Consider the following 230,686-nt stretch of genomic DNA (forward strand, 5'->3'; position numbering starts at 1 on the left):
AGCCACGCCTGGCGCCGCTGTTCCGTGCCATGGACGTGCTGGGGGAGCCGAACAAGGCCTTCCCAATCATCCACATCACAGGCACCAACGGCAAGACCTCCACTGCCCGCATGATCGAAGCCGGTCTGCGCGCCCACGGACTCAGCACGGGCCGCTACACCAGCCCGCACCTGTCAAAGGTCACTGAGCGCATCAGTATTGACGGTGAGCCTGTGCCGGACGCGACGTTCGTCCGCATCTGGGACGAAATCCGCCCGTACCTGGAAATCGTTGACAACGAGCTCGTCGCGGAGAACCAGCCACGGCTGACGTACTTCGAATGCCTGACCATCCTTGGCTTTGCGGTCTTCGCTGACCAGCCGGTGGACGTAGCAGTCATTGAAGTCGGCTTGGGAGGCATCACCGACGCCACCAACGTCGGAGACGGCCAGGTCTCGGTCATCACGCCGATCTCGCTGGACCATACGGACCTGCTGGGCGACACCACCGAGGACATTGCTTACGAGAAGGCCGGAATCATCAAGGCCGGCGGCTTCCTGGTGAGTGCGGCCCAGCCGGTGGATGCGGCCCAGGTCCTGCTGGAAAAGGCCCGCGAAGTGGACGTGCCCTTCCGCTTCGAAGGCGTTGAGTTCGGCGTTGAATCCCGCAGCGTGGCCGTGGGTGGCCAGGTCCTGACCATCCAGGGACTCGCCGGTCGCTACGAGGATCTTCTGCTGCCGTTGCACGGCGCCCACCAGGCCGAGAACGCCGCTGTTGCCGTGGCTGCCCTTGAGGCATTTTTCGGCGGGGGAGAGAAGGAGCTCGACGCCGAGGTGCTGAAGGAAGCATTCGGCACGGTGACGTCGCCCGGCCGCCTTGAGGTGGTGCGGACCGCTCCCACTGTGGTGGTGGACGCGGCCCACAATCCGGATGGAATCCGGGTCTCTGCCGAGGCCATCCAGGAGGCCTTCAGCTTCAGCAAGTTGGTGGTGGTAGTGGGCATCCTGCGGGAGAAGGATGCCGAGGAGATCCTGAAAACCCTCAAGGAGTCCCTGGGCGGACTCGCCGAGGAATTCTGCTTCACCCAGTCCAACTCGGCACGTGCCGTTCCCGCGGCGGAACTGGCCGAACTCGCCGTCGACCTCGGTTTTGGTGAGGACAACGTACATATCGCGGAGAAGCTCGACGACGCCCTCGAATGGGCTGTGGAGCGTGCTGAATCCAACGACGACCTCGCCGGTGGCGTCCTGGTGACCGGATCGATCACCGTAGTTGCAGAGGCCCGAATCCTGCTCGGAAAGGCAGGTGCCTGAGCGTGGCCAAGATGACGAAGGCCCAGCGCGAATGGCGGCCGGGCATGCCGAAGAAACGTCGGTCCACCAAGGTGATGTTCGCGTCCACGGTGCTTCTGCTGGAGGCCTTCGTGGCGTTCTTCGGGACCCTGGCTGTCTTCGGGCTGAAGCGGGGTGAAGTGGACCCCGGGATTATCCTGGGCGTGGGCATCGCCTTGAGCATTGTGCTGGTTCTGGCCTGCGCAGTGTTGTCCAAACCCTGGGGCATCGCAGTCGGCTGGGCCTTGCAACTGGTCCTGATCCTGACGGGCTTTGCCGAGCCCATGATGTTCATTGTCGGCATCCTCTTCGCCATCTGCTGGTGGTATGGGATCAGGGCAGGGATGCGCATCGACCGCGAAGTGGCGCAACGGGACCGTGAGCAGGCGGAATGGGACGCGGCCCACGGTGACGAAGCAGGCACCCAAACCCCGTAAACTGGCATGAAAACCACCGACCAACCACATTGGAGCAACTGTGAGCATTGAACGGACCCTCGTCCTGGTCAAGCCCGACGGCGTCGCCCGCAACCTGGGCGGAACCATCCTCGCCCGGATCGAAGCCAAGGGCTACACCCTGGCGGAGCTGAAGAAGGTCAACGCGACCCGCGAGCTGCTGGAACAGCACTACGAGGAACACGTTGGCAAGCCGTTCTATGAGCCCTTGGTCGAGTTCATGCTGAGCGGACCGGTCATCGCTGCGGTCTTCGAGGGCCACCGTGTGATCGAAGGCTTCCGGTCGCTGGCAGGAACTACGGATCCCACCACTGCGGCACCGGGCACCATCCGTGGCGACTTCGGCCGCGACTGGGGCCTGGCGGTCCAGCAGAACCTGGTCCACGGTTCGGATTCCGTTGATTCCGCTGAGCGCGAGATCAAGATCTGGTTCGAGGGCTAAGAACGCCCCACCGAGATGACGGAAAAGGCCAATGTTCGAGTCGAACATTGGCCTTTTCCGTCATCTGGCGGGAGTTTGCGCGTGCTTCCCTAGTAGCCGGACGTCCCGGCGAACACGTGAAGGAATGCGAAGAAAATCGTGGCGGCAACGGCGACGTAGAGCAGTGCCACAATGATCCAGCCGGAATCACCCAGCAGTTTGGCCAGTGCCGGCGGTGCTTTGATGACCCCGGTGGAGATGTTCCGGATCGTCACCCAGACGAACAAAGGAATCATGACGGCCCAGACCACCATGCAGAACGGGCACAGGACGTTGATGACGTAGAGGGCCTGGGACCACAGCCAGACAACGAAGGCGAAGCCCAGGGTGACTCCGGTTTGCAGCCCCAACCAGTACCAGCGTGAAAATTTTGCACCGGCCAGGAGCCCCATGGCTGTAGTGATGATCACGGCGAACGCGACAATCCCGATGAACATGTTGGGGAAGCCAAACACCGAGCTCTGGGGAGTTTCCATGACCTTGCCGCAGGAAATCCAGGGATTTACATCGCAGACGGTGACATGGTTGGGGTCCTTCAGAACTTCGAGCTTCTCAAGGACCAACGCCCCTGAGGCCAACCAGCCAATAACTCCGGTGATCAGCAGGAGCCAGGCAAAGGGCTTGTCCCGCACGGTCTTGGGCAGTGCAGCGCGCACGGTGGACTGTTCTTCCACTGGCGTGGAGGCATTCTTGGCCAGGTTTCCCCTGGCGGTGCTCGGCATCGCGGATCTGATCCTTTTCGATATGTGGCCCGGCGGGGCGGGAAGGGCTCTTGGGAGGATTGTAGCGCCGTAGGCTGGGGGAGGCCCCCAGCCTGTAGCGGGAGTGCGGCGACACAGGCGGTTACCCCGCGAAGGTGCAGGGGTGTGAGAGAATGAACATGGCCGGTTTTCGACCCACATTCGGAATCCGGTCCGGTGACTTGTTCCCAAGACCGCCAGTATGAGCTGGGCATGCCCCGGATCCCGTGATCCTCGGTAGGCCCGCCATGACAATGGACGGCACCTGGTTGTGGCAGCAGAACAACGGGTTTCAGGACAGGGCCACCGGCTTTCCAGGGCTGCCGCACCCCAATGATGGTGCGAACCGGAAGGCAAACTACCGACTTCTGTCAACGCCTGCGGGTTTTGACAATATTTGCCCCACCGGGCGCCGGATGTGGCGGCGTCGCTGGGGCAGGAGTGTTGCCACATATGGATAAAGACCAGGTTGTAGCCGTTAATGACGAGGCAGCTTCCGCGGAAACAGCGGAAGTGCCGAAGAAGACCACCCGGACCCGCCGCAAGGCCGCGCCCAAGGAAACTCCCGCGGTTGAGTCGCCCACCCCTGAAGTGCCTGCAGCTGTCGAGGGGACCGATACCCCGGAAGCGGCCGCCCCGCCGGTGCGCAGGACCCGGTCGCGCAAGAAGGTAGAACCTGCCGAGCCGCTCCCCGGCCTGGGCGAGGAAGCCGCTGGTGCCCCCGAGGCCGCCGCAGTCGAGAGCCAGCCCGAAGCTGCCGCCGAGCCCGCCCCCGAAAAGCCGGTCCGCCGTCGTCGTACGGCAAAGCCGAAGGCTGAAGCAGCAGAGGCGCCGGCCGCTGAAGAAACCACGACGCCGGAGCCCGGCTCCCAGCCCGTCGAACCTGCTGCTGAGCCAGTCGCCGCAACACCGGCTGCTGCTGATGCGCCGGTTCCTGCGGACGAGGAGGCTCCCGCTGAGGAGACGCCGGCCGCGTCCACGTCCCTTTTCCTTGAGCCGGTGTCCATCACGTCCATGATTTTCCAGGCTCCGGACCTCACCACCGTCCCGCGCGTTGCGGCCGTGGAAGAGAAGGCCGGGGAAGTCGAAGAAGAGGCCGAGTCCAGCGCAGACAACGAGCTCGATGACGCCGGCAGCCGCCGTCGTCGCCGGAGCCGTGGCCGCCGCGGCAGGCGTGGAACCGAACGCGAAGAGAACGAAACCGAGGGCCCCAGCGAGTCCGAGGACGACGAAGCCCCGGCAGCGGAAGCTCTTGAAGAAGGCGTGACGTCGCGTCGTCGCCGTCGCCGCCGCCGCGGCGACCAGGATCTTGAACTGACCGGTGGCACGGATGACGACCCGCCCAACACGGTGACCCGTGTCCGCGCCCCCAGGCCCATCACCGAAACGGCTCCGTCCAACCGTGTCGCCAGCGTCAAGGGCTCCACGCGGCTTGAGGCCAAGAAGCAGCGCCGCAGGGAGTCCCGCGAAACCGGCCGCCGCCGCCAGGTCATCACCGAAGCCGAGTTCCTTGCGCGCCGCGAGTCGGTAGACCGCCAAATGATCGTCCGCCAGCGCGATGACAGAATCCAGATAGGCGTCCTTGAGGACGGCGTCCTGGCCGAGCACTTCGTGTCCAAGACACAACAGGACTCGCTGATCGGCAATGTGTACCTCGGCAAGGTCCAGAACGTACTGCCTTCCATGGAAGCCGCGTTCGTGGACATCGGCCGTGGCCGTAACGCCGTGCTGTACGCCGGCGAAGTCAATTGGGATGCTGTCAACCTTGAAGGCCAGCCGCGCCGGATCGAGAACGCCCTGAAGTCAGGCGATTCTGTCCTGGTGCAGGTCACGAAGGACCCCGTGGGTCACAAGGGTGCCCGGCTGACCAGCCAAATTTCGCTGCCGGGCCGCTACCTGGTGTACGTACCGGGCGGCTCAATGACCGGTATCTCCCGCAAGTTGCCGGACGTCGAACGCAACCGCCTCAAGCGCATCCTTAAGGACCGCTTGCCGGAAAACGCCGGCGTCATTGTCCGCACCGCAGCTGAAGGTGCCTCGGAAGAAGAGCTGACGCACGACATCAACCGCCTGCGCGCTCAGTGGGAGGGCATTGAGGGGCAAGCCTCCTCAACCAAGGTCCTTGCACCGGAATTGCTGTACGGCGAACCCGACCTGACCATCAAGGTAGTGCGCGACGTCTTCAACGAAGACTTCTCCAAGCTGATCGTCTCCGGCGACGACGCATGGGACACCATCGAGGCCTACGTGACCTACGTTGCCCCTGACCTGGTGGGCCGCCTCGAGAAGTGGACCAAGGACCAGGACATCTTCGCTGCCTGGCGCATCGACGAGCAGATCCACAAGGCCCTGGAACGCAAGGTCTTCCTGCCCTCGGGTGGTTCGTTGGTCATTGACCGCACCGAAGCCATGACCGTGGTGGACGTCAACACCGGAAAGTTCACCGGCAGCGGCGGCAACCTCGAAGAGACTGTCACCAAGAACAACCTCGAAGCTGCCGAGGAAGTAGTCCGCCAGCTGCGCCTGCGCGATATCGGCGGCATCATTGTCATCGACTTCATCGACATGGTCCTGGAATCCAACCGCGATCTTGTGCTGCGCCGCATGGTTGAGTGCCTTGGCCGCGACCGTACCAAGCACCAGGTCGCTGAAGTCACGTCGTTGGGCCTGGTGCAGATGACGCGTAAGCGCATGGGCACCGGCCTCCTCGAGGTCTTCGGCGAGCAGTGCGAGCACTGCGCCGGCCGTGGCGTCGTGACACACGATGAGCCGGTGGAACACCGCCGTGCGAACGTTGTGGCCGCTGAGCACCACCGCCCGCACACGGAATCGACGCAGCAGCAGCCGGCGGCCCGTACGGAACGGAAGCGCCGCCGAGGCAAGGGTGGGGGACAGGCTGTTTCCGAAGCCCCCGCTCCGGTTCAGTCTGCGCCGGCCGCGCACGCGGCCTCGCCAACGCACCCGGAACCGCAGGACCCTGCGCGCCAGGCAAAGGCCGAGGCAACCCGCGCTGCGTTGGCTACCATCGCGGCTGCAGCACACGCTGCCCACCTGCACGACGACGAGCTTCACCGTGCAGAGGAACTGGCGCGGTCAACTCATCAGACGGCTGCCGACGAACCCGTAGCTCATGGCAACGACGAAGAATCAACGGCCCACGAGGCAGCAGTCCGGGAAGCACGCTCCACCCCGGTCCTGCGTTTCGGTGGCGAAGAAGTCGCTTTGCCGTTCGTTGAACACCAGGACGAACCACAGGCGGCCAAACCGGCAATGAGCCTGGATCTGCTGGCGGAGGCATTCTCCCACCTGGGAGCGGCGCCGGAGGCGGAAGCGGAACCAGCTGCCGTCCGCGAAGCTGTTGCTGCCCCGAAGGTGGCTGCCCCGGCTCGGGCCGCTGAGCAGGATCGGGAAGCCGCTTCGACGTCCGGGAGTCGCCGAGGTCGCCGTAACCGCAGCGCAAGCAGGGCCCAAGGTGCGGCCAACGAAACCAGCGTTGAACACCATGAAGTGACTGCGTCGGCGCCACAAGGTTCGTCCCACGAGGCTAAGGCCCCTGTGGAACCAGCCAAAAAGGCACCCGCAGACGAGCCCATCATCCTGGGAGTCGGCGTGCCGGCTTCCGAGCTCTGATCCGCTCACGGCTTATCGGACCCCGTAGCAACTGCCCCGGCAGTCGCTACGGGGTCTTTTGCGCGTCCAGGACGTCCATGGCCAGACCTGGGGACGTCAATGGGTCATATCCGGGCCCCTACGCAGCGCTGTTCCCGGGCCGGGCTGCTTCCCGGTTAGGCTGGGGGACAGACACGGGGTGCCTGGCGTTGGGCCGGGCTGAGATCCAGACCCGTTGAACCTGTCCGGTTAGCACCGGCGAAGGGATGTCCACATGACTGCAGCATATTCTCCTGTCTACCCGGTTGCTTCGGGCAGGCCAACACCGCGGGTGCTGAGTATCGCCGGCTCCGACCCTTCCGGTGGGGCAGGGATCCAGGCGGACTTGAAGAGCATCGCGGCCCACGGTGGTTACGGCATGGCTGCAATCACCGCCCTCACAGCCCAGAACACCGTGGGCGTCAGCGCCGTGCACGTGCCCCCCGTCGAATTTCTGCGCCAACAACTGGACGCCATCAGCAACGACATTGAGATTGACGCCGTCAAAATCGGCATGCTCGGCGACGCAGAGGTCATCGACGAAGTCCGCAGCTGGCTCGAAAAGGTGCGTCCCGCCGTCGTGGTCCTGGACCCGGTGATGGTGGCAACCAGCGGAGACAGGCTCCTGCGCGAGTCCGCTGAGAAGGCGTTGCGTTCGCTTTTGCCCCTGGCAGACCTCCTGACCCCGAACCTTCCCGAGCTGGCGGTGCTCCTGGGTGAAACGGAGGCGACGGACTGGGCTTCGGCGCTGGACCAGGGTAAGCGGTTGGCCGCTGAGTACGGGAACACGGTCCTTGTGAAGGGCGGCCACTTGGCGGGAACGGCGTGTCCTGATGCTTTGGTGAATACGAGCGGGTTGCTGCGGCAGGACGTGGTCGAGGTCGACGGGCCCCGCATCGATACCCGGAACAGCCACGGCACAGGGTGTTCGTTGTCGTCCGCCCTGGCCACGGTGCAGGTTAGCACGGGGGACTGGGAAGCTTCACTGCGGGAGGTGAAGCCTTGGTTGCTTGAGGCTTTGAGGCAGTCCGGGGCGTTGGAAGTAGGACGAGGAAGCGGGCCGATCCACCACTTCCACCACCAGCGGAGTCTGAGGCCCGGCGAGTTCGCAGCGACTTTGTGGGAACTCGCACGCGCGGAGCTCGAGGCGATCCATCGGCTTGGCTTCATCGATGGCCTTCAGAAGGGCAGCCTGCCGGAATCCGCGTTCGGCTATTACCTGGCCCAGGACGCGATCTACCTCAACGGCTACTCCCGGGTCCTGGCCCGGGCCAGCGCCCTGGCTCCTACTGAAGACGAGCAGTTGTTCTGGGCCAAGGGCTCCCGGCAGTGCCTGGAGGTCGAGTCGGAATTGCACAGGAACTGGCTCAGCAGCCGCGACGTGTCCGGGACAACGGGTCCCGTGACCAAGTCCTATGTGGACCATTTGCTGGCCTGTTCGGCATCGGGAAGCTACGCGGTGCTCCTGGCGGCGATTCTTCCCTGCTACTGGTTGTACGCGGAAGTGGGCCAGAAACTCCACCACGCCTACGTGGAAGCAGGTTCCCCTGTGGACCACGCATACGCGGAGTGGTTGAAGACGTACGCGGACGAAGACTTCGCCGAGGCAACCAGGACTGCGATCAAGCTCACGGACGCGGCGGCCCTTGCGGCCTCGCCGGCGGATCGCGAGGCCATGATGGAAGCCTTCACCCAGTCCTGCCGCTACGAAACTGCCTTCTTCGACGCGCCACGGGTTTTCTCATGACCTCTCCGGTCGGGCGTCCGGGCGGGTAATTTGCGAGGCTCGCCGCGCGTCGCAGGGCAAATCGCGTTAATCGTGCCCAAACCCTGTAGGCTGTATGGGCACGGTGCCGGGAGAGTCCGTTACAACTGGTGACGCGAGTCACGTGGTAGCCTCCGGACCCGGCCTCATTTGCAGCTGAAGGTCAAACTAGCGTAATCTTGATCTTCGGTGCTTACGCCAACACTTGGGTTATGCCCCTTGGAATTGTTCATGGGATGACTCGCGGACTTCGTTCAGAAGTCCACGGCGTTGAGGCACAGCGCGAACCAAGCCTGATTCCGGTTCAGGTTCCGCACGCAAATTTAGTTATAAACGTCGAGAGAAGTGAGTACCCAAGTGGTGTACGCGATTGTCCGCGCAGGCGGCCGCCAAGAAAAAGTTTCCGTTGGAGACTACGTAACGCTTAACCGCGTCCCCGGTGGAGCCGGTAGCACGCTTGAGCTGCCCGCCTTGCTCCTGGTTGACGGCGACAAGGTCACCTCCGCAGCTGCGGAACTGGCCAACGTCAAGGTTACGGCTGAGATCCTCGAAGACCTCCGTGGTCCGAAGATCGTCATCCAGAAGTTCAAGAACAAGACCGGCTACCGGAAGCGTCAGGGTCACCGTCAGGAACTGACCAAGATCAAGATCACCAGCATCGCGTAACTTTCGTTACACGCTGTTCAGGTTTTTCAGTTTCCCCAGAAATTTAGAGGCAGGCATTTCACATGGCACACAAAAAAGGCGCGAGTTCCACTCGCAACGGTCGTGACTCCAACGCTCAGTACCTGGGCGTAAAGCGCTTCGGTGGTCAGGTAGTTTCCGCAGGCGAGATCATCGTTCGCCAGCGTGGAACCCACTTCCACCCCGGTGCAGGCGTCGGCCGCGGTGGCGACGACACCCTGTTCGCTCTCCAGGCCGGTGCGGTTGAGTTTGGTACTCGCCGCGGCCGTCGCGTAGTGAACATCGTTGCTGCTGCAGCTGCAGAGTAACAACAAGTTCTGAACCGGTGGAGCGGGCCAAACGGCCCGCTCCACCGTTCTTTTAACCGCATTACAATCGACTGGGGCGCTTGGGCGCACTGGTTTTGCAACAACGCTGTACAACAGCAACTGAGGAGATCCACGTGGCGAGCTTTGTAGACCGGGTAGTCCTGCACGTATCCGGCGGAACCGGCGGCCACGGCTGTGTCTCTGTTAAGCGGGAGAAGTTCAAGCCGCTCGGCGGGCCCGACGGCGGCAACGGCGGCAATGGTGGCGACGTCATCCTTCGGGTGTCGGCCCAGACCACCACCCTGCTCGACTACCACCACGCACCCCACCGCCACGCCACCAACGGTGGTCCGGGCATGGGTGACTGGCGCGGTGGCAAGAACGGCGAAACCCTGATCCTTCCGGTACCCGATGGCACTGTGGTCAAGACCAAGGACGGCGAAGTCCTGGCTGACCTCGTGGGCGAAGGTACTGAGTACATCGCTGCCGCCGGCGGCCAGGGCGGCCTCGGCAACGCGTCGCTTTCCTCGCAGAAGCGCCGGGCTCCCGGCTTTGCCCTCCTGGGCATCGAAGGCGAATCCAGCGATATTGTCCTGGAACTGAAGTCCATTGCCGACATCGCCCTGGTTGGCTTCCCGTCGGCCGGCAAGTCCAGCCTCATCGCAGCCATGTCCGCTGCCCGGCCCAAGATTGCCGATTACCCCTTCACCACCCTCATCCCCAACCTTGGCGTGGTCCAGGCCGGCGATGTCCGTTTCACCATTGCCGATGTTCCGGGCCTCATCGAGGGAGCAAGCGACGGCAAGGGACTCGGACACAACTTCCTGCGCCACGTAGAGCGTTGCGCCGCCTTGGTGCACGTCCTTGACTGCGGAACCCTGGAATCCGATCGGGATCCTTTGTCCGACCTGGCGATTATCGAGGCCGAACTCGACAAGTACGCAGTGGACATGAGCTACGCCGGTGTGGACGGTGAGGTGGTGCCGCTGAACGAACGCCCCAAGCTGGTTGTCCTCAACAAGGTGGATCTTCCGGACGGCAAGGACATGGCCGAGTTCGTTCGCCCGGACCTCGAAGCCCGCGGATACCGCGTGTTCGAAGTCTCGGCCACGAGCCACGAAGGCTTGCGCCAACTGGGCTTCGCCATGGCAGAGATCGTCAAGGCCGCGCGTGATGCGGTAGCGACTGCTCCCCCCAAGGTGGCACCTCCGGTCCTTCGTCCGCGCGCGGTCAACGAGTCCGGCTTCAAGATCCGCCGCGAAGAAAAGAACCTCGAGCCGCTGTTCCGTGTCCTGGGCGAGAAGCCCGTTCGCTGGGTCAAGCAGACCGACTTCACCAACGAGGAAGCCATTGGATACCTTGCCGACCGGCTGGCGAAGCTCGGCGTCGAAACCGAACTGTTCAAGGTCGGTGCCAAGCCGGGCGACACCGTGGTCATCGGTGAAGACGACGGCGTTGTCTTCGACTGGGAGCCGACCATGATGGCCGGCGCCGAGCTCCTGGCAACTCCGCGCGGCACGGACATCCGCGTTGCCGACATCGGGGACCGGCCCACGCGTTCGCAGAAGCGCGAAGAACAGGTTGAACGCCGCGAAGCCAAGGCTGCTGCGCGTGCCGAGCTTGAAGCTGAGCGCAAGGCGGGCATCTGGACCGAGTCCGTCAGCGGCCGGCGCGCCCAGGCCGTGAAGGAAAGCAACCTGGACGCCGGTGATGACGACTAGGACCGTCGACGCACCGAACTCCGCCGAGGGCCTCGAACGCAACGCACTGGCCACCGCCAAGCGGATTGTCGTCAAAGTGGGTTCCTCGTCGCTGACGAGCATCAAGGGCGGTATTTCCGAGAAGTCCCTCGCGGGGCTTGTCGACGCCCTGGCCCACCAGCGCAATGCGGGCACCGAAATCATCTTGGTCTCCTCTGGTGCCATCGCCGCTGGCCTGGCTCCGTTGGGCCTTGCCAAGCGCCCGAAGGACCTGGCCACGCAGCAGGCAGCAGCCAGCGTCGGGCAAGGACTCCTGATGGCCCGCTACACGCAGGCTTTCAGCGCGCATGGGATCACTGTCAGCCAGGTCCTGTTGACGGCCGATGACCTCATGCGCCGCACGCAGCACACCAATGCGTTCCGTGCTTTGGATCGGCTGCTGAACCTCGGCGTGGTACCGGTCGTGAACGAAAACGACACTGTTGCTACCCACGAAATCCGTTTCGGCGACAACGACCGGCTGGCTGCGTTGGTGGCCCACCTGGTCCGCGCCGACGCTCTCGTGCTGCTGTCCGACGTCGACGCCCTCTACGACGGTCCGCCGTCCCAGGGTGCGCAGCGGATTCCGCTGGTCCGCGGTCCCCAGGACCTTGAAGACGTCACCATTGGCAAGGCGGGCAAAGCCGGTGTGGGAACGGGCGGAATGATGACCAAAGTGGAGGCTGCCTCCATCGCCGCCGGTTCCGGTATTCATGCACTGGTCACTTCTACGGCCAACGCCGCGGCTGCCCTGGCCGGCGAGGACGTGGGGACGTGGTTTGCCGTGAACGGAAACCGCAAGCCGGTACGCCTGTTGTGGCTGGCCCACCTGGCGACCGTACAGGGCCGCTTGATGCTCGACGACGGCGCCGTGAAAGCCGTGCGCGACCGGCACAGGTCGCTCCTGCCCGCGGGGATATCGGATATCAGCGGCGACTTCGAAGCTGGTGACCCCGTCGAGATGGTGGGCCATGATGGAACCGTGGTGGCGCGCGGCCTGGTGAACTACTCCTCGGAGGAACTGCCGCGGATGCTGGGACGGACCACGCAGGAACTCGGCCAAGCCATGGGCCGTGGTTATGACCGCGAAGTTGTTCATGTTGACGATCTGGTGCTCCTGGGGGCGCCGCGCTCATCTAAACTTGGAGCATGACTGAAGCGCTGACTCCCGACGCCCCTGTGATCTCCGACGTTTCCGGTGCTGCCGGCCAGACGCCGGAGAACCCTGTGGCAGGCGGCGCTCCACTGTCGCCCGAGGATGTCCAGGCTGCGGTACACGCAATCGCCGACCGGTCCCGGAAGGCTGCCCGCCGCATGGGCCAGGCGAACCGTGCCTGGAAGGACCGCGGCCTGCGTGCGATCGGCGCAGCCCTGCTGGAAAACCGTAAGCATGTGCTGGAAGCCAATGCCAAAGATGTGGCGGTGGGCCGTGCCAACGGTACCTCCGCGGCGCTCTTGGACAGGCTCACGCTGACGCCCGCCCGCATCGACGGCTTGGTCTCCGCCCTGGAAAACCTTGCGGGGCTGCCCGATCCTGTGGGCAACGTGGTCCGTGGCCAAACGCTTCCCAACGGGCTGCGGTTGCGTCAGGTCAATGTGCCCATGGGTGTTGTGGCCGCCATTTACGAAGCCCGTCCCAACGTCACCGTGGATATCGCGGGACTCGCCCTCAAGAGCGGCAACGCCGTGATTCTTCGCGGTGGGTCCGCCGCCGCGCACACCAATGGTGCGCTGGTGCAGATCCTGCGCGAAGCGCTGGACTCCGTGGGCCTCCCGGCGGATGCGGTGCAAAGCGTCGACCAATACGGCCGCGAAGGCGCCAACGTCCTGATGCGCGCCCGCGGACGGGTGGATGTCCTCATTCCCCGCGGCGGACGCGAGCTCATCCAGACTGTGGTGACCAACTCCTCCGTGCCCGTCATTGAGACCGGGGAGGGGAACGTCCACATCTTCATCGACGAGTCCGCCGGCGAAGAGATGGCCGTGGACATCCTCCTGAACGCAAAGACGCAGCGGCCCAGTGTCTGCAACACCGTTGAGACGCTCCTGGTCCACTCCGGTTCCACCGTTCTTCCTGCCGTGGCCAAAGCACTCCGCGAGGCAGGTGTGACCCTCCACGTGGATGATCGGATTGCGGCTGCCCTGGGTGCCGGTGTGGAGACCGTCCCGGCCGACGACGAGGATTGGGCCACTGAATACATGGACCTGGATCTCGCCGTTGCCATGGTGGACAACCTGGACGACGCCGTAAACCACATCCGCAAGTGGAGCACCGGGCACACCGAAGCCATCCTCACCAACAACCTGGCAAATGCGGAGAAATTCATCGCAGACATCGATTCGGCCGCTGTGATCGTCAACGCCTCCACGCGTTTCACCGACGGCGGTGAGCTGGGGCTCGGCGCGGAGGTTGGGATTTCCACGCAGAAGCTCCACGCGCGCGGACCCATGGGCCTCACGGAACTCACCACCACCAAGTGGATCGTCCAGGGCGAAGGCCAAATCCGCAGCTAGCAACGCGGTAACATAGAACAGAAGTCCGGAACGGCGGGGAGTCCCGCCGTCGAAATCCTTTGAGAACCAACTAGGGGAGAAGATGCTGTTTCAGCAGATCGCCACGTCCATTGCCGCCGCGACAGAAGGCGGCCACGAGGAACTCGCCCCGCTGTGGGCCGAGCCGTGGGTCTTCGGCGTCTCCATGTTTGCCCTGCTGCTGGTTCTCATGTTCGTAACGCTGTCCTACACCAACCTGGGCAACCGTCACGAGGCAGTGGAAGAGCACTCCGATCCGCACCGCCAGCACCCCAACAAGCACACCCACGGCCAGGGCCACTAACATTATCGCCGCAATACCTCGCGGGGAGTCGGAGCGCAGGCTTCGGCTGGGCGTGATGGGTGGAACGTTTGATCCCATCCATCACGGCCACCTTGTGGCTGCAAGTGAAGTCGCAGCCAAGTTCGACCTTGATGAAGTGGTCTTCGTGCCCACCGGGCAGCCGTGGCAAAAGTCGCACAAGCAGGTCAGCGAGCCCGAGCACCGCTACCTCATGACAGTGATCGCCACAGCTTCCAACCCCCGCTTTACCGTAAGCCGTGTGGACGTGGACCGACCAGGCCCGACGTTCACTATCGACACCCTCCGCGACTTGAGGGAACTCCGTCCTGATGCGGACCTCTTCTTCATTACGGGTGCCGACGCTTTGGCGCAGATCCTGTCCTGGAAAGACGTCGACGAATTGTGGTCCTTGGCCCACTTTGTCGGCGTGACCCGCCCTGGACACGAACTGAACGATTTGGGCCGGACGGAGGATGTCAGCCTTCTCGAAGTGCCCGCCATGGCGATCTCCTCCACGGATTGCAGGACACGCGTCGGCGCGGGCAACCCTGTGTGGTACCTCGTGCCGGACGGAGTGGTCCAGTACATCGCAAAATATGGGCTGTACGCACCCCGGCCCTCGACAGGGGAACTGTCGCCCGCATTATCCGGATCAGACGACCAAGCACGTACTGAATGAGTTTTTAAATGAGCAGCCAGGAACAGCGACCCATCCGCAGCAGGCGCGAGCTTCGCCGTGCCCGGGAAGAGCACCCGGAAACAACGCCGGGCGCTACGTCAAGCGACCCCGCAGAGGCGGCTGCCGCCGAAGAAGCCGACCGCCCGAATGCGCGTAACAGGCGCGCGGCAAACGCGCCCGTGGACGCTGTGGGACCCACAGCACAGGAGCGTTCATCCCAGATCCGCGCCCGTGATCGGGCAGCCCTGCGGACCATCAAGGACCTGGCTGACAAGGAGGAACAGCTCTCCGGTGGCGGCCCGCCAACGCGTCGCCAGCTGAGGTTGCAGCAGCTCCAGGCTGAAGTTGCCACGTCCATGAACCCCATCGTTCCGGCACCGGACGCGGGCAAGCCCGCAGCGGCGGCCGATGGCAAGCCCGTCACGGCTCCTGCCGATCCGGCAGCCTCCCCGACGACCGACGGAGCGGGCAAGAGCGGCCCAACAGAATCCGATATGTCGGTGGAGCAGGCCCTGGCAGTCCGCGAGATGATCGCGGCGCAGGTCCAAAACCAGACCGCGAAACTGGAACACATTGCCGAGCAGGACCCCCTGGCAGTTGATCCAGAGGTGTTGGCCCAGCAGATTGCCTTGGCGGAGCGCGCGGCCGTGTTGAATAAGCGTGCCGCTGCGAAGCAGAAACTGGCCGAACAGGCGACGCCGGACCAAGCCAAGGCCGAGCCACGTAAGCCAAATCCCGGGAATTCGGGTCCTTCCACAGCTAATAACCTTGCCATGGTCACGCCCCTGGAGTTCGTCAAGGTACCAGGTGTCGAACGGCCAGTCATGAAGCGGCCCAGCACAACCTTTGTTCCCCTGATTACGTCCGCCGGTCCCAAGCTTGAAGCTGAACCGGCAACCGGAAAGAAGCCGGGCTCACGCGGCCGTGCCGGCGTCCTGGCCCGCGCGGAAGCTGTAGCGCGGTCGGCCCGCAAGAAGTCGGCCCCTCCGGTGGACACTGGCGAAGAAAAGCAAAGGCCGCCGATCTCGGCGAGCAGTGCCTACGGTCTTGATCCACTTGATGCCAACACGGCCGGCCTGGCCAGGGCCCAGCGCAACAGGCTGCTGCAGTTCGGTGTCCTCGCACTGGGCATCGTTGCGCTCATCGTCGGCATCATCATGATTACCAGCGGCTAGTTCCGCTCAACAACGGCTTACGCCATTCACAGGCCACAGGCCACAACAAGGAGTCCCCGTGTCTGCACATGAACAATCCATCACCCTCGCCCGTCACGCCGCGCGTGCCGCGGCCGGCAAACTTGCCGAGGATATCGTCGCCCTCGACGTCAGCGAGCGTCTGGCACTCACAGACGTTTTCCTGATCGCCTCGGCTCCGACGGAACGCCAGGTCAACGCCATTGTTGACGGTATTGAAGAAGAACTCTTGAAGCAGGACCTCCGCCCGGTGCGCCGCGAAGGACGCTCCGAGGGCCGTTGGGTCCTGCTGGACTACGCCGACATCGTCATTCACGTCCAGCACGCAGAGGACAGGGTCTTCTACGCTTTGGATCGCCTGTGGAAGGACTGCCCTGTGGTGGACCTTGAGCTGGGTGACGACGCTTCCGCCAAGGCTGTCACCGCGGAGGATTCCGAGCACTAAGGACTGCGCGGCACCGAATATGCCCGATTTGGAATTTTCGGAATCGCTGTTCTAAGATATTTGAGTTGCTTCGGCGCGGATGGCTGAAATGCCAGGTGTTGGGCAGCGAAGATATGGGGCTGTGGCGCAGCTGGTAGCGCACCTGCATGGCATGCAGGGGGTCAGGGGTTCGAGTCCCCTCAGCTCCACCAATCGAGGCCCTGCCTACTTCCTGGAAGACATGGAGAAGGCAGGGCCTCTTTTCTTTTCACCGCAGCTTTACGTAAGTGGCGGCTCGGCACGGGCCTGGCAATCAGGTACTGGCGCCCATACTCAATGCCGGCAGTATGAACTCCCACATTTGGTCTATCCGGAGCATGACGTCTTTCCGGGCTGTCAGAACATCTGAGACCATCTGGACGCCGGTGAAGGATGCGATCAGGTACCGGGAGAAAGCCGCGGGATCCAGGTCCGGCCGCACCTGGCCCTCATCCACGGCCTGTTGAAGCAACTGTTCGGCGGTGCTGATCCAGTCTTCGTAGGGCCCGGACACATCTGCTTGGAACGCGGTTGCTTCGAACGTGAGCCTGATACCGCCTTGGACGATGGGTTCGTCAAGAAGCTGCTGGCCGAACATCCGGCAAAGGCTGATGAGTTTGTCGATGGGGGGCTTGCTGGACCCGATTATTTCTGCGCCGGACGCCAGCACCAGGGCGTGTTGCTCTTCAATGACGGCCAGGGCGAGTTCCCGCTTGGACGTGAAGTGGAAGTAGAGGGCTCCCTTTGTTACGCCGGCACGTTTGGTGATGTCGGTCAGGCTGGCGTTCCCGTAGCCAATCTCCGCGAATACGCTGGCCGCACCTTCAATGACGGCCAGCCTGGTGTCCTTCGCACGTTGTTGCATGGGGATGCAGAGCCTCTCGGTGGGGGACGGATTCGCTGGCGGATCGGGCAGCTTTGCGTCCCGACAACGCTATCACCGCATTGTTGGTGAACCCGATTACGGCAAAACCGACTGATCGGTTTGGTTTACTACCGCTTGGCTCCTAGACTTCAGGTGAGCCGCAGGGGTGTTCCCGCGCGGCTCACCGGCAGCCGGCTTGGGGGGAGGTGCGATGGATTTCCAGCGCACCTCGGCTGCCGCGTACGCCCGGAGGAGGCCCGGCTGCAGGGAGTTTTGACGGGTGACGCACCTCACCTTGAGATGATTTCGCTTCTCAGTGAATTGTGGTTACTATTGACGAGTTGCTTCGACGGGAAGAGAAAAACTTCCTGGAAAAGCAAGCATTTCCGGGGCTGTGGCGCAGCTGGTAGCGCACCTGCATGGCATGCAGGGGGTCAGGGGTTCGAGTCCCCTCAGCTCCACTTCGGAAAAGGACCCCGCTCATGAGAGCGGGGTCCTTTTTGTTTCCCGCAGGTCTTGGCTACTCCGAAAGTGCCTTTCCAAATTCGGCGCCGCTGACGAACTCGACTCCTTGGAACGGCTGGTCACCGACCACCCATGCATTGTGGCCGGGAGGAATGGTGTATGAATCGCCGGGGGAGATGCTTATACGTCCGCCGTCGGTGGTTTCCACGTCGAGTTTGCCGGACACGCAAAATCCTACGTGGCTCAACTGGCAGGAGTCGGTGCCGACCACTGGCTTGATGCAGTCGGCCCACGTCCATCCGGGCTCAAAGGTCAGGCGGCCGATTGTGTAGTCTCCTACGGTGACAAGATCCAGCGTGGTCTTCTCAGGGTGGCGTGATTCATCTGGGGAATTGTGGGACTTTACTTCCAGGTTCGTGACAGCATTGACACTCATGGCTTCTCGCAGGGGAGGGGAGCAACTGTTGCTGGTCCGGGCGCCCTGGCTCCTACGGCCGCCGGGACCGATGCCCGTCAGTGTTTGGGCCGGTTCGTGGGCCACGGGGCGGACGGGTGTTTGTGTTGTGCCTCCAGAGTGCTCCCGGTCGTGGAATAAGTCGAGACATTGAAGCAAGGAAAGCAGGAAACGCGTTGTGACGGCATGGGAACTCGAAGCGCTGTTCGGTAGGTTGAGCCGGCTTCCGGACGTCGAAGCGGACAACCTGCAGGCTTACGACGCCACAGATCGGCTGCTGCTGGAGACTGCGGAAGGTTACCTCGGGCCCGATAGCCAGGTTGTAGTCATTGGTGACCGTTACGGGGCCCTGACCCTGGGCGCCTTGTCTGGTCCCGGCGTCGGGCATGTCCGCGTCAACCAGGACCTGTTTACCGGAAGGGCCGCATTGCAGCGCAATGCCGCCGCGGCAGGCTTGGACGGACGGTACACGCCACACGAACTTGGCCGGGAATTGCTGCAGGACGCGGACCTGGTGCTGTTGCAGCTGCCTAAGTCGTTGGCCGAGTTGGAAGAAATTGCCGACGCCGTTGCCCGGTTCGCGGGACCGGATGCGGTCCTGCTCGCCGGTGGACGCGTCAAACACATGTCCGTGGGGATGAACGCAGTCCTGGAGAAGTACTTCTCCGCAGTCCAGCCCCAGTTGGCCAGGCAAAAATCGCGGATCCTCGTAGCTAAGGGACCCAGGCCAGTCCCCGACGAGCCGCCATTCCCCGTGGTCGAAGCCAACCCCGAATTGGGAATCACCGTCTGCGCTCACGGAGCCGTCTTTTCCGGAGCCCGCCTGGACATTGGAACCCGCTACCTCCTTGGTTTCCTCGATCGGATTCCGGCGGCCCGGCAGGTGGTGGACCTCGGTTGCGGAACCGGAATCCTTGCCACCATGTACGCCCGCCATCAACCAGGTGCCCGGGTCATCGCCACCGACCAGTCCGCGGCGGCCGTCGCATCTGCCACCGCGACCGCGGCCGCGAACGGCCTGGCAGAGCGCATCAGCGTGATCCACGACGACGCCATGTCCAGCCTCGAGGCCGGGAGCGTGGACCTGATCCTGCTGAATCCGCCCTTCCATTTGGGGGCAAGCGTCCATGCCGGTGCCGGCCTGAAGTTGTTTGAAGCCGCAGCACGGGTGCTGGCGCCCGGCGGGGAACTATGGACCGTGTACAACAGCCACCTCCAGTACCGTCCGGCCTTGGAGCGATATGTCGGGCCGACTGTGGAGGAAGGCCGTAACCCGAAGTTCACGGTGACTCGCAGCCGGAAAGCCTGAGGGCATCCCGGGCTCATCGTTACCAAGCCATGACCCCCGCGCCTGCGTGTGCTCATATCCGTGGTGGCGTGGGTATCGTACGATTCAGACAGACTTAATTGACGACGTTTTTCCAATGACGAGGGGCATCAGTGACTGAGATCCGGCAGCCGACACCTAGGCGCGGAACGAATCTACCCAGGATGGGTGACTTCAACCTCACCGTCATCCTGGAAGCGATCCGGCGATCCCCGGGAGGGCTCAGTCGCGTTGAACTGGCGCAAATCGTTGGGCTTTCACCGCAGACCATCTCCAACATCTCCCGTCGCCTCCTTGACCAACAGCTCATCATGGAGGCCGGCAAGGAAGGATCGGGGCCGGGTAAGCCCCGGACCATCCTGCGCCTGAACCCCGCGGGGATGTACGCGGTGGGCGTTCATCTCGACCCGGCCGTCATCACCTTCGTGGTCCTGGACCTGTTGGGTGATGTCGTCCGGCATTCACGCATGGCCACCCCGGGCGGTGACCCGGCGGACGTGATCACCAGCATCGCAGGGCAAATCGATATCCTCATCCAGGAATCAGGCGTGGACGCGTCCAAGATCGCCGGACTGGGCGTTGCGGTCCCTGGTCCCATCGACCTCGACGAGGGCTCTGTAGTGGAGCCGCCGCTGTTGACCCGCTGGGACCGGGTACCAATCCGCGAAGCGTTGGCCGAAGCCACCGGCCTGGAAACCCTCGTGGACAAGGATGTCACCAGCGCAGCGGTTGCGGAGACCTGGGCAGGTGGCGCCAGTGGCGCAGGCAGCTTTGTCTTCATGTACATGGGAACCGGTATCGGTTGCGGCATTGTCCTCAATGACGAAGTCGTGCGTGGCACGTCCGGTAACGCAGGCGAAATCGGCCACATTGTGGTGGATCCCGACGGTCCCCTGTGTGATTGCGGGCAGCGCGGGTGCGTCAAGTCCACCAGCATCCCCCAGGTCCTTGTTGCCGAAGCCGAAGAGGCCGGCGTCCTGGACGGAAAGCGCCAGGGAGCAGACGGCCCGGAAGTCCAGGAGCGGTTCGCCGAGTTGTGCGACAAAGCCGATGCCGGTGACGCCAAGGCCATTGCGATCCTGGACAAGTCAGCCACACTCGTCGCCCGGGCAGTCTCCGTAGTAGCCAACACGCTGGACGTGGAGCGCGTGGTGTTTGGCGGGCCCTTCTGGGGCCGGATGTCGCCGTACTTCCTGGAACGGGTGCCCGCCTTGCTGGAACAGAACAATGCGGCCCGTGCGATCCACGGGCTCGAAGTCGTGGGCACAGGGGTTGGCGAGGACGTCGGCGCGATCGGTGCCGCATGCCTGGTCCTGGAACACATGCTCGCCCCGCGCGCGCAAAGGCTCCTGCTGGAGGGCTAAGGCCAGGCAGGGACAACTGAATAGCCGTAAGGCTGGGCCACCTCGCATAGGTGTCACGATGAAGTGCTGGCTTGCAGCCACCTTTCGACCGATTGGAGCCTCATGGGCAGCCGAATAAAGACCTTCCGGGTAAGAACTGCCATATACCGATCTGCCGCCATGTTCTCTGTCGCTGCCATCCTTGCGGCGACGACGTCGTGCTCACCCTCCCCTGATGCAGCGGAGAACAAGACCCTGAAGATCGTGTACCAAAAGACGGATTCCTTCACGGCGCTGGACGCGGTCATGCAGGATGCCAAGAAGGAATTCGAAGCCGCCCATTCCGGGGTGACTGTTGATCTCCAGCCCATTCAGGCCAATGACGACGATTACGGGACCAAGCTGGCCCTGACGCAGCGTTCCACCGACACGGCTCCCGACGTCTTCTACGAAGACACCTTCAAGGTCCGTTCGGACGTCGACGCCGGTTACCTCCTCAAGCTGGACAGCTACCTCGAAAAATGGAGCGACTGGCCCGCGTTCGACGAAGCAGCCAAGGAAGCCGGACGAGCCGACGACGGCGCTGTCTACGCTGTACCGCTCGGCACCGACACACGTGCCATCTGGTACAACAAAGCCGTCTTGCGGAAGGCCGGGATACCCGTGCCATGGCAACCCAAAACCTGGGAGGAGATCCTGGCCGCAGCCCGCGCCATCAAAGCCGCGGACCCTGAGGCCATCCCGTTCAACCTCTACGCCGGAAAGGCAACCGGCGAGGGCACAGTCATGCAGGGGTTCTACGAACTGCTGTACGGCACGGACAGCACCCTGTACGACGAGCACGAGAAAAAATGGGTGGTCGGTTCACAGGGATTCACTGACTCGTTGGCCTTCCTGAAAACGCTGTATGACGAGAAGCTGGCTGTCAGCCCGGCCGAGGCCCTGGACGCGAATGTGTGGAAAAAGGTCTTCGGTGAATGGTTCCCGAAAGGCAAGCTGGGCGCCACAGTGGAAGGCTCCTACGCGCCGTCGTTCTGGCAGAAAGGCGGAGCGTACGAATGGCCCGGCTACGAACAGGACATGGGCGTTGCGATGTTTCCCACTCAAAAGGGGCAGGAACCCGGCGGGGTGAGCATGTCGGGCGGGTGGACCCTGGCCTTGGGTGCGAAAAGCAAGAATCCCGACCTGTCCTTCTCATTCCTCACTACGGTCCTGAATAAGAAGAACGCTTTGTCCTACGACATCAACAATTCCCAGATCGCTGTCCGGACAGATGTTGCGGCCGACCCAGGGTACCTGGCTGCCAACCCGTTCGTGAAGGATGTCTCGGACCTGGTGAAAGTGACACACTACCGGCCTGCGACCACTGACTACCCGAGGATCTCCACCGCCGTGCAGGAAGCCACGGAAGCCGTGATCACCGGCAAGAAGAGTCCCGAGGACGCCTCAGCCGACTACGACGCCGCCCTACGGAAGCTGGTAGGGGAGGACAAGGTTTTGGAGAAATGACGGTCCGCCGCTTCCTGCGGCTCCTGCCAGTGGCCCCGTCGATTGTGCTGTTGACGGTGTTCCTCCTGGCCCCGGTGGTGTGGTCGTTCTACGCGTCCTTCACCAACGCTGCCTTGTCCGGGAAAGGAGCCAGGGACCCCCAATGGGTGGGCATGGACAACTATGTCCGGATGGCTGGCGATGACTCCTTTCCCTTGGCTGCCTGGCTGACGGTGGTTTTCGTCATGGCATCTGCCGTGCTTGGCCAGAGCGGTCTGGGCCTGCTGATAGCACTGCTGATGACCCGTTCAAGCAAGGCCGTGTCGTCCTGGGTGGGAACGGCAGTGGTTGCGGCGTGGGTGCTGCCGGAGATCGTTGCCGCCTTCGCCGCATACGCCTACTTCAACCGGGACGGGACGCTGAACCAGATCCTTGGCGGCATGGGCATCCCGGGCGCGGACTGGCTGTATTCCTTCCCCATGGTGGCGATCATCCTTGCAAATACCTGGCGCGGCACAGCCTTCTCCATGCTGGTGTACCGGGCAGCGCTGGCTGACGTTCCCCGGGATGTCTCCGAGGCAGCCCTGATGGACGGGGCTCGGGGTTGGCAGCGCCTGGCGTTCATCACGCTTCCGCTGATCCGGAGCAGCATAGCGACCAACCTCATGCTCATCACTCTGCAGACCCTCGCCGTCTTCACCCTGATCTGGGTGATGACCGCAGGGGGACCAGCGAACGCCAGTACCACCTTGCCCGTGCTGGCCTACCAGGAGGCTTTCAAGTTCGGTGACATCGGCTACGGAACGGCGGTGGCGTCCGTGCTGATCGTGTTGGGCATGGTTTTTGGCGCGGTGTATGTGCAGCTCCTGCGGGACAGGCGCGCATGAGCCGGACGGAGGTGCCATCGCGGACACAGCATACGACGCCGGGAACCGGCTCACGCCGTCGGGCAAAGCTGGGTGCGAATGCCGCTTTGGTCCTCGTTGGGGTGTGTTTCGTGGTGCCATTGCTGTGGCTGGTGCTTGCCGCCGTCGATCCCCAAGCCAGCTACCAGGCCAAGATGCCCGAAGCGCCGTCGTTGGATAATTTCCGTGCCGTGCTGACCCCGGAGCTGCTGTTCAGGCCCCTGGCCAACAGTTTCCTGCTCTCGGCCGGCACGGCAATAGTGAACCTGTTGGCTGCCGTGCTGGCAGCGTACCCGTTGTCCAGGTACCAGTCGCGCTTCAACAAGCCTTTCCTGTACACGGTCCTGTTCGGTACCTCCCTGCCCGTGACTGCCATCATGGTTCCGGTCTACGGTCTGTTCGTCCAGCTGCAACTGCTGGATTCCATGGCTGCAACCATCTTCTTCATGGCCACCACCACCTTGCCCATGGCGATCTGGATGACCAAGAACTTCATGGACTCCGTGCCCTTGGAACTCGAGGAGGCTGCCTGGATCGACGGTGCATCGAATCTGGTGGCGCTTCGCACCATCGTGCTGCCGCTGATGGGGCAGGGCCTGGGCGTGGTGTTGATCTTCGTGTTCATCCAGGCATGGGGAAACTTCTTCGTCCCCTTCATCCTGCTGCTGTCCACGGGGAAGCAACCTGCCTCGGTGTCGATCTTCAGTTTCTTTGGCCAGCACGGCGCCATAGCCTACGGGCAGTTGGCGGCTTTCTCGATCCTGTATTCAGTTCCGGTGTTGGTCCTTTATGCTCTGGTGTCCCGGGGCATGGGGAACTCGTTTGCCCTGTCCGGCGCCATGAAGGGTTAGCGCGGACGGGATCAGTCGATGTCCTCGACGATTTCGCCGTAAGGTATCGACTCGTCCAAGTGGGCTTGATGGCCTGTGGGACCAGTGTTGTAGGTGATCCTGACGCCGTGGCGTTGATCCGCCGCTGACTGCAGCAGGACAGGGCGGACGGCGTCCACAACGTGCTGGGTTTGGCTCGCTAGGTAGTTCTGGTAGGCGGCTGGTAGCTGATGCATGGCAAAAGGATAGACCCGCGGCGTCCGCATGGGGAGGGCTACCCATTGCGGCTTTTTTGGACCCCGACTTGGATAGAGTGGCCAAACAACGCCAGCAAGGAGAGCACGAGTGCAACAGACCACAGCCACGGCCGGTATTGACGCCCCGGACATGGCCCGTGCCCAGCAGCTCGTGGGTAGCATTGTCCGCAGTTTCGAAAATAAGGTGGTGGGCCAAACCCGGCTGCGCGAGACCTTGGTCCTTGGTCTTTTGACTGGCGGTCACGTGCTTCTCGAGAGCGTTCCGGGCCTGGCGAAAACGACGGCGGCCCAAGCCATTGCCGAATCGGTCAGCGCAGAGTTCCGCCGGATCCAGTGCACACCGGACCTTCTTCCCAGCGACATCGCCGGTACGCAGATCTTCGACGCTGCGAAGGGGACGTTCGTTACCCAGCTCGGCCCGGTCCACGCCAACATCGTTTTGCTTGACGAAATCAACAGGTCCAGCGCTAAGACCCAGAGTGCCATGTTGGAAGCCATGCAGGAACGGCAGACATCCATTGGCGGGGAGTCCTATCCGCTGCCCAAGCCGTTCCTGGTACTGGCAACGCAGAACCCCATTGAGCAGGAAGGGACCTACCGCCTCCCCGAGGCCCAGATGGACAGGTTCATGCTCAAGGATGTGTTGGACTATCCAAGCCCGGCCGAGGAAGCAGAGGTGATCCGGCGGATCGATGCCGGAGTGTTCAACCCGGATTTGAAGCCGCCTGCCGCAGCATCGTTGGATGCAGTGCTCCAGGTTCAGGAGCTGGTGCGCAGGGTTTACATCGATCCGGCCATTGTCAGGTACATCGTGGGGTTGGCCTACGTCACCCGCAACGCAAGCCAGTACCTCGAACCCCAACTTGCCGGCCTGGTTGAGTTCGGTGCCAGTCCACGGGCAAGCATTGCCTTCAGCCAAGCGGCAAGGGCCCTTGCCCTGCTCAACGGCCGCGACCACGTCATCCCGGAAGACGTCAAGAACCTTGCACACCGCATCCTGCGCCACCGCATCATTCTCGGATTCGATGCCGTCGTTGAGGGGATCTCCGTGGAAACCGTCATCGATGCCGTCCTGGCTTCGGTGCAGACGCCGTAACGGACAAGCCATTGCCGAGCCTTCTCCGCCGCGTGAAATCCAGGATGTTCATCTTCGCCCATCGCCGCACCCTCACGTTGCTGGACGGCGAGTACGGTTCCGTCTTCAAGGGCCGAAGCCTGGACTTTGATGAACTGCGAGCCTATGTCCCGGGAGATGAAGTCAGGGACATCGATTGGAAGGCCACCGCCAGGCACGGATCACCGCTGGTCAAGCGCTACGTGGCTGTGCGGCGCCATTCGGTGCTGCTCCTGGTGGACACGGGACGGAACATGGCCGCGGAGGCTTCCTCGGGTGAAGGTAAAAAGGACATCGCCGTTCACGCCGCGGGGGTCATGGGGTATCTGGCATGTCGCCATGGTGACGATGTGGGCCTGCTGCACGGCAACGAAGCCGCCTCCCTCTACGTCCCCCCGCGCACAGGAGAGGAACACCTGGAACGCCTCCTACGGGACATCGATTCACAGATAACCCTGGAGAGTCCCCATGGGAAAATCGCCAAGCAACTCGATTATGTGCTGCGATACCTGAAGGGACGGCTGCTGATTGTGGTGGTCGCCGACGAGTTCCTGCCTGATGACCATACAGAGGCGATGCTGCGCCGACTCCGGGCCCGGCACGAAGTCCTCTGGCTCACCATCCAGGACGCGGAGTTGGCACCAACTCCGGGCAGCGTCGCAAAGGACAGCACGGACGTCCGGACCGCCGAAGCAATCCCGTCACCCCTGGCCATGGACAGCAAGGTGCAGGCCGCGTACGCCACCGCCACCGTGGAACGGACGCGGCGGCGGCGCGATACTTTCCGACGCCTCGGTATCGCCGAAGAACACACCGGTGGAAGTGAGGACGTCCTGACCGCAATCTTCACGCTCCTCGAAAAACACCGCTCCCGGGCCGCAACCACTGCAAAGCGCGGCAAAGGTGGCACCAGTGCAGGATGACTCCGGCTTCTACGAGCCACTGCACTACCAGCAGCTCTGGCTGTGGCTGGGGTTGATGCTGGTACTCCTCGTCGCAGCCTGGTACGCCTGGTTGTTCTGGCCTGCCCGCCCGGAAAAGGCCGCCCGCTTGGATGCCTTAGCCCGCCCGACGCTGGACACATTGCGCAACACCTGCCTGGCCGCCATCCAGGCCACGGCATCGGACGCCGACGCCGGTCGCCTGCCCGAACGTGAGGCCCACCAAAGGCTGAGCTTCCTGGTCCGCGAGTTCGCCGGACGCGCCACGGGGCTGCCCATCACCTCCATGACGCTCGAAGAACTGCGCGGCCACGGGTTGGCAGACCTCGCAACCGGGATCGCACGGATCTACCCCAACGAATTCGCCCCCATGCCCGTCCAAACCGTCAGCCAATCCGCAGTCGCAGCCCGCCAGGTGGTGCTCGAATGGAACTGAGCTACTGGTGGATCCTTCCCCTCACAGCAATCACGGTGGTTTTCGCCGCATGGCTGCACCGTCGCCGTAAACCCAGACCCACCCGTACCGTAGCCTACGGCGAGAGGCTCACCGGGCTCCCCGAGTACCAGCAGGCCCTGCGCCGGCACCGTCTGCGCTTGGCGCTCGCAGTCCTGTTGGGAGCAGTATTCCTGGCCGCCACCGCTACAGCCGCCGCCCGACCCACCCAACGGACCACCGAGCAGCCGGAAATCCGCAACAGGGACATTGTGCTCTGCCTGGACGTTTCCGGGTCCATGACCGGCACGGACGCAGCCATCGCCGGCGTCTTTCAGGAGCTGGCCAAGGAATTCGACGGCGAACGGATAGGCATGGTCATCTTCGACAGCAGCAGCGTTCACGTGTTCCCGTTGACCGACGACTACGAATACGCGGCAGAACAGCTCAAGCTCGCCAAGGAAGCACTCGACGACGGGGCCGGATCGTTCTTCGACGGCACCTGGAACGGCGAAGGCTCCTCCCTGATCGGAGACGGACTGGCTTCCTGCGTCCAAAGCTTCCCAGACACGCACCCCAGCGGGGAACAAGGGACAGCGAAGCGTTCGCGGTCAGTGGTGCTGGCAACGGACAACTTCCTCTCCGGGGAGCCGATCTTCACCCTGGACGAGGCCGTGGCGCTGGCGGCGACCAAGAATGTCAAGGTGCACGCCCTTAACCCCGGGGACGTGGACTACGGTGGCCGAACCGACCAGCCCGGGGCTCAACTGCGGGCCGCTGCCGAGCGGACTGGAGGCTCCTACTACAAACTGGACAGCCCCGAAGCGGTCCCAGGCATAGTCCGCGATGTGCAGGCAACGGAAGCCACCAGCTACCGCGCCGCCCCGCAGGCAATCGTCACGGACACACCTGCGTGGCCACTGGGGATTGCCCTGCTGGCCGGTGCAGGAATGCTGGTCCTCGGATGGCGGCTTGAACCATGACCTTCGAACCGATTCTGCCGTGGCCGGTCCTTGTGGTGGCCGGCTTCGGCATCCTCGTCCTGACTGCCTGGACCCTGATCCCGCGGCAGGGGACCCGGCCCCACGGCAAGGTGCGGCCTGCCGCCCTGCGCAGTGCCGCCGTCGTGCTTCTTCTCATCGCCGCAATGCGGCCGGGGCTTATGGGCGGGCAGTCCGTCAGCGCTTCGTCCGAGATCGATGTCTTCTTCGTGGTGGATACCAGCACCAGCATGGCTGCAGAGGATCATCACGGCACCGAAACGCGTTTGGCCGGGGTCAAACAGGACGTGACGGCCGTCGCGCGGGAACTTGCGGGAGCCAAATTTTCACTGATCACCTTTGACAGCAAAGCCACAGTCCGCATGCCGCTCACACAGGACGCCACGGCACTGCAGACCGCCATGGCCACGCTTCAACCGCAGAGGGCACGCTACGCGTCGGGCAGCAGCGTCACCATTGCGGCCAACCTCTTGAAGGACAGGCTCGACGCCGCCCAAAAGCAACATCCGGGTCGCCCTGCGCTGGTCTTTTACGCCGGCGACGGAGAAAACACCAGTGCAGAGACGCCGACGCCCATGGATGCCACCAACGTTGCCGGGGGAGCAGTCCTGGGCTACGGTACCGGCGAAGGTGGCCGGATGAGGGAATCGGCTGACGGCGGCGCCGGGTATGTCAAAGACAAGGGTTCCAACGAGGCGAAGGATGCTGTGTCGCGTATTGACGAAGCACAGCTCGGGCGCATCGCGGACCAGCTCCACGTCCCTTACGCCCACCGGACGGGCGCAGAGCCGACCTCCGACATTCTCCGTGGCGTCCAGCTGGGAAAGCTGACCACCACCGCAGGCGACGGTCCCGGCCGGGTGGAGCTTTACTGGCTGTTTGCCCTGGCGGCGTTCCTCCTGGCAATGCACGAACCCCTGCGACATTCCTTTGAGCTCGCCAACCTGCGCCGGCCCCTGCGGAAGGAGCCGGACCTGTGAGCCTCCGAACGGCACAACGCCGGCGTCTCCGGCTGGTGATCTGGTCAGCTCTTCCAGTCCTCCTGGTCCTCGCGGTCGCTGCGAAACTCCTCAGCGTCGGCCTGCTGGGCAGTGCTGCGGGGGAGTTGTTCCGGAACGGACAGCACGACGAACTGGCGCGGGCAGCATCGTGGCTTGGCGTAGCCAACATGGTGGAGCCGTATAAGGCGCCCTTCGCCTCCGGTGATGCCCACGTGCTGGCGGGGGAGTTCGCGGCAGCCCGAACCGATTTCGAGGCCGCGTTACATGCGGGGACCGGTGACGATGAATGTAAGGTCCGCGTCAATCTGGTCCTGAGTATCGAGAAGCTGGGCGACGCGGCGGCGGACAGGGGCACGGCAGCCCGGTTGTTCAAGGAAGCGTTGGATGCCGCGAACGCTGCTCCGGAGAAGTGCCGCGAAGCGGGGTCGGCCAATGCCGACGGGGAAGGATCAACATTGGACTCGGCTGCGTCACGGCTCGCGGGCAAGATCCAGGGCACGGACGGGAAGGCCGGCGATGCACCGACCGCCCCGGACAAAGCAACCGAGCCGCAGGCCGGGAAACTAAAGGATCTGAGGGACAGCGCGCAGCAGGCGCAAAAGGAGCGTTCCGAAGGCCAGCAGCGCGACGAATACCTGCGGGGTCCCGATAATGGGTCTGGAGTTGACAGGCCATGGTGATCGACCGCCGTCGGCGTTTAATGGCGCGCTACTCCCACAGGATTTCGTCGTCCACCACGCCGTCCTCATCGGCGGCGACCACCAGGAGTTCGTCGGTGAAGTGCGAGCCGAGGGTGAAATCCAGCACGAAGTATCGCTCGGGTTGCCCCGGGTAGATGGCCACGTGCCCCAGTTTGAGGGCATTCAGGAAGACATCGTTGGTGAGCTGGCCCTTGTCCCGGACACCGAAAACGGACTCCAGCTGCTCTTCTTTGAGTTGTGAGCTGTGGAAATGCAGGAACTGTTGGGGGTTGGTACCGTCCTGGTCGAGTTCATCGGCGATCATCTCCCGGACCTGGTCCACCAGCTCGGGCAGGAAGCGCAGGCGGTAGTCCACTTTGCGCATAGCGGCTTCGTCGAAGTGGTCGTGGGCAGTGACGTTGAGGTCAAGTTCCAGCGGATTGCCGCCGAGTTCATGCTTGGCAACGAAGCAATGTTCACTGCCGTGGTTGAGCTCGACTTCCCCAAAATGTTTGCTCGCTAGCTTGCCCATGTGATCAATCTAACCCCAACCACCGGCGGGTTCCAGCAATTGCGAATATTTCACTTGCGCCGCTGTGAGCCCTTGACGGGCGCGGTTTTCAGGGGGTGCAGGCCGCTTCTTCCGGAGGAGTCCCTGAGCGTGTCGGCCAGCAGTTGGGTGAACAATTGCACCTGCGCGGTGCGCTTTTCGTTGATGAGCAGGGCGAACACATTGCGGGCCAGCCTGATGTCCGGGACGTCCAGGACCACGACGCCGGACGGCCGGTTCCGCAGGGCCAGTTCCGGGACCAGCGAAGCACCAAGGCCGGCTGCGGTCATCTCGAGGCTGGCATGGAAGTCGTCACTGTAGGCCACCACACGAGGGTGCAGGTTGCAGCTGGCGAACAGGCGCTCAATGACCAAGGCATCGCTGGTGCCAGGGTGGTGGACAATCCACGGCATGTCGGAAAGGTGGGCCGCCTCGATTTCGGCATCTTCGCGGATCTTCCACGACGCGGGCAGGACAACGCGGAAGTCGTCGTCGCCGATCCACTGCCGTTCAAGCGAGTGGGGCCACGCCAGCCCGGACTGCCCCACCTGGTAGACCAGCGCCACATCCAGTTCGCCGCCGCTGCGCAGCCCTTGGATGGTTTGTGCCGGTTCTGCCACTGAGACCTTTAACTCAATGCCCAAACCGTTCCAGCGGTCGTTCCGCAGGATGTCCGGCAGGACATAGGTGGCGAGGCTGGGAAAGATGCCCAACCTGAGTTCCTGCGCGGGGGAGTCGTTGGTCCTGGACGCGGCGGCCATCAGGGCCTCAACATCCGTGAGGACCTTGGAAGCGTGCCGTGTCATGGTCAGCGCCGCCTCGGTGGGGACCACACTGCGCGCCGACCGCTGGAAGAGTTCGACGCCGGTATCACGTTCCAGCGCGGCCATCTGTTGGGAGACTGCAGAGGCGGTGTAGCCAAGCTGTGCAGCGGCGGCGGCGAACGAGCCAAGGCGGGTCACCTCCATGAGCGTGCGGAGGTGGAGGAGGTTGACCATCAGCCGATTTTAGCTGTTCGCCACGCCACATTTTCAAAGTGTCACGACACGCCGTATCCACGCGACACGCTGAAGATTAAATGTGGCTAAGTAGTCCACAGGGTGTGGATGACATCTCTCATTTTGGCGGAATCCCGGACATTTTGAACCCCCTGCCCTGTGGACGAGCGGTGGATTGAATGACATACTTGTAATACATCATCTTGGGGTTCCAGTTCGGCGGTTGCACTACATGTAGTATCGATTTACGGATTGAGCGGGAAACCAGCACAAGACAAAATCAGAGCGTGTTGGCTGTCACGGCAGCCCGCGGGCCGGTATCGGATTCAGTAATCAGTTCCGGTTGAGCCCGCCAGATACGAAGAGAATCAGACTTCAACTTAGGGGACAGGGATCATGACCGTAACGGTTTACACGAAGCCGGCCTGTGTTCAGTGCAACGCAACCTACCGGGCACTCGATAAGAAGGGCATTGCCTACCAGAGTGTCGACATCTCCCAGGATGCCGAGGCCCTTGAGCGCCTCAAGGCACTGGGTTACATGCAGGCTCCCGTCGTCGTGACCGAGCAGGACCACTGGTCTGGATTCCGCCCGGACAAGATCGAGGAGCTGGCCCAGGCCGTTTCCTCCGTGGCCTGACTTTCGCCACCACACACCAAGAATTCCTATGTAGTTGAGGTGACTCCCATGGCACCGCTGGCAGCGGCCACCGTACGCAAGGCGACGGAAGCTGTGACCACGAGGAGTCACCTCATCTACTTTTCCTCCACCTCTGAGAACACCAAAAGATTCGTCCAGAAACTGGGCAGGGATGCTGCACGCATCCCGCTGTACGCCCAGGACGCCCCGCTCCAGGCCCTTGAGCCTTTCGTTCTTGTGCTGCCCACTTACGGGGGCACCAACGGCGAAGGTTCGGTGCCGAAACAGGTCATCAGGTTTCTGAACGATCCCGGGAACAGGAAGCTGATCCGGGGTGTTATCGGAGCGGGGAACACAAACTTCGCGGACAACTATTGCGCAGCGGGAGACATCATCTCCGTCAAGTGCAAAGTGCCGCATCTTTACAAATTTGAACTCATGGGGACGCCAGAAGACGTCCAACGGGTCAACGAAGGGCTGGAAAAGTTTTGGACACAACTGTCGCAGAAACAGAAGTAACCGGGGGCGCTGTGGACACGGCCAAGAAGCCGCTGCCTGAGGCTTACAAGGGCCTCGGCTATCACGAACTCAACGCCATGCTGAACCTGTATGGCCCCAACGGTGAGATCCAGTTTGAAGCCGACCGTGAAGCTGCGCATCAGTACTTCCTGCAGCATGTGAACAACAACACCGTCTTCTTCCACGACCTGGAAGAGAAGCTCGACTACCTGGTGAAGAACCAGTATTACGAGCGCGAGACGCTTGACCAGTACACGATGAACTTCATCCGCGACCTCTTCAACCGCGCGTACAAGAAGAAGTTCCGTTTCGAGACCTTCCTGGGCGCCTTCAAGTTCTACACGTCCTACACGCTCAAGACTTTTGACGGCAAGCGTTTCCTTGAGCGCTACGAAGACCGCGTCTGCATGGTCGCCCTGCACCTTGCCCGCGGCAACGAAGACCTCGCCAACCGCCTCGTCGACGAAATCATCGACGGCCGTTTCCAGCCTGCCACCCCCACGTTCCTCAACGCCGGCAAGGCCCAGCGTGGCGAGCTCGTCTCCTGCTTCCTGCTCCGGATCGAAGACAACATGGAGTCGATCGCCCGCGCCATCAACTCCGCACTTCAGCTCTCCAAGCGTGGCGGCGGTGTAGCGCTCTCGCTCACCAACATCCGCGAGCACGGTGCCCCGATCAAGCAGATCGAGAACCAGTCCTCCGGCGTCATCCCCGTCATGAAGCTCCTCGAAGACAGCTTCTCCTACGCCAACCAGCTCGGTGCCCGCCAGGGTGCAGGTGCCGTCTACCTGCACGCACACCACCCGGACATCCACCGCTTCCTGGACACCAAGCGCGAGAACGCCGACGAGAAGATCCGTATCAAGACCCTTTCCCTGGGTGTTGTGGTCCCGGACATCACGTTCGAGCTCGCCAAGAAGAACGAGGACATGTACCTCTTCTCGCCGTACGACGTCGAGAAGGTCTATGGCGTTCCGTTCTCCGATATCTCGGTGACCGAGAAGTACTACGAGATGGTCGATGATTCCCGGATCAAGAAGACCAAGATCAGCGCCCGCGAGTTCTTCCAGACCCTCGCGGAGATCCAGTTCGAGTCCGGCTACCCGTACATCATGTTCGAGGACACCGTAAACCGGGCCAACCCGATCGACGGCAAGATCACCATGAGCAACCTCTGCTCGGAGATCCTGCAGGTTTCCTCCCCGTCCATCTACGCCGAGGACCTCAGCTACGAGACCGTGGGCAAGGACATCTCCTGCAACCTCGGTTCCATGAACATCGCCAAGACCATGGATTCGCCGGACTTCGGTCTCTCCATCGAGACGTCCATCCGCGCCCTGAGCGCTGTGTCGGATATGTCCTACATCAACTCGGTGCCGTCCATCGCGCAGGGCAACGCCCAGAGCCACGCGATTGGCCTTGGCCAGATGAACCTGCACGGCTACCTTGCCCGTGAGCGCGTCCACTACGGATCCGAAGAGGGCCTGGACTTCACCAACATCTACTTCTACACGGTGCTGTTCCACGCTCTGCGCGCTTCCAACCGCCTGGCCATCGAGACCGGCCAGAAGTTCGGCGGCTTCGAGAAGTCCACATACGCCAGCGGCGAGTTCTTCGACAAGTACACCGAGCAGGAGTGGACTCCGGAGACCGAGCGCGTTCGCGAGCTCTTCGCCGGTCACCACATCCCCACCCAGGATGACTGGCGCGAGCTGAAGGCTTCTGTCATGGAGCACGGTATCTACAACCAGAACCTCCAGGCCGTCCCGCCGACCGGTTCCATCAGCTACATCAACAACTCCACCTCGTCGATCCACCCGGTGGCCGCCAAGATCGAAATCCGCAAGGAAGGCAAGATCGGCCGCGTCTACTACCCGGCTCCGTACCTGACCAACGACAACCTGGAGTACTACCAGGATGCCTACGAAATCGGCTACGAGAAGATCATCGACACCTACGCCGCTGCCACGCAGCACGTGGACCAGGGCCTGTCCCTGACGCTGTTCTTCAAGGACACCGCCACCACGCGTGACATCAACAAGGCGCAGATCTACGCATGGCGCAAGGGCATCAAGACCCTCTACTACATCCGTCTCCGCCAGCTCGCGCTGGAGGGCACGGAGGTTGAAAACTGCGTCAGCTGCATGCTCTAAGGGGATAGATCCAGTTGGAAGATTCGACGGCGGAGATTGGCTCCGTTTATGGCGTCCGCCTCCGGAACGAACGTGAGTACCGCTATGTCGGCATCACGACGAAGCCAATTTCCCGTCGATTCTCCCAGCACCTAAAGGTAGCGCGAAGTGGCCGCAAGACGCCCTTCTACGATTGGCTGCGAAAGCAAAACCGGGAATCCCTTTTGATTGAGCAACTGGATGTTTCTTGGGATCTTGAGGAACTTGGCCAAGCGGAGAGGGACTGGATCAGACATCTGAGGCTTGACGGCGACCGGCTCCTCAACCTATCCGAAGGAGGCCTCGGTCCCACTGGCGTTCAATGGACCGAAGAGCAGCGGGAGGCAGCACGCTTGCGTTCCACAGGCAGAAAAGGCTTGAGTCGGCCGGGGGAGAATAACCCGTTCTACGGCGGCAAGCATAGCTTGGAGCAGCGGACCAAATGGTCACTGGAGCGCAAGGGTTCAATAGTCGGGGAGGCCAACCCAAACTTCAGAAAGTTTGGTCCGGACCATCCGAGCTTTGGCCGCTCGATGACCGAGGAAGCACGCAAAGCGCTCTCTGAGGCCAGATCAGGAATCGGCAATCCCAACTTCGGTAAGAAGGCCAGTGCCGAAACTCGTGCGAAGATGTCTGCTGTCAGGAAAGGCAAGCCAATGCCATCCAGCCGACGTAACGCGCACACCAGACATCACACGAACAAGGGTGTTGTGAACCCAACCTGCCAGCATTGCATCGACGATGCAGCGCAAGCGAAGCTCATGCGAGAAAGTGAAACGACAAATGACTGAGAAAGTGAAGCTGCTGACACACGTCGAGGCCATCAACTGGAACAAGATCCAGGACGATAAGGACGTGGAAGTCTGGAACCGACTGGTCAACAACTTCTGGCTGCCGGAGAAGGTGCCGCTGTCCAACGACGTCCAGTCGTGGCACACGCTGACCCCGGAAGAGCAGCAGCTGACCATGCGGGTCTTCACGGGCCTGACCCTACTGGACACCATCCAGGGCACCGTCGGGGCAGTCTCACTGATTCCGGATGCCATCACCCCGCATGAAGAAGCTGTGTACACCAACATCGCCTTCATGGAATCGGTGCACGCCAAGTCCTACTCGTCCATCTTCTCCACCCTGTGCTCCACCAAGGAGATTGACGACGCCTTCCGCTGGTCACTCGAAAACGAGAACCTGCAGAAGAAGGCCCAGATCGTCATGGACTACTACCAGGGTGACGACCCCCTGAAGCGCAAGGTTGCTTCCACGCTGCTGGAAAGCTTCCTGTTCTACTCGGGCTTCTACCTGCCCATGTACTGGTCCTCACGTGCCAAGCTCACGAACACGGCCGACCTCATCCGCCTCATTATCCGCGACGAGGCTGTGCACGGTTACTACATCGGTTACAAGTTCCAGAAGGGCCTGGAGAAGGTTTCCGAGGCCCGCAAACAGGAGATCAAGGACTACACGTTCGAACTCCTCTTCGAGCTGTACGAAAACGAAGTCCAGTACACGCATGACCTCTACGACGGAGTCGGCCTGGCCGAGGACGTCAAGAAGTTCCTGCACTACAACGCCAACAAGGCGCTCATGAACCTGGGCTACGAGGCCATGTTCCCGGCGTCCGTCACCGACGTGAATCCGGCCATCCTCTCCGCCCTGTCCCCGAACGCCGACGAGAATCACGACTTCTTCTCCGGCTCCGGATCCTCCTACGTGATCGGCAAGGCCGTGAACACGGAGGACGAGGACTGGGAGTTCTAAGGCCGCCATACATCGCCGGCGCAAGAGTCCTTTGCGTGCGGTGGTGCGAGTCGGTGTGAGATTCCAAACTAGTTGACCCTTGTTCCCGTTTCAGTTGCCCGGGTCTCTGTCTACTTGAATCTGTTCCATTCGAGTTGAACCAGCCGACTTTGTTTTTTGTCTGGTTCAACGATAAGAAAATGCGACCCTGGGCCGCGGTGGTCTGGATACTGGTTCCTCGGCTGGCTTTAGGAACGATGCGTCAAGGCTGGGCATGATGTTGTCTAGCTCTTGGTCTTCAATGTCGGTCATGCTGGCCAGGCAACTGCCTCGTGTGCTGCGGTCCGGCTCATTGAAGTTAATTAATCATCAGAATAACCGGAGGTTAGTAGATGGCGGAGCGCAAAATTCCTGGTCCAGAGCGGTTGAAGCTGTGGGTCAGGTCTGGTGGCCGCTGTCAGATCTGCCGCCGGCATCTTCTTGAAGGCCAGTTGGCCTACAGGGAACTGACGTTCGGTCAGGCAGCCCACATCGTCGGTCAGAAGGCGAGTGCGAAGTCGCCTAGGGGCCTGGACGAGATGTTGACGGATGAAGAGCGCGACAACGCAGATAACCTGATGCTTATCTGCGATGACGAGCACAGCGAGATCGACAAATGGGGTTCAAGGGATGCTTTTACGGTTCCGTTTCTTCGTGCATTGAAGCGGAAGCATGAGGACCAGGTTTTTCTAGCGACGAGTTTCGGTGAGTACAACCGGACCACTCCAATTCGGATGGTGGGTTGGCTGCGCGGAAGCCCAGCCGAGGTTGGCCGGGACGCTGTGGCGACTGCGGTGATGGCTAGTGCCGGACGAATGCCTAGGTTCGATTTGTCCACGCGGAACATGCTCGAGATAGACCTGCGCGGTTTACCCGGCGAAGAAGGCCCGTCGCCGGAGTATTATGCGGCGGCATGCCAATTGATCGACAGGGCGGTTAAGATCAAGGTGGCGGAGGCGGTCGCCAGCGATGACATCATCCATTTGAGCATCTTCGCTTTCGCCCGCCTGCCGCTCTTGGTCTATCTTGGGGCTCAATTGGGTGACCAGGTCCCGGTCGATGTCTACCAGAAGCACCGGAGCACCGGGGACTGGAAATGGCCTGAAGTGGACGGTAGCGCCACGTTTGCCGTCAGCGCGCCAGACCCAGAGCCTGCCAGCAGCGAAGCAACTCTCGTGATCAACGTCAGCGGCACTATTAACCGGGAGGAGTTGCCGCCCGGCGTTCACGACCTCCCGGTGTTTGAGCTTGCTGTCGACCAGCTTGCACACCCGGATGTCCTGACAGGGCCGGCGGCACTAGACGCCTTCAGCGATGCTTGCAGGCGGATGCTCGCCGAGATGGAGGGCCGGGGCCATAAGCACATCCGTCTCCTCCATGTGTTCGCAGCTATGCCCTTGTCCTCCGCTGTGGAGTTCGGGCGGGTTCTCTCACGCGATGTATATCCATCAATTCAGCTCTATGACCGCACGCCGAGCGGCGACTACGTCCCCGCCATCCAAGTTGGGAAATAATGAAACTGACCCAGTATTTCGGCAAGATGTTGACCGATACTGTGAACCTAAACGCGAGTCGGCTGGGCGACCTCGACACTAGGGTCGTCCGTATCACAGAGGCGCTCAAGGCGGCAGGTTCCTTGGACGGTCGCGTCCTTGACACGGTCCCGCAGGGCTCGTGGGCCCACCAAACGATCATCCGTCCAGCTGCTGGCTTTGAGTTCGATGCAGACTTCCTCGTTCAACTCAGCGAGGATGAAGCCTGGAATGAGAACCCTCGCAGCTACGCAAATGCTGTCTACACCGCGCTGTCTGATCACGCAATCTACGGAGGCATGAGCTCAAAGAAGGACCGCTGCGTCCGGGTGACGTACGCTAACGACTGCCACATCGACATCATCACATACGTTGTGATGGCGAATGGCCGGCAGGTCATCGTCAACCGGAATACCAACCAGTTTGAGGACACGAATCCTGTCGGCTTCTCCGAATGGATTCAGGAAAAAGACCGGCTAACCAACCGGAACCTTCGCAAGGCCATACGCCTCCTTAAATACCTCAGAGATCATCAGGATGCGTTCAAGCTGAAGTCAGTCCTACTGACAACAATGGTTGGAAATATCGTGGACAGCTGGCGCGACCTTGACGGCGACTACTACAAAGATGTGCCTACCACCCTCCTTCATCTGGTTGAAGACTTGGACCGGTGGTTACAGGCACAGTGGACAAAACCACATCTTGCCGACCCAAGCTGCCCGGCGACGTCTTTTAACCACCGCTGGACCGACAGCCAATTCGCTGCTTTCCGCGACAGCATTCATAAGTTGGCCCCGAAGATCCGAGAAGCGTTTGACGCCTCAACGGTCGGCGATAGCATTGCTGCTTGGCGTAGGGTGTTCGGACCAGCGTTTCCCGAATCAGTGGTGACCGCAGCCCCTGTGTCCGCCAGTGCGGCGGTCAAGAGCTCAACCAGCCGCCGTGCGCCTAAAGAACGGTTCATTGAGGAAATGTTCCCTGTCCAGCTAACAGACACAGTGAGCGTCAGGTGTGATGTATCCCCGCCGCGCGAACTCAATCGCGTTCAACGTCGTGCTCTACGGGCAGGTGCGGGGCTTGTTCCCAAGCAACGTGATCTTCATTTTGAAGTCGAAGGGACCAGCGTGACGGGGCATTACGATGTGTATTGGAAAGTTCGCAACTCGGGCTTAGAAGCCGAACGGAAGCAGTCCCTGCGAGGCGAGATTACCAGGGACTCTGGTCAGAGACGGAAAAAGGAAAGTACGCTCTATGCCGGTAACCATTACGTCGAATGCTATGTGGTCAAGAATGGAATTTGCGTGGCCCGGTCCCGCCAGCCTGTTGTGATTATCTAGCCGAAACTCTCAAAGATTAGATATTACACCTCGGCGAACTTCAGTTTACCCAAAGAGTTGGGGGCCACCGACCTCGGATCACGACGGTATGCGGCGGCCTTCGCGGCGGCGATGATGGCTTTGTCTCCTGCACCCTCGAAAGTACCGGTGTCGGGAGCGAGCTCTTCATCCACCGCGGCTCGGTCTTCAACACTGAGGCAGGCTGTTTCTTTCACGAGCAGTGTGGCCCGCCATTCGCTAAGCTGCCCGGAACTCAACGCAGCCAAAGTGCGGGGCATCTCCGTGACTAGAGCTTTGGCAAGCCCCAACAACCTGGAGCCACGGTTCGGTGATTCCCGCCGCGCCAAAGCCACCTGCGCACCCACGCCCTTGCCACGCTCCGCCGCAGGGATGCCGGCCTCGGCTTGCTCGGCTCGCTGCGCTAGATCAAAAGCCACAGCAATCTGCGCTTGCAATCCGGTGATGGCCGACTTCATCTCCTCCAGGGCCCGCAACTGACCAAGCAGATCGCCACTGATAGTGCCAGGCTGAGCCACACCTCGGGAGATGGCACGAAGAGACACGGTAGCCGTTGTCTCCGCTTGCCTTTCCCCGAACTGCTTCATGTCCTAACTCTCGCAGCAGGCACTGACAACATAGCGCCAGCGGCCCAAAGGGGAGCTCAATAACCTCTTTAATGCCCTTCGTTCGAACGATCTACCACGTAAACGCGGCGCAGGGGCATGCGACTTTGCCATCGCGCCGCGAGACTCTCGTAGTTCGCAATTGTGTGTTCGACTATGTCTGCCCCGGTCATCAGGCGCAAGTTCTGGCGCTCACGTTCGTACCCGACAGCGTCCTTGCTGTAGCTGCCAAGGCAAACGAATAGTGCAAGCTCTCCGTGCGCCAGTGTCCCGCTCAGTCTTTGGATGTCCGGGCGGGACTGTTGGGCGCTAGTGTGTTTGCACTGAACCTTGATCAGAGGAGGTTCAAGACCCAAAGGGTCCCTATGCGCGATAACATCGACGCCACCGTCCGACGAGTAGGGGGTTACCCGCGCCTGGTAACCCATGGCGCGGAGGAGATCAGCTGTGAAGTGCTCAAATTCTTCATGGCTAAGGTCCTCAAGGAGCGTCTTTAGTACAAAATCGCGCGTGAACTGATCGAGCCTTGCCGCGCTGGGTTCCGTTTCCACCCAGTCGTCGACAGCTTCCGAAGTCACGTCAGAAGATATCGCTGAAGGGGGTCTAACCGTTCCAGAGTCGAGATAGTCCAGGAAGACTTGCACGTTTTTCTTGACGCGGAAAAGGGTCATTGCCGACCCGATTTCGTACAGCGCTTTCTGCGGAAACAAACCTCGCGAGACGCCCGTCTGGACCCATCGGACTTCCCGTCGATGAGGGTGAACCTGGGCATCGGGGTAGTAGCTGTAGTTCCCTGTTATGACGCCGAAGTTCAGGGTGCTGTCTGCCCGATGCGGTGCGATGACAACGTCGCCTTCCTTCATCTCAAAGGCAAAACGGCGGAGTATTCCCGCCCAGACGGGGTAGGCCCCGGCCTTTGCATCGGGATAGGCAACTTCTAGGGCACGCTTTAGTTTTTCCCTGTCATTGCCGATGGAGCGTATGTCAGCGATGGCGTTCCAGCCGATACTGACGAATCCCTGCTCAAGAAGCTCGCTGGACAAAGCATCATTGTGGATGCCCCACACTACGGCCAATTGGGCCTCCAATTGCTCTAGGGTTCAAGGTCTAATTCTGTTGTTCAGCCTATACGCGGCGCGGAGTTGAACCGTCCCACCCTTGTCCCCGTCCCAACTTCAGGGCAAGATATGGGCCAACTTCGGGAGGACGTCCCATGGTGCAGCTTGAGAAGTTCGAAAAGTACTTGATCGAGGAGTTCTACGACGATTACCGCTCCGGTGACATGTCGCACGGGACGTTCACCAGGCGCGTTGCCTTCATCATGGGCAGCATGACAGCCACTGCGGCGGCCATGACGTTGGTGGGCTGTACACCGCAGGAGATACCGAGGGCAACGGATCCTATGCCGACCCCAACCGCCACCGGACCGGCGGCACCAAAAGGCACTGCCACAACGGCTGTGCCCAACGCCAAAAGTCCGCTGTCTGTCCCGGAAGGCGCAGCGGGGCTGACCACGGCCACAGCCAATTTCCAGTCTCAAGGAACCCAAATCAGTGGTTACCTGGCCCGGCCCGAGGACGGAGGGCAACACCCCGCCGTGCTGATCTGCCACGAAAACCGAGGCCTCACCCCGCACATCCAAGACGTGGCCCGGCGCTTCGCCAAGCAAGGATACGTCGCACTGGCGCTGGACCTTCTCAGCAGGGAAGGCGGCACGGCCAACATGGACCCGGATGCCGTTCCTGGTGCGCTGACCCAGGCTGGCGCAGCACGCCATGTCGGTGACTTCAAAGCCGCCTTCGAGTACCTCAACGGCCAGGACTTCGTCGAAGGAGGCCGTATCGCCATGATCGGTTTCTGCTTCGGCGGCGGCATCACATGGCAGGCGAGCACGGAGATTCCAGGGCTCAAAGCAACGAGCGCCTTCTACGGCCCGGCCCCGGACTTGGCTAAGGTGCCCACCATCAAACCGGCAGTCATGGGTGTGTATGCCGAGAAGGATGCGCGAATCACGGGCCCCATGCCCCAACTCCAGGAAGCGCTGGACAGGACCAGCGTCAAGCACCAACTCAAGGTGTATCCCGGTGTGGACCATGCCTTCCATAACGACACCAGTGACCGCTACGTGGAAGCCCACGCAACGGCGGCTTGGAACGACACACTGGCGTGGTTCAGGGACAACGTCTAGCCCCGCAACCGGGCCGCTTCGCTCGCGAGCTCTGCCTCCAACGTCTCGATGCTGGGCAGGTTGGACACCAGCTCGTCCGGCAAGGAATCCGCAAGTGAGGTCTTCCATTCCGCGATGCCCACGGGTGCGTTGAAGCCTCGGAGCGCGTACTCGGCCACCACGCTGTTCTTCTCCTTGCACAGCAGCAACCCAATGGTTGGCTTGTCGTCCGGGTGCGCCATCAGATCATCAACGGCTGCCATGTACATGCCCAGCTGCCCCAGAAACCCGGGTTCGAACTTCACTGCCTTGAGTTCAATCACCATGTAGCAACGAAGCTTCAGGTGGTAGAACAGCAGGTCGGCAAAGAATTCGTCACCGGCGACTTCGAGCCGCACCTGCTCGCCAACAAAGGCGAACCCCTGGCCAAGCTCCAACAGGAACTTCTCCACATGCTTCACCAACTGCACCTCCAGGTCCCGTTCAGTGTGTCGATCGGTCATGGCAAGGAAATCGAAAACGTAGGGATCCTTGGTTGCCTGCTGCGCGAGGTCGGAGTCCGCACGGACCATGGTGGAGGCGAAGTTGGTGATGGCTTGCCCGGAGCGTTCATGCAAGCGCGTGGAGATCTGGTGAGTCAAAACGTTCCGCGACCATCCATGCTGGGCAGCGGCCGCGGCGTACCAAAGCCGCGTGGCTGCGTCGTCGAGCTTTTCCAGCAGGGCGATCTGGTGGTACCAGGGCAATGTTGCAAGCGGCGCTTGCAACATTGGGAAGTCCGGCCAAGCCTGCGCGAAGCTTTTCATGTACCGCAGGTTCCTGGGGGAGAAGCCCTTCGCTTCGGGGAACCGCGTGCGGATGTCGGCAGACAACCGGGTCACCACCTTGGCGCCCCAGCCTTGCTCCGATTCGCGTTCGGCCAGTTGCCGCCCGATGCTCCAGTAGGAGTTCAAGAGCTCACTGTTGGCCGCCGCCATCGCACGGGTGCGTCCCACTCGGACTTCCCTGGCCACGGTGTCGAGCAGCGTGGGGTACCAGTCGGGCATCGACGATGCGGCGGGAACACCCGGAAATGACGCCTCGGCGGCGAGTTCTTGGGACGGCATGTTTCTCCTGTCAGTGGCTGGTAAAACGACGGTATGGGGAGGCCCTGACAAAATAGGCGTGTGAGTGAAGCCGGTGAATTCGTGGACTACACGCTGCAGATGGAATCGACCTGGGAGAAAGCTGCCGAGACCAGCGAGCGCCTCGGCCAAGGCCTGAAGGTTTATGGTGCATCGGTAGGCGCAATACGCGGAACGGTCCGTGACGCCCTGAAGCGGTACAAGAACCTCAGCCACGACGACATCACGGCCCTGAGCTCTGAGCTGTGGGAGGAACCGGTGTTCGAGCGGCGGCTGGCAGCGGTGGTCCTGCTCCAGACAAAGGTAGCTTTACTGGTCAACACGGACCTGACGCGCATTGAAGGCTTCATCCGGAGCGCCCGAACCCGCGAACTCGTCGAGCCCCTGGCCAAAGATGTGGCGCGGCCGTTGCTGGCCCGGCTCGAGGGTCTGGCCAAGGAGAGGGCGGAGCGGGTGCTGGAGCGATGGGCCAACGACCCGGATAGTGAACTGCAATATGCAGCCAGCCTTGCCGCCGCACCATAGCCCCTTGATAAGCACCAGCGAGCCGCCTACCGTTTCCATCAACACATGCCAGGAGCCAATTCCGTGAATTGAGAGGCAGGTTGTTCGATGAAATCACTGTGGTTGGATAGGGAGTCAGACTTCAAATCCGACCCCGTCCCACAGGAGAAGCACTTTGACTCGATAGTGGTGGGAGCGGGCATCACCGGGATGGTAGCCGCGCTGCTGTTGTCGCGGTCCGGCCAGCGGGTGGTGGTCTTCGAAGCACGAACCCTGGGTGCTGTGACCACTGGCAACACCACCGGAAAGTTGAGCCTCTTGCAAGGCGGCGCGTTGTCAGCCCTGCGCAGCCAGTACCCGCTGAAGGTGGTGCAGGCGTATGTGGAGGCCAACAGGACTGGGCAGGCGTGGCTCACCCAGTACATGGAACAGCAAGCTGTCCCGTTCCAGCGCCGTACAGCCATCACCTTCGCAACCACCGACGACGGCGGCCAGCGGCTCCGGAAGGAAGCTGCGGTCTCCCGGGACGCAGGTCTGGACGTCCATTTCAGCCGTGATGCCGGCCTGCCTTTCAAGGTGGTGGAGGCGCTGGAACTTGAAGGCCAAGCGCAGATCCATCCGATGGAGGTGCTGGACGCGCTGGCCCGGGATATCCGTGAACACGGCGGCCTGGTTGTTGAAGGGGTGCAGGTTCAAAACGTCAGCGGCGACCGTCCCCTGAGCGTCACCACCAGGAAAGGCAGTTTCACCGCCGACACCGTGGTCCTCGCGACAGGCACACCTATCCTGAACCGCGGGTTGTACTTTGCCAAGCTGGAGCCGAACCGGTCCTACGCGGCAGCGTTGAGAGTGCCGGGCGCCATTCCCCCGAGTATGTACCTCTCCATTGATTCGCCCACGAGGTCCCAACGCACCTACCCGGCAGCCGACGCGGAACTGTTGCTGGTGGGCGGATACGGGCACGCCGGTGGCCGGGCGACGTCGCCACGACAACATCTGGACGATCTCCTCGGATGGGCCAGCCAGCATTATCCGGGGGCCGAGGTCACCCATACGTGGTCCGCCCAGGACTACCAGGCGACCAATCTCATGCCGTTCTTCGGCAAGCTTCCCCGCGGCAAGGGCCGGATCTTCTTCGGCACCGGATACAACAAGTGGGGCATGAGTAACGGGGTCGCCGCTGCCTTGGCCATCACCTCCGAGATTCTGGGTGGCCACTCGGACTGGGCTACCACCATCCACCACCGCGTCACCTCGCCCAAGGGGGCGGCCGAAGCCATCCGGCACAACGCGGACATTGCCCGTCGGATGGTGGAGGACAAATCCAAGGTCAAGAACAACCCGGAAATCACTGACGAAACCCGCCCGCCAGAGGGGAGCGGCGTCGTCGGACTTTACAAGGGTGAACCGGCGGCGGTGTCCACCGTGGATGGGAAGGTCTGCAGGGTCTCGGGCAGTTGCGCGCACCTTGGCGGCTTGCTGACGTGGAACGACGCCGAGAAGACCTGGGATTGCCCTTTGCACGGATCGCGCTTCACTCCGGAAGGAAAATACCTGGAAGGTCCCGCGACCCATCACCTGCAAAAGTCCCTGGTCAGGAAGAAGGACTAGCCCAATCGCTCTACGCGTCTTTGCGCCTGGTCCGCGGTGCGTCGTTGCTGGGTCGCGGCCCTGACTGCGAGCTTCTTCTTGGATTCGGCGGTGTCCGTGTCCCTGGTGATGCCGATCAGTTCGGCTTCCAGCTCCGCCAGGCGGCGCTTGGCTTCCTCGATGTCTGCCTTCACCCCCGCACGACGATCGGCCAGTTCCTTCACGGCCTCCCACGCCGTGGCAGCCGCTTGTTCCGCTTCCCGCGCCTCCTGATCGGCAGCATCGAACGCGGCGCGGGCTTCCTCCAGCGCTGCCGTCCGTTTGGCTGCCCGACGCTCGGCCAGGGACGTAGCTTCGTCCTGGGGTGCATTCTTGGGCGCCCGCGTTTTCCTGGCAGGTTCCGGTTTATCCCGCTTCTTTGGCGTGTGCACCTGTTGCTCCGGCACTTTCGAGGCAGGGCGTGCAGCGTCCTCGGGACCGGCAGCCGCAACGGCGCCGTCGAGGTCGACTGCTTCGAACCCGCTGCTGCTCAGCCCCCGTACCAGCCTGCCAGTCGCCACGGCTGTCGCGGCTCCGGTATCAGCCATCGCTGCCCTCAAGGTCTGTTCGACGTCGGCAGCCGCTGCTGCGCTGAGCGGCGCTCCCAGCTCGGCGGCCAGGTCTTTGGCTGCATGCACGGCCGCAGTCAATTCGCCTTGGCGTTTCTGTCCGAGTTCGCGAAAAGCCCCAGCGTCCGACGCTTCCTGCGCGGCCCGGAGAGAACTGCCAAAACGTACGACGCTGTCAATCACCTCGGGTTTGTGAACGGCAAGCATGTTGATGGCCCAGGCTCCGGCAGCTGGCTTGGGAAGGCTGCCGATTTCCTTCGACAGCTCCTTTTCGCCGTTGTCTTTGGCTTTACGGACCAAGGCTGTGCGCTGCGTTGTGAAGTCGCGAGGCATGACGGCGTACAGCTCCTGGGCGGCGTCGCGGAGATCCATGGACCCATCCTAGGGTTCCTCCGGACGAACCCGGTGGACCGAATCCGCGGAGGGCGGGTACTTAGGGTAGCCTAAGTCGAGTGGACCAGATCATGAGCTTGCCCTTCGGCGTCGCCCTCGCGGCGCTCTTCGCCATTGTCATGATCCGCGTCAACGTCACGTATTGGATTGGGCGGGGAGCGGTTGCAGGGTTCGCGCACACCCGTTTCGGCAGTTCCTTGGAACGACCCAAAGCAGCCCGGGCCCAAGTGCTCATCCAGCGTTGGGGTCCGTACGCCGTCGTGCTTTCCTTCCTGACGATAGGCCTGCAGACGGCCATCAACCTGGCAGCCGGCGCGGCCCGTATGCCGCTGCGCCGTTACCTCCCTGCAGCCGTTGTCGGCTCCGTGGTCTGGGCATTGCTGTACGCGACCATTGGCCTGGCTGCCTTGCAGGCCTGGTTGGCGGTGGCTGCGGCGTCGCCTGTGGGTGCCGCGTTGGGCGTTGCCACTTTGGCGGCGGTTGTGGTCTGGGTTGTCGTGTTCCGCCGGCGGCGGGCAGCGGCCAAATCAGCGGATACAGTGGTCTGAGTTCTACAGCTGGATCGGCGAAAGGCTTAGGTTTGACTACTGCATTACCGGATTTGGCGGACGGCGATTTCTACTATGAGTCGTTGGGATCGGGGCGCTACCGCTCGACGATCCACGCCCAGGGTGCCTGGAATCCGCATGAACAGCACATGGCTCCTGCCTCCGGCATCATCGCTGATGCTTTGGTCCGGCACGAGCCCAGGGACGATGTTCGCCTGGCGCGGATCAGCTATGAAATTTTGGGGCTCATTCCGGGCGGGGAGTTCCAGGTCACCACTTCAACGCTGAGGCCGGGCCGGACCATCGAACTCATCCAGGCCGAACTTTCAGCAGGGGGCCGGGTGGCCATCCGGGCGGCTGCATGGCGAATGATCACCAGTGACACCAGCGCTGTGGCCGCCGTCGAAGATGAACCGATGCCCGCTCCAGACGAATGCAAACCGTGGGACGGCGCCAGCGTGTGGCCCGGTGGCTACATCCGTTCCCTGGAAATGCGCTTGGCCGAGGGGCACCGTCCGGGCTCCGGCAGGGTGTGGATCCGGACCTCGCACCCGCTGACCGATCGGGACGACAGCACGGACCTGGCACGGCTGATGGGACTCGTGGATACGGCCAACGGCATCGCCGCCCGCGTTCCGCCCGGAGAAAACAGCTACATCTTCCCCAACCTGGACCTGCAGATCCACATGTACAGGGCGCCTGCGGGCGAATGGTTGGGGTTGGACAACAAGGTCTCCTTCGGCGCAGACGGCATTGGCCTGACGTCCACCGTGCTTCACGACGTCAGCGGACCGTTCGGCCGGGCCGAGCAGATCCTGACCCTGAGGAAGAGTTAATGGGCGCGGCCACGATGGAAGTCGCGGAACGTAGACAGCTGACGGCATACCGTCAGCCCAAGTCATTGGGGGCGGCAGCGGACCTCGACTTCGCTTTGGAGCTCCTTAAGCGTGCCCGGAGCGGTCAGTTGGGGCCGTCCCTGCGTCTGTACCGCCCGAAGCCTACGGTTGCCTTCGGCCAGCGCGATGCGAACCTGCCGGGTTTTGGTGCCGCCGAAGAAGCGTGCCGCGGGTTGGGGTTCGAGCCGCTGGTCCGCAAAGCCGGCGGACGGGCGGCTGCTTACCACGAAGGCTCGCTGGTGATCGATCATGTGGAGCCCCACCCCGACGCCATCGTCCGGGCCAAGGCACGGTTTTCGGAATTTGGCGATTTGCTGGCCGGTGCCCTGCGCAGCGTTGGCGTCCACGCCGCCGTCGGAGAAATCCCGGGGGAGTATTGCCCTGGTGAGTTCAGCGTCCACGGTGAGGACCCGGACTTTCCTGCGCACCGGATCAAGCTGATCGGCACCGCGCAACGCGTGGTTTCCGGCGGTTGGCTCTTCAGTTCAGTGATCGTGGTGGAGAACTCGCAGCCCATCCGCAACGTTTTGACGGCCAGTTACGCAGCCCTCGGACTGGACTGGGATCCGGCTACCGCTGGTGCGGCAAACGACCTGCTGCCGCACCTGGATGTCAAAACCGTCGAGGACGCCGTGATCGAGGCCTACCGTGGTTACGCGGACGTCCTCGACGGCGACTTCCCGGCGCTCCTGGGTTAATGGCCACGGCGGGGCAATAACCACGGCTGGTCAATAGCCACGGCTGCGGCCGGCTGCCTCCTCGAAAAAGGTGGCAGCCGGCCGCAGCCGTCCCTTAAGGGCTAGTGTCCGCGGGCGATCCATTCGTCCAGGTGCGGGGCCTCGGAACCGATGGTGGTGGTGTCACCGTGTCCTGTGCGGACCACTGTTTCCGCGGGGAGCGGCAGCAACCGTGTACGGATGGATTCGATGATGGTGGGGAAGTCGCTGTAGGACCGTCCTGTGGCTCCTGGCCCGCCCTGGAAGAGGGTATCGCCGCTGAAGAGCGTCGCCTGGCTGGGCAGGTGGAAGGACACCGACCCCGGCGAGTGGCCGGGTGTGTGGATCGCCTCCAGTGTTGCCCCGGCAACGGTGAAGGTATCTCCGTCAGCGATGGAGTTGTCAGGATCGGCTTCCGGAAAGACATCGTGCCAGAGCATCCAGTCGTCCTTGTGCAGGTACACCGGTGCCTTGGTGAGCTCCCGGAATTCGCCGGCATAGCGGATGTGGTCGTCGTGGCCGTGTGTGAGCAGGATGGCTGTCACTGCCCGGCCGTTGACGGCGTCGACAATCGCGGAGGGATCGTGGGCGGGATCGATGACGATGCACTCCTCGGCGTCACCGATGATCCACACGTTGTTATCCACCTCCCATGTTCCGCCGTCGAGGGAGAAGGTTCCGGAGGTTACGACGCGATCGATCGTGGGGTTGGATCCGGCGTTCACAGTTCAACCACCGAGCGGAGGACGGCGCCCTGGTGCATTTTGTCGAACGCTTCTTCCACCTGGTTGATGGAGATGCGCTCGGTGACGAAGGCATCGAGGTCCAACCTGCCCTGCTTGTAAAGGTCAACCAGCATGGGGAAGTCCCTGGAGGGCAGGCAGTCGCCGTACCAGGAGGATTTCAAAGAGCCGCCACGGCCAAAGACATCCAGGAGCGGCAGCTCAAGCGTCATCTCGGGGGTGGGGACGCCCACCAGGACAACGGTTCCGGCGAGATCGCGGGCGTAGAAGGCCTGCTTATAGGTTTCGGGCCTTCCGACGGCGTCAATCACCACGTCCGCTCCGAAACCGCCGGTGAGCGCACGGATTTCCTCGACGGGGTCCCCGGCAGAGGAATCGACGGTGTGGGTGGCTCCCAGTTCCTTGGCGCGTTCGAGCTTCTTGGGGTCGATGTCCACCGCGATGATGGTGGTGGCCCCTGCGAGCGCAGCGCCGGCGATGGCGGCTACGCCAACACCTCCGCAGCCGATGACGGCAACGGAGTCGCCGCGCTTGACCCCGCCGGTGTTGATCGCGGCGCCCAGACCTGCCATGACGCCGCAGCCGAGCAGGCCGACGGCGGCGGGATCGGCGTCGGAGTCTACTTTGGTGCACTGCCCGGCAGCTACGAGCGTCTTTTCGATGAACGCCCCGATGCCCAGGGCCGGCGACAACTCGGTGCCGTCCTCGAGGGTCATCTTTTGCGTGGCGTTGTGGGTGTTGAAGCAGTACTGGGCTTGACCGCGCTTACAGGCGCGGCAGTTTCCGCAGACTGCCCGCCAGTTGAGGACTACGCGGTCGCCGGGGGCGACGTCGGTGACATCGGGACCCACCGCGCTGACGACGCCGGTGGCTTCGTGGCCCAGCAGGAACGGGAAGTCGTCACTGATGCCGCCCAGCTTGTAGTGGAGGTCGGTGTGGCAGACGCCGCTGGTGAGGATGTCAACGAGGGCTTCGCCGGGTCCGGGTTCGGGTACCAAGACGGTTTCGAGGGTTGCGGGCGCGCCTTTGGAGCGGACGACGACGCCTTTGACTGCGTGGACCATGGAGAGGGTTCCCTTCGGGCTCGCGGAGAGCGGGCCCGGTTAACTGCAGAAGGGCCCGCTACGGATTCCCATTCTGTCTATCACAGGTGGCAGACAGCGTGTGGATTGTTCCGGCGGACCCTGGTGCGGTTACGCGTGGAGCCAGCGGTTATACGGCGACCAGGCGCTTCTCAACCTCGGATGCCGAGGGGTTGGTCGCTGCCGTGCCGTCCGGGAAAAGCACGGTGGGAACGGTGCGGTTTCCACCGTTGAGCTGCTCGACGAGTTCGGCGGTGCCATCGACTTCTTCGATGTTGATCTCGGTGTAGCCGATGCCCTTGGCGTCCAGCTGCTTCTTCAGGCGGTTGCAGTAACCGCACCAGGTGGTCGAGAACATGGTGATGGTGCCGGAGTCGGGAGTGAAGTCCACAGAGCTCTCCTCAGTAATTGGGTCGTTTTCGCGGGTTGGTTCCCTCCTGACAACGGTAACCCGGTACCGAATAATTCCCGTACGGCAGGGAAGCGCACATGACATCACATGTCCGCGCTGGTGCGTTCCTTCGGGAAAGGGCAGACTGTTCGCATGTGTGGACGCTATGTAATGGCCCGTGCGGTGGGGGACCTGCTCGCCGACTTTGACGCCGAGCTGGAGAACGAGATCGCCTTGGAAAAGTCGTGGAATGTTGCCCCGACAGATGCGGTTCCCGTTGTCCTGGAGAGGCTTGTTGACGATCACCCGAAAAGGCAGCTGCATGTTGCCAAGTGGGGGCTCGTGCCTTCGTGGGCCAAGGATCCCAAGGGCGGTGCCAGGCTGATTAACGCCCGCAGTGAAACCCTCTTGGAGAAGCCCTCCTTCAAGAAGGCCGCCGTTGCGCGCCGGTGTGCGGTCCCTGCCGATGGCTACTACGAGTGGAAGAAGGGTGAGGGAAAGAGCAAGCAGCCCTATTACGTGCACCCGGGGGACGGGCATGGACTGGTCTTCGCGGGGTTGTATGAGTGGTGGAAGGACCAGTCGGCTTCACCCGATGACCCGGGACGCTGGCTGCTTTCGATGTCCATCCTGACCGCAGACACCCCGACGGCCGAATCAGCCCGGACCCGGCGCAGTGCCTCGGTGTTTGACGAACTGACTGCCCTCCATGACCGCGTTCCCTTGCCTATGAGCACCGAGACGATGGAAGCCTGGCTTGATCCGCGCGAAAAGGATGCGGCGGGGTTGGTGGAACTGGTCCGTTCCAGGGCGCACGACGCAGCGGCCGATTGGACCATCGACCCGGTGGGTGCCGCTGTGGGTAATGTCCGCAACAACTCACCGGAACTCATTGAACCCGTGGACGGGCTCTTCTAGGGGTCAGAGCGCTTCGTTCACGGGGACGCCGGACTGGAAATCCCGGCCGTCCGCTTCGCTGAACGCTGTCATGACATGTCCCTTGCTGAGTCCATGGATGGCAGAGATGGGGAAGTTGCCCGTGATGACGTTGCCGGAGTGCTCCACGCCCTTGATATCGTAATTTTCCTCCGCGCTGAGTGCGTGGTTGAACGAGTAGAACGAGATCGCTTCACCGTTCATGAACTCGATCCCCAGCCTGCGCTGGGAGGAGTAGTCTTCGCTGGCAGCAACAAGGCCCACGACGTAGGCGCCGGAGCCAGGAATGTTGCCGTCAATTTCGAACCGTGCCACCAGGTTCTCGTCGGAGGCGGAGATGTTGACCTGCTTGAGGAGTGCGTCATTGGTACTCATGGCACAATCCTGCTCTGCGGACCCTCTGCCGTCCACCCCCTGGCCGGTTAGCCCTCCAGGAGGCGCTGGATGTTGCTCGCCACGACTTTGGGCTGAAGGCTTTGTCCACGGCGCGCAGTAAGGGTGTGCAGGGCAAGTCCGTCGCTGTAATCGGCCACAGCTTCCGCCCGCGCCCTGGCATCGGGTATGCCCATGGTTTCAAGGACCTGCGCCAAGGCGGAGAGCATCCGTTCATGGCCGGCTGCCACAGCGTCCGGCTGGTCGAGGGCCAGGACGAACCGTGTCCGGGTCAGTTCAGCGTTTTCGTGCGCGAGTGCCATGACTGCGGTGGCGAGTTGACCCGCCAAAGCGGGCACCGACGTCGGAACCTCCAGGGCTCCCTGCTGCAGCAGCCGGTTGTCTTGTTCTTCAACGCGGTCGACGGCGGCTGCCACCAAAGCGGCGCGGTTGCGGAAATAGTTGGAGGTAGTTCCGACGGCGACGCCGGCCTGGGCGTCGACGGCGCGGTGGGTGAGTCCTTTGAGGCCTTGCGCGGAGACAACGGCGAGCGCTGCGTCGGCGAGGAGTGTGCGTCGGTCAGCCATGGCGAAAGTCTAGCTTCAACCCCTGGTAGTACTACAAATGTAGTAGTAGTGTGACCGCATGGAAAACGTAGACATTATTGGCGGCGGGATAGCCGGGCTGGCGCTCGCAGCCCGGCTGGATCCCGGACGCTTCACGGTTACCCTGCATGAGCAAAGACCCCAACTCCCCACTGTCGGAACAACCTTGGCGATGTGGCCCGAAGCCCAGCGGGCCCTGTCCCGGTTGGGGATCCTCGGTGCAGTAAGGGGGCGGGGCTCCGTCATTAGCGCGGGCGCCCTCCGGAATCCGGGAGGAAAGCCGGTGCTGTCCATAGAAGGAGAGGGCTTGCTCGGCGTCTCCCGGACCGAGCTGCTCAGCCTGCTGGACTCCGCCGTGCCGGGCGTCGTGCGCCGGGTTACGGAGCGCGTGGAAAGCCTTCCCGCTCCCGCTGGGTTGACGGTGGGTGCGGACGGCGTCCATAGCGTGGTTCGCCAAGCTGCATGGGGGAAACGCAGTACCGCCAAGGCGACGCCGTTCCTGGCCATACGTGGGGTAGTACCCACGGTCCCATCACCCGGGGATGTTGGAGAGTACTGGGGCAAGGGCGAGATTTTCGGCATGGCCCCGGCTGTGGGCGGAACCAACTGGTACGCCTCCTTCAGATCCCACCTGGGTCCAGGGCGGGTCGACGTCGAAGAAGCGCTCGAAGAGACAAGGGGGCGCTATGCCGGGTACTCATCAGCCGTGCAGCAGGTGCTTTCCCAGGCATCCGACAAAAATTCGCTGGCCCAACGCATCTGGACCACCCCTGCCCTTGCCCGCTACGCAAAGGGAAGGGTCGTATTGATCGGAGATGCCGCCCATGCCATGACGCCCAACCTCGGCAGGGGCGCCTGCGAAGCACTCATTGATGCCGTGACCCTGGGAGGGCTGCTCAATGACCTGCCGATAGAGGAAGCGCTCGCCAAGTATGAAAGGAAGCGTGTACTCCGTACTCAGCAAATGCGGTTGGCATCGTCCCTGATGGGCAGGATTTCCCTTGCCCAGCGCTGGCAACCCGCGCGGGACGCCTTGCTGAAGCAAGCGGGAAAGAGTGTCTCCCGAACCCACGGAAAGGCGAAAACTTCGAAGTAGGTTTTGTCGGTACAGCGTCGTAAACTGGAAGTATTCGAACATACTTTCGAATACGAACTCAGGCGCAAGGAGTGTGGATATGGGACTGTTCAGCGAATCAGTGGACGTCATCTGCACAGACCAGGGCCAGCCACTGGAAGTCACATGGAAAGGGACCAGCTACAAAGTCACGGGAGAACCGAACCGATGGTTCGAACGGCGCAAGTGGTGGGCAGAGGAAACCCGTGCACCCATCGGCAGCGGAGCAGGGCTGGTTGACCACGAAATCTGGCGCGTACAACTCGAAAACACCATCACCCTCGACGTCGTCCGCCACCTTGGCAGCGGGCGATGGCGGCTACTCCGCATCCACGACGCCGCACCTGCACGCGCCGTTGAACCCGACGAAGCAGCGTGACCCTTGAGCTTCACCCACCTGCACGTCGCAACAGCCTTCAGCGCCCACTATGGCGTCTCCTGGCCCGATGAACTTGCCCAAGCCGCTGCGGCAGACTCAGCAACCGCGCTCGCCTGTACCGACAGGGACGGGCTGTACGGAACCGTAAAACACATCAAAGCCTGCATGGACGCCGGCATCGACCCCATCGTGGGGGTCGACCTTGCAGTCTTCGACGACGACGGCGACCACCGCACCCGGATCTCGGGCCGCGTCGTCGTCCTTGCCCATGGCAATAACAACGGGGCCGGATACAGGGCACTCTGCCGCCTCATCTCCGACGCACATGCACGGACCTCAGGAAAAGCCGGTGGAACCATCCCGGTCGCAGTCACCCGAAGTGAACTCGCCTCACGAACCCTCGACCCCCAAACATTGAAACCTGTCCTCACGGTCCTGATTGGACCGGACTCCGATGTGGGGCAATCCATGGGAGGACGCAAATACCTCCGGCCCCGGACACTCTTCAACGAGTGGATCAACGCCATGCCACCAGGCACCATCGTTGCCGAAACAGTGACCCACCTCAGCGCCCCCGGAGAACCCCTCAGCACCGCCCACGCCGTAAGGATGCTCAAACTGGCGCTGGAATACAACGTCCCTGCGATCCTCAGCAACGCCGTCCGCTACTGCGCACAGGACGGCGCCGCCACCGCCGACGTCCTCGACTCAGCCCGTACCCTCAAATCCCTCCCCGAACTCTCAACCGCCCCAATGCTCCAGCCGACGGGCCAAGGATGGCTCAAGAACGCCCACCAGATGCTTCAACTGGGCAAGGAAATCATGGGCGCCGCAGGCCTCGGGAAAGCAGACCTTCACAAACTCCTTGCCAACACTGAAGCCCTCGCCGACAAATGCCGGATCAACCCCGTCCTCGATATGGGATGGAAAACGCCTGTTGTCCCTGAAGCCTCCATCATCGGTATCGAAAAAGATCCAATGGTCGAACTGTCCGAACGATGCAACGCAGGAATCAGCCGACGATTCCCCGGCATCAGTGGCTCGGCTGAAGAACGGCTGCGCTCGCGGTTGGACCATGAGCTCGGAATTATTGGAAACCTTGGGTTCGGCTCCTACTTCCTCACCGTGGCTGAGGTCTCACGGATGATCCTGGAAATGGGGGTCCGGGTCGCGGCCCGAGGATCCGGTGCCTCCAGCCTGGTCAATTATTTGATCGACATCAGCCAGGTTGACCCGATCCGCCACGACCTCATCTTCGAGCGTTTCCTGTCCGGGCGCCGATCAACCCTGCCGGATATCGACATTGATGTTGAAAGTGCTGAACGGCATAACGTCTATCGAAAAATCTTTGACCGGTTCGGGGCTGAACGCGTCACCCTCATGAGCATGCAAAACGGTTACCGGGCAAGGGGCGCAGTCCGGGATGCGGGCATGGCATTGGGCATGGACGAAGGCGAGATCAGCGGGATCGCCAAGCAGCTGTGGAGGTTCTCTGCCCGGAAATTCCGTGAGGCGCTGGTGGAGAAGCCCGAACTTCGCGAATTTGCCGGGCGGGTGGAACGGGGTGCTTTGGAAGAAAACCAGCAGCTCGATCTCCTGGTGGATCTGACTGAAAGGCTGGACCGCTTGCCCCGCCACATCTCCATGCACCCCTGTGGAGTGATCCTGGGTGACGCCACGCTCCTGGACCGCACTCCTGTGCAACCCAGCGGCTTGGGCCTGCCGATGAGCCAGTTCGACAAGCACGACATGGATCCCATGGGCATGCTGAAACTGGATGTCCTGGGCGTGCGGATGCAAAGTGCCATGGCCTTTGCTGTCCGGGAGGTTATCCGGTTGCATCCGGGGAAGGATGAGGTGGTGAAAGCCGGCCGGCATCCCCTTGGGCCGGATGGTTCAGGTCCTGGCTATATTGCGCCCGATGGCAGGATCGACCTCAACGCTGTGCCCTTCGACGACCAGGCCACGTATGAGCTGATCAGAAGCACGCACACCCTGGGGTGCTTCCAAATTGAATCCCCGGGTCAGCGCGAGCTCATTGGCAAGATGGCGCCCCGTGAATTCAACGACCTCATCATAGATATTTCCCTCTTCAGGCCCGGGCCCATGAAATCCGACATGGTCCGGCCTTTCCTGGAACACAGGCACGGCTTTGCCCCTGAGGTCTATCCGCATCCGGACCTCAAGCCGGTGCTGGAGGAAACGCATGGCGTCACCGTCTTCCACGAACAAATCCTCAAAACATTCGATGTCATGACCAAATGCGGACTGGACAGGGCTGACGAGTTCCGTCGTGCGCTGGGCGACGAAGTCCACGAACCCGGCGTCGAAAAATTCTTTCGCAAGGAGGCCATCAAGAACTATCCACCAGAGGTCGTGGACAAGGTCTGGGGGACCCTCAAGGCCTTTGGCAGCTTCGGCTTCTGTAAGGCCCATGGGGCAGCGTTTGCCGTGCCCACCTACCAATCGGCCTGGCTCAAGACCCATCATCCCGAAGCCTTCCTCGCAGGGCTGTGGGAACACGATCCCGGGATGTATCCCAAACGCCTCCTGGTCGCAGAAGCCCGCCGGCTCGGCATACCCATCCTCCCGTTGGACATCAACCGAAGCCACGCTGAATACCGGGTCGAAAAAATCCTGGAGGGCCCTGACGCCGGCAAGCTCGGCATCCGTCTGAGCCTGACCGGAATCTATGGGCTGTCCGGGGCGGAGCTGAAGAGAATCGTGGCAGGCCAACCGTACGATTCCCTCGCCGACCTCAGGGCCCGGGCAAGGGTTAGTAAGCCGAACATCAAAAGGCTGGCGCAGTTGGGGGCCTTTGATGCCCTCCATAGGGATTCCGGCGGAAAGGCAAACCGCGCAGACCTCGTACAGCATCTGCAAGCCCTCCAAACAACTCCAGCCCGGAAGGCAGCCGAGGTCATTGAGGGGCAACTGTCGTTTGCGCTGGGGGATGTTGAGCTGAGGAACCTGCCTCCGGAACTGCCGGCCCCCACCCGGGTGGAAAATGTCAGGGCAGAGCTTGACCTGATGGCGATGGACGTCAGCGAGCACCTGATGGAGAGCCATAGGCCGTTGTTGGACAAGCTCGGAGTCACTACAGCTGACAAACTTCTGGGGCTTCGAAACGGCACTGAGGTCCTGGTGGCTGGAGTGCGGGTCGCCACCCAAACCCCTCCCATGCGTGGAGGGCGGCGTGTGGTGTTCATCAGCATCGACGACGGCACGGGTTGCGTCGACTCTGTTTTCTTCCACGAAGCACAGGAAGAGTCGGGTCCACTGCTGTTCGGCACCCGGATGTTGCTGATCCGGGGAACTACCAGGAGGACCGGTCCCAGGGGAATCAGCCTGAGCGCCAGCAAAGCATGGGACCTCAGCAAGCCCGAGACCCTGCCCTACGCTGAACTCTTTCCATCGGGAGGTGGGCTGCCTGATGAATACACGCGCCACGGACCTCTTCACGGGATCTCCCGGAACCTTGCCATCACGGGCCTAGGCAGCTGAATCCGGTGACGGCGTGCTGCTTTGGCCGCCTTCATCGAAACCGATACGATTGACGATGGCTGGCTGTGGTCCCCGTACGCCACAAGCTATGAAGCCTCAACCATGAATAGGAGACACCCGTGTCAGATGCCCAACAGATCACCCTCATCGTCGATGGCGAAGAGACCAAGGTGACGGAAGGGACTACCGGCGCGGAACTCTTCTTCGAGCGCCGCGATGTCGTTGTAGCCCGTGTCAACGGCGTGCTGAAAGACCTCGACCAGGTGCTTCCCGCCAACGCTGAAATCGAAGGCGTCACCATCGAATCCCCCGATGGCCTCAATGTTCTGCGCCACTCCACCGCGCACGTCATGGCACAGGCTGTTCAGCAGTTGCGCCCCGACGCCAAGCTTGGCATCGGCCCGTACATCACTGACGGCTTCTACTTCGACTTTGACGTAGCCGAGCCCTTCACACCGGAAGACCTGCGTCAGCTGGAAAAGATGATGCAGAAGATCATCAACCAGAACCAGAAGTTCGTTCGCCGGGTGGTCACCGAAGAAGAAGCCCGCGAAGCCATGGCAAACGAGCCCTACAAGCTCGAACTGCTGGGGAAGAAGAACGACTCAACCGACGCGGTTGAAGGCGTCAACGTTGAAGTCGGCGCCGGCGATATCACCATCTACGACAACGTGGACAGGAAGAGCGGCGAGAGCGTCTGGTGCGATTTGTGCCGCGGACCCCACCTGCCCAACACCAAAATCATTTCCAACGCCTTTGCGTTGACCCGTTCCTCCGCCGCCTACTGGCTCGGTAACCAGAACAACCAGCAGCTGCAGCGCATCTATGGCACGGCATGGCCTACCAAGGAGGCCCTCAAGGCCTACCAGGAACGCATTGCCGAAGCCGAACGCCGCGACCACCGCAAGCTCGGCGTCGAGCTGGACCTGTTCTCCTTCCCGGATGAGCTTGGTTCCGGCCTCCCCGTTTTCCACCCCAAGGGCGGCATCATCCGCAAGGAGATGGAAGACTACTCGCGCAAGCGCCATGTGGATGCCGGCTACGAGTTCGTTTACACGCCGCACATCACCAAGGGGCACCTTTACGAGGTTTCCGGCCACCTGGATTGGTACAAGGACGGAATGTTCCCTGCCATGCAGGTGGACGCCGAATTCAATGAAGACGGTACCGTCCGCAAGCCGGCGCAGGATTACTACCTGAAGCCGATGAACTGCCCCATGCACAACCTGATCTTCCGCTCGCGTGGCCGTTCCTACCGTGAACTGCCGCTGCGTTTGTTCGAATTCGGATCTGTGTACCGGTACGAGAAATCCGGCGTCGTCCATGGCCTGACACGCGTTCGCGGCATGACACAGGATGACGCCCACATCTACTGCACGCGCGAGCAGATGAAGGACGAACTCACCACTACCCTGAACTTCGTCCTGGGCCTCCTCAAGGACTACGGTCTGGACGACTTCTACCTGGAGCTCTCCACCAAGAACGAGGAAAAGTTCGTCGGCGACGACGCAGCCTGGGAAGAGGCCACCCGCACCCTTTCCGAGGTCGCCGCAGCTTCCGGCTTGGAACTTGTCCCGGACCCGGGTGGAGCAGCGTTCTACGGTCCCAAGATCTCGGTGCAGGCCAAAGATGCACTGGGCCGGACCTGGCAGATGTCCACCATCCAGCTGGACTTCAACCTGCCCGAACGCTTCGAACTGGAGTACCAGGCCGCCGACGGCACGCGCCAGCGGCCGGTCATGATCCACCGAGCCCTGTTCGGTTCTGTTGAACGCTTCATGGGCGTCCTCACCGAACACTATGCCGGTGCCTTCCCCGCGTGGCTCGCTCCCGTCCAGGTAGTGGGCATTCCGGTAGCCGAGACATTCAACGACTACATGTTCGACGTCGTGGACCAGCTCAAGGCTGCAGGAATCCGGGCCGAAGTGGATATCTCCTCTGACCGCTTCCCGAAGAAGATCCGAACCGCCAGCAAGGACAAGATCCCGTTCGTCCTCATCGCCGGGGGAGAGGACGCCGAAGCCGGTGCTGTATCGTTCCGCTTCCGGGACGGCAGCCAGGATAATGGCGTGCCCGTGGCTGAGGCGGTCCGCCGGATCGTGGACGCTGTCAAGAACCGCGAGAGCTGACGGGACGGGACACAGACGGTGCAGGAGAACACAGGCGCAGCAGACGGCATTCCAGGCGACGCCGAAGTAACAGATGACTTCGGACTCGCGGGCGTCCCGGACGCATTCCAGCGCCTGTGGACTCCGCACCGGATGGCCTACATCAAAGGCGGGCAGGATCAGTTCAAGAACAAGGACGATTGCCCATTCTGTGTAGGACCCACCCGTTCTGATGAGGAATCCCTCATCGTCCACCGGGGAAAGACCTGCTACGTGGTCCTCAATTTGTTCCCGTACAACCCGGGGCATCTGTTGATCTGCCCCTACCGCCACGTGCCCGACTACACGGACATCACAGTGGAGGAGACGGCCGAGTTCGCTGAGCTGACCCAAACCGCAATGCGCGTCCTGCGGAAAGTCTCCAACCCGAGTGGCTTCAACCTGGGCATGAACCAGGGAGTGACGGGTGGCGCCGGCATCGCCGCGCACCTGCACCAGCACGTCGTTCCGCGCTGGGGTGGGGACGGGAACTTCTTCCCCATCATCGCCCAGACCAAAGCCATCACGCAGACACTCGATGACGTCCGCAAGCTTGTGGCTGAAGCCTGGCCGGGGGAGTCGAATGCTCAATAGGCATGCGCGCGGCTTTTTTACCTCACTCTTTACCCCACTGGCCCGCTGGCTCCTCAGGATAGGTGTGTCCCCTGACGCCGTCACCATTGCGGGGACAGCGGGCGTGATTCTCGGCGGACTGGTCCTCTACCCGCTTGGCCATTTGTGGTGGGGCTCAGTGGTGGTTGCTTTCTTCGCCTTCTCGGACGTGGTGGACGGCATCATGGCCAGGTTGCAAGGACGGAGCGGGGGGTGGGGCAACTTCCTGGATTCCACCTTGGACCGGTTGGCTGACGGTGCCATTTTCGCGGGCCTCACCATCTGGTTTTTCACCGGAGGCCACGACCCCGCCATCGGAGCAGCCGCCGTCGTATGCCTTGTCCTGGGCATGGTGGTCTCCTACGCGCGGGCCAAAGCCGAATCCCTTGGCTACCAAGCCAGTGTTGGGATCGCTGAGCGCGCCGAACGTTTGGCGTCCGTCCTGCTGATTGCCGGACTCACGGGACTGGGCCTTCCACCTGTGGTGCTGTTCGCCACCCTGGTCCTGCTTGCCATTGCCAGTGTGGTCACGATCGTCCAAAGAATGGCCACGGTCCACCGGCAAGCCATGGCCGAGGTCGAGGGAACTGGCATCTGACCAGAGTGTCGCTTCCGCATTTGTGCAGGCGTCCTACCACAGCACTGATTGTTGCCCCCAAAGGCAGTAATGAATGTACTGCGGCCCTGCAACGTGCGACTACTATTACTAGTACTTGGTCACCTTGACCTGAAACCCGGTGTGCACTGATAGCGGTCGTGTGGCTGCGCGTGGCTCCGGCAAGAAGGTCGTTTATCTACCCATAGGGGTTTTTGTGTCTACACCAGATGTAAGCAACGAAGCCGGTTCGTCCGCGAACAGCGTCACGGGCAGCAGCCGCGTTAAGCGGGGCATGGCTGAGATGCTCAAGGGCGGCGTCATCATGGACGTCGTTAACGTCGAGCAGGCCCGTATTGCCGAGGACGCCGGCGCCGTTGCCGTCATGGCCCTCGAGCGTGTCCCGGCCGACATCCGCGCCCAGGGTGGCGTGTCCCGCATGTCCGATCCGGACATGATCGATCAGATCATCGCCGCCGTGTCCATCCCGGTCATGGCCAAGGCCCGCATCGGCCACTTCGTCGAAGCCCAGGTCCTGCAGTCCCTCGGTGTTGACTACATCGATGAGTCCGAGGTCCTGACCCCGGCCGACTACATCAACCACATCGACAAGTGGAACTTCACCGTTCCCTTCGTCTGTGGTGCCACCAACCTGGGTGAGGCTCTGCGCCGCATCAACGAGGGCGCTGCGATGATCCGTTCCAAGGGCGAGGCCGGTACCGGCGATGTGTCCAACGCGACCGGTCACATGCGCAAGATCCGCGCCGAGATCGCCAAGCTCGCAGCCCTCCCCGAGGACGAGCTGTATGTTGCGGCCAAGGAACTGCAGGCCCCGTACGAACTGGTCAAGGAAATCGCTGCCACCGGCAAGCTCCCGGTGGTCCTGTTCACCGCTGGTGGCATCGCAACCCCGGCTGATGCTGCGATGATGATGCAGCTCGGCGCCGACGGTGTGTTCGTGGGTTCCGGTATCTTCAAGTCCGGTAACCCGGCAGAGCGCGCAGCCGCCGTCGTCAAGGCCACCACGTTCTACGATGACCCCGATGTCATTGCCAAGGTCTCCCGTGGCCTGGGCGAAGCGATGGTCGGCATCAACGTCGACGAAATCCCGCAGCCCCACCGCCTCGCCGAGCGCGGCTGGTAAATAGCAAAAGCAGTACGACGCCGGGTGGTCGCCTCACAGAGGCGGCCACCCGGCGTCGTTGTCAGCTCAGTCCCCGGCGCGTGAGCAGCGGTTCCAGTTCGGCTTTCCGGCCCCGGAATGCCCTGAACGATTCCAAGGGGTCGCGGCTGTTTCCCCGGGACAGCAATTCTTCCCTGAAGTGATCCCCGTTCGCGCGGTTGAGGCCCCCGTTTTCCTTGAACCATTCCACGGTGTCGGCATCCAGAACCTCGCTCCAAATGTAGGAGTAGTATCCGGCCGCGTACCCCGCGCCGGCAAAGATGTGCTGGAAATACCCGGTCCGGTAGCGTGGCGGAATCAGTGGGTGGGCGACGCCGGCGTCGGCCAGGGCCTTAGCCTCGAAGGCCAGCACATCATCGGGTACATCCGCAGCGGAGAGCACATGCCAGGCAAGGTCCAACAGCGCCGCGCCCAGGTATTCCGTGGTTGCAAAACCTTCACCCCATAGCAGGGAGTCGTTGAGTTTATCGACGATCTCCTGGGGGAGTGGCTCACCAGTTTCATGATGGCGGGCGTAGTTGGCCAGGACCTCGGGCCACATGATCCACATTTCGTTGACTTGCGACGGATATTCCACGAAGTCACGTGGCACGGAGGTTCCGGAAAACCGTGGGTACGTGACATCCGAGAGAAGGCCGTGGAGGGCATGGCCAAATTCGTGGAAGACGGTGCGTACCTCGTCAAGGGTGAGCAGCGTCGGTTCGCCCGGAGCCGGCTTGGTGATGTTGAGGTTGTTGATCACCACGGATTGGGTGCCTAGCAGCCTGGACTGGTCCATGAGGGAGTTCATCCACGCCCCGCCGCGCTTGGACTCCCGGGTGTAGTAGTCGCCGAGGAACAGGCCAAGGCCGGTGCCGTCTTCGTTTCGGACCTCCCAAACGCGGACGTCGGGATGGTAGCCCTGCAGGTCGTCCCGCTCGTGGAAGCTCAAACCATACAATTGCGTGGCCGCGTGGAACACCCCGTCGCGCAGTACGGCGTCCAAAGTGAAATATGGCCGGAGCGCCTGTTCGTCCACTTGGAACTTGTCCTTGCGTACGCGGGACGAGTAGAAAGCCCAGTCCCAGGCTTCCAGGGGGTGGCCCGCGGACTGTGCCAAGGCGTCGGCTTCCGCCTGTGCGTTCCGCACCGCGGCGGGCGCCAAGCGGCCAAGCATTGCTTGGACTGCGGCAAAGTCCGGTGCGGTTTGTTGATCCACTACCAGTTCGGCGTAGTTGGCGAACCCCAGGAGGGATGCCTTTTCTGCGCGCAGTTGCACAGTAGCTGTCACGAGTTTGCGCACGTCCAGCGGCCCGCCGTCGGTGCCGCGGGCGAGGGACGCTTCATAGAGACGACGGCGGATGTTCCGGTTTTCCAATGAGGCGAGGGCCGGCTGGTTGCTGGGTTGAATGAGGGTGATGAGGTACTTACCGTCGTGGCCAGCGGCTTTGGCGGCCTCGGCGGCGCCGGCGATGTCTTCGGGTGGGAGCCCGGCCAGGTCCGCCTCGTCATCGAGGATCAGGGCCGAGGCCTTCATGGCGTCTTTTACGCGTTGGCCAAACCCGGTTCCCAAACAGGAGAGCTCGGCGTTGACGTCGCGCAGCCTGCCTTGGCCGTCGTCATCGAGTTGGATTCCGGACTGCCGGAACTCCTTGAGGTATTCCTCCACAAGTCGGGTTGATTCAGGATCGAGGCCGGTCACGTCGATGGCCGCGAACCGCTCGTAGAGTCCGCGGTCCATGTACACCGCATCCTGGTGGGCGGAGAACTTGGGTGATAATTCGATTTCCAATGCCTTGATGTCGTCCGTGGCATCCGCTGAGACCAACGTATAGAACGCTGATGCCGCCCTGTGCAGGAGCCTTCCGGAGCGTTCCATCGCCACGGCAGTGTTCTCGAACGACGCAGCTTCCGGGTTCTCTACGATGAGCTTGATCTCCTGCAGGTGCTCAGCGAGTCCTGCCTCGACGGCTTCGGCGTAGTGCCCGGCTGTGACTCCGTCGAACGGCGGGAGCCCGTACGGCAAGGAACTGGGACTCAAGAGAGGATTGATCATGAAGTGACTCTTTCACGTAAGAATCGTGTCCTCAAGAGCGGCGCGCCCTGATCCGGCCTACAGCGCCCGTAGGATGGCATATATGGGGAAGGTCACAAAGTCGTGGGCATACGCCACGCGCGCGTCGGGGCTGAAGCTAGCCATCGTTGCTGCCCTTGCGCTGTCGTTGGGTGCCTGTGGGGTGATCGCCGAAAATAACCAGCAGGACGGCAGTAACGCAGCCACGGCCCCGGCCACAAAGTCTTCATCGCCCACTACAACACCGTCTCCCAACCCAACCCCCGGAAAAGGGCCCGCTTGTCCGGAACTGCGGTGCACCTCGATTACGGTGACGGGAGACATGCTGGTCCACACCCAGCTCTGGCAGCAGGCCAGGGCAGACGCCGTAGCCGCGGGATTGCCTGGGTATACCTTCGTGCCACTCCTTGAAGGGCAGCGGCGCTACATCAGCAAGAGCGACCTCGCCATCTGCCACCAGGAAACCCCTGTCGGCACACCCGACGGACCCTTCTCCGCATACCCGTCCTTCAACGTTCCCCCACAGATCACAACCGCTTCCAAGGACGTCGGCTACCAGGCGTGCACCACCGCGAGCAACCACACCATTGACCGTGGGACCGAAGGACTGCTCCGAACCCTGGACGCCCTGGATGCTGCAGGGCTGAAGCACACCGGTTCCTACGGGACGGAAGCGGCGTCCAAAGAGATTCTGATGCTTCAGACCGATGCTGCCAAGGTGGCCGTCATCGCCGGCACTTACGGCCACAACGGGCAGATCCCCGAATATCCGTGGCTTGTGGACGAGCTTGATCCAGCCGCAATGATCGCAAAAGCGACGCGCGCCAGAGCGCTCGGGGCCGACATTGTCCTGGGCGTCATGCATGCCGGCGACGAGTACGCCAGCGAAGCCAACGCCCAGCAGCGCGATGTTGCGCACGCGCTGGTGGACAGTGGCCAGTTCACCATGATCTACGGTCACCACACCCACTCCGTGCTCCCGATCGAGAGCTACAAGGGGACCTGGATCGTCTACGGACTGGGCAACGGCATCACCGAGTTGTCCCCCTGGTATGTCGTCAACAATGAGGGTCTCCTGGTCCGGGCACAGTTCAGCCAGAACGCTGCCGGCACCTGGACCGCGTCGGATCTCGCATGGGCGCCGTCGGTCATTGTCCGCGACCCGTACCGCTGGTGCTCAGTGGCAAGCGACGCACCCCAGGGAGTGTGTGCCTCGCCCGCGGCGGATGCCGAAACCCATCAACGCACAAAGACGGTTGTCGAGTCCATGGGCGCGGCCTCCGCCGGTGCCCACGAACTGCTGATCACCAAGGAGAAATAGGTCCTAGCGCGGACGCCGGGCGGCGTGTTCGCGCGCGAGACGGGCATAATCGTCGTCGGGCGCTCCCGGGACGAAAGAGCCGAACTTGCGTTCCGCAGCGGTCCGGATCAGGAAGTCCGCAATCGCCGGGTTCTTCGGCAGCAATGAGCCGTGCAAATAACTTGCCACCACATTGTTGTAGCGGGCGCCTTCGTGGCCGTCCCTACTGTTGTTGCCGGCACCCTTGGTCACCGTACCAAGAGGTTCGACGCCGGGACCCAAGGTGGTCTGTCCGCTGTGGTTCTCGTACCCCAGGATGTCCCCGAACTCGGTGGACTTCATGATGACGTTGCCAATCAGCCGTTCGTCCGTGCCGTGGGTTTCAACATCCAGGATGCCAATTCCCGGGATCACAGGGCCAGTGCTGGTCTTGAAGAACTTGCCGAAAAGTTGGTAAAGCCCGCAAATTACCAGCATGGGGGCACCGTCGTCGGCCATTCTCCTGAGGTGCGGCGCCTGGGCCTGGAGATCGTCCTGGATGACCAGCTGGCCACTGTCCTGACCGCCGCCGCCCACCACAATGTCGATGTCTTCGGGGAATTCATCGCCAACGTTGTACTCCAGCAGTTCAGGCGTGTAGCCGTGCCACTTGATGCGCTGCTGCAGGACCAGGGCGTTGCCCCAGTCGCCGTAGATGTTCATCTCTTTGGGATAGAGCTGAAGGACGCGGATGGTGCCCTTGCTGGGCTGTGTTTCCGAGGTCATGAGACCACCTCAACTATGGTGATTTTGGCGAGCTCACGGCGAATGGCGAGCATGGAGGTGTAAGTGCAGAAGACCCGCTTGGGTTTGCCGCGGGAGCCATCAATGAACGTGCGGAGGGCGGCGGTGATGTCCGGCTCCACAACTCCGAACCGGACGTCGTCGTATTGAAGACGCAAGGCCATGTCATACGCCCGGACGCCCGTGAGGACCTCCACCCCGTTTTCACGGAGGGAGTCGAACTCCACGTCCCACAGCCAGGACATATCCCTGCCGTCAGCGTAGTTGTCGTTGATGGCGATCATGGTGGCATAGCCGCCGGCGGGGAACGACTTGAGGCCAAGGCGGAATCCGCTGGGGTTCTTCACAAGGACCAGCTCAAGCGGCTGCCCGTCCACCGTCAGGCTCTCTCCACGGCCGAAGGCGGGAGCAACCTCACCCAGGGCCTTGACCAGTTTGGGCGTATCAACAGGGCCGGTGCCAAGGATCGCCCTGGTAAGCGACAACGCGGCGGCGGCATTGAAAATGTTGTAGACCCCGCGGAGCTTCATGGCGGTACTGACGGTCTCGCCGTCGAACTCAAAGTCGGCGTCCTGCGCGCCGACCCTGCGGAGCACGACGTCGGCAGCCGGCAGGTCTACTGCCTCACCGGGCGCTGCGGCTACCGAAGTTCCGGACGGTGAAGGGCCGCTGCCGGTGCGCATTTCGTCGTCGTTGGGGAACGTGCTGCGCAGTGACTCATCCAGGCCGAAGTACCGGATGGCGGGGTGGTGGACGGCGTCCAGGCTGTTGACGACGTTGGCGATCCGCGCAACACGCGGATCTTCGCGGTTCAGGACAACGGTGTCGGTTGTCTTTGAAGCGATGTGCTCCAGCAAACGGGCAGTCTTGTCGATCTCGCCGAAGCGGTCCAGCTGGTCCCTCAGGACGTTCAGCAGGAGGCTGTAGCGTGGCTGGACCTTGTTGACGAAATGCACTGCATGGGCTTCGTCGAGTTCCAGCACGGCAATATCCGCCTTGAGGCGGCCACGCCAGTCGACGTCACCCAGCAGGGAAGCTGCGACACCGCGGGTGAAGTTGCTTCCGGACCGGTTGGTGAAGACTTTCAAGCCTTGGCTTTCGAGAAGCTCCACCACCATTTTGGTAGTGGTGGTTTTTCCGTTTGTGCCACTCACCACGGCTACGCCGTGCGGCAGGGAAGCCAACGTTCGCTGCATGAAGCCGGGGTCGATTTTCTCGACCACCAAGCCGGGAAAAGCCGAGCCGCCGCCCCGAAGCCGGGAGAGCCTGCGGACCAGCTTGCCGAGGGGAACGCTGAAGGAAAGCATGCTCTGTAATATATCCCAGTCATGGCATGGAACCTGGCCCTTCGGCGGTGCAGGACGGGTGCGGGACAGTTCGCATCAACCACTGGCCGGGCCGGGAGCACTATGATGGTCCAATGACAACCCCCCTTTCCGACGCTTCATCACGCGTGGGTTCAGGACTCCGGATCGGCGTACTGGCTCTTCAGGGCGATTACCGCGAGCACATCCATGCCGTGGAAGCCGCTGGAGCTACCGGCGTGGGTATCCGCCGGCCGGCAGAGCTTGACGACATCGATGGCCTGATCATCCCGGGCGGCGAATCAACCACCATCGACAAACTGTCCCGGATCTTTGAGCTCCGCGATCCGTTGCAAAAGCGCATTGCAGAAGGACTCCCTGTCTACGGTTCCTGTGCCGGCATGATCCTCCTCGCTGACGAGATCGCCGACCCGGCCACCGACCTCGCGGGAGCTCCCCAGCAGACCTTCGGCGGACTCGACATCACGGTGCGCCGCAATGCCTTTGGACGCCAGCGCGAATCCTTCGAAACGGACCTCGATTTCAAGGGGCTGGACTTCAGTGCCGACGAATCCGGTGTAGAGCCAGTCCACGCAGTGTTCATCCGCGGCCCGTGGGTGGAACGCGTCGGCCCCGGCCTCGAAGTTCTGGCACAGGTCGATCCGGACCACGCCAGCCACACGGCCACTTTGCACGGAGTGGCTAGAATTGTTGCAGTGCGCTCCGGCCAATTGCTGGCCACCTCCTTCCACCCGGAAGTGACGGGGGAGAAGCGCGTGCATGAACTCTTTATTCGAATGATCAGAGGAGAAGCGTAAAGCATGTCAGGCCACTCCAAATGGGCGACCACCAAGCACAAAAAAGCCATCATTGACAGCCGGCGTGCAAAGTCGTTCGCAAAACTGATCAAGAACATCGAAGTCGCCGCCCGCATGGGCGGCCCTGACCTCGCCGGAAACCCCGGCCTGGAACTCGCCGTCACCAAGGCCAAGAAGACTTCGGTGCCCAACGACAACATCGACCGCGCCATCAAGCGTGGTGCCGGACTCACCGGCGAAGTCGTCGACTACACCGAAATCATGTACGAAGCCCGGGGCCCGCAGGGTTCGGCTCTGCTGATCGAGTGCCTGACAGACAACAAGAACCGCGCAGCCTCCGAGGTCCGTCTCGCCATCTCCCGCAACGGCGGCACCATCGCCGACCCCGGTTCCGTGAGCTACCTCTTTGCCCGCAAGGGCGTCGTTGTCCTGCCGAAGAACGGCCTCAGCGAGGACGACATCCTGATGGCAGTCCTTGAGGCCGGCGCCGAGGAAGTCAAGGACAGCGGCGAGAACTGGGAAATCCACTCGGAGCCCTCGGATCTCCAGGCCATCCGCGACGCCCTGAAGGAAGCAGGCATCGACTACGAAACCGATGAAGCTGAATTCGTGCCGTCCATGCAGGTTGACCTCGACGTCGATGGCGCCCGCAAGTTCATGAAGCTCGTGGACGCGCTGGAAGATCTGGACGATGTCCAGAACGTCTACAGCAACGCGGACCTCAGCGAGGAAGTGCAGGCTGCCCTCGACGCCGACTAGGCGCGGCAGCACTCAGCTTTGATATCTCTTAGGAAGGCCCGGAATTGACTCTTCGCGTATTGGGAGTCGATCCGGGCCTTACCCGTTGCGGCATCGGCGTTGTGGACATCGAGCAGAACCGAAGGGCCACAATGGTGGCCGTCGGAGTGGTCGGGACGTCGGCTGAGCTGACGTTGGATAAGCGATTGCTGGTCATCGCCCAGGCAATCGATGAGTGGCTCGACCTGCACAAACCGGACGTCGTCGCCGTCGAGCGTGTCTTCTCGCAGATGAACGTGAGCACCGTGATGGGTGTGGCCCAGGCTTCCGGGGTGGTGATCGCCGCCGCGGCACGCCGCGGTATCCCCGTGGCCCTCCATACGCCGTCCGAGGTTAAGGCCGCGGTAACGGGGAGCGGTACGGCCAACAAGGACGCCGTTACCAAACTCGTCACCAAGATCCTGCGACTGAATGCGCCGCCCAAACCGGCAGATGCGGCTGACGCCCTGGCCCTGGCGCTCACCCACGCCTGGCGTGCAGGCAGCGGCATGGGATCCGCGGGTGGATCCGGCAAGGGAACACTGACACCTGCGCAGAAGGCATGGGCCGACGCCGAAGCGAAAGCGCGCCGCGCGCGGTGATTGTCGCCTGCCCTTGCTAGGGTATTCGTAGATATGTTCGGATAGTCCGCTAATTCAGGAGCCGGGTCTTGATCAGTTTTCTCCGTGGAACCGTAGCCCACGTTGGTTTGTCCACCGCCGTTATTGACCTCAACGGCGCAGGCATGAGTGTCTTTGCGACGCCGCAGACCCTGAGCCACCTCAAAGTAGGAACCGAAGCCAAGCTCTTCACCTCCATGATTGTCCGGGAGGATTCCCTGACGCTGTTCGGCTTTGCCGATGATGACGAACGGGAAGTCTTCGACGTCCTGCTGAGCGTGAGCGGCGTGGGACCAAGATTGGCGCTTGCCGTCCTTGCGGTTCACGAACCCGAAGCCATCCGGGTGGCTGCGCACACCGGTGACGGCAAGACGTTCACCAAGGTGCCCGGAATTGGCCCGAAGGTAGCCGGACGTATTGTTTTGGAGCTTGCCGGAAAGCTCGTCCCGCACGGCACGGGTACGTCCGCCCAGCCCCAGCCCCCGATCAAGGCCGAGTGGAAGCCCCAGGTGGTCGCGGCCATGACCAGCCTTGGTTGGTCCGAAAAGGACGCAACCGGAAGCATCGACAAAGCCATGGCCGATTCGCCGGAGCTGGTGGAGGCAGGAAATGTCGCCCAGATCCTCCGTGCCACGCTCCGTTGGCTGGGCCAGGACGGCGCACGCGCCGGAAACCGCGTAGGCAGCCGTGGCTGAGCAGTCACTCGTCAGCGGGGGAGAGGAACCGGAAGAGCGGGTCATTGAGGCCGCCCTCCGTCCCAAGAACCTCCATGACTTCGTAGGCCAGCATCGCGTCCGGAAACAGCTGGCACTTGTCCTCGAGGCGTCGAAGATGCGTGGGCGCAGCGCCGACCACGTTTTGATGTCCGGCCCTCCCGGACTCGGCAAAACAACGCTGGCCATGATCATTGCTGCCGAAATGAACGCACCCTTGCGTATCAGCAGTGGTCCCGCAATCCAGCATGCCGGCGACCTGGCCGCGATCCTTTCGTCGTTGTCGGAAGGGGAGGTGCTTTTCCTCGATGAAATCCACCGTATGTCCCGGCCTGCGGAAGAGATGTTGTACATGGCCATGGAGGACTTCCGTGTAGACATCGTCGTGGGCAAAGGAGCGGGTGCCACTGCCATTCCCCTCGAGCTGCCGCCCTTCACCCTGGTGGGTGCCACTACGCGTGCGGGACTCCTGCCCGGGCCACTGCGTGACCGGTTCGGTTTCACTGGGCACCTTGAGTTCTACTCCGTAGCTGAACTGGAGTTGGTGCTTCGCCGCTCCGCCGGGCTGTTGGACCTCAAAGTGAACTCGGCCGGATTCACCGAAATCGCCGGACGCTCCCGTGGGACGCCCCGTATTGCAAACCGGCTGCTTCGACGGGTCCGGGACTGGGCCCTGGTGCACGGCATTGAACAGATCGACGCCCGCTCAGCATCTGCGGCCCTGGATATGTATGAAGTGGACGAGCGTGGGCTGGACCGCCTCGACCGATCCGTCCTGGAAGCCCTCATTACCAAGTTCAACGGTGGCCCGGTGGGCCTCTCCACGTTGGCCATCGCAGTGGGTGAAGAGCCGGAAACTGTGGAGACCGTGGCGGAACCGTTCCTGGTGCGCGAAGGGTTGCTCGGGAGGACGCCGCGGGGACGTATTGCCATGGCTCCAGCGTGGACACACCTGGGCTTCGCGGTTCCGGCCGGAGTATTCGGCCAGGAGGCACTGGACCTGTTTGGTGAGGACGAAAACCACGCCGAAAGCGTAGATACTGCTGGTTAACACGCTCTCTTCAGCTTTTCCCTTTAGACTGGTATGACGCTCGGCACGTTCGAGTCCTTGATTCATGCGCCCGCTCTGCGGATCAGCCAGGGACGTTGCCGTGAACCAAAACGTAAGTACAGAACGGAACTTCCCTGTGGATCCAATGACCATATTGCTGTTCGTCATGCTTGGACTCTTTGTCTTCATGATGTTCCGCCGCAACAAGAAGACCCAGCAGCAACAGGCTGAAATGCAGTCCAAGTTTGCTCCCGGCGTGGACGTCATGACCAGCTTCGGGCTCTTCGGCCGTATCGTCTCCATCGACGAGGCCGAGAACAAGGTCGTTATCGAACTGTCCCCGGGCAACGAAGCTACGGTTCACCGGCAGGCAGTCACCAAGGTAGTAGAACCGGCCGCTGAGGAAACACCGGTTGTTCCGGACGACGCATCTTCCCTGACCGTTGCCGGGACTGAAACTCCTGCCACGGTTGAGACCCCGGAAGAGACCATTGCGCGCCTCAACAAAGAGGACAAGAAGGACAACTAGCACTGTCAGCCGCGGCAACACCGCGCTGGACAACTTCTACGGCAGCGGAGAGCCGCCGGCAGACGCTCACCAGCGTCCGCCGGCGGCTGTCCGGCGATAAGAGGAAGATCGATAATGGCAAGGACCGGCCCCAAAAACTCAGCCCGCAGGGTGCTGACATGGCTAGGCGCAATATTTGTTGTACTGACCGCTGTCCTGGGTGGCGGAGTGCTGACTGGCCATGCCAGCTGGGCTCCGAAGCTTGCTTTGGACCTCGAAGGCGGAACCCAGATGATCCTGGCTCCCAGGGTTGAGGGTTCTGGCGAAATCAACGAGGAACAGCTGAATCAGGCCGTTGCCATCATCAGGCAGCGCGTTGACGGCTCAGGTGTAGCCGAAGCGGAAATCAGCACCCAGTCCGGGCGCAACGTGGTAGTGAGCCTTCCGGGAACCCCCTCCAAGGAAACCCGCGACCTCATCCAGGCATCTGCCGACATGAACTTCCGCCCGGTCATCGCTGCGGGAGACCCGGCTGCCGTTCCAGCCGAATCCCGTACCCCTGATGCCCAGCTGCCCAAGCCCACTGCGGCGCCGGCCAACGCAAGCGACATCAACTGGGTCACTGCCGATGTCGTCAAGGAATTTGAAGCACTGGACTGCGTGAATCCGTCCACGGAGAAGCGTGAGCGCTCAGACCCGGCCAAGCCGCTGGTCACCTGCGAGGCCGCCACGGACAAGACTCCCGCGGTCAAGTACATCCTTGGACCGGTGGAGGTCAAGGGCCAGGACATCAGCGACTCGACCTACTCCCAGGTCCAGGGTGCACAGGGTTCTGTCACCAACTCCTGGGGCGTGAACATCGTCTTCAACGCGGATGCTACCGCGAAGTTCAAGGCAGTCACCGAACGCCTTAACCAGTTCTACGCTGCCGCGCAGGCCCAGGGTACGGATGATCCCAAATCGCAGTTCGCGATTGTCCTTGACGACAAGGTCATCTCCGCGCCTCGCTCCCTTGCCGTCATCACGGACGGTAAGCCGCAGATCACGGGCAACTTCACCCAGGCATCAGCCAAGGCGTTGTCCGACCAGCTCCGGTATGGCGCGTTGCCCATCAGCTTCGAAATCCAGTCACAGGAGCAAATTTCCGCGACGCTCGGTGGCGACCAGCTTCGCCTGGGCCTGCTGGCCGGTGTGATCGGCCTGCTGCTCGTTGTGGTCTATTCGCTCTTCCAATACCGGGCACTCGGCTTTGTGACCATTGCATCCCTTGTGGTGGCCGGTGCCTTGACGTACCTTGCCATTGCCATTCTCGGCTGGACCGAAAATTACCGGCTTTCCCTGGCCGGCGTTGCGGGTTTGATTGTTGCCATCGGCCAGACCGCGGACTCCTTCATCGTTTACTTCGAACGTATCCGCGATGAGCTCCGCGACGGCCGTGGACTCGTGTCCGCCGTCGAAAATGGTTGGAAGCGTGCCAAGCGCACCGTTCTGGCCTCAAAGGCAGTCAACCTCCTCGCTGCCCTGGTTCTCTACTTCGTGGCTGTGGGCAACGTCCGCGGCTTCGCCTTCACCCTCGGCCTCACAGCCCTGGCCGACCTCCTGGTGGTGTTCATGTTCACGCACCCCATGCTCCAGGTCCTGGCACGCACCCGGTTCTTCGGCGAAGGACACCGTTTCTCCGGACTGTCGCCCGACCGTCTGGGCGCTGTTCCGCTGTACCGCGGCGCCGGCAGGCTCCGCACCCCGGATCAAAAGCCGACGCCGGTACGTGCGCGCAACACCGGTGCAGCAGCCGAAGCAGAACGCCGCATGACCATCGCCGAACGGCGCCTCGCCGAGAAGAGCCAGTTCGCCGGCTCCTCCAAGGCGACCAAGGAGGAGAAGTAAATGACAACGAGCTTCGCAACCTTCGGCCATGAGCTCTACACGGGCAAGCGTTCGTACAACTTCGTCAATTCCAAGAAGATCTGGTTCACCATTGCGGCCGTAGCCGTGGCTCTGTCCATCCTGATCCCTGTGGTCAAGGGCGGATTCAACCTCGGCATCGAATTCCGCGGTGGCTCCGAGTTCACCGTTTCGAACGTGGCCAACACCGACGCCGGGCTCGGCGAGAAGGCAGTCCACGAAGTGGTGCCCGAGGCCATCCCGCGTGTCGCGAACGTGGCCGGCAACACCATGCGGATCCAGACGGATCAGCTCAGTGACGAACAAACCAACCGCATCAAGGACGCGTTGACCAGTGCGTACGGGGTCACCGAGAACGAGGTGACGTCCAACTTCGTGGGCCCCACCTGGGGACAGGACGTCACGCGCCAGGCGCTCATCGGCCTGGTGGTCTTCGTTGGGCTGGCCGCTATCCTGATGGCGCTGTATTTCCGTACATGGAAAATGTCGCTGTCGGCACTGGTGGGCATGCTCGTCACCATGTTCACCACAGCGGGCGTCTACGCTTTGAGCGATTTCGAAGTGACGCCGTCGGCCATCATCGGCTTCCTCACCGTCCTCAGCTACTCGCTGTACGACACCGTGGTGGTGTTCGACAAGATCCGCGAAAACACGTCCGATATCACGACGTCGACGCGTCGTACCTTCGCTGAAGAGGTCAACCTCGCAGTCAACCAAACCCTGGTTCGCTCCATCAACACCATGATGGTGGCAGTCCTGCCCGTGGCAGCCATCCTCTTCATCGGGGCCGGGCTGTTGGGTGCCGGTACGTTGCGGGACCTCTCCTTGGCACTGTTCGTGGGCATCCTCATTGGCACAGCGGCAACGATCTTCATCGCCGCGCCCCTGTACGCCTGGCTGCGCCAAGGCGAACCGGAGCTCGTCAAGCAAGCCAAGAAGGTATCGCACCGCAGGGCCGAGGCAACCGTCTAGGTCCACCCCAAAGTACAGTTTCACCAGAGAGCCGGCCTCCGCAGCATTGCGGAGGCCGGCTCTTTGACTTGTCCACGTCCTCGTCATGTGCTGTCCGGTTGCAGAAGCATTCGCTGACGGGAATAGACTGGGAGAATTAAATAGGTTGTGAGGGGTGCTTCTGTGGAAGAACGTGCGACGTCGGCACCACCGGCGGGCGGGGAAGATGGCCGTAATGCTGTGGCCGTCCCAACAACAGGCGTGGCCGGACGGACCGCAGGTGCGGTACCGATCGACAGCGGCGTGCGCCCGACTTTCCCCGGCAGGAGGGAACGTACACGTTCCAGGCTCGCCCGCCTCACAGGCCGGGGCGTCGCCCCCTACTCGCCAATCCTGGAACCGCTGCTGCGCACCGTTCGGGCCAATAATCCCAAAGAGGACTTCGACCTGATCCAACGGGCGTTCGCCGTAGCGGAGCGGAGCCACCAAGGCCAGAAGCGCAAGAGTGGTGACCCGTACATCACCCACCCGGTTGCCGTGGCCACCATCCTGGCTGAGCTCGGCATGACGGGGACCACCCTCGCGGCTGCATTGCTCCACGACACCGTGGAGGACACTCCCTACACCCTTAACGACCTCACCCGCGACTTCGGCCCCGAGGTCGCCATGTTGGTGGACGGCGTGACCAAGCTGGACAAGGTCAGCTTCGGCGAGGCTGCCCAATCCGAGACCGTCCGCAAGATGGTCGTGGCCATGGCCAAGGACATCCGTGTCCTCATGATCAAACTGGCGGACCGCCTGCACAATGCGCGGACGTGGCGCTTCGTCTCTGCGGAGTCGTCCTCGCGCAAGGCCCGCGAAACCCTGGAAATCTTTGCTCCGCTTGCCCATCGCCTGGGCATGAACACCATCAAGTGGGAACTTGAGGACCTGTCCTTCGCGGCGCTGTATCCCAAGGTGTACGAGGAAATCGTCCGCATGGTGGGAGACCGCACGCCGGAGCGTGAAAAGAGCCTCAGCGTCATCCGCAACCAGATCGCCGACGATCTGCGGACCTCGCGCATCAAGGCCACCATCACCGGCAGGCCGAAGCACTACTACTCGATCTACCAGAAGATGATCGTCAGGGATAAGGATTTCGACGACATCAACGACCTCATGGGCGTGCGTGTCCTGGTCGATTCCGTGCGGGATTGTTATGCCGCACTGGGAACGCTCCATTCGCGGTGGAACCCCCTGCCGGGCCGGTTCAAGGATTACATCGCGATGCCCAAGTTCAACATGTACCAGTCGCTGCACACCACGGTGATCGGTCCGGGCGGTAAGCCGGTCGAAATCCAGATCCGCACGCATGAAATGCATCGTCGGGCCGAATACGGTGTAGCAGCCCACTGGAAGTACAAAGACCAGCCCAACCGTACAGCCCAAGGTCCTGGCAGCCCGCGGGACGGGGACATGGGATGGCTTCGGTCCCTGGTGGACTGGCAGCAGGAAACTTCCGATCCCGGCGAGTTCCTGGATTCCCTGAGATATGAAATCAACGCCCGGGAAGTCTTCGTCTTCACCCCCAAGGGTGAGGTCATGGCCCTGCCCGCAGGTTCCACTCCGGTTGACTTCGCTTATGCGGTGCACACCGAGGTGGGCCACCGCACCATCGGTGCACGCGTCAACGGCAAGCTCGTTCCACTGAACAGCGAACTCAACCACGGCGACTGGGTGGAGATTTTCACTTCGAAGGCCGAAGGGGCCGGGCCGAGCCAGGACTGGCAGCACTTCGTCAAGTCGGCACGTGCGCGGAACAAGATCCGCCAATGGTTCACCAAGGAACGCCGCGAAGAGGCGATCGACCGCGGCAAGGACATGCTGACAAGGGCCATGCGGAAGCAGAACCTTCCCTTGCAGCGGCTCATGACGCACGATGCTTTGTCGGCCGTGGCGGAGGCGTTCCACTACGTCGACATCTCGGGGCTGTATGCGGGCGTCGGCGATGGACACACGTCGGCACAGTCCGTCATGGAAAAGCTCGTTGAGCACCTTGGCGGCCAGGAGACCCCGGACGAAGATCTTGAAGAAGTCAGCATCCCCACCCAGGTTGCAAAGTCCAAGTTCTCCGACTCCGGCGTCATCGTCCGTGGTGTCGGGGACGTGTGGGTCAAACTGGCCCGCTGCTGTACCCCTGTGCCCCCGGATCCGATTCTGGGCTTTGTTACCCGTGGTTCCGGTGTCTCTGTGCACAGGACGGACTGCACCAACGTTTCGGGGCTCCGTGACCAGCCGGACAGGATTGTGGAAGTGGAGTGGGCCCCCACCCAGTCCAGCGTCTTCCTCGTGGAGATCCAGGTGGAAGCGTTGGACCGCAAATCGTTGCTCTCGGATGTTACGAGGATCTTGTCCGAGAACCACGTCAACATCCTGGCCGCATCCGTGCATACGTCCAGCGACCGGGTGGCCATCTCGAAGTTCGCTTTCGAGATGGGCGACCCCAAATACCTGCACCATGTCTTGAACGCCGTGCGTCGCATCGACGGTGTCTTCGACGTTTACCGCACAACGGGGAACCGGCGCCGCAGCTAACCCGGTCCATTATCGAGCAGTGCCAGGGTGGCCAGTGCCCGCTTCTTGTGGGGCACCCTGGGGGCGGCCTCGACGGCCAGGATGAGCAGTCGCAGCCTGATGCCGAGCTCGTCCCGGCTCAGGAGGCGCTTCAATGCGGGCAGCGCACGTTCTGTTTCCACGTGCAGGGCGATATCGGCTGCGGTGCGCAGCGGGCTGCTGACCAGCATCCCGCCCATGCTCACCACATCCAGCTGTCCCAGCCTGACTTCGTGGAGACTGCAGGCAGCAGCTCCCCGCAGGCTGGATATCCGGTGCTTCGCATCGACCAGGAGGGACAGGCGTTCAGGGGGCTTCGCGCAGCCGTAGATCCATGCCGCGGTCAGCCTTCCGGCCACCACTTTGGTCCGAATCCTCTCCGGCACTGTCATGGCCGCAGCACGGGCCCGCAGGCGGTAAGTGACAGCCACGCCTGGCGAGGCATAACTCTTCCCGTAAAGCGGCAGGAGGATGCCGTCGATGGCCATGCCCTGCAATTCATTCCAGGTAAAAAGGCGGCTGGGGGAGTAGAGCTCGGACAGTACGGGCTCCACTAAGTGTGGGGCAGTTGCAACGGGGACCATCCACCGATCATTCCGTGCGGCCACCCAACGAGTACAGGCTCCGCCCCGGCTATGTGGATAACCGGAACGGAGCCTGCAGGACGGGAACGTCAGGTGGTGCTAAGCGAGGTCGCTGGCCGAGCGCTGGATCTGGTCAAGCCAGGCCTGGCGGGCTTCCAGGGCTTCGCGGGCCGCCTTGATGCGTCGCTGATCGCCTGCCTTTTCGGCTTTCTCCAAGTCTTCCTTGAGGCCAGCGATGGCGGCTTCGAGCTGGGACAACGCACTGTTGGTGCGTGCCTTGGTTTCCGGATTGCTCCGACGCCACTTCTCTTCCTCAGCCTCACGAACAGCGTCTTCGACCTTGCGAAGACCTGCCTCGATGCGACCCATGTCGGCGCGGGGAACCTTGCCGGCGTCTTCCCAACGGTCCCGGATGGACTGGAGGGCCTTCTTGGCGGAGTTGAGGTCGTTGATCGGCAGAAGAGCTTGTGCCTCGGCGACCAGCTGTTCCTTCACGGCCAGGTTCGCGGTGTATTCCTGGTCGATCTGGTCATTGGCTGCCTGGCGGTTGCTGAAGAACACGTCCTGCGCTGCGCGGAAGCGGCCCCACAGGGCGTCGTCATCCTTGCGGCTCGCACGCGGCGTGGCCTTCCACTGGTCCATGAGCCTGCGGTATTCCCCGGCGGCATAGCCCCAGTCAGTGGAGGAGGAGAGTGCCTCAGCCTCGGCGATCAGGGCTTCCTTGGCTGATTTGGCAGCAGAGTTGTTGCTGTCCAGTTGGGAGAAGTAGGCCCGGCGATGGCGATCAAAGACGGTGCGTGCGGAACGGAACCGCTTCCACAGGGCGTCCTCGTTGCTGCGGCCAAGGCGGACGCCGCTCTTCTGTGCTGCTTTCCAGGTTTCGAACAGCTCGTTCATGCGCGCGCTGGAGGTCTTCCACTGAATGTGGGCCGGATCCTGGCCGGCAATGGACTCAGCCTCGGCAACGATGGCCTCACGTGCAGCGAGTTCGCTGGCGCGTACGGCCTCGTGAGCAGCCTTCTCAGTCTTTTCCAGCTCAACGATCTGGGCCGACAAAGCGTCAAGGCGGCTTTCCGCCGAGCGGATATCGCCCACCATGTTGCGCTCAGCGAGCTGTTCGCGGAGGTGCGTCACAGTCTTCTGCATGTCCGTGGCAGGTGCCTTGGACTCCACACGGTGTTCGAGCAGGACCACCTGGGCGATGATGTCGTCGAATTTCCGGGCGAAGTAGCCCAGTGCTTCGTCGGGGCTGACGCCGGGGTACTGGCCGACAGCGATTTCTTCGCCGTCCAGTGTCAGGAACACATGGCCGTCCCCTTCTGCGCGGCCCCACTTCGCTGCCTCAGCAAGCGACGCCGATGAAACAGCCGGAGCGGCAGGGACGACGGCGGCCGGAGCCTTGGGGCGGGCCGCGAAAGCCGCGGGAGACGGGGCTGCGGAAGGCGTCGGCCGGGGCGCGGCTGGCGCCTGTCCGGCAGCTTCTTCGTTGGCCGCTACTGCTGTTTCGTCGGGTTTCTGACTGTCTGTCACCGCTAAAAGTCTTTCGCTTGGAGGGACTGCTGGGTAATGCACCCCGGGCTGGGGCCAGGAGTTGGTTACTTCAGAGAGAACGAGTCTATCGTGACAGGTGCCACAGGGGCGCCGTCGCCGCTGTTTGCGCCGGCTTTGAGGCCGGCTGCAGCGATCTTCGTAACAACGTCCAGGCCGCTGGTTACTTTGCCCACCACGGTGTAGCCGCCGGCTGTGTCGGCGGGAATGGTGGTGTCCTTATAGACAATGAAGAACTGGTGGCCATTGCCGTAGGCGTTGTTGCCGGTGCGGGCAACAGCGATCGTTCCGGCGGGGTATTTGTTGTCCGTGGGGGTGTTTTCCAGTGGGCCCCAACGGTAGTTGGCGTCGTCCGAGCCGTCGGCGGTCTTCGCGCCGCATTGCAGGAGGCCGAAGGTTTCCGCCGTCGTAAGCCTGTGGCAGTTTGCCCCGTTGTAATAGCCTGCGTCCGCCAGTGATTTCAGTACCGCTGCTGCCTGCGGTGCGGCGGTACCGTTCAACTCAACGCCCAGCGTGCCACCGTTCAAAACCAAGTCACCCGTGAAGGTCTTGCCGGCAGCGGTGTCCGGGCTGGGGATGTCGGCGCTGTTGGAAGCCGACGGCGAAGCGGACGGAGAGCTCAGGCCGGCTTCGGCGGCGGCGAACTCGGCCTCGGTGGGATTGGAACTGAAGACAGTCAGCTGCATCACGACAGCCAGGACCACGGCTGCCGCGCCGGCGCTGATGGCGATGGTGTTGTCGCGTTTGCGTCGCTTGCCCTGTTCCTGCCGCAGGGCACGCTTGGCTTCCATCTGCCTGATGCGACGTTTCGATTCGCGGTCATCCCGCGACCTTGTAGCCAAGAGTCCTCCTGATTGTGTCCCGCTTCCGATGGCTGCCGGGCAGTATGCGGGCATGCTGCATTAGATGTGCACGCGCGGAAAGCATAAACTGGCTGCCGCACATAGTTTATGCATGACCGGCTGGACGCCCGCCTTATAAACGCCGATTGGATGTTTAAAGCTGCGGAGCTGTTGCCAGCGTCAGCTTTCTGAGGAGACACATTCCATGGCACGTAGCGCCTCCCTGTCCGGATTCCCCGAGTGGCTTCCCCAGGAGCGGTTGGTGGAGCTCCACGTGCTCGATACGCTGCGGAAGACGTTTGAACTGCACGGCTTCTCATCGATTGAAACCCGGGCCGTCGAAACAGTTGGCCAGTTGCTTCGCAAAGGCGAGATCGACAAGGAGGTCTACGGCCTCAGCCGGCTTCAGGACGACGACGGTGACGCCGCCAAAACGGACCCTAACGCCCTGGCCCTGCACTTCGACCTCACTGTGCCGTTCGCCCGCTACGTTGTGGAAAACGCCGGCTACCTGGCGTTTCCTTTCCGGCGCTACCAGATCCAGAAGGTCTGGCGTGGCGAGCGTCCGCAGGAAGGCCGTGCCCGTGAGTTCACCCAGGCCGACATCGACGTCGTGGGAGACGGCGAGTTGCCGTTCCGTTACGACGTCGAAATTGCCCTGGTGATCGCTGAGGCCCTGAGTGCGCTGCCCATTCCGGATTTTCGGCTGCGGATCAACAACAGGAAACTCGCCGAAGGCTTCTATCGCGGCATTGGCCTCACAGACACTGCCGGGGTCTTGCGCAGTATCGACAAACTGGAAAAGATCGGGGCCGCGAAGGTTGCCGAGCTCCTGAAGACTGAGCTGGGGGCGACGGACGAACAGGCCGGCCTCGCCCTTCAGTTGGCCAGCATTCGCACGGAAGACACCTCGTTCGTGGATAAGGTGCGCGCGCTGGGGGTCAAGGATGAGCTTCTTGAAGAGGGTCTTGGCGAGCTTCAGCAGGTTATTGAGGCCGCGGTCCAGCGTGCCCCCGGCAAGGTCGTGGCGGACCTCAGCATCGCCCGCGGCCTGGATTACTACACCGGAACTGTGGTCGAAACGGTGCTGGTGGGCCATGAGCAGCTCGGTTCCATCTGTTCGGGCGGCCGGTACGACGCCCTGGCCAGCAAGGGCAACCGCAAGTTCCCCGGCGTCGGGCTTTCCATCGGCGTGACGCGCCTGGTTTCCCGCATCCTCAGCCAGGAACTGGCAACGGCATCGCGTTCGGTACCCACAGCAGTTCTCGTGGCTTTGAACACGGACGACAGCTGGGCCGCCGCCCAGGACATCGCAGCGCAGCTGCGGGGCCGGGGGATCGCCACGGAAGTCGCCGCCAAAGCCGAGAAGTTCGGCAAGCAGATCAAGTTCGCCGACCGACGGGGCATTCCTTTCGTGTGGTTCACCGACGACGACGGCAAGCACCAGGTCAAGGACATTCGTTCCGGTGAACAGGTTGATGCTGACCCGTCCAGCTGGACGCCGTCGGAAGAGGACCTGCACGTACGCGTCACCACAACCGCCTGATACGCACACAGAGCTTGTCCCGCCTGTGGCGGGAGGCGCGGCCGGGGCGGGTAAACTCGGACGGGACCGCTTTGCAGCGGTCCCGTTAAATTTCATGCTGAAAGGAATGCTGTGCTGCGCACACATGACCTCGGATCGCTTCGCTCCGAGCACATTGGACAAACCGTTACCCTGGCCGGCTGGGTGGGACGGCGCCGTGATCACGGTGGCGTTGCATTCGTTGACCTGCGTGATGCGTCCGGTGTCGCCCAGGTGGTTGTCCGTGAGGAAGAGGTCTTCCATGGCCTGCGGAACGAGTACGTGCTGCAGGTGACGGGTACCGTCAACAAGCGTCCTGAAGGCAACGAAAACCCGGCCCTGGCGACCGGTGAAATCGAGGTCATCGCCGACAAGGTTGTTATCCTCAACACCTCCGACGCCCTGCCTTTCCAGATTGACGAGCACGTGGAGGTCGGTGAGGAAGCCCGGCTCAAGCACCGCTACCTGGACCTTCGCCGTCCCGGCCCCGCACGCAACCTCCGCCTCCGCTCCGAGGCGAACCGGGTAGCCCGCGAACTGCTGCACCAGCGTGGCTATGTGGAGATCGAAACCCCCACGTTGACGCGTTCGACGCCGGAAGGCGCCCGCGACTTCGTCGTACCGGCGCGCCTGGCCCCGGGTTCCTGGTACGCGCTGCCGCAGTCGCCGCAGCTTTTCAAGCAGCTGCTCCAGGTGGGCGGTTTTGAGAAGTACTACCAGATCGCCCGTTGCTACCGTGACGAGGACTTCCGTGCCGACCGCCAGCCGGAGTTCACCCAGCTGGACATCGAAGCCAGTTTCGTTGACCAGGACGACATCATTGAGCTCGGTGAGGCGATCGTCAAGGCACTGTGGCAGCTGATCGATGTCGAAATCCCCACACCGATCCGCCGCATGACGTACCTGGACGCCATGGCCAGGTACGGCTCGGATAAGCCGGACCTGCGTTTCGGCGTGGAGTTGACGGAGCTCACCGAGTTCTTCAAGGACACCAACTTCGGCGTCTTCAAGGCCCCGTACGTCGGAGCAGTGGTCATGCCCGGCGGTGCTTCCCAGCCGCGCCGCACCCTGGACGGGTGGCAGGAATTCGCCAAGCAGCGTGGCCACAAGGGCCTGGCCTACGTCCTCTTCAAGGAAGACGGCGAACTGGCTGGCCCGGTTGCGAAGAACCTCACCGAGGAAGAGCGGGCAGGCCTGGCCGACGCTGTTGGCGCCAAGCCCGGCGACTGCATCTTCTTCGCTGCCGGTGAGAAGTCCGCAGCCCGGGCGCTCCTCGGCGCTGCCCGCGTCGAAATCGGGCACCGCACCGGCCTGATTGATCCCAACGACTGGGCGTTTGTCTGGATTGTGGACGCTCCCATGTTCGAGCCTGCCGCAGCAGCAGTGGCTTCCGGTGATGTCGCTGTGGGAGGCGGACAGTGGACAGCTGTGCACCACGCTTTCACCTCGCCGCGGCCGGAGTACCTGGACACCTTCGACAAGGATCCCGGATCGGCACTGTCCTACGCCTATGACATTGTCTGCAACGGCAACGAGATCGGTGGCGGTTCCATCCGTATCCACGACCGTGAAGTGCAAGAACGCGTGTTCCAGCTCATGGGCCTGGACAAGGAAGAAGCAGAAACGAAGTTCGGCTTCCTGCTCGAAGGCTTCAAGTACGGCGCACCTCCGCACGGCGGAATGGCCATGGGCTGGGACCGCGTTGTGGCCCTCCTCGCCGGCGTGGAGTCCATTCGCGATGTCATTGCCTTCCCGAAGACCGGCAACGGGTACGACCCCCTGACCGCGGCACCTGCCCCCATCACGGCCCAGCAGCGCAAGGAAGCGGGCGTCGATTTCCGGCCCGAGGCCAAGCCTGCCGCCAAGGCGGAAAACAAGTCCGAATAGCACTACGACCAAAGGCCCTCCACTGCGGTGGAGGGCCTTTGGTGTTACTGCGAATGAAAGGCGTCGAGGCATGCTCGAGCAAGCACACCTGGAAACGCTCATGGATAAGGCGTGGCCTGCCCTTGAACGCGAAGACACAGGGGAGTGGGTGCTGCGCGCGTCCGAAGGGGTGACGCAGAGGGCCAATTCCGTCTGGCCGCGCACCATCATTGACTCTGCCGACGACGCCCCGGACCTTGCTGCATCCCTCCGCTCCGCGTCTGAGTGGTACCGGCAGCGGCGCCTCCCGCTCATTTTCCAGGTCTTCGACGACCCCCGCAGCGCCGCCCTTAACACCATGCTGGACACGCAGCGCTTCACCAAGCAGTCTGAAACGCGGATCATGGTGCGCGGCCTCGAAGGACTGCCCGCGCCCGCTTCCAGCCGGAACGTCGAGCTCAGCGATGAACCTTCCGAAGAATGGCTCAGCGTGTGGTGGTCGGTGGATGGTCGCGGCGGTGCAGCAGAACTTGGGGTCGCCCGCCGGATCCTGCTCGGCTGCCCGGCGTTGTACGCGTTGGTAAGGGACGACGACGGCGTACCAGCCGCCGTCGGACGCCTAGCCGCGGCTGATGGCTGGGGCGGCATCTACGGCATGGCGACGACGGCCACGCACCGAAGGCGCGGTTACGGCAGTCTGGTGCTGGCGGCGCTGCTGGACTCCGGCGCCGAGCGCGGGCTCCAGGGCTTCTGGCTGCTGGTCACCGCAGCCAACCAGGGGGCGCAGTCGCTCTACGCACAGGCGGGGTTCACCAACTACGGCAGCTACCTTTACCGGCAGGCTCCCATCAGGCGTGCCCTCAGCGGCTGCTAGGGGGCGGGTTGGTCACGGTAATCCTGATGGCGCACGACTCCGCGGCTGCTTTCTGGAGGACCGCTGGTTTGGGGTCCTGGATGTCCAGCAGGGCCAGCCGCGTCCGCCCTGCCACGGCCCCCAGGGATGGTTCAGCGAGGACCTGATCCACCAGCGCCCTGTCGCCACCTGGAACGATGTACTCGATCAGGTGACCGGCAAAGACCTCTGTGGCGTATCCGGCGGTGGTCCGGGCATCGGCGTAGCGCTTGCCACCTTTTGAAGCGAGGACACGCTGGCCGCTGGCCGCCGCGACGGCGAAACCGCCCCGGCGGACCAGGAGGATGCCCAGGCCGCGCTCCTGGGTGGCAAGGGAAGCGAGCCTTTCAATGCTGCTTGCACCCCGCCCGGGCCTTCCGTCCACGGGCCAGGGGGCGCGCAGGAGAGCCACCGCGCCGTCGGATGCCTGCAGGACCAGGCCGTCGTCGATCATCTCTTCCTGCAACGGTCCATGACCGGCAGCGAACCTGTCCACCCATCCGCTGAGCCGCTGGGCCGGTACCAGCGCCAAGCGGGTGGTGGTTCCTTGCTGCTTCGGCAGCGGTGTGGAATCGGGGCGGCCCACGTCGATGTCTCCTTTGCTGGAACTATGAGTAGCCTATCCATGTGGAAGATCTCTTTGGTGCCGGTGCTGATAACGACGACGAGTCGGAGGACCTGCCCGGCATGCCGGAGTCCCTCCGGGCGCCGTCAGACGCGCACTGGATGGCTTCCCAGCGCAGCCCCCTCGCCGTGCGGATGCGGCCCCGCACCCTGGATGACGTCGTGGGACAGCAGCATTTGCTGGGCCAGGGTTCGCCGCTTCGCCAGCTGGCCGCCGGTGCCGAAGCGGCAGGCCCGGCCGGGCCCAGCTCCGTGATCCTCTGGGGACCCCCGGGAACGGGCAAAACCACACTGGCGCATGTTATCGCCCGCGGCCCGGGCCGGAAGTTCGTGGAATTGTCGGCCATCACTGCCGGGGTCAAAGACGTCCGGAGAGTCATGGACGAGGCCCTGACCGCCCGGGACCTCTACAAGAAGACCACCGTCCTCTTCCTTGACGAAATCCATCGCTTCAACAAGGCTCAACAGGATGCGCTGCTGCCCGGCGTCGAGAACCGCTGGGTGGTGCTTGTGGCCGCCACTACCGAAAACCCTTCGTTCTCGGTGGTGTCGCCCCTGCTGTCCCGCTCACTCCTGCTGACGTTGAAGCCACTGACCGACGACGACATTTCAGGACTGCTGCAAAAGGCGGTGGTTGATGCCAGGGGCTTGGCTGAACGGGTGACGCTCAGTGACGAGGCTTTGGACCACCTGGTGCGCCTGTCCGGTGGTGACGCCAGAAGGGCCCTGACGGCCTTGGAAGCTGCCGCCGGCGTGGCATTCGGTGACTCCGCAGCCGAGGACGACGGCGAGTCCGCGGACCCAGTGGTGGTGGAGCTGCGCCACACCGAGCGGGCCCTCGACGCTGCGGCGGTGCGCTATGACCGGGCCGGAGACCAGCACTATGACGTAGCGAGCGCGTTCATCAAGTCCATCCGCGGCTCCGACGTCGACGCCGCCCTGCATTACCTGGCGCGCATGCTTGAGGCCGGCGAGGACCCGAGGTTCGTGGCCCGCCGCATCGTCATTTCAGCAGCCGAGGACATTGGCATGGCAGATCCGACGGCGCTGCAGACAGCCGTGGCTGCTGCGCAGGCCGTCCAGTTGATCGGAATGCCGGAAGGTCGGATCGTCCTCGCGGAAGCCGTGGTCCACCTGGCCACCGCGCCCAAGTCCAATGCCGCGTACATGGGATTGAATAAGGCAATTGCCGATGTCCGGGCCGGATACGGCGGTGGAATCCCCATGCATCTGCGGGACGCGCACTATCCCGGGGCCAAGCAATTGGGCCATGGAAAAAGCTATAAGTACGCGCACGACGAACCCCATGGTGTGGCACAGCAGCAATACCCGCCGGACGACCTGGTGGGCAAGGACTATTACGAGCCCACCAACAACGGCGCCGAACGGGACATCGCCGCCAGGCTGGAGCGACTCCGCAAGATCGTGCGTGGCGAGTAGCGGCCAGGACCAGCCAGGGGCCGGCGCTGCCACTGTGCGTGGTAGGATGGATCCTTGTCTGGCATGGCCCGACGCACAATCCCTTTGAAGATTTCTTACATAGTGCTGTGCGCCCGGGCTAGTAGCAAGAGGCAGCGGTTGGCCGATGCTCTCCCTGATGGAGGCCAGTAACACTGACACACCGCAGTAATTGGAAGGACACAAGTGGCTAACAACACTCGTGCTCGCCGTACCGCACGCCTTTCGCGTGCACTCGGCATTGCTCTGACCCCCAAGGCCGCCAAGTACATGGAGCGCCGCCCGTACGGCCCCGGTGAGCATGGCCGTGCCCGCAAGAAGCAGGACTCCGACTACGCCGTACGTCTGCGCGAAAAGCAGCGCCTGCGCGCCCAGTACGGCATCCGCGAAGCCCAGATGACCCGTGCCTTCGAAGAAGCACGCCGCACCAAGGGCCTGACCGGTGAAAACCTGGTTGAGCTGCTCGAAATGCGTCTGGACGCCCTGGTGCTCCGTGCAGGCTTCGCCCGCACCATCGCACAGGCCCGCCAGTTGGTTGTGCACCGCCACATCATGGTTGACGGTGTTCGCGTGGACCGTCCGTCCTTCCGCGTTGGCGAAGGCCAGCTCATCCACGTTCACAGCCGCTCCGAGGTTATGCCCCCGTTCCAGGTGGCAGCTGCTGGTGCACACGTCCTGAACAACGTTCCGGCTTACCTGGACGTCAAGATCGACGCCCTGCAGGCACGCCTGGTTCGCCGTCCCAAGCGCTCCGAGGTCCCCGTGATCTGCGAAGAGCAGCTCGTCGTCGAATTCTACGCACGCTAAATCCAAGCAGCGTATACAAAGAAGCCCGTGGCAGCCGCCGCGGGCTTCTTTGTATCCCGGGTGCCCGCCCTTTGTAGGTAAGGTACTGGGGGAGGCCTTGGCCGCGCCGGGAACCGGTGGGCGCAGGGCAGCGCAACGATCCTAGGAGAAGAGTTCTATGTCTGGTGGCGACATCGCCGGCCTCATCGCAGCGGGAGTGTTCGCGCTCCTTGTCCTGCTGTTGGCCGTGCCCATCTTGAAGCTGGGCGGCGTTTTTGACGAAGTCCGCACCTCCATCCGGCTCATCAGCGACGGCGCTACGCCCCTGATGGACGAAGTGACCGCCACGGTCACCACCACCAACCAACAGCTCAAGAAAGTTGACGGGATAGCTTCCAATGTCTCCGATGCCTCGGCCAACATCTCGGCGCTTTCGTCGCTGGTTGCTGCCACCGTGGGCTCACCGCTGATCAAGGTGGCGGCATTCAGCTACGGCGTACGTTCAGCATTCGCTGGCCGCCGCACACCGTCCTCCGGCCGCCGCAGCCGCTGAATCAACGGGAGAAACCGATGAAAAGAATTGTCTGGATGGGTATCGGCGTCGCCATCGGCGTCATAGCGTTCCGCAAAGTAACGCAGGCGCAGGCCAATCTCGGCCCGGAAGGGCTGAACCGCGCCGTAGGCCGCATGGCCGACGGCCTCTTTGATTTTGCCGATGCGGTCCGAACCGGCATGCACCAGCGCGAAGAGGATTTGCGGGCGGCGCTGGGAATCCAGGACGACGGGGCAGGCCGCCGCTAGCGGGAGCGTTTCGCTCCCGAGGCCGCAACAGGGCAGAATGGAAAGCTGCGGAACGGCACCAGCCGGTCCGCGCACATCGTGTGCAGTGAATTGAGAAGGGTAAGTAATCAGCTAATGAAGTCGCAGGAGATCACCAAGCGCTGGGTGGACTTTTTTGTCAGCAAGGGCCACACCGCCGTTCCCTCCGCGTCGCTCGTTTCCAGCGACCCGTCGCTTCTCTTCACTGTGGCCGGGATGGTTCCCTTCATTCCGTACCTGACCGCCCGCGAGGAGCCGCCCTACAGCCGCGCTACGAGCGTGCAGAAGTGCATCCGTACCGGTGACATCGAGGAAGTCGGAAAGACCGCCCGCCACGGCACGTTCTTCCAGATGTGCGGCAACTTTTCCTTTGGGGATTACTTCAAGGAAGACGCCATCAAGTTTGCGTTCGAGCTGCTTACCAGCAGCGTCGACGACGGCGGCTACGGACTCCCTGCCGAGCGCCTGTGGGTGACGGTTTACGAAGAGGACGACGAAGCCAAGGAACTCTGGCTCAAGAACACCGGCATTCCGGCTGAGCGCATCCAGCGCATGGGGAAGTCGGACAATTACTGGCACACCGGCCAGCCGGGTCCGGCGGGTCCGTGCTCGGAGATCTACTACGACCGTGGACCGGCCTACGGCATTGAGGGTGGCCCGCTGGCCGATGAAACCCGATACATCGAAATCTGGAACCTGGTGTTCATGCAGTACCAGATCGAAAATGTGCGTTCCAAGGTCGACTTCGACATCGTGGGCGAACTGCCAAACAAGAACATCGACACCGGCTTGGGCATGGAACGTCTTGCAATGATCCTGCAGGGCGTCGAGAACATGTACGAGACCGACCAGGTCCGTCCCGTCATCGATAAAGCCGCTGAGTTGTCCGGCCGCGAGTACACCTCCGCTGAGACTCCCGAGGATCCCCACCACACGGACGACGTCCGTATGCGCGTGGTCGCCGATCACATCCGTTCGGCCTTGATGCTGATCGCTGATGGCGTTGCTCCGTCCAATGAGGGCCGCGGCTACGTGCTGCGCCGCCTGATCCGCCGCGCCGTCCGCGCCATGCGCCTGCTGGGCGTGGAGAAGGCCTGCCTGCCGGACCTCCTGCCCGCCTCCCGCGACGCCATGAAGGGCGTCTACCCCATCGTTGAGACGGACTTCGCGCGGATCAGCCGCATCGCGTACGCCGAAGAGAAGGCGTTCCTGCGCACCATCGCATCCGGAACTGCGCGCCTGGAAGATGCGGTGGCTGAGTCCAAGGCTGCTGGCGTTCCACTCTCGGGCGCCGATGCTTTCGCCCTCCACGACACCTACGGTTTCCCGATCGACCTGACGTTGGAAATGGCTGAAGAGGCCGGCCTCAAGGTGGACGAGGCAGGCTTCCGCGCGCTCATGCTCGAGCAGCGCCAGCGCGCCCAGGCAGATGCCAAGGGCAAGAAGGGCGGCCACGCCGACCTCAGCGCGTACCAAGAGCTCCTGGGCAAGGGCGAAACCGTCTTCACCGGTTACGACGAACTCGAGGGCGAGGCAAAGGTCCGCGGCATCGTCAGCGGCGGACGCGCAGTGGCACATGCGTCCACCGGTGACGAGATTGAGCTGGTCCTCAACGAGACCCCGTTCTACGCAGAAGCCGGCGGACAGTCCGCTGATACAGGCCTCATCACCGGCGATGGCTTCGTGGTCGAGGTCCTGGATGTCCAGCGCCCCATCAAGGGCCTGAGCGTGCACAAGGCGATTGTCCGCGAAGGTGAGATTGGCTCCGACGCGTTGGTGCGCGCCGCCGTCGACCGTGAACGCCGCCACGCAGCCGAACAGGCGCACACGGGCACCCACATCGTGCACGCCGCCCTGCACCAGATCCTTGGCCCGGAAGCCACCCAGCGTGGTTCCTACAACAAGGCAGGCTACCTGCGCTTCGACTTCGCCTGGGGTGAAGGCCTGAGCACGGCTACGCGGTCGGAAATCGAAGAAGTCTCCAACATCGCCATCCGGAACAACTTCCGCGTGGATACCAAGGTGATGGGCCTTGCTGAGGCCAAGGCGCTGGGCGCCATGGCACTCTTCGGCGAGAACTATGGCAGCGAAGTGCGCGTCGTGGAGATCGACGGCGCGTGGTCCCGTGAGCTGTGCGGTGGTACCCACGTGTCCAACACCTCCCTGATCGGCAGCCTTTCGTTGCTGGGAGAGCAGTCGGTTGGTTCAGGAAACCGCCGTGTCGAGGCCTTCGTGGGCCTGGACGCGTTCCGTCACCTGGCAGCAGAGCGCGCGTTGGTCAACGAGCTCACCGAACTGCTGAAGGTGCCTTCCGGGCAGCTCGCGGACCGTATCTCCAGCACCCTGAGCAAGCTCAAGGCCACGGAGAAGGAACTTGACCGGCTCCGCAAGGAGCAGCTCACGGCAGCTGCGGCCAACCTGGTGGGCACGGCAAAGGATGCAGCGGGTGTGCGTGTTATCGCCCACGACGCCGGCCAGGTGGGTGGTGCGGACGATCTGCGCAACCTTGCCCTGGATCTGCGTAACCGTTTGGGCTCCGACGCCGCCACAGTGGCCGTCGCAGGTGTCAGCAATGACCGTCCTGTCATCCTGATTGCCACGAACGAGGCCGCCCGCGAGGCAGGCGTAAAAGCCGGCGCCTTGGTTCGCACGGCTGCCGGCATCCTCGGCGGTGGCGGCGGCGGCAAGGATGACGTCGCCCAAGGCGGCGGCACCGACGCTGGGAAGGTCCCTGAGGCCCTCACAGCGGTGGTGGACGCGATAGCCAAGCGCTGACGGTGGCTGCGAGTACGAACAATGGCGTCTACCCCCGGGGCATCAAGCTGGGGGTAGACGTTGGCACCGTCAGGGTGGGCTTGGCGATCTGCGATCCGGACGGAATCCTGGCGACCCCGTTCAAAACGGTGAGCCGGAACGCCAAGAAGAACACCGACGTCCGCGTCATCGTCAAGCACGCCCTGGAGCTGCCGGCAGTGCAGATATTTGTTGGCCTTCCCCGCACCATGAAAGGTGAGGAACGCGCGTCAGCGCAGATGGCCACAGATTACGCAGAACTCCTGGCCGGCGAGCTTCTCCTCGCCGGTTCGGACATCCCTGTGGCCCTGATTGACGAGCGTCTCAGCACCGTTACGGCTCACCGCAACCTGCACGAAGCTGGCATGAGCAGCAAGAACCACCGTAAAGTGGTTGATCAGGTTGCTGCTGCTGGGATACTCCAGCAAGCAATCGACATGCAAAAAGCCAGAGGAACGGACGTTGGTCGCCGAGTGCAGGCACCGGCGCAGTCCACAAAGCCCGGCAGTGCCCCAACGCTGCAGGCTGCCTCCGGCAGTGAACCCGATTCTTCTACGAGGGGACTGCAACTGTGAGCCCGGTCAACAACGACCCCTCCACCGGTGCTGCGGGCGGCGGCATGCCGCTGACCCGCAAAGAGCTGCGCGCGCGGGAACGATTCCTCGCCACCCAGAACCACAACGTGGTACCCGTTCCTGAAGCAACGCCCGGTGAAACTGACCCGCCTGCCGACGTCGAGCTGCCGCGCCCCGTTCCCGCGGTTCCTCCGGCCCCCGCTGCTCCACCGGTGCCGGTCGCGCGTCCGGAAGCCGCCAAGCCACCCGTTCCATTGGTGCAGCCTGAGCCTGCTGCGCCGGCCGCCCCCGAAGCACGCCCCGCATCTGAGGCAAATCCCGCATCAGAAGCACATCCCGCAGCGCCGGAGACGGCTCCCGCTGCGGTGGCCCCCGTTGACGGGCCAGAGGCTGAAGCCCACGTGCCGCAAACGGAAGAAGGGGCACACCACGACGAAGCTGGGCACGAAGATCCGGAGCAGGCGCACCTTGCACACGTTGATCACGAACCCCAGCACCACGAACTACATCACCACGAACCCCAGCACCACGAACCACAGCACCACGAACTTGAAGGCGACGTGGAGCACGCCGAGCATGCAGCGCTCCTCGTTGACCACCACGAGTACGCAGACCACGCTTTCGATGTACACGATGTTCATCATGATGACCAACACCACGTTGACCACCATGAAGACCATCACGACCTCATTGCCCCGGTTCTTGCCCCGGTGGAAGCCCCGGGCTCCAAGGCTGCGGCGAAGAAGGCGCGTCGACGCCGTCGTGTTCTTGCCCTACTGATCACGCTCGGCGTGTTCGTGGCCGCGATTGCCATAGGAGCCCAGTTCCTGAAGCCTTTGCTGGGGATGGACAAGGTCACCGACTATCCAGGTCCCGGTACCGGTTCAGTGAAGATTACTGTGGCCGAAGGCTCCGGGCCGAAAATTGTGGCGAACGCCTTGGTACAGAACAAGGTCGTTGCTGATGCTGACTCCTTCGTCAAGGAGTTCATGAGCGAAGGTGCCGAGTTGTCGCCGGGCGAATTTACGTTCCGTACCGAGATGAAGAACTCCGATGCTGTGGCCGTCCTCGCCAACAAGGACGCTTCAAAGGTCATGTATTTCGCGCTGAGTGCGGGCCTGCGGATCACTGAATCCCTGGAGGCAATCTCCAAGGGATCAGGCATTCCCCTGCAGCAACTCAACGCCTTGAACCAATCGCCGGCGCAGTTCGGCGTGCCTGCCAAGGCCAAGAACCTTGAGGGCTTCCTGGCTCCCGGGGAGTACCGGTTCGATCTCGGGACCTCCGGAAAGGACATCCTCCAGAAGCTGGTGAACACCACACTGGACGAGCTGAAGTCCCAGGGGATCACCGATCCCGCCAAGCAGTACGACACCGTGACCATCGCGAGTATCGTGCAGGCTGAGGGTGGCCAGGCGGACTACGGAAACGTGGCCGGCGCGATCTACAACAGGCTCAAACCCAACAACGTCGAAACCAGTGGGCTTATCCAGTCAGACGCTACGGTGACGTACGGGTTGGGCAGGAAGTCCTTCCACGTCACGGAAGAGGAAAAGGCCGACAAATCAAACCCGTACAACACGTACGCGAATGTTGGGCTGCCTGTGGGTCCCATCGGATCACCGGGAAAGACTGCGATCGACGCTGCTGCCAAACCGACCCCCAATGACTACCTGTACTGGGTGACGATCAACTTGGACACCAAGGAGACCAAGTTCTCCAAGACGCTGGCTGAGCACTTAACCTATGTGGAGCAATACAATGCATGGTGCCAGGCCAACGCGGGACGGTGTGTGTGAGTCGTCGTGCCGCAGTCCTGGGGCATCCGATTTCGCATTCGAAATCCCCAGCGCTGCACACCGCCGCCTACGCCAAGCTCGGCGTGGACATTGACTACTCGGCCATTGACGTGACGGTTGCCGCCCTTCCGGAGTTCATGGCATCGCTGGTCGGCGATGAATCATGGTGCGGTTTGTCGGTGACCATGCCGCTGAAGTCGGCCATGGTCCAGGAAGTTGACGAAGTCCGCGGGGCAGGCGCCCAGCTGGGAGTCATCAACACCGTGGCTTTCGAGAACGACGGCGGGACGGTGCGTCGTGTAGGTTACAACACTGACGTCGCTGGGATTGTTGAGTCGGTCCGGTACGCCGGTGTTGCCTCCACTCCGCATGCCGCCATCCTCGGTGGCGGAGGCACCTCCGCCGCGGCCGTCGCCGCTGCCCGCGAACTTGGTGCCGGCCACGTGGACGTTTTCGTCCGTGACGCAGGACGTGCCGGCGAAGCGGAAGCTGCTGCGGCCGCCGTCGGAATGTCGATTGCTGTCCGGCCGCTGACGCAAGCAGCCACCGCCATTGCCGGAACGGACCTGGTGATCTCGACCTTCCCGCCGCGTGCGGCCGACTCATTGGCTGAGGAGCTTGCGGCATTGCCCGGAACCGGGGCCGGTGTGCTCCTGGATGTCGCGTATGATCCCTGGCCGAGCCGCCTGGCCGAAGTGTGGCGCGGCCATGGGGGAGCGGTGGTTCCCGGGCTGGAGATGCTGATGTACCAGGCGGCGGAACAGATCAGGCGCTTCAGCGGCTGTGACGTGGATGCCGCCGTCATAGATGTGATGTGCGACTCAGTCGGGCTTCCCCGGCGGGTGTTCTAGAAGCCTTACATGGCAGGATTGGTTATATGTTGCGTTGGTTGACTGCCGGTGAATCCCACGGTCCGGCTCTGATCGGAATTGTTGAAGGCGTGCCCGCCGGTGTTGAACTCACCAGTGGGCAGATTCGCGACGCGCTGGCGCGTCGCCGCTTGGGCTACGGACGTGGTGCCCGGATGAAGTTCGAGCAGGATGAAGTCACCATCTTGGGTGGCGTCCGGCACGGCCTGACCCAAGGTGGCCCAGTCGCCATCCAGGTGGGCAACACTGAGTGGCCCAAGTGGGAGCAGATCATGGCTGCTGATCCTGTGGACCCCGAAGTGCTCGCCGACCAGGCACGCAACGCTCCCTTGACCCGGCCCCGTCCCGGCCATGCCGACTTCACGGGCATGCAAAAGTACGGCTTCGACGAAGCCCGTCCGGTCCTTGAGCGTGCAAGCGCCCGGGAAACTGCCACCCGCGTTGCCCTTGGCACTGTCGCGGCCCAGTTCCTGAAGCAGTTGGGCGTCGAGTTGGTGAGCCACACTGTTTCCATTGCCAGCGTGACGGTTCCGGAAGGGCGGGCCCTGCCGCTGCCCAAGGACGTCCTGGCGCTTGACGCCGACCCCCTGCGCTGCTTCGACCGCGAGACCTCGGACGCGATGGTTGCCGAGGTGGATGCTGCCCACAAGGAAGGCGAAACCCTGGGTGGAGTTGTCGAAGTTCTCGCCTACGGGCTTCCGCCTGGACTGGGCAGCTACGTGCACTGGGACCGTCGGCTCGACTCACGGTTGGCCGCTGCACTCATGGGTATCCAGGCCATCAAGGGCGTGGAGGTTGGGGACGGCTTCCTGACCGCTGCTCGACGCGGCTCGGCTGCCCACGACGAAATCCTCAAGGACGAGAATGGCAGGATTGTCCGCCAGACCAATCGTGCCGGTGGCATTGAAGGCGGCATGAGCATTGGCGAGGTCCTGCGGGTTCGCGCCGCCATGAAGCCGATCGCCACGGTTCCGCGTGCGCTCCGCACCATCGATGTCAGCACCGGAGAGCCTGCCAAGGCCCACCACCAGCGTTCGGACGTCTGTGCGGTGCCCGCCGCCGGCGTCGTTGCCGAAGCCATGGTTGCTCTCGTTCTCGCCGAAGCCATCGCCGAGAAATTCGGCGGCGACTCCGTTGCCGAAACGCAGCGCAACCTGCAGAGCTACCTCGACAGCATCCCGGCCACCCTGGACTCGGTCGGCCGGTAGTGGTCCCCGATATCCGGCCTGGCCGCCCTGTCGTCCTGGTGGGTCCAATGGCCGTCGGTAAATCGGCCATCGGCCAGCAACTTGCTCAGCAGCTGGGTCTGCCCTTCGTGGATACCGACGCAGTGGTTGTTGCCGCGCATGGCAGCATCGCAGACATTTTCGCTGGGCGCGGGGAGCACGCGTTCCGTGAAATTGAAGCACGTGCCGTGGCGAAGTCCATCGAGTCAGCCAAGGCGCAACCGGCCATAATCTCCCTTGGCGGGGGAGCGGTCCTGGACACCGGCACCCAACAACTGCTGGGCGAGTGCACTGTGGTTTACCTCGAATGTGACGCGGAAACGGTCGCCGATCGGATTGCGCGTAACACCGGGAGGCCTTTGCTGCAGGGTGACGCCATGGAACGCTGGGAATTGCTTTTTGCCACCCGGCGTCCCGTCTACGAACGTCTCGCGGACCTGGTCATTGATGTGCGTTCAGAATCCGTGGCGGAAATCGGCCTCCAGCTGGAGGCGCGGCTGCGCGAGCATGCAGCCTTGAAACAGGAAGTTGAAAAGTGAGCAACGAAGCAACGGTCATCAAGGTGACTGGACAGGCCGCCAGCGAAAACTACGACGTCGTGGTGGGCCGCGGCCTTCTGGAGTCCTTGCCGGCCAAGCTCGGTGAGCGTGTTCGACGGGTGCTGGTCATCCACCCACGTGCCTTGCGCCTGACCGGCGATACCGTCCGTGACGAGCTTGAGGCTGCCGGTTTCACGGCGCTCACGGCGGAGATCCCGGACGCCGAGGAAGGCAAGCACATCCAGGTTGCCGCGTTCTGCTGGCAGGTGCTGGGACAAAACGACTTCACCCGATCCGACGCCATAGTTGCCGTGGGCGGCGGGGCAGTGACCGACCTCGCGGGCTTTGTGGCAGCGACGTGGCTCCGGGGCGTCAAGGTCATCCACATGCCCACCAGCCTCCTGGGCATGGTGGATGCTTCGGTGGGTGGCAAGACCGGAATCAACACCGCAGAGGGCAAGAACCTCGTGGGCTCCTTCCACCCGCCGGCGGCCGTGCTTGTTGATCTCGACACGCTCCAGACCCTGCCCAAGAATGAGCTCATTTCCGGCATGGCCGAAGTGATCAAGTGCGGTTTCATCGCCGACCCCGTGATCCTGGACTTGCTGGAAAACAAGACCGAGGCCGCCATGGATGCCGGCTCCGACGTTGTCCGCGAGCTCATTGAGCGGGCCATCTCCGTCAAGGCCAACGTCGTGTCACAGGACCTGAAGGAATCCGGCCTCCGCGAGATCCTCAATTACGGGCACACTCTGGGCCACGCCATCGAGCTGGTTGAGCGCTACTCCTGGCGTCACGGTGCCGCTGTATCGGTGGGCATGATGTTCGCCGCCGAGCTGTCCCGCAGCGTGGGCCGCCTGTCCGATGCCGACGCCGACCGGCACCGCACCATCCTGGAGAGCCTGGGCTTGCCGATCACCTACCGCAGGGACCGCTGGCAGGGTTTGCTGGATGGGATGCGCCGGGACAAGAAGTCCCGTGGCGATCTTTTGCGCTTTGTTGTCCTTGACGGCATCGCCAAGCCGGGCATCCTGGATGTTCCTGACACTTCGCTCTTGTTTGCGGCCTACCAGGAAATCGCATCATGACCATCGCCCTGCAGGACGGCGTGAGCGATTGGCCGACAGCCGGTTTCCCGGGCGTCCGCATGAACCCGGACACGCTGCTTCCCGTCGTCGTCAACGAAGAGGCAATGGAAGCAGCACTGGCGGCCTCCGAGGATCCAGCGGACCGGATCATGGCCCTCCTGCTCGATAACCAGCCAAACGAAGCCGCTGAGCTCCTTGCCGAGGCCCGCTATAAGGATCCCGAGTCATTCCGTCTCCGGATCTTCGAAGCCGAAGTGCACCGGGCCACCCATCGCCTGGACCGCGCCGTGCAGTTGTTCAGGCACTTGCTGCATGATGTCCAGGGCAGTTCCAAGGAAGCGATCGTCCATCAGTACCTTGGCCGTGCCTACTTTGTCAGTGGGAATGCGCTGGCGGCGTCGGAAGAGTTCGCCAAGGCCTTGGACCTGCGCGTGGCGATGGCTGCTGATGCCGCGCTCATCTACTCGTCCGCAGTGGCCCTGCAGCGCGCCCGGAACGTGCTGGAACTGGCTTCCTAGGAGCCACCGGAAACGCCGCCCGCAAGCCTCGGCCGGTTTTGCCGGTAGAATGGTTTTTGGATTTTTGATAAATACGCGCTGGCGCGCCGATTGGCACGCCTGCTTGGCATAGATAGCTGGCAGCTAGAACCAGTGCGATTAACCAGAGGATACGAGTGGCAACCACAAACGACATCAAGAACGGGACCGTACTGAAGCTCGAGGGCCAGCTCTGGAACATCATTGAGTTCCAGCACGTCAAGCCGGGCAAGGGCGGCGCCTTCGTCCGCACCAAAATGCGCAACGTCATGTCCGGCAAGGTGGTCGACAAGACCTTCAACGCCGGCCTGAAAATTGAAACCGCAACGGTTGACCGCCGCGACTACCAGTACCTGTACCAGGACGGCGAAGACTTCGTGTTCATGGATACCCAGGACTACGACCAGATCACCGTTTCCGGTGCAACGGTAGGCGACGCCACCAACTTCATGCTCGAGAACCAGATGGTCAACATCGCCATCCATGAGGGCACCCCGCTTTACATCGAACTTCCCCCGAGCGTCGTCCTCGAAATCACCTACACGGAGCCCGGCCTCCAGGGTGACCGTTCCTCCGCAGGCACCAAGCCTGCCACTGTTGAAACCGGCTACGAGATCCAGGTACCCCTGTTCGTCGAACAGGGCACCAAGGTCAAGGTCGACACCCGCGATGGCAGCTACCTGGGCCGGGTCAACGACTAGTGAGCGCCCGCGGTAAAGCCCGTAGCAGGGCTCTGGAAGTACTTTTCGAAGCGGAGCAGCGTTCCGTCTCGGCTTTCGATGCGCTCAAGGCGCGCCGGGAGAAGACAGACCTCGTGATCAACCCCTACACGGTGGAAATCGTTGAAGGCGTGGTCTCCATGCAGGCGACCATTGACGAATTCCTTGAGACCTACGCCCAGGGCTGGACCCTGGAGCGGATGCCGTCCGTGGACCTGATTATCCTCCGTATCGGCGCATGGGAACTGCTCTACAACGACGAAGTTCCTGATGGTGTAGCCGTCAGCGAGGCCGTCGCCCTTGCCAAGACGATGTCCACGGACGAGTCGCCGGCGTTCATTAATGGCCTGCTCGGCCGTTTGCAGAAGCTCAAGCCTTCACTGCTGGCCTGATCGGCGGCAAAGGTTAGAAGGACCCCCTTCCCGGGTAACCGGGAAGGGGGTCCTTTTTTGTCCAGGATCCGTCCACGCACTATTGGAGGACTGCCGCCCTCAGGGCAGGTATGGCGCGAAGGTGCTCGAGTTCGTCGTGTTGGTGGACCGGTACGTCACGACCGCTAAGGATGCGCTGGCGGGTGAAGGCCAAAGCCGTGGCGCCTTTGATGAAGTTCCGCATTTGCGCTGTCCTTCCCCGGGACGACGCCCAGCGCAGGGCCTGGCGCCGGCCCCTGGACGTGCCAAGCATCTCCACTTCAGCGGGTGTGAACCATCCCGCACGGGCGTATTCGAGGAGTCGTTGGCGCGTGAGCTTCCCTTCGGCCACGCGAAGCAGGATGATCCCCACAGTTGCCGTCAGGAAAATGGGAACCTGGACCACGAAGTACTCCACCAGGAAGTCCTGGCCCATGCTGTTCCATCGGTTGTGCAGGAACATGGCCGGCAACAAGCCCACGAAGAACGCCAGCACTGCATAGCCGGGATGCCATCTGCGGGCGGCGAAGCCCATGATCAGCCCGGTGGTGCCGGTGAACACGGCGTGGGCGAATGGCGACATGAGTCCGCGGAGGATAAAAATCCGTACAAAGTCGGTGCCGGGATCGGTCGACGAGGCAATCTCCCGCCCGAAGTAGAGGATATTTTCCGTGAACGCGAATCCGGCGGCGATGGTGAAGGCAAAGACAATGCCGTCTACGGGTCCGTCGAAGTATTTCCGGGCCGCGAGGATCAGTACCAGCAGTCCCAGCGACTTGGTGAACTCCTCGACGATTGGCGCCTGGACGGTGGCCATGAAGTAGGTGAAGGCTTCTTCGCTGCTGGTGGGTGCGGCCAGCGCGAACAAGGGCTGGATCAGCAGCGTGCCCGCGATGGACACGGCGGCGCCCCACGTGAAGGCGAACCAAAGGAGCCGCTTTGGTTCCGGCTCCCAGCGATCAATGAGGCGGACGGTGAGCAGCACCACGGTCAACGGAATGAGGGAGGCGACGAAGCCAATCACGAAGCCAGTGATTCCCGTGTTGCCCAGAAGGAAGGGGAGTACCAGCAGCAGGCTGGCAAGTGCCAGGATCCCGCCACCGATGACCAGCGGAAGTGTGCCCATGGAGCGTTTCGGCGCCGGCGGCATTGCCCAGGTTTGTTGGGGGAGTGATGCCGGATTCCCTGGAGCGTGCTGGTAGTTGGCGGGCTGCACCCGCCCCATCCAGGTGGGGTTGGCGCCAGGTTCCACATAGGGCCGCGGATAGGGTTGGCCGTGAGGGTTCATGGTCATGGGAATGAGCCTATTCCACGGCGGGGAATGTGAGCTTAAACTCGTGCCGCCCAGCGCCCGCGGGTGAAGCGGGAAACTGGCGTTGTGGTAGCTTGGAAAAGCAAATATTCCTTTTTTAATTCCGTCCCGTGAGGCGGGGAAAGGGGAGACGAGCGATGACTGAAGTCACTTCAGCGCACCTGCCGTCGCGGGTTGTCCTCAACCAGGCGGACATTGACCGTGCGCTCACTCGTATCGCCCACGAGATCCTTGAAGCCAACAAGGGCTCCCAGGATTTGGTTCTTTTGGGCATTCCCAGCCGCGGCTATCCATTGGCCGTGCGGCTCGCCAACAAAATCGCAGCTGCCGACCCCACGGTTAACGCCGAAACGATTGTCGGCCAACTGGATGTCACCATGTTCCGTGACGATCTCTCGCACCAGCCCACCCGGCCCCCGCGCCACACCCGCCTGCCGTTGTCGGGGATTGACAACAAAGTGGTCGTCCTGATCGACGACGTCCTGTACTCAGGCCGTACCATCCGGGCCGCACTGGATGCCTTGGTGGACCTTGGCCGCCCGCGGATTGTCCGTTTGGCCGTTTTGGTGGACCGGGGCCACCGGGAGCTGCCGATCCGAGCAGACCACGTTGGCAAGAACCTGCCGACTTCAAGTTCCGAAAAAGTCCGGGTCCACCTGGAGGAAATCGACACCGTGGATGGCGTGCCCGTCAACGAAGTCGTGATCGAGGCGGGCAAGTGAAGCACCTCCTTTCCACCGAGAACCTCAGCGCCTTCGATGCCATCCGGGTCCTGGATACGGCCGAGGAAATGTCGGCAGTGGGCGAGCGTGAAGTGAAGAAGCTTCCTGCCCTGCGCGGCAGGACAGTGGTCAACCTGTTCTTCGAGGACTCCACCCGTACGCGCATCTCCTTCGAAGCCGCAGCCAAACGCCTGTCCGCTGACGTCATCAACTTCGCAGCCAAGGGTTCCTCGGTGTCCAAGGGCGAGTCGCTCAAGGACACCGCACAGACGTTGGCTGCCATGGGCGCTGACGCGGTGGTCATCCGCCACTGGGCCTCCGGGGCACCCCATCGCCTCGCAGCGACGGACTGGATTGACGCTGCCGTGATCAACGCCGGTGACGGCACCCACGAACACCCCACGCAGGCACTCCTGGACGCGTTCACCATGCGCCGGCACTGGGCCCAGCTCAAGGGAACGGCTTCCACGGGAGCCGATCTCAAGGGCATGCGCGTGGCAATCGCCGGTGACGTCCTGCACTCCCGGGTGGCCCGTTCCAACGTCTGGTTGTTGAAGACCCTCGGAGCTGACGTCACCTTGGTGGCGCCACCCACCCTGCTGCCCATCGGCGTCGAGCACTGGCCATGCAAGGTCAGCTACAACCTGGACGAGACCTTGGAAGCCGGCATCGACGCCATGATGATGCTGCGTGTCCAGGGTGAGCGGATGAACGCGTCGTTCTTCCCATCAACCCGCGAGTACTCACGCCGCTGGGGTTTCGACGACGCGCGTCTCCGTGCCCTGGATGACCTTGGCATGAAGGACACCATCATCATGCACCCTGGCCCCATGAACCGCGGCCTGGAGATTTCCTCGGCCGCCGCGGATTCGCCGCGTTCCACTGTGCTTGCGCAGGTACGCAATGGTGTCTCGGTCCGCATGGCCGCCCTTTACCTGCTGCTCTCCGGGGATTCCCGCGAAGCTGCCCCGAACGCAATCCAGTCCAGCAAGGAGACCAACTGATGGCAGAGAACACCTACCTGATTCGTGGGGCAGCCATCCTCGGCGGTGAACCTGAGGACCTGTTGATCCGCGACGGCATCATCGAAGCGCGCGGGAAGGACCTCGCGGACGGCGACGCCACGGTCGTTGACGGCAAGGGCCTGATCGCACTGCCGGGCATGGTCGATGTCCACACCCACCTCCGCGAACCGGGCCGCGAGGACGCTGAAACCGTGGAGACCGGAACCCGGGCCGCTGCGCTGGGTGGCTTTACCGCCGTGCATGCAATGGCCAACAGCAACCCGGTAGCGGACACTGCCGGCGTCGTCGAGCAGGTCCACAGTCTGGGCCGAGCCTCCGGTTGGGTTGACGTGCGTCCGGTCGGCGCGGTCACCGTGGGATTGGCCGGCGAGCAGCTTGCCGAGCTCGGCGCCATGGCGGACTCGCGCGCCCAGGTCCGGATGTTTTCCGATGACGGCATCTGCGTCCACGATCCCGTCATCATGCGCCGCGCACTGGAGTACGTCAAAGCGTTCGACGGCGTCGTGGCCCAGCACGCGCAGGAACCCCGCCTTACCGCCGGGGCACAGATGAACGAAGGCGCTGTCTCGGCGGTGCTGGGGCTGACAGGGTGGCCGGCCGTGGCCGAGGAGAGCATCATTGCCCGCGACGTCCTGCTCGCCCAGCATGTTGGTTCCCGCCTGCACGTCTGCCACGTCTCCACCGCCGGTTCCGTGGAGATCGTACGCTGGGCCAAGGCCCGCGGCATCAACGTCACCGCTGAAGTCACCCCGCACCACCTGCTCCTGACCGACGAACTGGTCCGCAGCTACGATCCCGTGTACAAGGTTAATCCGCCGCTCCGCACGGACGCCGATGTGCAGGCACTGCGCGAGGGCCTCGCCGATGGCACCATCGACGTCGTGGGCACCGACCACGCTCCGCACCCCAGTGAGCACAAAGAGTGTGAATGGGCACAGGCAGCAATGGGCATGACCGGCCTGGAGACCGCGCTCTCAGTGGTGCAGGAAACCATGATCGAAACCGGCCTTATGTCGTGGGCAGACTTCGCCAGGGTTACCTCGTTTACTCCGGCCGTGATCGGACGCGTTGCCGACCAAGGGCGCCCGTTGGACGTCGGGGAGCCCGCCAACGTCATCTTGGTGGACCCGGCTGCGCGTTGGACCGTCGACCCCCATAAAATGGCAACCATGGGCCGCAATTCACCGTTCAAGGGCAAAGAGCTGCCCGGTTCAGTGGTGGCGACCTTCTTCAAGGGCCACCCCACTGTCCTCGACGGCAAACTCAACACCCCGTACCGCTACCCTGCAGTCAGCGGTAACTGATGGACAACCAGACATTGACCGTGCTCATCACGGTTCCGTTGATCGCCGTGGTGCTGGCGATGCTCTGGCTGGGTTGGCGGAACCGACTGAGGCGACAAACCGACGTCGAACGCCTCCCCGAGGTTCCGGAGCAGCTGACCCCTGCCACCGTCGTCGCAGATGGCCAATACGTGGCCACCACGACCGCGGGCGACTGGCTGGACCGAATCGCCGTCCAGGGCCTGGGCATCCGGACCAACGCGGAACTGAGCATTCACGCCGAAGGCGTGCTGTTTGACCGATCCGGCGCCGCCCCGGTCTTTATCCCGCGCTCGGCTGTGCAGGACAGCCACCCAGCAGACGGCATGACCGGGAAGTTCGTCGAAAAGGACGGACTCGTGGTCATCAGCTGGAAACTGGGCACCCGCGAACTGGACACCGGTTTCCGGTCCAGACACGCAGCCGACAAGCAGCTCCTCCTCGAAGCCCTCCAGGAATTGATCTCCGCAGCCCCTCAGGCAGATGCCGATAGTGGAAAGTAATAAAGTGACGGATAGTAAAGCAGCCACCACCCCCACCTCCTCAGCAGCAGTGCTGGTGCTCGAAGACGGCCGCATGTTCCGCGGCCGCAGCTACGGCGCCCAGGGGACCGCGCTCGGTGAAGCGGTATTCGCCACCGGCATGACCGGTTACCAGGAAACCATTACCGACCCTTCCTACGCGCGTCAGCTGGTCGTCCAGACTGCGCCGCACATCGGCAACACGGGCGTCAACAGTGAAGATGCCGAGTCCCGCCGCATCTGGGTGGCCGGGTACATTGTGCGCGACGCCGCGCGCCGACCCTCCAACTGGCGCTCCGAGCGTTCGCTGGATGACGAACTCACGGACCAGGGTGTTGTCGGCATCCAGGGCGTGGACACCCGCGCCATCACCCGCCACCTCCGCGAGCACAAGACCATGCGCGCAGGCATCTTCTCCGGCGAGGCCGCCCAGGCAACCGACAAGGAGCTGCTGGACACCGTCCTGGCAAGTGCTCCGATGGAAGGCGCAGCCCTGGCCGAGGAAGTCTCCATTGACGAGGCCTATGTTGTTGAACCCAAGGACCACGGTTGGGAAGGCGAACCGCGGTTCTCCATCGCCGCTGTGGACCTGGGCATCAAGGCCATGACCCCGATCCGCTTTGCCGAGCGCGGCGTGCGTGTCCATGTCCTGCCGGCTACCTCCACGGTTGAGGACGTCAACGCCGTGAACCCGGACGGTTTCTTCATGTCCAACGGTCCGGGCGACCCCGCGACGGCCGATCACCAAGTGAAGCTCCTGCGTTCGGTGCTGGACGAGAAGCTGCCGTACTTCGGTATCTGCTTCGGCAACCAGATCCTCGGCCGCGCCCTCGGATTTGGTACGTACAAGCTCCGTTATGGCCACCGCGGCATCAACCAGCCTGTCATGGACCGCCGCACGGGCAAGGTGGAGATCACCTCCCAGAACCACGGCTTTGCCGTCGACGCGCCGCTGAACGGCGCCACGGTGGCACCGGAAGAGCGCTACGGCCGCGTTGAAGTCAGCCACGTTTCCTTGAACGACGACGTCGTTGAAGGGCTCGCCTGCCTGGACATCCCCGCGTTCTCGGTCCAGTACCACCCCGAAGCCGCGGCCGGCCCGCACGATGCCGCCTACCTCTTTGACCGCTTCATCGACCTCATGGCCGACACCAAGTCCAAGGCCACAGGCGATAACACCAACGACTCCAACGACTCCAAGACTGAGGACAAGAAGTAATGCCCAAGCGTACAGATCTCAAGAGCGTCCTCGTCATTGGTTCAGGCCCGATCGTCATTGGCCAGGCAGCCGAGTTCGACTACTCCGGCACCCAGGCCCTTCGTGTCCTCAAGGAGGAAGGCCTGCGCGTCATCCTCGTGAACTCCAACCCCGCCACCATCATGACGGACCCCGAGTTCGCGGATGCCACCTACGTTGAGCCCATCACCCCCGAGGTGGTGGAGAAGATCATCGCCAAGGAGCGCCCGGACGCCATCCTGCCCACCCTGGGCGGCCAGACGGCACTGAACACCGCCATCGCACTGGATAAGAACGGTGTCCTGGAGAAGTACAACGTGGAACTCATTGGTGCAAACATTGCCGCCATCGAGCTCGGCGAAGACCGCGAGAAGTTCAAGGGCGTGGTGGAACGTTGTGGCGCGGAGTCCGCACGCAGCCACATCATCCACACCATGGACGAAGCATTTGCGGCAGCGGAAGACCTCGGGTACCCGATGGTGGTCCGTCCTTCCTTCACCATGGGTGGGCTTGGCTCCGGCCTGGCGTACAACGAGGACGACCTTCGCCGCATCGTCGGCCAGGGCCTCCAGTACAGCCCCACCACCGAGGTCCTGCTCGAAGAGAGCATCCTTGGCTGGAAGGAATACGAGCTGGAGATGATGCGCGACAAGAACGACAACGTCGTTGTTGTGTGCTCCATCGAGAACTTCGATCCCGTAGGCGTCCACACCGGCGACTCCATCACGGTAGCTCCGGCCCTGACCCTGACGGACCGCGAGTACCAGAAGCTGCGAGACGTCTCCATTGCCGTCATCCGCGAAGTCGGCGTGGACACCGGTGGCTGCAACATCCAGTTCGCTATCGACCCTGCCACGGGCCGCGTGGTGGTCATCGAGATGAACCCCCGCGTTTCCCGCTCCTCGGCCCTGGCATCGAAGGCAACAGGTTTCGCGATCGCAAAGATCGCCACCAAGCTCTCCCTGGGCTACACGCTTGACGAGATCCCCAACGACATCACCCAGAAGACGCCGGCATCGTTCGAGCCGACCCTGGACTACGTTGTGGTCAAGGTTCCCCGTTTCGCATTCGAGAAGTTCCCGGCAGCGGACAACACCCTCACCACCACCATGAAGTCCGTCGGCGAGGCCATGGCCATGGGCCGCAACTTCACCGAGGCCCTGCAGAAGGCCTTGCGTTCCCTGGAGCAGAAGGGCTCGCAGCTGGACTTCAGCTCCGTTCCCGAATACGAAGTTGCCGAGCTCCTTGAGAAGGCCAAGCGTCCCACCACCGACCGGCTGCACCAGGTGCAGCGGGCCCTCCTGGGCGGGGCCAGCCTGGAAGAGGTCTTCGAGGCCACCAAGATCGACCCCTGGTTCCTGGACCAGCTGCAGTTGCTCAACGAGACTGCGCAGCAGATCCGCAAGGCCGGCGTGCTCACCGAGGAAATGCTGCGCAATGCCAAGCGCCACGGTTTCTCCGACGAGCAAATCGGTGCTTTGACGCACAACAATGAGGCAGTGGTCCGTGGTGTCCGCCAGGCACTGGGCATCCGTCCGGTCTACAAGACGGTGGACACCTGTGCTGCAGAGTTCGCCGCTTACACTCCGTACCACTACTCGTCCTATGACGAAGAAGATGAGGTGGGCCTGCACGCCAAGCCCTCGGTCATCATCCTCGGCTCCGGCCCCAACCGCATTGGCCAGGGCATCGAGTTCGACTACTCCTGCGTGCACGCTTCGATGGCCCTGCGCAAGGCCGGGTACGAGACCGTCATGGTCAACTGCAACCCCGAGACAGTCTCCACCGACTATGACGTCTCCACGCGCCTGTACTTCGAACCGCTGACCCTTGAGGACGTCCTCGAGGTCATCGCGGCAGAAGAACGCACCGGCGGCGTCATGGGTGTCTTCGTGCAGCTCGGCGGTCAGACTCCCCTCAAGCTGGCGCAGCAGCTCGCCGATGCCGGCGTACCGATCCTGGGCACCTCGCCTGAGGCCATCGACCTCGCCGAGCACCGTGGCGCCTTCGCCCGCGTGCTGGACGAAGCCGGCTTGACCTCCCCGAAGAACGGCACCGCCGTCTCCTTCGAGGACGCCAAGAAGATCGCCGATGAGATCGGCTACCCGGTCCTGGTGCGCCCGTCGTACGTCCTGGGTGGCCGTGGCATGGAGATCGTCTACGACGAAGCCAACCTCTCCCGCTACATCGCCAACGCCACCGAGATCACCCCGGACCACCCGGTGTTGATCGACCGCTTCCTTGAGGACGCCGTCGAAATCGACGTCGACGCACTCTTCGACGGCACCGACATGTACCTCGGTGGCATCATGGAACACATCGAAGAGGCCGGCATCCACTCGGGTGACTCTGCCTGCGTGCTTCCTCCGATCACCCTTGGCAACAACGTGATCGAACGCGTGCGCACCGCAACGCGTGCCATCGCAGAGGGCGTGGGTGTCCGCGGCCTGATCAACATCCAGTTCGCGCTGGCTTCCGATGTCCTGTACGTCCTTGAAGCCAACCCGCGGGCCTCCCGCACGGTCCCGTTCGTCTCCAAGGCCACGGGTGTGCAGATGGCCAAGGCCGCGGCGCTCATCGGCACGGGTGTCACCATCAACCAGCTCCGCACTGCCTACAAGATGCTGCCGGAGACGGGGGACGGCTCCACGCTGCCCCTGGACGCTCCGGTTGCCGTCAAGGAAGCCGTCCTGCCGTTCAGCCGTTTCCGCACCCCGGAGGGCAAGGTTGTGGACTCCCTGCTCGGCCCTGAAATGCGCTCCACCGGCGAGGTCATGGGTATCGATAAGCACTTCGACACCGCCTTCGCCAAGAGCCAGGCTGCCGCCAACAATGCACTGCCCACCGAAGGCAAGATCTTCGTTTCGGTCGCCAACCGTGACAAGCGTTCGGTGATCATGGGCGTCAAGCGCCTCTCGGACCTCGGTTTCGAGATCGTCTCCACCGGTGGCACGGCAGATGTCCTGCGCCGCAACGGCATCCAGGCCACTCCGGTGCGCAAGGTCGCCGAGGGCAGCAGCGCCGAAGGCGAAGGAACCATCGCCGACCTCGTCGTTGCCGGCGAGATCGACATGGTCTTCAACACGCCCTCAGGCGGCGAAGCCCGCAGCGACGGGTACGAACTCCGTGCCGCAGCGACGTCCATCGGCATTCCTTGCATCACCACCGTTGCCGAGTTCAACGCCGCTGTGCAGGCCATTGAAGCGCTGCGGACGTACGAATGGTCCGTGACCAGCCTGCAGGAGCACGCAGGCAACCTGGCAGCGGCAGTGGAAGCAGCCAATGCCTGAGTCTGCTTCGCCACACGTGGAACAGCAGCCGGTCCGGGAGTCGTTCGGCTCCCGGCTGGCTGCCGCCATGACGGCCCGCGGTCCGCTGTGCGTCGGGATCGACCCGCACCCGCAGCTCCTTGCTGAGTGGGGACTGAACGACGACGCCGCCGGGCTGGAACGCTTTTCGCTGACGGTGGTGGAGGCCGTGGGTTCCCTCGCTGCCGCGGTGAAGCCGCAAGTGGCACTGTACGAGCGGCACGGCTCTGCCGGCATGGCAGTGCTGGAGCGCACCCTGGCCGCATCCTCGGATGCGGGTGTCCTGAGCATCGCTGACGCCAAGCGTGGTGATATTGGCTCCACGATGGCTGCCTACGCCGATGCCTGGCTGCGGGACGGGTCATCGCTGGCCGCGGACTCTGTGACCTTGAGCCCATACCTGGGCTTTGAGTCGCTGCGTCCGGCGCTGGATCTCGCCGCCCAATACGGCAGGGGAGTGTTTGTGCTCGCGTTAACATCCAACCCTGAGGGCAAGTCCGTCCAGCATGTTGGCGGCGCTGATTCCGTTGCCCGGCGCATTGTGGCCGAGGCCGCCGCGGAGAACGCGCGCTATGACGGGGTACTGGGTTCGATTGGCCTGGTGGTGGGTGCCACCATTGGTTCGGCGTTGGAGGAGCTCGACATCGACCTCGGTCCGGTCCGTGGTGCCATCCTGGCCCCGGGACTCGGTGCCCAGGGCGCTACCCCCGCCGATCTCCGTGCCACTTTTGGGGCCGCGTATCCGACTGTCCTCGCGACATCGAGCCGGGGAATCCTGGCCGCTGGACCCTCGGTTACGGCCTTGCGGGCTGCTACCGAGCAGACCAGGGATGGGCTCCGTTCCGAGTAAGTTGCCTGGCTGCATTGCGCAACCGGGCCCCTGCCGGTAGGTTCAGGATCAGTCCGCGTGATCTGGATCACAATCTCGATCTGACAGGGGTTTGGCAGTGGGCCTTAAAGAGCTGACACCGCAGGAACGTTCCGATGCCCTTGAAAAGGCTGCCAAGGCACGCGCCGTGCGTGCGGCAGCCAAGGAAAGGCTCAAGCGCGGTGAGCTGAGCATTGCCGAGCTGATCTCGTCGGGCACCACCGATGAGGCGATAGCCCGCATGCGGGTCGTGGAATTGCTGGAGGCCCTGCCGGGTATTGGACCCGTCAGGGCCGCCGGGATCATGGCGGAGATTGGAATCGCCGGATCCCGGCGGATCAGGGGGCTGGGAATTCACCAGGCCCGGGCGCTGGTAGATTTTATGGATACCCAGCAAAGCGTTTGACGCATCTCCCCGAAGGAATCCGTGAGCAAGAATCCTGGACTGACTGTCCTTGCAGGCCCCACTGCCGTTGGCAAGGGAACCGTTTCAACCTACATCAGGGACAACTATCCGGAGGTCTGGCTCTCAGTCTCGGCAACTACCCGGGCCGCCCGTCCGGGAGAGCAGGACGGCGTCCACTACTTCTTCAAGACCGCTGAAGAATTTGATGACCTGGTTGCAGCGGGTGAACTTCTCGAATGGGCTGTTGTCCACGGACACAACCGGTACGGAACCCTCCGCAGCACGGTGAATGCAGCGATTGCCGAAGGGAAGTCGGTGTTGCTCGAGATCGACCTGCAGGGTGCCCGGCAGGTGAAAGAGGCAGTCCCTGACGCCAATTTCGTGTTCCTGGCCCCGCCGAGCTGGGATGAAATGGTGCGTCGGCTGGTGGGCCGGGGCACCGAAACCCCCGAGGAACAGCAGCGCAGGCTGGAAACCGCTAAACTGGAACTTGCTGCTGAACCGGAGTTTGACCACACCGTCATCAATGACGACGTTCGCCGGGCAGCGGACGAGCTTGTTTCACTCATGGGGCTTACCCCGCACGGGCGCTAAAGCGCCTGCATTTGTTGGCCCGCTAGAATTTGGAGAATTCGTGTCCACGAACCTTGAAGGCATCATCAACCCGCCGATCGATTCGCTGCTTGAGGCTGCCGATTCCAAGTACGGCCTGGTGATCTTCGGCGCCAAGCGTGCCCGCCAGATCAACGCGTACTACGCCCAGCTGCACGAGGGTCTCTTCGAGTACGTTGGCCCGCTGGTCGACACCAAGCTGAACGAAAAGTCGCTGTCGATCGCCCTGCGCGAGATCAACGAAGGCCTCCTGGTCTCCACGCCGATCGAGCCCGCAGAATAAAACAGGCTGCCTGTTGACGGAGGTCACGTGCGCATAGTCCTCGGAGTCGGGGGAGGGATCGCAGCCTACAAGGTTGCATCGCTCCTCCGGCTTTTTACTGAAGCCGGTCACAAGGTGACAGTCATTCCCACCGAAGCGGCGACCCGCTTTGTTGGTGTGGCTACATGGGAGGCCCTCTCGGGCAATCCGGTGAGCAACAGCGTCTTTGACGACGTGGAGAAGGTCAACCACGTCCGGCTGGGGCATGAGGCGGACCTGATTGTCGTTGCTCCGGCCACCGCCGACCTCCTGGCCAAGGCAGCTACCGGACAGGCGGGGGACCTCCTGACCAACACGCTTCTCATGGCCCACGGCCCTGTCCTCTTTGCTCCGGCCATGCACACGGAAATGTGGCAACACGCCGCAACCCAGGCCAACGTGGAGACGCTGCGCAGCCGCGGCGTCACAGTCCTTGAGCCTGCCTCCGGGCGCCTCACCGGTGCAGACTCGGGTCCGGGCCGCCTGCCGGAACCTGAAGCGATCTTCGCAGCTGCCATGGCGCTGGCCGGCGCGGAATCCCCTGTAGTTCAAGGCAGCCACCCCGGCGTCCTTGCCGGACGCGTCGTGACCATCTCCGCCGGCGGAACCAGGGAAGCCTTGGATCCGGTGCGCTTCCTGGGCAACCGCTCATCGGGAAAGCAAGGCGCGGCCCTGGCCGCTGCCGCGCTGTCCGCCGGAGCCACTGTCCGTTTCCTTGCGGCCCATATGGACGTCGAGCCGCCGGCCGGCGTCGAGCTTGTCCGCGTTGAGTCTGCTTTGGAGTTGCGGGAAGCGGCGCTGAAAGCGGCGGCCGATTCCGACGTCGTGATTATGGCGGCGGCTGTGGCGGACTTCCGTCCGGCGGAAGTTTCAGACACCAAGATCAAGAAGGTCGACGGCGAGGACGCACCGTTGGTGCACCTGGTCCGGAACCCGGATATCCTGCACGAGCTCGTTGAACGGCGGAACGCCGAAGGTGGCAAGCAACTGATCGTGGGCTTCGCGGCCGAAACGGGCGATGCCCAGGGAGACGTCCTGGAGCACGCGACAGCCAAGCTCAAGCGCAAGGGCTGCGACCTCCTGGTAGTCAACCATGTTGGCATCGGTCGTGTGTTTGGCCAGGACGACAACTCCGTCGTCATCCTTTCAGGCCACGGGGCAGAACCGGAGTCCGCCGCAGGCTCCAAGGCCGACGTTGCGGCCGCCGTGATCGACCGGGTGGGCGCCGAGCTTGCGCGGGTTTTTCCCGCTGTGTAACCGAACCCACACCCGAATTCTTAGCAAAGGGACACACGGAAGTTTCCGCTGTCCCGCAACCCAGTAAGGTGGACGAGTGACTTTACCGCTGCACCATGAACACCATGGCACCCCGTCCAAGCTCCGGCTCTTCACCTCAGAGTCGGTCACCGAAGGGCACCCGGACAAGATCTGCGACCAGATCAGCGACTCCATTCTTGACGCGTTGCTGGCCGCGGATCCTGAATCCCGCGTTGCCGTGGAGACCATGGCCACCACTGGCCTGGTCCACGTGGCCGGTGAGGTCACCACTGACGCTTACGTCGAGATCCCGCAGATTGTCCGCGAAACCATTCTCGGTATCGGATACGACTCCTCCGCCAACGGCTTCGATGGCGCCCGCTGCGGTGTTTCCGTCTCCATCGGCCAACAGTCCAACGACATCGCCGGTGGCGTCTTCAACTCCCTTGAGGCCCGCGAAGGCCGCCAGGAAGACGATTACGACCTCCAGGGCGCCGGCGACCAAGGCATCATGTTTGGCTACGCCAGCGATGAGACCGCCTCATACATGCCTACTCCCATCTGGCTGGCCCACCGCCTCTCGGAACGCCTCACCGAAGTCCGCAAGAACGGCGAGCTCGCGTACCTCCGCCCCGACGGCAAGACCCAGGTCACGGTAGGTTACGACGGCGACCGGCCCGTTTCTGTGGAAACAGTGGTCATCTCCAGCCAGCATGCCGAGGAAGCGAGCCTGGAGCAGCTCCGTGCGGATCTCGCCAGCTACGTGATCGACCCCGTGTTGTCCGCGTCCAACCTGGATATCGCGCACACTGCCAACATCCTGAACCCCGCCGGTGCCTTCGTGATCGGCGGCCCGGTGGGAGACGCCGGCCTTACCGGCCGCAAAATCATCGTTGACACGTACGGCGGATTCTCCCGGCACGGCGGTGGAGCGTTCTCCGGCAAGGATCCGTCGAAGGTGGACCGTTCGGCTGCGTACGCCATGCGGTGGGTCGCCAAGAACGTTGTCGCCGCCGGACTGGCCAAGCGTGCCGAGATCCAGATCGCCTACGCCATCGGCCAGGCCCGACCCGTTGGAACGTACGTGGAAACCTTTGGCACGGAAACCGTTGATCCGGCCCGTATCAGCGAGGCCATCACGGAACTCTTCGACCTGCGTCCCCGGGCCATCATTGACGCCCTTGACCTGAAGCGCCCCATTTACGCCAAGACGGCGGCGCACGGCCACTTCGGCCGCGACGACGCCGACTTCACGTGGGAGCGCCTGGACCGGGTTGATGACCTGAAGGAATACTTCAACGCCTGATCCTTTTGCTTTGCGCGGCCTGGGCCACCGGTTACAACTTTGTCGGTGCCCCATGGTTTGCTGAAGCCAGAGAGATGCCCGCAGCGGGTCAATCCCGCTGCGGGCATTCTGCGTTGACGATATTCCTGGATGTCCAATGGTGAGGTGGAGGTGAAGTGCGTGGCAGGATTCGAAGCCCAGCCGTCGTTGCTGCAGCCTTCACTGCTGCAAGGTTTTCCAGAGCGGGCAGCTGTCAACGGGCCGCCCCTCGCCGCGGAGAACCCCGTGGCACGGGTAGCGCTTGAATCCTCGTTGCCGCATTTGGACAGGCCATTCGACTACAGCGTGCCCGCGGAACTTGCTGACGTGGCTGTTCCCGGCGTTCGCGTCAAGGTCAAGTTCAATGGCCAGGAGCTGAACGGCTACATCGTAGAGCGCCGCGCGGATTCGGAGGGTTCCCATTCCCTGGCGACCCTCCACAAAGTCGTCTCCCCGGTGGCCGTCCTGACTCCTGCCATAGCGGAGCTGGCCGGCAATGTCGCTTCCCGGTATGCAGGTACGCTCAGCGACGTCCTCCGGACTGCTGTCCCGCCCAGGGTCGCCAAAGTGGAGAAAGAATTGCTCGCCGGCGAGCTGGTTGCTGCCGGTACCCCTGAGCTGGCTTCCAGCCCGGCCGATGGCTGGAAGGCATACACCAACGGTGCACCGTACGTGCAGCACTTGGCCGGTGGTGGTATACCCAAGGCTGTCCTGACCGCCTTGCAGGGATTCGGCCCCAACGGATGGCCGGCGCTTGTCGCTTCCGCGGTCGCGGCTGTTCGCTCCTCGGGCCGGGGCGCAGTGGTGGTCGTACCCGATTACCGGGACCTGGAACGGGTTGAAGCGGCGCTGGAGAATGTCTTGCCTCGGTCGGACGTCGCCCGGCTCACCGCGGACGACGGCCAGACGCCCCGCTACCGGAACTTCCTTCGGCTGCTGACTGGTTCCGCTGGAGTGGCAATAGGCACGCGTTCAGCCGCCTACGCCCCTGTGCAGAATCTGGGCCTTGTGGTGTGCTGGGATGACGGCGATGACCTGCACATCGAACAGCGGACCCCTTACGCGCATACCCGGGAGGTCCTGCTGCTGCGTGCCGAACAGGAGGCTGCCGCCTGCCTCCTGGCATCGCACAGCCGCAGCACAGAACTTCAACGCCTCGTCGAGATGCAGTGGGCGGTACCTATTGAGGCACCACGGTCCGTGGTCCGTTCGACGGTTCCCCGGGTGCTCAACACGGCTGACAGTTTTGAGCAGGAACGAGATCCCCTGGCACGCGTTGCCCGCCTGCCCGGGGCCGCGTGGCGCGCGGCGAAGGAAGGCCTCGAGCGGGGTCCGGTCCTGGTGCAGGTTGCCCGGGCCGGCTATGCACCGTCGTTGGTGTGCGAGACGTGCCGTGAACTTGCCCGCTGCAACGCCTGCCAAGGGCCGTTGGCGGTAGCCAGCGGATCGGCCATTCCTGCGTGCCGCTGGTGCTCGACGCCGGCACCTCAGTGGCGCTGTAGCCATTGCAGCGGAACCCGGCTCCGGCGAGGCGCTGCGGGTGTGATGCGGACGGCGGAGGAACTGGGGCGGGCCTTCCCGGGCAAGGCGGTGGTGACTTCCTCGGGTGAGCACATCAAAGCGACGGTGCCTGATGCTCCGGCCCTGGTAGTGGCAACTGTCGGGGCTGAGCCCGTGGCTGCCCACGGCTACGCTGCGGCCTTGCTGCTGGACGGAAACTCGTTGCTCCGGCGCGAGAACCTCCGGGCAGGCGAGGACACTGTCAGGCGCTGGTTCAACGCTGCCGCGCTGGTCAAGCCCGCAAGCCAGGGCGGACTTGTGGTGATCACGGCAGACGATACCGCCGCGACCGGTGCGTTGCTGCGTTGGGACGGCCCGGGATACGCTTCGCGCGAGCTGGCACTGCGGAAGGAACTGCAGTTGCCCCCAGCGGTACGGGTAGCCTCCATCACCGGCGGGAGGGCCGACGTCGGACACTTTTCGCAGGCCTTCGAGGCCAGTGCAGCGCTGCCGTCGGGCACCAAACTCCGCAGCGCCGGGCCGGCGCCCCTTCAGACGCTCACAGGAACCACGCAGTCACCAGCGGATGATGCCGATGTCAGGACGCTTTACTTCATTCCCTACGCGGACGCAGCCGCGGCAACCCGTGCCATGCGCGCCGTGAAGGCCGCCAGCGCCGCCAAGCGCACGTCCGGCCCTGTGCAAGTCCGTCTGGACGGCGTCGACGTACTTTAACCGGCGCGTGCGCGTCAGCCTCTGCGTTTCCGCAGGGCCATTACTTCCTCGGCTGCTGCAAGGAGTTGCCGTGCCGACTCGTCCCAGTTGAATTCTGCCGCACGCTCCACTGACCGCACGGAGCGCTCCTGCCAGAGGGAATCCTCAGCCAAGGCCGTGACGGCGGCTGCGAATTCAGATGCAGAATCCGGGTTCACGTAGCTCACGGCATCGCCGCCTACTTCACGGAAAATCGGGATGTCGCTGGCGATCACGGGTGTTCCCAGCGCCATCGCCTCCACCAGCGGCAAGCCATAGCCCTCTGCACGGGAAAGGCTGATAAGCGCGGTGGCCCGGACAAGGAGTTCGTCGTATTGGGCGTCCGTGACGCCGTTGTGGAACTCTACCTTGGCTCCTTGCGGAACCATCGCTTCCAGTTCCGCTTTGCGTTCCGGAGTGATCCGGCTGAGCAGGTGGAGGGTGAAGTCCGGCAGCCCGGCCATGCCCCGGATCATCGTTTCCACGTTCTTGTACGGCATGAACGACCCCATGTACAGCAGCGTCTTCTCAGCGCCCGCAGCAGGATCGCGGGGTGTCTGGCCGGGCTGGGGGGCGTTGCCCACGATGCGCACCGGCCGTTGCGTCAGTGCGTACTTGGCCGTGAGGGCGCGGGTCGTCTGGCTGATGGTGGCCACAACATCGGCACGGTTCAGGAGGAAACGCTGCGGCCAAAATGCCTTGTGGTAGAGCCGCCACAGCAAGCGGACGGGAGCCGGCAGGAAACCGGGGGGCGTGGGGTGCTCGTAGTAGATGAGGTCATGCAATGTCAGGACCAAGCCATACCGCCGCCCCAAGGTACCCATGGTTTGCATGGGGCAGACTACGACGTCTGCGCCCAGCGGGTTGACTTTGCGGGCAACAAACAGCTCCAGTGGGGAGAGGGGGCTGTTGATCAGCACGTAGGGAACATCCGGCAGCAGGGCGAGCTGGCGCTTGTCGCTGATCAGCATGGTCACATCCGCGATCTTGGATGTAGCTGCTATGAGGCTGGAACCGTAGCGGCTGATGCCATCGTGGTGGTCCGTTCGGGTAAAGCGGGCGTCGATGACGATTTTCACGCGGGATGTTCCTCCAGGAAGGTGCGGATGGCTGCTGCGGCCGGGGCCGGCGTCTCGTAATGGATGAGGTGCCCGACGCCGGGAATCACTTCCAGCGTTCCGTCGGGCAGGCGCTTCATAAGTTTGTGCTGGTTGGGAAGGGTGGCGATCTCATCTTTCTCGCCGGCGATGAGGAGAACCGGGAGGGCCAGCCGTTCGGCGACCTCTGCTACGTTGCCTGAGACCGAGGCCTTGAAGGATTCGAGCAGGCTGTTCCGGTCGGCGAAGGCACTGAAATAGGCATCATGCTGTGCGTGGATGAACCGGCGCAGGTTCTTGTCCTTGGTTTTGGCCATGGTGATGCTCATAATGCGTACGATCGCCCGGTTGCGGAGTACGGCCAGCCCCAGGGGGCGGGGGAGCCTTGCCGAGAGTTGGTAGTACAACACAGCCAGTTTGGTCATGATGCCTTTGGGGCCTTCGAGTGCCGGCGCGGCAATGGGGTTGACCAGAATCAGGGGATAGATGGATCCCGGGTGCGCTGCTGCGAAGTGGCTGGCCACGATGGAACCGAAGGAGTGCCCCAGCAGTACTGTCTTGGGGCCGAGGCCGATCGCTGCCATGAAGCTGGAGATGAACCGGCCGTAGCGTTCCACGCTGTGCTCGTCGCCAACGAAGGGTTCCGAGCTGCCGAAGGCCGGAAGGTCCGGCATGATGATGCGCATTTCGGGGAGCTGGTCGGCGACGCGAAGCAACCCGTGGTGGTCGCCCCGGAAACCGTGGATGACCAGGATGGTGCGGGTTGCAGCCGTGACGGACACGGGCTCATAGGTCCAATACGCGATATTGCTGCCGTCCACATCGACATCCGAGGCGTGTGTCCGCCCGGGCAAGGACGCGCTGAAGAACTTGTCGGGGGCCTGGGCACCGTCAGGCGATTGCGAGGTGTCCACTTTTTCCATACGGATAGTCCTAGTTCACGTTGTCCGGGTGCGAACCCGTCCGGTGGTGCCGCTCGAGTTCTGCCATGCGTTCAATGTCGGCGGTGTCCAGTTCAAAGTCGAAGACGGCAATGTTCTCCTTGATCCGGCCGGGAGAACTTGCCTTCGGGATGACCAGGTTTCCCAGCTGGAGGTGCCAGCGGAGAATGATCTGTGCCGGGGTCCGGTGATATTTTTCCGCCAGGGAAACAATGGCGGGGTCGGCCAGGACCTGCCCGCGACCCAGTGGGCTCCAGGCCTCCGTGGCGATCCCCAGTTGTTCATGCAGGGTCCTGAGCCTGGTCTGCTGCAGCCACGGGTGCAGCTCGATCTGGTTGACCGCCGGAACAACCTCTGCCTTGTCCATAAGTTCTTCAAGGTGTCCGGGTTGGAAGTTGGATACGCCAATGGCCCTGACTTTGCCTTCGCGGTACAGGGTTTCCATCGCTTTGTAGGTCTCGGTAAACAACCCCCGGCCGGCACAGGGCCAATGGATCAGGTAGAGGTCCACATAGTCCAGCCCCAGATTGGAGATGGAGGTGTCGAAAGCCCGGAGTGTCGAGTCGTAGCCTTGGTCATCGTTCCAGACCTTCGTTGTTACGAACAGGTCTTCGCGGGAGAGGCCATGTATGGCTTCTCCGGAACCGCCAGTGGCACTGCGGGCTGCAGCGGCATCGCCGATGGCTGCCCCGATTCCGCGGCCAACGCCTACCTCGTTGCCGTACATCGCGGCAGTGTCGAAGCGCCTGTACCCTTCCCCGAGTGCCGTGGCAACCAAGGTGTCAGCGTCATGGGGCGGGACCTTATAGAGTCCGAATCCCAGGCGTTCCATCTGTACGCCGTTGTTAAGTGCCAGCCGGCCCGATGTCAGCTTGGAGGAGGATCTCATAGCAACGACTCTACCCATCCGGAAGCAATTTCTTCAGGCATGGCCGTTGAAACTCACCAGGCGCCGGGCGGAGGCTTCGTCCAGGATCAGGTCGGTGGCCAGTCCTGCCGCCAGGGCACCCTGGAGCCCGTTGATCTTGGAGGCGCCGGACACGACGCAAATCCGGCGCCTGACCTGACGCAGCTGCTCGTGGCCCGGCCCCGTGGAACGTTCGTTCAAGGTGATGCCGTCGGAGGAACCGTCGCTCCGGAAAAACACTGTAGCGACGTCACCCACAACGTCATCGGCAGCCAGCATGCTGAGGTCGTGTTCATCGAGGTATCCGCCGGCGTAGACGTGGCTGGGGTAATCGGAATCGACAGAGCCGACGCCGAAGATCGCAATGCTCATCCGTGCCTGCAAATCGAGGATGCGTTGAACGCTGCGTTCATTCCACATAGCTGTCTTGGTGGAGGCGTGATCAAAGAAGGCGGGCACCGGGAACTGCTCCACCCGTGCTCCGTAGGCGCTGCCGAAGCGACGCATGATGTCGCTGGCGTACGTGATGCCCGTGGTTTGCATGTTTCCGGCCCCATTAAGTTGGACCACGATGCTGTCGTGGGTCACCTTGCGGGTCAGGTGGCGGCTGACTGCACTGAGGGTCGCACCCCAGGCCACCCCGATGATGGCGTTCGAATCCACCAGGGGGCCAATGGTTCGCGCTGCCTGCATGGCTACACGGTCCAACGTCTCGGCTTCATTGAGGGTGTCCAGCACCGGCACGACGTGAACGTCCACTCCGTATTGGTTCCTGATCTGGCTTTCCAGCTCCGGGCCCGTGTCGAACGGGCTGCGGATCTGTACCTGCACGAGGCCCGTTTCCCGCGCAGAGGAGAGCAGTCGTGACACCGTGGATCGTGAGGTCCGCAGCTCGCGGGCAATCGCATCCATGGTCAGGTCCTGCAGGTAATACATTTGTGCAGCCCGGAGCGCATCCGAGTGACGTGATCGTGCCATCTCATTTCCTTACTGCACGTTTGTGCAAATAGCTTGACTCCATTTTCCACCTTCGCAAGATTAGTGGTGAACGGTGCAGCAGCGAGTGGCGCGGCGCACGAACCAAGCCCAAGGGAGCAGTTTTGGGACACAACAGGATTTCCGGTACCTCACAGCACGCACAGCAGCGCGACTCCGTCGTCGCACTGCAGGAGCGGCCCTCGGCGAAGGTACTCATCATCGGCGGTGGCATCAACGGCGTGGGGACGTTCCGTGACCTCGCCCTGCAGGGCGTCGATGTGGCACTTGTTGAACGTGGCGATTACTGCCAGGGTGCCAGCGGTGCCTCGTCCCACATGATCCACGGTGGCATCCGGTACCTCGAAAACGGCGAGTTCCGCCTTGTCCAGGAATCGGTAGTGGAGCGAAACCGGCTCCTGCGGATCGCGCCGCACTACGTCAAACCGCTGCAGACAACCATCCCGATCTTCAGCACCTTCTCCGGAATCCTCTCGGCCCCCATGCGCTTCCTGACCCACAAGCAGGGCAAGCCGAAGGAACGTGGTGCGTTCCTCATCAAGGTGGGCCTGAGCATGTACGACTTCTTCTCCCGCGACGGTGGAAGTGTTCCGCGGCACCAGTTCCGCGGCCGCACCAAGGCACTCGCCGAACTTCCGAAGCTGCACTCCGGCATCAAGTACGCTGCAACGTACTTCGACGCATCCGTGCACAACCCCGAACGCCTGACCCTGGACGTCCTCCAGGATGGCGAAAAGGCAGGCCGTGGCGGTGGACTCCCCGGTGGAAGCGCCCGCGCCAGCAACTACGTCTCGCTCGTTTCCATGGGCACGGACGGGGTGCGGCTCCGCGACGAACTGACCGGCAAGGAGTTCGACTTCCAGGCCGACGTCATCGTCAACACCACAGGCGCATGGGTGGACCTCACCAACCAGGCCATGGGTGCTGTCAGCAAATTCATGGGCGGCACCAAGGGATCCCACATTGTCCTGGACCACCCCGAACTGCTCGCCGCCTGCAATGGCAGGGAGATCTTCTTTGAACACACCGATGGCCGCATCGTCCTGATCTACCCCATGGGAGACCGTGTGCTGGTCGGAACCACGGACGTGGACGCTGATATGTCCGAAGACGCCGTGTGCACCGAAGAAGAAATTGAATACTTCTTCGACCTCGTCGGCCACGTGTTCCCCACCATCAAGGTCGAACGCGAACAGATCGTCTACAGCTTCGCCGGTGTCCGTCCGCTGCCGCGCCACGACGCCACGCAGCCCGGCTTCGTCTCCCGCGACTACAGGATCGAACGCAGCGTCCGCACGGGCAGCGACGCTGTGACAACGCCAGGCGGTAAGGCCGCCGTCGTACTTAGCCTGGTCGGCGGAAAGTGGACCACATTCCGCGCCCTGGCAGAGCACATGACCAATGACGTCCTTCGCGAACTGGGCATGGAACGCAAAGTCTCGACGGCGAAACTCGCTATTGGTGGCGGTGCCGGCTTCCCGGCCACCGAGCAGGGTGAACAGGAATGGATCAAGAAGCACATGGGGCCGGGCCTGGACGCTGACCGGGTCGCTGTCCTGCTGACCCGTTACGGAACACGGGCCGACGCCGTCATCGATTACCTGAATGCCGGACACGACGCACCGTTGCGGTCCACCCGCGAACTGAGTGTCCGCGAGTTGGCTTTCATGGCAGAGCACGAGCAGATCGGGCACCTGGTGGACGTCCTGATCCGCCGGACATCCCTTGCGTTCCGCGGCCTGGTAACAGGGGAGCTGCTTAACGAGATCGCTGCTGCGCTTGCTGAGCCACTTGGTTGGGACGCCGCCGCCCGTGAAGCGGAAATCCGCCACGCCCAGGAAGTCCTGCAGCGGTTCCACAAGGTTGACGTGCACAGCTTGGTGGCGTGAAACCACCATCGGGGCGGTTCCGGAAACCGGAACCGCCCCACACAGCCCCCTCACCCGCGAGGAGGCTGACAACAGAAAAATGAGGAGTCAAAGATGTCTCTTGGAATTGTTTTCCTTTCCGAAGTATTCGGAACCATGATGCTGACCCTGCTGGGTTGCGGTGTCGTGGCAAACGTTGCGCTCAAAGGCACCAAGGGCAACAACGGTGGATTCTTAATGGTGACGTGGGGCTGGGGTATTGCGGTCTTCGCGGGCGTTTTCGTGGCCGCAAAGTCCGGTGCGCACCTGAACCCGGCCGTCACCCTGGGCCTGCTGGTCAAAGGCAGCAAAGAGTACGCCCCGGATGTGGCAGTGACCTTCGGGTCGACCCTGACGTACTTCGGTGGCGAACTGCTGGGCGCCTTCCTGGGTGCCGTTGTCTGCTGGCTCGCTTACAAGCAGCACTTCGACGATGAGCCCCTGGCAGCGAACAAGCTCGGAACCTTCTCCACCGGCCCGGCCATCCGGTCCACCCCGTGGAACCTCATCACCGAAATCATTGGCACGTTCGTCCTGGTCTTCGTCATCCTGACCTTCGGCGGCACACCTTCCGGCCTCGGCCCGCTGGCCGTAGCACTGCTTGTTGTTGGTATCGGTGTATCCCTGGGTGGTCCCACCGGTTACGCCATCAACCCTGCACGTGACCTTGGCCCCCGCATCGCACACGCCGTCCTGCCCATCAGGGGCAAGGGCTCGAGCGACTGGGCATACTCCTGGATTCCCGTCGTCGGACCGCTGGTCGGTGGCGCACTTGCCGGACTCGTGGCCCTCTGGGTCCCGGACATCATGCCCGCCATTGCCGGCTAAAACGCTTTCTATCGACGCACACTCCGCACACCCTCACAACGCCACTGAGTAACAAACAACAGACAAGGACGTCACCATGAACCAATACGTCATCGCCATTGACCAGGGCACCACCAGCTCCCGGGCCATCGTGTTCGACCACTCGGGCAACATCGTGTCCACCGGCCAGATGGAACACGAGCAGATCTTCCCGCAGGCCGGCTGGGTGGAGCACAACGCCGCCGAGATCTGGAACAACACTCGCGAGGTCATCGGCTCCGCGCTGTCCAAGGCGAACCTGACACGGCACGATATCGCCGCCGTCGGCATTACCAACCAGCGCGAAACCGCAGTGGTCTGGGACAAGAACACCGGCGAGCCGGTCTACAACGCCATCGTGTGGCAGGACACGCGTACCCAGTCCATCGTCGATGAACTCGGCAAGGACGGGGGACCGGAGCGCTTCAAGCAGAAAGTCGGCCTGCCATTGGCCACCTACTTCTCCGGCACCAAGATCAAATGGATCCTGGACAACGTCGACGGTGCCCGTGAACGTGCCGAAGCGGGAGACCTCCTCTTCGGCAACACCGACGCGTGGGTTCTGTGGAACCTCACCGGAGGCGTCGACGGTGGTGTTCACGTCACCGACGTCACCAACGCTTCACGCACCATGTTCATGGACCTCGAAACCCTGCAGTGGGACCAGGAGATCCTGGACATCTTCGGTGTCCCGGCATCCATGATGCCCACCATTAAGTCCTCCTCCGAGGTCTATGGGCACGTCCACACCTCGCAGCTGCTGCGCGAAACCCCGGTTGCGGGCATCCTCGGCGACCAGCAGGCAGCAACCTTCGGCCAGGCGGCCTTCCAGGCCGGCGAAGCGAAGAACACCTACGGCACCGGTTGCTTCCTGATCTTCAACACCGGCGAGGAAATCGTCCACTCCAAGAACGGCCTGCTCACCACCCTCGGCTACAAGCTGGGCGACAACAAGCCGCACTACGCCCTGGAAGGCTCCATCGCCGTCACGGGCTCCTTGATCCAGTGGCTCCGCGACAACCTGGGCATGATCAGTTCAGCCCCGGAGGTCGAGGAACTCGCCGCTGCAGTGGAAGACAACGGTGGCGTATACATCGTCCCCGCGTTCTCCGGCCTCTTTGCACCCTACTGGCGGGCAGACGCCCGCGGCGCGATCGTAGGCCTGACGCGTTTCGCCAACAAGGGCCACATCGCCCGCGCAGCCCTGGAAGCCACAGCGTTCCAGACCCGCGAGGTGCTCGACGCCGTCAACGCCGACTCGGGCGTCCCGCTCACCGAGTTGAAGGTCGACGGCGGCATGGTCGCCAACGATGCCCTCATGCAGTTCCAGGCAGACATCCTCGGCGTGCCCGTGGTCCGTCCGAAGGTCGTGGAAACCACGGCCCTCGGTGCCGCCTACGCGGCCGGCCTGGCAGTCGGTTTCTGGAACGACCTCGGCGAGCTCAGCGCAAACTGGGGAGAGGACAAGCGGTGGGAACCGCAGCTGGCCGCCGAAGAGCAGGAGCGCCAGTTGCGGCTCTGGAAGAAGGCAGTGACCAAGTCCATGGATTGGGTCGACGAGGACGTTAAGTAGCCTTCTCCTGACAGAGGTTCCGGGGACTCCCGCCCGCCCGCTTCGCGGTGCCCACCACACCATGGCGGGGAGTCCCCGGAACCTCTTTTGGCGTCCGGCCCCCTTACACCCAGCCCATGGGTTTGGTGGGGTAAGGTATTGGTATGCGTGAGATCCTTCTGCTTAGCTAGCCGCCCGGCTTTAACAGCCGTGCGGCCGCCCCTCCATTGTTGAGGGGCTTTTGTGTGTCCGGGGCTATCCGGGACCGCAGCAGGAGGCAAAACCGCCATCGAGAACAGAAGAGGGCAGCAGTGAGCGTTCAGCCGGAGACAGAGACCGGAACAGCACAGACAGCCGCAGCCGAGGTGCCTGAAGAAGGCGTCTACAGCTTCGCTGCGATGGAAGCCAAATGGCCGCAGGTCTGGGAAGACCTCAAGGTCTTCACGCCTGCCGACGACGGCTCGCGGGAACGCCGCTACGTGCTGGACATGTTCCCCTACCCTTCCGGCGACCTTCACATGGGTCACGCCGAAGCATTCGCCATGGGCGACGTCGTAGCACGTTACCTGCGCCAGAAGGGCTTCGACGTCCTGCACCCCATCGGGTGGGACTCCTTCGGCCTGCCCGCCGAAAACGCCGCCATCAAGCGCAACGCGCACCCCAGCGAGTGGACCTACGCGAACATCGACACGCAGGCTGCGTCCTTCAAGCGTTATGCCATCTCGGCCGACTGGTCGCGCCGCCTCCACACCTCCGACCCCGAGTACTACCGCTGGACGCAGTGGCTGTTCAAGCGGTTCTACGAGCGTGGCCTGGCCTACCGCAAGGACTCGCCCGTCAACTGGTGCCCGAAGGACCTCACCGTCCTGGCCAACGAACAGGTCGTCAACGGTGCCTGCGAACGCTGCGGCACGCCGGTCACCAAGAAGTCCCTGAACCAGTGGTACTTCAAGATCACCGATTACGCAGACCGCCTGCTGCAGGACATGGACCAATTGCAGGGACACTGGCCCGAGCGTGTCCTGGCCATGCAGCGCAACTGGATCGGCCGTTCAGAAGGCGCGCACGTCCGGTTCGTCATCGAAGCCACTGAAGATCGCGCGGAACGTGAAGTCACCGTTTTCACCACGCGTCCGGACACCCTCTACGGTGCAACGTTCTTCGTCGTTGCCGCTGACGCGCACCTGGCACTGGACCTGGTGACACCGGAACATCACGACGAACTCATGGCCTACCGCGAGAAGGTCAAGGCGCTGTCGGAAATCGAACGCCAGTCCACAGAACGGGAGAAGACCGGCGTCTTCACCGGCCGTTACGCCATCAACCCACTCAACGGCGAGAAGCTGCCCGTCTGGGCTGCCGACTACGTCCTGGCTGACTACGGCACCGGCGCCATCATGGCCGTCCCTGCGCACGACCAGCGCGACCTCGACTTCGCGAAGGCCTTCGACCTGCCCGTCCGGGCCGTGCTGGACACCGGTGACGAGGACCCCTCGGAGACCGGAGTAGCCACTGCCGGCGAGGGCACCCTGAAGAACTCCGGCGAGCTCGATGGCCTGTCAAAGTCTGAAGCCATCCCGGCAGCGATCAGCATCCTGGAGAAGCTGGGAACCGGCGAGAAGTTCGTGAACTTCCGCCTGCGTGACTGGCTGCTGAGCCGCCAACGCTTCTGGGGTACGCCGATCCCCATCATCCACTGCGGGGAATGCGGCGAAGTTCCCGTTCCCGATGATCAGCTGCCGGTAAGGCTGCCGGACAACCTGCGCGGTGAGGCACTGTCGCCCAAGGGCACGTCGCCGCTGGCCGCCGCCGTCGAGTGGGTCAACGTCGATTGCCCCAACTGCGGCCGTGCCGCGCAGCGTGACACCGACACAATGGATACTTTCGTCGACTCGTCCTGGTACTTCCTGCGGTTCGTCTCGCCTGACTACACCGAGGGACCATTCGATCCGGACAAGATCAACGATTGGATGCCGGTAGGGCAGTACGTAGGCGGCGTCGAACACGCCATCCTGCACCTGCTCTACGCGCGTTTCTTCACCAAGGTCATCAAAGACATTGGGCTGATCGAAGCCAACGAGCCGTTCTCCGCGCTGCTCAACCAGGGCCAGGTGCTCAACGGCGGCAAGGCCATGAGCAAGTCGCTCGGCAACGGCGTGGACCTGGGCGAACAGCTGGATAAGTTCGGCGTCGACGCCGTCCGCCTCACCATGGTCTTCGCCTCCCCACCGGAAGACGACGTCGACTGGGCGGACGTGTCGCCGTCGGGCTCTGCCAAGTTCCTGGCGCGTGCCTGGCGGCTCGGCCAGGATGTCAGCAGCGAGCCCGGCGTTGACCCGGCCGGCGGTGACCGCGCCCTGCGTACGGTGACGCACAAAACCATTGCCGACGCCGCCGAACTGTTGGACAACAACAAGTTCAACGTGGTCGTGGCCCGCCTCATGGAGCTGGTCAATGCGACCCGCAAGACCATCGATTCCGGTGCCGGCGCTGCCGATCCGGCAGTACGCGAAGCAGTGGAGGCCGTTGCGGTCATCCTGAGCCTGTTCGCTCCGTACACAGCCGAGGACCTGTGGAACACGCTGGGCCACCCGGCATCAGTTGCCAATGCAGGCTGGCCCAAGCATGACGACGCTCTGCTGGTTCAGGACACCGTGACTGCTGTGGTCCAGGTACAAGGCAAGGTTCGCGACCGCTTGGACGTTTCTCCGGACATCACCGAAGACGCCCTCCGGGAACTTGCGCTGGCTTCGGAGAACGTCCAGCGTGCCCTGGACGGCCGCGGTATCCGCACCGTGATCGTGCGGGCCCCTAAACTGGTGAACATCGTTCCTGCCTAGCAGGGATTGTGCGGCCGCCGGCATCGTGCCGGCGGCCGGCCATCATCTTTGGAGGTTGCGTGCCTGAACGAGAACCACCCGCCTGGATATGGCTCAAGGAAAGGGTGGCGCGCCTCCGGCAACCCACAGCTCCGGTTACCGTCCCTGGTGAGCCGCTGGCCGCCGTCGTTAAGACTGCTGTCGTCACGGATTCAGCGGCAGCCCTGCCACCGGAATGGGTATCCGCCTTCACCGCCGACGGGCGCCTGGCGGTCGTTCCCATGCCCGTTATGGTGGGGAACGAGATCTACTGTGAGGGCGAAGACGACATCACCCAAACGTTATCGCTGGCTTTGGCGTCAGGGGCATCGGTCAAAACCTCAAGGCCATCGCCCGGACAATTTGAACAGGCCTACCTCCTTGCGCAGCGCCGGGGTTTCGAGGCCGTGGTCTCCATCCACATCTCCTCAGAGCTGTCCGGAACTGCCGATGCAGCCCGGCTGGCTGCGGCCCGGGTCAGCATTCCGGTGGAAGTGGTGGACTCGCGCACGGTTGGCATGGCACAAGGCATGGGTGTCCAGAGCGCCGTGGTGGCTGCGGCCGACGGTCGCGAGGCAGCTGAAGTGCGCCATTTCGCGGAGCGCCGCATGGAACGGACCAAGGTCTACTTCTATGTCCCCAGCTTGGAGCAGTTGCGGCGTGGCGGACGCATTGGGGCGGCAGCGTCGCTGCTTGGAACCGTGCTGGCCATCAAGCCGATTCTGGCGGTCGACGGCGGCAAGATCGTTCCGCTCGAAAAGGTGCGTTCCGCCGTCCGCGCGATAAGCCGCCTCGAGGAAATCGTGGCAGCCGATGTTGCCTCCCGGCCGGCGGGCCAGCAGCGCCTGGCCGTTCACCACTTCGGCAATCAAATAGAGGCCGAAGCCTTGGCCGCCCGGTTGAACCAGAAATGCCCGGAGTGCCCGGCGCCTCAAATCAGTGCGCTGCCGGCTGTCCTGGCTGCCCACGCGGGCCTGGGCGTGCTGGCTGTCATCGTTGGGGAAAGCAGTACACCCGCGGGTTGAGCACCCGTGTTTTCCACATAGGAAACTTCCTTGGGTTCCGGCCCGGAGCGCTGGCCATAGGCTCGTTCCATGCCACGGTGGAGCCAGGACCCGTCGCCGGATGCCGCAGCGAAGGCCGTCCGGCAGCGTTTCGTGGACCGCGTGGCTACCGGCCCTACGGCACCTCCGTTGTTGGAGCTTCCAGAGGCCGGGAACCAAGGCGGGGCAGATCCTGAACGAGCGGCCCCGGCCCGCCTCCGATGGCGGACACCTTGGCGGGTTGCGGCTCTTCTGGCCGTGCTGGTTGTTGGCTTCATCGGGCTCCAATGGTGGATGTCCCCGGCAGCGGCCCCGACATTTGTTCCCCTCAGCCCTAGCAGTTCATCGGGCAGCAGTCCGGTACCCACTGCCGCGGCAGGTCCTGACGGTGATGCATCCGGGACTGTGCTGGTCCATGTAGCAGGTGCCGTGAAAGCGCCAGGCGTAGTGTCACTGCCCGAAGGCAGCCGCGTCTTTCAAGCCATCGAAGCGGCAGGTGGCGCCTCGCCGAACGCGAACCTCGGCGGCCTGAACCTCGCGGAAGTCCTCAGGGACGGCACCAAGGTCCATGTACCCGCCCTCGGCGAGCCACCCCAGGGGGAAGCAGCTGTGGGTACTGGCGGTTCCGGGGCTGCAAGCACACCTGCGGGTGCCACTGCGGGAGGCGCTGCCAGGATCAACATCAATACCGCCTCCGTGGAAGAACTCGGAACATTGCCACGAGTGGGGCCGGTGATGGCTCAGCGCATCGTCGATTGGCGGAAGGAACACGGTGCTTTCGCCTCCGTGGATGAACTCGACGCAATTGATGGGATTGGGCCCAAACTGATGGAGTCATTGAAGGACCTCGTGGCGGTGGACAGTGGCTGAGGCGGAAACTTCTCCTCGCCGCCTGGATCTGAGGCTTGTGCCCACAGTGCTGGTTTCATGGGCCGCGGCGCTTGCTGGTGGGATATTGGGTGCGGCGGGCTGTGCAGTCCTCGCGTCGGGGCTTCTTGTGGCCGGGGGAGGGCTGCTCGTTGGAGGGCGGCACCACAGGCGCCGGTCCCAACGGACCATGGCAGCCACCTTTGCGCTTGCCTGCGTCGTGGGGGCTGCTGTCGCGGTCCACTGCGCTGTGAGTGAAGCCAAGCAGGAACACGGTCCGCTCGCGCCGGCAGTCGAGTCAGGGGACGGCGTCGTCGCACACTTGGTCATCACGGGCAGCCCCAGCAAGATCCCGGCCCCGGGACAGTCCGCGAGGGACCGGTGGACCGTCGATGCCCGCCTCATCGATGCCACGTACTCCGGCGCCAGGGTGCGGGGTGAGACCGATCTGGTGGTGGTAGGTGACGATCGCTGGCAGAACGTACGTGCGGGAGACCGGGTCAGGACAACCGGCTCCCTCAAGGAAGTGCGAACAGGTCAACCGGAAGCGGGCTTGCTCTCGGCGGCGTCTGCCCCTGTCGCCGTGGGGGCGGATTTCGACGTTCGCGGTGTCGCGGGTGACCTGCGGAAACACTTCGTGGAAGCTACCGCATGGCTACCCCCGGACGCGGCGGGGTTGTTACCCGGAATGGTCACTGGCGACACGAGCGCGCTGCCGGAGAGTCTTGGTGTCGACATGAAAACTACCGGCATGACGCACCTTACAGCCGTGTCCGGCGCCAACTGCAGCCTGGTGTTGGGCGGGTTCATTCTATTGGCGAGGTACTTTCGGCTGTCCAGGCCCCTTTCTGCGGCAGGGGGTTGCCTTGGGCTTTTCGCGTTTGTGGTGTTGGTGGGACCGGACCCAAGCGTGCTGCGCGCCGCGGTCATGGGGTGCGTTGGTGTGACAGCCTTGGCTGGTGGGCTGAGGGGACGGGCATTGACCTTTCTCTGCGTTGCCAGTTCCGTACTCTTGTTCGTGGACCCCTCGCTTGCCGGCAATGTCGGCTTTCTCCTGTCTGTGCTTGCCACCTTGGGCATTGTTTTACTGGCCAGCCGCATAAGCTCCTGGTTTCCACCACAGGTGCCCCGGTGGCTGGCAACGGCTGTTGCAGTACCGTTAGCTGCGCAGTTACTGTGCGGCCCCGTCATTGCTGCGCTGCAGCCACAGTTCACCCCGTACGCGCTCGTCGCGAACGTGACGGCCGGTCCGCTGGTGGCTCCTGTGACAATCCTGGGGACCATTGCGGTGCCACTCGCTGCGTTTGTTCCCTGGGTGGCGGCGGCCCCGCTGGCCATCGCTGGCTATTGTGCCGGGGCGATAGCGGCCTTGGCCAGGTTTTTTGCTGGGTTGCCGGGCGCAGCGTTGCCTTGGGCAGAAGGTCCGGCGGGTGTGGTCGCCATGGCTGTTTTCTCGGTGGTAACGGTCTTGTCGGCGTGGATGATGCTTCATCCGACGACCCTGCAGGGTTCTGTCATTGCCCTCCACAGCGAAATCGTCACGCTGCTGGAAGCAATGGCCTCCCGCAGGTGGAGGGAGGCCAAGCCTCCTACGTGTGGACATTCATCAGGGCGTTGTGTATTAATTCACCGCCTGATCGTAAGCTGGGCCCGTGGAGCGCAGCGCATGGATGCGGCGACTGCGACGGGGCTGCAGCAGCGTGGCCCCATAAAGCCTTGGTCCGCGATGACCAGGTTGGTCCACTGGATGATCCGCGTCCGAACTCGGGGCCGGTATGGAGGGAACAGTTCCAGCGGAGAGCGAGGGACGCGCCGGAGTCGGTCTGGCTGACAGCGATGCTGACCTGGTGGCGCGGGTACGCTCCGGTGACGCGGAGGCATTTGATGTGCTGTACGAGCGGCACCGAGGCATCGCCACATATGTCGCAGCGAACCAGGCCGATAACCGGGCCGATGTCGATGATGTTGTATCCGACGCCTTCGCCTCCGTTTTTCAGTCCCTGACCTTAGGAAAGGGTCCGGATACGTTCTTTCGGGCGTATCTGCTGACCACCGTCAAACGCATCTCATTCAAGGCCAACCAGGCAGCGTCCCGCACGCGGCCGACGGGCGAGTCATACGTGCTCGATTCCGTGGAGGAGCAGCAGGACCCGGTCATGGCGGAGTTCGAGTCCGCAGCGGTCGCCCGGGCGTTCAAGACCCTTCCTGAGCGATGGCAGGCGGTTCTTTGGTATGTGGATATAGAGGGGATGAAGCCGGCAGCCGCCTCGGTGATGTTGGGGCTGAGCCCCAATGGGGTCTCTTCCCTGGCATTGAGGGCCAGGGAACGGCTACGTCAGGTCTACCTCCAGCAGCACGTGAGTTCTTCCGTGGGACAGGACTGCGAAGAGTATTCGTCGCAGCTCGGTGTGTATGCCCGTAATGGACTGCGTCGGCGATCCCAGGACAAGATGCAGGCGCATTTGGACGAGTGTGCTCGATGCACAGCGTTGTTGCTGGACCTTAACGACGTCCAGTCAGCAATGCGTGCCGCCCTCTTCCCTCTGGTGACCGGTGTTGGGTTCACCTCCGCAGTACCGGCTCTTTCGGGTTCCGGAGCGACGGCGGTGGCACGGGGTTCCCACGCTGCTCCCAGGCAATGGTCTTTGACGTGGAAAATAGCCGCAGGTGTGCTCACGGGCGCAGCTGTGGTTTTGAGTGCGGCCGTGGCGCTGGGAGTCACAGGTTCGCCATCGTTGGAAGGACCTGCCGGTGCGACGAGCCCCCTGCCCGGTGTTACTGCAAACCCAGCCAAGCCCACAGCCACACCGGAAACGATCCCCGCCGTCGTCGAGGACATAGCTGATCCCGGAAAAAAGGATCGGGAAGGGGTTCCGGTCCTTCCAGGGAAGCCCTCTGCGGCCAGTACAAAGGCCGGCAGTTCCAAGGCGCTTCCACTGCTCCCGGACGTGCAGCGGCCACCGGCTATCCAGCCGTCTTCCCCGGCCTCGCCGGGCATTCCCGTTCTTCCGCTGCCACCCGCCGTTCCGGGAGAACCTGGTTCCCTGCCTCCGCTGCTTCCAACCCCAATACCAACGCCGGGTCCGTCCAGCACGCCCCTTCCATCGGTTTCTGTCACCCCGCAGCCGCAACCCGTGGTGAGCGCGACTTTCAGTACCGAAGCAGGCACAACAGCGTCGGATGTCAACGTGATCATTACCTTCGACCTTGGCGGGGCCGCTCCCAGCACAGCTGAAGCCGTCTTCACAGTGTCCGAAGGCTCCGACATGATTCCAGGAAAGCTTGTTGTTCCCGACGGTTGGACGTGTACCCACGACCCCTCCACGACCAGGCAGTTCCGTTGCGTCAGCATCAGGGTGGACCCTGCGGCTCTCCGGTTCGGCCTCGGGGTCACCAGGAAAGGGCAGACGGAAACCACGACCCTCAGCTACCAGATCAGCGGTACGGGGATCGGCACCACGACCTTTTCGAACACCTTCTGAACAACGAATGAGGGCAATCCGTGCGGCCTTCCCTGGGACGGTGTGAGCATGGTGGCAACTGTCCGAAGCTCCCGCCGGGGCATGGCAGACTTGAATCCTGCAAGGAAACGTCCGGAAGGAACCACCATTGGCTGCTGCCCAAAATAACCGGGCCAAAACCGCCTCGGCCAACAACGTCAGCTGGCGGGAGATCACTCCTGCGGCCGTGGTGTTGGTTACGGGTCCCGAGGAGTACCTGGGCATCCGTGCCATGGACCGCATCCGGTCCCACGTACGGACGGCTACTCCGGAGGTAGAGTTGAGCCGGCTCAACGCAGGCTCCTATGAGGCCGGCTCGTTGGCAATGACCGTTACCCCGTCATTGTTTGGCGAGGGCAAGCTCATTGAAATCGAGGGCTTGGAGGCCATGAACGACGCCTTCCTCGCCGATGGCCTGGCATACCTGCAGAACCCCGACCAGGATGTCGTGCTGGTCCTCAGGCATGCGGGAGGCGTTCGCGGCAAAAAACTGCTCGACGCCGTCAAGTCGGCTGGGTGGCCAGTGGTGGATTGCCAGCCGCTCAAGAAGGACGCCGACAAGACCTCCTTTGTTGTCTCTGAATTCAAAGCCGGGGGCCGGCGCATCGAAGGCGAGGCTGTCATGGCGCTGGTTAATGCCGTGGGCGCAAACTTGTCCGAACTGGCCGCAGCCTGCAGCCAGTTGATCGCCGACGCTACCACCGCCGTGGATGCGGCGACTGTGGAGCGATACTACGGCGGAAGAGTCGAAGCCACCGCATTCAAGGTTGCCGACGCCGCAATGGCCGGTAATGGTCCCGTGGCATTATCAACGCTCCGTCACGCTCTGGCGACAGGAGTGGATCCGGTTCCTTTGGTTGCAGCACTGGCGGCCAAGTTGCGTACCCTGGCCAAAGTGGCCGGAGCCAATGGCTCCCCGGCCACCATCGCCAGGAACCTGGGCATGCAGCCTTGGCTCGTGGAGCAGGCCCAACGTGATGTCCGACGATGGACGCCTGAGGGTCTTATTCGGTCCATTCAGGTCATTGCGGAAGCGGACGCCCAGGTCAAGGGTCTTTCCCGCGATCCCGTGTACGCGGTGGAGCACGCAGTGACGGTTATTGCCACATCGGCCAGCCGACGCTGACCGCCTTAGACCCAAAGGCCGGCACCCATTGGGCGCCGGCCTTGTGATCAGCTCAGTCGAACTGGAAAAACCTTAGAGTGCGTTGACCTTCTTGGAGATCGCCGACTTGCGGTTTGCAGCGTTGTTCTTGTGAATAACGCCCTTGCTGACAGCCTTGTCCAGCTTGCGGCTGGCAGCAACAAGTGCAGTTCCAGCAGCATCCTTGTCAGCAGACTCAACGGCGGTGTTGACGGCGCGGATGGCAGTCTTCAGCTCGGACTTGACTGCGTTGTTGCGCAGGCGAGCCTTCTCGTTGGTGAGGATGCGCTTCTTCTGGGACTTGATATTAGCCACGTATGAACTCTCTTTTTAATGCGGAAATGGTCTAGAGGGTTTTCAGGTTGGCCATCGACTGAGCGGCGTGGGGATGCCTATGGCAGCCAACCATGTGTGGCCGTCGACCTGCACGAACACACAGCTATAAAGAATAGCAGACGGTCCGCCCTGACGGCGACTTTGAAGTCACCGCCTGTCCTGTTGCGCGCGGAGTGCCCGGGAGACCTCGTTGAACAGGACCTTGTCCAGCACCGCACCCTCCCGGCGGATGGACGCCGGGTCGAGCCGGATCACGCGGTCCACTTTGACTTCACTGGGTCGCCCTTGCCGGTCCCAGGCTCCGGCGCCGATGTCGACGTAATCGTCGGCGCGGGCGCCGTGGTCGTGGTCCTTGGAAGTCAGCATCAGGCCCAGGAGCCACTTCGCGTCAGCACCTATGAGCAGCACGGGACGGTCTTTTCCCCGGCTGGAGTCCTCTTCATAGGGCACCCACCCCCACACGATCTCGCCAGGGTCCGGCTGCCCATCCGGCTTGGGGGAGTACTTGGGCCGGAGCGGCCCGCGAAAGTCGCCGGGGTAGGGGCCGCCGACGCCGGCAGGCCGGGTTTGCGTTTTTGCTCCACTGGGGCGGGTGGCCGGTTTGGTGTTGCCGCTTCCCCATGCCTTGAGCGATCGCAGGATGAGATTGCCCAGGGGGCGCAAGTCGATAGCCATGTGACAACGCTACAACCGGGCCGGTACCGCTCTGCGCCGGCAATGTACGGTGAACCGCTGGTTCGTGGGAGACTGGAGGATCAGATGCGCGGCGCATTCCGGCTGGCCTATGCCCAGTTCGCGGAATTGCCGTGTGAGTATCGACAGTAAGGATCCTGCGTGTCTCCCATGGCCCGCACCGCACCGGTGCCCGCCGCAACAGATCCGGCCATCATCCGGAACTTCTGCATCATTGCCCATATCGACCACGGTAAGTCCACCCTGGCCGACCGCATGCTGCAGTACACCGGCGTCGTTCAACAGCGCGACATGAAGGCCCAGTATCTGGACCGTATGGACATCGAACGTGAGCGCGGCATCACCATCAAGTCCCAGGCTGTTCGCATGCCCTGGGAGCTCGATGGCACCAGCTATGCACTGAACATGATCGACACCCCCGGCCACGTGGACTTCACCTACGAGGTCTCGCGATCCCTGGCCGCCTGTGAAGGCGCGGTTCTCCTGGTCGACGCGGCACAGGGTATCGAAGCCCAGACCTTGGCCAACCTGTACTTGGCCATGGAAAACAACCTCACCATCATCCCGGTACTGAACAAGATCGACCTCCCGGCAGCGCAGCCGGAGAAGTATGCTGCGGAGCTGGCGAACCTGATTGGTGGCGACCCCGAAGACGTCCTCAAGGTTTCCGGCAAGACCGGCGTGGGCGTCGAGGCGTTGCTGGACAAAATTGTCCGGGACCTCCCCGCGCCCGTGGGTGACCCGGACGCTCCGGCCCGTGCCATGATTTTCGACTCCGTGTATGACACCTACCGTGGCGTGGTCACCTACGTCCGGGTGGTTGACGGCATGCTGCACCCCCGTGAGCGAATCCAGATGATGTCCACCCGGGCCACGCACGAGCTCCTGGAAATCGGTGTGAGTTCCCCGGAACCTACCCCGTCCAAGGGTCTCGGCGTGGGTGAAGTGGGGTACCTGATCACCGGCGTGAAGGACGTCCGCCAGTCCAAGGTGGGCGATACTGTCACCAACCTGGCCAAACCTGCTTCGGAGTCCTTGAGCGGTTACGCGGACGCGAAACCCATGGTCTTCTCCGGCCTGTATCCGTTGGACGGCACGGACTATCCGGTGCTTCGAGATGCCCTCGAAAAGTTGATGCTCAACGACGCGGCGCTCGTTTACGAACCCGAGACGTCGGCCGCGCTGGGCTTTGGATTCCGCGTGGGCTTCCTCGGATTGCTGCACCTGGAAATCACCAGGGAGCGCCTTGAGCGTGAGTACAACCTGGATCTCATTTCCACCGCCCCCAACGTGGAATACGAGGTAACGCTCGAGGACAAGAAAGTTGTCCACGTGACGAACCCCAGCGAATACCCCACGGGAAAGATTTCCGAGGTCCGTGAACCGATGGTTTCGGCTACCATCCTTGCGCCAAACGAGTTCGTCGGCTCCATCATGGAACTGTGCCAGAGCCGTCGCGGGCAGATGAAGGGCATGGACTACCTGTCCGAGGACCGCGTGGAGCTCCGTTACTGGATCCCGCTGGCTGAAATCGTGTTCGACTTCTTCGACCTCCTGAAGTCCAAGACCCGTGGCTACGCCTCGCTGGACTGGAAGGCCGACGGCGAACAAGTCGCCGACCTCGTGAAGGTCGACATCCTGCTCCAGGGTGAGCAAGTAGATGCGTTCAGTGCCATCACACACCGTGACAAGGCGTACGCCTACGGCGTGATGATGACGGCCAAGCTCCGCGAACTTATTCCGCGCCAGCAGTTTGAAGTGCCCATCCAGGCGGCCATTGGTTCGCGCATCATTGCGCGTGAAAGCATCAGGGCCATCCGCAAGGACGTTCTTGCCAAGTGCTACGGCGGTGACATCACCCGTAAGCGCAAACTGCTCGAGAAGCAGAAGGAAGGCAAGAAGCGCATGAAGATGGTGGGCCGCGTGGAGGTGCCCCAGGAGGCGTTCATCGCTGCCCTGACCACCGACGAGTCCAAGGACAAGGCCAAGAAGTAAATGCCCAGCGTCCTTCCTTTGGGCGATCCAGCACCTGCGGATGGCGTTCTGCCTCCGCAGGTGCTGACGGGCGTCGAGCACCGCAAGTTCGGACTGTACGTCCACATCCCTTTTTGTGCCGTGCGTTGCGGCTATTGCGATTTCAATACCTATACCGCGACGGAACTGGGCGGTGGTGCCTCGCAGGATGCCTATGCCAGTACCGCCATCTCGGAGCTCGACTTCGCCGTGAAGGCACTCGAGTCCTCATCGGTTCCGGCGCGCCCCCTGAGTACCGTCTTTTTCGGCGGTGGTACCCCGACTCTGCTTCCAGCCGAGGACTTGGCAAGGATCCTGCGTTCCGCGGTTGGGACGTGGGGGCTGGAATCCGGCGCGGAAGTGACCACCGAGGCCAATCCTGACTCCGTCACCCCCGAATCGTTGAAGCTGCTCGCGGATGCCGGATTCACCAGGGTCTCGTTCGGCATGCAGTCCGCGGTGCCGCATGTCCTCAAAGTGCTGGACCGCACTCACACGCCAAGCCGCGTTCCGCTGGTGGTGCAGTGGGCGCGCGACGCCGGACTTGCCGTCAGCCTGGACCTCATTTATGGGACCCCGGGGGAGTCCATGGAGGACTGGCGCGTTTCCCTCGAAACGGCCTTGTCGTACGAACCGGACCACATCAGCGCCTATGCGTTGATCGTGGAGGACGGCACCAAGCTTGCTGCGCAAATCCGTCGAGGCGAGGTGCCCGGCATCGACGACGACGACCACGCCGCGAAATACGAACTCGCCGATGAACTCATCTCAGCGGCGGGGATGGCCTGGTACGAGGTCAGCAACTGGGCGCGCTCTCCGGAGCAGGCATGCCGCCACAACCTTGCTTACTGGCGTGGAGATGACTGGTGGGGCGTGGGCCCCGGAGCGCACTCCCACATAGGCGGTGTGCGCTGGTGGAACGTCAAGCATCCTACTGCTTATGCTTCGCGACTGGGAGCGGGAAGCTCGCCGGCGGCAGGCAGGGAGACGCTGGACCCTGACACGCGCGAGGTGGAGCGCATCATGCTCGAAGCCCGCCTGGGTACAGGCCTGGCTGTCGACGCCTTGGACGGCGTGGGGCGGCACGCAATGGCCGGGTTGATCGCAGACGGACTGGTTGACCCGATCCAGGCCTTCAAGGGCCGCTTGGTCCTCACGCTGAAGGGTCGCCTGCTGGCAGACGCAGTGGTCCGCAGGATCCTCCCGGACTGAGCCTCACGGCCGTTTGGCAGCACTGCCGGGACTCTCCTGCTGGTCAGGCAGCTACTTGATCCAGCGCAAATTCAGTTTGTAGCGGTGCGGCTGGCCGTGGTTCACGCGGATTCCGGCTGAAACGGAGAAGCACGTCAGGGCTACCCAAATGCCGGTCGCGATCACGGCGAAAATGTTGCCGACCACCGGAAGCAGGACGAGGATGTTGGCGAGGACCGCTGCGATGGTCGGGGGAAGGGTGAAGTTCAGCGCTTCCTTGGATTCCTGTGCAGTGAAGGGTCCCCGGTCCCGGAAGATCAGGTAGATCAACAGGGAAGGCAAGCAGCCAAGAATGCCGCCAAAGTGCGCCAATGTGGCCCACTGCCGGTCTTCGCCGGCCGTCAAGGGCAGTGCATTGGCTGGCGCGCCATGGTACTGGGGCCGCCCTGCGGCGCTGCCCGGTTCTTCAGGAGCGTTCTCTGCCACGGTGTCTTCCCTTTGCTGTAAAGATGCTGCGGTGTTGCTGTCCCAGAATACCGGCACGAGCCCGCTTCTCTGGACCAACTCCCCGTTGGCGCTGCAGTTGCAGTGGTTCAGGGTGCATGCTTTAGGGGACCGTCAGGAAGTCGATGACTTCCTCAACACGGCCCAGCAGGGATGCTTCAAGGTCGGCGTAGCTCCGTACGGCCCCCAGCAGCCTTTGCCAGCCCAACCCGATGTCCTCGGCGGTCTCGTGCGGCCAGCCGAAGGCGCGGAGGATGCCGGTCTTCCAATCCATGCCACGCGGCACTGTGGGCCACTTCTCAATGCCCAACACCTTGGGCCTGATGGCTTGCCACACATCCACGTACGGATGTCCCACAATGAGGACGTTTCCAGCGGCTCCGGGACAGGCCATGGCCTCGGCGGCGATGCGGGATTCTTTCGATCCCTGGACCAGGTGGTCCACCAGGATCCCGAGGCGGCGGTCCGGGCCGGGGTTGAAATCCGCAATGGCGGACGCGAGGTCGTCCACGCCATGCAAGGGTTCAACCACGATCCCTTCGACCCTGAGATCGTCACCCCAGACCTTCTCGACCAGTTCGGCGTCGTGCTTTCCTTCCACCCAGATGCGGCTGGCCTTGGCCACCTGTGCGCGCTGGCCTTGCACCTTGACGGAACCTGAGGCGGTACGGCCCGGCTGGGCGGCCGACGGCGACTGCCGGACTGCTGGAGGCATCAGGCGGATGGGCTGGCCTTCGAGCAGGAAGCCGTATCCCAACTGGAACGATTTGGACTTACCACGCCGGTCCTCCAGGGACACGATATGCATGCCGCCGGTCTTCTCCACCCTGGTCACTTCGCCCACCCACCCGGACTGGACGTCTTCAAGGACCATTCCCCGCTGGACCGCTACCTCAGGAAGCTGGCGTTTGGCGGGAGCGGTCAGATCCTGTGGACCCCAATTGTCGAAAGCCAAGGGATATTTCCTACCTTTGAGTACTTGATGGGTGGGGGAGCCGTTTGGGTTGCGAAGCTGCCGAACCTGCACGCTGGAAGCTGAATACGGGCGTTTTCAATGCTAGCAACGGGGTGGCCCATAATAGACTTGTTAGCACTTGGGCATGTTGAGTGCTAAGCGCGGAGGCCCGGCAGGCGTGCCGCAATCGCCGGTCGCCACGACCACGGACGTCGTCAGGAGGTGGAGCAATGAGTGAGCCACGCAAGTTGGAAGTGCTGCGTGCCATCGTTGAAGACTACGTGCATTCCAGGGAACCCGTTGGATCCAAGGCCCTTGTCGAGCGCCACCACCTCGGTGTTTCCAGTGCCACCATCCGCAATGACATGGCTGTCCTGGAAGAAGAAGGACTCATCGCGGCGCCCCACACCAGCGCAGGACGCATTCCCACGGACAAGGGCTACCGCCTGTTTGTGGACCGTATCTCCCAGGTAAAGCCACTTTCGGCCGCGGAGCGCCGTGCCATCCACTCCCTCCTCGAGGGCCCGGATGACGTGGACGACATCCTGGAGCGGACCGTGAGGCTCCTTTCCCAGCTGACCAACCAGGTCGCCGTCGTGCAGTACCCGCACTCGAGCCGGGCGGTCGTCCGTCACGTTGAGTTCGTGCTGCTTGCGCCAAAGCAGGTCCTGGTGGTCCTCATTGCGGACACAGGCAGCGTTGGCCAGAAGGTCATCGATGCCGGATCAGATGTTGCGAACGAGGCATTGATGCTGCTGAGGTCCCGGTTCCTCGGAAGCATAGCCGGGACGCAACTGGACCTTCTCCCACAGGTCCTTCCATCGGTAGTGGCCCTCTGCCCGCCCGAGCTTCGCGGCGTGGCCCAGACTCTTGCGCACGGCCTGCAGTCACTGAGCGACAACAGCCGCGAAGAGCGCATCTTGATGGCGGGCACCGCCAACCTGGCCCGCTCCAATGTGGACTTCCCCTTGAGCATCGGTCCGGTGCTTGAAGCCCTTGAGGAACAAGTCGTCATGCTGCGGTTGTTGTCCGATATGGGCGATGATCCGCGGGGCGTGTCAGTAAGCATTGGCCGGGAGAACCCGTACGACGGTTTGGCCGAGGCTTCCGTCGTGGCCACCGGCTACGGTTCCGGAGCCAAGGTTGGGATCCTTGGCCCTACCCGCATGGACTATCCCACCACCATGGCCGCAGTCCGGGCCGTGGCCAGATACCTTTCCCGCATTCTCGGCGGCTGAACACCGGCCCGAGGACACATCCGCAGTACAACAAGGAAGAGATACCGACTTTGAGCAGCCACTATGACGTTTTGGGAGTCTCTCCGGAAGCCACCGGGGAAGAGATCAAAAAGGCGTACCGCAAGTTGGCGCGGAAACTTCACCCGGACGTCAACCCCGGGGAAGATGTCGCGGAGCAGTTCAAGGCAGTGACCCACGCCTACGAGGTGTTGTCGGACCCGCAGAAGCGCCGTGTCTATGACGCCACCGGTAATGAAAACGGAACCGAAAACGGCTTCGGCGGCGGTTATTCCGGCCAGGGCTTCGCCTTCCAGGACATTTTCGACACCTTCTTTGGCGGCGGTGGCGGCCATGGCGGCCCGGCTTCCCGGGTCCGGCGCGGCCAGGACGCCCTCATCAGCGTCCGCATCGACCTCAAGGATGCGGTATTCGGCGTCAACAAGAAGCTCGAAGTCGACACGGCCGTTGTGTGCCCCACTTGTGATGGCAGTTGCTGCCGCCCTGGTACCCATCCTGAACGGTGTGACATCTGTGGTGGCAGCGGCCAGGTCCAGCGGGCGGTCCGGTCCATCCTCGGCCAGGTCATGACCACGGCCCCCTGTGGCTCCTGCGAGGGCTTCGGCACGGTCATCAAGGACCCCTGCAACGAATGCAGCGGGCAGGGTCGCATCCGCAGTCGTCGTTCCCTCACCATCAAGGTTCCTGCCGGTGTGGCCACCGGTACCCGGATCCAGTTGTCCGGCCAGGGCGAAGCCGGCCCCGCGGGCGGCCCGGCCGGCGATCTCTACGTCGAAATCCGCGTCAACAACGACTCCATGTTCATGCGTGAAGGCGACGACCTGCACGCAACCCTGAGCGTGCCCATGACAGCCGCTGCCCTGGGTACGGAACTTCAGTTGGACACCTTCGACGGAGCACAGGACATCGACGTCAAGGCAGGAACCCAGTCAGGCGAAATCATCACTCTTCGCGGGCTTGGCGTCACCCACCTTCGCGGCTATGGCCGAGGCGACCTCAAGGTGCATTTGCACGTCGAAACGCCTACCAAGCTCGATGCCGCCCAGGAGGAGCTGCTCCAGCAGCTCGCCAAACTGCGGGGAGAGCAGTTCACCGAGGGAAAGCTCGTTGCCAGCGGCGGCATGTTCGCCAAACTGCGGGACAAGCTCGGTAACCTGTAGCGGTGAGCAACCCCGTCTTCTTCACCCAGGCAGGCAACCTCAGCCACCTGGGGCCTGGTTCCGTGTTTGTACTGGAAGGCCCGGAGGCGCGCCACGCGGTCACCGTTAAACGCTTGGCGGTGGGCGAACAGGTAGACATCGCAGACGGCGCCGGTACACGTTTGACGGGTACGGTCTCCGAGACCGGGTCCGGCACCTTGGCTGTGACGGCCTCGGACGTCGTCTTCGAAGAGCAGCCGGCCGTTCGCCTGGTCCTCGTCCAGGCGCTTGCCAAAGGGGACCGTGACGAACTTGCCGTCGAAACGGCCACCGAACTCGGCATTGACGCGGTGGTTCCGTGGCAGTCCGAACGCTCCATTGTCCGATGGAAGGGTGATCGGGCCGCCAAGGCACATGCCAAGTGGCAGTCGGTGGTTGCCGCCGCAGCGAAACAGGCACGGAGGTCACACATCCCGCAGGTTCGCCCGATCGTGGATACCGCGGCCTTGGCGAAAGTCGTCGCTGCTGCGGACCTGGCCATCATCCTGCACGAAGACGCCAAGAACCCCTTGCGGACCGTCCTGGAGGAGTCGGGCGTGCCGGATGGCTCAGATCCGGGATCACCCCGGGAAGTGTTGCTGATCGTTGGGCCGGAGGGCGGAATCTCACCCGGTGAAGTCACCCGGCTCAGTGACGCCGGAGCCGTTACGGCGCTGTTGGGACACCATGTCCTGCGGTCGTCGACGGCGGGACCAGCCGCCGTCGTTCTCGCCAGTGACGTCCTGGGCCGCTGGTAGGACGCCGGCGGGTCCTAGCCGACGCTGAACAGTCGAGTGTCGGTACTGGACTCGATGACTTTGCCTGCGGCGTCGACCTGTGAGACCCGCAGCTCGTACTTGCCGGCCTTCAACGTCGCGCTGAAAGTAAAGACGCCGTACTGGCCCGGCTCGCCCGTTGGCTTGGCCTGTCCGTTGAGCAGACCCGTTTTCTCGGCCTTGCCGTTGTCCCTGAGGATCTGCCAGGCGATGGTTTTGGAGCTGTCGGTGCTGCGGCCGTTGAACTTCACCGCGCCCGGCGGCACCGTGACATCCTCCTGCGGATCGATGATCCACACCGGTGCCACAAGGGAGGCGTCACGTGCCATCGGCTGTCCCAGCTTCACCTGCCCGAAAGCCATGTAATCGGGGTGGCCGTCCACCAGGATGACCACCTGGATCTGCTGGCCGGAATTGATAAGGCCCGACGACGACGCCGCGGCAGTAGCTGTGTAGACCAACTGTTGAATGGCCCGCTGAGCCATGGCGGCATCGAGATTCGAATTGAAAGCATCACGGGAGATGTCCACCGTGATGACGTTCTTGCCCGATATGGAAGTAGCCAGGCTGCTGGGTTGCTGCCACGGCGTGAAGAAGTCATGGTCCAGTGGCTTTTCCGCCATCATGATCCGCAGGGCGGTGGTTACGGGGTTGTCGTCACCGTCGATGTCCCGGAACTCCCGGTAGAGGTAAACCTCATCCTTGCTGCGGCCGATCCAGTACACGGGAATTTTCGTGGAGGCCTGCGTGGTTTCCAAGGGGGCGTTGCTTGCCGGGGCCTCCTGCACGGAGAGCGAAGGGGAGCTCGGTGAAACCTGGTTTCCTGCCCCGTCGGCGATGCAGCCGGTGAGCAGCAGCACAGAGACCATCGCGGGCACGGCAAAAGCGGACTTCTTCCGCTTATGTGCGCCCTGCGCGGTGTTTCCTGGCTTGCTGATGGGGATTCCTGTCCTGCGGTGCATCGTTGGCAACCCTTCGCCGGGTCGGCGTGGCTGCGGGGCGCTTTGTCCACCCGCTATGCCAGCTTGGCACACCGCCGACGGCTGCCGGCCGGGAATGAGGGGGCACGGGGCAACTGAAACATGATTGATACCGGCTCGATGCAGAGTTGAGACAAAATGTCGGCCATCCCTTTGTGGCTTGGACGGACGGCTCAGGTGAGGTCCATGAGGGACGGGCTGGCGTAGGATTATTGCCAGGACACCATCGAACCGGAGGAGAACAGGCCATACGGCCAACACTATGAGTGAATCTTTGAACGGACGGCTCAGGACCGGAAACGGCAACCTGCCGCCCACTGAGTTCCCGCACACCTTACCGGGCACGCGCACGGAAATTGTCACGTTCGACAACTCCGACCAGATGGTTCACTCGTTGGGAAGCCACGATGAAGCCCTGCGTTACATCGAGGATCAGTTCGAAGGCGTCAGTTTCCACGTCCGTGGCAACGAACTCTCCATGACAGGTCCGTCCACCGATATTTCCCGGGTGATGCGCCTGCTTGAGGAAGTCCGTGGTCTGGTGTCAAAGGGCACGCTGGTGACCCCTGACGTTCTCCAGCAACTTGTCTCGCTGTTGCGCACGCAATCTGTGCAAAATCCTGCAGACGTGTTGACCCACAACATTCTTTCCAGCAGGGGCAAGACCATCCGCCCCAAGACGTTGAACCAGAAGAACTATGTTGATGCCATCGACGACAACACGGTCATCTTTGGGATCGGCCCCGCCGGTACGGGCAAGACCTACCTGGCCATGGCGAAAGCCGTCCAGGCGCTGCAAACGAAGGAAGTCAGCAGGATCATCCTGACGCGGCCCGCCGTCGAAGCAGGAGAGCGCCTGGGGTTCCTTCCCGGGACCCTGAGCGACAAGATCGACCCCTACCTCCGTCCGCTGTATGACGCCCTCCACGACATGATGGATCCTGAATCCATACCGCGGTTGATGGCCGCCGGGACCATCGAGGTAGCGCCCCTGGCCTACATGCGTGGCCGCACCTTGAATGACGCCTTCATCATTCTTGACGAAGCGCAGAACACCACACCCGAACAGATGAAGATGTTCCTGACCCGACTCGGTTTCGGATCCAAGATGGTAGTCACCGGAGACGTCACCCAGATTGACCTTCCGTTCGGGGCGACGTCAGGCCTGCGCATCGTCCGGGAAATCCTCACGGGGATCGACGACGTCAATTTCTCGATCCTTGAAGCCGCCGACGTCGTCAGGCACCGTTTGGTTGCCGACATCGTCTCGGCCTACAGCAACTGGGATGACGCGCATCGCGCCGACGCCAACACCCATCACAAGCGTGGAGAACGTCAATGAGCATCGAAGTAAACAACGAGTCCGGCGTCGCGGTGGACGAGGCCCAGCTGGTGACGTTGTCGCGCTTCATCTTTGAGCGTCTCTACATCCATCCCCAGGCCGAGCTGTCCATCCTGCTGGTGGACGAGCCTGCCATGGAGAAGCTGCACATCGAGCTGATGGACGAGCCCGGAGCCACGGACGTCCTTTCGGTACCGATGGACGAGCTGACGCCGGGTACTCCGGACAAGCCGACGCCCCAAGGCATGCTTGGGGACATCGCCATTTGCCCGCAGGTGGCCGAGGTGCAGGCGCGCAACGCGGGACACCCGACACAGGACGAGATGCTGCTCCTTACCACCCACGGCATTCTCCACCTGCTTGGCTTCGACCACGCAGACCCTGAGGAGAAAGCCGAGATGTTCGGTTTGCAGCGTGAGTTGCTGTCTGAATTCCTGGGCAAGGATGCCCCCATGGAGACCATGCAGTGACCTCGATCATCCTGGTCGGCATGGCGCTGGTTTTCCTGAGCTTCGTCGCCTTGCTGACCGCAGCGGAGGCTGCTTTCAACTTCCTGCCCCGTCATGAAGCCGAACAATCCATAGGCCGAAACAAGGGCAAGGCCCTGGGCGGCATCCTGAGGAACCCCATCGCGCACATGCGCGCCTTGCGGTTCTGGCGGGTGTGGTTCGAGATGGCGGCTGCGGTGGCAGTCGCCGTCGTCCTTCACAGCCTGTTGGACAACGTATGGCTTGCGGGCCTCGCGGCCACCGGCATTATGGCCGTCATCGGTTTTGTGTTGGTAGGGGTTTCCCCCCGGCAATTGGGCAGGGCGCACTCAGGACCGGTAGTCCGGTTCACCGCGCCCCTGATCAGGTTCCTCTGCTGGATCCTCGGACCCATTCCCGGATGGCTTGTGGCGCTGGGACAGGCAGTGGCGCCCGGCGCTCCAGCCGGTGATGACGCGTTCGTCAGCGAAGAAGAGTTCCGCGAGTTCGTGGACCGGGCAGCCGAATCCGACATGATCGAGGACAACGAGGCAGAACTCATTCACTCTGTTTTCGACTTCGGGGACACCCTGGTGCGCTCCGTCATGGTTCCCCGTACTGACATTGTCACCATCGGAACCGGCACGGACCTGGAGACAGCCATGGCCCTGTTCCTGCGGTCGGGCTATTCGAGAATCCCGGTAATCGGCGAAAACACGGACCAGATCCGTGGAATTCTCTACCTGAAGGACGTGGCAGCGGCCCTGCACCGCACGGAGCCAGGGCTCCAGGCCCACGACGTCGACTCGCTGGCCCGGGATGTCCGTTACGTTCCGGAGTCCAAGCCGGTCAGTGACCTCCTCCGCGAACTCCAGCAGGAATCCACCCACGTGGCCATTGTCATTGATGAGTACGGTGGCACAGCCGGCCTCGTTACCCTCGAGGACCTGATCGAGGAAATCGTGGGGGAGATCGTGGATGAATACGACGCCGCCGCCGAAGAGGCCATCGATCTGGGGGATGGCACGTACCGGGTCAGCTCACGGATGAGCATCGATGACCTGGGCGAACTGTTCGACATGGACCTCGACGACGACGAGGTAGACACTGTCGGTGGCCTCCTCGCCAAGGCACTGGGGCAGGTACCCATTGTCGGAAGTTCCGTGGAGGTGAACGGAGTGTCGCTGCGGGCCGATAGGCTTGAGGGTCGCCGAAACAGGGTCAGCCACATCATTGCGGCAGCCATCCCAAAGGAAGACACTGACTTTGAGGACCTCCTCGAAGACGCCGACTCAACGCAACAGGGAGTTCCACGTGAGCAAGCAAAATAAGAAATTCGACGCCGATCAGGACTTCGGTGGCTTCCACGCAGGTTTCTCCGTGCTGGTCGGCCGGCCCAATGCCGGCAAGTCAACCCTCACCAACGCCTTGGTGGGGCAAAAGGTGGCCATCACGTCCGCAAAACCGCAGACCACGCGCCACACCATCCGTGGCATCGTGCACCGCGACGACGCGCAGCTCATCCTCGTTGACACGCCAGGTCTCCACCGGCCGCGCACGTTGTTGGGCAAGCGCCTCAACGATCTGGTGGCAGACACCCTGTCCGAAGTTGACGCCATTGGATTCTGCCTTCCGGCCAATGAGAAAATCGGCCCTGGCGACAAGTACATTGCGGCGCAGTTGGCCGCAGTGGGTCGCAAGCCGATTGTCGCCATCGTGACCAAGACCGACCTGGTGGACCGCCAGGCATTGACCGAGCAGTTGCTGGCCGTCGCTGAACTGGGCCGGGATGTGCTGGGTGAACAGGGCTGGGCAGACATTGTCCCGGTTTCCGCGGCGGATGGCTTCCAGGTCTCAACGGTTGCCGATGTCCTGATCAGCCACATGCCGTCGTCGCCGCCGCTGTACCCTGACGGCGAACTCACTGATGAGCCCGAGGCAGTCATGATCGCCGAATTGATCCGGGAAGCTGCTTTGGAGGGTGTCCGGGATGAGCTCCCGCACTCCCTGGCAGTGGTGGTCGAAGAAATTGTTCCCCGCGAAGGCCGAACCGAGGACAACCCGCTGCTGGACGTCAGGGTCAACTTGTACGTTGAGCGGCCGTCCCAAAAGGCGATCATCATCGGTAAGGGGGGGAGCCGCTTGCGGGAAGTGGGAACGAACGCCCGAAAAGGCATCGAAACCCTTCTGGGCACCCGGATCTACCTTGATCTCCACGTCAAGGTGGCCAAGGACTGGCAGCGCGACCCCAAGCAGTTGGTGAAACTCGGGTTCTAGGTTTGCCGGGACACGATCCTGCGCAGTGCCCCTCCGATAGGGAACTTCCCAGAATTGGCAACTATGATTGCGGAGATTCAGGTGATTAAGGAAAGGTAAACCGAATAGTGCGACGTCGTGACGCCCGCCCGCAGGGCACCGGCACCGCCGGCCCCGTTGCGGGACGCCATGGGGAGGATGCTGATGGCACTCCCCGGCACATGAAGGAACGCAAGGGGCTGCCGCTCTGGTTGAAAATTACGACCGGCGTGGTTTCCTTGGCGCTGGTTGCCGGCGTTGCCTTTGCCGCATTCTGGTTTATCCGCCTTCAGTCGAACATCACCAAAGCCCCACTCAGCGCCGGCGAAAACCGGGATTCGGGGGCTGCGGCAGCGAACGACAAAACCGACCGGTTGCAGATCCTCATTCTTGGGTCGGACACCCGTGACGGAAAAAACTCCGACTACGGCACCTCTGAGGACTCCACCGGCTACGGGCATTCCGATGTCATGATGCTGCTGGACATTTCCGCGGACAACAAGCGCGTCAATGTCATGAGCTTCCCACGCGACCTGCTGGTTGATGTGCCGCAGTGTACGGACCACACCAACAACCAGACCTTCCCTGCCAGAAGTGGCGTGATGATCAATGAGGCCATGGCAGAGGCCGGCATTGGCTGCGCTGTGGATACGGTCAACAAACTGACCGGCCTGGAGATCGACCACTTCATGATGGCGGACTTCAACGCTGTCAAGGAGCTCTCCAAAGCTGTTGGTGGCGTTAACGTCTGTGTCAGCGATCCCGTTTTCGATCCGGACTCCCGCCTCCGGCTCCCCAAGGGCAATTCCCTGGTTGAAGGCGAACAGGCATTGGCGTTCCTGCGAACCAGGCATGCATTTGGTGATGGTGGCGACCTCGGACGGATCAAGGGCCAACAGGCTTTCCTCTCGTCGATGACCAGGAAGCTCAAGGACGAAGGTACTTTGGGCAATCCGCAGCGGCTGCTGCAAATTGCCGACGTCGTAACGCAGAACCTCACGGTCGACAACGGACTGGCTTCCGTGCCGTCCCTGCTGACGATCGGCGGGCGGCTGAAGGACATTGATGTCTCAAAGGTGGCCTTCGTCGCTGTTCCCACCCAGCCGGCTGCCATCGATCCGAACCGACTGGAGCTGGCCGAACCACAGGCATCGCAGCTTTTCTCGGCACTGCGGGCCGATCTTGACCTCACCACGCCGGGTGCGACCTCGAGCCCGGCCGCTTCCCAAAGCCCGGCAGCCCAGCCAACTGCTACGACGCCAGCCGTGCCCGCCTACAACAAGGCCATCCAGCCGGTCGCGGTTGCCAACGGCAGCGGAGTAGCCACCAGGGCCCAGGAAGTAATGGCCGTCCTCACGGGCAACGGCTTCACCCAGGCTGTGTCCTACCTGGCCAACCCGGTGGACCGGACCGTGGTCTATTACGGAGCCGGTTTTGCGGACGTGGCCGCCGATGTGGCGACCCTCTACGGTATTCCTGCCGCGCAGGTCCAGCAGGCAGCGGGAGTCGCCGGTGTTCAGCTCTATGTGGGCACTGACTTCGGAACGGGCTTGGTCTATGGGGCTGCTTCGGTACCGCCGGACGTTGTTAATCAGACAGCCAGCGACGCCGTCTGCCAGCAGGTCAATCCGCTGTATATCGACCAATAATTATTGAAGCCCAAAGAGGCCGGGCCAGATGGCCCGGCCTCTTTGGTTAGCTCGTCGGCTGCTTACCAGATACTGACCCGTTCTCCGGGTTCCATCCACATTCCGTCGCCCTCGGCCACGGAGAACGCCTGGTGGAAAGCGTCGAGGTTGCGGGCAATGGCATTGGTACGGAACTCGTTGGGGGAGTGCGGGTCGGTGGCCAACCTCCGTATTGCTTCCTCAGTGCGGATTACCTGGCGCCATCCGGCTGCCCACGACATGAAGAACCGCTGCTGTCCGGTGAAGCCGTCGATGACTTCAGGTTCCGCCCCGTCCAGGCTGAGGAGGTAGGCCTTGTAGGCGATTGCGAGGCCACCCAGATCGCCGATGTTCTCACCCAGAGTCAGTTTTCCGTTCACCTTGTGGTCGGGGGCGGCATAGGGGGAGAGGGCGTCGTACTGTGCCACCAGTTTGGTGGTGAGGGCTTCAAAGGCAGTTCGGTCTTCTTCGGTCCACCAGTTCCGAAGGGCGCCCGTTCCGTCGAACTGGGACCCCTGATCGTCGAATCCGTGGCCGATTTCATGTCCAATGACGGCTCCGATACCGCCGTAGTTCACGGCGTCGTCCGCATCGGCATTGAAGAATGGCGGCTGGAGGATGGCGGCGGGAAAGACGATTTCATTCAGCATCGGGTGATAGTAGGCATTGACGGTTTGTGGCGTCATGAGCCACTTGGTGAGATCCACCGGCTTGCCGATCTCGTCAAGGTGCCTGTCGACGTCGGCATTGTGTGCACGCTCTACATTGCCCAAAAGGTCAGTGGGGTCGATCTCGACGGCCGAGTAATCAATCCACTTCTCGGGGAAGCCGATCTTGGGCCGGAAGGCCTGGAGCTTCTTGAGGGCCTCAACCTTGGTTTCTTCGCTCATCCAGGTGAGCGCTGAAATGCTGTCCCGGTAGGCTTCGATGAGGTTTCCCACCAGTGTCTCCATCCGGGCCTTGTGACCGGGAGGAAAATGCCGCTCAACGTAGATTTGGCCTACTGCTTCGCCGAGGGCAGCTTCCACCACGGCTACGCCGCGCTTCCACCTTTCCTTGTTGCGGGGCGTGCCGCTGAGCGTGGTCCCATAGAAGTCGAAGTTGGTCTCGACGAAACCGGACGACAAATATGGGGCGGCCGAGCTCAGGATGCGCAGGGTCAGCCATTCCTTCCACGTTTGCAGGGACTCGGATTCCAGGAGTGCAGCGGCTCCCGTAAAGAAGTCCGGCGTGCTCACCACCAGCTCGCTCCGCTTGTCCTGGTCCACGCGAGCCGCTTCAAACCACGTGTCCAGTAAGGGGAACAGCGCCCGCGCTTCGTCTGCGGTCTTGAGGTTGTAGGTCTTTTGCGGATCCCGAAGGGTGACGTTGTCCCAGTGATGCGAGGCCAGCGCCCGTTCCAGGGCAACCACTCGCCCGGCGGCGGCCTCTGCATCGGGGATGGACGCGAGGTTGAACATGGCGGCAATGTATTTACCGTAGGCCGTCACGATCTCTTCGAATTTTTCGTCGCGGTAGTACGATTCGTCAGGCAACCCCAGGCCGCCCTGACCGATGTAGAGAAGGATGCGTTCGGGATTGCCGGCATCCGGCGCAGGGTAGATGGAGAACAGGCCTGAGACGTCGGATCGGAACAACCGCCCGATGAGCGCTGCCAATTCCTGCGGGGAGTCTACGGATTCAACCTCCTGGAGCCTGCCGCGGACCGGCTCGTAGCCCTTTTCCTCCGCCGCCGCTTCATCCATGAAGCTGGCATAGAGGCCGCCGACTTTTTGTTCGACGCCGGTAGCTGAGTCCGCTTTTGCGGCGGCTTCTTCGATGATCGCCTTCACGGCAAGCTCGGCACCGTCCCTCAGTGCGGTGAAGGTTCCTTCCAACGGGCGGTCGTCCGGGATCGTCGTGCTGTTGAGCCACGCGCCATTGACGTGTTGGTAGAGGTCGTCCTGGGGCCGGACGTTGTGGTCGATGTTGGAAAGAGTGATCCCCGACTGTGGCACTGTGGCTCCTTGTGTGGACGCTGCAGCCGGCGTTTCCACCGTCGTGGCGTCTGCATAGTGGACGTTGCATGAGGTGTTGCACTGTCATCATACGCATCGTGTTACTGTGAATTTGTGCGTGCGGAAATGCTTCTTCTTAGCTGCCGCGGCGAGGCCTGAAAGCTATCTGACGCTGGGCCATCCTCGCCGCGGAGTTCCGTTGTGTCCGGCTAAGCTTTCACTTAGTTCTTTACAGAAAAGGCCACATCATGCGTAATGCACAAAAGCCCTCCGGTATGCCGATTCACCGCTACCTGCCGTTCCAGGACCAGATCACTGTAGATGTTCCGGACCGCACCTGGCCTGACAAAGTCATCACCAAGGCCCCTCGCTGGTGCGCGGTTGACCTGCGGGACGGAAACCAAGCACTGATCGATCCGATGAGTCCGGCACGCAAACTGAAGATGTTCCAGCTGCTCGTCAAGATGGGCTATAAGGAGATCGAGGTTGGCTTCCCCTCGGCATCTCAAACAGATTTCGACTTCGTTCGGCAGCTCATCGAAGGCGGCCACATTCCTGACGATGTCAGCATCCAGGTCCTGACCCAGGCGCGCGAGCACCTGATTGAGCGGACCTACGAGTCCTTGGTGGGCGCCAAACAGGCCATCGTCCACCTCTATAACTCCACCTCCGTGCTGCAGCGCCGGGTGGTCTTCAACCAGGACGAAGACGGCATTATGGACATCGCCTTGCAGGGTGCCCGCCTTTGCAAGAAGTACGAAGAGACGCTGCAAGACACGCACATCACGTACGAATACTCCCCGGAGTCCTTCACGGGCACCGAGCTGGAGTACGCTGCCCGCGTCTGCAATGCCATCGCCGATGTCTTTGAGGCCTCCGCGGACAAGCAAGTCATTATCAACCTGCCGGCAACGGTGGAAATGGCGACACCCAACGTCTACGCGGACTCGATCGAGTGGATGCACCGCAATCTGCACCCGCGCGAGGGAATCATCATCTCCCTGCACCCGCACAACGACCGCGGGACTGGCGTGGCTGCTGCTGAACTGGGATACCTGGCAGGTGCCGACCGGATTGAAGGCTGCCTGTTCGGCAACGGAGAGCGCACCGGCAACGTGGACCTGGTGACCTTGGGCCTGAACATGTTCGTGCAGGGCGTTGATCCCATGATCGACTTCTCCGACATCGATGAAGTCCGCCGCACGGTGGAGTACTGCAACCAACTGCCGGTGCCGGAGCGCTCCCCGTATGGTGGAGACCTCGTGTTTACCGCGTTTTCCGGTTCGCACCAGGACGCGATCAAGAAGGGCTTCGAGGCGCTCGAGAAGGATGCCGCGGCTGCCGGCAAGTCGGTGGATGACTTCACGTGGCAGGTTCCGTACCTGCCCATCGACCCCAAGGATCTCGGCCGAAGCTACGAAGCCGTCATCCGGGTTAACTCCCAGTCCGGCAAGGGTGGCGTCGCCTACCTGCTGAAGAATGAGCACAACCTGGACCTGCCGCGCAGGGCCCAGATCGAGTTCTCCGGTGTCATCCAGCGACGCACCGACGCTGTGGGCGGTGAGGTCAGTGGCGCCCAGCTGTGGCAGATCTTCCAGGACGAGTACCTCCCCTCTGACGAAGAACAGGCGCAATGGGGCCGCTACACCCTGGGCAGCGTGAGCACCGAGACTGACGAGTCCGGTGCCATGACCATGAACGCGAACCTCAGGATCGACGGTGCCGAAGTACGCCGAACAGGTCACGGCAACGGTCCCATCGCGGCACTTCTGGACATCCTGCACCAGGACGGCGTGGACGTGCGGGTGCTCGACTACAGCGAGCACGCACTGTCCGAAGGCGGCAGCGCGAGTGCGGCAGCGTACGTAGAATGCGCTGTCGGTGAACGCGTACTCTGGGGCGTCGGGATTGATCCCAGCACCACCACGTCATCACTGAAGGCCCTGATCTCGGCAGTAAACCGGGCAGTCCGCGACGCCCAGGCATAGAACCCTGCGGTGTGGTGGCTGGATTTTCAGTCACCACACCGTCCGGCGGTCACGCCCGACCGGCGCGAAGTGCAAAGATTAGTTGTGGCCAATCCGTCGTTTGCAGCACGGTCCTATCGGGACGATGCCGTAGTGCTCCGTACTCACAAGCTGGGCGAGGCGGACAGGATCATTACGCTGCTGACCAAGCACCATGGGCAGGTACGGGCCGTCGCCAAGGGAGTCCGGAGAACCAGCAGCCGGTTTGGAGCGCGCCTTGAGCCGTTCATGGTCGCCGACCTGCAACTCGTGTCCGGCCGAACACTCGACATCGTGACCCAGGCAGTCGCCAAAGGAGCCTACGGAAGCGCCATAGCCGCCGACTACGGCCGGTTCACCGTGGCGGCCGCAATGACCGAGACAGCCGAGAAATTGACGGATGCCGACACCGAGTCGGGGACCGCTCAATACAATCTGCTGGTTGGAGCACTGGCCTCTTTGAGTCGCTCCGACCACCCGCCCGAACTCATTCTGGATTCGTATCTCCTGCGCGCCCTGGCGACCGGTGGCTGGGCACCAAGCTTTACGGATTGTGCCCGATGTGGCCGTCCCGGCCCCCACACTGCATTTGCGGCGCCGGTGGGCGGAATGGTGTGCAGCGATTGCCGTCCTCCGGGTTCTCCGGCTCCCGCACCGGAAACGGTGCAACTCCTCGGAGCGCTGCTGACAGGCAATTGGAGCATTGCCGATGCCTCGGATCCCCGGCATCGCAGGGAAAGCGCGGGGCTGGTGGCCAGTTACCTGCAATGGCATTTGGAACGTGCCGTGAAATCACTCAAACATGTGGAGCGAAGCTGACAGTGGCACTTGGCAAAAAGAACAAGTCAACAGTAGCGAGGACGGCGCCAGTGGTTGCGCCTTATGGACACCCTTCCGGGGCAGTGCCACCAAAGATACCCACTGAGCTCATACCGCAGCACGTGGCCATTGTCATGGATGGCAATGGGCGCTGGGCCAACCAGAGGGGGCTGCCCCGGGTAGAGGGGCACAAGGCAGGGGAGCCGGCACTGTTGGACGTCATGGCCGGTGCGATCGAGCTGGGCATCAAGTACGTCAGCGTCTATGCCTTCTCCACCGAGAACTGGCGGCGTTCGCCTGATGAAGTCCGGTTTCTCATGGGATTTAACAAGGACGTGCTACGTCGTCAACGCAATCAGCTTGACGAGTGGGGAGTCCGGATCCGCTGGGCCGGTCGTCGGCCACGACTGTGGGGTTCGGTGATCAAGGAACTGGAAGAGGCCGAGGACTACACGCGGGCCAATGACACCTGCACTTTGACCATGTGTGTTAATTACGGGGGACGGGCGGAGATCGCTGACGCGGTCGCAGCCATTGCCCAGGACGTGGCGGCGGGGCGGTTGAAGCCTGGCTCTGTCTCGGAGAAGACCATCCAGAAGTACCTGGATGAACCCGACCTTCCGGATGTGGATCTCTTCCTTCGCAGCTCCGGCGAGCAGCGCCTCTCCAACTTCCTCCTCTGGCAGTCGGCTTACGCGGAGTTCGTTTTCATGGACACTCTGTGGCCGGACGTTGACAGGCGGACGCTCTGGGAGGCCGTGGAGATTTACGCCAAGCGGGATCGCCGCTACGGTGGTGCGATTGATGCCGCCCCCGCTACCAAATAGCACGGCCGCGCTAATACGGGGTGTGCCTGCTCAGTAGGGGTATGCCGCAAGCCAGACGGCGACGTCCCGATAGGCCTGCTGGCGTACTGTGCGTCGGGACAGGAACACATCGTGAAGGGCTCCGGGATAGCGGAAGACGGCCGTGCGCCGGGCCAGGCCCAGCGCACGTCGGGATGTTTCCTCGACGTCGATGACGGCATCGGCCCGCATGAGGTCCGCCGTCCATTCCGCTTGGATCCGGGTCCGTCCGGATAAGAGGACCAACACCGGCGCGTCAATGTTGAGCTTACGTTCTACGGCAGCGTGGCCGGCGAGCACTGCTTTGGTCCATCCCGCCCGGATCGGGAAGGACGCCCGTGGTCGCCAGACCGGATCCAGGATCCATTCGCCGTGGGCTTCGTTGCTGACGCTTTCCCAGTACGCAGGCATCTCGGGGAACCTGAAGGGCCTTTTCGGGTCCGTTCGGGCAAAAGGTTCAACCAGATGCATGGCGATACTTCGGACCAAGCTGCTTCCCTGCAGTTCAAGCCACGGTGAATTCAGTACCAAGGTGCCCACTCTGCCCGGGTTGCGGTCAGCCCACAGGGCAGCGATGAGACCGCCCAGGGAGTGGGCCACCATGTGGATGGTGGGTGCAGTGGAGTTGCCGGTCCGGGCCATCACGTCCCGTTCGACTTCCACTAAGGCTGCCGCAATGTCCTCGTCGTAAACACCAAGGTCGGAGGTGTATCCGGGAGTCTGTCCGGGGAGGAGGCTGCGGCCGAACTTCCGCAGGTCCAGCGCGTAGAAGTGGAAACCGGAGGCTGTGAGGTATTCGGCGAGCTCGGTCTGGAGGAAGTAGTCCGCCCATCCGTGGAGGTACAGGACGGCCCGCGGGGCACTTCCGGGATCCGCAGGGGTGGCGCGACGATGGCGCTTGGTTAAGGACACCAGGAAGTCCAGTACACCTTGCGGGGCGGGGTGGGCGACGGGAGGCGCGTGCCTGACCAGCGTCGCCTTGACCTGTCCCTCCTCATCCGGCTTAAGGGGCAGGTCCAAGCATTCATAGCCGTGGCCCAAGACGTCGTTTTCCCATCCGGCACCGGTTTTACCTGCGGCGCTCATCTGTCCCCCTCATGGTGGTCGTCCGGTGCTTTGTCCTGCATGAAGCCCCTGATCCATCGGGCCAGGCGGCCGTAGGCGTCCTTCCTCACGGCAGGTGCCGACAGGAATACGTCATGGAGGCCACCATCGATACGCTCCAAAGTCACAGTCCGGCCCAGTGCCATGGCCCGCAAAGCCATTACGCCTACATCAAGCACAGCGTCTGAACGGCGCATGGACTCGCGCCACATCATGCCGTTTGCGCTGGCTGAGGACATCAGCACCAGAACCGGCATTTCCAGGTTCAGGCCGCGGGCCACCTGCGACTGGCCGGCGAAAACGGCGCGGAGCCAGCCGGCCCGGACAGGAAAGGCCAAGGGCGGCCGATACTTTTCGTCCAAGTGCCATTCACCCTCTGCGGAGCTGCTGATGCTGCGAAAATAGAAACCACGCTCCGGCAGTTTCAGGACCGTTTCGGGACGGAATCTCGCCAAAGGCGCCACCATGGCGTTCGCTGTCCGCCGGACCATGGAACTCCCATGCATCTCCAGCCAGGGGCTGTCGAGAATGAGGTACTGGACTCGTTCAGGGTGTCGGCTGGCCCAGAGGGCGGCTACCAACCCGCCTGTCGAGTGGCCCATGAGTGTCAGGTTGTCCGCCGTGGATCCGGCACGTCCTTGGTGAATCGCGTTAATGGCCTGGTTGATTTCGGCGTCGTAGTCGGCCAGGTTGGCGACATAGCCACCGGGATCTCCGGGCTGGAGGCTCCGTCCATGGTTGTGCAGGTCCAGGGCATAGAACTCATAGCCCTGGCGCGACCAAAACTCGGCGAGCTCGGTGTTGAAGAAGTAGTCACTCCATCCATGGAGGAACAAAACAACGCCAAGGCGTCGCACCGAACCGTCGTCGCCGCTTTCGGCCTGGGCCAGCGGATCCGCGTCGTGTCGGATCAGCGTGGCATGGCGGATCACGCCATCCGGTCCTGCTGCGTCGATACTGCAGGACTGGTAGCCGGTTCCCAGGATGTCAGCGGTCCATTCCATGGCTCCAGCTTAGACAAAAGCCGCTGCTGCCTTTCCGGCCGCCCTTCCTGTGAAGAGGCAGCCGCCCAGGAATGTCCCTTCCAGTGCCCGGTAACCGTGGATGCCTCCGCCGCCGAACCCGGCAGCTTCCCCGGCCGCGTAGAGCCCTGGAATTGCCTGTCCGCTATCGTCCAGAACCCTCGAGGCCAAGTCTGTCCTTAAGCCGCCCAGGCTCTTCCGGGTCAATACCGAGAGCCGGATGGCGATGAGTGGCCCGTGCGCAGGGTCGGTCAGGCGGTGCGGGGGAGCCACTCGCATCAGCTTGTCGGTGGCAAACCGCCTCGCTGCCCTGATGGCCGCAAGCTGCGGGTCCTTGCCGAGCCCACTGGATACCTGCCGGTCCCGGGCGCTGACCAGGGACTCCAAGGACTCCCGCTGAATGAGGTCGCCTCCGGCCAGCTGGTTCATCTTCGACGCGAGCTGCCCGGGGGTGGCTGCCTGCAGGAAATCCACACCGCGGTCCAGGAACCGCTGAATGGGGGAGTCGTTTCCCGCCCTCAACCGCGACGCAAGGAGCCTGACGTCCTTGCCGGTCAGGTCAGGGTTTTGTTCCGAACCTGACAAAGCAAGTTCCTTGAGGGCGATGGTGCGGTTGAGGACAAACCACGAATGGCTGTGGCCTGTTGCCACAATGTGACGGAGGGCGCCCAGGGAGTCGTACCCCGGGAACAATGGCGCCGGCAGTTGATGTCCTTCCGCATCGAGCCACAAGGATGATGGCCCGGGAAGAATACGGATACCGTGCATCGGCCACACGGGATCGTAGTTGTGGATACCTTCGGGATAGTGCCACATCCTGTCGCCGTTGATCATGGCGCCGCCGACGGATTGCACCACTGAAAGGAATTTACCGTCTACTGAGGCGGGGACGCCGCTGAGCATCTCCGCGGGTGGTCGCCCTCCTGGCCATTGGCGTCGGACTGCCGCGTGGTTGGCGCCTATGCCCCCGGTTGTCACCACAACCGCTCCTGCCGCAGCCTCGAAGTCCCCAACGGGGAGCCTGGATGAGGCCTCGCCCCGCACCGCCGTCGACGGTTCCAGGACATCTCCGACGACGCCGGTCAGCGAACCGGCCGTGATGGTGAGGGCTGTCGCCCTGTGCCGGAAGTGAAGCGACACCCTTCCGGCTTCGACGCCCTCGAGCACCTTCCCCAGGAAGGGTTCCACCAGGGCTGGTCCCGTGCCCCAGGTGACGTGGAAGCGGGGTACTGAATTTCCATGGCCCTGCGGCCCGTACCCGCCCCGCTCTGCCCACTGGACCAACGGAAAGATGCCAACGCCGAGGCTTTTCAGCCAGGCCCGCTTCCCACCGGCGGCGAAGTCCACATAGGCCTCGGCCCATTGCCTGGCGTTCGAATCCACCGGTCGGTCGAAAGCCGCGGAGGCCAGCCAGTCGGAAAGTGCGAGGTCCGCGTTGTCCCGCACGCCGAGCCGCCTCTGCTCCGGCGTATCGACCATAAAGAGGCCGCCAAAGGACCAATGGGCCTGGCCGCCGACCGAGGCTTCCGGCTCCTGGTCCAGGACGGCCACCGTCTTGCCCGCTGCGTAGGCTGTGGCGGCTGCCACCAGTCCCGACAGGCCCGCCCCGACCACCACGACGTCGGCCGTGATCCTGCGGCTCGTGCGGGGATGACGCAGGTCACTGTTTTTAGGCGGCATGCGTACATGCTAGCGCCCGGCACAGTCATGGGTTTGGTGAGTCGTCCACGAACAGCAAAACTAAGACCATGCGTTTTTACCCCACATTCTTTAAGTTGGCCTTCTCCTGGATGGATGCCGAGAAGGCCCACAAGATCGGATTCCAGGGAATCCGTGCCGCCCACCGTACTGGCGCGGGGCGGGTCCTTGCCCGCATGACTGCCCCGGATGCCTCGCTCCGCACCGAGGCGCTGGGCCTGAGCTTTCCCTCGCCCTTCGGACTTGCAGCGGGTTTCGACAAGGAAGGCCACGGCATCGAGGCCCTGACGGAGCTGGGTTTCGGCCACGTCGAAGTGGGTACCATCACGGGCCAAGCGCAGCCGGGCAATGACAAACCACGCCTGTTCCGCCTGATAGAGGACCGGGCGGTCATCAACCGGATGGGATTCAACAACGACGGCGCCGCTGCGGTTGCGCCCCGGCTCAAGTCTGCTCGGGCTGCTTTGCAGAAAAGCCATCCTGATCTTCGGCCCATCATCGGGGTGAACATTGGCAAGACCAAGGCGGTGGACCTCGCCGCCGCCACGGCGGACTACCTGGTGAGCGCCCGGAGCCTCGCCCCCGCCGCAGACTACCTGGTAGTCAATGTCAGTTCGCCCAATACGCCGGGCCTGCGGTTACTGCAGAACGTGGAGACGCTGCGTCCTTTGCTGCGGGCAGTTGGAGACGCTGCCGACGAAGCCGCGGGGCGCCACGTACCGCTTCTGGTCAAGATTGCGCCTGACCTGTCCAACGAAGACATCGAGGACGTCGCCCGGCTTGCACTTGACCTCAAGCTGGACGGAATCATCGCGACCAACACAACGATTACCCGTGAGGGGCTTGTTTCCGGAAGTGCGAAGGTGGATTCCATCGGTGCCGGAGGTTTGTCAGGAGCGCCCCTCAAGGAGCGGTCCCTGGAGGTGCTTCGCAGGCTCAAGCAGGCCGTGGGCGATGACCTTGTGCTGATCGCGGTCGGCGGCGTCGAATCGGCCGAGGACGTCCACGAACGCCTTGAGGCCGGCGCCACCCTGGTCCAGGGCTACACGGCATTCCTTTACGAAGGCCCGTTCTGGGCGTCCCGAATCAACAAGGGCCTTGTAAGGCTTCGGCGGGGCTCAGGCCACTAAGACTGCGGTTAAGCGATGAAGACCCCGGACCATTGGTCCGGGGTCTTCATACGTTTGACAGGGGTTGGGGCCTTAGGCCGGGTACTGTCCGCGCTTCACCTGCGGCTTGGGCAGGCGGAGTTTGCGGAACTGAAGGGCTCGCATGCATCCGTACCAGACAGAGCCACGCTCCACTTCGCCGAACTTCTCGGTAAGTTTCTTCCGCAGCTTGCGGGAGAGGATGAAGGCATCGATGAATACAGCCAGGAACATGATCCAGAAGCCCACCAGGACGTAGCTGATTCCCGCGCTCGTGGTGGGAATGATCAGTGAAATGACAACGAACAACAGGGCACCAAACATCAGGTACTCGCCCAGGCTGAACCGTGCGTCGACGTAGTCGCGGACGTACCTCTTCTGGGGCCCTTTGTCCCGAAGTGGCAGGAATTTTTCGTCACCCGTATCCAGGGCCTGCCGCATCTTCTGGCGCTGGTCCTGGATGGCCACCCGCTCTGCTGCCTTTGATGCCTTACGGTCGGTGGGCACCAGAGGGCGCTTGCGGGCTGCTTCCTGGTCCTTCCGCTTGGGCGTGGGCGCGCCCTTTCCGGCTACGGGCTCCTGGGCGGTGGCATAGGCCTGGTCTACTACTGATTGAGCGCTGGGCTCTTCCTTTTTGCGTCCGAACACCCCTACAGAATACCCCGCACCAAGGTGGCGCAGGTTACGCCCCGGGTTGCCCATGCCCCAATGGCCACTCCGTGCCTGCCCCGCCGGGAGAACGCCCGGCGGTAAAGTGTGGCCCATGACTTCAGCACATGCGGAGACCCCGCAGAACAAGCCCCTGGACTCCGGCGCTACCCCGGTGGAGGCACTGACCCGGGCGGTCCATGACTCCTTCGATGCCACTCTGGCATCCTTGAAAGACCTGGTCGCCATACCGGGAATTGCCTGGTCCAGCTTCGACCCCTCGGAACTGGATAAGAGCGCCGAAGCTGTTTCCGCACTGGTAAAGGCAACAGGCATGGAGGACGTCCGCATCCTTCGTTGCGACAAAAGTGACGGCACCCCCGGCGGGCCCGCCGTCGTCGCGCGCCGTCCCGCGGCGGAAGGCAAGCCGACCATCCTCCTTTACGCCCACCACGACGTACAGCCCCCCGGAGACCGTGGACTGTGGGAGTCGGAGCCGTTCGCCGCTGAGGAACGTGACGGTCGGCTGTATGGTCGCGGTGCGGCTGATGACAAGGCAGGCATCATGGCCCACCTGGCGGCCTACAGTGCAGCAACCAAAGTCCTGGGCGAGGATTTCGGCCTCGGAGTGACATTCTTCTTTGAAGGCGAGGAAGAGGCGGGCTCGCCCACCTTCAGGACTTTCCTCGAGGAGCATCGCGAACTCCTGCGTTCTGACGTCATTGTTGTTGCAGACTCCAGCAACTGGAAAGTGGGCGTTCCGGCCCTGACCACCAGCCTGCGCGGCCTCGTTGACGGCACTTTTGAAGTCCGCGTGCTCGACCACGCGGTGCACTCCGGGATGTTCGGCGGCCCAGTGCTCGACGCCCCGACCCTCCTTTCGCGGCTCATTGCTACCCTCCACGATGAGGAGGGCAACGTCGCTGTTGCCGGTCTGGTGGGCCGGGACGAGGTGGCCGTGGACCTCGCCGAAGCGGACTATCGCGCCGACGCGTCAGTGCTCGACGGCGTGCGGCTCGCCGGGAGCGGTACCATCGCTTCCCGCTTGTGGACCAAGCCCGCCCTTTCGATCATTGGCATGGACGTTCCGGCAGTGGACGTTGCCTCCAACACGCTCATTCCGGCGGCGCGAGCCAAATTCAGCATGCGGCTGGCGCCCGGCCAGGACCCCGAGGCCGCCATGGACGCCCTGCGGCGGCACGTCGAGTCCAATGCTCCGTTCGGCGCCAAGGTGACCTTCACGCCGGGGGAGAGGGGCGATGCGTTCTCCACCGATACGTCATCAGCTGCGGCCCGTGTGGCCCTTTGGGCGCTGGGGGAGTCCTGGGGAGTGAAGCCTGTCGAGATGGGAATAGGTGGATCCATTCCCTTCATCGCGGACCTCCTGGAAATGTACCCGGAAGCCCAGATCCTGGTGACCGGGGTGGAAGACCCTGATTCCAGGGCCCACAGTGCCAACGAGTCACTGCATATCGGCGATTTCCGCCATGCTGTAGTCGCAGAGGCTCTCATGCTGGCCAGGCTCAATGCCGAGGGCCTCGCGGGCTGAACCGAAAGTGCAGGCCGGGAACAACCAAATGCCGCAGGTGGTTACGTCAGGAGTTATAGCTAAGCGTCTGCGCGACGTAGCATTAGCTATAACCCGTACGTAATTGGGTAAGGGCAGGCAGCGTCCCGGCGCCGCCGCCAAGAGCTTCATAAGAAGGTAGGCCAATGAGCACTGCAACCAACGAAAACAGCACCGGAACGCAGGTCGTCGCCAACGACGAACTGGCCACGCACGAGGTCAATCTGACCGACGTCGCCGCAGGCAAGGTCCGCAGCCTCCTCGAGCAGGAAGGGCGCACCGATCTTCGGCTGCGCGTTGCAGTCCAGCCCGGCGGATGCTCCGGCTTGATCTACCAGCTCTACTTCGACGAGCGCCTGCTCGACGGCGACGCCGTGCGTGACTATGACGGCGTCGAGGTCGTGGTGGACAAGATGAGCGTTCCGTATCTCAGCGGCGCAAGCATCGACTTCGAAGACACCATCTCGAAGCAGGGCTTCACCATTGATAACCCGAACGCGGGCGGCTCCTGCGCCTGCGGTGATTCATTCCACTGATGTGAGCCGTCGCTGCACGTCGGCGCCACTTCCGACGCGGTTAAACGCGTTGGGAGCCACGGCGCCGACATGTGCGCGAAAACCGCTTGATAGCGGTAAGCTCTACATCGGGTAGTAAAACTTTTAGTGTGCCCGGTGAGCCTTCGGCCTGCCGGGAGACAGCAACAAGAGGAAGGGCCGTCTGTGAGTTCGCAGAACCGAACCGGCAGCCGACGCATAAAGATCACCTCGATCACTGGCTTGGCAGTCGCCGGCGCGTTGGTTTTGACCGGATGTTCACCAGAGGTAGAGAAGGGTTGGCTGCCAACAGAGCGCGGCACGACCAACCACACTGACCGGATCATGGACCTCTGGGTCAACTCATGGATCGCCGCCTTGGCAGTCGGTATCATCACGTGGGGCCTCCTGGTCTGGTGCATCATCGCGTACCGTCGCCGCAAGGGCACCACGGGATTCCCCAAGCAGCTCAGCTACAACCTGCCGCTTGAGGTCTTCTACTTGACCATTCCGCTGTTCATGGTGCTGGTGTTCTTCTACTTCACCGACCAGGACCAGCGTGCGATCGATGACCGTTCGCAGCCTGCCGACGTCGTTGTTGACGTCCGCGGCAAGCAGTGGGCTTGGGACTTCAACTACAAGAAGGGCGAGGTCGTCAACGAGGACCTCCACGAGGCCGGCGTCCAGGCCCACCTGACCGGCAACGATGTCGACAAGGAACTCCTCCCCACGTTGTACTTGCCCGTTGGCAAGTCCGTGGACCTGGAGCTGAACTCCCGCGATGTCATCCACTCATTCTGGGTTCCCGCATTCCTCCAGAAGCGCGACATGATCCCTGGTAAGACGAACTACATCAGGTTCACCCCCACCAAGGAGGGCACCTTCGATGGCAAGTGTGCCGAGCTCTGCGGTGAATACCACTCCGAAATGCTCTTCCGAGTCAAGGTTGTCTCCGAGTCTGAATTCCAGTCGCACATGGACAAGCTTCGCCAAGAAGGCAACACGGGTCTCCTCGGTGCGGAATACGACCGCAACCCGAACCTGAACGAATCCAAGTAAGGGGAGCGACGTGGCTACGTACACTCAATCCGCGCCGGGGGTTCTTGAAGCTCCGGTAGTACCCAAGTCCAAGGGACGCATCGTCGTCAACTGGATCACTTCCACCGACCACAAGACCATCGGGTACATGTACCTCATTGCGTCCTTCGTGTTCTTCTGCCTCGGTGGTGTCATGGCCCTGCTGATCCGCGCCGAGCTCTTTGAGCCCGGCATGCAGATCCTGCAGACCAAAGAGCAGTACAACCAGATGTTCACGATGCACGGCACCGTCATGCTGCTGATGTTCGCAACCCCGCTGTTTGCGGGCTTCGCCAACGTCATCATGCCGCTGCAAATCGGTGCTCCGGATGTCGCCTTCCCGCGTTTGAACGCCTTGGCCTTCTGGTTCTTCCTCTTTGGTTCCACCATCGCCGTCTCAGGCTTCATCACCCCCCAGGGTGCTGCGTCATTCGGTTGGTTCGCCTACGCTCCGCTGTCGAACACCACGTTCAGCCCTGGTGTAGGTGGTGACCTGTGGGTCTTTGGCCTCGCGCTCTCAGGCTTCGGAACCATCCTTGGTGCCGTCAACTTCATCACCACCATCATCTGCATGCGTGCACCGGGCATGACCATGTGGCGTATGCCGATCTTCACCTGGAACACTCTCGTGACGGCTATCCTCGTCCTGATGGCCTTCCCGCCGCTGGCAGCTGCCCTGTTCGCGCTCGGCGCGGACCGTCGCTTCGGTGCCCACATCTTTGACCCCGAAAACGGCGGCGCCGTTCTCTGGCAGCACCTCTTCTGGTTCTTCGGACACCCCGAGGTGTACATCATCGCCCTGCCGTTCTTCGGCATTGTTTCCGAGATCTTCCCCGTGTTCAGCCGCAAGCCGATCTTCGGCTACAAGGGCCTCGTGTACGCCACCATCGCCATTGCTGCACTTTCCGTCACCGTGTGGGCACACCACATGTACGTGACCGGTTCGGTGTTGCTGCCGTTCTTCGCCTTCATGACCATGCTGATCGCGGTACCGACGGGCGTGAAGTTCTTCAACTGGATCGGAACGCTCTGGCAGGGCTCCATCACCTTTGAAACTCCTATGCTCTGGAGCATCGGGTTCCTGGTCACCTTCCTCTTCGGTGGCCTGACGGGCATCATCCTGGCGTCGCCGCCGCTCGACTTCCACGTCTCGGACTCCTACTTCGTGGTGGCGCACTTCCACTACGTGGTCTTCGGTACGGTTGTGTTCGCCATGTTCGCAGGCTTCTACTTCTGGTGGCCAAAGTGGACGGGCAAGATGCTCAACGAACGCCTTGGTAAGATCCACTTCTGGCTCCTGTTCCTTGGTTTCCACGGCACGTTCCTCATCCAGCACTGGTTGGGTGTTGAAGGCATGCCGCGTCGTTACGCCGACTACATGCCGCAGGATAACTTCACCTGGATGAACCAGTTCTCCACTATCTCCTCCTTCGTACTGGGCGCCTCGCTGCTGCCGTTCTTCTGGAACGTCTACATCACCTGGCGCAGCAACAAGAAGGTTGAAGTTGATGATCCTTGGGGCTTCGGTGCCTCGCTGGAGTGGGCTACGTCCTGCCCGCCGCCGCGCCACAACTTCACCTCCTTGCCCCGTATCCGCTCCGAGCGCCCGGCACTGGACCTGCACCACCCCGAGTTGGCTCAGATCCACACCGCAGAGGCCCCGTCACCCGCAGCAGCTGTTTTGGGTAACGCCGACCAGAGGGACGTCAACAAATGAAAATTGAATCGTGGCTCTTCGGAGCCGGAGTCTTCTTCTTCGTCCCCGTAGCCATCGCCTATGGCTTCCTGACCAATTGGTCTGAGTGGGTCGGCGTCCTGGGAATCCTCTTGGTCGGTGGCCTTGCGGGCATGATCGGCGCATACCTTGGTTTCACCGGCAAGCGTGTCGGCATGCGTCCGGAAGACCGTCCCGATGCAGAGGTTCACGAGGGCGCAGGCGAACAGGGGCACTTCAGCCCTTGGAGCTGGTGGCCGCTGGTTCTCGGCCTTGCCTGCGCAGGCGGCTTCCTGGGTCTCGCAGTTGGTTTCTGGATCACCTACGTTGCCGGTGGTCTGGCCTTGGTGGCACTCATTGGCTGGGTCTTTGAATACAGCCGTGGCGACCACGCACACTAGCAGCACCTGAGAACAAATAGAGGGCCCCACCGAAAGGTGGGGCCCTTTCTTTTAACATCGTTCCAAGGTTTCGCAGTGTTGCTCGCCTGCTCGGCGCACCGGGATGCTGGATGTCCGTTCAGTGACCCTCAGAGGCCTCCAGAACGGACGAAAGTTGCGCCAGGGCATTCTCGATGCTTGAGATACTGTGCTCGTCAGCGAGGGCCTCTGGAGCTACTCCGAGGAAAACCTCGCAGCCGTGGGCAAAGTCCTCTGTCATGACCTCCAACAATGAGCGTGCGTCAACAGCACGACCTTCCCGTTTCCGAATTGTCACTGGCAGCCCGGTCTCCGTGACAGCACGAACGAATACGGCGGCGGCCCGCGCATGCAGTCCGATCCCGGCAGCGACGTAGGTCTTCAGCTCCGGCAACCTCAACTCCTTTGTTACGACGGATGCTCCGCGTGAAATGATCCATATAAGCGTAGCTGCCCCAGCCGTTACCAGTAGGTACCGAAGGCAGTGGTCTAGACCTGACGTGCCAGTGAATTATCCTTAAGCCATGACTCACATGATGGATAGCAGCCGTGCCTGAAGCGGCGAGTATCGCTGGAGATATCGACCGGACCAGCGGAACACCCATCTACATCCAGCTACGCGAAATCCTCCGGACCTTCATCGCACAGTCCTGTCCGCCCGGGTCTTCGCTGCCGTCCGAGAGGGACCTTTCCGAACGTTTCGGCTTGGCCCGAATGACCGTGCGCCAAGCAATTGACGCCTTGGTCGGCGAAGATGTCATAGAGCGCGTCGTCGGCCTCGGAACCTTCGTGAAGAAGCCCAAACTTGATCTCCAGGTGAAGTTGACCTCCTACAGCGAGGAGATGCAGCGACGAGGCATGGTTCCGGCCGCCAAGGTCCTCAGCTTTGAGCAGATCGCAGCAAGTGCCTTCCTGGCGCGCGAATTGCAACTGGATGAGGGTACGCCGCTGGTGCGGTTCCGACGCCTGCTGTTGGCAGATAACGAGCCAATGAGCGTTGATGAGAACTTTATCCCAGCCCACCGCGTCCCCGGCTTGTTGGATGAGGCCCCACCCACATCGCTCTATAACGTCCTGAGCGAACGTTTCGGACTGGTCATGGAGTGGGGCGAGGACATGATTGAGGCCACCGCCGCGTCACCGTCCACGGCACGCCTTCTCAAAATCGACGTCGGTTCGCCCCTCCTAAAGATCCAGCGCCATGCCTTTGTGGCCCGGGCGATGGTGGACTACTCCGTGTCGTATTACCGGGCAGACCGATACAAGCTGTGGGTACCCCTCCAGCGTCCTGGCGTCCGTCCTACCCGTAATTACTCGTCGGGCTACAGGACGCCCTAAGCGACGACGCCAGCCAAAGCCGGCCCACCGCCGTCGTTGCTGTACCGGTGTGCAGGGCACGCAAAAGCCCGGCTGGAGAAATCCAGCCGGGCTTTTTACGTGATCTGGCAGAGGCTACTAGGCGCTAGTGGCTCAGGCTCTTCTGGTCTTCACCGGAGGTGATTGCTTCATGGTGGCCATGAGCGTGTGCTGCTTCCAGTTCGGCCGGAGTTGCCGGTGCGACCCGGTCCTCGAAGAACCACTTGGAGAGTGCCGCGCGGCGCTTTTCCTGACGGGTGACCACACCGTGCTCGTTAGGCTGGGCCGGCAGGGGAGCAGGCGACTCGAAGCCAACCAGCTTGTATCGCTTGTACTCGTCCAACGGGGCGTGAACCTCGATGAACTCACCGTGCGGGAGGCGCACAATGCGGCCGGTTTCGCGGCCATGGAGTGCAATTTCGCGGTCCTTGCGCTGGAGAGCCAAAGCGATCCTCTTGGTCACGATGAACGCGATGATCGGGCCAATGAAGAACAGCGTGCGGAGCCAGTACGTAACGTCGTTCAACGACACGTGGAAGTGGGTTGCAATGAGGTCGGAACCAGCCGCTGCCCACATAACGCAGTACCAGGTGAAGCCTGCAACGCCGATTGCGGTACGCGTTGGAGCGTTACGCGGACGGTCGAGGACGTGGTGTTCCCGGTTGTCCTTGGTGATCCAGCGTTCGATCCAGGGGTAGGTAAACAGAACCGTGAAGATGATGCCGGCAGGCACGAGGGCCGGGAGCAGCACGTTCAGGGTCAGGGTGTGGCCAAAGACGATCCACTCGAAGTGGAAGTTGTTCACAACACCTGGCATGAGACGCAAGGCGCCGTCGACGAATCCGATGTACCAGTCAGGCTGCGTACCAGCCGAAACGGGCGAAGGATCGTACGGGCCGTAGTTCCAGATCGGGTTGATCGTGAATGCTGCAGCCATCAGGGCCAAGACGCCGAAGACGATGAAGAAGAATCCACCGGCCTTGGCTGCGTATACCGGGCCGAGGGGGTAGCCGACGACGTTGCCGTCATTACGGCCGGGGCCGGGGTACTGGGTGTGCTTGTGTACGACCACCATGAAGAGGTGGATGACAATCATCAGGAGGATAAGTGCCGGCACCAGCAGGATGTGCAGTACGTAGAGTCGGCCAATGATGGCCGTTCCCGGGAATTCTCCACCGAAGAGGAAGAACGAGATGTAAGTACCAATCACCGGGATGGACTTGATCACGCCGTCGATGATGCGCAGGCCGTTACCGGACAGCAGGTCATCAGGGAGCGAGTAGCCCGTAAAGCCGGCTGCCATGGCAAGAATCAGCAGGACGCCGCCCACTACCCAGTTCATTTCACGGGGCTTGCGGAACGCACCGGTGAAGAAGACACGCAGCATGTGAACGCCGAGTGAGGCCACGAACAGCAGTGCTGCCCAGTGGTGGACCTGGCGCATGAAGAGCCCGCCACGCACATCGAACGAGATGTTCAGCGAGGAGTTGTAAGCGACCGACATCTCGACGTTGTACAGCGGGGTGTACGAGCCCTGGTAGTGGGTCTCCGCCATGGACGGATCGAAGAAGAACGTCAGGAAGGTACCCGACATCAAAAGGATGACGAAGGAGTACAGTGCCACTTCGCCAAACATGAATGACCAGTGGTCCGGGAAGACCTTCCGGCCGAACTCACGCAGGATGCCGGAGCCGCCTACGCGCTCGTCAACGAAGTTGGTGAAACTACCAACCTTGGTTTTCGGAACGAAGGGGGCTTCAGCTGTTGATGAGGCGCTCATGCTCGTCACGCTCCCAGTAACTCGGTCCTACAGGTTCTCTGAAGTCGCTGGTGGCGACGAGGTAGCCCTCTGCATCAACTGCGATGGGCAGCTGGGGGAGCGGACGGCTGGCCGGCCCGAAGATGACCTTGCATTCCTGCGTAAGGTCGAACGTGGACTGGTGGCAGGGGCACAGGAGGTGGTGCGTCTGCTGCTCGTAGAGAGCAACGGGGCAACCAACGTGCGTGCAGATCTTGGAGTAAGCAACGATGCCGTTGTAGCTCCAGTTTTCACGGCCCTTGGAGGGGTTCAACGAGTTCGGGTCGAGGCGCATGAGCAGGACAACTGCTTTTGCCTTTTCATTCAACTTGCCTTCGTGCAGCTCGTTGAGTCCCTCGGGAATCACGTGGAATGCCGAACCAATGGTCACATCGGATGCCTTGATGGGGGTGCCATCAGGGTCACGGGTGAGTCGCTTCAGCTTGTCGCCGTCGGGTGCCCACATGGTGTGTGCAAGGGCTTTGTCCGGACGCGGACCCAAATCGCCGAAAATGGCGAGGGCCGGCAGGGGAGCCAATGCTACGGCACCAAGGAGGGTGTTGCGGATCAGCGGACGGCGCTTGATGCCCGTCTCCTCCACGATGTCGTCGACGATACGGACCGCAGCCTGGCGGTCTTCCTCGGTGCGGATGGCGTGACGCTCTTCCGACACTTCATGATCGGGCATCAGGGCCTTGGCCCAGTGCACGATGCCCGTTCCGATACCCAGCATGGCGAAAGCCGTTCCCAGGCCCAGAAGGAGGTTTTGGGTGCGGATGGTCGCAATGGTGGTGTCGTCGCCCAAATCGATGGCGAAGTACGCCACCAGGAAGACCAGCGTACCGATGACGGAGGTGCCAAACAGAATGGCTACCTGACGCTCGGCGCGCTTCGCGGCTACCGGGTCCGTGTCAGCCAGGCGCAAACGATGCGGAGGAAGTCCAGGATCCTGGAACTTCTCCACCTCATTCTGACCAGCCGTAGCTACGGTGCCCGAGTGGTTCGGACTGCCGTCACTATGGTTGCCCATAATTCGCCTCATCCTTCTCTCGTTGTCTCGGCCGGGGCCGAGTTATTTTCAGTTTCAAACTGCTGACTGTGCAGCAGAAGTTTCTTGCCTGCAGGCTAGGACGTGCGGGACGTCAACCAGATGGTGAAGGCGATGATGACACCCAGGCCGGCAACCCAAACAAAGAGGCCTTCGGATACCGGACCAAGGGAACCAAGTTCAGCTCCACCGGGCGATCCATTGGCTTCAATCGTCTTCAGGAAGGTGATGATGTCGCGCTTGTCTTCAGGCGTGACGTTCGAATCGTTGAAGACGGGCATGTTCTGCGGGCCCGTGACCATGGCTTCGTAGATGTGGGCTTCGGTGACACCTGCCAGGCCGGGAGCGAACTTGCCGCGGGTCAACGCACCGCCAGCGGCTGCTGCGTTGTGGCACATCGCGCAGTTGACGCGGAAGAGCTCGCCGCCCTTGGCTGCGTCTCCCTTACCGTCGAGGAGCTTTTCCTCGGGAATTGCCGGACCTGCACCGAGGGAGGCAACGTAAGCAGCGAGCTGCTTGGTCTGTTCCTCATTGAACTGGGCGGGCTTCTTCTGGGCCTGGGGGCCGCTCATCTGCATGGGCATACGACCGGTACCAACCTGGAAGTCAACAGCAGCAGCACCCACGCCGACCAGCGAGGGGCCGTCGTTGGTTCCGCTTGCACCCATGCCGTGGCAGGTGGCGCAGTTGGCGGCGAAAAGTTTTCCGCCTTCTTCTACGTCACTGGCGCTGTAGCTAGTGGTGTCGGCCTTGGCCTGGTTGACGGTTGTGGCAACGGCGTAGAGCCCACCAGTGAGGAGGAGGCCCATCAACAGCAGCGCTATGGCTGCCAGTGGGTGACGTCGCTTCTGCGAGAGTGCCTTCACGTGGTGGTTCCTTTTTTCGATCCTGCGTCGGCTCCGGGAGCCGCTTCTTTAAATTCTGCCTCTTGTAGAAAAAGAGTCAAAGCTGGGGCTTACTTGAGGACGTAGATGACCAGGAAGAGGCCGATCCACACGACGTCGACGAAGTGCCAGTAGTAAGAGGTGACGATTGCCGACGTCGCTTCGAAGTGTCCGAACTTCTTGGCTGCAAAGGCGCGTCCAATGATGAACAGGAACGCGATCAAACCGCCGATGACGTGAAGGCCGTGGAAGCCTGTAGTCATGTAGAAGGCGGAGCCGTAGGCGTTGGACGACAGGGAAACATGCTCGGAGACGAGCATGGCGTATTCCGTGGTCTGGCCGGCTACGAAGAAGGCACCCATGATGAACGTGAGGACAAACCATTCCGACATGCCCCAGCGGGTGAACTGAAGCGGCCTGCCGGTCCGGCGGGGCTCCAGCCGCTCGGCGGCAAAGACGCCCATCTGGCAAGTAAAGGAACTAGCCACAAGGACGATGGTGTTGACGAGCGCAAACGGGAAGTTGAGCTTGGCCGTCTCCTCGGCCCACATCGTTCCCGATGTGGAGCGCAGGGTGAAGTACATGGCAAAGAGGCCGGCGAAGAACATCAACTCACTGGACAGCCAAACTACGGTTCCAACAGAAACCAAGTTGGGGCGGTTCAGCGTCGGGTGCGCCGGGGTACTGGGGGCATGGGTCGCAGATGTCACAAGGACATTATGTCTGTAAAAGTCCAGAGTTCCCAATGCAAACCACCGATTCGGGAGACTTTTTCTACAAAGACGCGAAATCGCGCGGAAAAGTTCCCGGCCCGGTTCACATTGGTCATCGGCGTGGCTGGCTCGATAGCATCAGGGAGTGACTTCTCCGGCATCGGCACCTGCAGCCAGCAACACCTGGCCAGGGCTCATCTCAGCACTGATCAACGGCGACGACCTTGCGGTGGCCAACACCGAATGGGCCATGAACACGATCATGTCCGGTGAAGCCACGCCGTCGCAGATCGCCGGCTTCCTTGTGGCCTTGCGTGCAAAGGGCGAGACGGTCGAAGAGCTGGCCGGCCTTGTCGAGGCCATGGTCCAGCACGCCAATCCCATCGGGATCACCGGGGAGAAGCTGGACATCGTTGGAACGGGAGGGGACCGCCTCAATACGGTCAACATATCCACCATGGCCGCGCTCGTTGCTGCGGGTGCGGGTGCAAAGGTGGTCAAGCACGGCAACAGGGCGGCATCGTCGACGTCCGGTTCTGCTGATGTCCTGGAAGCCCTGGGCGTGCGCCTTGACCTCTCGATCGAGCAGGTGGCCCGGAACGCCGAAGAGGCAGGAATCACGTTCTGTTTTGCCCAGGTTTTCCACCCTTCATTCCGTCACACGGCCGTCCCGAGGCGGGAGCTGGCCGTTCCAACAGCCTTCAATTTCCTGGGGCCGATGACCAACCCGGCCCATGTGCAGGCATCTGCTGTTGGTGTGGCCAATGCCAGGATGGCCCCGTTGGTTGCCGGAGTACTGGCCCGGCGTGGAAGCCGCGGATTGGTGTTCAGGGGTGACGACGGCCTGGATGAGCTCACGCCCACCGGGCCGTCCACGGTATGGGAAATCAGGGATGGAGCTGTTACGGAGCAGGTCTTCACTCCTGCGGACCTGGGAATAGGTCCCTCCAGCGTGGCCGATCTGCGGGGCGGTGACGCCGCAGCCAACGCTGCCGTTGTCCGGGAGATCCTCGACGGTAAGGGCGGGCCCGTGCGTGACGCTGTTCTCCTGAACGCGGCAGCAGGGCTGGTGTCCTTCGACCTTCAGGCCCAGGGCAGCCTGGTGGAGCGGATGGGTGCCGCCTTCGCCCGCGCAGCTGAATCTGTTGATTCGGGTAAGGCAGCCGCGGTCCTGGAGAAGTGGACGGCGCTCAGCCAGAGCTGACAGCTGACCCGGTTCTGTTTATTCGAAGCCGAGTGCGAATGCCGCATCGAGGTCGTGCTGCGAATACGCGCGGAACGCGATGTGTGTGGTGGTGTGGACCACAGAATCAACCTTTGAAAGCTTGTCGGCGATAACGTCGGCTAGCTCTTCATGCTTTGAAACCCTGGCCACCGCGATCAAGTCCCATTCGCCCGTGACGGAGTAGACCTCGCTGATGCCCTGGATGGCGGAGATTTGCTCGGCCGTCTCCGGGATGCGCGAGGCGTCGGTCTTGATCAGGACGAAAGCAGTGATCACGTGGGGCCCTTCCGGAAAAGCATCATTGCGGACGCTTTCCAGCCTAGTGCATCCACCATGTCCCGGGCTGGATCACACCCGGCTGCGCCCCTTGCGCACGACCCGCACCACCAAGGCCACCAGCGCACGGTATCCAAGCAGGAAAACAGCGAGGCTGATCAGTGCTACCACGATGAACGGCAGTACGACTGTCTGCCCGGTGGCTGCCCTCAGGAGCATTCCCACCACTACCGTGCCCAGCCAGACGCCCACGCCGACCGGCCATAGGGAGAACGGCGCCCGCCATGCACGCAGGACCATCCATGCGATGGCGGCGCCGGCAAGGAAGGGCCACGCCGTGGTGAAGGCCCCGAGGACAATGTCGCCACGGGCATGAGCATCGCGACCAATGGCTGCGAAGACAAGAATCAACAAAAGGTCGGCGATTGCGGCCGGAAGCCACGGCTTGGATGGGGAAGGCATGCCTCCGACATTAGCGGCCATTGCGGTCAGGCGGGAATTCGCTCCGGGCCATTGTGGGGGTGAAAGCCCCGGTATTAGCCTCGGACGGGGGACAAGGAGTTCCCCGGTTCCTTGGAGGGATGGCAGATGCAGAAGATTTCCACCTGTTTGTGGTTCGACGGCCAGGCTGAGGAGGCAGCGGAGTTCTACACTTCCACGTTCGACAATTCGTCCATGGGCGAGGTTATGCCTGGGCCCGGCGGCAAGGCACTCACCGTGGAATTCGAGATCGAGGGCAGGCAGTTCATGGGCCTCAATGGTGGCCCATTGTTCAAGTTCACTGAGGCGGTTTCCATGGTGGTCAATTGCGACTCCCAAGAGGAAGTGGACCGCTATTGGGATGCCCTGCTCGTCGGGGGAGAAGAGAGCCAGTGTGGTTGGTTAAAGGACCGGTTTGGCCTTTCGTGGCAAGTTGTTCCCACTGGTATGGCCGGGATCCTCAATGGGCCGGACCCGGCAGGTTCCCAGCGCGCCATGGAAGCGATGATGAAGATGCGCAAGCTCGACATCAACGAGCTCCAAAGGGCTTACGACGGCGTTGAGTAACCATGGGGGACAGGCGCCGGACGCGCTGCTAGCATGTGCGCAGGGTGCCGTATTCACGCACCTGGCAACCATGAGGAGAACCGACCGATGACAACGCGCCTCAACCCATACATCTCATTCCGGGACAATGCCCGGGACGCAATCACGTTCTACGAATCCGTCTTTGGCGGTGAGCTGAACATCAGCACTTTCGGTGATATGCCGGGGAGTCAGGACCCGGCCGAAGCCGATAAGGTCATGCACGCCATGCTGGTCACTCCCGGCGGCCTGACCCTCATGGCAGCTGACACGCCGAACGGCATGGAATACAACCCCGGCGACAACATTTCTGTATCCCTTAGCGGTGACGCATCAGACGAAGCTGAGCTGCGTGGCTTCTGGGACAAGCTCGTCGACGGTGGTACGGTCACCGTTCCGCTCGAATCGGCGCCCTGGGGCGACACTTTTGGAATGTGCGTCGACAAGTTCGGTATCAACTGGTTGATCAACATCGCAGGAGAACAGCAGCAGCAGTAGCTCCACGATCCCGCCTTCACTGGATGCCCCGCCCGGATTCCCGGAGGGGCATCCAGGTGGCTTCAGCCGATCCGCCGGCCGTCCGCGGTAAGTCGCTTGCCCATGTGTTTTGGTGTGCGCAACACGATGGAGCGGTCCATGATCTCGGCGAAAGGAAGCCTTTCGCCGAGCTGCCGTTCCAGGACTGTCATGTCCTCGATGCGGCGAAGCCAGACCATCATCAAGATGGAGTACAGCCCAGCAGTGGTGGCTACGAACCGGACCTCCTGGAGGCCCACGAGTCGTCCGGCGACTGCTTCAACCTGCGTGACGGGAACGCGCAGGAAGTACCACACTGATACAGGCCAGGGGGCATAGGCGCGGGCCACCTCCAAGCGCACAATGAGGCGCTTTTCGGCAAGGAGCGCTAAGAGGGCGTTCTTCGCGCGGACAGGGCTGATACCGGCACTCTTGGCGATGTGGGCGACGGACGCGCGGCCGTCGTGGCGCAGAATTGCGGCAACGGCATTTTCCACTTCTGAAGGAACACCCCGCTGGGCTGCAGTGGGCTGGGGGAGTCCAAGTTCGAGCCGGGCGATTTCCCTTTCCTGCAGCGAACGCAATCTCCACTGCTGCGCGTCCGCGAGCAGCCTGATGCCGCGGTGGGTACGGGTAGTCTTGACGCCGGCAATGGAGGGGAGCCTGTCCAGGACAAAGCGGCCCAGGTCAGCATCGGACTGGCAAAGGCAAGTCAGTACGAGGTCCCGACCGCCGGCGGTCTGGTCGATCGACAGGACCTCGTCATCATCCGCGAGGTCCGCAGTGGCGGAAGCAATATTTGCAGGCGCGCAATCAATCTCGATGATGGCGCCGGTGTATTTCGCTCCGGGCCCCCGATAGGCCGTGATCCAGGCCAGCCCGGCGCCTTCCAACGCACTCCAGCGCCTGGCCAGTGTCACGGCGTCGGCTCCGACTACAGGAGCCAAAGCGGCCCACGGAGCACGGGGACGGATCTGGAGGGCGTGCAGAAGCCGAAGATCCCGCTCGTCGAGATGATATTCCTGCATTTTTCCTGCTCTTTCAGCAAAAAACCTGCGTTTTGAGTGTATTCAACCACCTATTGCCTAGGTTTGGGGCCGCCCCACTGAAAGGCCCATCCCATGTCCACTCAAACCGCCGACCCGGCTGCCATCACTGCGCAGGCTCATGCCGCCGACGTACGGAAAGCGTGGGGGAGAGGTGGGGCTGCGCATCCGGCCGATGGAAGCTGGTCCGATGCCTTGTTGGTGTCCGCTGTACGTCGGGGGGACCTCGCGGCGTTCGCCGGGCTGTACCGTCGCCACGTGGCGGTGGCCGGTTACGTGGCCCGCGCGGAGTGCGACCCCGGCAACGATCCGGACGACGTCGTGGCAGAAGCCTTTGGCTCGGTGTTTGGATCACTGGCCAAAGGAGGCGGGCCCCGCGAGTCGTTCCAGGCGTACCTGACGACAACTGTCAGGCGAATTGCACATCGGCGCAACATCCAGGGCCGACGACGTGCAACGCTTGGTTACGGCAGCGCCATGGATTCCCTGGTTCTCAGCGAGGACTCGACCATCAAAGCTTTCGAATCCACGACCCTGATGAGGGCCTTCCACTCGTTACCTGTGCGATGGCAGGCGGTCCTGTGGTGCGTGGAAGTTGAAGGCCTGAAACCTGCGGCAACCGCGCGGGTCATGGAACTGAGCCCCAATGGAGTTTCTTCGCTGCTTATCAGGGCGCGTGAAGGGCTCCGGCAGGCGTATCTCCAACAACATGTGAAAGTATCGCCGGACGATCCATGCATCGATTTTTCCCGACATTTGGGCAAGTTCGTCAGGAACGCTGTTTGTAGGGCCGCGCGGCAAAGGCTCGATCACCACGTGGCCGTGTGTCGTCGCTGCCATGAAGCATTGCAGGATCTCAAGGAGATCCACGAGGCTATGGCTAGTGACTGAGGGGAGCCCCGATTCATCTTTACTTTACATAATGTAGATTATCGGCACTTAATGTCGAGAGCCGGAAGTGGGTGCCCTTAGGTCCCGACAGTTCCCGGATTGCCCAAGCGCGACGCGGCTTTCTTCTGAATCTCCGCAGCTCTGGTTGAGTAGTCGGCGATGGTCCGCAGTTCGTCGTCGCTGTACTCCTCAAGAAGGCGCCCGAGTCCGTCCATGAAGTCGACGAAATACGATGTCGCAGCGGTGACCTGGTCGCCGATCAGCTCGATCAGTACCTTTCGTTTGTCCTCGTCGCTCCGGACCCTTCTGGCGACTCCCTTGGCCTCCAGCCGTTGCATGAGGCCGGTGACTGAGGCAGGCGCCAACCCTGAATGCTGTCCGAATTCCCCTGCTGTCATGGGCCCAAAGCGCAACAGGATATCAATGGCTTTTCCCTCCGTGGCGGACAACCCGCGCAGCTCGGACAGCTTGGTGTGGAACATGACGGCGGCCGTCGAAAGCTCCCTTCCGGAGGTGAAAACCGCTTCCACCAGGGCTTGCCGGTGGGCGCTGTGCTTGGCTTCGGATTCCATGCGACGAGGCTAGCAAGTTATTTCGTTTTCCCGAAAGGATTGCTCTCTGCATGCCCCAGCGATATATTTCGTTTGTCCGAACGAAATAAAATGGAGCGCGACATGATGAACTGTTTGGTCATTGGAGCTGGGATCGCCGGGTTGGCCTCCGGATTTGCACTACAGAAAGCCGGACATCGGCCGGTCATCTTTGAAGCCTACGACGCACCCTCCGACGGTATTGGCGGCTTCCTCACAGTTGCCGTCAACGGCTTTGACGCGTTGGAAACACTTGGCCTCAAAGACGACGCCTGTCGCTTGGGTTTCCCCACTCCCCTGATGTCCATGTACCTGGGCAGCAACGGGAAGCACCTCATCGACTTCGACTATGGCGGCTCCTTGCCGGACGGCACCACCGCCCGAACCATGACCCGCTCGGAGCTATACGGCATGTTCCGTGAAGAGGCCAGCCGACGCGGCATTGGCATCGTCTACGGCAAACGGCTCACCGCGGTGGAAGAACGGCCCGACGGCGTGACCGCAGTTTTCGCCGACGGAACCTCAGCCGCCGGAGACGTCCTGATCGGTGCCGATGGACTCAAGTCGAAGGTGAGGGACCTCATCGACCCCTCCTCCCCTGCGCCCAGGAACATTCCGCTGCTCAACACCGGCGGCATCGTGCCAGCCGGAGTCCTCCCCCCGGGAATGATCGATGTGGAGGTTGGCCGCATGAAGATGGTTTTTGGAAAACGCTGTTTCTATTGCTACATGCGGGATCCCGACGGGCGGGTGTGGTGGTTCGCCAACCCGCTGGAACGGTCCTCGGAAGATCCTGCCACTTTGGATGCCGGGGCCCGCAAAGCGTGGCTGACACAGCTCGTGGAACGGGATCGCACACCCATGGCTGCGATCGTTGCCGCGACTGAGGACGTCATCCGGCCGTATAGGACCTCCGACTTTCCGGGCATCCCGCACTGGTGGCGCGGAAGACTGGTCCTGGTGGGAGACGCCGCCCACGCGGCATCGCCGTCCTCCGGGCAAGGAGCGTCCATGGCCATAGAGGACGCCGTCACGTTGGGGCGCGCCTTGCGTGGCGCCGGGCTGGAGCCGGTGCCTGAAGCCCTGGCCCGTTACGAAGCCGAACGCAGGAACCGGGCGGAGCTGGTGGTCCAGTGGGGGCGACGGAATGCAGCACCGAAGATCAGGGGCCAATTCAAGCGGGTGTTCGAGGACCTGGCCCTGCCGCTGGTATTCCGTGCCCTCTCACGCAAGTCCGCTGACAATTTCGACTGGCTGTATCACCACCACATCGACTGGGAGACGGCAAGCACCGTGGGCTCCTGACGAAGGGACGTACCAGCGAATTGACCAAGAGCTCAGGCACCCACGTAGGCCGACAAGTGCTTCCCCGTCAGCGTCCCCTTGGCGGCCACCAGGTCGGCCGGCGTTCCGTTGAAAACAATCCTGCCGCCGTCGTGCCCTGCACCCGGGCCAAGGTCGATGATCCAGTCCGCATGTGCCATGACGGCCTGGTGGTGTTCGATAACAATGACCGATTTGCCGGACTCGACCAGGCGGTCAAGCATGCCAAGGAGGTTCTGGACATCGGCCAGGTGCAGGCCGGTAGTTGGCTCGTCAAGAATGTAGATGTCGCCCTTCTCGGACATCTGGGTGGCCAGCTTGAGCCGCTGGCGCTCTCCGCCGGACAACGTAGTGAGAGGCTGTCCGAGTGTCAGGTAACCGAGTCCGACGTCGGCCATGCGTTCCAGGATCTTGTGGGCTGCGGGAGTGCGGGCGTCACCCTCGGCGAAGAAGCGTTCGGCATCGACCACGGACATTGCAAGCACTTCTGCAATATTGCGCTCCCCGAGGGTGTATTCCAGGACAGCCGCCTGGAATCGTTTCCCGTCGCATTCCTCGCAGGTCGACTCGACAGTAGCCATGACGCCAAGGTCGGTATAGATCACGCCGGCTCCGTTGCACGTGGGGCATGCGCCTTCCGAGTTGGAACTGAAGAGCGCCGGCTTGACTCCGTTCGCTTTCCCGAACGCCTTTCGAATCGGTTCCAATAAGCCCGTGTACGTAGCCGGGTTACTGCGGCGTGAACCCCGGATGGCACCCTGGTCGATGACCACGACTCCTTCACGGGAGGCTACTGAGCCGTGGATCAGGGAGCTTTTGCCCGAACCAGCCACGCCGGTCAGGACGCAGAGGACGCCCAGGGGGATGTCGACGTCGACATTTTTGAGGTTGTTGGTGGACGCGCCACGGACTTCGAGTTTGCCGGATGCGGGACGAACGGAGGCCTTGATGGTTGCCCGGTCATCGAGGTGGCGACCCGTGATCGTGTCGCTCCCCCGCAACCCCTCAACGTCGCCCTCAAAGCAAACGGACCCTCCACCGCTGCCTGCGCCGGGTCCAAGATCGACCACGTGGTCGGCAATGGCGATGGTTTCGGGCTTGTGCTCCACAACAAGAACGGTGTTGCCCTTGTCCCGCAATTGCAGCAGGAGTTGGTTCATGCGTTCAATGTCGTGCGGGTGCAAACCGATTGTTGGTTCGTCGAAAACATACGTGATGTCTGTCAGGGAGGATCCCAGGTGGCGGATCATTTTGGTCCGCTGCGCCTCGCCCCCGGACAGGGTGCCCGCCGGGCGATCCAAGGAGAGGTAGCCAAGGCCGATTTCGGCAAAGGAGTCCAGGAGGTGCTGGAGCCCCTTCAACAGCGGAGCAACGGAGGGCTCGTCGATGCCCCGGATCCAATCGGCGAGATCACTGATCTGCATGGTGCAAACATCCGCGATGCTCTTGCCCTTGATCTTCGACGACCTGGCCTCCGGACTGAGCCGGGTGCCATCACACTCGGGGCAGGTGGTGAAGGTAATGGCCCGTTCAACAAAGGCGCGAATGTGGGGTTGCAGGGCGTCGACGTCCTTGCTGAGCATCGACTTTTGGATCTTGGGGATCACGCCTTCGTAGGTGAGATTGATTCCCTCAACCTTGATTTTTGTGGGTTCGCGGTAGAGAAGGTCGTGGAGTTCCTTTTTAGTGAACTTGGCGATCGGCTTGTCCATGTTGAAAAAGCCCGAACCGCTGAAGATACGTCCGTACCACCCGTCCATGGTGTAACCCGGGATGGTGAGCGCGCCTTCGCTGAGTGACTTCGTGTCGTCATACAGGGCCGTCAGGTCGAAATCGTTGACCGATCCCATGCCTTCGCAGCGGGAACACATTCCACCCAGCCGGTTGAAGGTGGCCTTTTCCGTCTTGGTCTTGCCTTCGCCGCGCTCCACGGTGATGGCGCCGCTGGCCTTCACCGTTGGGACGTTGAAGGAGTAGGCGTTGGGCGAACCGATGTGCGGATGGCCGAGGCGGCTGAAGAGGATGCGGAGCATCGCATTGGCATCCGTGGCCGTGCCGACCGTGGACCGCGGATTGGAGCCCATCCGTTCCTGATCGACAATGATCGCCGTTGTGAGGCCCTCAAGCATGTCGACGTCGGGCCGCGCCAGGGACGGCATGAAGCCCTGCACGAAAGCACTGTACGTCTCGTTGATCATTCGCTGGGACTCCGCGGCGATGGTTGCGAAGACGAGCGAACTCTTTCCGGAGCCGGAGACACCCGTGAAGACCGTGAGCCTGCGCTTCGGGATCTCGATGGTGACGTCCTTCAGGTTGTTCTCACGTGCACCCTGGACCCTGATCAGATCGTGGGTGTCGGCGACGTGCGACGCGGGAGATGATGTGTGCGTGCCCGTGGCGATACTCATGATTTCTCCATCTGTTAGGCGGCGTTGCCCAACAGTCCCCCGTTGGCGCCCCTGGCTCTCACTGGCCAGCCTCGGCCAGTAGCTTCGATTCTGCCATTGTCTTCCACGGTTTACTCGCTAAGAATGGAGCATGCCGGTATATGTGAGGTCCCTAGAAACCGCAGTTCCGCCAACTATCCTGATCCAGCAACAAGCACGGGAAGTTTTTGCGTCCCAACCGGGCCTGACCCGGCTGGGAACACGGCTCGTCTCCACTTGCTTTGACTCCGCCGCGATCGACACCCGGTACACGGCCGTGGAAGAACTTAGCCTTGACGCCCATCCCGAGAATCCCAGGTTCTTTGATCCGGAAACGAACAGGGTGCTGAGCCCCAGCACCAAGGTCCGCAACGAGATCTTCGCCACGGAGGCCACCAAGCTCTTCGTCGAAGCCGGCAAGACCGCGGTGGCCCAGGCTGCGGGCATTGACCTGGACGACATCACCCACGTCATCACGGTTTCCTGTACGGGGTTCTTCAACCCTGGACCGGATTACAAAGTGGTCCGGGCATTGGGTCTGAGCCCATCGGTACAGCGCTATCACCTGGGCTTCATGGGCTGTTACGCCGCGTTCCCCGCGCTCAAGGCGGCAAAGCAATTCTGCGAGGCCGATCCGGGGGCTGTGGTCCTGGTGATCTGCGTGGAACTCTGTTCGCTGCACGTAAGGACCTCCAATGATCCCGACACGATCATGGGGTCGGCCATTTTTGGCGATGGAGCTGCCGCTGCCATCGTCACGGCCCGTGAACCGGAAGGCCCGGATCCGGTCATCAGGCTGGACCACTTCGAGACCGTCCTCACCCCTGTGGGCGAAGAAGCGATGGCCTGGAACATCGGCGATGAAGGTTTCGAAATGGTGTTGGGGTCCTACGTTCCCCACATCATCGAGGAACACATCACTGGGGCGCTGGAGCCGCTGCTGGCTAAGGAACCCCAACTGGCAGGCCTGCCCTACACCGACATAACGCACTGGGCCATTCACCCCGGCGGACGCAGCATACTGGACAAGGTCGAGTCAAAGCTTGAACTCACCCAAGAGCAGTTGGTTCCGGCCCGCGAGACCCTGCGGGAGTACGGCAATATGAGCAGCGCCACCGTCCTGTTCGTCCTGAAGTACATGTTGGAACAGGACGCAGCCGAACGTGAGGAACGCATCTGCTCCATGGCGTTTGGTCCAGGCCTGACGGTGGAAACTGGCCTCTTCACGCTGGTCTCCCCCGCACTGTGAGCCCGTGGGGTTCCCTTAAGGGCAGGGACCTGCAGGCCGTAGAGGAAATGGACAGGCCGGATTGCGATCCCGTGCGCCTGAACCGGACTTACGCGCGCTTTCCGGTGGTCAACAGTCTCTTGTCCGGCTGGCATCGCACCTATGTGCAACGGATCCGGCCCTTGATGTCCACGACGGATCCGGTGTCATTGCTGGATGTCGGCTGCGGCAGCGGTGACGTTGCCCGGAGCCTGGCGCGATGGGCGCAACGCGATAGGTTCCGGCTCGAGGTGACTGCGATCGACCCGGACCTTCGAGCGCACGAATTCGCCCGCCATGCACCCCGCGTCGAGGGTGTCACCTACCGGCGCGCGCACAGCTCCCAGCTGGTAGCCGAGGGCAGGACCTTCGACGTCGTGATGTCCAACCACATCCTTCACCACCTCGACGCCGATCAGCTCACCGGAGTGCTACGGGACTCAGAGCTCCTGGGCCGTCGACTCGTCCTGCACAACGATCTGGTACGCAGCAACATCTCCTACCTGTTGTTCATGGCGGGCTTTTGGCCCCTGGGCCTCGGCTCCTACATCTGCGGGGACGGCCTGGTGTCCATCAAACGCAGCTATACCCGTGCGGAACTGCGGTCCGCCGTTCCTGGCAGCTGGTCGGTGGAAGCAAACGGCCCTTGGCATACCTTGCTCGTCTACGATGCCGCAGGCGCCAGTCAGGAGGGCGAAAGTGTTTGACGTTGTGGTGGTCGGCGCCGGGCCCGTAGGCCTGTTCATGGGTGCCTTGTTGCTGCAACAGGGGCATACGGTCAGGATCCTGGAACGGCGGCCCGCCCGGAGCCATCGGTCCCGCGCCATCGGCATCCACCCCCCGGCGCTGGGCCAGCTGGCACGCGCAGGAGTGGCGGCTGAACTGACAGAGGCCGGAGTTCATATCCGTCGTGGACTTGCGTACAGCCGCGGAAAGCGGGTGGCCGAACTGCCGTTCTCCGGCGATCCCGACTTTCCGTTTATCCTCGCCGTACCGCAGCCCCTCACCGAAAAGGTCCTGGAGGAGGCCGTAGTGCGCCTTGATCCTGGAGCGATCATCCGCGGGGCCGACGTCATGAGCCTCGTCGAGGACAGTTCAGGAGTGGTGGAGGTGGCTGCGGCCATACCCGCCGGGGAGAAACAGTTCACCGCCCGCCTGGTGGTAGCCGCCGACGGTGCCCATTCAACTGTTCGCCGGCAGATCGTGCCGGAACTGCCGGCACGGGGCTACCCGGACAGCTACATCATGGGTGACTTCTCTGACGCCACCGGTCATGGCTCCGATGCGGTGCTGTATTTGGAACCCGACGGGATTGTGGAGTCGTTTCCGCTGCCGGGCGGGGTGCGAAGGTGGGTGGTGCGGTTGGGTGAACCGGATCAAGGCTCGACGGCGGCCGGGCTGGCCGGTCTGGTGGGGGCCAGGACCGGCGAGGTGCTTGACCCGGCCAGCAACACCATGATCAGTGCCTTTGAAGTACGGTCCCGCCTGGTACGGAGGATGGTTCACGGCCGGGTGGTCTTGCTCGGTGACGCCGCCCATGAGATCAGTCCGATTGGTGGGCAGGGCATGAACCTGGGATGGCTGGATGCGGCGGAACTCGCGCCAATAATGCACGCTTCCCTCATGGGGAATGATGTTGGGCGTCGGCTTGCACGGTTTGAGGTAACCAGGCGCAGGACAGCGTTACGGGCTTCGCGGCAGGCCGGCTTGAACATGGCGCTGGGCAGGCCGCTGCCCCCGGCCGTTATGGAAACCCGGAACAGGCTTTTTGCTGCGGCCTTGGAGCTTCCTGCTGTGGCGGCGCTGGTGGAGCGGCGCTTCACCATGCGCTGATTATTCCGGCGCGGTGTAGTAGCAGTCGTAGGTGTCCTGGCTGATGATGAGCCCGTCGCGGAGCTCGAAGACGGCCGTGCTGCGGGCCCGGATAGTGTCGCCGCAATCCCAGTGGGGAAGGTCAAGAAGCAGTGTGGCCGACCAATTCATTTCGAGCACGACCCGGTCACCCTGGCAGGTGGTCCGGACAACGTCGAATGTTTGCTTGGCAACGATGTCCTTGCTTTGGTCCGCCCCGGAGAGCGTCTCGGCCAGGTTGCGGGTGGAACCTGATTTGGACAGTGCGTGTGGCCACTCGGTGAGCGTGAAGTCCTCGGCGAGGAACGGCCGCAGTTCTGCAGCTCCACCGCCGGCTTCTACGGTCCTGACGAAGGCAAGGACCTGGTCCAAGGGAGTGGAATGGCTCATCCGTCGAGCCTAGCCCACCGTCGCGGACACTTCCGCGTTAGGCTCAAAGGCATGACGCATCAACCTCATCCCGAGGCGCCCAGCCCCGCCACCGACTTCAACCCCACGCAGATCAGGGATGCTGTCCGAAGGCTGCTTGACGCAGAGGATCTTCCGGCAATTGTCCAGGCGGGTCATCCTGTCCTGCGTCATGTTGCAGCCCCCTTTGATGGCCAGATAGACGACGTTGAGTTGCTGGCACTCGTTGATCGGATGCGTGAGGTCATGCATGACGCTCCGGGCGTGGGCTTGGCTGCCCCGCAGTTGGGCATCCCCCTTCAACTGGCCGTCCTTGAGGACAAATACGAGGTTGACCCGGCGTCGGCCGCTGTGCGGCACCGGGAGCAGCTGGAGTTCTTCGCCATCATCAACCCGACGTACAAGCCCCTGGGATCGGAGACAGCCTCGTTCTTCGAAGGGTGCTTGTCTGTCGCCGGATACCAAGCCGTCGTGAAACGCCATCGGAACGTCGAGTTGCGGTACACCGATACTGCCGGCGAGCCCGTGGAAGAGTGGTTCTCCGGCTGGCAGGCCCGCATCGTGCAACATGAAACAGACCACCTCCATGGAACCCTCTACCTGGACCGGGCCGAGATACGGTCACTGTCCAGCAATGCGGAGCATTCAGCGCGGTGGGCCGCCCCGGATATCGATGAAGCACGCAGGACCCTCGGTTTCCAGCCCTAGGTGGTGGCGCGGGGCCTCAACCCCTGCAGAGTCCTATGACGCCAGGTGGTTGGAAGCCGTCGGAAGGTACCGCGCCCACCAGCGAAGGATGTGGTCGAAGCGCTGCTTCCGATGATGCGGGGTGCCGGAACGGGACAGTTCGTGATCCTCACCAGGGAAGACCAGCAGGGCTGTCTCCACCCCTTGCGCCTTGAGCTGCGAGTAGTAGCGCTGTCCCTGCTCAACCGGGCAACGAAGATCGTTTTCGCTGTGCACCACCAAGGTGGGAGTGTCGACGTTGGTGACAACAGCCATGGGGCTTTGCGACGCCATCTGGGCGGCCGTCCCGCCGATGTATTCCGCGCCGAAGAACCAACCAATGTCGGATGAGCCGGCGAAGCTGACAGGGTCCAGGAAACCGCGCTCAACGATCGCGGCCTTGAACCGGTGGTCATGCGCGATGGTCCATGCGGTCAGGTAACCGCCATATGATCCGCCCATGATTCCCACCCGGTCCTTATCCAGCGCGCCGAAACCCGCCAGGGCGGCGTCAAGGAACGCCAGGACGTCCTGCATATCCACAGTGCCCATGCGTTCTTTGATTGCACGTCCGTGCGCTTGGCCGTAGCCGGAGGAACCGCGTGGGTTGCACATGATGACCGCGTATCCTGCCGCCGCATACACCTGTGCTTCGTCGAAGAAAGCTCCGGTGTACTGGGCAAACGGGCCGCCGTGGATGTTGAGGAGGACCGGATGTGGGCCGGGCCCGTCCGGTAGCATAACCCACCCCTGGACAGGGTGCCCGTCTCCGGAAGGTGCCTCGAATTCCCTGGGCTCAATGACCTGTGAGTCGTTCCGGAGTGCGGCCGAGAAGTCCGTGAGGAGCCGGATTTCACCACGTTCCAACTTGGCGACGTCGCCCACTGTGGCGGCGTCGGAGAAGCTGACCGCGATTTCGCCGTTCGCAGCCACCGTGGCGCCGATGACTACCCTGGCCCCGTGCACCAGCGGGGTGATAGCGCCCTCCGCGGTCACCTCCAGAAGTTCGACGCTGCCCAGTGCGGTGTTCAGAACCAGCACACTGTCGGGACCACTGGGTTCCATTGGTCCTGACGCATCCAAATGTTCGACGTCGGTCAGGGCCACGGCCTCTCCCCCACTGGCGGGCATGACATGGAGCACGGTGTTTCGCGCGACGAAGTCCCGGCCCGTGCCACCCATGTCCTGCGCAAGATAGAACAGCCACTTGCCGTCGGCGGATGCGAGGACGTCCGTCACGGTTTGGCGTCCGGCGTTGGAAGGTTCGACGGCGGTCGGCTGGCCGCCATCAGTGGCGATCCGGTAGACGGAGGTGACAAGGTCGTCGTCGTGCCCTTCATGGAGGGCCGCCACGAAGTAGAGCTCCCTGCCGTCAGCGGAGAAGCATGGGGACTCATGGTCGGAATCGCCGAACGTGAGCTGCTTTGCCGCTGGAATTCCCTTGGATGGATTCTTCGGCTGTTCGTGCCCGGCCCTGCCCCGCGGGGTGACGGCCGGTTCGCCGCCCAGCTCCGGTACCTCCACGATGAACAGTTGCTGGCGCTGGTCGGCGGTATAGCCGAGCCCGTTCATCCTGTACTGGTTTGCAGTGACCAGGCGGGCGTCCTCAGCTCCGGAACCGACGCCGTCTACCGTTCCGTAGCGCCCCTGCTCCGGTACGCGCGAGGTGAAGGCAATGCGGTGGGAGTCCGGCGCCCACCTGAAGCCGGAGACTCCCAGCTGTTGGTCCGTGATCCGCTGGGGCTCCCCGCCGGCCGCTTCCACCACGAAGAGTTGCGGCTTACCGTCTGGTTCGCTGCGGATGAAGGCCAGGACCAGTCCGTCGGGCGAGAACGCCGGGGAGGTGTCACGGAACCCGCGGGTGATCCGGCGCGAATGTTTGGTGCTGTCCAACGGGACCGTCCAGAGCTGGCCGACGTAGTTGTCCGCGTCGAAGTCTGGCCTGGTGACGGACACGACGGCTTTGCTGCCATCAGGGTGGATGGCGGGCGCGGACACGGAGTTCAGCAAAGGCAGTTGCTCGGGTTTCACGTTGGTGAGCCTAGCCCGACGGTTGCGGCGAGGGCACCAGACACTCCGTCCCACCGTAGGATTGGAGCCATGTTGCCTGATGCTGTCGCGGCCCTTCGCTGTCCTGTCTGCCGTGGGGCGTTACGGCTCCTGGAGAAGCAGCAGCGGACACTTTCCTGCGATTCCGGGCACCTTTTCGATGCGGCACGGCAGGGCTACTTCAACCTGCTGACCGGCAAGGGCACGGTATTCGAAGCCGATTCCGCCGCGATGGTTGCAGCGCGGCACCGTTTCCTCGACGCGGGACACTATGACGACCTTGCCGGGGCAGTCGCGGAGTCAGTGAAGGCGGTGCTCCACGGGCCGGGCTCCCTCATCCTTGACGCTGGTACGGGAACAGGCCACTACCTGCACCAGGCCATGCAGCGGTCCGGCGCTTCGGCCGTAGGCCTGGACATCTCCAAGTTCGCCCTTCGGAGGGCTGCCCGGCTCAATCCGGAGGCGGCCAACCTCGTCTGGGACATTTGGCGTCCCTTGCCGCTGGCCAATGACACCGTGGACGCCGTCATGGTGGTCTTTGCGCCGAGGAATCCGGCGGAGTTCGCCCGTGTCCTCCGTCCCGGGGGGACGCTGGTGGTAGTGACTCCTCGGCCTGGCCACCTGGCCGGGATCGCCGAGCGCACGGGCATGCTCGGCATCGAGGAAGGCAAAGCGGAACGCCTCGCCGAGTCCATGCGTGGGCATTTCACGTCAACGTCCAGTGTGGACCTGGACATCGCCCTGACGCTGCGCGGCCCGGAGATGGCGGACCTTGCATATATGGGACCCGCGGGGCACCACCTGAAGGACGGGAAGTTGGCTGAATTGGCCGCATTCGACGGTTCCGTTTCCACCACCGCCATGTTCCGGATCAGCGTGTTCACCGTGTCCTGACGTGGGAGGGCGCGCCGGGCTAGGATGGAAGAACAGCGACTGTGATCCCTCCTGAAGGGGTCCGGGACCAAGGGGGAACCGATGTTCGAATGGCTCGGCGAGAATTGGTGGGCATTGTGGCTCACCCTCTTCCTCGCGTTTGCAGTGGTGGAGATGCTGACTCTCGACCTCTTCTTCATCATGCTGGGCGGCGGAGCCCTTGCAGGATTGGTCGCCGACTTCGCCGGTGCCGAACTATGGCTGCAGATCGTCGTCTTCTGCGTGGTTTCCCTCTTGATGATCGTCTTCCTGCGGCCCGTTGCCCTGAGGCACCTTCACAAGGGGCCTGAAGAGCAGCGTTCCAATATCGACCGCCTGATCGGACAACCTGCCTTGGTCATTGAAGCCGTTACCGGCACCAGTGGACTCGTCAAAATAGGCGGCGACGTTTGGACAGCCCGCAGCGCCGCCGGCACCCTGGACGCCGGAAAGACAGTCCAGGTCACGAGGATTGACGGCGCGACGGCAGTGGTCGCCACGCCTGCCGAAAACAGCCCGCTCTAGGGCGCGACACCCGCCTGCCGGTTATCGGGCCGGCGGGGACTCCCGTGCAGAGCGGCATCAAACCACGCAATTGGGGAACGAAGGAGATGTATGGACGGCTTAGGAGGAACAGCAGCAGCAATTGTGCTGATTGTTCTCGTCATTTTTGTGATCATAGTGTTGGTCCGCTCGGTGAGGATCATCCCGCAGGCGCGCGCCGGCGTCGTTGAACGGCTTGGTAAGTACCAGCGCACGCTCAATCCGGGACTCACCATCCTGATCCCGTTCGTCGACCGGCTCCTGCCGTTGCTTGACCTGCGCGAGCAGGTCGTATCCTTCCCGCCTCAGCCGGTCATTACCGAAGACAACCTGGTGGTCTCGATCGACACCGTGGTGTACTTCCAGGTCACTGATCCCAGGGCGGCTACCTACGAAATCGCCAACTACATCCAGGCTGTGGAGCAGCTGACTACTACCACGCTGCGTAACGTGGTGGGTGGGCTCAACCTCGAAGAGGCACTGACGTCCCGCGACCAGATCAACGGCCAACTCCGTGGTGTGTTGGACGAGGCAACAGGCCGTTGGGGAATCCGCGTTTCACGGGTCGAGCTCAAGGCCATTGATCCGCCCCACTCCATCCAGGATTCGATGGAAAAGCAGATGCGCGCTGAACGTGACCGCCGCGCGGCCATCCTGACCGCCGAGGGCACCAAGCAGTCGCAGATCCTCACAGCGGAAGGCCAGCGCCAAGCCGCTATCCTCGCCGCCGAAGGTGATGCGAAGGCTGCTATCCTCCGGGCCGATGGTGAAGCCCAGGCCATCCAGAAGGTGTTCGACGCGATACACAAGGGGAACCCGGACCAAAAGCTGCTGGCGTACCAATACCTGCAGACGCTTCCCAAGCTTGCCGAGGGCAGCTCCAACAAGCTGTGGATCATTCCCAGCGAAGTCGGCGAGGCACTCAAGGGAATCGGCGGTGCCCTCGGGGGCGCTACGGGAGAGTCTCCTGTAGCTGGCCTCTTTGGCGGTAACGAACAAGCCAAGTCCGCCGAGACTACACCGGTGGCGCCGTCCCGGAGCGCTGAGTAAACGCAGCGCCAACACGCGACGAACGGCCAGCCCCAGTGGCTGGCCGTTCGTCGCGTCCGGCCCCTTTTGAGTACGGAGCGCCGATCCGCGTATAATGGGATATTTGTCCGGCTGGTTCAGCGTGGATGGAACATAAAAGCTTTGCCAGGCGTTGCAATTAGTGATGCAAGGTGTGCAGAAGTAGTCCGTAAGGATCGTGAAAACGGCTTACGGCTAGCGCGGGGTTACTGCTCCGCGAACAGACAGAGGGAGTAATCATGAGCGATCGCAGCCTGCGGGGTATGCGTCTTGGCGCCCAGAGCATGGAAACCGAATCCGGTGTTGAGCCGGCACCGCGCCAGCGGGTCGAGTACCGTTGCGAAGATGGAGAGCAGGTCTTCGTGACCTTCTCCTCAGAAGCCGAGATCCCCCCGGTTTGGGTTTCCAAGACCGGCAAGGAAGCACTCCTGGTTGATGGCGAGCGTCCCGTGGATGCCAACGAGAAAGCTGTCCGCACGCACTGGGACATGCTCCTTGAGCGCCGCAGCCTTCCCGAGCTGGAGCAGATCCTCGAGGATCGTTTGAACATTCTGCGTGAGCGCCGTGGAGAACGCCGCTCCGCATAGCAATCCAGGTACACCAAAGGCCGGCTCCGATTCCCTGAGGGGAATCGGAGCCGGCCTTTTTGGTGTGTTGCGGCGGTTACTTGGCGACCGCCGGCGACTTCCGGGTGAGTTTTGCCCAGCGTGCGGCCAGGCCCCACCTGGTGACGTTGATCATGGCCTCGACAACGATGTTGCCACTCATCTTCGAGGCACCGAGTTCGCGCTCCACGAACGTGATGGGGCGCTCCTCGATGCGCAGGCCCAGCTTGGCTACCCGCCAGGCAAGGTCGACTTGGAAGCCGTAACCAACCGACTCGACTTCGTCCAGGTTCAGCGCTTCCAGCGTGCTGCGACGGAATGCGCGGTAGCCGCCGGTGACATCCTTGATCTTGACGCCCAGCATGATGCGCGCATATGTGCTGCCGATCCGGGAGATGGCCTGACGGTAGAGCGGCCAGTTGACGACGCTGCCGCCTTCCACCCAACGGGAACCCATGGCGAGGTCTGCTCCGTCCTTGACTGCATCCAGGAGGAGGGGAAGTTGCTCCGGCTGGTGCGAACCGTCGGCGTCCATTTCGACCAGGATGTCGTACCCAGCGGCGAGACCCCATTTGAAGCCTGCGATGTAGGCGGCCCCCAGGCCTTCCTTGCCCTTCCGATGCAGGACATGGACGTTGCTGTCCTCCGCGGCGAAGCCGTCGGCCAACTGTCCCGTGCCATCAGGGCTGTTGTCGTCAACCACCAGGACATCGGAATCGGGAACTGCTGCGCGGAGGCGCCCGAGGGTCTTGGGGAGCGATTCGAGCTCGTTGTAGGTGGGAATGATTGTCAGGACACGCAAGAAGAGGCCTTTCCTTGATGGAGCGGTCAGTGTGCCGGACCAGCCAGTCGGCTGGCATTCTGGCGCAACTCTCCATTATAGGACGACGCCGGGACCTCCTCGGGCGGCTGTGGCGCCGAACACATGTGCGGGCAGCTCCGCAGGCCCAGGGCCAGTAGTGTCGGGAAGCGAAGTCCAGGACAAACTGTTTTCTGGGTCACCGAGGATCTGCCCACTCATGTGCCGCCAACATGGAAAACCGGCCACGGCTGGACCGTTAGGCTCCGTGTGCTGCCTCTAAGTTGATCATCCGTTGAGCCTCAATGCTACGGACTCACAGCATGCTGTCAACCAGCCAATGACCTGCGGATCCGTCTGTCTTCCCAGCTCAGAGCACTCGCTCTCCGCGGAAAATTCGCCAGCTAGGACCTGAGTGCCTCATGGGCGAACAGCTCCTGTCCTTCCCGGACAGTCTGGAGGCAACGCGGATCGGTGCCGGTGTCCAGGGCAGGCAGCAGGGGTGTCCGCGCACGGGGGTCCGTGCTCCAGGACTGGACCCTGCTATCGGCAACCTGGACCATGAGTTCGTCGACTTCCCACACCGCGAAACTGGCCGGGGCGCCGGGCACGAGCTGGCCCATCAGGGGGTTCCGATGCTTGGTGGCCCGCCAGCCGGCCCGGGTGTGGCCGAGGAACGCAGCCCTGGCTGAGATCCGCTGCTCGGGGTTGCTGTGCTCCAAACAGGCGCGGACGCTGGACCAGGGGCGCAACGGTGTGACCGGACTGTCACTGCCAAAGGTAATGGGAACTCCGCTGGCGTAGAAGGAGGCGAAGGGATTCATGGATTGGCTTCGCGCGCCGAGGCGTTGCGAATACAGGCTGCCAGCTGCACCCCACGCGGAATCGAAGCCCGGCTGCACACTGACGGTGATGGAGTACTTGGCCAGTCTGTCGATGGCGGCCTGGTCAGCCATCTCGACATGTTCCAGGCGGTGGCTGGCTGCACGGATGCGCTGCTCCCCCACCTCGGCGGCGGCCACGTCCAGCGCGTCCAGCACCGCGGCCAGCCCGGCGTCGCCGATAACGTGGAAGCCTGCCTGGATGCCCAGCAAGGACGTAGCTGCGATGTGCTTCGCTGCGTCATCCACCCCGAGGTACAGGCTGCCGCGTTGACCGGGTGCGTCAGAGTAATCATTCAGCAACGCGGCCGTCCTTGAGCCCAGGGACCCATCCATGTTGAGATCCCCGGCGAGTCCCCTCACATCGGTACCCAGGCCTGCCAGGATGCTCCGGGCATGCTCTTCGGAGGTAGCCAGCTCACCCCAGTACGGAAGTACCTCGGGACTGCCCGGCTGCCCATTCCATGATGTCGCCAAGCGAAGGTCTTCCGGGCCGCAGATGTGGGGTGCGGACATCTCTGCCAACGCCACATACCCGTTGGCGGATGCTTCCTTCAAGGCCCGCTCCTGATATGCGCGCCGCTGGTCTTCCGGGAATTTTCGGGCTGCCAGCCGGGCTGCCGTGTGTGCCGCCCGCACTGCCTGCGCGGTTCCTGACCACCCGTCCAGGCCCGCTGCGTTGGCCTCGGCAGCCAGCGAAGCCGTGATCAGTGCTGAGTGGACATCGATGCGTGAGAGGTACACATGGCGGCCCCCCGATGCCCGTTCCAGTTCTTCGAGGGTAGGAAGCGTGGGATCATCCCACAGCGTCTCGTCCCAACCGTGGCCCAGGATTGTTCCCGTACCACCCGAAGAAGCAACGGCGTCGAGCAGTTCCCTGGCCGAACGCACAGCGCCCAGCTGCAGCCCCGACAGGGCCAGCCCGGTTTCTGTCAGGTGCACATGCGAGTCGACAAAGCCTGGTGCGAGCAAGGCTCCGCGAAGGTCAATGATGTCCATTGATGAATCCGCAATGGAGGTTGCGGCCTGCTCAGAGCCCACCCAGGCAACGGTATCGCCGTCGACCACCATGGCTGTTGCGAACGGATCCGCAGCTGTATAGATCGAACCATTGCGGTACATGGTGACCTTCTTGCCGGTCCCTGCGTGGTGATGGCCGGCAGGCACGCCTGGCTGGTTCATGCGTTGAGCTCCTTGAGCGGTTGAAGACGGTAATTCATGGAGGTGGCGTCAGGCCACGGTGGAATAGGCCACGACGCCGCGCCGGACCAGGTCGATGGACTCGCGGCAGATCCTGGACAGGCGGGGGTCCAGTTGGGGAATTTTGGCCAGTTGGTCCAGGAGATCCACTACCTGCTTCGCCCAACGGACGAAGTCGCCGGCCGCGAGGTCGGTGCCGTTGAGGACATCCTGGAGGTGGCGTCCCTTGGCCCACTTGTACATGGGCCACATCAGTCCAAGTTCGGGCTCCCCGGTCAGCGGGAGCCTGTGGTGTTCTTCTGTGTCCTCCAGCTGTGACCACTCACGCACCACGATGTCCACGGCCGACTCGAGCGAAACCGAGGGCATCTTCGGCCTGAGCCCTCGGTCCTCGCGCTTGGCCTGGTACACCAAGGTACTGGCCAGGGAAGCGAGCTCTGCGGCATCAAGGTCGTTGATGGCGCCCTGCCGGACCGACTGGGAGATAAGGAGGTCCTTTTCTCCGTAGATGCGGCGGAGACGCTGGCCATCAGCGCTGATCGTCACATGACCGGCGTCGTCGGTCTCCAGGTAACCATAGGCCGAGAGGACATCGCAGACACGGTCGAACGTCTTGGCGATCGTGTTGGTCCGGCCTTGGATCTGGCGAACCAGTCCGTCGGTTTCCTTGCGCAGTTTCCACCAGCGCTCCGACCAGCGGGCGTGGTCCTCGCGTTCGCTGCATCCGTGGCAGGGGTGGGCGCGCAATGCACGGCGCAGATCCGCAATCTTTTTTTCCTGGTCCGGGAGCCGGGCACCCAAACCGAAGTCCTCGTGCCTGCTGTTGCGACGGCTCTGGGGTACGTCCTCACTGATGGCATGACGCATGGCCGCGGCAAGGTCCCGCCTGGCCTTGGGTACTTTGGAATTGAAGGATTTGGGGATCCTGATGCGGGTAACCGGTGACACGGGCCCCTCCAGGTCGTGGACGCCGATGCGCCGGAGCTGGTTATCGGATGTCAGCACGGAGGGCCGCGGTTCGCGGGCATTCCGATCCACCTCGAGGACCACTGCGTGCCCAGCCAATCTGCCGCTGTAGATGCTGATGACATCCCCAGGGATCAACCGTGTCAACGAGTCGGTTACATGGGAGCGGCGGGCCCGCTGGTTATCCCGGGCCGCGAAGTTCTCGGCATCGCTGAGGTCGCGGCGGAGCTTGGAGTACTCAGTGAAGTCCCCCAAATGGCATTGCATGGACTTTGCATACCCAGCCAATGACTCCTCACGGCCGCGCACCTGCCGGGCGAGGCCCACGACGGATCGGTCCGCCTGGAACTGCGCGAAGGACGATTCAAGGATTTCGCGCGCCCGCACACGGCCAAACTGGGCGATCAGGTTGATGCTCATGTTGTACGTGGGGCGGAAGCTGGAGTTCAAGGGATAGGTGCGCCGCGAAGCAAGGCCTGCGACGGCGGTGGGATCAGTTCCGGGCTGCCACAGCACCACCGCATGGCCCTCGACGTCGATGCCGCGTCGTCCAGCGCGACCCGTGAGCTGGGTGTACTCCCCCGCGGTGATGTTGACGTGTGCTTCGCCGTTGAACTTCTCGAGTTTTTCCAGGACCACGCAGCGCGCCGGCATGTTGACGCCCAAAGCGAGTGTTTCTGTTGCGAACACGGCTTTGACCAGACCGTCTGCGAAGAGCTTTTCCACTACCTCCTTGAAGGTAGGGAGCATACCGGCATGATGGGCGGCGAAGCCCCTGACCAGGCCGTCCCGCCAGCTCCAAAAGTCAAGGACATCGAGGTCGTCTGCAGGAATTTCGTGGCTTGCTTCGTCCACGCGCTGGGCAATGATCTGTTGCTCGCGCTCGGTTGTGAGCCACAACCCCGATGCCGCGCACTGGGCAACCGCGGCGTCACAGCCCGCCCTGGAGAAGATGAAGGTGATGGCAGGCAGCAGATCCTGGCGACGCAGGCTTTCGATCACCTGGGGGCGGCTGGCTTTGCGGACCGGGCTGCGTTGCCCGGACTGCTGCCGCTCATCCCTGTAGCGGTCCTGGCGGCGCCGGCTCCGGCCCCCGTGCCCGTATCGGCCGGCTGAGTTCATCCTGCTTTCCGAGCGTGCCATGGCCAGGAGGTCGGGGTTCACTTCAAATTCCCGGCTAACGAGGCTTTGGCTCGCCTTGGTCGATGCGGAGCGCGCGGAAGACACTTTGCGGCGTTGGGGGCCGCTTGGCTCGACAGGGATCTCGGCGTTCTCGGAGAGATCAGGCACCTCGGGGTCCAGTGGGCCCGGCACGGCTGGAGCTATTTCATCGAACGTAGTGTCCCCGGCAAAAAGATCAACGATCTCGCGGCCCACCATTACGTGCTGCCAGAGTGGAACGGGCCGGTGCTCCGAGACAATGACGTCGGTGTCGCCCCTGACGGTGTCCAGCCACGCGCCAAATTCCTCGGCGTTGGAGACTGTAGCGCTCAAGGAAGCAACCTGTACCTCGCTGGGCAAGTGGATGATGACTTCTTCCCACACCGCCCCGCGGAAGCGATCCGCCAGGTAGTGGACCTCATCCATCACCACGAAGCCCAAATCACCGAGCGTCTCCGAATCGGCGTACAACATGTTCCTCAGGACCTCGGTGGTCATGACCACCACAGGAGCGTCGCCGTTAATGGTGGTGTCACCGGTCAGCAGTCCCACATTGGCCGCACCGTACTTGGCCGCCAATTCGGAGAACTTCTGGTTGCTCAACGCCTTAATGGGGGTGGTGTAGAAAGCCTTAAGGCCGCGTTCCAAGGCAAGGTAGATGGCAAACTCGCCAACGATTGTCTTGCCGGCCCCGGTCGGGGCGGCCACCAGGACTCCCCGCCCCTCCTGAAGGGAGCGACACGCGTCCCGTTGGAAGTCGTCGAGTTCGAAATCAAGCGAACGGGCAAAGGATCCGAGATACGTTTTCGACTCGGCCGCCCGCTGGGCTGCGGCCTGGTAACGGTCGGACGGTGATGGAGACCCGGAAGTGGAGGACATGCCTCAAGCCTAGTAGGCCGAGGTCTACAGATTCTCCAGATCCGCGGCAGAGGTGGCGATGTCCGCAGTGGCTTCAGTCTCAGCAGCACGCTTCAGAGAGCGTCGTTCCCGGCGCCTGTCGTTGACGAGGCACAGTCCAACGGCTGCGAAGAACAGCAGCAACATGGGGGCGGCCAGGTAGAACATACTCATTGCGTCGGCACCCGGAGCGGCCATGGCCGCGAAAAGGCACACCAGGAAGATGGTGATGCGCCAACTCTTGACGAGTTGCTTACCTTTGATGATTCCCGCGAGGTTCAAGCCAACCAGCACCACCGGAACAAGGAAGGCGATACCGAAAGCCAGCAACAGCCGGAGGACGAACGCCAAGTAGATCTCGGCGCTGATGAAGTTTGAACCGCCGATCGGGGTGAAGTCGGTCAGCACGCGCACTGCGTTGGGCAGCACGAGCCACGCGAGGAGGACACCACCAATGAACAGGGGAACTGCCGCCGCCACAAACGACAGCGCCAGGCGGCGCTCCTTTTTGTGAAGCCCGGGGACAATGAACGCCCACAGTTGATAGATCCAGACGGGGCTGGAAACTATCACGCCAAGAAACACCGACACCTGGACCATGAGGTCAAAGGAACTGGCCACACCGTCAAAGTTCAGGGTGGCCGCCCTGCCCTCTTTGGCGTTGAGGTCCTTGATCGGCTTGATCAGCGCTTCAAGGAGCGGCTGGTAGACGATGAAGCCCACCACGGTTCCGACAATGACGCCGATAGCAGCCTTGAAGAGCCGGTTCCTGAGCTCCTTGAGGTGGTCAAGGAGCGCCATCCGGGCTTCGGGGTTGGCCTTGCGCCCCTTCGTTTCTACCACTTCTTCTTAGACGCGGTTAGCGGGCGGAACGTCGGTTTCGCCGTTGTTCTGTGCCTTCACATCCGGGTGACCTACCACTTTGCCTTCAACGGCGTCGGAAGGTTGCTGCGTATCCTTCGTTTCGGAAGAACCGTCCTTCTTCATTTCCCGGACTTCAGACTTGAAAATGCGCATCGACTGTCCAATGCTGCGCGCCATGGACGGCAGCTTCGGTGCGGCAAAAAGCACCAGAGCCAGGACGATGATGATGATGAGATGCCAGCCTTCGAGCCTCATGTGGGGAGGTCCTTTCCTTTTGGATACATCCTACGTCTATCTGAATTCTATGTCGTGCAGGGATTGTGGCTGACCCCGCTCGGCTTTGCGTTTGACGCGTTTTTGACGCCGAACTTCCTGTCGGGAGGCTTTGGCCGTCAGGTAATCATGACGCATCTGCTCCGGGGAGGCAAAAATGGCAGACCCCGGTTCAGGGCGGTCGGCAGGGGTTTCAACATCGGAGGTTTTCGGGACCGGCGGAAGGTTGCTGAAACGTTTACCTGCATCAGCCAATTCATGAACAGTTGTCATGAATTTCCTGAACAACCGATACCCCAGCGTCACGTGGAGGAGCAACGAAAGGGCAATGAGCGCGATCCACAACAGGATCCAGAACCACCAAGGCATCTGAGTAGTCTAGCCAGCCCGGCCGGCCGACGAAGAGTCGTACCCGGCCAGGGCCTCGTTGATCCATGCGCGGGTTGCCTGCCGCAAGGCCCCAGGGGTGAGAATTCGCACTGATCCGCCGTGCTGGGAAACAAACATGGGAAGCCACTCCGCGCTGCCGAACCGGACCTCGGCCAGGAGGCCGCCGTCGGGCAATTGCGCCGTGCGCTCGGCGTAGTAGTCGTCAGCCAGCCCCACGCCCTGCCGGGTAAGCTGCAGCACTACCAGCACGTCGTCATCACTGGGTGTGTAGAGCCGCGCCGGGAAGGCGTCCGGAGCCGTCACCGTCCCGGATACCGGACGGCCGTTCGGCTCCAGGAACTCAACCCTGTCCAGCCGGAAATTCCGGAGCCCTTCCTTGCTGTGGCAATACGCTTCGAAGTACCAGGTGTTGTCGAGGGAAAAGAGCCGCAAGGGGTCGACATCCCGCTCTGAAACTTCGTCCCGCTGGAGCGACAAGTACCTCAGCCGGAGCTGCTCCCCGTCCCGGATGGCCTTGGTAATGGTGGCGAAGGCCTGGGACTGTTCGGGTGCCACCGATTGGCCTGCGACCGACCCCGCCAGCCGACCAGCCTGCCCCGCAGCGCCGGTCAACTTGATGGTGACGGACTCCAGTGCGCTCCCGGGTTCGTCTTCAGGCATGCCTGCCAGGGCCGGCAGGTCCCCCAGCATGGCCAGCCCGGTCAGAAGGGCCGCTGCTTCGTCTTCGCTGAAGCGCACGGGGCGGTTCAGGTCCAGGTGCTCGGAAATGTAGACATGGTCATTTTCCCATTGGATGTCCAGGAGGTCGTCCGGATAGCCTTCCGGCAAGCCGGAACAGATCAGGATCTTGAGATCGTCTATCAGCGCTTTGCGGCTGATGCCGAAGTGGTCTGCGACTTCCTGGATGTGCAGGCCCTGGTGGTGGACCAGGAACGGGACGAGCTGCAGCATCCTGGCCAGCTGGTCCTCCGATGTACGCTTGCGCGCCCGCGGCGTCGGCCCGGCTTCGGGGAAGATCACCGGTGGCTCCGGCGAGACGTCGAAGTCCAGGGCACTTTTAAGGCGGCGGACGACGGCGGACCGCAACTCTGCGGGTTCGATCACCACGGCGTGTGGTCCATAGGATGCCAGCTCTTCGGCGAGCTGCTCAGGATCCCTGAACTCCACCACGATGCGGTCACGGTCACCGTCAGGGTCGCTGATGGCAGGAGTCGAGCCGGGCCGGACAGCCCTCTTGCGGAGCGCGAGGAGCCGGCCCCTGTCGACGTCGAGGATAGCTCGTTGGATGGGCAGCTCGTTGAGGGCGTCGAGCTCGGCCCGGGCGTTAAATCCCGCCGGGGGCTCGAAACTGCCTCCGGTTACGACCGTTACCGCTGTCGTCATGCGCGAGAGCCTGAAGAGCCTCTTCGCTCCCCTCCCCCGGTCGAAGCCCACGAGGTACCACTGGGCGAACCGGCTCCCGAGACCCCACGGCTCCACTTCACGCACTTCTTCGCGTCCGGTGCTGACCGCAAGGTAGCCGAAACGGACCGGATGCCTGCCGTGCATGGCCGCCACGACGTCGTCGAACGCTTGTCCGGCGGGCTTGATGCGGGGCTGAACCCCGGCAGGCAGGTCGACGTCCGTGAAACCACCGGCAGCCTGCAGCTTCCGGACGGCGTTTGCTGCCGCGGTACCCAAAGCGGCGCGTTCCCACAACTGCGCAGCGAGAAGGAGCACCGTGCTCTCTGCCGGTGTCAGGTTCACCTCGGGAAGCCGGTTGGAGTCCTTGCCGATCCGGTATCGGGTGGACGCGGGGTCGTCGGCCCCAAAACTGCGGGGATCGGTCAATGTTTCGATTTCGAAGCCGAACTGCTTCAGGTCCACTTTGTCGCGCTCGAACATGCGCCCAAAAGCGACGTCGTTTTCGGCTGAATCGTGGTAGACCTTTTCGCGAAGGACGGAACGCGGAAGCCCCACCTTGGTATTGAGCAAAGCCAGGAGGAGGTTCAGGAGTCGTTCGGTGCGGGATGCAGACACGGTTGCTACGTTACTAAAGTCCGGCGGGAAAGCAGCAAGGCGCGTCACCGACCGGCAAAACCGGAGGGCAACGCGCCTTGCGCAGAACGCGGGTCCTAGCGGACAGCGACGAGGTCAACCACGAAGATCAGTGCTTCGTTGGGCTTGATCGCTCCGCCGGCACCACGGGAGCCGTAAGCCAGCTCCGACGGGATCTCCAGTCGACGGCGGCCGCCAACTTTCATGCCCAGGAGGCCCTGGTCCCAGCCCTGGATGACCTGGCCGACGCCGACACGGAAGTCGAGCGGAGCGCCGCGGCCCCAGGAAGCGTCAAACTCTTCGCCCGTGGACCAGGCGACACCAACGTAGTGGGTGGAGACGGTGTCTCCGGCTTTTGCCTCCGCGCCCGTGCCCTCAATGAGGTCCGTGATGACGAGGTCCGTGGGGACGTCACCTTCCGGGAAGTCGATTTCAGGCTTGGTGCGGTCGAAGTCACGCTGACCAAATGACATGGTTGCTCCTTTTGCAGGATGGACGAATGGTTGTCGGATACCAGCCTAAGCCAGTGCCCGCGACTTGGATTACTTCTTACCCTTGATCTCCACGACGAAGACCAGCGGACCGGCAGGTTTGCCCTGTGCGGCAGCATTGGCTCCGTAAGCAAGATCAGTAGGAATGGTGAGCAGCACCTTGGAACCGACCTTCTGGCCCGTCAGGCCCAGAGTCCAGCCCTTGATGACCTGTGTGAGGCCAAACGTCGCGGCCTCGCCGCGGTCATAGCTGGAATCGAACTTGGTGCTGTCTTCCCAGCGCCACCCGGTGTAGTTGGCGTCGATCGTGTCCGAGCTCTTCAGTTCATCACCGGAGCCCTCAGACAAAACCTTGACGGACAGGCCGGCCGGAGCATCGGTCTTGGGGATCTCTACGGACGGTACGCCCTTGTCGTCAAAGGCCACCTTTGGCAGCTTGCCGTCCTTGTCCAGTTGATCGGTCTCTTCCTTGCTCAAGAGGCCCGGTGCGTCCTTGGCGGAGGCAATCTTGAACACCACCAGCTGGGTGGACGCAGGAGCCGTGGCAGAGGCACTGCCCGGAGCGGCGATAGCTACATGGCTGCCCACTTTAGCGCCGACAACCGCGTTGAATATGAGCTCATTGCCCGTTTTCATCTGCTCGGACAGCTCGATCGGCTGGGGTCCGTTTGCGTACCCGTCCTCAAGTGTTTTCCCGTCCGTGCCATCAACGGCTACGTACACGAGTTCGGCAATTTGGCCCGCCTTGACAGGCTGGCCGTCACCCTCGCTGACCACCTTGACAGTGGGCTCGGTCACCTTCAGTGGTTTGGAGAATTCAATCCCCGGCGCCTTGTCATTGCCATTGTCCGTGACCTTCAAGGAGTCAAGCTTTGAGACATCGCCAACGGACTGGCTGGTGGGCTCGCTGGCCGGAGTTGTTCCTCCTCCGCACGCGGTCATCAGCAGCAGGGCAGGAAGGAGAATTGCTAGGAGTCGGCGCACAAAAAAGACACTTTCGTCGGGGCAAGGGAGACTTGGAATGACGCACTGCGCATCCAAGCAGGTGGCCCCTCTAGAGGAGACCACTACTCAGGATAGCCCGTGAAGCTGGGAGTCAGCTCATAGAGTCCAGGAGGGCGTCCACCCGCTCGTCGACACTGCGGAACGGGTCCTTGCACAGGATCGTCTGGTGCGCGCGGTCATTAAGCTTCAAGTGCACCCAGTCCACCGTGTAGTCACGGCCAAGCTCCTGAGCCCTCCGGACGAAGTCCCCACGCAACTTGGCGCGGGTAGTCTGGGGCGGCGCGTCCACGGCGTCCTTCACGTCCGTCTCGGTCACGAGGCGGCGGGCTGCTCCACGGGCCTGCAGCAGGAAGAAGAGGCCGCGCTGCCGGGAGATATCGTGATAGGTGAGGTCGAGCTGGGCGATGCGGGGCGAGTCCAGGCCGAGGTTATGCCGGCGCATGTAGCCGTCCATGAGCTTCTTCTTGATGGCCCAGTCAACTTCGGTGTCGATGGTGCTGGTATCGCCGCTTTCGATGGCATCCAGGGTCCGCTTCCACAGATCAAGGATGAGCGGTACGTGGGCGTTGTGCGCCCCGTTGCTGGCCACGAAGTCGGTGACCTTTGCCAGGTACTCCCGCTGGATGTCCAGCGCCGTCAGTTGCCGGCCATTGGCAAGCCGTACCAGTGCGCGCCCGGTCAGGTCATGGGAAATTTCCCTGATGCTGCGGATGGGGTTCTCCATCCGCATGTCACGCATAATGACGCCGGCCTCGATCATGCGCAGGATGAGGTCGACGGTTCCGACTTTGAGCAGCGCGGTGGTCTCGGACATGTTGGAGTCGCCCACGATCACGTGAAGGCGGCGGTAGAACTCGGCATCGGCGTGCGGCTCATCACGGGTGTTGATGATGGGACGCGAACGGGTGGTGGCCGACGACACGCCTTCCCAGATGTGATCGGCGCGCTGGGAGAACGCGAACGTGGCACCGTGCGGGGTCTTCAGGACCTTGCCCGCACCGGCGATCAACTGCCGGGTCACCAGGAAGGGAATGAGGATCTCAGCCAGGCGGGAAAACTCCCCGCGCCTCGGGATGAGGTAGTTTTCGTGGCTGCCGTAGGAGTTGCCTGCGGAGTCGGTGTTGTTCTTGAAGAGATAAACCGTGCCGTTGAAGCCCTCCGCAGCAAGCCTCGACTGGGCTTCGTCCACGAGGTCGTCCAGGATAAGTTCGCCGGCCCGGTCATGGGCGATGAGCTGGGCGAGGTCGTCGCATTCAGCCGTGGCATATTCAGGGTGCGAACCAACGTCCAAGTACAGGCGGGAGCCGTTGGTCAGGAACACGTTCGACGACCTGCCCCAGCTGACCACCTTGCGGAAGAGGTATCGTGCGACTTCCTCCGGTGCCAGCGGGCGCGAATCCGGGCTGGAATAGGAGATTCCAAACTCCGTTTCAATGCCAAATATTCGCTTGTCCATCTCAGGTCTCCTCTGTGAGCAACCGGGTCATATCCTCGGGCAGCAACCGCCGGAAAGCCCTGCGCGAGCCACGGTGGCTTTCGGAGGCGCGGTACAGCACTGCTGCCTCGACGGCGGTGGCGGGCAGTTCATCCGCTTCCTTGTCTGTCGCCAAGGCGCGCAACGCCAAACGCATGGCCCCGGCCAGGGTGATTTCCGGCTCCCAAGCCTCACGGACGACGTCGGAGATCTGGTCAGCCAGGCCGCCCATGACCACAAAACCATTCTCGTCAGCGATCGATCCGTCAAAAGTGAGCCGGTAGAGGTGATCCTGCTCCCGGGTGGCGCCAACCTCGGCCACTGCCAGTTCCACCTCGAATGGCTTCTGTTCGGCGGTGAACACGGCACCCAGGCTCTGGGCGTAGACGCTCGCCAGTCCGCGGGCAGTCACGTCTTCGCGATCGTACGAATAGCCGCGGACGTCAGCGTACCTGACGCCGGCCTGTCGAAGGCTTTCGAATTCGTTGTACTTTCCCACTGCGGCGAAGGCGATCTTGTCATAGATCTCGCCGATCTTGTGCAGGGAGGGTGACGGGTTTTCGGCTATCAAGGCGATGCCATCCGCGCAACTGATGACCACAACGGAACGGCCACGTGCGATGCCTTTCCGTGCGAAGTCCGCACGGTCCTTCATCAGTTGCTCGGGCGATACATAGAACTGCTGCGTCATCTCAGGCCTCCCGTCCGGCGATGGCCCGCGACTCAACAATGGCCCCGGCGATGGCCGCCAGGTCCCTTTCGGGAACCCGTCGGTGACCAGCGCGATTAACTGTGTACACCACCGGCCAGAGTTGCCGGACAGGGTCCGGTCCACCCGTGGCGGAGTCGTCGTCGGCGGCGTCGTAGAGGGCCTCGACAGCCACGGCGACGGCGGCCTCCTCCGAGAGGTTCGGCTTCCAGAGCTTTTTCAGGGCGCCGCGGGCGAACACGGATCCGGAACCCACGGAGTGATGTTCCTGCTCTTCATAGCGGCCCCCGGTGACGTCGTAGGAGAACAGGCGGCCGACTCCGGATGAATGGTCGAATCCGGCGAAGAGTGGGATGACGGCCATCCCCTGCATGGCCATGGGCAGGTTTCCGCGGATCATGGCCCCGAGGCGGTTGGCCTTGCCCACGAGGCTGAGCAGTGTTCCCTCGATCTTCTCGTAGTGTTCCAGTTCAACCTGGAACAGGCGCGTGATATCGATGGCCAGGCCTGCCGTCCCGGCGATACCAAGGACAGAGTACTGGTCGGCCGGGAACACCTTCTCGATGTGCCTGCTGGCAATGACGTTGCCCATGGTGGCCCTGCGGTCACCGGCCATCAGCACCCCGCCGGCATATGTCAGCGCGACGATTGTGGTGGCATGTGGGGACGACGGCACGGTGCCTGCGGGTAACAACTGATTGAACGGCAGGAGCTCGGGACGGGATCGTTGGAGATGCTCCGTAAAGGAAGACGTTGCCTGGTTGGCCAGGGGGCCGGTTGATGGGTCCTGCATTGCTGCACTCCTTCGACTCTGCGTTCCGATGCCCGGCGGCCTCACGCGGCCGGGCCGTACAACCTGTGGGGGCTCCGGTTACTGGCCACCCTTTTGAACGAACGCCCTGACGAATTCCTCGGCGTTGGATTCCAACACGCCGTCAATTTCGTCCAGGAGGTCATCCACGCCCTGCGTCGCCTCCGAGGCCTTCGCTTCGGGTGCTGCCGGCGGCGCCTCCGGGACGTCCACTTCAGTCTCGGTTTCCCGCGACTGCGGTTGTTGCTGCTCCTGAGCTGCCATTTTCTTCTCCCTACTGTCAGTCTCCGGGGGCGGAGACTTCCTACTGCAATATTGCCACGCTGTGGGCTGTTGCGTACGGCTTTGACCGGCCGCTGATTCGCCTGTGGCGAACCGCATTAGGCCTTTGCCGGGGGCAAGCTCTGCCCCATCAATTCGGCAAGGAAAGGGCCGGCCTCCTGATGGCGGTCAAACAGCGCTCCGGTCAGGGAACGGGTCCCCCTCAAAGGCTCCCGGGTGGGCACCCGTTGGAGCTTCCCGAGCCCGGGAACGTCGAAAATCACCGAGTCCCAACTGGCACCGACGACGTCCTTGCCGTACTTGGTTACGCAGCGGCCGCGGAAGTAGGCCCTGGTGTCCGACGGCGGTTCGCTCACCGCCCGGGCGATGTCGCCGTCGTCGACGATGCGTGCCATGCGGTCCCTGGACAGCAACCGGTAATAGAGGCCTTTCTCCGGCCTGATATCAGCCCACTGCAGGTCCACCAGTCCCAGCCGGGCGTCGTCCCAGGCGAGTCCGTCCCGGTTGCGGTACCCCTCCAGCAGTGATTTCTTGGCCACCCATTCCACAGAGGAAGCCGCGGCGTCGAGGTCAGTCCCGAGCGTGGTGAGCGTGGACTCCCACTGGGACAACACGCCGTGGGTGTGTCCGTCGCCCGAGACCGAATCCGACACCCCTGTTTCCTGTGCCAGTTTCGACGCTGCTTCGTAGTACATCCATTGGAGGTCGAGGGCGGTCACCCTCCGTCCGTCGACGAGTCGCACGGTGGCCGTAAGCGTGGTGTCATGGCTGACGGACTGAAGGGCTTGGACTGGCTCATGGACTTCGATCCTTGGAGCCTGCCCGGCCTCGATGAGGCTCAGAACCATGGCCGTAGTACCGAATTTGAGGTAGTTGGACGCCTGGCTGAGGTTCGCGTCCCCAATGATCACATGGAGTCGCCGGTACTTGTCCGCGGTGGCGTGGGGCTCGTCCCGGGTGTTGATGATGGGCCGGCGGATAGTGGTTTCCAGCCCCACCTCCGCCTCGAAGAAGTCGGCACGTTGGCTGATCTGGTACCCGGGCGTCGAACTGTCCTGGCCAAGGCCGACCCGTCCCGCGCCGCATATTGCCTGGCGGGAAACAAAGAACGGGGTCAGTCCCCGGATGATGTCACCGAAGGGCACCGAACGGGGCATGAGGTAGTTCTCATGGGATCCGTAGGAGACGGATTTGTTGTCGGTGTTGTTTTTGTACAGGTTGATGGGAGGAAGGCTGGTATCAGCCGCGACCTTCCGGACCGTGGCCAGGGCGACGAGGTCCCCGGCGGCGTCCCACGCAACGGCGTCACGGGGGTTGGTGACTTCCGGGCTCGAGTATTCGGGATGGGCGTGGTCCACGTAGAGGCGCGCACCATTTCCCAGGACCATGTTCATCAGCAGGGAGCCGGACTCGTCCGCGCCGTCCAGCTCCAACTCCTGGCGGCCGTAAGCCAAGGCCACGGCCTCGGCGTCGAGCACCGGCGGCTGGTCCGTCAACTGGCTGGGGTCCGCGGCCGCCCGGTCCAGGGTCCACCCGCGTGCGTCATGCAAGGGTTCCTCGTCGGTGTAATCCCAGCGGGTCTCCGCACCGCCGGCAGCGCGTTGGCGGGTCACCGTGGCATAAGCCTGGATGATCCTGGCAGACATCATGGTCGCGTTCGCGCCCGGGGCCGACGGGGCGTGGATCCCGTATTCGGTTTCCGAGCCCATGACGCGCATTGCGCCACCTTCGGGCAACTGCGCGGACGGTGTTCCTTCGACTCTTGCTGTCACAGGTACTGGCCCGTGTTGGCGGTAGTCTCGATCGACTTGCCCGGCTCCTGCCCGGCCTTACCCTGCACGATCGTGCGGATGTAGGTGATCCGTTCGCCCTTCTTGCCCGATATCCTGGCCCAGTCGTCCGGGTTGGTGGTGTTCGGCATGTCCTCGTGCTCACGGAACTCGTCCACCACGGCCCGCAGCAGGTGCTCGATGCGGAGGCCTTTCTGATGGTTGGTCAGCAGGTCCTTGATGGCGTACTTCTTGGCGCGGTCCACCACGTTCTGGACCACTGCGCCGGAATTGAAGTCCTTGAAGTACAGCATCTCCGTATCGCCGTTGGCATAAGTGACTTCGAGGTATTCATTGGACTTCTCCGTCGAATACATGGCCTCCACCGTTCGCTGGACCATGGCGTCCACCGTGGCTTGCACGTCTCCTCCGTACTCAGCGAGGTCCTGGGCGTGGAAGGGCAAGTCCGTGGTGATGTACTTCCCGAAAATGTCCGCTGCAGCCTCGGCATCGGGCCGCTGGATCTTGACCTTGACATCGAGCCGACCCGGGCGAAGGATCGCGGGATCGATCATGTCCTCACGGTTTGAAGCACCGATGACGATCACGTTATCGAGCCGTTCCACGCCGTCGATCTCGCTGAGCAACTGCGGAACGATGGTCGTTTCGACGTCGGACGACACGCCGGTGCCGCGGGTACGGAACAGCGAATCCATTTCATCGAAGAAGACCACCACCGGGCTGCCATCGGAAGCCTTCTCACGGGCACGCGAAAAGATCAGGCGGATGTGGCGTTCCGTTTCACCCACGTATTTGTCGAGCAGCTCCGGGCCCTTGATATTGAGGAAGTAGCTCTTGACCTCTGTGTTGCCGGCGCGCTCGGCGGCGCGGGCCGCCAGCGAATTGGCCACGGCTTTGGCGATCAGCGTCTTGCCGCAGCCCGGAGGGCCGTACAGCAGGATGCCCTTCGGAGCCTTGAGTCCGTGCTCACGGTAAAGGTCCGGGTGCAGGAACGGAAGTTCGACGGCGTCGCGGATCTGTTCAATCTGCGGGCCGAGGCCGCCGATGTCCTGGTAAGTGATGTCAGGTACTTCTTCGAGGACAAGGTTTTCCACCTCCGCGCGCGGGACCTTTTCCAGGGCGTAGCCCGTGCGTGAATCCAGTGACAACGCATCGCCCACCTTCAGGTGGATGTTCTGCAGGGCTCCAGAAAGCCGCACAACGCGTTCCTCATCCGCCCGGCCCACCACCAGCGCCCGGTCCTTGCCGAGCATCTCCTTCAGCGTGACCAGTTCGCCGGCGCGCTCGTAACCGAGCCCGGCAACCACCAGAAGTGCCTCGTTGAGCAGGACTTCCTGTCCGACGGCAAGCTGGTTGATGTTGACCAAGGGACTGACACCCACGCGCATCTTGCGGCCGGCGTTGAAGATATCCACCGACTCTTCGGTTGCGGCCTGGCCGGAGCTCCCGGCCGAGGGTTGCTTCCGGGGGTTGACCTGCACCACGGTCCCAAAGCTGTAGGGCGGCTGCCCCTCCTGCTCCAAAGCACCCTTCAAGCGCAGGATCTCGGACTTCGCTGCTTCCAGCATGCTGACGAGCTTGCCGTTGTTCTGCGTAGCGGCGGCCAGCTGGCGGTCGATGTGGCGGAGCTTGTCCCGGAGGATGTTGATCTGCCGCTCGGCAACAGTCAGTTCACTCGAGGCCTCCGACGGTTGCGCGGGGGCCAGCCCCCGGCTTGCTGCCTCTTCCGGTGCGGCGTGTCCTTCTTCCGGCGTCTGCCGTCCAAGGTCGTTGTTTGACGTGTCCACGAATCATCAGCCCCTTCCTGCGCTTAACAAGACCTTAGTCCCGAAAAGCTCAGGGTGCTGGGTGACATTCGGAATGCGGACCCTATTGTGACCTTTGTCAGTTTGTGACCGTGGGGTCATCCTGGACGTTGGTTCCGGCGATGGCATCACGTGCGGCGCGCCGGAGTTTCTTGTCCGAAACTGCCCGCTCCCCTACTGCGCCGGGCGTCCAGGCGTTGAGGTCCTCTTCGCTGAATTCGGTCTTGGAAGGGCGGCGCTTTACCGAGATTCCGGTGACGCCTTCGGCGAGGCGGCGGGTGACCAGCAGGAAGCCGGTGTGCGCCACCATGCGGTGATCCGGCCGGACAGCCAGGCCCTCAAGGTGCCAGCCACGTACCATCGACTCCCAGGCATCCGGCTCGGTGAAACGCCCGTCAGCGCGGATGGCTTCGGCAGTGCGGGACAGCTGGGTGACTGTCGCTACATAGTTGATCCAGACGCCGCCAGGCGCCAGCACGGTAGCCACCGCGTCCAAGCACTCCCACGGAGCCAGCATGTCAAGCACTACGCGGTCGACTGATCCGGGGGCCTCTGCCTTGACGACCTCTTCCTGGAAGTCACCCAACGAGATCTGCCAGGCCGGGTGCGGACCACCGAAGATTGTCTCGACGTTCCCGCGGGCGATGTCGGCGAATTCTTCGCGGCGCTCGAAGGAGTGCAGGTAACCGCCGTCGCCGACAGCCCGCAGCAGGGAAATGGACAGGGCACCGGAACCCACGCCGGCTTCCACGACACGTGCGCCCGGGAAAATGTCAGCCATGGTGACAATCTGGCCGGCGTCCTTCGGATAAACAACGGCGGCACCGCGAGGCATGGACAAAACGAAGTCGGACAGCAGCGGCCTCAGCGTCTGGTACTGCTGGCCGACGTTGTTGCTGACCACGGAGCCATCCACCTTGCCGATGATCTCATCGTGGTTCAGGAAGCCCCGGTGCGTGTGGAATGCCCCGCCGACTTCCAGCGTCACAGTGTTCATGCGGCCACGTTCGTCCGTGAGTTGCACCCGTTCGCCCACGCGGAAAGGGCCACGGCGGCGGGCTGCGCCCGTCGGCTGCACGGCGGTTCCGGTAGCTGCCGCGTCAGGGCCTGCGCTGGCCTCGGGGGCGGCGTTTTCGCTGCTCATGTGGTGTTTCCTCGCTGTTGTACGGCTGGGCCGCGACGTGTTGCTGGCTGGTGGGCGCCAAATAGGCCGCGGAGTTGTTTGCTAAGACGGCCGGCATGTAACTCTACCGGTCGCTGGGTCAGGGGCGACCGCTCCGGCGGGCTTCCTTACCTGTAATGGCTGTCACGACAGCCTGCTGGCGCAGCAGTCCGGTGACGATTCCGTTGTGGTCCACCACAGCGTATTCGCCCCCTTCCAAGCGCGCCAAGTACTGGATGAGTTCCTGTCCTTTGGACCATTCGGGGACATAGGCCCCGGCCCCCAGTGCGTGCGCCACTGCGGTAACCGGCGTCGTCGTAGCGGCCTCAAGCGGCACCGAAGCGACGGCACCCGGGTCCACGACGCCTTGCGGCTTACCGTCCGGTCCACAGATGACGACGGCGGGGATTCCGTTAGGAGCGATGGCCAGGACATCGGCCACGGAAGCCGAGTTCGGCACCCCGACGGCGCGATCCGCGAGTCCCGCCGCGCTGACCAGGTACAGGCGGCTGCGGAGCTTCGCGTGGTGGATGGAACTGGAGGCACCCATCCAGAGGAATCCGCAGACAAGGACGGTGATCAACATCAGGCTGATATCCAGCGGAGCACCGGTCAGGAGTGGCAACGCAATGAACCAGATGACCAAGGCCGCGACGATGATGCGGCCGGACCAGCCGGCAGCAATTGTTCCCTTGTCCTGGCTTCCGGTGGCTTTCCACACTGCGGATTCCACCAAACGACCACCGTCGAGCGGCAAACCCGGAAGCACGTTGAACAGGCCGATCAGGAGATTGGCCCACATGAGGATGTTGGCCAGGATTTCGGATACGCCGCTCAGCACATCGGCGGAGAGGACACCCCACATGGCGGCTGCCAGGACGAAGTTCGAAGCAGGCCCGGCCAGGGCCACCACGACTGAGCGGCCAGGTGAGGCCGTGAAGTTCTCAAACTGCGTGTGTCCGCCCCAGAGATTCAGGACAATCTTCTCGGTGGGCCATTTGAAGGCCTTGGCGCTGAGGGCATGTGCCAGTTCGTGGAGCAGCACGGAGATGGCCAGCAGCAAGGCGTAGCCCAATGCTACGAAGTAGGCGCCCAGGCCCAGGCGCGGCATCTGCACCAGCAGGGCCGGCCCGTAGACAATGACGGTGAACCCTGCAATAACAAACCACGAGTACGCAAGGTAGACCGGAATGCCGGCGATCTTCCCCAGCGGGATACCCTCCTTCTTGGCGGAGGCGTGGTGCGGTGTGGTGGGACTGCTCACCTAGTTGGCCCTTTCAAGAACGTTTCCAGCCGGGAAGCGATCGACGACGAGTTGCCTCACGTCGTCGACGGTCCGGCCTGTGAGCGTGTCCCACATGACCATGCGTGGGTCTTCGGGCAGCGGCACCTGGTGGGGTATGCCCACCGTCACGACGCCTGAAGCAATGGCGGCCGTGGCACCGGGAACGGAATCCTCCAGCGCAACGCAGTGGTGGATGGTCAGGGCAGGATCATCCAGGCGGAGTCTTTCAACCGCAGTCAGGTAGGCCTCGGGGTGCGGCTTTCCGTTGGTGACGGTGTCTCCGGTGACCATGAACTCGAAGTACGGTTTGGGCAAGCTCTCCACTACCACTCCGGCCAGGGGGCCTTCGGACATGGTGACCAGCGCGCACCGGACGCCGGCCTGGTGGAGTTCATCGAGGAGCTCCCGCGCGCCTGGCCGCCATGGAACGTTCCGGCGCACCTGCGCGATCACCTGGGCACTAAGGGTGTCGACGATCTGGCGGGCCTCAAGCTTGACCCCCGCGTCCTGCAGGATGGCTGCCGAGTGCAGCAGGGACTGGCCCACCAACTGCATCGCCTGCTGGTGCGACCACGTGCCGCCATGGGACTCCACCAGGGCGCGTTCAGCCGCGATCCAGTAGGGCTCAGTGTCCACCAGGGTGCCGTCCATATCCCAGAGCACGGCTTTGAGGAGGGGCTGGCTGGGTAAGGAATGCATGGCTTCAAGTCTACGTGGAACCGGGCGGGCGCCCGTGCGCGCATTGCGCTTTGGGCGAAGAGGGGACACGCACCGGCGTGAAATGCCATGCATCCCGGAGGGTCTTGGACGTAGGGTGAGTGGATGAACAGTGTGGACGGGACCCCCGAAGGACAGGACATCACCGCGGAGCCCGAGCGTTTCCTCAAGGAACCCGCGGAAGGCCAACGTGTCACCGTGATGCTCGCCGCGTTCGAAGGCTGGAACGACGCCGGAGAGGCAGCCAGCGACGCCCTGCACTACTTGAACAAGCTCTGGGACGGCAAGAAGGTTGCCACTGTGGACGCGGAGGAGTATTACGACTTCCAGTTCACCAGGCCCACTGTGCGCCGCACGTCGTCAGGTGCCCGGAAGGTCAAGTGGCCATCCACCAGGATCTACAAGGCGGCAGTTCCGGACAGCAATGTGGACGTGGTGTTCGTGTTGGGCACCGAGCCTTCCTACCGTTGGCGTGCATACACTACGGAATTGCTGGTCCACGCCGAGGCACTCAAGGTGGACTCCGTCATTTTGGTGGGTGCCCTGCTGGCCGATGTGCCGCACAGCCGCCCCATTCCCGTGAGCACCAGCACTGAGGACAGTTCGCTGCGTGAGCGCCTCAACCTGGAGGCGTCCCAGTACGAGGGGCCGGTGGGGATCGTAGGCGTCCTGGCTGAATTTGCGATGCTTGCAGGGCTGCCGACGGTTTCACTGTGGGCCGCGGTGCCGCACTATGTTGCCCAGCCCCCCTCCCCCAAGGCCCAGCTCGCGATCCTGCACAAAGTGGAAGACCTGCTCCAGGTCCCGCTGGACAGCCAGGCACTTGCCGAAGAGTCCGAGGCGTGGGAACGCGGCGTTGACGAGCTCGCCACCGAGGACCCCGAGATCGCGGCGTACGTGCGGCAACTCGAGGAAGCCAAGGACACGGCCGACCTCCCGGAAGCTTCCGGCGAATCCATTGCCCGCGAGTTTGAACGGTACCTCAAGCGCCGTGGCAAAGACCGTCCCTGACCGCTCCCACTATCGGTAAACGCCAACGGCCCCGACAGGAATGTCAGGGCCGTTGGCGTTTGAACATCAACAGGTCCGGTTACAGCTCCACGCCGAGCAAGGCGTTGACGGCATCCGAGATGACGGCCCTCTCCGTGGCCGAGCCTTCGGCGGCGGAGCGCAGTGCCTCTTGGGCCCACTGATCGACGGCGGCAAGCGCTGCGGGAGCGTTGAGGTCATCGGCCAGTCCAGCACGCATGGCCGCAAGCAAGGGGGCCGAGGAACCTGCCGGAGCATGGTTCAGGGCGGCCCGCCACTTCGCCAGGCGCTCCTTGGCCGCGGCGAAGCCTTCATTAGTCCATGACCAGTCCGAGCGGTAGTGGTTGGCGAGGATGGCCAGGCGAATGGCTGCGGGTTCCTCGCCTGCTGCGCGAAGTTTGGACACAAGGACCAGGTTTCCCTTGGACTTGCTCATCTTCTCGCCGTCCAGGCCCACCATGCCCGCGTGGGAGTAGTGACGCGCCAAGGGAACTCCAGACAGCGAATAAGCATGGCCGGCTCCCATCTCATGATGCGGGAAGACCAGGTCCGAGCCGCCGCCTTGGACCGTGAAGGGTGCCGGAAGGTATTTCTGGGCGATCACCGTACATTCGATGTGCCAACCGGGGCGGCCGGAGCCAAGGCTTGCACCGGGCCAACTGGGTTCACCTTCGCGGGACACACGCCAGAGCAGGGGGTCGAGCGCGTGGCGTTTGCCGGGCCGTGCCGGGTCGCCGCCGCGCTCCGCGAAAAGGGCGAGCATATCCTTTTCGCCGAGCCCCGACACATCGCCCAAAGTCCACGCATCCGTGGCATCCGAGCGTTTCCCGGCCATTTCGACGTCGTAATAGACATCACCGTCGGGTTCACCGTCGGTGCCGGGAACCCTGTAGGCCACTCCGTCAGCTATGAGTTTCTCGATGGCCGGCACGATGTCCGGAATGGCTTCAACCGCGCCGATGTAGTGATCCGGTGCAAGGACGTTCAGCGCGTCCATGTCGGTGTGGAACAGTTCGATCTGGCTCTGGGCCAGGTCTTGCCAGTCAACGCCGGTGGCATTGGCACGCTCAAGCAGGGGGTCGTCGATGTCCGTAACGTTTTGCACGTAGGACACCCGGATCCCTGTATCGCGCCAGGCGCGGTTCAGCAGGTCGAAGGCAACATAGCTTGAGGCGTGCCCCATGTGCGTGGCGTCGTAGGGCGTGATGCCGCAGACGTACATCGATTGCTCCGGTTGCCGTTCAACCTCCACGACACGGCCCAGGGCAGTGTCGAACAGGCGTAGTTGCGGCATGCTGCCGGGCAGCTCAGGAACAGGGCGGGAAGTCCACGATTTCACGACTCAACCTTAGTGCTAGGCACTGATGACACCGAAAACGAGCAGGACATACAAGGCCAGTCCGAGGAGGATCCGGTACCAAACGAAGAGGCGGTAGCTCCTGGTCGAGACGAATTTCAGGAACCAGCCGATGATGACGTAGCCCACAACAAAGGCGATGACTGTGGCCAGGGCTGTCTCCGGAAGGCCGTACGGTCCGGTGAGGCCCTCGTGGGAAACCGTCTTGTAGAGCTGGTACAGCCCGCTGCCGAACACGGCCGGAATGGCCAGCAGGAAGGAATACCGGGCTGCGGCTTCACGCGTGTAGCCCATGAGAAGGCCGGCAGTGATGGTGCCGCCGGACCGCGAAACGCCCGGAATCAGGGCCATTGCCTGAGCGAAGCCATAGAGGATGCCGTGCTTGTAGCTCAGCTGGGTGAGGTCCCGTTCCTGCCGCCCGGTGGCGTCGGCGACGGCCAGGATCATGCCGAAGACGATCAACATGGTGGCTACGATCCACATGCTGCGAAGCACCGATTCGATCTGGTCCTGGAAAAGCAGGCCAAGGATGATGATCGGCAGGCTGCCCAGGATCACCAACCAGCCCATGCGGGCATCGGGATCGTTGCGCTCGACTTTGCCCCTCAAGGAGCCGAACCAGGCACGGACAATCCGGACGATGTCGCGCCAGAAGTACACAATGACGGCGGTTTCGGTTCCCAGCTGCGTGATCGCAGTGAAAGCGGCGCCCGGGTCGGCGGCGCCGGGAAGGAATGATCCGACGATCCTCAAGTGCGCGCTTGAGGAGATCGGGAGGAATTCGGTGAGGCCCTGCACGAGGCCCAGCAAGGCTGCTTCTATCCAGTTCACGTGAATAGACCCTACGTCATGAAGACTGGGAACTGCCCGTAAGCTAGCAGCTATGCAGCAGCGTTATGTCGGAAACAGCGGGTTTCGCGTGTCCTCCTTGTCCCTCGGAACCATGTCCTGGGCCCAGGAAACTGATGAGCAGGACGCTGCCGAGGTCCTTCACGCGTTCGTAGCTGCAGGGGGCACCGTCATAGACACTGCTGCGTCTTACGGCCAGGGGCGGGCTGAGGCCATGATCGGCTCCATGCTTGGAGATGTCGTGGCACGGTCCGAGGTGGTTTTGTCCACGAAGGCAGGCGTGTCGTCCACAGAGTCCAGGCGAAGTGTCGATGCTTCACGTGGCGCAATGCTCTCGGCACTTGACGCCAGCCTTGCCAGGCTCGGAACCGACTACGTCGACATCTGGTTCGCCCAGGAGTGGGACCACAACGTGCCCTTGGAGGAGACCCTTTCCGCTTTGGAACTGGCGCAGCGGACCGGGCGGGCGCGTTACGTGGGCATCTCCAACTACAACGGTTGGCAGACAGCGAAGGCCGCGGCCATCGCCGGTTTCACTTTGGTGGCCAACCAGTCCGAATATTCCTTGGTCCAGCGCAAGGCGGAGGACGAGCTCATTCCCGCGGTGGAGGACGCCGGGCTGGGGATCATGGCGTGGGCGCCGCTGGGCCGGGGTGTCCTGAGCGGCAAATACCGCGGACAAATTCCCGCGGACTCCCGTGCCGCCCAAAGCCGCCTCGCGGCGTATGTTGAACCGTACCTGGAGCCGCGGGCTTCCAGGGTGGTTGAAGCTGTGGCCATGGCCGCACGCGGCCTGGGTAGATCTCCCCTGGATGTCTCCCTGAGCTGGCTGCTGTCCCGGCCCGGCGTTGCCACCGCCGTCGTGGGCGCCAGGAACGCCGTCCAGCTCAAAGAGCTCCTGGACGCCGCGCTGACTGACCTGCCCGCAGAGATATCGCGCGCCCTTGAGGACGTTTCGTCGTTGTAGCCAGGGCTGCCGCGGACTGCCTAATGGCGATCCAGAATATCGAGCAGGTAGCTTCCGTAACCGCTTTTGGCCAACTTCGCGGCCTGTTGACGCAGTCCGTCGTCGTTCAGGTAACCCATCCGCCAGGCCACTTCCTCCGGGGCTCCGATTTTCAGGCCCTGCCGGTTCTCGGTGGTGCGCACGTAGTTCGACGCGTCATTCAAGTCGCTGAAGGTTCCGGTATCCAACCAGGCGGTTCCCCGGGGGAATTTCTGCACATGCAGCTTTCCGAGCTCCATGTATTTGCGGTTGATGTCCGTGATTTCCAATTCGCCGCGGGGCGAGGGTCTTAGGTCTTTTGCCATGGCAACTACGTCGTTGTCGTAAAAGTAGAGCCCCGGAACTGCGTAATTGCTCTTGGGTTTGGCCGGCTTCTCTTCGATGGATACCGCCAGTCCGTCGTCGTCGAATTCCACCACGCCATAAGCGCTTGGGTCCTTGACCCAATACCCGAAGATGGCGCCGCCGTCGACGTCGGCATAGTGGCGGAACTGGTTGCCCATTCCGGGGCCGTTAAAGATGTTGTCTCCGAGGATCAGGGCCACTTTGCCGGCCCCGATATGTTCCTCCCCCAGGATGAACGCCTGGGCCAGGCCATCCGGCGTCGGCTGCCGGGCGTATGTCAGGTTGATCCCGAACTGGGAACCGTCGCCCAGGAGGTTCTCGAATTGCGGGCCGTCGGCAGGTGTGGTGATGATGAGGATGTCGCGGATGCCGGCAAGCATCAGAGTACACAGCGGGTAGTAGATCATGGGTTTGTCGAAGACGGGAACCAACTGCTTGCTGATGGCGAGCGTAATTGGATGAAGCCGGGAACCTGTGCCACCGGCAAGAATAATTCCGCGCATCTACTGTCCTCTCCCGCTGCGCACCGCAGTATCCTGCGGTTACGCTATGGCCATGCAGAGAATCCTTGTCACCGGCGGGGCCGGATTCATCGGATGCAATTTCGTTCACTTCATCATGGTGCACACCCGCCTCCATGTCACTGTCCTGGACAAACTGACCTACGCCGGCACTATTGATTCGCTTTCGGGGCTGCCGTCCGGCCGCTTTGAATTTGTTCAAGGCGATATCTGTGATGCCGCCTTGGTGGACTCCCTGACCCCCACGGTCGATGCGGTGGTCCATTTTGCCGCAGAGTCGCACAACGACAACTCGTTGGAGGATCCACGGCCGTTCCTTGACACCAACCTGGGGGGTACTTTCACCCTCATCGAAGCGGCGAGGAAGCACGGCACCCGGTTCCATCACATCTCCACGGATGAGGTGTACGGGGACCTGGCCCTGGAGGATCCGGACAGGTTCACGGAAAGCTCCGCCTACCGCCCCACCAGTCCGTACTCCGCCACGAAGGCGGGTTCGGACCTGTTGGTCCGGGCGTGGGTCCGGTCGTTCGGACTTCAGGCGACCATCAGTAATTGCTCCAACAACTACGGCCCGTACCAGCACGTGGAAAAGTTCATTCCGCGTCAGATCACCAACATCCTGGACGGAGTTCGTCCCCGGCTTTACGGTCAGGGGCGCAACGTGCGGGACTGGATCCACGTGGCAGACCATTCCTCGGCGGTGCTGAAAATCCTTGAGGCCGGGCGGATCGGTGAAACCTACCTGATTGGTGCCGACGGCGAACGGTCCAACCGTGAGGTTGTGGAGACGCTGCTGGAGATTGCGGGTAAATCCCGTGACGCCTACGACCTCGTCCATGACCGCCCCGGCCATGACCTGCGCTACGCCATCGATTCCAGCAAGATTCGCCGCGAACTTGGCTGGATGCCGGGTTACCGGGATTTCGACGCCGGGTTGTCGGACACCATGCAGTGGTACAGGGACAACGAGGACTGGTGGCGTCCCCAGAAAGCCGCCACCGAGTCCAAGTACGCAGGCCAAGGCCACTGATGGACGGGGCACACCGGCTGCAGTCCTTGGCCACGTCCATTCCGGGACTGACTCTGTTCCGGCTTCCGGTTCACGCCGATAGCCGCGGATGGTTCAAGGAGAACTGGCATCGTCGCAAGATGATGGACATCGGGCTCCCGGATTTCGGTCCGGTGCAGAACAACATCTCCTTTAACACCGAACGCGGCACCACCCGCGGTATACACGCTGAGCCCTGGGACAAATTCGTCTCGTTGGCCGCGGGGCGGATCTTTGGTGCTTGGGTGGACCTGCGGGAAGGACCGACCTTCGGGGTGCTGTTCACTGCCGAACTGACCCCGGGCGACGCAATCTTCGTGCCACGCGGCGTGGGCAATGCCTTCCAAACCCTAGAAGACCGCACCGTGTACTCCTATCTCGTCAACGATCATTGGAGCCCGGAAGCCCAGGAGGAGTACACCTTCCTGAACCTTGCGGACGAGCACGTCGCCGTCCCCTGGCCAATTCCCGTGGAGCAGGCAACAGTCTCTCCGCAGGACCGGAAGCATCCGCACCTGGCGGACGTCCGTCCGATGCGGAAAAAGCGCACTCTGGTACTCGGGGCCGATGGCCAGTTGGGTTCGGCGCTCCGGAAGGCTTTTGCCGGTGACGCGACAGTTGATTTCGCCGGGCATCCTCAGTTCGACATCACCTCGGAAGAGTCTTTCGACTCGGTCGATTGGCCCCATTACTCCACCGTTATCAACGCAGCAGCGTTCACAGCCGTGGACGCCGCAGAAACCACTGAAGGCCGGACCGCTGCCTGGCTGATCAACGCCGGTGCCGTGGCTGCCCTGGCGCGTACCGCCGTCGAGCATTCCCTCACGCTTGTCCATCTCTCCAGCGAATACGTCTTTGACGGCTCGGCGGAGGTTCACAGCGAGGACGAGGCGCTGGCTCCCCTGGGGGTGTACGGCCAAAGCAAGGCGGCAGGCGATCTGGCGGCGTCAACGGTGCCGCGGCACTACCTCGTGCGGACAAGCTGGGTGGTAGGCGACGGCCGTAACTTTGTCCGGACCATGGCTGGCCTGGCTGAACGCGGAGCGTCGCCGAACGTCGTGGATGACCAGTTTGGCAGGCTGACCTTCGCCGACGACCTTGCCGCCGGGATCAAGCATTTGCTGGATACGCAGGCTCCCTACGGGACTTACAACATCAGCAACAGCGGCTCGCCGGTTTCGTGGGCCCAGGTGGCCAGGGAGGTGTATCGGCTGAGCGGAGTGGATCCCCTCAAGGTGACCGCTGTCAGCACCGCGGCCTACGCGGGGCCGGGCAGCGCCCCCAGACCACGGAACAGTGTGCTGGACCTGGCAAAAATCAAGGGTGCCGGGTTCTCTCCCCCGGACGCGTCGCAGCGCCTCGTTGAGTACCTCCTTGCGCGGGAAACCCTAGCGAAGGGGTGACATTCGTCCTAGAGTTGGCGTACGGCAGCCCGTCCGGGCGGGCCGGGAGACACCTTAAGTAAACAAACTGGCAGGCCGGCACCACGCTGGCCACGGCGACCCGGGGCTGTGCAGCGGCCCAGGATCGCCGGCTATGAGTTGTGCCTTGAGCTGGACCCCGAAGCCTGGAGAGCCAAGAATGTTGCTGCCGAAGATCGCCCCGCAGAGGACCGTCCTCCCCCACCGCGGTACCGCCGTCGATGCCCGCTCCCTCCTGCTCGGCGGCGCACCGGTAGAGCTGATGGGATTCGAGGACGCCCTGCGCGACATCGTTGATCGTGCCTCTGCGGATGGGGCCAAACCCCTGGGCGTCTGCTCGGCCAACCTCGATCACCTCCGGCACTTCGGTGCCGGCAGCCGTTGGGCGGGCACCTTGAACCCGCCCGTGCCGGTGGACTGGCTGACGCTGCTTGATGGGGCACCACTGGTGGCTCAAGCCCGGAGGCTCACTCACCGTGACTGGCCCCGATTGGCCGGCAGTGACCTCATAGGGCCGTTGCTTGACCAGGCTGAGCAGCGTGGGCTCCGCGTGGGTTTCCTGGGAGGATCACCGGAAGCCCAGGCCCTCATCCGCGAGCGTTTCGCCGTGGAGCGTCCCAGGCTGGTGGTCGCAGGATGGTGGGCCCCCGAGCGTTCAGTCCTGAGCGACGTCGACGCGTCCTCCCGCCTGGCCGCCGACATAGCTGCCAGCCGAACGGACATCCTGGTGGTGGGCTTGGGCAAGCCGCGTCAGGAACTCTGGATCGCTGAATATGGGCCATTGACCGGGGCCAGGGTCCTCCTGGCTTTCGGGGCGGTTGTCGACTTCCTGTCCGGCCGGATCCGGCGGGCACCGGCATGGGTCAGCGCCCATGGCCTTGAGTGGGCGTGGCGACTGATGCTTGAGCCCACGAGGCTCGCCCACCGCTACCTTGTGGATGGGCCGGGGGCCTATCTCAAGCTGCGGATGCGCAGCGATGCCACGCCCCTTCCAGCTGCCGGCACAGTGCCGAATGCTGCTGCCGCCTTCGTCCCAGCCGACCCGGAGCATGAGCCCAGCCGTGCTCCGGGATCGTTTGTCCCGGTGGAGTCCAGAGCCGACGTTGCCGTAGTGGTGGTCACCTACAACAACGCCGACGACGTCGGACCCCTGCTTGCGGGGTTGAGGCAGGAAACCGTTGCGCAAAGCATCAAGGTGGTGGTGGCCGACAACTCCCCGGACGAGCGCACCATGCTGGAACTGTCACGGCATCGGGATGTCGTGGCCGTGCCGACAGGTGGCAACCTCGGATACGCGGGCGGAATCAATGCCGCCATGCGCGTCGCCGGGGCCGCTGATGCGTACCTCGTCCTCAACCCTGACTTGCGGGTCGAGGAAGGGGCGATCCTGGCCATGCGTCGCCGGATGGCCGAATCCGGGGCGGCAGTGGTGGTGCCGGTCTTGCTGGACAACGATGGCACTGTCTATCCGTCGCTGCGACGGGAGCCCGGTGTTCTGCGAGCGCTGGGCGATGCGGTGTTCGGGAGCCGGGTGCAGGGCAGGCCTGGTTGGTTATCGGAGATGGACTACGACCCGGAAAGCTACCGGCACGCACACCTGGTGGATTGGGCGACGGGTGCTGCGCTGTTGATCAGCGGCGACACAGCGCGGGCCGTGGGTGATTGGGATGAACAGTTCTTCCTCTACTCGGAGGAGACGGATTATTGCCGGCGTGTCCGGGAGTCCGGCGGTTCGATGTGGTTTGAGCCGCTGGCCCGGATGTGGCATGAACGAGGGGGTTCGGGTTCTTCGCCGCAGTTGACGGCGTTGATGGCGGTCAATCGTGTGCGTTACGCGTCGAAGTATTTCCCGCCGGCCCGTTTGGGGGCCTTTACCGCCGTCGTGCTTGCCGGGGAGCTTGTACGCATGGGTAAGCCGGGGCATCGTGAGGCTGCGTTTGCGGTGGTCAGCCGGAGACGGTGGGAAGGGTTGCCGCACGCTACGAGGGTCACTACGGACCCGTTGGGCGGCGGGCCGCCTCCGGCGGGTGCTGTGATCATTCCTGCCCACAACGAAGCGGCCGTGATCGGGCGGACGCTTGAATCGCTGGCTGGTGTCCTTGCTTGGGGCACGGTGGAGGTCATTGTTGCCTGTAATGGGTGCACGGACGAGACGGAGGCCATCGCATCGACGTTCCAGGGGGTGCGTGTGCTTCACGTTGAGGCTGCTTCGAAGTCTGCGGCGTTGAATGCCGCCGACCAGGTTGCGGGTCTTTGGCCACGGCTGTATTTGGACGCGGACATCGAGGTCAGCTCGGAAGCGGTGGCGGACGTTTTGCGGTCCCTTGCCGAGGGGCCGTTGCTTGCTGCCCGCCCGGTGTTCCGCTACGACACCAGTGGCGCTTCTGGGTTGGTGCGCTCTTACTACCGGGCCCGCGGCCGGGTGCCGGCCAATGCGCAGGGCCTGTGGGGTGCGGGGGCGTACGCCCTGAGCCACGCGGGGCACGATCGTTTGGGTGTATTTCCTTCCCTTACCGGGGACGACTACTACGTGGATCGTCTGTTCAGTGGTTCGGAGAAGGCAGTCGTGGCCACGGTACCTGTGGTGGTGCGGACGCCACGCACCCCGGCTTCCTTGCTGGCCGTTCTTCGGCGGACGTATCGTGGGAACGCGCAGCAGGATGAACGATTCGCGGGGCAATCGGCCTCCCGTACCCTGCGTGAGCTGCTTACGTCCGTGCGGGGGCCTCTGACTGCTGTTGACGCCGCCGTGTACGCCGTCTTCGCCGTTGCGGGTCGTCGTCGTCCGCTGGTGGGCCGTAGGCCCGTTACTGCCTGGGAGCGGGACGAGAGCAGCCGCTAGTCAGAAGCCGCAGTTCCCGCCCCCTTCGATGCGGTACAGGTGGACGGCGTTGCCGTCCTGGAAGGTATCGGTGAAGTGGCCGTCGAGGATGGGAATGGTCCGGTTTTCGTCGATCACGACGGCGGAGCTGCCGCCGCACTTGAGGGTGAAGGTCGCCTGACCGCCGGCTGGCTTGGTGGCACCGGCGAAGATGTAGGCCGTATGGTCGTACATTTTGGTGCTGAGGTCCACCGGGCCGGTTGCTGTGGTGGCACCGTCCAGGAAGGGTGCGTTGAGGACGGGCGCGAGCTTAGTGATCTGTTTGTTGACGGTCCTTAGCGTGGGCACGATGTCCTTGCCACAGTCTCTTATGACGTGTTGGGTTACGCAGGGGCCGCCGAAGTTGTGATTGAAGTAGATAATTCCCCGGGCTCCGTGGATGAGACTGCTCCACACGGCTGCCCGAAGCTCTGGGCCGGTGATTGTTTTGGTCCCTTCTACGTCACCCGATGGATGGCCGTTTTCGACGAAGGCCCAGACGGGGATCATGGCAGTTGGGTCCTGGAGCTCACGCAGCCGGTCGATGGTCCAGCCATAGTTTGCTGCCAGGCGACACTCTTGGGGATTGAGATCCCGGGTGTAGTCCGCGATGGCCCCGCCCTCGCCTTTTCCACAGATGTTGGGATCCGTGAACCAGTAATTGTCTGCTGACACTACGTCCTGGAGGCCCCTGACGAACTTTGCAGCTTCTGTGTCGGATTCCCAGAACGTCACGCCCTTGCCGTAGTTGGCGTACACCATGGTGCCCTTGGGGGCCGAGGCGCGGCGGTCCCGCTGGATCGTATAGCCGCAGGGTGTGCCGTCCGGCGAACAGATGGATCCCTCGCCGGGGTATTTGCCTGTCCACGGTGCGTCGCCCGGGCCGGCCCACATGTCCACTTCGTCGCTGAGTGTGTATCCGGCGGCGGCATCATGGGGAAACGCAGGCAGTGCGAACATGCCGGAGTCGCGGATCAATTGGACGTTCGAGTTGGCGGTGAGCTCCACGTAGGTGTTAATTCCGGCCTCGGCATCCATGGTCACATTGCCCTTGTCCAGGACACTTTCGAGCCAAACACCGATCGGAAAGAATGATTCCTCGGCCGGAAGGCCGGCCCTGAACTTGGCGTAATAGGAAACTCCACCGTCTACTTGGCGAAGAGCTACCGGTGGTGCAGTGACATTCTGTGTTGGCGGGGCGTTGGATGCGCTGCTCCCGGATGGGTAAGGCGGGGCACTGCCGCCGGCGGCGGCGACAGCCAGGATGATGCTTGCGAAGGCAATGACGCCCAGGGCCCATGCTGCTTGCGGCTTCATACCGTGCCTCTCCGGATTTTGGATTCCATCAGTTCGGCCAGCACGAGTGCGCTGGTTCGCACATCAAAAGCCTGTTCAATCCTGGAACGCCCCTGTTGCCCCATTGCCACGGCTTTGCCGGGGTTTTCAAGGAGTCCGATAATTGCGTTCGCCAGCTGAGGGGGGTTGTGTGGTTCCACAAGGATTCCGCTCTCTTCCCCCACGACAAGTTCCCGCACTCCGCCCGCGGATGTCACCACCACGGGTACGCCCATGGCCATGGCTTCCATAATGGCGACTCCGAGCGGTTCCGAGTGGCTCGCCAATGCAAAGAGGTGTGCAGCGGCAAGTTCATCCCGGACTGTTCGTTCCGGGACGGCGCCCAGAAGTCGCACGTGACGTTCCAAGCCGAGCTCACTCACTTGCCGTTCGAGCTCCAGACGATATCCGGTCCCGCCAACCTCGTCCTCTCCGGCCAATGTCAGAAGCGTGTCGAGGCCGGAACTCACAAGAATCCTGACTGCTTTGAGCAGGTCGGAGTGGCCTTTGCTTGGATTCAGCCGTCCGCAGCAGAATATTCGCGTTTGGCCGTGGCCTGGCCAGGGTTCGTAAGGTGCCTGGCGAGTGAAGCTGTCCAGGTCCACGCCCATGGGTGCTACCCGGACCTCTCCGGGCAGGTGGCCGCCCAACTGCTCCCTCACCTCGGCCAGCAACCGCGCCGTGATGACAACGGAGAAGTCGGCGTTCTGCCATTTGCGGAACTGGTTGGGTCCGTAGTCGCTTAGTGGGCCGTGCAGGGTCAGGCTGTAGGGGATGCCGGAAATGGCATGTGCGAAGAGGGCTACTTGTGCAGCGTCCGCACACGAGTGCACATGGACATGGTCCCAGTGACGGGCCTTCGCATATCGGGCGAGTTCGGCACCCGCCCAGAGGAGCGCCACGGAACGGGCAAATCGGTAGTCCAACTGCAGGTTACCAATGGCGGGGGAAATTTCCTTGGGACGAACCATGCTGAGGATGAGCGCTGCACGCCTTCTGTCGGCCAGTGCGCGTAGGGCCCTTGTGCTGCCCCCTACGACGGTCTTGATGCTGGGCGGTGTCAAGTAGTGGGTTGGTGCTATTCCAGTGGGTGCCCACTCCGGCGCGGGTGCCCGTTGGCGCGGGGGGCGGGTCGAGATTGGTTCCGGCTCTTGGCCCAATTGCTGCAGTGCCCGGAGCTCACGCCAAAAAAAGCCGTGTGTTTGTCCGGGGAACTCAGGCACGAAGTATCCGAAGCGAGCCATGTCCCACCTTTCTGCGTCGGATCGTTCAATAGTTGCCGGGACCAGCAGTTTTTCTTGGTCAAACAGTCGTCTTCTCATTGGGACCCTTGGTGTCAGCCTCTGCTTGGAGGACGTCCCGAAGGGGGCCACGTTGAGGAAACAGCCTTTGCTTTGGTGAGGGCAGTTTCATCTCCGCCAGCGTTTCAAGTTCTGAGAGACTGTTTCCGCTGGCGGAATCGGAACGATGATCTGCCGGAGTTCCGGTTTCGTCTTTGTCCTTTCTGCGGTGTTTCCTGGTGGAAGGTACAGGCTTACTTTCGGTTCGGATCCGCGCGCGTGCAGATTCCAGCGATCGGGCCAGCGAAACCGCACCGAGTGTAAGCACAATTCCTGCCACCACCACAACGATGAGGGACCTCAGGCGGCTGGAGAACTGTTCGGTTGCTTTATCGGGCACAGCGACCACCAACGAGGTGAACAAATACTGGTCGGATGCGCCATTGACTGTCTGAATTGCGTGCAGCTCCTGTTCGAGCTGCCTTCCGAGGGCCCTCGCCGTCTCCAAAGCGATGTCCTGGCTATCCGAGACGGCACTGATCTCCACCAAAAACGCGGCAGACGGACGCTCGACTTTATAGTCGGTTGCCAAGCCGGCCTTCTTGAGTCGATCACTTGTCGAAGCATCATTCAACCTGGTGGTGACGACTTGGGTTATCAACGATGAATCGGCCGAGCGCAGGTAGGGATTATCAGTATTGAGGGCACCCAGGGCCGGGTCTTTCTCTATCTCCTGGGGCGACGGAATCTTGGGATTCACGATGGCGTATGTCGTCAGGGCCTCATATGAGCGGGGCGCGTAGGCATACACGTAGAAAGCTGCGAAGGCGGTCAGCAGCAGCACTGGAAGGACAAAGACTTTGTGGTGCCACAGGGTCTTGACTACTGCTATTGGATCCATGTCTCCCCCTTGGGAGTCGTGGGTGCAGGTCCCGCCGGCACCGGGCTGTTGCCACTGATCGATGGCACTACTTTTCTGAGTTCGAGTTCGCGCCGGACCATGATCCAGGACCCTCCGGCCAACCCAACGATGAACGGATACATCAAAGCGAAGACGGGGAACGACATTGAATCGAAGGTCAGGGAGCAGACGGCCGCGATGACACCCGCGGCAGAGACTGCTCCGGTAAAGCAGCGAAGTGCAGGAATCCGGGATGCCCGGGCGGCCAGCAAGCTTGTGAGGCCAGGTATGGCAAGGTAAGCAATCAGTCCTATGAGTCCGACCACCCCGATGGTGACCAAAGAGTTCAGGTACTGGTTGTCCAGGATATAGATGGCGTTCGTGGGCATGTAATTCCCGGGGCCAACCCCGAAATATGGGTGCTCAGCTACCATGGCGGCCACTCTCGGATAATTGTTGGTTCGAGTGGAGATTGAGGGGTCGTCTTCGCCGGCGGTAAAGGAAGCTGTCAACGTGCCGACCAGCCCCGGTACTCCCAGGAACAGCACGGCAATAACAGCGGGCGCCGCCACCAAAGCCCAACGCCGGGCAATTTTTGGCAGGAACGGAATGAAGATCAGGAGCCCCGTGACCAATCCAAGGATGCCGGACCGGGATACCGTGGATGCTATCGCGAAGACCAAGAGAGACGTTCCCATCCAATGAACCCACTTTCGTCCACTCTTGTCATAGATTCCCCGCCAAATGGAAAGCGGCAAAAGCATGGACGAGACCACCCCCAGTTCGATGGAATGAAAGGTGCTGCCCGAAACGCGCATCATGAAACCGCGCATTTGGAAGGGTGTGTTGCCTCCGTTGTCCGCGAACCCGGGCATGGCTGACTGTATCCACTCCATGGGGTTGATCCTGAAGAAGAATTGAATGACTGCCACTACACAGCAGAAGAATGCTCCTGCCAGTATTGCGCGTGATAACGACATTGCATCGTTGAGTGTCCGGACAGCCTCGGCCGTGACAAGAATAATGCCGGCGCTCGCAAGGAGAAGGATTAGCCAGCGGTCTGCGGCCGCCCGCGCCGTGACCGAACTACCGCCTGTCATGCCGGAGTACAGTGCCGCGTAGGAAGCGCAGGTTCCCACCCAAAGAAGGGCCAGCCCGACGCGTCCCGGATGACGCGAGCTCAGCGGGTTCTGCAAGCCAAACAGTACGGAGCAAATCCACACGGCCAATACCAGAAGGGCCAGGAGCAGCGGCACTGTCCCGATGGCGCCCAACGGCTTGACCACCATGTTGGATGGGAAGAAGAAGACCCCGAAGGCAGCCGTCCTCAGCAGCAGGCCAACGCGGCTGCCAGCACCGGGGGTAAGGTTCAAATCCACTGGCTGGACCGCTGGCCGCGGTGGAAGGACATTGAGTACGCGGATTTTTCGCTTCATATCATCCCCCGCCGCTGTTGCCTGTGCAGTGTGATTCCACAATGTCGGCGAAAGCTGCCTGGGATTGCGACCAGTCCGTCCGCGGCCGCTGAGCGATTCGTTGCGCGCGCTCATCCAGGTCAGTGGCACCCACGACCCCTGCGAGCGCGGCTGCGAGCCGGCGGGGTGATGCTGGCGCCCAGACGACGTCGGGGTTCTGTAGTTCCTCGGAGGAGAAGGGGGATTCATTGAGAACGGGGACGTTGCCGGCGGCAAGGAGCTCTCCGGGTACCAACGAGATGTTGGTGAAGGAGATTGCGAGACCAGCGACTGTCTGGTTGTACAACTCGTTGAGTTGCTGTGGCGAAAGATTGCCGTGATTTGTGACGGGGATGCTCCAACCGGACGTCTTGTCCCCGTAGACGTGAATTTCCTGATCTGGTCTCAACGTATGGAATTCCTCAAGGGCCATCTTGGCGATGACATATCCACGGCGGTCCACTGATCTTTTGGCGTAGAAGACCACTCCGGAACGTCCATGTCGCCCATGCTGGCCTTGAACCAAGTGGTAGATGTCAGTGTCGCAGCCGAACGGGACCGTAGCTTCCGGTATCAGCCCGAGTTCGGCCTTCAGGACGCCTCCGATCATGTCGCCCAGCGCTATTGTTGCGAACCCGAACCGGTAGCTGTTCTCGGCAAGCGTGTAGAGGGCGCCGCGTGGGTAAAAGTAGGGTTCGAAGTCCTGGATAAAGTAGAAACGGTGGATGCTGCGGTGGGCCCTCGCTGCAATGACATGAGCGGTTGGCCATGAACTGGCTACGACGGCATCGATGCCGTCCATTCCCTGCGTCGCGCTGCGAATCTCTGCGTCCATCGTGGGCCAGTGGTGACGGATGACTGCTTCATGCCGGGACACGTCGTCGTCGTTTCGGTCGTAGAGGAAGAGGATGCAGGGATGCCCTCGTTGCTCCAGTGCCCGGACCATGCGGAAGAAAGTAGTGTGGCCTCCGGATCCGGGGCCGGGTGGGGTGCACACCCACCCAATCGTCAGGGGGCCTGCCTTGAGAGGGGCGGCATGTGTTTGTCCGAGTCCTGATGGGTCGGTGATGTCTTCATGACGCAGGGGGAAGTCGGGTTCGCCTAGACTCCACCTTTCGAACGCTGAGCAGGCACCTTTCCTGAGGGCCTGCTTACCCAGTGCGTAAAGGCCGTCGCGCCTGAGCCGGGAGAGAATATGGGCTGCTGTTGATTGAGTGGCGCTCATGGCTGTGCCGTCCTGCCCATCTCGCGTGCGTGCTCGCTGAACTCCTTTAGTACACGGCGCCTCGTTTCCAAGGGAATGCCGGATTTTGCTGACAGCATGACTGCAAGGCCGTCCCGAGGTCCGGAACGGAGTAACTCCTGAATCTCCCCTTCGCTCAGCGCCACTTCTGCGGAGTGGACAGTTCCCTTCATGGTTGAGGTGGTCGCCCGTTTGCCACCCATTACTTCGTCTACGAAGATTCCGTAGAGCATCATTTCGGAAAACCGCAACTGGCTCGCCACAGCTGTGGTCCAGGACGTCCCGGTGGTGTTTTCGATGCGCACCAACATCTGCCGCACGATGGTGGGCTCCCACAGGCAGGGCCAGCAAATGTAGTCGGTGAGGTTGCCATCGGGAGAGGGCCGGACTCCGAGCAGTTTCCGGCCCGAATCATGCCATTGCCGGTGGCCCGACAGGGTGTGGTCGACCCCTCCTGGTTTTCGGTACAAACAGACTTCGCGTTCTGCGCTGAAGGCATCCAAGTCAGTGGGCCGAACCAATATGCTGTCTGAATCCATAAGCAGCACTCCCCGAACGTCAAGGGTCGCAGCGACGGCCAGCTTGATGATTTGCTGGCAAATCCAGCCACGAACCGGCGGCCACGGCCGCGCCGCGTTGATCCACATGTTCAGCCGCGGGAGTTTGAGGAAGGAACGTGGCAGGTATTCCCGGGCATCGTGGACCTCCGTGCGGGGTCCGGCAAGACTGCTGAACGCGCTGAGGTCGTTCCGTGGCACAACAATGTGGTGGACGACGGGGTCGGCAGTCATCGCCAGGACCGAAAGGTTCAGGTCCTTACAGAGTTCCAGATCGGGTTCGTAGCTTGGCGTGACTACTGCGAGGGTGCCGCTGACCGATCCGGTTCCGGGGCTAATAGACACCACTGTTGTGCCACCTCCGCATCTGTACTTTGTGTCGTATCTTGCCGGCCACGCGTGGCGGCACGGACCACACAGGCCGGCTGGCCAGTGCCGGCCCCAGCGCACGCCTCCGGTCGTATCTGTTCCAAGCCTTTAATTCCTTGGGGTTATCCACGAGCTCGGCGGCCAGTGCTGCGAAGGCTTCGTGCTGAAGGGCTGCGCCCCTCCCCCGGTCGAATTCGTGGGAAGCCCGCGTAAGGGCATCGTTCGCCAGGGCGCGCCGGGCTTGGGTTTTGAACTCCGACGCCTCGGGAATAGCGGCTGCAGGGCCGGTGAATAATGCATCGAATGCGTCGCGGCGGGCTTTAAGGTCCTCCAGCTCATCAATCCCAGTTGCGGACAGGCTCTCTGCATGCTCACGGTGCCATGCTTGGTCCGAGCCATGTATGTAGGCGACGTCGGCGAAGGCAGCTATCCTGAACCACATCTCCATGTCGTGCGTGTGCTTGAGATGCGTCTGGTAGCCGATGTCTTGGAGGACGGACCTCCGGATCAATGCTTCAGGCGAGGTAATGACGTTAACTCCGCTCCGGCACCTCTCCCGGAGCCATTCACGTCCCGGCCATATAGTCCATGCCTTGACCGTGAGCCGGGGCGTAGGACGTTGCCCGGCCTCAAAGTGCAGAGGATGTCCGTAGACGAGGCCAACAGACGGATAGGCGCGTGCGACAGCCACAGCGCGGTGCAGGGAACCGGGTGTCAAAATGTCGTCCGCATCGAGCCTGACCAGGAACTCGCCCCGTGCAACGGCAGCACCATCATTAAACGAAACAACCGGGCCGCGGTTACGCGCATGGCGCAGAACCATGACTCTGTCGGAGGCGGCCGCCAGTTCAAGGGCTATGTCCAGGCTGTTGTCGGTGGATGCGTCATCAACCACGATCACGTCCGTTTCAATACCGTCCTGGCTGAGGGCGCTCTCAGCCGCCTGCCGAAGAAACCGGCCGTAGTTGTAGCAGGTGATGACCACGGTTACAGTGGCCGCTTCTGGCGACTGGGCAATTGCCTGTTGCCTGACTTTGGCCTTGATCGCCAGTGGGCCGGGGACTGGGGCTACGCCTACCGGACCGGATCCATCATCGGTGAGGATGGCCCGCACCTTGAGAATACGGCGGTAGAACCAACGCCACAGCAGCACGACGTACGTCCCTGTCCCGGCGGCAGCCCCGGCAAGAAGTCCCTCCAATGGTCCGTCGAATGGCGTGGTGGCCGCCATGGCTGCTGCTGCGGCAGGTAATGCTGCGATGCACGGTGGCCATACGCTGCGGAACGCCTCACCCAGGTCTGACCCGTTCCGGTGAAGCGCGATGGCGTAGGCAGGACCAACTACGATAAACGCCACCATCAAATGTGCAGCCGCAGCTCCGGCAATCCCGCCGACGGCGACACCGAGTGTCAGCGCCGGAACGAGTGCGGTAATCCAGACGACCTGGACGTACAAAGTTGCCCTGGTCGCTCCGTGCGCAAGCAAGTACGAGGCCGCCAGATCGAATCCGACGCGCAGCGAGCTGAATAGCCCCAACCACACAAGTGCTGCCGCCGCTGGCAGCCAAGGTGCTCCGTAGACGAGTTCTATGACTGGGGTAGCCAGCAGGGCAAGCATGAGTCCGGCCAGCAAGGCTACGGTCCACACGGGTCCGAGCAAGGTGGCAAAGCTGCCGTTTCGCCTGGCGCTGCCAAGCCTCGCGAAGGCTGGCAGGGCAACCGAACGTACCACTTGGCCCAGCGCGCTCATTGGCCACGTAGAAATATTAAAGGCCAGAAAGTAGAAACCCAAGGCCACCGGCCCCGCCAGCCGCGATATTGCCACATTGTCCACATTCAGCAGCGCCCACGACAGCAGGTTGGCGCCTGCCACCGGAACGCCGAAGGCAATCACCGCCGGAGCGACGGACTTGTCGAATCCGAAACGGAAGCGTGTACGAGCAAGCCTGAACTGGACCAGCAGCGACAATGCCTGGGATATTAGACGACCGACGGCGAGCGCCATAACACCCCAACCAAGCACGATCAAGAGAAGGACCAGGGCCGTTCCAACAGCGAAGTCAACGAGCGCGACGATGAAAAGCTTCCGCTGGGCAAAGTTTCGCTGCAAGGTTGCGTATGGCACCACACCCACACCGGCCAGCAGGAGCGAGCCCGACATAACGGCGATCACGGGACCGGCCGCCGGGCTACCGAGGAGTTCGGCTGTTCCCTGGGCGGAGAAGGCCATCGCCGCTGCGAGCGTCGTCCCTGCCACAACGCCCAATGTTGCGATTGTTGGCGCTTTCCGGTCCGGTTCCTCGGACCGGATGAGATCGGCGCTCATGCCCAGGTCTGCCATTGTCATCAGTACGGTCTGTACGGTGAGGGCGACGGCGAACACGCCAAACTGTTCCGGGCTCAGGAGCCGGGCCAAGGCTATGCCCACTGCCAGGCTGCCCAAGCGCAGGACGATGTTGCTGATGCTGCTCCAAGC

At 62.6% G+C, this 230,686-nt stretch carries 209 protein-coding genes, 2 tRNA genes, 1 pseudogene and 1 riboswitch (2 of these 213 running past the window's edge); of the genes and pseudogenes, 135 read left to right on the forward strand and 77 right to left on the reverse strand.

The annotated features are described in order from the left end of the window. The 3 genes in view from NEK97_RS00300 to ndk are tightly spaced (at most 40 nt apart) and all read left to right on the forward strand, a layout consistent with a single transcriptional unit that may run on beyond the window. Positions 1-1,292: the 3' portion of a folylpolyglutamate synthase/dihydrofolate synthase family protein gene (locus tag NEK97_RS00300; protein ID WP_257367933.1), read on the forward strand. The gene continues 70 nt to the left of window position 1, outside the view; the window shows 1,292 of its 1,362 coding nt (coding positions 71-1,362); its start codon lies off the left edge, out of view; it ends in the stop codon at positions 1,290-1,292. A gap of 2 nt (positions 1,293-1,294) precedes the next feature. Further along, complete coding sequence (locus tag NEK97_RS00305) at positions 1,295-1,747, forward strand: DUF4233 domain-containing protein (protein WP_257367934.1); 453 nt, start codon at positions 1,295-1,297, stop codon at positions 1,745-1,747. Positions 1,748-1,787: 40 nt separating this feature from the next. Further along, a complete protein-coding gene (ndk, locus tag NEK97_RS00310; protein ID WP_062069281.1) occupies positions 1,788-2,207 on the forward strand; it encodes a nucleoside-diphosphate kinase in 420 nt (139 codons plus the stop codon). Between the two features lie 89 nt (positions 2,208-2,296). On the opposite strand, the gene NEK97_RS00315 is transcribed toward ndk, so the two are convergent. Further along, a complete protein-coding gene (locus tag NEK97_RS00315) occupies positions 2,297-2,968 on the reverse strand; it encodes a vitamin K epoxide reductase family protein (protein WP_257367935.1) in 672 nt (223 codons plus the stop codon). Positions 2,969-3,439: 471 nt separating this feature from the next. Here NEK97_RS00315 and NEK97_RS00320 point away from each other — a divergent pair, with 471 nt between their 5' ends. The 12 genes from NEK97_RS00320 to NEK97_RS00375 all read left to right on the forward strand — a co-directional run bounded on the left by NEK97_RS00320 (position 3,440) and on the right by NEK97_RS00375 (position 16,474). Then, entirely contained in the window at positions 3,440-6,616 is a 3,177-nt protein-coding gene (locus NEK97_RS00320; RefSeq protein ID WP_257367936.1) for an Rne/Rng family ribonuclease, read from the forward strand. Between the two features lie 164 nt (positions 6,617-6,780). Beyond that, positions 6,781-6,879: riboswitch (TPP riboswitch) on the forward strand. Further along, positions 6,870-8,381, forward strand: coding sequence for a bifunctional hydroxymethylpyrimidine kinase/phosphomethylpyrimidine kinase (gene thiD / locus NEK97_RS00325; RefSeq protein ID WP_257367937.1), 1,512 nt, complete (start codon positions 6,870-6,872; stop codon positions 8,379-8,381). Its footprint overlaps the riboswitch before it by 10 nt. A gap of 375 nt (positions 8,382-8,756) precedes the next feature. Then, positions 8,757-9,065 carry a 50S ribosomal protein L21 gene (gene rplU / locus NEK97_RS00330; RefSeq protein WP_018777818.1) on the forward strand — a complete coding sequence of 103 codons (309 nt, stop codon included), beginning with the start codon at positions 8,757-8,759 and terminating at the stop codon, positions 9,063-9,065. A 62-nt stretch (positions 9,066-9,127) separates the two neighbouring features. Beyond that, positions 9,128-9,391: a 50S ribosomal protein L27 gene (gene rpmA, locus NEK97_RS00335; RefSeq protein WP_003803426.1), complete on the forward strand. Its 264-nt coding sequence runs from the start codon at positions 9,128-9,130 to the stop codon at positions 9,389-9,391. A 134-nt stretch (positions 9,392-9,525) separates the two neighbouring features. After that, entirely contained in the window at positions 9,526-11,112 is a 1,587-nt protein-coding gene (gene obgE, locus NEK97_RS00340) for a GTPase ObgE (protein WP_257367938.1), read from the forward strand. Beyond that, the gene (gene proB / locus NEK97_RS00345; RefSeq protein ID WP_257367939.1) at positions 11,102-12,283 is read left to right on the forward strand and encodes a glutamate 5-kinase; all 1,182 of its coding nucleotides are present in this window, start codon (positions 11,102-11,104) and stop codon (positions 12,281-12,283) included. The genes obgE and proB overlap by 11 nt, the downstream gene beginning before the upstream one ends. Further along, entirely contained in the window at positions 12,280-13,644 is a 1,365-nt protein-coding gene (locus NEK97_RS00350; RefSeq protein WP_257367940.1) for a glutamate-5-semialdehyde dehydrogenase, read from the forward strand. Before proB ends, NEK97_RS00350 begins: the two co-directional genes overlap by 4 nt. Positions 13,645-13,726: 82 nt before the next feature. Continuing rightward, positions 13,727-13,966, forward strand: coding sequence for a hypothetical protein (locus NEK97_RS00355; RefSeq protein ID WP_235520871.1), 240 nt, complete (start codon positions 13,727-13,729; stop codon positions 13,964-13,966). Between the two features lie 4 nt (positions 13,967-13,970). Further along, the gene (gene nadD / locus NEK97_RS00360; protein ID WP_374111506.1) at positions 13,971-14,645 is read left to right on the forward strand and encodes a nicotinate-nucleotide adenylyltransferase; all 675 of its coding nucleotides are present in this window, start codon (positions 13,971-13,973) and stop codon (positions 14,643-14,645) included. Between the two features lie 8 nt (positions 14,646-14,653). Continuing rightward, positions 14,654-15,820, forward strand: coding sequence for a hypothetical protein (locus NEK97_RS00365; RefSeq protein WP_257367941.1), 1,167 nt, complete (start codon positions 14,654-14,656; stop codon positions 15,818-15,820). 58 nt (positions 15,821-15,878) lie between these two features. Next, a complete protein-coding gene (gene rsfS / locus NEK97_RS00370) occupies positions 15,879-16,283 on the forward strand; it encodes a ribosome silencing factor (protein ID WP_211712230.1) in 405 nt (134 codons plus the stop codon). A 115-nt stretch (positions 16,284-16,398) separates the two neighbouring features. Further along, positions 16,399-16,474: transfer RNA gene (locus NEK97_RS00375), tRNA-Ala, on the forward strand. Positions 16,475-16,575: 101 nt separating this feature from the next. On the opposite strand, the gene NEK97_RS00380 is transcribed toward NEK97_RS00375, so the two are convergent. Next, positions 16,576-17,166, reverse strand: a complete 591-nt coding sequence (locus NEK97_RS00380) for a ScbR family autoregulator-binding transcription factor (protein WP_257367942.1) — start codon at positions 17,164-17,166, stop codon at positions 16,576-16,578. Between the two features lie 388 nt (positions 17,167-17,554). On the opposite strand from NEK97_RS00380, the gene NEK97_RS00385 reads away from it, so the two are divergent. Next, positions 17,555-17,627, forward strand: a tRNA-Ala gene (locus NEK97_RS00385). 59 nt (positions 17,628-17,686) lie between these two features. On the opposite strand, the gene NEK97_RS00390 is transcribed toward NEK97_RS00385, so the two are convergent. Continuing rightward, positions 17,687-18,067: a cupin domain-containing protein gene (locus tag NEK97_RS00390; protein ID WP_235520867.1), complete on the reverse strand. Its 381-nt coding sequence runs from the start codon at positions 18,065-18,067 to the stop codon at positions 17,687-17,689. A gap of 196 nt (positions 18,068-18,263) precedes the next feature. On the opposite strand from NEK97_RS00390, the gene NEK97_RS00395 reads away from it, so the two are divergent. From NEK97_RS00395 to NEK97_RS00415, 5 genes are all read left to right on the forward strand, one after another. Then, positions 18,264-19,394 (forward strand): methyltransferase, encoded by a 1,131-nt coding sequence (locus NEK97_RS00395; RefSeq protein ID WP_257367943.1) that lies wholly within the window; start codon positions 18,264-18,266, stop codon positions 19,392-19,394. Positions 19,395-19,576: 182 nt separating this feature from the next. Beyond that, the gene (locus NEK97_RS00400; RefSeq protein ID WP_257367944.1) at positions 19,577-20,776 is read left to right on the forward strand and encodes an ROK family transcriptional regulator; all 1,200 of its coding nucleotides are present in this window, start codon (positions 19,577-19,579) and stop codon (positions 20,774-20,776) included. A 159-nt stretch (positions 20,777-20,935) separates the two neighbouring features. Beyond that, entirely contained in the window at positions 20,936-22,264 is a 1,329-nt protein-coding gene (locus NEK97_RS00405; RefSeq protein WP_257367945.1) for an extracellular solute-binding protein, read from the forward strand. Then, entirely contained in the window at positions 22,261-23,130 is an 870-nt protein-coding gene (locus tag NEK97_RS00410) for a carbohydrate ABC transporter permease (RefSeq protein WP_257367946.1), read from the forward strand. The genes NEK97_RS00405 and NEK97_RS00410 overlap by 4 nt, the downstream gene beginning before the upstream one ends. Next, positions 23,127-23,999, forward strand: a complete 873-nt coding sequence (locus NEK97_RS00415; RefSeq protein ID WP_257367947.1) for a carbohydrate ABC transporter permease — start codon at positions 23,127-23,129, stop codon at positions 23,997-23,999. Before NEK97_RS00410 ends, NEK97_RS00415 begins: the two co-directional genes overlap by 4 nt. Before the next feature lie 11 nt (positions 24,000-24,010). Here NEK97_RS00415 and NEK97_RS00420 read toward each other — a convergent pair whose 3' ends face one another. Beyond that, a complete protein-coding gene (locus NEK97_RS00420; protein ID WP_374111492.1) occupies positions 24,011-24,214 on the reverse strand; it encodes a hypothetical protein in 204 nt (67 codons plus the stop codon). A gap of 109 nt (positions 24,215-24,323) precedes the next feature. Here NEK97_RS00420 and NEK97_RS00425 point away from each other — a divergent pair, with 109 nt between their 5' ends. Genes NEK97_RS00425 through NEK97_RS00450 form a run of 6 tightly spaced genes read left to right on the forward strand, consistent with a single transcriptional unit; the run spans position 24,324 to position 29,405 of the window. Continuing rightward, positions 24,324-25,331 (forward strand): MoxR family ATPase, encoded by a 1,008-nt coding sequence (locus NEK97_RS00425; RefSeq protein WP_257367949.1) that lies wholly within the window; start codon positions 24,324-24,326, stop codon positions 25,329-25,331. A gap of 11 nt (positions 25,332-25,342) precedes the next feature. Beyond that, complete coding sequence (locus tag NEK97_RS00430; protein ID WP_257367950.1) at positions 25,343-26,272, forward strand: DUF58 domain-containing protein; 930 nt, start codon at positions 25,343-25,345, stop codon at positions 26,270-26,272. Continuing rightward, positions 26,262-26,726, forward strand: coding sequence for a hypothetical protein (locus NEK97_RS00435; protein ID WP_257367951.1), 465 nt, complete (start codon positions 26,262-26,264; stop codon positions 26,724-26,726). The genes NEK97_RS00430 and NEK97_RS00435 overlap by 11 nt, the downstream gene beginning before the upstream one ends. Next, positions 26,717-27,706, forward strand: coding sequence for a VWA domain-containing protein (locus tag NEK97_RS00440; protein ID WP_257367952.1), 990 nt, complete (start codon positions 26,717-26,719; stop codon positions 27,704-27,706). The genes NEK97_RS00435 and NEK97_RS00440 overlap by 10 nt, the downstream gene beginning before the upstream one ends. Further along, complete coding sequence (locus tag NEK97_RS00445; protein WP_257367953.1) at positions 27,703-28,704, forward strand: VWA domain-containing protein; 1,002 nt, start codon at positions 27,703-27,705, stop codon at positions 28,702-28,704. Before NEK97_RS00440 ends, NEK97_RS00445 begins: the two co-directional genes overlap by 4 nt. Further along, positions 28,701-29,405 carry a hypothetical protein gene (locus NEK97_RS00450; RefSeq protein ID WP_257367954.1) on the forward strand — a complete coding sequence of 235 codons (705 nt, stop codon included), beginning with the start codon at positions 28,701-28,703 and terminating at the stop codon, positions 29,403-29,405. Before NEK97_RS00445 ends, NEK97_RS00450 begins: the two co-directional genes overlap by 4 nt. 28 nt (positions 29,406-29,433) lie before the next feature. On the opposite strand, the gene NEK97_RS00455 is transcribed toward NEK97_RS00450, so the two are convergent. Both NEK97_RS00455 and NEK97_RS00460 read right to left on the reverse strand, forming a co-directional pair. Beyond that, the gene (locus NEK97_RS00455; RefSeq protein ID WP_211712244.1) at positions 29,434-29,937 is read right to left on the reverse strand and encodes a DUF2004 domain-containing protein; all 504 of its coding nucleotides are present in this window, start codon (positions 29,935-29,937) and stop codon (positions 29,434-29,436) included. A 50-nt stretch (positions 29,938-29,987) separates the two neighbouring features. After that, a complete protein-coding gene (locus NEK97_RS00460; protein WP_235520839.1) occupies positions 29,988-30,953 on the reverse strand; it encodes a LysR family transcriptional regulator in 966 nt (321 codons plus the stop codon). Between the two features lie 396 nt (positions 30,954-31,349). Here NEK97_RS00460 and nrdH point away from each other — a divergent pair, with 396 nt between their 5' ends. From nrdH to NEK97_RS00495, 7 genes are all read left to right on the forward strand, one after another. Continuing rightward, positions 31,350-31,592, forward strand: a complete 243-nt coding sequence (gene nrdH, locus NEK97_RS00465; protein ID WP_011775022.1) for a glutaredoxin-like protein NrdH — start codon at positions 31,350-31,352, stop codon at positions 31,590-31,592. Positions 31,593-31,640: 48 nt separating this feature from the next. Continuing rightward, on the forward strand, positions 31,641-32,111 hold the full coding sequence (gene nrdI, locus NEK97_RS00470; protein ID WP_257367955.1) for a class Ib ribonucleoside-diphosphate reductase assembly flavoprotein NrdI: 471 nt from the start codon (positions 31,641-31,643) through the stop codon (positions 32,109-32,111). 11 nt (positions 32,112-32,122) lie between these two features. After that, a complete protein-coding gene (gene nrdE / locus NEK97_RS00475; RefSeq protein WP_257368427.1) occupies positions 32,123-34,264 on the forward strand; it encodes a class 1b ribonucleoside-diphosphate reductase subunit alpha in 2,142 nt (713 codons plus the stop codon). Between the two features lie 14 nt (positions 34,265-34,278). Beyond that, the gene (locus NEK97_RS00480) at positions 34,279-35,073 is read left to right on the forward strand and encodes an NUMOD3 domain-containing DNA-binding protein (protein ID WP_257367956.1); all 795 of its coding nucleotides are present in this window, start codon (positions 34,279-34,281) and stop codon (positions 35,071-35,073) included. Next, complete coding sequence (gene nrdF / locus NEK97_RS00485; protein ID WP_166840537.1) at positions 35,066-36,040, forward strand: class 1b ribonucleoside-diphosphate reductase subunit beta; 975 nt, start codon at positions 35,066-35,068, stop codon at positions 36,038-36,040. The genes NEK97_RS00480 and nrdF overlap by 8 nt, the downstream gene beginning before the upstream one ends. 371 nt (positions 36,041-36,411) lie before the next feature. Further along, the gene (locus NEK97_RS00490) at positions 36,412-37,572 is read left to right on the forward strand and encodes an SAVED domain-containing protein (protein WP_257367957.1); all 1,161 of its coding nucleotides are present in this window, start codon (positions 36,412-36,414) and stop codon (positions 37,570-37,572) included. After that, positions 37,572-38,927 carry a cyclic GMP-AMP synthase DncV-like nucleotidyltransferase gene (locus NEK97_RS00495; protein ID WP_257367958.1) on the forward strand — a complete coding sequence of 452 codons (1,356 nt, stop codon included), beginning with the start codon at positions 37,572-37,574 and terminating at the stop codon, positions 38,925-38,927. The genes NEK97_RS00490 and NEK97_RS00495 overlap by 1 nt, the downstream gene beginning before the upstream one ends. Positions 38,928-38,989: 62 nt before the next feature. Here NEK97_RS00495 and NEK97_RS00500 read toward each other — a convergent pair. Both NEK97_RS00500 and NEK97_RS00505 read right to left on the reverse strand, forming a co-directional pair. Continuing rightward, positions 38,990-39,532 (reverse strand): annotated as a pseudogene (locus NEK97_RS00500) (HNH endonuclease); the annotation flags it as partial. Positions 39,533-39,600: 68 nt separating this feature from the next. Beyond that, entirely contained in the window at positions 39,601-40,593 is a 993-nt protein-coding gene (locus NEK97_RS00505; RefSeq protein WP_257367959.1) for a restriction endonuclease, read from the reverse strand. Positions 40,594-40,763: 170 nt separating this feature from the next. Between NEK97_RS00505 and NEK97_RS00510 the strand changes: the two genes are divergently transcribed. Further along, on the forward strand, positions 40,764-41,738 hold the full coding sequence (locus tag NEK97_RS00510) for a dienelactone hydrolase family protein (protein ID WP_257367960.1): 975 nt from the start codon (positions 40,764-40,766) through the stop codon (positions 41,736-41,738). On the opposite strand, the gene NEK97_RS00515 is transcribed toward NEK97_RS00510, so the two are convergent. Then, positions 41,735-42,823, reverse strand: coding sequence for a YhcG family protein (locus NEK97_RS00515; RefSeq protein ID WP_257367961.1), 1,089 nt, complete (start codon positions 42,821-42,823; stop codon positions 41,735-41,737). The two genes, NEK97_RS00510 and NEK97_RS00515, sit on opposite strands and share 4 nt — an antisense overlap. Positions 42,824-42,883: 60 nt before the next feature. Between NEK97_RS00515 and NEK97_RS00520 the strand changes: the two genes are divergently transcribed. After that, the gene (locus NEK97_RS00520; RefSeq protein WP_257367962.1) at positions 42,884-43,366 is read left to right on the forward strand and encodes a DNA alkylation repair protein; all 483 of its coding nucleotides are present in this window, start codon (positions 42,884-42,886) and stop codon (positions 43,364-43,366) included. A gap of 87 nt (positions 43,367-43,453) precedes the next feature. Further along, a complete protein-coding gene (locus tag NEK97_RS00525) occupies positions 43,454-44,956 on the forward strand; it encodes an FAD-dependent oxidoreductase (RefSeq protein WP_257367963.1) in 1,503 nt (500 codons plus the stop codon). Here the strand turns inward: NEK97_RS00525 and NEK97_RS00530 are convergent. After that, a complete protein-coding gene (locus NEK97_RS00530) occupies positions 44,953-45,915 on the reverse strand; it encodes a hypothetical protein (protein WP_257367964.1) in 963 nt (320 codons plus the stop codon). The genes NEK97_RS00525 and NEK97_RS00530 overlap by 4 nt on opposite strands. An 80-nt stretch (positions 45,916-45,995) precedes the next feature. On the opposite strand from NEK97_RS00530, the gene NEK97_RS00535 reads away from it, so the two are divergent. Genes NEK97_RS00535 through NEK97_RS00545 form a run of 3 tightly spaced genes read left to right on the forward strand, consistent with a single transcriptional unit; the run spans position 45,996 to position 48,078 of the window. Then, positions 45,996-46,484 (forward strand): VTT domain-containing protein, encoded by a 489-nt coding sequence (locus tag NEK97_RS00535; protein ID WP_257367965.1) that lies wholly within the window; start codon positions 45,996-45,998, stop codon positions 46,482-46,484. 32 nt (positions 46,485-46,516) lie between these two features. After that, positions 46,517-47,320, forward strand: a complete 804-nt coding sequence (locus NEK97_RS00540) for a thioesterase family protein (protein WP_257367966.1) — start codon at positions 46,517-46,519, stop codon at positions 47,318-47,320. After that, a complete protein-coding gene (locus NEK97_RS00545) occupies positions 47,320-48,078 on the forward strand; it encodes a lipoate--protein ligase family protein (protein WP_257367967.1) in 759 nt (252 codons plus the stop codon). The genes NEK97_RS00540 and NEK97_RS00545 overlap by 1 nt, the downstream gene beginning before the upstream one ends. Positions 48,079-48,179: 101 nt before the next feature. Here NEK97_RS00545 and NEK97_RS00550 read toward each other — a convergent pair whose 3' ends face one another. From NEK97_RS00550 to NEK97_RS00560, 3 genes are all read right to left on the reverse strand, one after another. Next, on the reverse strand, positions 48,180-48,821 hold the full coding sequence (locus NEK97_RS00550; RefSeq protein ID WP_257367968.1) for an MBL fold metallo-hydrolase: 642 nt from the start codon (positions 48,819-48,821) through the stop codon (positions 48,180-48,182). Further along, positions 48,818-49,903: an S-(hydroxymethyl)mycothiol dehydrogenase gene (locus NEK97_RS00555; protein ID WP_257367969.1), complete on the reverse strand. Its 1,086-nt coding sequence runs from the start codon at positions 49,901-49,903 to the stop codon at positions 48,818-48,820. Before NEK97_RS00555 ends, NEK97_RS00550 begins: the two co-directional genes overlap by 4 nt. A gap of 148 nt (positions 49,904-50,051) precedes the next feature. Beyond that, positions 50,052-50,312 (reverse strand): mycoredoxin, encoded by a 261-nt coding sequence (locus NEK97_RS00560; protein ID WP_091467878.1) that lies wholly within the window; start codon positions 50,310-50,312, stop codon positions 50,052-50,054. Positions 50,313-50,483: 171 nt separating this feature from the next. Here NEK97_RS00560 and NEK97_RS00565 point away from each other — a divergent pair, with 171 nt between their 5' ends. Then, positions 50,484-51,230: an SOS response-associated peptidase gene (locus tag NEK97_RS00565; protein ID WP_257368428.1), complete on the forward strand. Its 747-nt coding sequence runs from the start codon at positions 50,484-50,486 to the stop codon at positions 51,228-51,230. A 3-nt stretch (positions 51,231-51,233) separates the two neighbouring features. On the opposite strand, the gene NEK97_RS00570 is transcribed toward NEK97_RS00565, so the two are convergent. Then, the gene (locus tag NEK97_RS00570; RefSeq protein WP_235520807.1) at positions 51,234-51,623 is read right to left on the reverse strand and encodes a hypothetical protein; all 390 of its coding nucleotides are present in this window, start codon (positions 51,621-51,623) and stop codon (positions 51,234-51,236) included. 47 nt (positions 51,624-51,670) lie between these two features. Then, a complete protein-coding gene (locus NEK97_RS00575) occupies positions 51,671-52,207 on the reverse strand; it encodes a TetR/AcrR family transcriptional regulator (RefSeq protein ID WP_257367970.1) in 537 nt (178 codons plus the stop codon). Between the two features lie 58 nt (positions 52,208-52,265). On the opposite strand from NEK97_RS00575, the gene NEK97_RS00580 reads away from it, so the two are divergent. The 7 genes from NEK97_RS00580 to pdxS all read left to right on the forward strand — a co-directional run bounded on the left by NEK97_RS00580 (position 52,266) and on the right by pdxS (position 61,720). Continuing rightward, entirely contained in the window at positions 52,266-53,321 is a 1,056-nt protein-coding gene (locus tag NEK97_RS00580; protein WP_257367971.1) for an FAD-dependent monooxygenase, read from the forward strand. 79 nt (positions 53,322-53,400) lie between these two features. After that, entirely contained in the window at positions 53,401-53,718 is a 318-nt protein-coding gene (locus NEK97_RS00585) for a DUF6504 family protein (RefSeq protein WP_235520801.1), read from the forward strand. 3 nt (positions 53,719-53,721) lie between these two features. Further along, positions 53,722-57,222 (forward strand): DNA polymerase III subunit alpha, encoded by a 3,501-nt coding sequence (locus NEK97_RS00590; protein ID WP_257367972.1) that lies wholly within the window; start codon positions 53,722-53,724, stop codon positions 57,220-57,222. Positions 57,223-57,341: 119 nt separating this feature from the next. After that, complete coding sequence (gene thrS / locus NEK97_RS00595; RefSeq protein ID WP_257367973.1) at positions 57,342-59,351, forward strand: threonine--tRNA ligase; 2,010 nt, start codon at positions 57,342-57,344, stop codon at positions 59,349-59,351. 18 nt (positions 59,352-59,369) lie between these two features. Beyond that, entirely contained in the window at positions 59,370-59,963 is a 594-nt protein-coding gene (locus NEK97_RS00600; RefSeq protein WP_257367974.1) for an HIT domain-containing protein, read from the forward strand. Further along, positions 59,953-60,579 carry a phosphatidylinositol phosphate synthase gene (gene pgsA, locus NEK97_RS00605; RefSeq protein WP_257367975.1) on the forward strand — a complete coding sequence of 209 codons (627 nt, stop codon included), beginning with the start codon at positions 59,953-59,955 and terminating at the stop codon, positions 60,577-60,579. Before NEK97_RS00600 ends, pgsA begins: the two co-directional genes overlap by 11 nt. A gap of 214 nt (positions 60,580-60,793) precedes the next feature. Continuing rightward, positions 60,794-61,720 (forward strand): pyridoxal 5'-phosphate synthase lyase subunit PdxS, encoded by a 927-nt coding sequence (gene pdxS / locus NEK97_RS00610; protein ID WP_257367976.1) that lies wholly within the window; start codon positions 60,794-60,796, stop codon positions 61,718-61,720. A gap of 61 nt (positions 61,721-61,781) precedes the next feature. Here the strand turns inward: pdxS and NEK97_RS00615 are convergent, their stop codons facing one another. Next, complete coding sequence (locus NEK97_RS00615; RefSeq protein ID WP_257367977.1) at positions 61,782-63,794, reverse strand: M3 family metallopeptidase; 2,013 nt, start codon at positions 63,792-63,794, stop codon at positions 61,782-61,784. Positions 63,795-63,867: 73 nt separating this feature from the next. On the opposite strand from NEK97_RS00615, the gene NEK97_RS00620 reads away from it, so the two are divergent. Further along, the gene (locus tag NEK97_RS00620) at positions 63,868-65,133 is read left to right on the forward strand and encodes a CapA family protein (protein ID WP_257367978.1); all 1,266 of its coding nucleotides are present in this window, start codon (positions 63,868-63,870) and stop codon (positions 65,131-65,133) included. A 3-nt stretch (positions 65,134-65,136) separates the two neighbouring features. On the opposite strand, the gene NEK97_RS00625 is transcribed toward NEK97_RS00620, so the two are convergent. Both NEK97_RS00625 and NEK97_RS00630 read right to left on the reverse strand, forming a co-directional pair. Beyond that, positions 65,137-65,877, reverse strand: coding sequence for a type 1 glutamine amidotransferase (locus tag NEK97_RS00625; RefSeq protein ID WP_257367979.1), 741 nt, complete (start codon positions 65,875-65,877; stop codon positions 65,137-65,139). Continuing rightward, positions 65,874-67,202, reverse strand: coding sequence for a Mur ligase family protein (locus tag NEK97_RS00630; protein ID WP_257367980.1), 1,329 nt, complete (start codon positions 67,200-67,202; stop codon positions 65,874-65,876). Before NEK97_RS00630 ends, NEK97_RS00625 begins: the two co-directional genes overlap by 4 nt. A 113-nt stretch (positions 67,203-67,315) precedes the next feature. On the opposite strand from NEK97_RS00630, the gene pdxT reads away from it, so the two are divergent. The 9 genes from pdxT (at position 67,316) to NEK97_RS00675 (ending at position 77,116) form a co-directional block, all read left to right on the forward strand. Then, on the forward strand, positions 67,316-68,017 hold the full coding sequence (gene pdxT / locus NEK97_RS00635) for a pyridoxal 5'-phosphate synthase glutaminase subunit PdxT (protein WP_257367981.1): 702 nt from the start codon (positions 67,316-67,318) through the stop codon (positions 68,015-68,017). Positions 68,018-68,020: 3 nt separating this feature from the next. Then, a complete protein-coding gene (locus NEK97_RS00640; RefSeq protein WP_167265987.1) occupies positions 68,021-68,776 on the forward strand; it encodes a YebC/PmpR family DNA-binding transcriptional regulator in 756 nt (251 codons plus the stop codon). A gap of 44 nt (positions 68,777-68,820) precedes the next feature. After that, on the forward strand, positions 68,821-69,396 hold the full coding sequence (gene ruvC, locus NEK97_RS00645) for a crossover junction endodeoxyribonuclease RuvC (RefSeq protein ID WP_235520783.1): 576 nt from the start codon (positions 68,821-68,823) through the stop codon (positions 69,394-69,396). A gap of 68 nt (positions 69,397-69,464) precedes the next feature. After that, positions 69,465-70,109 (forward strand): Holliday junction branch migration protein RuvA, encoded by a 645-nt coding sequence (gene ruvA, locus NEK97_RS00650; RefSeq protein WP_257367982.1) that lies wholly within the window; start codon positions 69,465-69,467, stop codon positions 70,107-70,109. Continuing rightward, positions 70,102-71,178 carry a Holliday junction branch migration DNA helicase RuvB gene (ruvB, locus tag NEK97_RS00655; protein ID WP_235520779.1) on the forward strand — a complete coding sequence of 359 codons (1,077 nt, stop codon included), beginning with the start codon at positions 70,102-70,104 and terminating at the stop codon, positions 71,176-71,178. The genes ruvA and ruvB overlap by 8 nt, the downstream gene beginning before the upstream one ends. Positions 71,179-71,323: 145 nt before the next feature. Then, positions 71,324-71,707 carry a preprotein translocase subunit YajC gene (gene yajC, locus NEK97_RS00660; protein ID WP_257367983.1) on the forward strand — a complete coding sequence of 128 codons (384 nt, stop codon included), beginning with the start codon at positions 71,324-71,326 and terminating at the stop codon, positions 71,705-71,707. A 114-nt stretch (positions 71,708-71,821) separates the two neighbouring features. Further along, positions 71,822-73,573: a protein translocase subunit SecD gene (secD, locus tag NEK97_RS00665; RefSeq protein ID WP_235520775.1), complete on the forward strand. Its 1,752-nt coding sequence runs from the start codon at positions 71,822-71,824 to the stop codon at positions 73,571-73,573. Further along, complete coding sequence (gene secF, locus NEK97_RS00670) at positions 73,574-74,563, forward strand: protein translocase subunit SecF (RefSeq protein WP_257367984.1); 990 nt, start codon at positions 73,574-73,576, stop codon at positions 74,561-74,563. 162 nt (positions 74,564-74,725) lie between these two features. Continuing rightward, complete coding sequence (locus tag NEK97_RS00675) at positions 74,726-77,116, forward strand: bifunctional (p)ppGpp synthetase/guanosine-3',5'-bis(diphosphate) 3'-pyrophosphohydrolase (protein ID WP_308194943.1); 2,391 nt, start codon at positions 74,726-74,728, stop codon at positions 77,114-77,116. Here the strand turns inward: NEK97_RS00675 and NEK97_RS00680 are convergent. The 3 genes from NEK97_RS00680 to NEK97_RS00690 all read right to left on the reverse strand — a co-directional run bounded on the left by NEK97_RS00680 (position 77,113) and on the right by NEK97_RS00690 (position 80,108). Further along, on the reverse strand, positions 77,113-77,718 hold the full coding sequence (locus tag NEK97_RS00680; RefSeq protein ID WP_257367985.1) for a hypothetical protein: 606 nt from the start codon (positions 77,716-77,718) through the stop codon (positions 77,113-77,115). The genes NEK97_RS00675 and NEK97_RS00680 overlap by 4 nt on opposite strands. A gap of 99 nt (positions 77,719-77,817) precedes the next feature. Further along, complete coding sequence (locus NEK97_RS00685) at positions 77,818-79,248, reverse strand: DUF349 domain-containing protein (protein ID WP_257367986.1); 1,431 nt, start codon at positions 79,246-79,248, stop codon at positions 77,818-77,820. A 65-nt stretch (positions 79,249-79,313) separates the two neighbouring features. After that, entirely contained in the window at positions 79,314-80,108 is a 795-nt protein-coding gene (locus NEK97_RS00690) for a peptidylprolyl isomerase (protein ID WP_257367987.1), read from the reverse strand. Positions 80,109-80,313: 205 nt separating this feature from the next. On the opposite strand from NEK97_RS00690, the gene hisS reads away from it, so the two are divergent. From hisS to NEK97_RS00705, 3 genes are all read left to right on the forward strand, one after another. Beyond that, on the forward strand, positions 80,314-81,654 hold the full coding sequence (gene hisS, locus NEK97_RS00695; RefSeq protein WP_257367988.1) for a histidine--tRNA ligase: 1,341 nt from the start codon (positions 80,314-80,316) through the stop codon (positions 81,652-81,654). Positions 81,655-81,765: 111 nt separating this feature from the next. Next, on the forward strand, positions 81,766-83,559 hold the full coding sequence (gene aspS / locus NEK97_RS00700; protein ID WP_257367989.1) for an aspartate--tRNA ligase: 1,794 nt from the start codon (positions 81,766-81,768) through the stop codon (positions 83,557-83,559). A gap of 70 nt (positions 83,560-83,629) precedes the next feature. After that, on the forward strand, positions 83,630-84,412 hold the full coding sequence (locus NEK97_RS00705; RefSeq protein ID WP_257367990.1) for a GNAT family N-acetyltransferase: 783 nt from the start codon (positions 83,630-83,632) through the stop codon (positions 84,410-84,412). On the opposite strand, the gene NEK97_RS00710 is transcribed toward NEK97_RS00705, so the two are convergent. After that, positions 84,399-85,016 carry a Vms1/Ankzf1 family peptidyl-tRNA hydrolase gene (locus NEK97_RS00710; protein WP_257367991.1) on the reverse strand — a complete coding sequence of 206 codons (618 nt, stop codon included), beginning with the start codon at positions 85,014-85,016 and terminating at the stop codon, positions 84,399-84,401. The genes NEK97_RS00705 and NEK97_RS00710 overlap by 14 nt on opposite strands. Positions 85,017-85,057: 41 nt before the next feature. Between NEK97_RS00710 and NEK97_RS00715 the strand changes: the two genes are divergently transcribed. The 14 genes from NEK97_RS00715 to nusB all read left to right on the forward strand — a co-directional run bounded on the left by NEK97_RS00715 (position 85,058) and on the right by nusB (position 98,653). Beyond that, positions 85,058-86,494, forward strand: a complete 1,437-nt coding sequence (locus NEK97_RS00715) for a replication-associated recombination protein A (protein ID WP_257367992.1) — start codon at positions 85,058-85,060, stop codon at positions 86,492-86,494. Positions 86,495-86,698: 204 nt separating this feature from the next. Next, complete coding sequence (rpsD, locus tag NEK97_RS00720; protein WP_142939071.1) at positions 86,699-87,319, forward strand: 30S ribosomal protein S4; 621 nt, start codon at positions 86,699-86,701, stop codon at positions 87,317-87,319. Positions 87,320-87,476: 157 nt separating this feature from the next. Further along, positions 87,477-87,851 carry a DUF948 domain-containing protein gene (locus NEK97_RS00725; protein WP_235520756.1) on the forward strand — a complete coding sequence of 125 codons (375 nt, stop codon included), beginning with the start codon at positions 87,477-87,479 and terminating at the stop codon, positions 87,849-87,851. A 17-nt stretch (positions 87,852-87,868) separates the two neighbouring features. Beyond that, positions 87,869-88,099, forward strand: a complete 231-nt coding sequence (locus NEK97_RS00730; RefSeq protein WP_235520755.1) for a hypothetical protein — start codon at positions 87,869-87,871, stop codon at positions 88,097-88,099. Between the two features lie 114 nt (positions 88,100-88,213). Beyond that, positions 88,214-90,892, forward strand: a complete 2,679-nt coding sequence (alaS, locus tag NEK97_RS00735) for an alanine--tRNA ligase (protein WP_235520754.1) — start codon at positions 88,214-88,216, stop codon at positions 90,890-90,892. 2 nt (positions 90,893-90,894) lie between these two features. Beyond that, positions 90,895-91,485: a Holliday junction resolvase RuvX gene (gene ruvX, locus NEK97_RS00740; protein WP_257367993.1), complete on the forward strand. Its 591-nt coding sequence runs from the start codon at positions 90,895-90,897 to the stop codon at positions 91,483-91,485. Then, the gene (gene mltG / locus NEK97_RS00745; protein ID WP_257367994.1) at positions 91,482-93,284 is read left to right on the forward strand and encodes an endolytic transglycosylase MltG; all 1,803 of its coding nucleotides are present in this window, start codon (positions 91,482-91,484) and stop codon (positions 93,282-93,284) included. Before ruvX ends, mltG begins: the two co-directional genes overlap by 4 nt. Next, complete coding sequence (locus NEK97_RS00750; RefSeq protein WP_257367995.1) at positions 93,281-94,135, forward strand: shikimate dehydrogenase; 855 nt, start codon at positions 93,281-93,283, stop codon at positions 94,133-94,135. Before mltG ends, NEK97_RS00750 begins: the two co-directional genes overlap by 4 nt. Before the next feature lie 26 nt (positions 94,136-94,161). Beyond that, the gene (aroC, locus tag NEK97_RS00755; protein WP_257367996.1) at positions 94,162-95,361 is read left to right on the forward strand and encodes a chorismate synthase; all 1,200 of its coding nucleotides are present in this window, start codon (positions 94,162-94,164) and stop codon (positions 95,359-95,361) included. Continuing rightward, the gene (locus tag NEK97_RS00760) at positions 95,361-95,918 is read left to right on the forward strand and encodes a shikimate kinase (protein WP_374111493.1); all 558 of its coding nucleotides are present in this window, start codon (positions 95,361-95,363) and stop codon (positions 95,916-95,918) included. Before aroC ends, NEK97_RS00760 begins: the two co-directional genes overlap by 1 nt. Beyond that, positions 95,915-97,006, forward strand: coding sequence for a 3-dehydroquinate synthase (gene aroB / locus NEK97_RS00765; RefSeq protein WP_257367998.1), 1,092 nt, complete (start codon positions 95,915-95,917; stop codon positions 97,004-97,006). Before NEK97_RS00760 ends, aroB begins: the two co-directional genes overlap by 4 nt. Beyond that, on the forward strand, positions 97,003-97,524 hold the full coding sequence (locus NEK97_RS00770; RefSeq protein ID WP_257367999.1) for a lipopolysaccharide assembly protein LapB: 522 nt from the start codon (positions 97,003-97,005) through the stop codon (positions 97,522-97,524). Before aroB ends, NEK97_RS00770 begins: the two co-directional genes overlap by 4 nt. 155 nt (positions 97,525-97,679) lie before the next feature. Continuing rightward, positions 97,680-98,243 (forward strand): elongation factor P, encoded by a 564-nt coding sequence (gene efp, locus NEK97_RS00775; protein ID WP_011774957.1) that lies wholly within the window; start codon positions 97,680-97,682, stop codon positions 98,241-98,243. Next, complete coding sequence (gene nusB, locus NEK97_RS00780; RefSeq protein WP_257368001.1) at positions 98,243-98,653, forward strand: transcription antitermination factor NusB; 411 nt, start codon at positions 98,243-98,245, stop codon at positions 98,651-98,653. The genes efp and nusB overlap by 1 nt, the downstream gene beginning before the upstream one ends. A gap of 79 nt (positions 98,654-98,732) precedes the next feature. Here nusB and NEK97_RS00785 read toward each other — a convergent pair whose 3' ends face one another. Continuing rightward, positions 98,733-99,965, reverse strand: coding sequence for a PrsW family intramembrane metalloprotease (locus NEK97_RS00785; RefSeq protein WP_257368002.1), 1,233 nt, complete (start codon positions 99,963-99,965; stop codon positions 98,733-98,735). 155 nt (positions 99,966-100,120) lie between these two features. On the opposite strand from NEK97_RS00785, the gene pyrR reads away from it, so the two are divergent. From pyrR to NEK97_RS00850, 13 genes are all read left to right on the forward strand, one after another. Further along, a complete protein-coding gene (pyrR, locus tag NEK97_RS00790) occupies positions 100,121-100,705 on the forward strand; it encodes a bifunctional pyr operon transcriptional regulator/uracil phosphoribosyltransferase PyrR (protein ID WP_257368003.1) in 585 nt (194 codons plus the stop codon). Continuing rightward, a complete protein-coding gene (locus tag NEK97_RS00795) occupies positions 100,702-101,709 on the forward strand; it encodes an aspartate carbamoyltransferase catalytic subunit (RefSeq protein ID WP_235520743.1) in 1,008 nt (335 codons plus the stop codon). The genes pyrR and NEK97_RS00795 overlap by 4 nt, the downstream gene beginning before the upstream one ends. Next, positions 101,709-103,034 carry a dihydroorotase gene (locus NEK97_RS00800; RefSeq protein ID WP_257368004.1) on the forward strand — a complete coding sequence of 442 codons (1,326 nt, stop codon included), beginning with the start codon at positions 101,709-101,711 and terminating at the stop codon, positions 103,032-103,034. The genes NEK97_RS00795 and NEK97_RS00800 overlap by 1 nt, the downstream gene beginning before the upstream one ends. Continuing rightward, entirely contained in the window at positions 103,034-103,555 is a 522-nt protein-coding gene (locus tag NEK97_RS00805) for a hypothetical protein (RefSeq protein WP_257368005.1), read from the forward strand. The genes NEK97_RS00800 and NEK97_RS00805 overlap by 1 nt, the downstream gene beginning before the upstream one ends. Continuing rightward, positions 103,536-104,792 (forward strand): glutamine-hydrolyzing carbamoyl-phosphate synthase small subunit, encoded by a 1,257-nt coding sequence (carA, locus tag NEK97_RS00810; RefSeq protein WP_257368006.1) that lies wholly within the window; start codon positions 103,536-103,538, stop codon positions 104,790-104,792. The genes NEK97_RS00805 and carA overlap by 20 nt, the downstream gene beginning before the upstream one ends. Next, positions 104,792-108,100 carry a carbamoyl-phosphate synthase large subunit gene (carB, locus tag NEK97_RS00815; protein ID WP_257368007.1) on the forward strand — a complete coding sequence of 1,103 codons (3,309 nt, stop codon included), beginning with the start codon at positions 104,792-104,794 and terminating at the stop codon, positions 108,098-108,100. Before carA ends, carB begins: the two co-directional genes overlap by 1 nt. Beyond that, positions 108,093-108,968 carry an orotidine-5'-phosphate decarboxylase gene (gene pyrF, locus NEK97_RS00820; RefSeq protein WP_257368008.1) on the forward strand — a complete coding sequence of 292 codons (876 nt, stop codon included), beginning with the start codon at positions 108,093-108,095 and terminating at the stop codon, positions 108,966-108,968. Before carB ends, pyrF begins: the two co-directional genes overlap by 8 nt. Before the next feature lie 97 nt (positions 108,969-109,065). Continuing rightward, positions 109,066-109,392: an integration host factor, actinobacterial type gene (gene mihF, locus NEK97_RS00825; RefSeq protein ID WP_211712304.1), complete on the forward strand. Its 327-nt coding sequence runs from the start codon at positions 109,066-109,068 to the stop codon at positions 109,390-109,392. Positions 109,393-109,413: 21 nt separating this feature from the next. Continuing rightward, positions 109,414-109,986: a guanylate kinase gene (gene gmk / locus NEK97_RS00830; protein ID WP_257368010.1), complete on the forward strand. Its 573-nt coding sequence runs from the start codon at positions 109,414-109,416 to the stop codon at positions 109,984-109,986. Positions 109,987-110,026: 40 nt separating this feature from the next. Further along, positions 110,027-110,287, forward strand: a complete 261-nt coding sequence (rpoZ, locus tag NEK97_RS00835) for a DNA-directed RNA polymerase subunit omega (RefSeq protein ID WP_017197559.1) — start codon at positions 110,027-110,029, stop codon at positions 110,285-110,287. A 27-nt stretch (positions 110,288-110,314) separates the two neighbouring features. Beyond that, positions 110,315-111,562, forward strand: coding sequence for a bifunctional phosphopantothenoylcysteine decarboxylase/phosphopantothenate--cysteine ligase CoaBC (gene coaBC, locus NEK97_RS00840; protein WP_235520736.1), 1,248 nt, complete (start codon positions 110,315-110,317; stop codon positions 111,560-111,562). A 76-nt stretch (positions 111,563-111,638) separates the two neighbouring features. Beyond that, positions 111,639-112,868: a methionine adenosyltransferase gene (gene metK, locus NEK97_RS00845; RefSeq protein WP_257368011.1), complete on the forward strand. Its 1,230-nt coding sequence runs from the start codon at positions 111,639-111,641 to the stop codon at positions 112,866-112,868. 159 nt (positions 112,869-113,027) lie between these two features. After that, positions 113,028-115,121, forward strand: a complete 2,094-nt coding sequence (locus NEK97_RS00850) for a primosomal protein N' (protein WP_257368012.1) — start codon at positions 113,028-113,030, stop codon at positions 115,119-115,121. 14 nt (positions 115,122-115,135) lie between these two features. Here NEK97_RS00850 and NEK97_RS00855 read toward each other — a convergent pair whose 3' ends face one another. Genes NEK97_RS00855 through NEK97_RS00870 form a run of 4 tightly spaced genes read right to left on the reverse strand, consistent with a single transcriptional unit; the run spans position 115,136 to position 119,062 of the window. After that, positions 115,136-116,218: a glycosyltransferase family 1 protein gene (locus tag NEK97_RS00855; RefSeq protein WP_257368013.1), complete on the reverse strand. Its 1,083-nt coding sequence runs from the start codon at positions 116,216-116,218 to the stop codon at positions 115,136-115,138. Then, positions 116,215-117,159: an alpha/beta fold hydrolase gene (locus NEK97_RS00860; RefSeq protein ID WP_235520732.1), complete on the reverse strand. Its 945-nt coding sequence runs from the start codon at positions 117,157-117,159 to the stop codon at positions 116,215-116,217. Before NEK97_RS00860 ends, NEK97_RS00855 begins: the two co-directional genes overlap by 4 nt. Positions 117,160-117,169: 10 nt before the next feature. Then, positions 117,170-118,066 (reverse strand): aldo/keto reductase, encoded by an 897-nt coding sequence (locus tag NEK97_RS00865; RefSeq protein WP_257368014.1) that lies wholly within the window; start codon positions 118,064-118,066, stop codon positions 117,170-117,172. 33 nt (positions 118,067-118,099) lie between these two features. Next, positions 118,100-119,062: a sugar-binding transcriptional regulator gene (locus tag NEK97_RS00870; protein ID WP_211712312.1), complete on the reverse strand. Its 963-nt coding sequence runs from the start codon at positions 119,060-119,062 to the stop codon at positions 118,100-118,102. Between the two features lie 122 nt (positions 119,063-119,184). Here NEK97_RS00870 and NEK97_RS00875 point away from each other — a divergent pair, with 122 nt between their 5' ends. The 9 genes from NEK97_RS00875 to holA all read left to right on the forward strand — a co-directional run bounded on the left by NEK97_RS00875 (position 119,185) and on the right by holA (position 132,779). Beyond that, positions 119,185-120,969, forward strand: coding sequence for a glycerol-3-phosphate dehydrogenase/oxidase (locus NEK97_RS00875; RefSeq protein WP_257368015.1), 1,785 nt, complete (start codon positions 119,185-119,187; stop codon positions 120,967-120,969). 93 nt (positions 120,970-121,062) lie between these two features. Further along, the gene (locus NEK97_RS00880; protein WP_235520729.1) at positions 121,063-121,815 is read left to right on the forward strand and encodes an MIP/aquaporin family protein; all 753 of its coding nucleotides are present in this window, start codon (positions 121,063-121,065) and stop codon (positions 121,813-121,815) included. A 76-nt stretch (positions 121,816-121,891) separates the two neighbouring features. Next, positions 121,892-123,406: a glycerol kinase GlpK gene (glpK, locus tag NEK97_RS00885; protein ID WP_257368016.1), complete on the forward strand. Its 1,515-nt coding sequence runs from the start codon at positions 121,892-121,894 to the stop codon at positions 123,404-123,406. Between the two features lie 290 nt (positions 123,407-123,696). Then, positions 123,697-126,225 carry a leucine--tRNA ligase gene (leuS, locus tag NEK97_RS00890; protein ID WP_257368017.1) on the forward strand — a complete coding sequence of 843 codons (2,529 nt, stop codon included), beginning with the start codon at positions 123,697-123,699 and terminating at the stop codon, positions 126,223-126,225. A 59-nt stretch (positions 126,226-126,284) separates the two neighbouring features. Then, positions 126,285-127,268, forward strand: coding sequence for a DegV family protein (locus NEK97_RS00895; protein WP_374111494.1), 984 nt, complete (start codon positions 126,285-126,287; stop codon positions 127,266-127,268). Positions 127,269-127,337: 69 nt separating this feature from the next. Then, a complete protein-coding gene (locus NEK97_RS00900; protein WP_257368019.1) occupies positions 127,338-128,156 on the forward strand; it encodes a helix-hairpin-helix domain-containing protein in 819 nt (272 codons plus the stop codon). A gap of 187 nt (positions 128,157-128,343) precedes the next feature. After that, positions 128,344-129,984, forward strand: coding sequence for a ComEC/Rec2 family competence protein (locus NEK97_RS00905; protein WP_257368020.1), 1,641 nt, complete (start codon positions 128,344-128,346; stop codon positions 129,982-129,984). After that, complete coding sequence (locus NEK97_RS00910; RefSeq protein WP_257368021.1) at positions 129,929-131,635, forward strand: sigma-70 family RNA polymerase sigma factor; 1,707 nt, start codon at positions 129,929-129,931, stop codon at positions 131,633-131,635. Before NEK97_RS00905 ends, NEK97_RS00910 begins: the two co-directional genes overlap by 56 nt. Positions 131,636-131,762: 127 nt before the next feature. Then, entirely contained in the window at positions 131,763-132,779 is a 1,017-nt protein-coding gene (gene holA, locus NEK97_RS00915) for a DNA polymerase III subunit delta (RefSeq protein ID WP_257368022.1), read from the forward strand. Between the two features lie 72 nt (positions 132,780-132,851). Here the strand turns inward: holA and rpsT are convergent, their stop codons facing one another. Next, positions 132,852-133,112, reverse strand: coding sequence for a 30S ribosomal protein S20 (gene rpsT / locus NEK97_RS00920; protein ID WP_011774926.1), 261 nt, complete (start codon positions 133,110-133,112; stop codon positions 132,852-132,854). A 168-nt stretch (positions 133,113-133,280) separates the two neighbouring features. Continuing rightward, positions 133,281-133,808: a type II toxin-antitoxin system PemK/MazF family toxin gene (locus NEK97_RS00925; RefSeq protein ID WP_257368023.1), complete on the reverse strand. Its 528-nt coding sequence runs from the start codon at positions 133,806-133,808 to the stop codon at positions 133,281-133,283. Positions 133,809-133,967: 159 nt separating this feature from the next. On the opposite strand from NEK97_RS00925, the gene lepA reads away from it, so the two are divergent. Together lepA and hemW are read left to right on the forward strand one after the other, a co-directional pair. Continuing rightward, entirely contained in the window at positions 133,968-135,821 is a 1,854-nt protein-coding gene (gene lepA, locus NEK97_RS00930) for a translation elongation factor 4 (RefSeq protein ID WP_235520720.1), read from the forward strand. Beyond that, on the forward strand, positions 135,822-137,051 hold the full coding sequence (gene hemW / locus NEK97_RS00935) for a radical SAM family heme chaperone HemW (protein ID WP_257368024.1): 1,230 nt from the start codon (positions 135,822-135,824) through the stop codon (positions 137,049-137,051). It begins immediately after the preceding gene. A 51-nt stretch (positions 137,052-137,102) separates the two neighbouring features. Here hemW and NEK97_RS00940 read toward each other — a convergent pair whose 3' ends face one another. Both NEK97_RS00940 and NEK97_RS00945 read right to left on the reverse strand, forming a co-directional pair. After that, a complete protein-coding gene (locus NEK97_RS00940; RefSeq protein WP_235520718.1) occupies positions 137,103-137,516 on the reverse strand; it encodes a DUF4870 domain-containing protein in 414 nt (137 codons plus the stop codon). A gap of 121 nt (positions 137,517-137,637) precedes the next feature. Then, positions 137,638-138,489 (reverse strand): DUF3097 domain-containing protein, encoded by an 852-nt coding sequence (locus NEK97_RS00945; RefSeq protein WP_257368025.1) that lies wholly within the window; start codon positions 138,487-138,489, stop codon positions 137,638-137,640. A gap of 230 nt (positions 138,490-138,719) precedes the next feature. On the opposite strand from NEK97_RS00945, the gene hrcA reads away from it, so the two are divergent. From hrcA to NEK97_RS00960, 3 genes are read left to right on the forward strand one after another with little or no spacing between them, the layout of a single operon-like run. Then, complete coding sequence (hrcA, locus tag NEK97_RS00950) at positions 138,720-139,727, forward strand: heat-inducible transcriptional repressor HrcA (protein WP_257368026.1); 1,008 nt, start codon at positions 138,720-138,722, stop codon at positions 139,725-139,727. A gap of 50 nt (positions 139,728-139,777) precedes the next feature. Further along, positions 139,778-140,905 (forward strand): molecular chaperone DnaJ, encoded by a 1,128-nt coding sequence (gene dnaJ, locus NEK97_RS00955; RefSeq protein WP_211712328.1) that lies wholly within the window; start codon positions 139,778-139,780, stop codon positions 140,903-140,905. Positions 140,906-140,907: 2 nt separating this feature from the next. Further along, positions 140,908-141,681, forward strand: coding sequence for a 16S rRNA (uracil(1498)-N(3))-methyltransferase (locus NEK97_RS00960; RefSeq protein ID WP_257368027.1), 774 nt, complete (start codon positions 140,908-140,910; stop codon positions 141,679-141,681). A gap of 14 nt (positions 141,682-141,695) precedes the next feature. Here the strand turns inward: NEK97_RS00960 and NEK97_RS00965 are convergent, their stop codons facing one another. After that, positions 141,696-142,568, reverse strand: coding sequence for a GerMN domain-containing protein (locus NEK97_RS00965; protein ID WP_257368430.1), 873 nt, complete (start codon positions 142,566-142,568; stop codon positions 141,696-141,698). A 373-nt stretch (positions 142,569-142,941) separates the two neighbouring features. Between NEK97_RS00965 and NEK97_RS00970 the strand changes: the two genes are divergently transcribed. The 5 genes from NEK97_RS00970 (at position 142,942) to NEK97_RS00990 (ending at position 148,432) form a co-directional block, all read left to right on the forward strand. After that, positions 142,942-144,021: a PhoH family protein gene (locus tag NEK97_RS00970; protein ID WP_257368028.1), complete on the forward strand. Its 1,080-nt coding sequence runs from the start codon at positions 142,942-142,944 to the stop codon at positions 144,019-144,021. Next, a complete protein-coding gene (ybeY, locus tag NEK97_RS00975; RefSeq protein ID WP_257368029.1) occupies positions 144,018-144,491 on the forward strand; it encodes an rRNA maturation RNase YbeY in 474 nt (157 codons plus the stop codon). The genes NEK97_RS00970 and ybeY overlap by 4 nt, the downstream gene beginning before the upstream one ends. Further along, positions 144,488-145,819 carry a hemolysin family protein gene (locus tag NEK97_RS00980; protein ID WP_235520712.1) on the forward strand — a complete coding sequence of 444 codons (1,332 nt, stop codon included), beginning with the start codon at positions 144,488-144,490 and terminating at the stop codon, positions 145,817-145,819. Before ybeY ends, NEK97_RS00980 begins: the two co-directional genes overlap by 4 nt. Beyond that, a complete protein-coding gene (gene era / locus NEK97_RS00985; protein ID WP_257368030.1) occupies positions 145,803-146,765 on the forward strand; it encodes a GTPase Era in 963 nt (320 codons plus the stop codon). The genes NEK97_RS00980 and era overlap by 17 nt, the downstream gene beginning before the upstream one ends. Before the next feature lie 107 nt (positions 146,766-146,872). Then, positions 146,873-148,432, forward strand: coding sequence for an LCP family protein (locus NEK97_RS00990; protein WP_257368031.1), 1,560 nt, complete (start codon positions 146,873-146,875; stop codon positions 148,430-148,432). A 62-nt stretch (positions 148,433-148,494) separates the two neighbouring features. Here the strand turns inward: NEK97_RS00990 and NEK97_RS00995 are convergent, their stop codons facing one another. Continuing rightward, positions 148,495-150,447 carry a M13-type metalloendopeptidase gene (locus NEK97_RS00995; RefSeq protein WP_257368032.1) on the reverse strand — a complete coding sequence of 651 codons (1,953 nt, stop codon included), beginning with the start codon at positions 150,445-150,447 and terminating at the stop codon, positions 148,495-148,497. Positions 150,448-150,695: 248 nt separating this feature from the next. Between NEK97_RS00995 and leuA the strand changes: the two genes are divergently transcribed. The 3 genes from leuA (at position 150,696) to NEK97_RS01010 (ending at position 154,099) form a co-directional block, all read left to right on the forward strand. Beyond that, positions 150,696-152,435, forward strand: a complete 1,740-nt coding sequence (gene leuA / locus NEK97_RS01000) for a 2-isopropylmalate synthase (RefSeq protein WP_235520708.1) — start codon at positions 150,696-150,698, stop codon at positions 152,433-152,435. Between the two features lie 84 nt (positions 152,436-152,519). After that, the gene (gene recO / locus NEK97_RS01005; protein ID WP_257368033.1) at positions 152,520-153,272 is read left to right on the forward strand and encodes a DNA repair protein RecO; all 753 of its coding nucleotides are present in this window, start codon (positions 152,520-152,522) and stop codon (positions 153,270-153,272) included. 2 nt (positions 153,273-153,274) lie between these two features. Continuing rightward, the gene (locus tag NEK97_RS01010) at positions 153,275-154,099 is read left to right on the forward strand and encodes an isoprenyl transferase (protein WP_257368034.1); all 825 of its coding nucleotides are present in this window, start codon (positions 153,275-153,277) and stop codon (positions 154,097-154,099) included. A gap of 30 nt (positions 154,100-154,129) precedes the next feature. Here NEK97_RS01010 and NEK97_RS01015 read toward each other — a convergent pair whose 3' ends face one another. The 3 genes from NEK97_RS01015 to NEK97_RS01025 are packed head-to-tail and all read right to left on the reverse strand — an operon-like array spanning position 154,130 to position 157,923. Continuing rightward, positions 154,130-155,203: an alpha/beta hydrolase gene (locus tag NEK97_RS01015; protein WP_257368035.1), complete on the reverse strand. Its 1,074-nt coding sequence runs from the start codon at positions 155,201-155,203 to the stop codon at positions 154,130-154,132. Continuing rightward, positions 155,200-156,225: an alpha/beta hydrolase gene (locus NEK97_RS01020; RefSeq protein WP_257368037.1), complete on the reverse strand. Its 1,026-nt coding sequence runs from the start codon at positions 156,223-156,225 to the stop codon at positions 155,200-155,202. Before NEK97_RS01020 ends, NEK97_RS01015 begins: the two co-directional genes overlap by 4 nt. 9 nt (positions 156,226-156,234) lie before the next feature. Further along, positions 156,235-157,923 (reverse strand): FAD-binding dehydrogenase, encoded by a 1,689-nt coding sequence (locus NEK97_RS01025; protein WP_257368038.1) that lies wholly within the window; start codon positions 157,921-157,923, stop codon positions 156,235-156,237. 68 nt (positions 157,924-157,991) lie between these two features. On the opposite strand from NEK97_RS01025, the gene NEK97_RS01030 reads away from it, so the two are divergent. Continuing rightward, positions 157,992-159,071 (forward strand): quinone-dependent dihydroorotate dehydrogenase, encoded by a 1,080-nt coding sequence (locus tag NEK97_RS01030; RefSeq protein WP_257368039.1) that lies wholly within the window; start codon positions 157,992-157,994, stop codon positions 159,069-159,071. A gap of 72 nt (positions 159,072-159,143) precedes the next feature. On the opposite strand, the gene NEK97_RS01035 is transcribed toward NEK97_RS01030, so the two are convergent. Then, on the reverse strand, positions 159,144-159,737 hold the full coding sequence (locus NEK97_RS01035) for a DUF3043 domain-containing protein (protein ID WP_257368040.1): 594 nt from the start codon (positions 159,735-159,737) through the stop codon (positions 159,144-159,146). 115 nt (positions 159,738-159,852) lie between these two features. Here NEK97_RS01035 and NEK97_RS01040 point away from each other — a divergent pair, with 115 nt between their 5' ends. The 5 genes from NEK97_RS01040 (at position 159,853) to NEK97_RS01060 (ending at position 165,029) form a co-directional block, all read left to right on the forward strand. After that, complete coding sequence (locus NEK97_RS01040; protein WP_257368041.1) at positions 159,853-161,286, forward strand: dipeptidase; 1,434 nt, start codon at positions 159,853-159,855, stop codon at positions 161,284-161,286. Positions 161,287-161,450: 164 nt separating this feature from the next. Further along, positions 161,451-161,840 (forward strand): iron-sulfur cluster assembly accessory protein, encoded by a 390-nt coding sequence (locus NEK97_RS01045; protein ID WP_211712345.1) that lies wholly within the window; start codon positions 161,451-161,453, stop codon positions 161,838-161,840. Positions 161,841-162,023: 183 nt separating this feature from the next. Next, a complete protein-coding gene (gene coxB / locus NEK97_RS01050) occupies positions 162,024-162,896 on the forward strand; it encodes a cytochrome c oxidase subunit II (RefSeq protein ID WP_235520699.1) in 873 nt (290 codons plus the stop codon). A 10-nt stretch (positions 162,897-162,906) separates the two neighbouring features. Next, positions 162,907-164,631 (forward strand): cytochrome c oxidase subunit I, encoded by a 1,725-nt coding sequence (gene ctaD, locus NEK97_RS01055; RefSeq protein ID WP_235520698.1) that lies wholly within the window; start codon positions 162,907-162,909, stop codon positions 164,629-164,631. Further along, entirely contained in the window at positions 164,628-165,029 is a 402-nt protein-coding gene (locus NEK97_RS01060) for a cytochrome c oxidase subunit 4 (protein WP_257368042.1), read from the forward strand. Before ctaD ends, NEK97_RS01060 begins: the two co-directional genes overlap by 4 nt. Before the next feature lie 118 nt (positions 165,030-165,147). Here NEK97_RS01060 and NEK97_RS01065 read toward each other — a convergent pair whose 3' ends face one another. Next, complete coding sequence (locus NEK97_RS01065; protein WP_257368043.1) at positions 165,148-165,441, reverse strand: HPr family phosphocarrier protein; 294 nt, start codon at positions 165,439-165,441, stop codon at positions 165,148-165,150. Between the two features lie 155 nt (positions 165,442-165,596). On the opposite strand from NEK97_RS01065, the gene NEK97_RS01070 reads away from it, so the two are divergent. After that, the gene (locus NEK97_RS01070) at positions 165,597-166,385 is read left to right on the forward strand and encodes a GntR family transcriptional regulator (RefSeq protein ID WP_257368044.1); all 789 of its coding nucleotides are present in this window, start codon (positions 165,597-165,599) and stop codon (positions 166,383-166,385) included. 124 nt (positions 166,386-166,509) lie between these two features. Here NEK97_RS01070 and NEK97_RS01075 read toward each other — a convergent pair whose 3' ends face one another. From NEK97_RS01075 to NEK97_RS01090, 4 genes are all read right to left on the reverse strand, one after another. Beyond that, positions 166,510-168,183: a cytochrome bc complex cytochrome b subunit gene (locus tag NEK97_RS01075; protein WP_257368045.1), complete on the reverse strand. Its 1,674-nt coding sequence runs from the start codon at positions 168,181-168,183 to the stop codon at positions 166,510-166,512. Next, positions 168,161-169,231 carry a ubiquinol-cytochrome c reductase iron-sulfur subunit gene (locus NEK97_RS01080; RefSeq protein WP_235522055.1) on the reverse strand — a complete coding sequence of 357 codons (1,071 nt, stop codon included), beginning with the start codon at positions 169,229-169,231 and terminating at the stop codon, positions 168,161-168,163. The genes NEK97_RS01075 and NEK97_RS01080 overlap by 23 nt, the downstream gene beginning before the upstream one ends. A 95-nt stretch (positions 169,232-169,326) precedes the next feature. Next, positions 169,327-170,115, reverse strand: coding sequence for a c-type cytochrome (locus NEK97_RS01085; RefSeq protein ID WP_257368046.1), 789 nt, complete (start codon positions 170,113-170,115; stop codon positions 169,327-169,329). Positions 170,116-170,204: 89 nt separating this feature from the next. Further along, on the reverse strand, positions 170,205-170,879 hold the full coding sequence (locus NEK97_RS01090; protein ID WP_255774424.1) for a heme-copper oxidase subunit III: 675 nt from the start codon (positions 170,877-170,879) through the stop codon (positions 170,205-170,207). Between the two features lie 112 nt (positions 170,880-170,991). Between NEK97_RS01090 and trpD the strand changes: the two genes are divergently transcribed. Next, a complete protein-coding gene (trpD, locus tag NEK97_RS01095; RefSeq protein WP_257368047.1) occupies positions 170,992-172,050 on the forward strand; it encodes an anthranilate phosphoribosyltransferase in 1,059 nt (352 codons plus the stop codon). Positions 172,051-172,068: 18 nt separating this feature from the next. Here the strand turns inward: trpD and NEK97_RS01100 are convergent, their stop codons facing one another. Further along, the gene (locus NEK97_RS01100) at positions 172,069-172,347 is read right to left on the reverse strand and encodes an Lrp/AsnC family transcriptional regulator (RefSeq protein ID WP_257368048.1); all 279 of its coding nucleotides are present in this window, start codon (positions 172,345-172,347) and stop codon (positions 172,069-172,071) included. Between the two features lie 72 nt (positions 172,348-172,419). After that, entirely contained in the window at positions 172,420-172,809 is a 390-nt protein-coding gene (locus tag NEK97_RS01105) for a DUF3054 domain-containing protein (protein ID WP_257368049.1), read from the reverse strand. A 126-nt stretch (positions 172,810-172,935) separates the two neighbouring features. Between NEK97_RS01105 and NEK97_RS01110 the strand changes: the two genes are divergently transcribed. Both NEK97_RS01110 and NEK97_RS01115 read left to right on the forward strand, forming a co-directional pair. Next, positions 172,936-173,394 (forward strand): VOC family protein, encoded by a 459-nt coding sequence (locus tag NEK97_RS01110; protein ID WP_257368050.1) that lies wholly within the window; start codon positions 172,936-172,938, stop codon positions 173,392-173,394. A gap of 87 nt (positions 173,395-173,481) precedes the next feature. Next, positions 173,482-173,910, forward strand: coding sequence for a VOC family protein (locus tag NEK97_RS01115; protein WP_257368051.1), 429 nt, complete (start codon positions 173,482-173,484; stop codon positions 173,908-173,910). Between the two features lie 62 nt (positions 173,911-173,972). Here NEK97_RS01115 and NEK97_RS01120 read toward each other — a convergent pair whose 3' ends face one another. Then, positions 173,973-174,956 (reverse strand): Lrp/AsnC family transcriptional regulator, encoded by a 984-nt coding sequence (locus NEK97_RS01120; protein WP_257368052.1) that lies wholly within the window; start codon positions 174,954-174,956, stop codon positions 173,973-173,975. Between the two features lie 93 nt (positions 174,957-175,049). Here NEK97_RS01120 and NEK97_RS01125 point away from each other — a divergent pair, with 93 nt between their 5' ends. Beyond that, a complete protein-coding gene (locus tag NEK97_RS01125; protein WP_257368053.1) occupies positions 175,050-175,865 on the forward strand; it encodes an RNA polymerase sigma factor in 816 nt (271 codons plus the stop codon). Between the two features lie 77 nt (positions 175,866-175,942). On the opposite strand, the gene NEK97_RS01130 is transcribed toward NEK97_RS01125, so the two are convergent. After that, positions 175,943-176,437 (reverse strand): MarR family winged helix-turn-helix transcriptional regulator, encoded by a 495-nt coding sequence (locus NEK97_RS01130; protein ID WP_257368054.1) that lies wholly within the window; start codon positions 176,435-176,437, stop codon positions 175,943-175,945. Between the two features lie 102 nt (positions 176,438-176,539). On the opposite strand from NEK97_RS01130, the gene NEK97_RS01135 reads away from it, so the two are divergent. Further along, positions 176,540-177,760, forward strand: a complete 1,221-nt coding sequence (locus NEK97_RS01135) for an NAD(P)/FAD-dependent oxidoreductase (protein ID WP_257368055.1) — start codon at positions 176,540-176,542, stop codon at positions 177,758-177,760. A 32-nt stretch (positions 177,761-177,792) separates the two neighbouring features. Here the strand turns inward: NEK97_RS01135 and NEK97_RS01140 are convergent, their stop codons facing one another. Next, the gene (locus tag NEK97_RS01140; protein ID WP_257368056.1) at positions 177,793-180,186 is read right to left on the reverse strand and encodes an excinuclease ABC subunit UvrA; all 2,394 of its coding nucleotides are present in this window, start codon (positions 180,184-180,186) and stop codon (positions 177,793-177,795) included. 130 nt (positions 180,187-180,316) lie between these two features. Between NEK97_RS01140 and NEK97_RS01145 the strand changes: the two genes are divergently transcribed. Genes NEK97_RS01145 through NEK97_RS01155 form a run of 3 tightly spaced genes read left to right on the forward strand, consistent with a single transcriptional unit; the run spans position 180,317 to position 183,304 of the window. Continuing rightward, the gene (locus tag NEK97_RS01145) at positions 180,317-181,453 is read left to right on the forward strand and encodes a type III polyketide synthase (RefSeq protein WP_257368057.1); all 1,137 of its coding nucleotides are present in this window, start codon (positions 180,317-180,319) and stop codon (positions 181,451-181,453) included. Further along, entirely contained in the window at positions 181,450-182,178 is a 729-nt protein-coding gene (locus NEK97_RS01150) for a class I SAM-dependent methyltransferase (RefSeq protein ID WP_257368058.1), read from the forward strand. Before NEK97_RS01145 ends, NEK97_RS01150 begins: the two co-directional genes overlap by 4 nt. Continuing rightward, a complete protein-coding gene (locus tag NEK97_RS01155; protein ID WP_257368059.1) occupies positions 182,171-183,304 on the forward strand; it encodes an NAD(P)/FAD-dependent oxidoreductase in 1,134 nt (377 codons plus the stop codon). Before NEK97_RS01150 ends, NEK97_RS01155 begins: the two co-directional genes overlap by 8 nt. Here the strand turns inward: NEK97_RS01155 and NEK97_RS01160 are convergent, their stop codons facing one another. Further along, on the reverse strand, positions 183,305-183,712 hold the full coding sequence (locus NEK97_RS01160) for a nuclear transport factor 2 family protein (protein ID WP_257368060.1): 408 nt from the start codon (positions 183,710-183,712) through the stop codon (positions 183,305-183,307). 51 nt (positions 183,713-183,763) lie between these two features. Between NEK97_RS01160 and NEK97_RS01165 the strand changes: the two genes are divergently transcribed. After that, positions 183,764-184,438, forward strand: a complete 675-nt coding sequence (locus NEK97_RS01165; RefSeq protein WP_257368061.1) for a peptide deformylase — start codon at positions 183,764-183,766, stop codon at positions 184,436-184,438. A gap of 33 nt (positions 184,439-184,471) precedes the next feature. Here NEK97_RS01165 and NEK97_RS01170 read toward each other — a convergent pair whose 3' ends face one another. Further along, positions 184,472-186,487, reverse strand: a complete 2,016-nt coding sequence (locus NEK97_RS01170) for a S9 family peptidase (RefSeq protein ID WP_257368062.1) — start codon at positions 186,485-186,487, stop codon at positions 184,472-184,474. Positions 186,488-186,556: 69 nt separating this feature from the next. Here NEK97_RS01170 and NEK97_RS01175 point away from each other — a divergent pair, with 69 nt between their 5' ends. The 4 genes from NEK97_RS01175 to NEK97_RS01190 all read left to right on the forward strand — a co-directional run bounded on the left by NEK97_RS01175 (position 186,557) and on the right by NEK97_RS01190 (position 189,615). Further along, positions 186,557-187,399: a methyltransferase domain-containing protein gene (locus NEK97_RS01175; protein ID WP_257368063.1), complete on the forward strand. Its 843-nt coding sequence runs from the start codon at positions 186,557-186,559 to the stop codon at positions 187,397-187,399. Positions 187,400-187,480: 81 nt separating this feature from the next. Further along, entirely contained in the window at positions 187,481-187,942 is a 462-nt protein-coding gene (locus NEK97_RS01180) for an NfeD family protein (RefSeq protein WP_257368064.1), read from the forward strand. 90 nt (positions 187,943-188,032) lie between these two features. Continuing rightward, positions 188,033-189,010, forward strand: a complete 978-nt coding sequence (locus NEK97_RS01185) for an SPFH domain-containing protein (RefSeq protein WP_257368065.1) — start codon at positions 188,033-188,035, stop codon at positions 189,008-189,010. A gap of 257 nt (positions 189,011-189,267) precedes the next feature. Next, the gene (locus NEK97_RS01190) at positions 189,268-189,615 is read left to right on the forward strand and encodes an RNA polymerase-binding protein RbpA (protein ID WP_011774875.1); all 348 of its coding nucleotides are present in this window, start codon (positions 189,268-189,270) and stop codon (positions 189,613-189,615) included. A gap of 76 nt (positions 189,616-189,691) precedes the next feature. Here NEK97_RS01190 and NEK97_RS01195 read toward each other — a convergent pair whose 3' ends face one another. The 18 genes from NEK97_RS01195 to NEK97_RS01280 all read right to left on the reverse strand — a co-directional run bounded on the left by NEK97_RS01195 (position 189,692) and on the right by NEK97_RS01280 (position 210,707). Further along, the gene (locus tag NEK97_RS01195) at positions 189,692-190,435 is read right to left on the reverse strand and encodes a polyprenol monophosphomannose synthase (RefSeq protein ID WP_257368066.1); all 744 of its coding nucleotides are present in this window, start codon (positions 190,433-190,435) and stop codon (positions 189,692-189,694) included. A gap of 401 nt (positions 190,436-190,836) precedes the next feature. Further along, positions 190,837-192,495 (reverse strand): amidohydrolase, encoded by a 1,659-nt coding sequence (locus tag NEK97_RS01200; RefSeq protein WP_257368067.1) that lies wholly within the window; start codon positions 192,493-192,495, stop codon positions 190,837-190,839. Between the two features lie 48 nt (positions 192,496-192,543). Beyond that, positions 192,544-195,519, reverse strand: coding sequence for an RNA helicase (locus NEK97_RS01205; RefSeq protein WP_257368068.1), 2,976 nt, complete (start codon positions 195,517-195,519; stop codon positions 192,544-192,546). Positions 195,520-195,543: 24 nt separating this feature from the next. Then, positions 195,544-196,380, reverse strand: coding sequence for a twin-arginine translocase subunit TatC (gene tatC / locus NEK97_RS01210; protein WP_257368069.1), 837 nt, complete (start codon positions 196,378-196,380; stop codon positions 195,544-195,546). Positions 196,381-196,386: 6 nt separating this feature from the next. After that, positions 196,387-196,656 (reverse strand): Sec-independent protein translocase subunit TatA, encoded by a 270-nt coding sequence (gene tatA, locus NEK97_RS01215; RefSeq protein WP_235522029.1) that lies wholly within the window; start codon positions 196,654-196,656, stop codon positions 196,387-196,389. A 36-nt stretch (positions 196,657-196,692) separates the two neighbouring features. Next, positions 196,693-197,043, reverse strand: coding sequence for a hypothetical protein (locus tag NEK97_RS01220; protein WP_235522028.1), 351 nt, complete (start codon positions 197,041-197,043; stop codon positions 196,693-196,695). Positions 197,044-197,052: 9 nt separating this feature from the next. Next, positions 197,053-199,083, reverse strand: a complete 2,031-nt coding sequence (locus NEK97_RS01225) for a YafY family protein (protein WP_257368070.1) — start codon at positions 199,081-199,083, stop codon at positions 197,053-197,055. Positions 199,084-199,178: 95 nt separating this feature from the next. After that, complete coding sequence (locus tag NEK97_RS01230) at positions 199,179-199,574, reverse strand: FKBP-type peptidyl-prolyl cis-trans isomerase (RefSeq protein ID WP_026540707.1); 396 nt, start codon at positions 199,572-199,574, stop codon at positions 199,179-199,181. A 69-nt stretch (positions 199,575-199,643) separates the two neighbouring features. After that, positions 199,644-200,576 (reverse strand): FKBP-type peptidyl-prolyl cis-trans isomerase, encoded by a 933-nt coding sequence (locus tag NEK97_RS01235; RefSeq protein WP_257368071.1) that lies wholly within the window; start codon positions 200,574-200,576, stop codon positions 199,644-199,646. A gap of 112 nt (positions 200,577-200,688) precedes the next feature. Beyond that, positions 200,689-202,053 (reverse strand): Pup--protein ligase, encoded by a 1,365-nt coding sequence (gene pafA, locus NEK97_RS01240; protein WP_235522025.1) that lies wholly within the window; start codon positions 202,051-202,053, stop codon positions 200,689-200,691. Between the two features lies 1 nt (position 202,054). Beyond that, the gene (prcA, locus tag NEK97_RS01245; protein ID WP_257368072.1) at positions 202,055-202,762 is read right to left on the reverse strand and encodes a proteasome subunit alpha; all 708 of its coding nucleotides are present in this window, start codon (positions 202,760-202,762) and stop codon (positions 202,055-202,057) included. Position 202,763: 1 nt separating this feature from the next. Then, positions 202,764-203,573: a proteasome subunit beta gene (gene prcB / locus NEK97_RS01250; protein WP_257368073.1), complete on the reverse strand. Its 810-nt coding sequence runs from the start codon at positions 203,571-203,573 to the stop codon at positions 202,764-202,766. A gap of 78 nt (positions 203,574-203,651) precedes the next feature. Beyond that, positions 203,652-203,855 carry a ubiquitin-like protein Pup gene (locus NEK97_RS01255; RefSeq protein ID WP_211712386.1) on the reverse strand — a complete coding sequence of 68 codons (204 nt, stop codon included), beginning with the start codon at positions 203,853-203,855 and terminating at the stop codon, positions 203,652-203,654. Positions 203,856-203,971: 116 nt separating this feature from the next. After that, entirely contained in the window at positions 203,972-205,591 is a 1,620-nt protein-coding gene (gene dop, locus NEK97_RS01260; protein WP_257368074.1) for a depupylase/deamidase Dop, read from the reverse strand. A 50-nt stretch (positions 205,592-205,641) separates the two neighbouring features. Next, positions 205,642-207,450 carry a proteasome ATPase gene (arc, locus tag NEK97_RS01265; protein ID WP_235522021.1) on the reverse strand — a complete coding sequence of 603 codons (1,809 nt, stop codon included), beginning with the start codon at positions 207,448-207,450 and terminating at the stop codon, positions 205,642-205,644. A gap of 97 nt (positions 207,451-207,547) precedes the next feature. Then, positions 207,548-208,612 (reverse strand): tRNA (adenine-N1)-methyltransferase, encoded by a 1,065-nt coding sequence (locus tag NEK97_RS01270; RefSeq protein ID WP_257368075.1) that lies wholly within the window; start codon positions 208,610-208,612, stop codon positions 207,548-207,550. A gap of 118 nt (positions 208,613-208,730) precedes the next feature. Next, positions 208,731-209,894, reverse strand: coding sequence for a site-2 protease family protein (locus NEK97_RS01275; protein WP_257368076.1), 1,164 nt, complete (start codon positions 209,892-209,894; stop codon positions 208,731-208,733). Next, positions 209,895-210,707: an HAD family phosphatase gene (locus NEK97_RS01280; protein WP_257368077.1), complete on the reverse strand. Its 813-nt coding sequence runs from the start codon at positions 210,705-210,707 to the stop codon at positions 209,895-209,897. Between the two features lie 30 nt (positions 210,708-210,737). Between NEK97_RS01280 and NEK97_RS01285 the strand changes: the two genes are divergently transcribed. Further along, entirely contained in the window at positions 210,738-211,643 is a 906-nt protein-coding gene (locus tag NEK97_RS01285; RefSeq protein WP_211712391.1) for a PAC2 family protein, read from the forward strand. A 79-nt stretch (positions 211,644-211,722) separates the two neighbouring features. Here the strand turns inward: NEK97_RS01285 and mshC are convergent, their stop codons facing one another. Together mshC and NEK97_RS01295 are read right to left on the reverse strand one after the other, a co-directional pair. Next, positions 211,723-213,000: a cysteine--1-D-myo-inosityl 2-amino-2-deoxy-alpha-D-glucopyranoside ligase gene (mshC, locus tag NEK97_RS01290; RefSeq protein WP_257368078.1), complete on the reverse strand. Its 1,278-nt coding sequence runs from the start codon at positions 212,998-213,000 to the stop codon at positions 211,723-211,725. Between the two features lie 15 nt (positions 213,001-213,015). After that, the gene (locus NEK97_RS01295) at positions 213,016-213,849 is read right to left on the reverse strand and encodes an undecaprenyl-diphosphate phosphatase (protein WP_257368079.1); all 834 of its coding nucleotides are present in this window, start codon (positions 213,847-213,849) and stop codon (positions 213,016-213,018) included. A 52-nt stretch (positions 213,850-213,901) separates the two neighbouring features. Here NEK97_RS01295 and NEK97_RS01300 point away from each other — a divergent pair, with 52 nt between their 5' ends. Beyond that, complete coding sequence (locus tag NEK97_RS01300; protein ID WP_235522014.1) at positions 213,902-214,834, forward strand: aldo/keto reductase; 933 nt, start codon at positions 213,902-213,904, stop codon at positions 214,832-214,834. Positions 214,835-214,854: 20 nt separating this feature from the next. Here the strand turns inward: NEK97_RS01300 and rfbA are convergent, their stop codons facing one another. Then, positions 214,855-215,721: a glucose-1-phosphate thymidylyltransferase RfbA gene (gene rfbA / locus NEK97_RS01305; protein WP_257368080.1), complete on the reverse strand. Its 867-nt coding sequence runs from the start codon at positions 215,719-215,721 to the stop codon at positions 214,855-214,857. Between the two features lie 52 nt (positions 215,722-215,773). Here rfbA and rfbB point away from each other — a divergent pair, with 52 nt between their 5' ends. The 3 genes from rfbB (at position 215,774) to NEK97_RS01320 (ending at position 221,053) form a co-directional block, all read left to right on the forward strand. Beyond that, positions 215,774-216,772 carry a dTDP-glucose 4,6-dehydratase gene (rfbB, locus tag NEK97_RS01310; protein WP_257368081.1) on the forward strand — a complete coding sequence of 333 codons (999 nt, stop codon included), beginning with the start codon at positions 215,774-215,776 and terminating at the stop codon, positions 216,770-216,772. Further along, positions 216,772-218,193 (forward strand): sugar nucleotide-binding protein, encoded by a 1,422-nt coding sequence (locus NEK97_RS01315; protein WP_257368082.1) that lies wholly within the window; start codon positions 216,772-216,774, stop codon positions 218,191-218,193. Before rfbB ends, NEK97_RS01315 begins: the two co-directional genes overlap by 1 nt. A 178-nt stretch (positions 218,194-218,371) precedes the next feature. Then, positions 218,372-221,053, forward strand: a complete 2,682-nt coding sequence (locus tag NEK97_RS01320) for a WecB/TagA/CpsF family glycosyltransferase (RefSeq protein WP_257368083.1) — start codon at positions 218,372-218,374, stop codon at positions 221,051-221,053. Here NEK97_RS01320 and NEK97_RS01325 read toward each other — a convergent pair whose 3' ends face one another. The 7 genes from NEK97_RS01325 to NEK97_RS01355 all read right to left on the reverse strand — a co-directional run. After that, a complete protein-coding gene (locus NEK97_RS01325; protein ID WP_257368084.1) occupies positions 221,054-222,388 on the reverse strand; it encodes a hypothetical protein in 1,335 nt (444 codons plus the stop codon). Beyond that, a complete protein-coding gene (epsE, locus tag NEK97_RS01330; RefSeq protein ID WP_374111495.1) occupies positions 222,385-223,728 on the reverse strand; it encodes an exopolysaccharide biosynthesis GT4 family glycosyltransferase EpsE in 1,344 nt (447 codons plus the stop codon). Before epsE ends, NEK97_RS01325 begins: the two co-directional genes overlap by 4 nt. Further along, entirely contained in the window at positions 223,709-224,530 is an 822-nt protein-coding gene (locus NEK97_RS01335) for a chain-length determining protein (RefSeq protein WP_257368086.1), read from the reverse strand. The genes epsE and NEK97_RS01335 overlap by 20 nt, the downstream gene beginning before the upstream one ends. Before the next feature lie 44 nt (positions 224,531-224,574). After that, positions 224,575-225,966 carry an O-antigen ligase family protein gene (locus NEK97_RS01340; RefSeq protein WP_257368087.1) on the reverse strand — a complete coding sequence of 464 codons (1,392 nt, stop codon included), beginning with the start codon at positions 225,964-225,966 and terminating at the stop codon, positions 224,575-224,577. 58 nt (positions 225,967-226,024) lie between these two features. Further along, positions 226,025-226,987, reverse strand: coding sequence for a glycosyltransferase family 1 protein (locus NEK97_RS01345; RefSeq protein WP_257368088.1), 963 nt, complete (start codon positions 226,985-226,987; stop codon positions 226,025-226,027). 275 nt (positions 226,988-227,262) lie between these two features. Next, a complete protein-coding gene (locus NEK97_RS01350; protein ID WP_257368089.1) occupies positions 227,263-228,186 on the reverse strand; it encodes a DUF6492 family protein in 924 nt (307 codons plus the stop codon). Then, on the reverse strand, positions 228,176-230,686 hold the 3' portion of the coding sequence (locus NEK97_RS01355) for an oligosaccharide flippase family protein (protein WP_257368090.1). The gene runs 48 nt beyond the window's last position; 2,511 of the gene's 2,559 nt are visible here — the last part of the coding sequence; the start codon falls outside the window, past its right edge; the stop codon is at positions 228,176-228,178. Before NEK97_RS01355 ends, NEK97_RS01350 begins: the two co-directional genes overlap by 11 nt.

Origin of the sequence: Paenarthrobacter sp. UW852 (genome assembly GCF_024608385.1) — a bacterium.
Classification (GTDB): Bacteria; Actinomycetota; Actinomycetes; order Actinomycetales; family Micrococcaceae; genus Arthrobacter.

Excerpts from the sequence above, each read along its gene's own strand:
- pgsA (WP_257367975.1), top strand. The coding sequence starts at position 59,953 with ATGCTCAATAGGCATGCGCGCGGCTTTTTTACCTCACTCTTTACCCCA.
- NEK97_RS00880 (WP_235520729.1), top strand. The coding sequence starts at position 121,063 with ATGTCTCTTGGAATTGTTTTCCTTTCCGAAGTATTCGGAACCATGATG.
- NEK97_RS01040 (WP_257368041.1), top strand. The coding sequence starts at position 159,853 with ATGACTTCAGCACATGCGGAGACCCCGCAGAACAAGCCCCTGGACTCC.
- NEK97_RS01060 (WP_257368042.1), top strand. The coding sequence starts at position 164,628 with ATGAAAATTGAATCGTGGCTCTTCGGAGCCGGAGTCTTCTTCTTCGTC.
- NEK97_RS01115 (WP_257368051.1), top strand. The coding sequence starts at position 173,482 with ATGACAACGCGCCTCAACCCATACATCTCATTCCGGGACAATGCCCGG.
- NEK97_RS00555 (WP_257367969.1), bottom strand. The coding sequence starts at position 49,903 with ATGGTCCACGCAGTCAAAGGCGTCGTCGTCCGCTCCAAAGGCGCGCCC.
- aroC (WP_257367996.1), top strand. The coding sequence starts at position 94,162 with ATGTTGCGTTGGTTGACTGCCGGTGAATCCCACGGTCCGGCTCTGATC.
- NEK97_RS00580 (WP_257367971.1), top strand. The coding sequence starts at position 52,266 with ATGGAAAACGTAGACATTATTGGCGGCGGGATAGCCGGGCTGGCGCTC.
- NEK97_RS01185 (WP_257368065.1), top strand. The coding sequence starts at position 188,033 with ATGGACGGCTTAGGAGGAACAGCAGCAGCAATTGTGCTGATTGTTCTC.
- NEK97_RS01200 (WP_257368067.1), bottom strand. The coding sequence starts at position 192,495 with ATGAACCAGCCAGGCGTGCCTGCCGGCCATCACCACGCAGGGACCGGC.
- carB (WP_257368007.1), top strand. The coding sequence starts at position 104,792 with ATGCCCAAGCGTACAGATCTCAAGAGCGTCCTCGTCATTGGTTCAGGC.
- NEK97_RS00865 (WP_257368014.1), bottom strand. The coding sequence starts at position 118,066 with ATGAGATCCTCCTCCAAGCTGACATCGGGCCGGCTGGCACTTAACAAC.
- NEK97_RS01325 (WP_257368084.1), bottom strand. The coding sequence starts at position 222,388 with ATGAAGCCGCAAGCAGCATGGGCCCTGGGCGTCATTGCCTTCGCAAGC.
- alaS (WP_235520754.1), top strand. The coding sequence starts at position 88,214 with ATGAAGTCGCAGGAGATCACCAAGCGCTGGGTGGACTTTTTTGTCAGC.
- NEK97_RS00800 (WP_257368004.1), top strand. The coding sequence starts at position 101,709 with ATGGCAGAGAACACCTACCTGATTCGTGGGGCAGCCATCCTCGGCGGT.
- NEK97_RS01315 (WP_257368082.1), top strand. The coding sequence starts at position 216,772 with ATGGACGGGGCACACCGGCTGCAGTCCTTGGCCACGTCCATTCCGGGA.
- nrdH (WP_011775022.1), top strand. The coding sequence starts at position 31,350 with ATGACCGTAACGGTTTACACGAAGCCGGCCTGTGTTCAGTGCAACGCA.
- NEK97_RS00380 (WP_257367942.1), bottom strand. The coding sequence starts at position 17,166 with ATGCAACAACGTGCGAAGGACACCAGGCTGGCCGTCATTGAAGGTGCG.
- rpmA (WP_003803426.1), top strand. The coding sequence starts at position 9,128 with ATGGCACACAAAAAAGGCGCGAGTTCCACTCGCAACGGTCGTGACTCC.
- NEK97_RS00730 (WP_235520755.1), top strand. The coding sequence starts at position 87,869 with ATGAAAAGAATTGTCTGGATGGGTATCGGCGTCGCCATCGGCGTCATA.
- NEK97_RS00860 (WP_235520732.1), bottom strand. The coding sequence starts at position 117,159 with ATGGAAAAAGTGGACACCTCGCAATCGCCTGACGGTGCCCAGGCCCCC.
- NEK97_RS00585 (WP_235520801.1), top strand. The coding sequence starts at position 53,401 with ATGGGACTGTTCAGCGAATCAGTGGACGTCATCTGCACAGACCAGGGC.
- rfbA (WP_257368080.1), bottom strand. The coding sequence starts at position 215,721 with ATGCGCGGAATTATTCTTGCCGGTGGCACAGGTTCCCGGCTTCATCCA.
- NEK97_RS00350 (WP_257367940.1), top strand. The coding sequence starts at position 12,280 with ATGACTGAAGCGCTGACTCCCGACGCCCCTGTGATCTCCGACGTTTCC.
- NEK97_RS00440 (WP_257367952.1), top strand. The coding sequence starts at position 26,717 with ATGGAACTGAGCTACTGGTGGATCCTTCCCCTCACAGCAATCACGGTG.
- NEK97_RS00530 (WP_257367964.1), bottom strand. The coding sequence starts at position 45,915 with ATGGATCTCCGCGACGCCGCCCAGGAGCTGTACGCCGTCATGCCTCGC.
- NEK97_RS01075 (WP_257368045.1), bottom strand. The coding sequence starts at position 168,183 with ATGAGCGCCTCATCAACAGCTGAAGCCCCCTTCGTTCCGAAAACCAAG.
- NEK97_RS00965 (WP_257368430.1), bottom strand. The coding sequence starts at position 142,568 with ATGGTCTCTGTGCTGCTGCTCACCGGCTGCATCGCCGACGGGGCAGGA.
- NEK97_RS00410 (WP_257367946.1), top strand. The coding sequence starts at position 22,261 with ATGACGGTCCGCCGCTTCCTGCGGCTCCTGCCAGTGGCCCCGTCGATT.
- NEK97_RS00925 (WP_257368023.1), bottom strand. The coding sequence starts at position 133,808 with ATGGCTATCGACTTGCGCCCCCTGGGCAATCTCATCCTGCGATCGCTC.
- NEK97_RS00545 (WP_257367967.1), top strand. The coding sequence starts at position 47,320 with ATGGGCGCGGCCACGATGGAAGTCGCGGAACGTAGACAGCTGACGGCA.
- NEK97_RS01220 (WP_235522028.1), bottom strand. The coding sequence starts at position 197,043 with ATGCCTTGGTGGTTCTGGATCCTGTTGTGGATCGCGCTCATTGCCCTT.
- secF (WP_257367984.1), top strand. The coding sequence starts at position 73,574 with ATGACAACGAGCTTCGCAACCTTCGGCCATGAGCTCTACACGGGCAAG.
- secD (WP_235520775.1), top strand. The coding sequence starts at position 71,822 with ATGGCAAGGACCGGCCCCAAAAACTCAGCCCGCAGGGTGCTGACATGG.
- NEK97_RS01020 (WP_257368037.1), bottom strand. The coding sequence starts at position 156,225 with ATGGAATGGACCGCTGACATCCTGGGAACCGGCTACCAGTCCTGCAGT.
- NEK97_RS00910 (WP_257368021.1), top strand. The coding sequence starts at position 129,929 with ATGGAGGGAACAGTTCCAGCGGAGAGCGAGGGACGCGCCGGAGTCGGT.
- NEK97_RS01345 (WP_257368088.1), bottom strand. The coding sequence starts at position 226,987 with ATGGTCCGGGCACTGGAGCAACGAGGGCATCCCTGCATCCTCTTCCTC.
- NEK97_RS00570 (WP_235520807.1), bottom strand. The coding sequence starts at position 51,623 with ATGAGTACCAATGACGCACTCCTCAAGCAGGTCAACATCTCCGCCTCC.
- NEK97_RS00785 (WP_257368002.1), bottom strand. The coding sequence starts at position 99,965 with ATGACCATGAACCCTCACGGCCAACCCTATCCGCGGCCCTATGTGGAA.
- ybeY (WP_257368029.1), top strand. The coding sequence starts at position 144,018 with ATGAGCATCGAAGTAAACAACGAGTCCGGCGTCGCGGTGGACGAGGCC.
- NEK97_RS00575 (WP_257367970.1), bottom strand. The coding sequence starts at position 52,207 with ATGGCTGACCGACGCACACTCCTCGCCGACGCAGCGCTCGCCGTTGTC.
- NEK97_RS00400 (WP_257367944.1), top strand. The coding sequence starts at position 19,577 with ATGGGTGACTTCAACCTCACCGTCATCCTGGAAGCGATCCGGCGATCC.
- NEK97_RS01015 (WP_257368035.1), bottom strand. The coding sequence starts at position 155,203 with ATGAGCGCCGCAGGTAAAACCGGTGCCGGATGGGAAAACGACGTCTTG.
- hrcA (WP_257368026.1), top strand. The coding sequence starts at position 138,720 with ATGAGTGAGCCACGCAAGTTGGAAGTGCTGCGTGCCATCGTTGAAGAC.
- prcA (WP_257368072.1), bottom strand. The coding sequence starts at position 202,762 with ATGACGCAGCAGTTCTATGTATCGCCCGAGCAACTGATGAAGGACCGT.
- NEK97_RS01160 (WP_257368060.1), bottom strand. The coding sequence starts at position 183,712 with ATGAGCCATTCCACTCCCTTGGACCAGGTCCTTGCCTTCGTCAGGACC.
- NEK97_RS00320 (WP_257367936.1), top strand. The coding sequence starts at position 3,440 with ATGGATAAAGACCAGGTTGTAGCCGTTAATGACGAGGCAGCTTCCGCG.
- NEK97_RS01190 (WP_011774875.1), top strand. The coding sequence starts at position 189,268 with ATGAGCGATCGCAGCCTGCGGGGTATGCGTCTTGGCGCCCAGAGCATG.
- NEK97_RS00770 (WP_257367999.1), top strand. The coding sequence starts at position 97,003 with ATGACCATCGCCCTGCAGGACGGCGTGAGCGATTGGCCGACAGCCGGT.
- NEK97_RS00725 (WP_235520756.1), top strand. The coding sequence starts at position 87,477 with ATGTCTGGTGGCGACATCGCCGGCCTCATCGCAGCGGGAGTGTTCGCG.
- NEK97_RS00420 (WP_374111492.1), bottom strand. The coding sequence starts at position 24,214 with ATGCATCAGCTACCAGCCGCCTACCAGAACTACCTAGCGAGCCAAACC.
- pyrF (WP_257368008.1), top strand. The coding sequence starts at position 108,093 with ATGCCTGAGTCTGCTTCGCCACACGTGGAACAGCAGCCGGTCCGGGAG.
- NEK97_RS00490 (WP_257367957.1), top strand. The coding sequence starts at position 36,412 with ATGGCGGAGCGCAAAATTCCTGGTCCAGAGCGGTTGAAGCTGTGGGTC.
- yajC (WP_257367983.1), top strand. The coding sequence starts at position 71,324 with ATGACCATATTGCTGTTCGTCATGCTTGGACTCTTTGTCTTCATGATG.
- tatA (WP_235522029.1), bottom strand. The coding sequence starts at position 196,656 with ATGAGGCTCGAAGGCTGGCATCTCATCATCATCATCGTCCTGGCTCTG.
- NEK97_RS01125 (WP_257368053.1), top strand. The coding sequence starts at position 175,050 with ATGTCCACTCAAACCGCCGACCCGGCTGCCATCACTGCGCAGGCTCAT.
- dop (WP_257368074.1), bottom strand. The coding sequence starts at position 205,591 with ATGCGCGTCATGGGCTCGGAAACCGAATACGGGATCCACGCCCCGTCG.
- NEK97_RS00455 (WP_211712244.1), bottom strand. The coding sequence starts at position 29,937 with ATGGGCAAGCTAGCGAGCAAACATTTTGGGGAAGTCGAGCTCAACCAC.
- NEK97_RS00445 (WP_257367953.1), top strand. The coding sequence starts at position 27,703 with ATGACCTTCGAACCGATTCTGCCGTGGCCGGTCCTTGTGGTGGCCGGC.
- NEK97_RS00970 (WP_257368028.1), top strand. The coding sequence starts at position 142,942 with ATGAGTGAATCTTTGAACGGACGGCTCAGGACCGGAAACGGCAACCTG.
- NEK97_RS00615 (WP_257367977.1), bottom strand. The coding sequence starts at position 63,794 with ATGATCAATCCTCTCTTGAGTCCCAGTTCCTTGCCGTACGGGCTCCCG.
- nrdF (WP_166840537.1), top strand. The coding sequence starts at position 35,066 with ATGACTGAGAAAGTGAAGCTGCTGACACACGTCGAGGCCATCAACTGG.
- NEK97_RS01280 (WP_257368077.1), bottom strand. The coding sequence starts at position 210,707 with ATGCATGGCATTTCACGCCGGTGCGTGTCCCCTCTTCGCCCAAAGCGC.
- NEK97_RS00460 (WP_235520839.1), bottom strand. The coding sequence starts at position 30,953 with ATGGTCAACCTCCTCCACCTCCGCACGCTCATGGAGGTGACCCGCCTT.
- leuA (WP_235520708.1), top strand. The coding sequence starts at position 150,696 with ATGCGTAATGCACAAAAGCCCTCCGGTATGCCGATTCACCGCTACCTG.
- NEK97_RS00705 (WP_257367990.1), top strand. The coding sequence starts at position 83,630 with ATGCTCGAGCAAGCACACCTGGAAACGCTCATGGATAAGGCGTGGCCT.
- NEK97_RS00315 (WP_257367935.1), bottom strand. The coding sequence starts at position 2,968 with ATGCCGAGCACCGCCAGGGGAAACCTGGCCAAGAATGCCTCCACGCCA.
- NEK97_RS00565 (WP_257368428.1), top strand. The coding sequence starts at position 50,484 with ATGGCCCGTGCGGTGGGGGACCTGCTCGCCGACTTTGACGCCGAGCTG.
- NEK97_RS00365 (WP_257367941.1), top strand. The coding sequence starts at position 14,654 with ATGAGCAGCCAGGAACAGCGACCCATCCGCAGCAGGCGCGAGCTTCGC.
- NEK97_RS00870 (WP_211712312.1), bottom strand. The coding sequence starts at position 119,062 with ATGGCACGATCACGTCACTCGGATGCGCTCCGGGCTGCACAAATGTAT.
- NEK97_RS01140 (WP_257368056.1), bottom strand. The coding sequence starts at position 180,186 with ATGAGTATCGCCACGGGCACGCACACATCATCTCCCGCGTCGCACGTC.
- pyrR (WP_257368003.1), top strand. The coding sequence starts at position 100,121 with ATGACTGAAGTCACTTCAGCGCACCTGCCGTCGCGGGTTGTCCTCAAC.
- NEK97_RS00680 (WP_257367985.1), bottom strand. The coding sequence starts at position 77,718 with ATGGTCCCCGTTGCAACTGCCCCACACTTAGTGGAGCCCGTACTGTCC.
- NEK97_RS01175 (WP_257368063.1), top strand. The coding sequence starts at position 186,557 with ATGTTGCCTGATGCTGTCGCGGCCCTTCGCTGTCCTGTCTGCCGTGGG.
- NEK97_RS01300 (WP_235522014.1), top strand. The coding sequence starts at position 213,902 with ATGCAGCAGCGTTATGTCGGAAACAGCGGGTTTCGCGTGTCCTCCTTG.
- NEK97_RS00515 (WP_257367961.1), bottom strand. The coding sequence starts at position 42,823 with ATGCCGTCCCAAGAACTCGCCGCCGAGGCGTCATTTCCGGGTGTTCCC.
- rfbB (WP_257368081.1), top strand. The coding sequence starts at position 215,774 with ATGCAGAGAATCCTTGTCACCGGCGGGGCCGGATTCATCGGATGCAAT.
- hisS (WP_257367988.1), top strand. The coding sequence starts at position 80,314 with ATGGCACGTAGCGCCTCCCTGTCCGGATTCCCCGAGTGGCTTCCCCAG.
- NEK97_RS00640 (WP_167265987.1), top strand. The coding sequence starts at position 68,021 with ATGTCAGGCCACTCCAAATGGGCGACCACCAAGCACAAAAAAGCCATC.
- NEK97_RS01165 (WP_257368061.1), top strand. The coding sequence starts at position 183,764 with ATGACGCATCAACCTCATCCCGAGGCGCCCAGCCCCGCCACCGACTTC.
- pafA (WP_235522025.1), bottom strand. The coding sequence starts at position 202,053 with ATGGACAAGCGAATATTTGGCATTGAAACGGAGTTTGGAATCTCCTAT.
- NEK97_RS01105 (WP_257368049.1), bottom strand. The coding sequence starts at position 172,809 with ATGCCTTCCCCATCCAAGCCGTGGCTTCCGGCCGCAATCGCCGACCTT.
- nrdI (WP_257367955.1), top strand. The coding sequence starts at position 31,641 with ATGGCACCGCTGGCAGCGGCCACCGTACGCAAGGCGACGGAAGCTGTG.
- NEK97_RS00525 (WP_257367963.1), top strand. The coding sequence starts at position 43,454 with ATGAAATCACTGTGGTTGGATAGGGAGTCAGACTTCAAATCCGACCCC.
- NEK97_RS01205 (WP_257368068.1), bottom strand. The coding sequence starts at position 195,519 with ATGTCCTCCACTTCCGGGTCTCCATCACCGTCCGACCGTTACCAGGCC.
- proB (WP_257367939.1), top strand. The coding sequence starts at position 11,102 with ATGACGACTAGGACCGTCGACGCACCGAACTCCGCCGAGGGCCTCGAA.
- NEK97_RS00405 (WP_257367945.1), top strand. The coding sequence starts at position 20,936 with ATGTTCTCTGTCGCTGCCATCCTTGCGGCGACGACGTCGTGCTCACCC.
- carA (WP_257368006.1), top strand. The coding sequence starts at position 103,536 with ATGCCGATAGTGGAAAGTAATAAAGTGACGGATAGTAAAGCAGCCACC.
- hemW (WP_257368024.1), top strand. The coding sequence starts at position 135,822 with ATGCCCAGCGTCCTTCCTTTGGGCGATCCAGCACCTGCGGATGGCGTT.
- NEK97_RS00805 (WP_257368005.1), top strand. The coding sequence starts at position 103,034 with ATGGACAACCAGACATTGACCGTGCTCATCACGGTTCCGTTGATCGCC.
- NEK97_RS01025 (WP_257368038.1), bottom strand. The coding sequence starts at position 157,923 with ATGCCGCCTAAAAACAGTGACCTGCGTCATCCCCGCACGAGCCGCAGG.
- glpK (WP_257368016.1), top strand. The coding sequence starts at position 121,892 with ATGAACCAATACGTCATCGCCATTGACCAGGGCACCACCAGCTCCCGG.
- NEK97_RS01130 (WP_257368054.1), bottom strand. The coding sequence starts at position 176,437 with ATGGAATCCGAAGCCAAGCACAGCGCCCACCGGCAAGCCCTGGTGGAA.
- NEK97_RS00630 (WP_257367980.1), bottom strand. The coding sequence starts at position 67,202 with ATGCTTTCCTTCAGCGTTCCCCTCGGCAAGCTGGTCCGCAGGCTCTCC.
- NEK97_RS00355 (WP_235520871.1), top strand. The coding sequence starts at position 13,727 with ATGCTGTTTCAGCAGATCGCCACGTCCATTGCCGCCGCGACAGAAGGC.
- NEK97_RS00900 (WP_257368019.1), top strand. The coding sequence starts at position 127,338 with ATGCCACGGTGGAGCCAGGACCCGTCGCCGGATGCCGCAGCGAAGGCC.
- NEK97_RS01135 (WP_257368055.1), top strand. The coding sequence starts at position 176,540 with ATGATGAACTGTTTGGTCATTGGAGCTGGGATCGCCGGGTTGGCCTCC.
- NEK97_RS01120 (WP_257368052.1), bottom strand. The coding sequence starts at position 174,956 with ATGCAGGAATATCATCTCGACGAGCGGGATCTTCGGCTTCTGCACGCC.
- NEK97_RS00510 (WP_257367960.1), top strand. The coding sequence starts at position 40,764 with ATGGTGCAGCTTGAGAAGTTCGAAAAGTACTTGATCGAGGAGTTCTAC.
- NEK97_RS00495 (WP_257367958.1), top strand. The coding sequence starts at position 37,572 with ATGAAACTGACCCAGTATTTCGGCAAGATGTTGACCGATACTGTGAAC.
- prcB (WP_257368073.1), bottom strand. The coding sequence starts at position 203,573 with ATGCAGGACCCATCAACCGGCCCCCTGGCCAACCAGGCAACGTCTTCC.
- NEK97_RS01180 (WP_257368064.1), top strand. The coding sequence starts at position 187,481 with ATGTTCGAATGGCTCGGCGAGAATTGGTGGGCATTGTGGCTCACCCTC.
- NEK97_RS01030 (WP_257368039.1), top strand. The coding sequence starts at position 157,992 with ATGCGTTTTTACCCCACATTCTTTAAGTTGGCCTTCTCCTGGATGGAT.
- NEK97_RS00390 (WP_235520867.1), bottom strand. The coding sequence starts at position 18,067 with ATGAGTGTCAATGCTGTCACGAACCTGGAAGTAAAGTCCCACAATTCC.
- NEK97_RS01045 (WP_211712345.1), top strand. The coding sequence starts at position 161,451 with ATGAGCACTGCAACCAACGAAAACAGCACCGGAACGCAGGTCGTCGCC.
- pdxT (WP_257367981.1), top strand. The coding sequence starts at position 67,316 with ATGACAACCCCCCTTTCCGACGCTTCATCACGCGTGGGTTCAGGACTC.
- NEK97_RS01270 (WP_257368075.1), bottom strand. The coding sequence starts at position 208,612 with ATGAGCAGCGAAAACGCCGCCCCCGAGGCCAGCGCAGGCCCTGACGCG.
- NEK97_RS01145 (WP_257368057.1), top strand. The coding sequence starts at position 180,317 with ATGCCGGTATATGTGAGGTCCCTAGAAACCGCAGTTCCGCCAACTATC.
- NEK97_RS01110 (WP_257368050.1), top strand. The coding sequence starts at position 172,936 with ATGCAGAAGATTTCCACCTGTTTGTGGTTCGACGGCCAGGCTGAGGAG.
- NEK97_RS01080 (WP_235522055.1), bottom strand. The coding sequence starts at position 169,231 with ATGGGCAACCATAGTGACGGCAGTCCGAACCACTCGGGCACCGTAGCT.
- NEK97_RS00905 (WP_257368020.1), top strand. The coding sequence starts at position 128,344 with ATGGCAGCCACCTTTGCGCTTGCCTGCGTCGTGGGGGCTGCTGTCGCG.
- NEK97_RS00625 (WP_257367979.1), bottom strand. The coding sequence starts at position 65,877 with ATGACCTCGGAAACACAGCCCAGCAAGGGCACCATCCGCGTCCTTCAG.
- NEK97_RS00620 (WP_257367978.1), top strand. The coding sequence starts at position 63,868 with ATGGCATATATGGGGAAGGTCACAAAGTCGTGGGCATACGCCACGCGC.
- NEK97_RS01255 (WP_211712386.1), bottom strand. The coding sequence starts at position 203,855 with ATGGCAGCTCAGGAGCAGCAACAACCGCAGTCGCGGGAAACCGAGACT.
- NEK97_RS01230 (WP_026540707.1), bottom strand. The coding sequence starts at position 199,574 with ATGTCATTTGGTCAGCGTGACTTCGACCGCACCAAGCCTGAAATCGAC.
- NEK97_RS00415 (WP_257367947.1), top strand. The coding sequence starts at position 23,127 with ATGAGCCGGACGGAGGTGCCATCGCGGACACAGCATACGACGCCGGGA.
- NEK97_RS01285 (WP_211712391.1), top strand. The coding sequence starts at position 210,738 with ATGAACAGTGTGGACGGGACCCCCGAAGGACAGGACATCACCGCGGAG.
- epsE (WP_374111495.1), bottom strand. The coding sequence starts at position 223,728 with ATGAGAAGACGACTGTTTGACCAAGAAAAACTGCTGGTCCCGGCAACT.
- NEK97_RS01320 (WP_257368083.1), top strand. The coding sequence starts at position 218,372 with ATGTTGCTGCCGAAGATCGCCCCGCAGAGGACCGTCCTCCCCCACCGC.
- thiD (WP_257367937.1), top strand. The coding sequence starts at position 6,870 with ATGACTGCAGCATATTCTCCTGTCTACCCGGTTGCTTCGGGCAGGCCA.